The sequence below is a fragment of the Agrobacterium sp. ST15.16.055 genome (genome assembly GCF_027956555.1).
Lineage (GTDB): Bacteria > Pseudomonadota > Alphaproteobacteria > Rhizobiales > Rhizobiaceae > Agrobacterium > Agrobacterium salinitolerans.
Window position 1 is genome coordinate 169,969 of the sequence record NZ_JAQKGN010000001.1, and the last position, 230,686, is coordinate 400,654.

Here is a 230,686-nt window from a genome sequence, read left to right on the forward strand (position 1 = left end):
CTTCCCATGTCCGTTGCCGTTTCCCCGCTCGCTCCGAAATCCTATCCAGACATGCCGGCGCTGCGCGGCGTTCGCATGGCGACGGCCGCCGCCGGCATCAAGTACAAGAACCGCACTGACGTTCTGTTGATGGTGTTCGACAAGCCGGCAAGTGTTGCCGGCGTCTTCACCAAATCGAAGTGCCCCTCCGCCCCGGTCGATTTCTGCCGCGCCAATCTCGGCGGCGGCGTGGCGCGCGCCGTGGTGGTCAATTCCGGCAATGCCAATGCCTTTACCGGCCTCAAGGGCAAGGCGGCGACCGAATTGACGGCGAAATCCGCCGCCGCCGCCGTCGGCTGTGCTGAAGGCGAGGTCTTTCTCGCATCGACGGGCGTGATCGGCGAGCCGCTGGATGCAACGAAATTTGCCGGCGTGCTCGGTGACATGAATGTCAGGGCGGAAGCCGATTTCTGGCAGGAAGCCGCCAAGGCGATCATGACGACCGACACCTATCCCAAGGTCGCGACCCGCACCGCCGAGATCGGCGGCGTGGTCGTCACGATCAATGGCATTTCCAAGGGTGCCGGCATGATTGCGCCCGATATGGCGACAATGCTCTCCTTCGTGGTGACGGATGCGGATATCGAGCCCGCCGCCCTGCAGTCGCTGCTGTCTGCCGGTGTCGGCCCGACCTTCAATTCCGTGACGGTTGATAGCGATACCTCCACTTCCGATACTCTGATGCTGTTCGCCACGGGTGCGGCGGCAGAAGACGGCCAGGTTAAGGTGACGAGCGCCGATGACGAGCGCCTGTCCTCGTTCCGCACGGCGCTTAACGATCTCCTGAAGGATCTCGCGTTGCAGGTGGTTCGCGACGGTGAAGGCGCACGCAAGATGGTGGAGGTCACCGTGACTGGTGCGGAAAACGACGCCGCCGCCAAGAAGATCGCTCTTTCCATCGCCAATTCGCCGCTGGTGAAGACTGCGGTTGCCGGCGAAGACGCCAATTGGGGCCGCGTCGTCATGGCTGTCGGCAAGTCCGGTGAGATGGCAGACCGCGACCGTCTCGCCATCTGGTTCGGCGGCGTGCGCGTGGCCGTCAACGGTGAGCGCGACCCGGATTATTCGGAGGCGGAAACCAGCGCAGTGATGCGTCTCGAAGACATTCCAGTGAAGGTGGATATCGGTCTCGGTCAGGGAACGGCCACCGTCTGGACCTGTGACCTGACGAAAGAATATGTTGCGATCAACGGCGACTATCGGAGCTGACCGTTGGAGCCGAAGAGAATGCAGGACAATAAAGCCGTCAATCTGCCGCTGGTTCGCCGTCTGGAAGCCGTCAGCTTCCGGGCATGGCCTGCGTCGTCAGTGATTTATGACGGCAGCTGGCAAATCCGCCTGACGGGTTCACACCCCTCCAAACGCATTAACTGCGTGGTGCCGCTCGATCCGTCCGATTACGGAAACAGCGCGCTGCGGCTGGAAAAGGCGCGCAAGCGTTTCGAGGATTTCGGCCGGCCGCTGGTGGTACGCGAAACGACACTGATGCCGCGGCAACTCGTGGATTTTCTGTCTGCTGATGGCTGGTCTGTCTTCGAAGAGGTCATGGTTATGACGGCCGATCTCTCCAGCATGGAGCTGCCGGAAACGCTGGTCAGTCTTCCGAGCCATGATATCGGCCGGTTTGTCGAAGCCAGCATCAAGGTCAGCGATGGCGATCCGGCGCTGCGCCCGGCAATCGCTGAAATCGTCAGTTCCATCAAACCGACGCTCGGCCTTTTCATCAACGAGGAAGTGGAGGGTAACCCGCTCGCCACCATGATCTGCGTGCAGGATAACGATCTTGCCGGCGTCATCTCGCTTGATGTCGAAAAGTCGCAACGTAAAAAGGGGGTGGGCACGCAGGTTCTGTCGTCGGCACTGCGCTGGGCCAGAATAAGCGGCGCAAAAACCGCCTGGCTGCAGGTCGTCTCCACCAATGCGCCTGCCATCGCCCTTTATCAAAAATTCGGCTTCTCTGAGGCTTATCGTTATCGCTACTGGCGCAAGGGTTCAGGTGAATGAGCGAGGCGGGAAAAAAAATCCTGCTGGTCGCCGCCTGCGCACTTCTCGATCAGGACGGCCGCATTCTTCTGGCGCAGCGTCCCGAAGGCAAGTCGCTTGCGGGCTTATGGGAATTTCCAGGCGGCAAGGTGGAGCATGGCGAGACGCCAGAGGAAACCCTTGTCCGTGAACTGGACGAGGAACTGGGTATCAAAACCAAGGTCGCCTGCCTCGCGCCGCTGACATTTGCCAGCCATACCTACGAGACCTTTCACCTCCTGATGCCGCTTTATGTGTGCCGTCGCTATGAAGGCATCGCCCATGGCCGGGAAGGGCAGGCGATTAAATGGGTCAAACCCCAGGCGCTGCGCGATTACCCCATGCCGCCGGCCGATGAGCCGCTCATCCCCTTCCTCCAGGATTTGCTGTAGAACCGAGGGGGGCACTACGGCCCTCCTGCCTTATCCCGTCACAGCTTCGTGAAAACACCTCTCTTCCAGTGCTTTACCGTGCCAAAACGGGGCTTCGTTAAGAGATCGTTCAGCACCCTCTGGCAGATTGTTAAGCTAAAGAAGCGGTAAACTGCGCGAGACGAGGTTGGTCATGAACGAGGATTTCTGGAAGACGGTGGAAGGTCGTCACTCTTATCCTGACAAGTCCCGTCGCACCGGCGTGCTCAATGTGGCGTTGCTTTTCGGCACGGCGGTTATCGCGCTCTCGCTGATCGTCACTCCCATGCTTGCCGGAAAATCCTCCACAAGGGTGGCGCAGTTTCCTGACAATTACGACATGATCAGCACGGGCTCCATCAAGAAGACCGATGTGGGCAAGACCTATTCCATCCGCCGCAGCATCACCCAGCCGATGCCGGAAACGCCCTGCGTGGTCATGGGTTATCGCAACGAGAGCGGTTGCTGATCGTTTACCATCAACGGTAACGGATTCCTCACATCGCCGACCTAATATAAAGCTGATTTCAACAGGGTGGACGCCGGTTGTCGCAACGCGCCGGATGGCGGATGGGGAATATCCTGTGCTGCATTTTCTTATCAATCTCTGCAAAAACGAAAACGGTGCGACAGCGGTGGAGTACGGCTTGATTGTCGGGGTGATTTCCGCTGCCCTGATCGTTGGCGCAGGCAGCATCAGCAGCAACATCAATGACGTGTTTCAGTTCATCGCAGACACTTTGGCCGAGTAGAAACCTTTTGGCTGATCGCTCAGGGCAGCTTCACCTCTGTTGTCTTCAAGGCATCGGCAAGCCGCACCTTGGCGGAACCGGGTTTAAGCGGTTTCTGCTGGCTTTCATGCGGCGCCCAGCCTGATACGTAAATAACCGAAAATGTCGCCCTTATCCGTCCGTCAGGATCGGAATATCGCTCGGCGTAAAGCTCTGCCGCGCGCAGAAAAAAAGCGCGGTTGAGCGGCTTTCTGCTGCGGCTTGCCAGTGGGTTGGCCATGCCCATGGCGCGCAGGTCGCGCATCAGCGGGAAAATTGAATCGTAACGCACCGTATAGCTTTCCGCATCGGTCACGGGGAGCGCAAACCCGGCGCGCTGCAAAAGCGCGCCGACGTCTCGTACATCGGCGAAAGGAATGACACGTGGGCTGGCACCTCCGGTCAGTTCGGCCTCTGCGGTCAGCAGCACGTCGCGCAGTTCCTGCAGGGTACCGCTGCCTGGAATGGCGCCGAGAAACAGGCCGTCCGGTTTTAATGCCCGCCGGATCTGGATCAGCGCGCCGGGCGTATCGTTGGTCAGGTGCAGGGCAAGCGGTGAAACGATGAGGTTCGCGGAGGCCTCCTCAAGCGGCAGATGCTCCATGGAAGCGGCCTCGGGAATATTCGCATCCGTCGCGAAAGAGCTCTCGGTTTCGATACGGCGAATGGTATCCACCTTGCCGGTCTCAGCCAGGCGTCGCGCCGTGACGCCGGTTCCGCCGTGAAGTTCGATCGCGGTCTCGAACTGGCGCTCGACGATGGCAAGCCTGTCGGCCAGCTCTTCGGCTGCCATATCGAGAAGAAACAGGGCCTTGTCGTCGCGCCTGGCCCACGCCCGGTGACGGTTTTGTTCGATCAGGGCCTGGTCAAAGAGAATATCCATCGTCTTGCCTGCTCGGCCTCAAGCGCCTTTGAGATCGGCGGGCCGTATCGTTGGTCTCATGCCGCTTGGGGCATCGTTTTCCCGGTGTCGGGAGGAAACTATCGCTCTCGCAAAGGCACCCGTTCGGCGGTAAAGTCAACCTCATGGGTGCTGGTGAAAGTCTGTTTTCGGGTTTGCTGTCGAAGTCTGCGGCCGTGCCGGCGGCGGCGGGAGACATGTGGCGTGCGGTCTTTCGTATGGTCTATCCGCCAACCTGCGCGGGCTGCACCCGCATGACCGGCGGCGAGGGCGCCTTATGTGCGGATTGCTGGCGGGATGTGGCCTTTATCGATCGTCCTTTTTGCGAGGTTCTGGGCATTCCCTTCGCGCGGGATCACGGAGACGGTTTCGTGAGCGCGCAGGCGATTGCCGAACCGCCGCCTTTTGACCGGCTGCGCGCCGTCGCAAGCCATGAGGGAACCGCCCGCAAACTCGTGCACCGGCTGAAATATCAGGACCGGACCGATCTCGCCCGCCTGATGGCGCTGTGGATGCTAAGGGCAAGCGACGGAACGGTGGATGCCTGCGATTGCATCGTGCCGGTTCCATTGCATCGCAACCGTTTCCTGCGCCGCCGCTTCAATCAATCCGCCGAGCTGGCCCGGCATCTGGCCAGGGTCGCCGGCAAGCCCTTGGCTGCCGGCACGCTGCTGCGTGTGAAGCCGACGGAGCGGCAGGTTGGGCTTTCCGCACTTGCCCGGCGCGACAATGTGCGCGGCGCTTTCTCGCTTGCGCCCGGCCGTGAAGGTGATTTCCATGGCAAGCGCGTGGTGCTGGTGGACGACGTCTATACCACCGGCGCGACGGTGGGTGCGGCAAGCCGCGCCCTGCGCAAGGCCGGTGCCGCGGATGTGACGGTTTTGACCTTTGCAATGGCCATTTCCGGGCCTATATGAAACCTGAATGACGACTTTATCGTGCGTTTTACCGCACGTTTGCGAGGGCTTCGAGAACATGGCACCGGTGACGATCTATACGCGGGATTTTTGTGGTTATTGCGCGCGCGCCAAGGCGCTGCTGGACAGCAAGGGCGTGGATTACGCCGAATATAACGCCACGACGACACCGGAATACCGGCAGGAAATGATCGAGAAATCCGGCGGAACGACCTTCCCGCAAATCTTCATCAACGGCCAGCATGTCGGCGGCTGTGACGATCTGCACGCGCTGGAGCGCGCCGGTAAACTGGACGCGCTGCTGGCCGCCTGATCGGCCGCGATTCTCGCGGGTATGGAGGATGTGATGAGTTTCAAGGCTGCCGCCATTCAGATGCGCTCCGGCGTCGATCCGGCAAGAAACGCCGCCGATATGGAACGGCTTGTGCGTGCGGCCGCGGCCGAGGGCGCTGTTTATGTGCAGACCCCGGAAATGACGGGTGCGATTCAGAAGGACAGGCAGGCGCTGCGTGCGCAATTGCGAGATGACGATGGCGATATCATCGTTGCGACGGCCGCCCGTCTCGCCGGTGAGCTCGGCATTCATGTCCATGTCGGCTCGACCGCGATTGCCCGGCCGGATGGGAAGATTGCCAATCGCGGTTTTCTCTTCGCGCCGGATGGTTCGCGCATTTGCAGCTATGACAAAATCCACATGTTCGATGTCGATCTCGACAATGGTGAAAGCTGGCGTGAAAGCGCCGCTTATCACCCCGGCGAAGTCGCGCGTATCGCAGAACTTCCGCTGGGGAAATTCGGCTTCGCAATCTGCTACGACGTCCGTTTCCCGCAGCTTTTTCGCGCTGAAGCGCTGGCCGGTGCAGAAGTTCTGACGGTTCCGGCGGCTTTCACCAGGCAGACGGGGGAAGCCCATTGGGAAATCCTGTTGCGCGCCCGCGCCATCGAAAATGGCGCTTTCGTCATCGCCGCCGCGCAGGCCGGCGTGCACGAGGACGGGCGCGAGACCTTCGGCCACTCCATCATCATTGACCCATGGGGCAAGGTTCTGGCCATTGCTGGCGGCGCTGGCGAAGAGATCATCTTCGCCGAGATCGATACGTCGATGGTGGCTGCCGCGCGTGGCAAAATTCCCAATCTGCGCAATGCCCGCGAGTTCGGACTGGACACTGTCATTCCCTTGAAACCTGCTGGAGGTGAAGCGGCGTGATCCGTTATGCGCTGGCCTGTGAAAAGGGCCATGAGTTCGAGGGCTGGTTTGCCGGTAGCGACGATTTCGACAATCAGTTGCAGCGCGGTTTCCTGTCCTGCCCGGTCTGCAATTCCGTGCAGGTATCAAAACTACTGATGGCGCCTTCGGTCTCTACCGCCCGCAAGAAAGACGAACGCCAGACGCTCGCCATGGATACGGCCAGAAAAGAGGCGATGGCGAAAATCCGCGAGGCTGTCGCCAATATCCGCGCCAGTGCCGAGGATGTCGGCGATAAATTTCCGGAAGAAGCCCGCAAGATCCACTATGGCGAAGCGGATGAGCGCGGCATCATCGGCAATGCCTCTGCGCAGGAAGCCAGGGCCCTGCTGGATGAGGGTATCGAGATCGCGCCGCTGCCGGTCTTGCCTGATGACGTGAATTGAATTTCTTTAGAACGACATCACTCAGATCGCGCCCGGCGTTAGCCTTGCGCCGGTCTTTTCGCCAGCATCATGTAGTTGACGTCCATATCCGGTGAGAGATTCCAGCGATCCTGCAGCACGTTGTAAAAGACGCCGGTGCGGTGGATGATATCCATGCCGCTCGCCACCAGCGGCCGCTCGAGTTCTTCCGGGCGGACCAGCTTTTCATACTGGTGTGTGCCGCGCGGCAGCCAGCGCAGAACGTTTTCGGCGGCGAAGATTGCCAATGCGCGGGCTTTGAGCGTGCGGTTGATGGTGGCCGCGAACATCAGGCCGCCGGGCCGTACCATTTTCGCGCAGGTGGTGACGAAAAGATCGACATTGGCCACATGCTCGACCACCTCCATGTTGAGGATGACGTCGAAGGTTTCGCCGGCTTCCTGCAACTGTTCGGCGGTCACGGCGCGGTAGTCAACGCTTACCCCGCTTTCGCGGGCGTGGGTGGAAGCGATGCCGATATTCTTTTCCGAGGGATCGGCGCCCACCACATCCGCGCCCATGCGCGCAACCGGTTCAGAGAGAAGGCCGCCGCCGCAGCCAATATCCAATATGCGCAGCCCTTCCAGCGGGCGGTGCGCCTTCGGGTCGCGGCCGAAATTGTCGCAGATGCGGTTGCGGATATATTCGAGCCGAACCGGATTGAACTTGTGGAGCGGGCGGAACTTGCCGGTTGGGCTCCACCATTCCGCAGCCATCGCGGAGAAGCGATCCACTTCGCTCTGGTCGACGGTCGTCTGTGCGGTTTCGCCCATGGTTCTGCTCCATATTGCTGTTGCATTGAAGTCGGATGATTGCCCTCCGAAGTCAAGACCGGTCGTCCATTCCGGCGGCGATTTATCGGGCGCTCATTGCCGCAGGTGGAACTGATAGAGCGTCTCATTAGTTTCATGCTGCGTTCATGCAGCAGCGCGTATTTTCCGATCGTGGCAGTATGCGGAACGCGTACTCGTCCATCGAACACGGTGGATGCCGACAAGGGCAAAGCGGGCCTTTGCTTGAGGAGAAAGAAGTGAAGAGAGAACTGTTAGGCGCAATTGCGCTGGTGGCCATGCTCGCCGCGCCGGCACTTGCCGAGGCTGCGACGCGCGGTTTCGCCACCGCGAATGTGAATATGCGCTCCGGCCCGAGCACGGCCTATCCGGCTGTTGTGGTGATCCCGAATGGGGCGCCGCTCACCGTCCACGGCTGCCTTTCCGATACGCCGTGGTGCGATGTCTCGTTTGTGGGCGGTCGCGGCTGGGTGGCCGGGCGTTACATTGCCACGACCTACAGGCAGAACCGGGTCTATGTCGAGCCGCGTTATTACCGCGATCTCGGGGTGCCGGTGATCACCTTCGAGGTCGGCCGTTATTGGGACCGCTATTATCGTGACCGCGACTTCTACCGCGAGCGCGACCGCTGGCGCCGTCCGCCGCCGTCAGGTGGTTACTGGAACGCCACGCCGCCCCGCGCCGACTGGAATCGTCCACCTCCGCGTGACGAGTGGCGTGATAGCCGCCGCGACGACTGGCGTGACGGGCGTCGTGATGAATCGCGCGACAATCGGCGCGATGAACGGCGTGATCCGCGACAAGGCGGGCCGAACGACGGCCGCTGGGAGCGTCGTCATGGGGAATGGAACGAAGGTAATCGCGCACCTGAGCCGCCGCGTGGAGATGCTGGCAGTAGCCAGAACAACGAAGATCGTGATCGCATTCTCCGCCTGAAACGGGATCTTGGGATAGGTCAGTAAGCGTTTTCGGCCATTGTAAAGCAACGGGCCTTAAGTGCTGCATCGTCGAACTTCAGTCGACATCCAAAATCATAGGCCCGGCGAGATTTCGTCGGGCCTATTCCATTGAATAGTTGATTGGATTTACTGAAGCGGCGTTATTTTGCAGCGGCAGCCTTGCGGGCGCGAGCCTTGGGTTTTGCAGGGGCTTCCGCATCCGGTCCGGATTCTGCCGCAGCGGCCTTGGGAGCGGCCTTCTTGCGCGTGGCGGGTTTCGTCGCTTCCGATGTCTTCAGTAGCGAAAATTCATGTTTGGCCTGTTCCCAATGGTGCGCATCGCGCCCATGCGGGTGGCCTTCCTTTTCCCAGAGTGTATATGCCCGTTTACTGATCCATTCATGTTCCGAAACCTGCATGCTCGTCTCCCGTTGCTGTTGACAGCGCCTATGAGAAGGCGACATTCCGCTGTGGTCCGGCACACGCTCGACAGGAATCAATGCCGGCATTTCCAGAGCCCATTACATGCCATGATTTTCCGGGCGTCAAGCAAACATGCTGCATTGCGAAAACGGATTTCCGGCATTTTCTATCTATTGACGCGGTTTGAGCGAAAGACGTTCCCGCAGGACAAGATCAACATTGCGCGATCGCGCCAAGGCCGCCAAGATGGCGGGATGAATGGGCAGCGGAGGAGGCGACCTTGGAACGGAGAGCGGAAGCGGATGCACAGGTCATCATCGAAAAACGGGGAGGGGCCGGCATCATTCGCCTCAACCGCCCGAAGGCCATCAACAGCCTGACATTGCCGATGGTGCGCGACCTGTTTCAGGCGCTTCAGCGTTTCGAGGAGGATTCTGATGTTTCCTGCGTGGTGCTGACGGGAGAGGGCGACAGGGGGCTTTGCGCCGGGGGCGATGTCCGCATCATTCACGATCTCGGCAAGGCGGGCGACCCGCAGGTGCTTGATTTCTGGCGGGAAGAATTTCCGCTTAATTATCGCATCGCCCGCTTCGCCAAGCCCTATATCGCCCTTATGGACGGTATCGTCATGGGCGGCGGCGTCGGCATTTCAGCCCATGGCAGCCACCGCATCGTCACCGAACGCACAAAACTCGCCATGCCGGAAACCGGAATCGGTTACTTTCCTGACGTCGGCGGCTCCTGGCTACTGCCACGCGCACCGGGCGAATGCGGCACCTGGCTGGGAATGACGGGCAACGCCGTCACTGCCGCCGATGCCATCTATGCCGGTTTTGCCGATTATAGTGTTCCTTCGGACCGTCTCGACGGTCTGGTCCAAGACCTGTCCAAGGCCGCAGATGTGGACAGCATCGAGGCGGCGATCATGGCGCACGCAGTCGAGGCCGATGAAGGCGTTTTATCCATCAATCGGGATATCATCGACGCGACATTCCATTTCGACACGGTCGAGGAGATTTTCGCCGCCCTTTCGGCGCGTGCGGATGCGTTTTCGCGCGAGACCCTCGAGGTCCTGCAAAAACGCTCCCCCACCAGTCTGAAACTGACCCTGAAGCTGCTGCGTCTCGGCCGCGAAAGCGCGAGCCTCATCGAATGCCTGGAGCGGGAATTCGCCGCCGGCACGGAAATATTGCGCCAGCATGATTTTTACGAGGGCGTGCGCGCGGCGCTGGTCGACAAGGACCGTAATCCCCTCTGGCAGCCGGCGCGGCTGGATGAGGTGCGGGAGGAGGACATTGCGCCTTATTTTGTCGCGCATTCCGGCAATCTGTTTCCCGATCATCGTCTTTAAACCGACGCAAAAGAAATCCGGCTTCTTAACGTATATGAAATGATCGCCTCTGAAGTCGATGCTTTTTGGGCTAAATTTCCAGTGAGTGCACCCGGAAAGCATGACTGTTTCTCGCCCCTGTTGCCTTCGCCCGCTATGTTGAGCGTCATTCGAATTGCCGGGGGTATTCATGAAACGTCTTCTCATCATCGGTAGCGCTATTGCTGCTCTCTTGGCAGGTGCGGCGCAGGCGCAATCGCCGACGACCATCCTCAACGCGTCCTATGATATTGCTCGCGAAATTTTTGCGGCTGAGAATGAGGCGTTCATCAAGCAGCATCCGGGCGTAACTGTCGACCAGTCGCATGCCGGCACCTCCAAGCAGGCCCGCGCCATCGTCGAGGGGCTGGAGGCAGACGTTGTCACTTTCAACCAGGTGACCGATGTCGATTTTCTGGTGAAGCAGGGCTTTGTTTCCGCCGACTGGAAGAAGGATTTCCCGAACGATGCGTCGCCGTTCTATTCCTTCCCGTCCTTCCTCGTGCGCGCCGGCAATCCCAAGGGCATAAAGGACTGGGACGACCTTGCCCGCGACGACGTAAAGATCGTTTTCCCCAACCCCAAGACTTCGGGCAACGCCCGTTACACCTATCTCGCCGCCACAGCTTACGCCAAGGAGAAGTTTAATGGCGACGACGCGAAGGTTCAGGCATTCGTCAAGAAAATCTTCGACAATACGCCGGTGTTCGACACCGGAGGCCGCGCCGCCACCACCACCTTCGTTGAGCGTGAAATCGGTGACGTGCTGATCACCTTCGAGGCAGAAACCCGCGGCATCGCCAAGCAATATGGTGCAGACAAGGTGGAAGGCGTCGTGCCCTCCGTGAGCCTGCTGGCCGAATTCCCGGTGGCCGTGGTGGACAAGGTGGTCGACAAGCGCGGCTCGCGTGATCTGGCGAAAACCTATCTCGATTTCCTCTATACCGAGGAAGGTCAGCGCATCGCCGCCGAATTTGGCCACCGCGTCCACAATGAAAAGGTTGTCGGCGAATTCAAGGACAAGTTCCCGGCCGTTCGCCTTGTCAACGTCGATGACGTCTTCGGCGGTTGGGACAAAATCCAGAAAGAGCATTTTGCATCCGGTGCGACGCTTGATACGCTTTATGGCAGCCGTTAATCACAGACATACACAACAGGTAAAAGACCCGGCAGGAAACTGCCGGGTCGCTTTTTGATGAATTGGGGGCGGGGTTTGAAGCGGAATGTTCTGCCGGGGCTGAAATTATCCCTTGGCATCACCCTGACTTATGTCGCCATCATCGTGCTCCTGCCGCTCTCGGCGCTGGTGTTCAAGGCGGCAAGCCTCGGCCCTGCCGAATATTGGTCGATCATCTCTTCACCGCGCGCGGTCGCAAGTTATCGTGTTACCGTGCTTAGTGCCTTGGCCGCCACGCTCTTCAACGTCGTTTTCGGGCTGGCGCTCGCCTGGGTGTTGACGCGTTACCGTTTCCCCGGCTGGCGCATTGTCGACGCAATCGTCGATCTGCCGTTTGCACTTCCCACCGCCGTTGCCGGCATTGCGCTGACGACACTGTTCGCAGGCAATGGCTGGTTCGGCTCGGTACTTGCGCAATTCGGCGTCAAGGTGGCCTACACGCCGCTGGGCATCATGGTGGCGATGGCCTTTACCAGCCTTCCCTTCATCGTGCGCACCGTGCAGCCGGTGCTCGAAGACCTCGATCCGGCGCTTGAGGAGGCGGCGCAGTCGCTCGGTGGTTCCGATTTTGAAATCTTCCGCAAGATCATCCTGCCGCTGTTGACGCCGGCATTGCTGGCCGGTCTGTCGCTGTCCTTCGCCCGCAGCCTCGGCGAATTCGGGGCGATCATCTTCATCGCCGGCAATCAGCCGTTCTCGACGGAAATCACGGCGCTGCTGATCTTCATCCGGCTGGAGGAATATGATTATCAGGCTGCCGCCGCCATCGCTTCCGTGCTGCTCATCACCGCCTTTGTGATGCTGGCGGTGACCAATTATCTGCAGGCGCGCGCGCTTCGTTATACGGTGAGGGGCTGAGAGATGAGCGCCGTTTCTTCACATCGCAAGCCGCCGCGTGTCGGTGACGCGCCTCTCGTTCGCCGCAGCCTGATCGGTTTCGTGCTGGTCATGGGCGCGCTGCTGGTCGTGGCGCCGCTTATCGTCATCGGCATCGAAGCCTTTTCGCAGGGCTGGAAGGCCTATACGGCGACCATCACCCATCCCGATACCCGCCACGCCATCATGCTGACGGTGCTGACGGCGCTGATCGCAGTGCCCGTCAACACGGCCTTCGGGGTTGCGGCCGCATGGTCGATCACCAAGTTCGATTTCCCCGGTCGACGCTTCCTGCTGGTGTTGATCGAAATACCCTTCTCCATCTCGCCGATTGTCGCCGGTGTCGCCTATCTTTTCGTTTACGGCCTGCAGGGGCTTTTCGGTCCGTTTCTCGATGCGCATGACATCAAGATACTGTTTGCGCTGCCCGGCATCGTCATCGCCTCGATGTTCGTCACGGCCCCTTTCGTGGCGCGGGAACTCATCCCGCTGATGCAGGCCCAGGGCCGCGATCTGGAAGAGGCGGCAACCTCGCTTGGCGCATCCGGCTGGCGTACTTTCTTTTCGGTTACCTTGCCGAATATCAAATGGGCGCTGCTTTATGGCGTCGTGCTGTGCAACGCCCGCGTGATGGGCGAGTTCGGCGCGGTATCGGTCGTATCGGGCAATATTCGCGGCCAGACCAATACGCTGCCGCTGCATATCGAGCTGCTCTATCACGATTATCAAGCCGCCGGCGCTTTTGCCTCGGCCTCCATCCTCGCCTTGCTTGCAGTAGTCACGATCATCGCCAAGGTGGCGCTGGAACGGCGCGGCGCCGGGCGCAGGGCCAAGAAGACCAACGGCGATGCCGCCATCGCCACGGAGACCTGATTCCCATGAAAATCCGCCTCGAAAATGTGGTGAAGACCTTCGATACTTTCCGCGCCGTGCGCGATGTTTCGCTGGATATCGAAAGCGGTGAACTTCTGGCGCTGCTCGGTCCCTCAGGCTCCGGCAAGACCACGATTTTGCGCATGGTCGCCGGTCTCGAATATGGCGATGGCGGCCGAATCTTTTTCGGCGACGAGGACGCCACCAATATTCCGGTGCGTGATCGGGGCGTCGGTTTCGTGTTCCAGCATTACGCGCTCTTCCCGCATATGACCCTGCATCAAAACATCGCTTTCGGCATGAAGGTCTCGAAGGTGAAGCGGGACAAGGCGGCGATCGACGCCCGCGTCGAGGAACTTTTGCGGCTGGTGAAGCTCGATGGCCTGGGGGACCGTTTCCCGGCGCAGATTTCCGGCGGGCAGCGGCAGCGTGTGGCGCTGGCGCGTGCGCTTTCGGTCGATCCGAAGGTGCTTCTGCTCGATGAGCCTTTCGGGGCGCTGGACGCCAATGTGCGACGGGATCTTCGCCGCTGGCTGCGCGAAATTCACGATGCGCTGGGCATCACCACGATTTTCGTGACGCATGACCAGGAAGAGGCGCTCGATCTCGCCGACCGTGTCGTCATTCTCAATCAGGGCGAGATCGTGCAGCAGGGTACGCCGAAAGAGGTCTGCCGCCAGCCGAACAGCGCCTTCGTCATGCGCTTTCTGGGCGATGCCAACCGGGTCTCCGGCGTGGCGCGCGGCGGCAAGGTCTATGTCGGCGATAACGAGCTGCCTTTCTCCTATGCCCAAGGCGACGGCGCGGTGGACATCTATGCTCGCCCCGGCGATCTCGAATGGGAAGATTTGCATGATGGCATTCCGGCCTCTGTGGCGCGGGTTCTCGACCGCGCGGGCGAGCGTCGGGTGATCGCCAGCACCGATGGCGGCGACCTTCTCGAGTTCGACGTGCCGCCGGAAAACGATGTCGCCGCCGGAGACCGCGGTTCCGTCATCATCCGCCGGGCGAAGATTTTCCCGGCGGCGTGAGCCGCGATCAACCCAGAAGCTCGAAGGCGCTTTCCGCCACAAGCTTGCCGTTGATCATCAGGTCGACCCTGTGGATGCCCGGATAGTGTTTGCGGGTCGTGAAATCGCGTATGGCGCGGCTGATCGACAACGCGCACGTCTCGTCAGGCTGAAGCTCGATTTCTTTCCACTTGAAGACTTTCGCCGAGGCGTCGCCGCTCTTCTTCACGTAATGCACGGCGTAGTCGATCACCAGTTTCTGCGGGCGTTTCGCCGCTGAGGTGAAAGAGGCTGAAATCCGCACCGGATTGCCGAGCGCAACCTTGTCCGGCGTAACCTGAAATGCCGCAAGGGAAATTTCCGCTTCCTCATGCGCGCCGAGATGGGCAAGGGCGGCGGCGTCGCCCTTCTTGATCAAGGTGCGTAGGGCCTGCCGTGTAATCCAGCGCGTATGCGGATTGTCCTTCGGCCATGCATCGATGAGCGCCAGCACGAAAGCGGGATTGTCCTTGGTGATGTCGTTCAGATGATTGGCGACGGATTTGCGCACATAAAGCGCCTCGTCGGCTTTCATGGCCTCAAGGATCGCGGTGACCGGCGAAGGATCGTCGATGAGAGGCTTGAGCTGGAACGACCATGGCAGGCGCGGCCGGCAGCCCTCGCTCGCCAGCCGCCGCACATGTTCGTTCTCGTGCCGTGACCACGTTTCCATCACGGCAAGGGTGGCGCCTAAGTCCTTCTGCAGAAAATGACGGATAGCGAATTCCGAGGAGCCGAAGCGGGTGAAATAATGCAGCGCTTCCATGGAAAGATCAAAATCATCGAGACCGTAGAGCGCCACATATTCCGGTAACGAAATGGATGCGAAGCCATTGCCGATGCCGGGGGCTGCGGCGGTCAGGATTTCGATGTTGCGGGCATAGTCGCCGGGAAGCGTGGCGTGCAGGCTCGTCGCCACTTGCCGCATGCGTTGCATGATGCCAAGCGCTTCAAGGTTTTCGGTGGCGAGCGCCATGAAGGCGGAAACGTCGAAGGCCGGATGAACCGCCTTGGTCTGATCGGCGATATGCCGCAATTTTTCGTGGTTGAAGATTTCCTTCAGTGCCGGTGCCGCCGTGTCGTTCATAGTGCCCCCAAAGTTCACTTTTTGTTCTTTTAGGGGATGGTGAAGTGTGAGGCAAGATAAGGCTGAGCGATTTTCAGGCAGACTGCGTGGTTGCAGCTCGCTTCTTCTCCCCGTCCGGGGATAAGGTCGCGGCAGCGGGATGAGAGGGCAAGGGTAGCGATAAGTCGCGATCTTGCCCCCTCATCCGACCCTTCGGGCCACCTTCTCCCCGGCGGGGAGAAGAAATTTTGGAACACTCAGCTCATCTGGCTGACGAATTTGGTCTCCAGATAGGCCTGAACCGCCTCCGAGCCGCCTTCCGTGCCGTAACCGGAATCCTTGATGCCGCCGAAGGGGACTTCCGGAAGCGCAAGGCCGTTATGGTTGATGGTCAGCATGCCGGCCTCGACCTGCTGGCCGAGCGCATGTGCGGTCTTGACCGAGCCGGTAAAGGCATAGGATGCAAGACCGAAGGGCAGGCGGTTCGCCTCAGTGATGGCGTCATCGAAGCTCGAGAAGCGATTGATGATCGCAACCGGGCCGAAGGGTTCGTCATTCATGATTTTGGCGGTGGTCGGCACATTGGCGAGAACCGTAGGCTCGAAGAAATTGCCCTTGTTGCCGATGCGGCGACCGCCGGTCTTCAATTCGCCGCCATGGGAAACGGCGTCGTTGATGAGGCCTTCCAGTGCCGGAATGCGGCGCTCATTGGCAAGCGGGCCCATGATGACGCCATCTTCGAGACCATTGCCGACCTTGATGGCCTTTGTCGCTTCCACGAAACCCTCAAGGAATCGGTCCGCCACGCCATCCTGAACGAGGAAGCGGGTGGGGGCGACGCAGACCTGGCCGGCATTGCGGAATTTCGCAAGTGAGGTGACCTCTATCGCCTTGTCGATATCGGCATCGTCAAAGATCATGACGGGCGCATGGCCGCCAAGCTCCATCGTGGCGCGCTTCATGTGCTTGCCTGCCAGCGCCGCCAGATGTTTGCCGACGGGGGTGGAGCCCGTGAAGGAAATCTTGCGGATGACCGGATGCGGGATCAGATATTCCGAAATTTCAGAGGGAACGCCGTAAACGAGGCCGATGACGCCAGCCGGGACACCCGCATCCACGAAAGCGCGGATGAGTTCGGCCGGCGATGCCGGTGTTTCCTCCGGTGCCTTGACGATGATGGAGCAGCCGGTGGCAAGTGCTGCGGACAGCTTGCGGACGATCTGGTTGATCGGGAAGTTCCAAGGCGTGAATGCCGCCACAGGGCCGACCGGCAACTTGATGGCAAGCTGCGAAACGCCGGTCGCACGCGCGGGAATGACCTGGCCATAGGTGCGGCGGGCTTCTTCCGCGAACCAGTCGATGGTATCGGCGGCGCCCATGATTTCGGTGGCGGATTGCGCCAGCGGCTTACCCTGCTCGCGGGTCATGATGTAGGCGATTTTGTCCTTGCGCTCGCGCAGAATGTCTGCCGCCTTGCGCATGATCTTCGAACGCTCGTAGGGGGAGGTGTCGCGCCACAGCTTGAAACCGCGCTCGGCAGCGGCCAGCGCCAGATCGAGGTCTTCCTTCTCGGCATGGGCAATCGCGCCGATGATCTCGTCGGTTGCCGGATCGGACACGGCGATCGTCTTTCCGGAAACGGCGTCTCGCCATTCGCCATCAATGAGAAGTTTGATGTCGGGATAGGTGTGCATTGGGGCTACCTTCATGATGCGGACGATACGGCGGATGCCGTCCGGCCCGGAGACGTGAACAAAATTTTCCTGGCCGGACGATATCCGGCATCGCGGCTTTCGCTGCGCGGAATATGTGTCTGGATATTTCCGACGGGGCTCGTGGAATTGCCGGAAACGACAGCCTTTATATTAAGGTCCGGGCGACGTGTTTCAACCGTGCACACCGGCAATCGGCACGATTTTTCCGCGGTGGAGAATCTGTCATCCCTCTTTCCCCGGCGCGCAGATGGGGCGCCGCGTATCCCGCTGCCTCAGACGAATCAGATGAGGTGCGCGGTGAGGGAAAGGTTCTCGACACAATTCGGCCTTTGCCCAACCGGGTGAATTATCGGGAGGGTCTCTGCAGTTTGCCACTTGCGTCATATCGGGGCGTGTGGCCCGAAAAATTACAATAAGGTGAAAAAATTATCCAAAGGGTTTACTCAAAACCTAGAGAAAATACGGATAAAATCTCAGTGAGGATATAACACTGATTCCTGATATATATTACTGGCACCGGTTCACTTGAACTTCAAAGGTTGGCGAAAACCCTCGACCTGAACGTTATCGATGGAGAAAAAGCATGAGTTTCGCCCGGGTACTTCTCAGTGCGTTCTTGTCGCTCGCGTGGCTTTCCTGCGCCGAAGCCGGCGAAATTGCCAAACCGCAAGGAAAACCGATATTAACCATATCCGGAAACATCACCAATACGAATGCCGAAGGCGCTGCGGTGTTTGATCGTGACATGCTGGAAGCGCTTGGCATGGACACAGTGGAAACAATGACACCCTGGCATGATGGCCGGGTCCGTTTCGATGGTGTTTCGCTGGCAAAATTGATGGATCTCGTCGGCGCAAAGGGCACCAGCGTCACGGCAGTCGCTCTCAACGACTATGTCAGCACGATACCTATTGAAGATTTTAAGAAATTTAACGTTATCCTGGCGATCAAGCTGGATGGCAATTACATGACAGTTCGCGAAAAAGGCCCGTTGTTCGTCATCTATCCCTATGACAGCGATCCGGAGTTGCAGAAGCAGACATACTACTCGCGATCAGCATGGCAAGTTGCCAAACTGATAGTGGAATAAAGGTGCCGTTTGCGAAAACTTGTGGCGGTGATCATCTGTTGCTTCGTCCTGGCAACGGGCTATATCGCTTTCGTCATTGCCGAGCGGCAGACTGCTCTGCAGAAATTCGCCCGCTACAATGATTCCTGGGCCGTCAGCCAGACGGTTGCAGAATATCTGCGTCTCCAGAACAAGCTGGCCGTATTCGCCCTTGACCCCGGCAAGATTGATCGGGACGAACTGCAGTTGCGTCTGGATATTATGCTGAGCCGTCTGGAGCTTCTGAAACAGGGAAATCTGGGCGCCTTCATCAATGAGAAACAGCAGTGGCGGGATCTCGTAACCCATCTTGATGCGGTTCTGGTCCATCTTGAGCAGCGGATGAGCGATCTCAATCCGGCCGAGGTTCCGGATATTCTTTCCGCGATGAGCGCGCTCGACGCGCCGATGACGACGCTCGCCTCGTCTTCCGTCGCTTTTGACGTCAACCTTATCGACACCGCCCATGAGGATGTGCGCAAGCTGCATATCGTTTATACGGCGCTGGCCGGCGGCCTTATACTGTGTGGTATCGCGCTTGTCATATTGCTGCTCCGCCAGAACGATCTCCTGAACCGGGCGCAGAAAAGCATGCGTGGTCTGACGGACGATCTGCGTGCCGCCACGCTGGAATTGCAGGCCAAGAATGTCCGGCTCGAACATGACGCCTATCACGACGCGCTGACGGGACTGCCGAACCGCGCGCTTTTCCGGCGGGAGTTGATCGAGAGATTGCGTCGATCCTTCGGCGGGACTGGAACGACAGCCATCCTTCTGCTCGATCTGGACGGGTTCAAGGACGTCAACGATACGCTCGGCCATGACGCCGGCGATGCCCTGCTTCAGGCCGTGGCGCAGCGCCTGTCCGGCATCGGAGGCGATTATGATATGGTCTGCCGTCTGGGCGGTGACGAATTCGCCGTCGTCTCCGACGATCTGAACGAGGATGCCGCCCGCCGCATCGCCAACAGGCTTATCGACCAGATCAGCCGCACCTACCAGCTTGGCGAGCAGGAGGTCAAAATCGGCACCTGCATCGGCATCGCCATATCGCACGGCGCCGTCGACGCGGATGAATTGTTCAAGCGCGCGGATTTGGCGCTTTATGAGGCGAAAGCCATCGGCCCCGGCCGGGCGAGTGTCTTCAAGGTCCGCATGCAGAAGCAGCTGACCGAGAAAAAGTCCTTCGAGGCTGACTTGCAGACCGCGCTGCAGAACGACGAGATGGAAGTCTATTACCAGCCGCAGGTGGCGACGCAGACACGCAAGCTTTGCGGCTTCGAGGCGCTGCTGCGATGGAAACATCCGGTGCGGGGCGATGTGCCGCCCAGCGTGTTCATTCCCGTTGCGGAAAGAACCGGCCTCATCCATTCGCTCGGAAAATGGGTGATGGAAACCGCCTGCCGCGAGGCGATGGGCTGGGACGAGGACATGAAAGTGGCGGTCAATCTGTCGCCAGTCCAGTTCCACAGCACCAGCCTCATCCAGAACGTCATGGGCGCGCTTGAGAAAAGCGGGCTGGAAGCCAGCCGGCTCGAACTTGAAATCACTGAATCGATCCTGCTCAACAAGAGCGACCAGACGATCAACACGCTTTCACGGCTGAAAGCCGTCGGCATCCAGATCGCCATGGATGATTTCGGGACAGGTTATTCATCGCTCGCCAATCTGCGCGGCGTGCCTTTCGACAAGATCAAGATCGACCGCTCGTTCCTGCGCGATATCACCAGCGACCGCGACGCGCTGGCGATCGTGGAATTCGTGGTCGGCGTCGGCCGCAGTCTGCGGATGACGACGATTGCGGAAGGTATCGAGACGGAAGAGCAATATGAATGTGTCAGGCGTCTGGGTTGCGATCAGGTTCAGGGATATCTGATCAGCAGACCGTTGCCGGCCAAGGAGCTTGTGGCCTGGAGTTCCGTCTGAGGCGCGCCTGTTTTGGCGGCGACCCTATCTTGGATTTTTTACCACGTCATAGTGTTGCTTGCGAAAACCGATACCGGTTGCCGCAACGATGCTGTAGAGCATTCCCGGTCGATATGGGATCATTGCGGCAAAGCGGCCGAGTTTTGCGAAAAGGCTTGAGACATGGAAATACTGGACGTGCATGGAATTGCCCTTCCTCTCTCTTCCGATGAGGTGTCGCCGGTCATCTGGCAGGCGCTGACCGACGGCAGCTATGAGGCGAAAGAGGCCCGCAGCGTCCTGAAAGCCATCAAGCCCGGCGATCGGGTGCTGGAGCTCGGCTCCGGTATTGGGATCATCACCTCGATCATTGCCGGCATCGAGGATGTTTCCGTCTGGGCCTTCGAGGCCAACCCCTCCACCGCGGCGCTGGCAGAGCGGGTGATCAAGGCCAATTGCCGCGGCAATGTCGTGTTTTCGCAGGGGCTTCTCACCGCCGATGAGCCGAGCTCCTATCCTTTTTACGTCCGCAGGGATCTCTGGATGTCGTCCATGGACGAAAATCAGGGTCCCTATGAAAAGCGCATCGAAATTTCCTCCGCCAATATCGACGAATTTATCGCCAGCCGGGGCATCACCGCGCTCGTTATGGATATCGAGGGTGCGGAACGCGATCTGCTCGGCAGGGCCGACCTCTCCGGTGTGGAGCGGATATTCGTGGAACTGCACGACCATCTTTACGGTCTTGCCGGAGTTCGCGATATCATGCAGGCGCTGACCGCGAAGGGATATGCCTATGATCCCCGGGGCTCACGTGGGCCCTGCGTCCTGTTCTCGAAGGACGAAAGCCCGAGGGAATACGATCCCGAGGTGGACTGAGACCGCGCCGAATTCACGGAACCGTCCGCCTGTCCTCTCCGTTCTCACATTTGCATGAGGGCGCGGAGCGGGTCGATGCGCGTATCGTAATCGGTATGCCACGATAATTTCATAAACAGCAATTCATTCCCAATTATTGTTGCAATTGTAGCAACCGTTATCCTGCGTCATCATCCCTCCATCAAACCGGCGCACAAAAGGATGCACCGGAGATGCCAACGCAACCGAAGGAGTAACGATCATGGGCTTTGTTAAGACGACAGACGGAACCGAAATCTTCTACAAGGACTGGGGCCCGAAGGACGCCCAGCCGATCATGTTCCACCATGGCTGGCCGCTCAGTTCAGATGACTGGGATGCGCAGATGCTGTTCTTCCTCTCCAAGGGTTTTCGCGTCGTCGCCCATGACCGCCGTGGCCATGGCCGTTCCGCCCAGGTTGCTGACGGTCATGACATGGACCACTATGCCGCCGACGCCTTTGCCGTCGTGGAGGCGCTCGATCTGAAGAACGCCGTCCATATCGGCCATTCCACCGGCGGCGGCGAAGTGGCCCGTTATGTCGCAAAACATGGCGAACCCGCCGGCCGCGTCGCCAAGGCGGTTCTCGTTTCCGCCGTGCCGCCGCTGATGCTCAAGACCGAGGCCAATCCGGACGGCCTGCCGATGGAAGTATTTGACGGCTTCCGCTCTGCGCTTGCCGCAAACCGCGCCCAGTTCTTCCGTGACGTACCGGCCGGCCCGTTCTATGGCTTCAACCGCGATGGCGCGACCGTGCATGAAGGTGTTATCCAGAACTGGTGGCGTCAGGGCATGATGGGCGGCGCGAAGGCCCATTATGACGGGATCAAGGCCTTTTCGGAAACCGACCAGACCGAAGACCTGAAGAATATCAGCGTTCCGACGCTGGTTCTGCACGGTGAAGACGATCAGATCGTGCCGATCGCCGACTCGGCTCACAAGTCGGTGAAGCTTCTGAAAAACGGTACGCTGAAGACTTATCCCGGCTTCTCGCACGGCATGCTGACCGTCAACGCCGACGTGCTGAATGCCGACCTGCTGGCCTTCATTAAGGGCTGATACTTTTCCGACATCAGAATGCGGCCGATCACTCGGCCGCATTTCTATTTGGGCAAGGTGAGATGGCCCCGCCAGGCGGTGCGATAGGAAGTCAGCTCCGGGATATCCCCCGCCGTGAAATGACGCTCTCGACCGGCAACCGGCTTGATACCGGTGAGCAGCGCAGCACCCGCACTGGTCCCCGTCGAGCCTTCCATGGCAATGACGTCGGCTGTGGCAAAAGCGGCGAGTGCCTTCAAATAGAGCGTGTTTCCGGCGAAGGGTCCTTCGACGACAATCGGCCCCCTTCGCTCGACGAGCGAAAGGCAGAATTCCGTCATCAGGGCGAGATAGAGCGAGGCAGTCGCATGTCGCTCAGCCCCCGTTGCATCGCTATCGGCGATCCAGCGTGCCGCGTTTTCCGGAAAGGGGCCGGAGCCGCTGACGACGCTCGGCAGCAGCATCATTCCTTTTTCGATAACCCCGCCGAGCGCGGCGTCAATCTCGTCGATTGTCTCTGCTCCGAATTGCTGCGCCAGCATCTCATATTCCCTGCCACCCATGAAGCGGGAGGAAGGAACGGGTCGCCCGAGGGCATCGACATTCAAAAGCGTATCGCGGCTGGGATCCAGCGCATCCGCCTTCCCGCCAATGGCGAAATTCACCACCCAGGTGCCGGTTGAGACGACGGAAAAATCGCCGTCGCGGCGAAGTAGATGCGGCAGGAGCGACGCGTTGGAATCGTGGATGCCGCAATAGACCGGCATATCAGGTGACAGCCCGGTTTCCTGCGCCAGCAATGGGCGGATCGTGCCCAGCACATCGAAAGCGGAGCGGACAGGCGCCATCAAATGCTCGATGCCGAGACGCTCGACCAGCGATGAAAAGCTCTTCAAGCGTGGGTTCCATAGGTCCGTGTGGCAACCAAGCGAGGTGGTTTCGGTTGCCTGAATGCCCGTCAGTCGTCCTGCCCAATATTGCGGGTAAGTAACGATGTCGCGCACCCTGGCGAACTCGTCCGGAAAGGTGGTTTTCTGGAAATGGATTTGTGCGCCGAGGTTCAGTCCCGCAGGAAGCTGCGGCGAGCCAGTCTCTACGAAATCGGGCCTGATCTCGCGATAGGCCTCCTGAACGGGTTCGGGGTAGACATGCTCGTAATCGAGCACGGGCATGGCGAGGTCGCCGTTTCCATCGAGAAGTGCTGCTGAAGCGCCATGGGTGGTGATGGAAATCGCGTCGAAACCCGGCTCGCGGCCAAACCGTTGAAGCGCGGCAAGAATGAAGTGCCAGAGCATCTCCACATCGTAATGCGGGTAGGGGCCTTCGCGAAGAACGGGATTCGTCCGCTTCTCGCCGGCAATTTCCTCGCCGCTGCCGGTGTCGATGACGACCACCTTGGCATTGGTCTTGCCGATATCGATGACCGCGACCCGGTTCGGTTTGGTGCTGTCGCTCATGGCAGATGGAACACCGTCACCAGGTCTATTGCAACGGGCGAATTGTCGGGATTGTTCTCCATGATATCAGCCATATGCGCCCACCATTTCTTCATCACGGGGTGGTCGGGCAAGGCCGCCATGCCGTGGTTTTTCGGCCGCGTCAGCACGCCGAACAGAATGTTGGTTTCCGGGTCGAGATGGATGGAGTAGTCGCGGACCCCCGCCTCGTGCAGCAGCGCCACCAGCTCCGGCCATATCTCGTCATGGCGCTTTTTATATTCGGCTTCCTTACCGGCGAAGAGTTTCATCTTGAAGGCGTGTTTTTCGAGTTCCGGCATGGTTCAGCCTCTCATGGCACGAAGGCGACGGACGACGATGGGGATGGCGATGGTGATGATGAGCAGCAGGCCGACGAAGATCGACATGACGATGCCGGGCACGTTCAGAAGCCCCAGCCCGAAAGTGACGAGGCCCATGACGAAGGCGGCGATGACGACGCCCGCAATGGTGCCGGAACCGCCGAGGATAGACACGCCACCCAGCACCACCATGGTCACCACCTCAAGCTCCCACCCCTGAGCGATTGACGGGCGGGTGGAACCGAGCCGCGAGGTGAGGCAGACGGCGGCGATGCCGCTCATCAGGCCGGTCAGGAGGAAGAGGATGAACTTCACGCGCTCGACGGGAATGCCGGAAAAGCGCGCGGCGAAGGGATTGGTGCCGATGACATAGACCTGCCGGCCGAAATTGGTGGCGTGCAGCAGAATGGCGAAGAGGACGGCCATGACGATGAACAGCACGAATTCGAAGGAGATCACCCAGAACACGTAGCCCTGACCGAAATAGGCGAAATCCGCCGGATATTTGCCATAGGCCTGATCACCCAGCACCATATAGGAAATGCCGCGAAACAGGCTCATGGTGCCGATGGTGACGACGATGGAGGGCAGCTTGAGCCCCGCGACCAGAAAGCCGTTGAAAGCCCCGCACAATAGCCCGGTGCCGATGCCGATGGCGACGAGGCCTGATGTGCCGACCCCCATCTGCACCGCCGCACCCATGGCGGTGGAGGCAAGCGCGATGATGGCGGCGACTGACAGGTCGATTTCACCGGCGATGATCAGAAGCGCCATGGCAAAGGCGATGATCGCCTTTTCAGTGAAGTTGAAGGTCGCGTCGGAGAGATTCCAAGCGTTGAGGAAATAGGGCGAGGCGAGCGAATTGGCGATGAAGATGAGGATCGCGACACCGAGCAGCAACACTTCCCAGCTGGCCATGATGCGGCTGAGCGGCGTGCCGAGTTTGTCGGGAATGACGCGCGGTGCCTGTGACGGTTGGGAATTCGTGCTCATGCGGATGCTTCCTTGCCATGGTCTGCTGCGGCCCGGTCGCGCAGGATGATACGGCCTTTTCTGGCTTCGGCGCGGGCATTGAAGACGACGGCGAGCACGATGACCACGCCTGATATCGCCATCTGCGCGAAGGGTGAAATGCCGATGACGGGCAGCGCGTTCTTGATGACGCCGAGGAACAGCGCGCCAAGCACCGCTCCGGCCACCGAGCCGATGCCGCCCGCAATCGAGATGCCGCCGATGACGTTGGCTGCCACGCTGTCCAGCTCGAAGCCGGCGGCGATATCCACATAAGCAACGGCGTAGCGCGACACCCAGAGATAGCTGGCAAGACCGGCGAGCGCCCCCGACAGGACGAAGGCGAAGAACCGGGTGCGGCCGACATCGATGCCCGCATAGACCGCAGCACCCGGATTGCCGCCGGAGGCGTAAGCGGAGCGGCCGAAGGAACTGCGGGTGAGCACCAGCCAGGCTCCGGCGATGATGAGAATGGCCACCCAGGAGAGAACCGGCATGCCGAGGATCATCGTGCGCGGCACATTGAGGAAGGTCGGCGAAAACTGATGCGCATTCACCCAGCCGCCGCCCGACAGCACGAAAGCCATGCCGCGATAGATGGTGAGCGTGCCGAGCGTCACGACAATGGGCGGAATGCCAAGCCACCAGACGAGTATGCCATTGATGGAACCTAGAAACGCGCCTATGCCGACCGCCATGACAATGAGTAGCGGCAGGGGAATACCCGGAAAGGCGGCATTGGTCATCGCCACCGCCATGCCGGTAAAGGCGAGGTTGGCGGCGACGGAGAGGTCTATGGATTTGGTGAGAATGACCGCCATCTGGCCAAGCGCCAGGATGATGAGGATCGACGTATCATTGAAAATATTGACGAGATTGCCGGGCCGGCCGAAGCCGGGCGCGCGCAGGGCAAAGCCCGCAATCATGACGATGATGATGCCCGCCAGCAGCCATTCGCGATTTTTGAGTAGACGTTGCATGTTCTTGGCCCCTCTCAGGCATTGCCGGTGGCGGCGCGCACCAGCTTTTCCGGAGAAAAATCGGCGCGGTCGAACTGGCCCGCCATCAGGCCTTCGCGCATGACGATGGCCCGGTCGGACATGCCGAGGATTTCGGGAAGTTCGGATGAAATCATGATGATGGACAGGCCTTCGGCGGCAAGCTCGCTGATGAAGCCATGCACGGCGGCCTTGGAGCCGATATCGATGCCCTTGGTGGGTTCATCGAGTATGATGACCTTCGGCTGGGTGGCGAGCCACTTGCCGATCACCACCTTCTGTTGGTTGCCGCCCGAAAGCGTGCCAACAGGCACCGAAAGCGCGGCGGCGCGCAGATCAAGCCGCGCGGCATATTTGCGCGCCAGCGCGAATTCATTGGCGGCGGCCAGAAACCCCTTGCGCGAGGTGCGGGTGAGAGAGGGCAGCGACATGTTCTGATAGATCGGCATATCGAGCGCCAGCCCGTGGCGGCCGCGCTCTTCCGGCACATAAACGATGCCGGCGCGTATCGCATCTTCCGGCGAGCGGATGGTGAGCGGCTGGCCGTTCAGCATTACCTCTCCCGAAGCCGGGCGGGTGATGCCGAACAGCGACTGGCAGAGTTCAGAGCGCCCGGCGCCGATCAGCCCGTAAAGACCGAGAATTTCACCCTTGCGCAGATTGAGCGAAATATCGCGGAATTCCGTCTGGTGCGAATAGTCGCGAACTGACAAAACAGTTGACCCCAGCGTGACGGTCTGTTTGGGAAAGGCATTCGTCACGTCGCGGCCAACCATCAACCGCACGATTTCATCTTGCGGGGTGGTGGCAAGCGTGCCAGCGCCGACCATTTTTCCGTCGCGGAACACGGCATAATTCTCGGCGATCTCATAGACTTCATCGAACTTGTGGCTGATGAAGAGGATCGCCTTGCCCTGCCGCTTGAGGTTCTCGACGATGCGGAAGAGATCGTCGATCTCCTTGCGGGAAAGAGCGGCGGTCGGTTCGTCCATGATCACGATGCGTGCCTCGACCGATAGCGCCCGGGCGATGGCCACCAGATGGCGCTGCGCAATCGACAGGTCTTTCAGCCGAATGGAGGGATCGATAGTGCTTTCCAGCTGCTCCAGCAGAACCTTGGCGCGCGCATTGATGGTCTTCCAGTCGATTAGGCCGAAACGACCCTTCGGCGCATGGCCGAGGAAGATGTTCTCGCCGACGGAAAGTTCATCGAACAGCACGGTTTCCTGATGAATGGCGGTGACGCCGGCATCGATGGCGTCCTGTGCGCTGTGAAAATGGACGGGCTGGCCATCGAGAAGGATTTCGCCTTCGTTCGGGCGATAGATGCCAGTAAGGATTTTGACGAGCGTGGATTTACCCGCACCGTTCTCGCCGATCAGCGCGGTGACCTTGCCGGGGTATAGCGCGATATCGACGCCATCAAGCGCTTTCACGCCGGGGAATATCTGGCTGATGCCGCGCATTTCCAGAATGGGAACGGCGCTGGAAGCCTCTGAGATGTTTATGGTTTGGGTTTCAGCACGCATCATTCCGTCTTACCGGTCTGTTTTGATGAAGCCGCGAGGGGCACCCCCCTCTGCCCTGCCGGGCATCTCCCCCTCAAGGGGGGAGATCGGCAAGCGGATAGCACCCTGCCTTATGGATCGAGCGGGTGCGGCACATCGATCTCCCCCCTTGAGGGGGAGATGCCTGGCAGGGCAGAGGGGGGTGCCCTCCACGCACTGCCGTCACTTCTCAAGATCAGAAAATCTTCGAGAACTGATCGATATTCTTCGCGTCATAAACAAACGGATCAGCCATCGCCGCTTCGCTGTTTTCACCAACCTTGATCTTGCCCATACGACCGGCTTCAATTTCCGAGCCCGGCTTGCCATCGGTTTCGCCCTTCACCAGGCGATAGGCGATCTGGGTGGCGGAGTAACCGAGGTCGATCGGGTTCCAGATGGCGAATTCCTTGGTGGCGCCTGATTTGATGGCGCCGGCCATTTCAGACGGCAGGCCAAGGCCCGTCACATAGACCTGACCGATCTTGCCCGCATCCTTGACGGCCTGCGAGGCGGCGAGAACGCCGACCGTCGTCGGAGCGACGATGACCTTAACGTTCGGTTGCGAGGAGAGCAGTCCCTGCGCTTCGCGATAGCTCTTGTCGGCGAGGTCGTCACCGTAGACCGTGGTGACGAGGTTGAGGCCGGGAAAGTCCTTCAGCTGCTTTTTCATCTCGTCGATCCAGATATTCTGGTTCGTGGAGGTGGTGGTGGCCGAAAGAATGGCGAAATCGCCCTTGCCGCCTTCGAGATGTGCCGCGGCCAGCTGCAGGCACATCTTGCCGATCAGCGCGTTGGAGGACGGGTTGAGCTGGAGAATGCGGCCTTCAGGCGCCACGCCTGAATCCCAGGAAATGACTTTGATACCGCGCTGCGCGGCCTTCTTCAGCGCCGGAACCACGGCGTCCGGGTCATTGGCGGAAATGGCGATGGCGTCCACACCCTGCGCGATCAGCGAATTGATCACTTCGATCTGGCCTTCCGCCGTGGTGCTGGTCGGGCCTGTATAGATGATCTGCACGCCGCCAAGGTCTTTCGCGGCCTCTTCGGCACCCTTGTTGGCGGCTTCGAAAAAGCCGTTGCCGAGCGATTTGACCACCAGTGCGATCTTGACGTCGGCTGCCTGGGCAACGCCGCCAAGACCCGCAACGGATAGCGCCGCGCTAAGTGCCAGGACGCTCGTCAATGTTCTGCGTGTAAGTTTCATGTTCCTTTTCCTCCCGTTTTGAACCTGTTCCTCTCTTCGGTGCTTCCTCAAGCGACCGAAGAGGAATCCTCCCCATCAGGCGGGTTGGCCGTCTTGCCATCCCCCACCGCCCCGGCGATCAGCAATTCCACGCCGGCATTTTCCACCATCCTTGCCGCTTCGTCCGAAATCCCGTCATCGGTGATGATGGTCGTGACGTTTTCGAGCGGGCATAAAATCAGGCTGGAGCGTTTTCTGAATTTCGAGGAATCGACCATCACGATCAGCTCTTCCGCCTGCCGCATCAGCTTCTGTTCGCTCTGGATCACCAACGCGTCGGACTCCATGATGCCAAGAGCGCCCACGCCCTGCGCGCCGAGAAAAATCCGTCGCGCATAAAAATTGCGGATAGCGTCATTTTCGAAGGGCGAGAGGATGAGGCTCTGATCGCGATAGATCGCGCCGCCCGGCACATTGACGTTGCACTTGGAATGTTTGACCAGATGCTCGGCGATGGCAAAGGAATTGGTCATCACCTGCAGGCGACGCGCCGCCATGTAATGCACCATCTGGAACGTGGTCGTGCCGCCATTCAGGATGATCGCGTCGCCATCATTGCAGAGATCGACCGCCTTGCGCGCAATTGCGCGTTTCTTATCGATATTGACCGATTCGGAAACACGGAACGGCCGTGCGGCGAGATTGCCAAGCTGCGGCGGATGCACTGCTTCCGCCCCGCCGCGCACGCGCCGCAACTTGCCCTGCACATGCAAAGACGCAATATCCCTGCGGATCGTCGCTTCCGACGCATCCGTCAGTTCGGCAATATCCTGCACCGTCACGACAGCTTTTTCCTGCGTGGCGCTCAAGATGATGCGGTGGCGTTCGCGTTCGTGCATGGGATCCTCCTGACGCTGATTTATTCGCAATCTCTTTACGTTGTCAATCAAGAACGATCAAATTAATCAATGTCGCGCTGCAACATGAAAATTTATGATCGTTTTTGATTGACATTGTCCTTTTGAATGCGCGATATCTGCCATCAAAGGAGGCGGGCCGATATCGGCTCCGCGAATGCAGGAAGATATTGGGAGGAAGACATGACGGGTAAATCCCGCCTTCTCGAAAGCCATTGGGACGACACTTACGCCAGGACGCTTGATGAGCCCGGCAAGCTGCTTTATCGCTCCAATCTCTTGGGCGCCGACAAGCGCATCACCAATTATGGTGGCGGCAACACATCGGCAAAGGTGCTCGAGACCGATCCGCTGACGGGCGAAAAGGTCCGTGTCATGTGGGTCAAAGGCTCCGGCGGCGATGTCGGCACCATCAAGCTCGATGGGTTTGCCACCCTTTATCTCGACAAGCTGGAAGCGCTGAAGGGCATTTACAAGGGTGTTGAAGATGAGGACCGCATGGTTGGCTTTTTGCCGCACTGCACCTTTAACCTCAACCCGCGCGCGGCCTCCATCGATACGCCGCTGCACGGTTTCGTGCCCTATGATCATGTCGATCACATGCATCCGGATGCGATCATCGCGATTGCCGCCTCGAAGAATTCGAAGGAACTGACGCAGCAGATCTTTGGCGATGATATCGGCTGGCTTCCCTGGCGTCGTCCCGGTTTCCAGCTCGGTCTCGATCTGGAAGCCTTCGTCAAGGCCAATCCCAAGGCGAAAGGCGTCGTGCTCGAAAGCCATGGCCTCTTCACCTGGGATAACGACGCCAAGGCATGTTACGAACTGACGCTCGCCATTATCAATAAGGCGATCGAATGGTTTGCAGGAAAGACCGAAGGCAAGGTGATCTTCGGCGGTGCCGTGGCCAAAAGCCTGCCGGTTGCCGAACGCCGCGCCATCGCCGCCCGGTTGATGCCGGAAATCCGTGGCCGCATCGGCCGCGAGGAACGCAAGCTCGGCCATTTTGACGATCAGGATGCTGTCCTGGAATTCGTCAATTCAAAGGAACTGAAGCCGCTTGGCAACCTCGGTACATCCTGCCCGGATCACTTTCTGCGCACGAAAATCCGCCCGCTGATCCTCAACCTCGATACCGCAAATCCCGATGTCGATGCGCTGACGGCTGGTCTCGACGCGGCGCTGGAGGCTTACCGCGCGGATTATACGCGCTACTATGAAACCTGCCGCCATGATAATTCGCCCAAGATGCGCGATCCGAACCCGGTGATATTCCTCATCCCTGGCGTGGGCATGTTGTCCTTCGCTAAAGACAAGGCGACCGCCCGCATTGCCGGTGAATTTTATGTCAACGCCATCAACGTCATGCGCGGGGCGTCCACCGTATCGGAATATCAGGGTCTGCCCGAGCAGGAAGCCTTCGATATCGAATATTGGCTGCTGGAAGAAGCAAAGCTGCAACGGATGCCGAAGCCGAAAAGCCTTGCCGGCCGTGTCGCCTTCGTCACCGGCGGCGCTGGCGGCATCGGTCGGGCAACGGCGGAACGGCTGGCGGGTGAGGGTGCCTGCGTGGTTCTGGCGGATATTGACGAGGCGGCATTGGAGATCGCCAGGGGCGATTTCGTCAAGCGTTACAGTGGCGATGCGGTGCGCACCGTCAAACTTGATGTGACGCAGGAAGATGCGGTCATTTCCGCCTTTGCGGAAGCGAGCGTGGAATTCGGCGGCGTGGATATCCTCGTTTCCAATGCCGGCATCGCTTCTTCCGCCCCGGTGGAAGATACGACGCTTGCCATGTGGAACAAGAATATCGACATCCTCGCGACAGGCTATTTCCTCGTTTCGCGAGAAGCATTCCGGCTGCTGCGGCGACAGAATCTCGGCGGCAACGTCGTGTTTGTCGCTTCCAAGAATGGCCTTGCCTCTTCACCCAATGCATCGGCCTATTGCACGGCGAAGGCGGCGGAAATTCATCTCGCCCGTTGCCTTGCGCTCGAAGGGGCGGAAGCGGGCATTCGCGTCAACACCGTCAATCCCGATGCCGTGTTGCGCGGTTCGAAAATCTGGAATGGCGAGTGGCGTGAGCAGCGGGCGGCGTCGTCCAAGATCGAGGTGACCGATCTCGAAGAACATTACCGCAAGCGCTCGATGCTGAAGCTCAATGTCTTCCCGGAAGATATCGCCGAGGCGATCTACTTCCTGGCGTCCGACGCTTCGGCCAAGTCGACCGGCAACATCATCAATGTCGATGCCGGCAATGCGCAGAGTTTTACGCGATAATAAGGGACGGTCATAGGCGGCGATCACGTCGCGTTGGCCGGGGAGGAAAAAATGACCGAAACGAAGATCGCCGCCGATGTGATCGCGGCGGAAAACGAAAAGCGCGCCGGCGCACAGAAAGACGACTATCAGGCGCTGGGCAACCAGCTAGCGCGCCGCAACATCGACATCGATGCCGTTACGGCCAAGGTGGCGGAATTTTTCGTCGCCGTGCCGTCCTGGGGCGTCGGCACGGGCGGTACACGTTTTGCCCGTTTCCCGGGCGCGGGCGAGCCACGCGGCATTTTCGACAAGCTGGACGATTGCGCCGTCATCAACCAGCTGACGCGGGCGACGCCCAATGTCTCGCTGCATATTCCGTGGGATAAGGAAGATCCGAAGCGGCTGAAGGCCCATGCCGATGCGCTCGGCCTCGGCTTCGACGCCATGAATTCCAACACCTTTTCAGATGCGCCGGGCCAGAGCCACTCCTACAAATACGGCTCGCTGAGCCATACGGATGCCGCGACGCGCCGGCAGGCCGTCGAGCACAACATCGAATGTATCGAAATCGGTAATGCCATCGGTTCCAAGGCGCTGACGGTGTGGGTGGGCGACGGTTCCAACTTCCCCGGCCAGAGCAATTTCACCAGAAGTTTCGAGCGTTATCTCGCGGCCATGGCCGATATCTACAAGGCGTTGCCGGATGACTGGCGCATCTTCTCCGAACACAAGATGTATGAGCCGGCCTTCTATTCCACCGTGGTACAGGACTGGGGCACCAATTACCTCATTGCCAATACGCTCGGCGAAAAGGCCTTCTGCCTCGTCGATCTCGGCCATCATGCGCCGAACACCAATATCGAGATGATCGTCGCCCGGCTGATCCAATTCGGCAAGCTCGGCGGTTTCCATTTCAATGACAGTAAATATGGCGATGACGATCTGGATGCCGGTTCGATCGAGCCCTACCGTCTGTTCCTCGTCTTCAACGAGCTGGTGGACGCCGAACATCGCGGCGTGAAGGGTTTCCATCCCGCCCATATGATCGACCAGTCGCATAATGTGACGGACCCCATCGAAAGCCTGATCTCCAGCGCCAACGAAATCCGCCGCGCCTATGCGCAGGCATTGCTGGTGGATCGCATCGCTCTCGACGGTTACCAGCAGGATAATGATGCGCTGATGGCTTCCGATATGCTGAAGCGGGCCTACCGCACCGATGTCGAGCCGATCCTTGCGCAGGCGCGGCAATTGACGGGCGGTGCTATCGATCCGGTCGCGACTTATCGTGCGAGCGGCTATCGCAGCCATGTTGCGGCGAAGCGCCCGGCTTCGGTTGGCGGTAGCGGGGGTATAGTTTAGTCGTTTGATTTATGAGGTGTGCAAAGGCTGAGAGCAGGCGGAGATAGCTAATGCCTTGCCTGCACCTCTCCCCCGTCATCCTCGGGCTTGACCCGAGGATCCACCACCCGTTGCGCCATGGATCCTCGGGTCAAGCCCGAGGATGACGGAGGATAGGTGCAGGCAAGGCTGCCATCGGGGTCCGGTCAAGCCTTCTCGCCCCCAGAACGGGACGGCTTGCGCACCTGAAACGTATGCTCCGGCCCTGGAAATGCACCGGAGCGCACCTCATCAGCATAAGCCGCCGCCGCTTCCGAAACCGCCGGGCCCAGATCGGCGAAACGCTTGACGAATTTCGGTTTGAAATCGGAAAACAGGCCGAGCATGTCGTCGGAAACCAGCACCTGTCCGTCACAGGCCGGCGATGCGCCGATGCCGATGGTGGGGACGGCAAGTTTTTCCGTCAAATCGCGAGCCAGCGGCTCGACGGTGCCTTCCACGACGATGGCGAAGGCGCCGGCCTGATCGACCGCAATCGCATCGCGCCAGATCTTCTGCGTTTCCGCATCCGAATGTCCGAGCGAGCGGAAGCCGCCGGCGGTGTGGACGAGCTGCGGCATCAGCCCGACATGACCGAACACCGGAATGCCGCGGGCGACCAGAAAGGCGATGGTCTCCGCCATTTCCTCGCCGCCTTCCAGCTTCACGCCGTCGCAGCCGGTTTCCTGCATCATCCGCACCGCATTGCGGAACGCCTGTTCCTTCGATTCCTGATAGGTGCCGAAGGGAAGATCGACGATGACGCAGGCATGCTCGACACCGCGCATGACGGCGCGGCCATGGGCGATCATCATATCCAGCGTGACACCGACCGTCGTGTCCATGCCGTAAAGCACCATGCCGAGGGAATCGCCGACCAGGAGCAGATCGCAATGCGGATCGAGCAGGCGGGCAATCGGCGTGGTATAGGCGGTCAGGCAGACGATGCGCGCCTCGCCTTTCATCTGTCGGATGGAGGCCGTCGTCAGCCGGTTATGTTTGCCATGGGCGCTCATTCGACAGCCTCCCGTTGATTGATCCTGTCGCGCCCGATGACACGGTTGTCGAGGAGCCTCGTGCTGCCCAGGCGCACGAACAGCGCCACCAGCACCGGTCCCGCCTGCAACGAAGCAACGGGGGCGAGCGTATCGGGATCGCGCACCGCGACGACTTCCGGTGACGCCAGCGGCTCGGCGGCGATGAATTTTTCTATGGCTGTCTCGAATGCGGCAGGGTCGTCGAAGCCCTCGCCATAAAGCCGTTCCGCTTCGTCCAGCGCGCGCGGCACGATCACGGCTGCGGCGCGTTGTGCGGGGTTAAGATAGACATTCCGTGAGGAGCAGGCCAGCCCGTCCGCCTCGCGCACGGTGGCGACGGGAACGACCCTGACAGGTTGGGCAAGGTCCTCGACCATGCGGCGGATCAGCGTTACCTGCTGGTAATCCTTCTCGCCGAAATAGGCCGCGTTCGGCTGAACGAGATTAAAAAGCTTGGTCACGACGGTCGCAACACCGGCGAAATGCCCCGGCCGCACCGCGCCTTCCAACTGGTTTCCCAGTTCGGACACATCCACCACGGTCTGCATCGGGCGCGGATACATCTCGGAGACTTCCGGTGCGAAAAGAATGTCGATGCCCGCCTCTTCCAGCAATGCGCTGTCGCGGGTAAGATCGCGGGGGTAACGGGCGAGATCCTCATTCGCACCGAATTGCAATGGGTTAACGAAGATCGAAACCACTGTCACGTCGTTTTCCGCCTTGGATTGGGCAACGAGCGTCAGATGGCCGATATGGAGAAAGCCCATGGTCGGCACGAAGCCGATGGTTTTGCCCGCACGGCGAAAGTCGGCGGTGGCGTCCCGCAATTCGGCGACGGTTTTTACAAGCTGCATGGGTCTCCTCCGGCTTCCCCAATCGCCGCCCGGCGAAAGGTGCTGGATAGAACTCGATTTGCCGAACAGGGTCAACGGACGCATCGGGATTATATCGATTAACCCTCTGACGACTTTCGAGAGAACCGGAGTTCGGACAGATGACGGCGATCATTCCACCCAGTGCGGTTTCCTTTTTTCGGCAAAAGCCAATCGCCCCTGCCGCGCCTCGTCGCTGACGCTGATCGTGGCGATGACGCTCTCGGCAAAGGCAAGCCGCTCGATGGACGGCATATCGCGCATCTTCAGCAACGCCGCCTTTCCGGCCGCGATGGCGCCCGGAGCATTCTGCCGCAACCGTGCGAGAACATCTTCCACCACGACATCGAGTTCGGCAGAAGGGACAGCCCGATTGACGAGGCCGAGACGCTCCGCATCAGCGGCGTTGATCGCAGCGCCAAGATAGGCCATTTCCTGAAGCTGGCTCAGGGGTATCTTCGCCAGAAGCTTTGCCGCCACCATGGCCGGGAAAAGTCCCACGCGCACCTCAGGCATGCCGAATTCGGCATGGTCGGCGGCATAGGCGAGATCGCAGGCGGCAACGAGGCCAAGCCCACCGGCCAGAACCCGGCCGTTGATGCGGGCGATGACGAGCCTGTCGCAGCCCTCGATGGCGCGCATCACATCGGCAATGGGGTTGGTTCCCTCCCGCGAGAGGAACATGCCGCCGGCGCTTTCCTTCAGATCGGCCCCGGAGCAGAAGCTGCGGTCTCCCGCCGCGGTTATTACCACGGCGCGCAGGCCGCCATCACCGGATGCCGCGCGGATGGCTCTCGTCAGTGCGTCCGTCATCGCGGCATTCAGGGCATTGTGCACCTCCGGCCGGTTGAGCGTCAGCCAGAGAATGTCTTTGCGCCTTTCGCTCAGCAGTTCATCCGCCATGCGCGCCATCCTTCTGTCTTGCCGCAAGCAGTGCCTTGCCGGCGCGGGCCGCATTCGGTCTACCGAGATGCCGGCTGATCCAGTCCCCGGTTTTCGCCACCGCCAACAGGTCGATACCGGTTTTAATGCCAAGCCCCTGCAGCAGATAAACGACGTCTTCTGTGGCGACGTTACCGCTGGCGCCCGGTGCAAAGGGGCAGCCGCCCAGTCCGGCGACCGAACTGTCGAAGACGGAGATGCCTTCATCCAGCGAGGCCAGCACATTGGCGACGCCCTGCCCATAGGTATCGTGGAAATGCATGGCGAGTTTTTCACGCGAGATGCGGGCAGACACCCGCTTGATGATATTGCGAATCTGGTCCGCCGTGCCGATGCCGATCGTATCGCCGAGCGAGATTTCGTAACAGCCGAGGCCGATAAGCGCTTCGGCCATCGCCGCCACCTCATCCTGTGCAACCGTACCGTCATAGGGGCAGCCGGCTATGCAGGAGACGTAACCGCGCATGAGGATGTTCCGGCCGGCCGCGGCTGATGCGACATCGCGCAGGCGCTCAAGGCTTTCGGCGCGCGAGCAGCCGATATTGTGCTGGCTGAAACCTTCGGACGCGGAGACGAAAACGGCGACTTCCGTCACACCGGCATCAAGGGCAGCCTCGAAACCTTTCATATTGGGAACGAGCGCCGGATAGGCGGTGCCGGGTCGCCTTTCGAGGCCCTGGAACACCTCTTTCGAATCCGCCATTTTCGGCACTTTTTTGGGTGAGACGAAAGCACCCGCTTCCACCGCCGCCAATCCGGTTGCGGCCAGCCGTGCGATCAACTCGATCTTGATGGCGGCTGGAACCTCGGCGCTTTCGTTCTGCAAGCCGTCACGCGCGCCCACTTCGACGATTTTTACCTTTCGGGGCCAGCTCATTTCAGCCGCCCTCCGGCTCGAAATCCACCAGCACCGCACCGGCCGCGACCATATCGCCCTCAATGCAATTGATGGCCGTGACGGTGCCTTTCGCCGGCGCGCGGATCGTGTGTTCCATTTTCATCGCCTCCATCACCACAAGTGCCTCGCCGGCCTCAACCGCAGCACCGTTGCTGCTCAGCAAGGCGCGGATGACGCCGGGCATGGGCGCTTCCAGGCCGCCGGTATGGGTCGCGGCATCCGCAATATCGACGGGATCCGGCTGGTCGATGCGATAATGCTCGCCATCCAGAAAAAGAGTGTAACGGCCATCCTCGGCAAAGAAATGGCCCTGCCTTTTTCTGCCGTCCACGGTCGCTTTGAATTTGCCATCGTCCGAGAGGTCCCCATGGACATTGATGGCCCGTCCGTCGATCTCAAACGAAAAACCATCCGCCTCATGCGTGACGCCAACGCTAAGCGGCTGGTTGTCAAAGACGAAACACAGCGTTTCCCTTGCCGGCGCGTTGAGGCGGAAGGCCGCCGTCTTGTTCCATGGGCTATAGGGATCTGCCTGTGAATCAGGCTTTCCGTTTTTCTGCCGCGCAAGCAGCAGGCCAAGCGCGGCCATGGTTATCTCGTTCCCGTCCGTTGCTGCCGGAGCAAACAGCGCCACTTCGTGACGGGCGATGAAGCCGGTGTCGAGATCGGCGTTCGCGAAGGCCGCCAGTCCCGCAAGCCGCGTCAGAAAGGCGGCATTGCTGGTGACGCCACAGATCGCCAGATTTTCGAGCGCCAACCGCAATTGCCGCAGCGCCGATGGGCGATCACGGTCCCAGACGATCAGCTTGGCGATCATCGGATCGTAATGCACGGTGATGGCGTCGCCGGCGCGGATGCCGCTGTCGATCCGGACATGAGGGCCCTGATCGGGGAAAACCACATGGCTGATGGTGCCGATCGACGGCAGGAAATCATGCGCCGGGTCCTCGGCATAAATCCGCGCCTCGATGGCATGGCCGTTTATGCTAAGACCGGTCCAGTCTTCCGGCAGGGCCTCTCCGTTGGCGACGCGGATCTGCCATTCGACCAGGTCGAGACCGGTAATATATTCCGTGACCGGATGTTCGACCTGCAGCCTCGTATTCATTTCCATGAAATAGAAGTCGCCGGAAGGGTCGAGCAGGAATTCCACCGTTCCCGCGCCGCGATAATCGATGGTGCGGGCGGCGGCGACCGCCGCTTCATACATGCGCTGGCGAAGCGCATCGGGCAGGCCGGGGGCAGGAGCTTCCTCGATGACCTTCTGGTGCCGGCGCTGGATCGAGCAGTCGCGCTCGAAAAGCGAAACACAGTTGCCATGACCATCGGCAAAGACCTGCACTTCCACATGGCGCGGCCGCTCGAGGTATTTTTCGATCAGCATGCGGTCATTGCCGAAAGCGGCCAGCGCTTCGCGTTTTGCGCCAGCAAGCTCCGCTGCGAAGTCGCGCTTCTGCCGCACGATGCGCATGCCCTTGCCGCCGCCGCCGGCCGAGGCCTTGAGCAGAACGGGATAACCTATGGCGTCCGCCTCGCTGCCCAATCGCTCCTGCGCCTGTTCCTCACCGTGATAGCCGGGAACGACCGGAACGCCGGCCTTTGCCATCAGCGCCTTTGCCTCGCTTTTCCCGCCCATGGCGCGGATTGCCGCTGCCGGCGGGCCAATGAAAACGAGCCCGGCGGCGGCGCAGGCTTCGGCAAAGCTGGCATTTTCCGAAAGAAATCCGTAACCCGGATGAATGGCTTGTGCGCCGCAGGCATTTGCGGCGGCGATGATTTTTTCGCCGTCGAGATAGGAGGCCCGCGCGGGGGCCGCGCCGATGGCGATGGCCTCGTCGGCCAGCGCCACATGCATGGCGTCACGGTCGGCATCCGAATAGACGGCAACGGTGCGGATGCCCATCTTGGCGGCGGTGCGGATGATACGGCAGGCTATTTCGCCCCTGTTGGCGATCAGTATTTTTGAGAACATCGTCGCCTCACATCCTGAATATGCCAAAACGGGTGGGTTCAATCGGTGCATTGAGCGCGGCGGAGAGGCCAAGGCCAAGCACGAGGCGGGTATCCTTCGGGTCGATGATGCCATCGTCCCAAAGTCTGGCGCTGGCATAATAGGGATGTCCCTCCCGCTCGTATTTTTCCCGGATCGGCTGTTTGAAGGCCTCTTCCCCTTCCTTGGACCAGTGACGGCCATCGGCCTCGATGCCATCGCGACGGATTTGCGCCAAGACGGACGCCGCCTGTTCGCCGCCCATCACCGAAATGCGGGCATTGGGCCACATCCACAGGAATCGTGGCGAATAGGCGCGGCCGCACATGCCGTAATTGCCGGCCCCGAAGGAGCCGCCGATGATGACGGTGAATTTCGGCACTTTGGCTGAAGCGACAGCGGTCACGAGCTTGGCGCCGTCCTTGGCGATGCCGCCCGCCTCATAGGCCTTGCCGACCATGAAGCCCGTGATGTTTTGCAGGAAAACCAGCGGGATACCGCGCTGGCAGCAAAGTTCGATGAAATGCGCGCCCTTCAGTGCCGATTCCGAAAACAGAATGCCGTTATTGGCGACGATGCCGACAGGATAACCGTGGATGTGGGCGAAACCGCAGACCAGCGTGGTGCCGTAAAGCGCCTTGAACTCATCGAATTCGGAACCGTCCACCAGACGGGCGATGATCTCGCGCACTTCGAATGGTTTGCGCGTATCGGCGGGAACGACGCCATAAAGCTCCTCAGGCGGATAAAGCGGTTCTACGGGTTCGCGGATATCCAGCTCCACCTGTTTGCGACGGTTGAGGGTGGAGACGATCCGCCGGGTCAGCGCCAGCGCGTGCCGGTCGTCGCGTGCATAATGATCGGTGACGCCGGATTGCCGGGAATGCACATCCGCGCCGCCCAGCTCTTCCGCACTCACCACCTCGCCGGTCGCGGCCTTCACCAGCGGCGGGCCGCCGAGAAAGATCGTGCCCTGATTTTTGACGATGACGGACTGGTCGCTCATGGCAGGCACATAGGCCCCGCCCGCCGTGCAACTGCCCATCACCACGGCAATCTGGGCGATGCCTTCCGCTGACATATTGGCCTGATTATAGAAAATGCGGCCGAAATGATCGCGGTCGGGAAACACCTCGTCCTGATTGGGCAGGTTCGCGCCGCCGGAATCCACGAGGTAAATGCAGGGCAGGCGGTTCTCCGTGGCGATTTCCTGCGCACGCAGATGTTTTTTCACCGTCAGTGGATAATAGGTGCCGCCTTTCACCGTCGCATCATTGGCGACGATGACGCATTCGCGGCCCGAGACCCTGCCGATGCCGGTGACAATGCCGGCGGCGGGAATCGGCTCGTCATAGACCTCGTAAGCTGCAAATTGCGAGAATTCGAGGAATGAACTGCCGGGATCGAGAAGCGCTTCGATCCGGTCGCGCGCCAGCAATTTGCCGCGGGAAAGATGCCGTTCACGGGCCTTGTCGCCGCCGCCTCTCAATATTTTCTCGACGTGCTGCTGCAGGTCATCGACCAGGCCTGACATGAAATCGACATTGGCGGCAAAGGTGGGGTCGCGGTTCAGGCTGGATGTAAGCTTCATCTTGTGTCCTCACCCGTTGCCCTTGACCAGTTCGCGGCCGATCAGCATCCGGCGGATTTCGCTGGTGCCGGCACCGATTTCGTAAAGCTTTGCGTCGCGCAGCAGCCGTCCGGCCGGGCTTTCATTGACATAACCGGAGCCGCCGAGAAGCTGAATTGCATCCAGCGCCACCTGTGTGGCCCGTTCGGCGGCGAACAGGATTGCGCCCGCCGCATCCTGCCGCGTGATGCGGCCATTGTCGCAGGCCCGGGCCACGGCATAGACATAAGCGCGCGATGCGTTCATCGCCGAATAGATATCGGCAAGCTTTCCCTGCACCAGCTGGAATTCGCCGATGGGTTTGCCGAACTGCTTGCGCTCGCGGGCATAGGGCAGCACCAGATCGATGGCTGCCTGCATGATGCCAACAGGGCCGGCAGCCAGTACGGCGCGCTCGTAATCCAGCCCGCTCATCAGCACCGTCACGCCATCATTGAGGCGACCAAGGATGTTTTCCTCCGGCACCTCGCAATCCTCGAACACCAGTTCCGAGGTGGGGGAACCGCGCATGCCGAGCTTGTCGAGTTTCTGGGCCGGGCGAAACCCCTTGAAGCCTTTTTCGATCAGGAAGGCGGTGATGCCGCGCGGGCCGGCGGACATATCCGTCTTGGCGTAAACCACCAGCGTATCGGCCTCGTGACCGTTGGTGATCCACATTTTCGCGCCGTTCAGCACATAGTGATCACCTTTGCGTTCCGCCTTCAGCCGCATCGAGACGACATCCGAACCGGCTTCCGTCTCGCTCATGGCGAGGGAGCCGACGTGCTCGCCGGAGACCAACTTCGGTAGATATCTGTGCTTCTGCTCTTGCGTTCCCCAGCGGTGAATCTGGTTGATGCAGAGGTTGGAATGAGCGCCATAGGAAAGGCCGATGGAAGCGGAAGCCCGGCTTATTTCCTCCATCGCCACGCAATGGGCGAGATAGCCCATGTCAGCGCCGCCGAATTCTTCCGAAACGGTGATACCGTGCAGGCCAAGCTGGCCCATTTGCGGCCAAAGCTTGCGTGGAAAACGGTCGTCCCTGTCGATCGCCGCCGCCAAAGGAGCAATTTTATCGTCTGCGAATGCACTTGCGCTGTCGCGCAATGCTGCGATTTCCGGGCCGAGATCGGCATCGAAAATGGCGGCGAGATTCAAACTCATCGCGTCTCCTCCTCCGGACGGCATCTGCCGCCGTCCCTTTTGTCAGCAACCGGCACCTCCTCCGCGCCGGCAACCCTTGATTATGGCGCGTCACCTCCGGTGAAGGCGGCGGAACGGCGCACGAATGTCTTGATGGCGAAATTGGACTGGATGCGCGACACGCCGGGAACCGTGGTCAGGAAATCCAGTAGCTCCTGATAATGCGGCAAATCCCGCACCATGGCGTGGATCAGATAATCGGAACTGCCGCTGGTCTGGTAACCGCCCACAACTTCCGGAATGGAAGCGACGTGGTGTTCGAAGGTGGTCAACGCTTCCTTGATCTGCCGTTCCAGCGTGACGGAAATGAAGACGCCCATATTGCCGAGCAGACGGTTCTCATCGAAGACGGCGGTATAACCGCGAATGATGCCTTCCTCTTCCAGCTTGCGCACGCGGCGCAGCGTCGGCGTGAAGGAGAGACCGATGCGGGCGGCAAGATCCCGCCAGCTGACCCGCCCGTCATCGCCGAGAACATGCAGAATCTTCTGGTCGAAACTGTCGAGCTCAATCATGGATCATTTGCTCTATGATATGACTATTTGTTGGATCAAAGATATCGCCAATCAAAAAACTGTCAATCAAAATAGCTTTGAAATGAATTCGAGATAGTGATAGCGTTCACATCAGTCGCGGTCTGGAGGAGATTTGCGGCGGGCCGGTTCCTCACGTCAGGGCTGGCCAAGGGAGGTGAATTTGGCTGTGCATGACCCTGTCGTGATCGACGGGGCCGCCCATGCTTTCATGGGCAGGCCTCAGAACCAATTCCAGTTTGCGACGTTGCCGGCATCAGGTGACGTCGACGCGTCTCATGCGCTTCTGCTTTTGGGGGAGAGGCCGCGATGATGCTCACCGAAGCCCAGCAACAGATCAGAGATATGGCCCGCGACTTCGCCCGCGAGCGGCTTGCCCCTGGCGCCGCTTCGCGTGACCGGGAAAGCCGTTTTCCCAAAGACGAATTGAAAGCGATGGGCGAGCTCGGTTTCCTCGGCATGCTGGTCTCCGAAGAGTATGGCGGGGCGGAGACCGGCGCCGTTGCTTACGCACTGGCACTGGAGGAAATCGCTGCCGGGGATGGTGCCTGTTCCACCATCATGAGCGTCCATAATTCCGTGGGATGTGTGCCTATCCTAAAATTCGGAACCGAAGGCCAGAAGCAGCGCTTCCTGCCGAAACTCGCTTCCGGCGAATGGATTGGATGTTTCGCGCTGACCGAACCGCAGGCTGGCTCCGATGCGTCAAATCTCAAGACCAAAGCGCGGCGCGATGGCGATCGTTATATTCTTGATGGCGCTAAGCAATTCATCACATCAGGTAAAAATGGCGATGTCGTCATCGTTTTTGCCGTCACCGACGCGACGGCGGGCAAGAAGGGTATCACCGCCTTCATCGTGCCGACGGACACGCCGGGTTACGAGGTCATAAGGGTCGAAGAAAAGCTCGGCCTGCATTCATCCGATACCTGCCAGATCGCCTTTACCGACATGGCGGTGCCAGCCGAATTGCGGCTGGGCGAAGAGGGGCAGGGGTATCGCATTGCGCTTGCCAATCTGGAAGGCGGACGCATCGGCATCGCCGCGCAAGCGGTAGGCATGGCGCAGGCGGCCTTCGAGGCGGCGCGGGATTATGCCCGTGAGCGCAAGGCCTTCGGGCAGGCAATCATCGAACATCAGGCGGTCGCGTTTCGCCTCGCGGATATGGCGACGCGCATTCAAGCGGCGCGGCAGCTGGTGCTGCATGCGGCGGCGCTGAAGGAAGCGGGTGAGCCCTGTCTTTCGGAGGCTTCGATGGCGAAGCTCTTCGCTTCCGAAATGGCCGAGCGCGTCTGCTCGGACGCCATCCAGATTCACGGCGGTTACGGCTACATGGCGGACTATCCGGTGGAGCGGATCTATCGCGATGTGCGCATCTGCCAGATTTACGAGGGGACCAGCGATGTCCAGCGAATGGTGATCGCGCGGAACCTTTGAGCGTTGTTTCGCGGTCTGGAGGAGACCGCGACGGGAGGAGTAGAATGGACATAACCGAAACGCCACGTCTCAGCCTGCATGTTCCCGAACCTGCGGTGCGGCCCGGTGGGGAGCCGGATTTCTCCAATGTGAAAATACCCAAGGCCGGCTCCGTGCCGCGCCCGGAGGTTGACGCCGCGCCGGAAAGCATGCGCGATCTTGCCTATTCGATCATCCGTGTCCTCAATCATCAGGGCGAGGCCGTTGGGCCATGGGCAGGGCTGCTTTCGGATGAGGACCTGCTGGTGGGCCTGAAGAATATGATGCGGCTTCGGGCTTTCGATGCGCGCATGCTGATGGCGCAACGGCAGGGTAAAACCTCTTTTTACATGCAGCATCTGGGCGAAGAGGCGGTGAGCTGCGCCTTCCGCAAGGCGCTCTCCAAAGGCGACATGAATTTCCCGACCTACCGGCAGGCCGGGCTGTTGATCGCCGACGACTATCCGCTCGTCACCATGATGAACCAGATCTATTCCAACGAACTGGATCCGCTGCATGGGCGGCAGTTGCCGGTGCTTTATTCGTCGAAGGAGCATGGTTTCTTCACCGTCTCCGGCAATCTCGCCACGCAATATGTGCAGGCGGTCGGTTGGGCGATGGCGTCGGCCATCAAGGGCGATACGAAGATCGCCGCAGCATGGATCGGTGACGGTTCGACGGCGGAGTCGGATTTTCACTCGGCGATGGTCTTTGCCTCCACCTACAAGGCTCCGGTGGTTCTCAATATCGTCAATAACCAATGGGCGATTTCCACCTTTCAGGGCATCGCGCGCGGCGGTTCGGGAACCTTTGCGGCACGCGGCCTGGGCTTCGGCATTCCCGCACTGCGGGTCGACGGCAATGACTATCTCGCCGTTTATGCCGTGGCGCGCTGGGCGGTGGAGCGGGCTCGCCGCAATCTCGGCCCGACGCTCATTGAATACGTCACCTATCGTGTCGGCGCCCATTCCACTTCCGACGATCCGAGCGCTTACCGCCCCAAGACGGAGTCCGAGGCATGGCCGCTGGGCGATCCGGTTCTGAGGCTCAAAAAACATCTCATCCTGCGCGGCGTCTGGTCGGAGGAACGGCACCGGCAGGCAGAGGCGGAAATTGCCGATGAGGTGCTGGAAGCTCAGCGCGAGGCGGAAAGCCACGGCACGCTGCACGAAGGCAAAAAACCGCCGAAAAAGGATATTTTCGAGGGTGTCTACGCCGAGATGCCGCCGCATCTCGTCCGGCAACGTCAGAAGGCAGGGTGGTAAGGCATGGCAAGAATGACGATGATCGAAGCCGTCCGTAGCGCCATGGATGTGTCCATGGAGCGCAGTGACGATGTCGTGGTGTTTGGCGAGGATGTGGGCTATTTCGGTGGGGTTTTCCGCGCCACGCAGGGGCTGCAGGGAAAATACGGCAAGACCCGCTGTTTCGATGCGCCGATCAGTGAATCCGGCATTGTCGGCACTGCCATCGGCATGGCTGCTTATGGGTTGCGGCCCTGTGTCGAAATCCAGTTCGCCGATTACATGTATCCCGCCTATGACCAGATCACCCAGGAAGCAGCGCGTATCCGTTATCGCTCCAATGGCGATTTCACCTGCCCGATCGTTCTCAGAATGCCGACCGGCGGCGGCATTTTCGGCGGGCAGACACACAGCCAGAGCCCGGAGGCGCTTTTCACCCATGTCTGCGGGCTGAAGGTGGTGGTTCCTTCCAATCCCTATGACGCCAAGGGGCTGCTGATCGCTTCCATCGAAGATCCCGACCCGGTTATGTTTCTGGAGCCGAAGCGGCTTTATAACGGTCCCTTTGATGGCCATCACGACCGGCCGGTGACGCCGTGGTCCAAACACGAGATGGGGGAGGTGCCGGAAGGGCACTACACCATTCCCATCGGCAAGGCGGAGATACGCCGTCCCGGAAACGCTGTGACCGTCATCGCTTATGGCACCATGGTGCATGTGGCGCTGGCGGCGGCGGAAGAGACTGGCGTGGATGCTGAGATCATCGATCTTCGCAGCCTCTTGCCGCTCGATCTCGATACAATCGTCAAGTCTGTCTCCAAGACCGGCCGTTGCGTCATGGTGCATGAGGCGACGCTGACCTCCGGCTTCGGGGCCGAAGTCGTGTCTCTGGTGCAGGAGCATTGTTTTTATCACCTCGAGGCTCCCGTCGTCCGCGTCGCGGGCTGGGATACGCCTTACCCCCATGCGCAGGAATGGGACTATTTTCCGGGGCCGGCCCGCGTCGGGCGCGCCCTTGTCGATGTCATGGAGGCCTGATTATGGCGGAATTTGTTATCACGATGCCCGATGTCGGTGAAGGTGTGGCGGAAGCCGAACTGGTGGAATGGAACGTCAAACCGGGCGATCTCGTCCATGAGGACATGGTGCTGGCCGCGGTGATGACCGACAAGGCGACGGTGGAAATCCCATCCCCGGTGGCGGGGATCGTCACCTGGCTTGCCGTGACGGTTGGAAATACCGTGCCGGTAAAGGCGCCGCTGCTGCGCATCGAAACCGATGTCGCCGTCGCCGCTCCCAATGGCAGCGCGCCGGAAGCGGAAGTGCCCACCCAGATGACGCAAGCGCCTGCCGACATGACGGACACGCCGCCACCCGTTGAAACCCAACCTGCGGCGCGAGAGGCCGAGGAGGCGCCGCCGGCGCCCGCCGCCGAACCGCATCATAAACCGTTGGCGTCTCCCGCCGTTCGCCAGCGCGCCGACGATCTCGATATCGATCTCACCAAGGTCAAGGGAACGGGGCCGGACGGGCACATCACCCATGCCGATCTCGACGGGTTTTTAACCGTGCGGGGACGGCCGGACCGTCCCGAGCCGATAGCGCCCCACGATAGCGCTGTCGAGGAGGTGAAGGTGACCGGGCTCAGGCGCAAGATTGCCGAGAAGATGGTGCTTTCCGCCTCCCGCATTCCCCACATCACCTATGTCGAGGAAGTCGACGTGACCGATCTGGAGGATTTGCGGGCAACCATGAACGGCAATCGCCGTTCCGGGCAACCGAAGCTGACGATCCTGCCGTTCCTGATGCGCGCGCTGGTGAAAGCCGTTGCCGATCATCCCGGCATGAATGCCACCTTCGATGACGAAAAAGGGGTCGTCAGCCACTATGAAGCGGTTCATATCGGCATCGCCACGCAGACGCCGTCGGGCCTCACCGTTCCGGTCGTGCGTCATACGGAAACGCTCGGCCTTTGGGAATGCGCGGACGAAGTCGCACGCGTCGCCGAAGCGGCCCGCACCGGCACGGCCCATCGGGAAGAATTGATGGGCTCCACCATCACCATCAGTTCGCTGGGAGCCTTGGGCGGTGTGGTCTCCACACCCATCATCAATCACCCGGAGGTGGCGATCATCGGCGTCAACAAGATCGTGACGCGCCCGGTGTGGGATGGGACGCGGTTTGTGCCGCGCAAGATGATGAACCTCTCATCGAGCTTCGATCACCGGGTTGTCGATGGCTGGGATGCGGCGATATTCATCCAGGCCGTGAAGGCGCTTATGGAAAAACCGGCGCTGATCTTTATCGACGGCTGAAGATTCATTCGTAAGAAGCTTTTCTTCCATGAGGCGCTCCGGCTTCATGGAACTGTTTCGGTGTCGGTATAGGCTTGCGTTCGTTATCTTCGGGTATAGAAGAGAAGAACGAGAAACATGTTTTCTCATCATGATCACAGTGGCGGACGAGGGCGCTCCGGTGCCCGGCGGTCCGCCCTCCGCCGGCAACCGAATGAAGAAGAAGGTCCTCCCATGCGCACTCCCAAACCCGTTGTCCTGACTATTCTCGATGGCTGGGGGCTGAACGAGGACACATCCAGCAATGCGCCGGTGCTGGCGAATACGCCCACCATGGACCGGCTTTTCGCCACCTGCCCGAATGCGAGGCTCACCACCTTCGGCCCGAATGTCGGTCTGCCCACCGGGCAGATGGGCAATTCGGAAGTTGGCCACACCAATATTGGCGCGGGCCGCATCGTCGCCATGGATCTCGGCCAGATCGATCTGGCGATCGAGGATGGCAGCTTTTTCCGCAATGCGGCGATGCTTGATTTCGCCGCCACCGTGAAGGCCGCGGACGGTGTGGCGCATCTGATGTGCGTCGTTTCCGATGGCGGCGTCCATGGCCATATCCTCCACGGCCAGGCGGCGGTGAGGCTGATGATCAGCCACGGCCTGAAAGTGGTGGTACATGCCATCACCGACGGCCGCGATGTCGCGCCGCAATCGGCTGAAGAATTTGTGGCGGCACTGGTGGCGAGCCTGCCGCAGGGGGCAAGCATCGGCACGGTGATCGGCCGCTATTATGCGATGGATCGCGACAACCGCTGGGAGCGCGTCGAGAAAGCCTATGACGCCATGGTTCTGGCGAAAGGAGAACACGCGCGGGATGCGGTAAGCGCCGTTGCTCAGAGTTATAGGAACAACGTCACCGACGAATTCATCCTGCCGACGGTGATCGATGGTTATGAAGGTTTCAAGGCCGGCGATGGCCTGTTCTGCCTGAATTTCCGGGCCGACCGTGCCCGTGAAATCCTGCTCGCCATAGGGGCGGACGATTTCGACGGTTTTTCGCGCGAAAAGCCTGTTCTTTCGGCTCTGCTTGGCATGGTGGAATATTCCACCCGCCATAATGAATTCATGACGACGGCTTATCCGAAGCGGGATATCGTCAATACGCTCGGCGCCTGGGTGGCAAAGCAGGGGCTCACGCAGTTTCGTCTCGCCGAAACGGAAAAATATCCGCATGTCACCTTCTTCCTGAATGGCGGTAAGGAAGAGCCGGAAGTGGGCGAAGACCGTTTCATGCCGAAATCCCCGAAGGTCGCGACCTACGATCTGCAGCCGGAGATGAGCGCGCCGGAAGTGACGGAAAAATTCGTCGAGGCGATCGGCAAGGGTTACGATTTGATCGTCACCAACTACGCCAACCCCGATATGGTGGGTCATACCGGCGATCTGCAGGCCGCAATCAAGGCCTGTGAAGCCGTGGATCGTGGGCTTGGTGCCGTCGTTGCCGCTCTTGAAAAAGTGGGCGGCGCGATGCTTGTCATTGCGGACCACGGCAATTGCGAAACCATGGTCGACCCCGTGACCGGCGGTCCGCATACGGCCCACACCACCAATCCGGTGCCGGTGATCCTTTTCGGCGGCCCGGAAGGTGCGAAGCTGCATGACGGCATTCTTGCCGATGTCGCGCCCACCCTGCTGCAACTGATGAATGTGCCGCTGCCGCCGGAAATGACGGGCAAAAGCCTGATTGACCTCTAAATAATCACACGCCGTCGCGCGGGAGCGTTCCAGCCTCGCGCGACGGCCCGTTTCCCCGCCCCGAACGAGTCTTGCCTTTATGGCTGCTTTGCGTAGAGGCGGTCGTGGATCAGCATGCCGGCAATCATGGCGCCGACGAAAAGAACGACCGGCGTCAACCCGAGGGCGAAAGCCGATAGTGCCGGGCCGGGACAGAAACCGGCAAGCCCCCAACCGATGCCGAAAATGGCCGAGCCTGTTATGAGCGGCCGGTCGATGCGGGTTTTTGCGGGAAGGCTGAAACCTTCTGCGAGGACCGGTTTGGCGAGACGCCGGCTGAGCAGCACACCCGGCACGGCGACCATCACCGCACCGCCGAGAACGAATACCAGGCTCGGATCCCAATGGCCGCTCGCCACGTCGAGAAAGCCGGCAACGCGGGCCGGATCAACCATGCCTGAAAGCGAGAGGCCAAAGCCGAACAGGGCTCCGGCGGCCAATGCCAGGAAAACACTTGCTACGGCTGGATTTTTCAAGACAGGGCTCCAGTTATCGTCGCGGCGCAAATACCGGCAATCAGAAAGGTGGCGGTCGCGGCGATGGAGCGCCGGGAAAATCGCGCCAGCCCCATGATGCCATGGCCAGATGTGCAGCCTGAGCCCATGCGCGTGCCAAAACCCACCAGCAGCCCGGCAATGAGGATGAGCGGCCATGGTGAAACGATGGTGATGGCCGGCAGCCGGCCGAATGCCGCGGCATAGATATAAGGTCCGGCCAGCAAGCCGGCGACGAAGGCGAGATCGGCAAGACGCCGCTCCCTGCCGAGCATTTTGCCTATGAGCCCGCTGATGCCGGCAATACGGCCATTGAAAAGAAACAGCAGAATGCAGGCAAGACCGAGCAGCATGCCGCCAAAAAGAGAGGGCCAATAGGGGCTCACGGGGTCTCCTCCTCTGGCGCGCAGAATATGGTGTAAAGGGCCTCGATCAGTTGCGCTGCTTTCGCTTCGCTCAGTTGGTAAAAAATCTGCTTGGCGTCGCGCCGGGTTTCGACCACGCCGGCTTCCCGCAGCACGCCCAGCTGCTGGGAGAGCGTCGGCTGGCGAATATCCAGCTTGGCCTCCAGCTCGCCGACGGAGAATTCCCCCTGCGCCAGCGTGCAGGCGAGCATCAGCCGCGCCGGGTGTGCAAGCGTTTTCAGAAGCAGTGCGACCTCGACAGCCCTCTCCTCCATGGCGGGAAGTGGAATTTTAGCAATGTGGGGGGACTTTTCCAGCTTGTTTTCCTTTACCATATGCTTCCCTCCAGCACGTCGAGCGGGAATTTCAGATAACGCTTGCCATTCGCCTCCGGCTCCGGCAGGCGACCGCCGCGAATATTGACCTGCAGGGCGTGGAGAATGAGCTTCGGCATCGGCAATGTGCGATCCCGCGCTTGCCTGAGACGGATGAAACCCTCCTCCGTCACGCCGGCAAGATGCGGATTGCTGTGTTTTTGTTCGCCGACCGTGCTTTCCCATTTCGGCGTGCGGCCGCCGGGCTGATAATCGTGGCCGGTGAAAAGCCGTGTTTCGTCGGGAAGGGCGAGAATGGCTTGAATGGACGCCCAGAGTTCGCTGGCGCTGCCGCCGGGGAAATCGGCGCGCGCGGTGCCGGAATCCGGCATGAAAAGCGTATCGTGCACGAAGGCGGCATTACCTACCACATAGGTGACGGAGGCCAGCGTGTGGCCGGGCGAAAACAGCACGCGCGCTTCAAGGGAGCCGATATTGAACCTGTCGCCCGCCTCGAACAGCCGGTCCCATTGGGAGCCATCGGTTTTTAGATCCGGCCAGTTGTATTTTTCCTGCCAGAGCTTTTGGACGCCGGTGACTTTCGCGCCGATGGCTGTCTGCGCACCGGTCTTCTGCTTGAGATAATGGGCAGCGGAAAAATGGTCGGCATGCGGATGGGTATCGAGAATCCATTCCACCGTCAGGCCCTGGCTCTCCACATAGTCCAGAATGGCGTCGGCATTCATCGTTCCGGTTGCGCCGGATTTCTCATCGAAATCATAGACCGGGTCGATAATGGCGCAGCGCCCGGTCGAGGGATCGGACACGACATATTGCACGCTCCATGTACGCGGATCGAAGAATGCCTTGACGTGCGGAGCCGCCGCTGCGCGCCGTTCCAGCCAGCGGGTGGCGCCGGAAAGGTCAAAGCCGTGCGTCTTGCCGAAAGCCTCGATATCGTCCCTTTCGATGCGCCCATCCAGAGCTTCCCCGAGAACATGAAGCGTGAGCGCGCGGGCGCCGCCCTTGCAATGGGCAAAAACGGGGCCTTCCGCTTCCGCCATTTTCTGCTGGAAGGCGCGGATATCGGCTTCGGTGATGGTTTGGCCGCTGACCGGGATAAAGCCATAATCCATGCCCGCGGCGCTGGCGGCGCTTTTTTCCTGGGAATTGCCCGGCTGGCCGGGCTCTTCACCATCAGGCCGGGCATTGACGATGCTTTTATAACCTTGGGCGGCGAGCAATGGGAAATCGTCGATCATCGGCTGGCCCGCAACTGTCAGACGCTCGTTGATCTTCACGGCATTCATCGGCATCTCCTGTTACTATAAATTAATATATATTATTGTATAATGTATATTGTTTGTTTGCAAGGCCGCAAAATGGCTTCGTTCCGGATATCTCCTGCTGCATCGTTCAGGAAAGGTTCGGAAGAAAATCCTAGAGATGGGATTTCTTCGTTTTGTGACGGCTGGACGGAGATTGCCTGTCTTCTGTATGCGAAAAATGCCTTGCGGCCTGAATATGGAGGCACAAGGCATTTTCGTGGAAACCGGTTCGAATTCGGGCTTGCTTCAGACGACGAGCCTGCGGCGTGTCGCTTTCCAGCCGAGACAGATGGCTGCAACAAGCAGAACCGTCTGGGCGACGACGAAGGGCGGTTCATTGCCGTTCGGCGCCAGATTATTGAGGGTTTCGACCTTGAGAAATGCCTGAACGATCAACACGAACATATTGAGATAAAGGCTGATCGTAGCGGTGATCGTATAAATAATGCGCGCCCTGCCATTCAGGCCGTATCCATAAAGCGCAACCAGTGCGATTGCCAGAACGAGGGTCGAGATGACGCCGACGCCGAGCGCCGGCGTGAAGTTTCCGATTGGAAACAGGAAGCCGGTGAGTGTGGTGGCGAGCGTGGTGACGAGGAAAAGCGCCATCATGCGCGGCATCCATCGCCCCGCCGCATAAGCGGGCAGGGCGATCAGTCCGGCGGCGATGCCGATGAAGCTTAGGCCTACATGCAATGCCGTGAATTGGGGAATGGTCAGTCCGAGGATCATGATACGTCTCCCTCTATTCGGTTTTGGCTGCACGATACCGGCTTGCGGCAAGTGCATGCGACAGATTGGGCCTTAACGCCGCGCGCGCTGCAAGGAAATTTTCAAGATCAGCCGTATCCGGCAGGGACGGAATGGTCAGTGCTTCGCCGAGGTCGAGACCGGCAAGGGCCGCATCCACCATTTCGTAAACATCCATGACCATGGCGGCCGGAATGGCGTCGAGCCGTTCCTCTTCCCAGATCGCGGTGCGGGTGATGCCCGGCAGGACGGCCTGAACTCGCACGCCGGAGGGGGAAAGCTGCGCCTGCAGCGCCTCGGTGAAGGCAAGCACGAAGGCCTTGGTGGCCGGGTAGACGGCGGTGAATGCCGCCGGCATCAGCGCCGTGACCGAAGTGATGTTGATGATCGTGCCCTTGCCATCGTCGACAAGACGCGGCGCGATGGCTGCTGCAAGCCGGGTGACGGCAAGGATGTTGAGGTTGATCATCGTTGTCACATAGGCCGGGTCCAGCGCCGTGATTGCGCCTTCCCCGGCAATACCGGCATTGTTGACGAGGCCGGTAATCCGACGGTCGTCGCGCAGCCGCACTTCCACCTTTTCGAGGTCTTCCGCCTTGGAAAGATCGGCGGCGAGAACCTCGACTGCGATGTGATGATCCTTTTCCAACCGTGCGGCCAATGCTTTCAGCTTTTCGGCACGCCGCGCCACGAGTATGAGGTCATGGCCGCGTTTTGCCAGACGTTCGGCATAGACCGCACCGATGCCATCGGATGCGCCGGTGATGAGAAATGTATTCTGTGTCATGTCCGTGTCTCCTTTGTGCGGCGGTTTCAGGCGTTGATGAAGGCGAGAAGGTCGGCGTTGAACCGGTCCTGATGGGTCTGCGTCAGGCCATGGTCGGCGCCCTCATAGATTTTGAGCACTGCATGTTTGACTATTCTGACCGTGGAGAGCGCCGAAGCGCCGACCGGCACGATCTGATCGTCATCGCCGTGCAGAACCAGCGTCGGCTTGTCGAAAGCCTTCAGGTCCTGATGGAAATCGCTTTCCGAAAAGGCGCGAATGCTGTCGAGCTGACCTTTCAGGCCGCCCATCATGCCCTGCCGCCAGAATTCGTCGCGGATGCCTTCGGATATCACGGCGCCTTCGCGGTTGTAGCCGTAGAAGGGAATGGTCAGGTCCTTGAAAAACTGGCTGCGATTGTCATAGGTGCCCTTGCGGATGCCGTCAAAAACATCGATCGGCAGGCCGATGGCATTGCTTTCCGTCTTCAGCATCAGCGGCGGCACCGCGCCGATGAGGGCGATCTTGGCGACGCGGGCCGTACCATGACGGCCGATATAGCGCGTCACCTCGCCGCCGCCGGTGGAATGGCCGACCAGAATGATGTCGTGAAGATCGAGCTGTTCGATCAGCTCGGCCAGATCGTCGGCATATTGATCCATGGTATTGTTATGCCAGACCTGATCGGAGCGGCCGTGGCTGCGGCGGTCATGGGCGATGGTGCGGAAACCGTGATTGGCGAAGAACACCATCTGCGCATCCCAGGCATCGGCGCTGAGCGGCCAGCCATGGGAGAAGATGATGGGTTGCCCGTCTTTCGGGCCCCAGTCCTTGTAGAAGATATGCGTTCCGTCTCTGGTGGTGATCGTTGTCATGGCTTTCTCTCCTGTTGCAGGGAGCTTGCTTGCGTCCCGTGGGAATAGAGATACTCTGGAGACAGCCGGGACTGGATTGGCGCTTCTGACAGAAAACGAGCCAAAACTGACAAAACGGGGTGTGGGTCATGGCAGGGGTAACGGGAAGCGCGCTGGAAGTGGGACTGGTCCTCTATAGGGACTGTCAGATCGCCATGGTGCATGGGATCACCGATCTTTTTGCCATCGCGTCGGTATTTTCTCAGGATCGCGGCGGGCCGAAATTGCGGGTCAGTCACTGGAGCATGGGGGAGGGCGGTGAATTCGCGCGCTGTCAGGATACCGATCCAGGGCCGGGGCATCCCGATATCTTTATCGTACCCGGGAGGCTGACCGGGCCAGCCGAAATCGAGGAAGCGGAGCCTTACGCCCGCTGGCTGCTGGATCGGCATGCGCAGGGGGCGACGCTTGCCGCCAGTTGCGGCGGCTCCTTTATGATTGCGGCAACGGGCCTCCTGTCCGGCCGCCCGGCTACCACCCACTGGTTGTTTGCCGAGCGTTTCCGCGAGCGTTTTCCCGATATCCGGCTTGAGATAGACAAGATCGTCATCGAGGATGGCGATATCATCACGGCTGGCGGGCTGATGGCATGGACAGATCTTGGCCTGCGCATCGTCGACCGGCTTCTCGGACCTTCGGTGATGATCGAGACCGGCAAGTTCCTGCTGATCGATCCCTCGGGGCGTGAACAGCGCCATTATAGCAGCTTCGTCCCAAGGCTGACGCATGGCGACGAGCCGATCCTGAAGGTGCAGCACTGGCTGCAGGCCCGCGCCGGGCGGGCGACGAGCGTTACCGACATGGCCGGCCATGCAGGGCTGGAGGAGCGGACCTTCCTGCGCCGCTTCAAGGCCGCCACCGGCATGAAGCCCATCGAATATGTCCAGCATCTGCGTGTCGGCAAGGCGCGGGAACTGCTGGAATTCACCCGCCGTTCTGTCGATCAGATCGCCTGGTCGGTGGGTTATGAGGACGCCGCCGCCTTTCGCCGGGTGTTCCACCGCATTCTCGGCCTCTCGCCGGGTGAATATAGAAGCCGCTTTTCCAGCAGTTCGGCCATGGCTGCGGCGTGAGGGCGGCCGACCGTCCCGGCGGTGCGGAGGCGCGGCCCTTGCAATGTGGCGGGTGTTTGCTAACATGCCAGACAAGTTTGAAACAGGTGGGCCGGAATGGACGTTGAGAGCAACACGAAGCAAGGAGTATCGCTCGCGGCGAAAATCAGTTCGGCATTGCGGCGGGATTTGTCCGAAGGCGTTTTTCGCCCCGGCGACCGTCTTCCGAGCGAAAGCGAACTCACGCGGGAATATTCGGTGAGCCGCACAGTGGTACGCGAAGCCATCGCCATTCTGCGCGCCGACGGCCTCGTTGAAGCCCGCAAGGGCGCGGGCGTTTTTGCCGTCGAAGTAAAGCCGGCCAAGGAGCTGCCTTTTAACGATCTGGCCGTGGGACGGATTTCCTCGGTGATCGAGTTGCTGGAATTGCGCACGGTCTTTGAGGTTGAATCCGCCGGGCTTGCGGCATCGCGCCGTTCCGCCGTGCAGGTGGAGGCGATTGTGGATGCGCACCGGCGCGTCGGCGACTGTCTCGCCGCCGGTTTGCCGACGCGGGACGCTGATTTCGAGTTCCATCTGGCCATTGCGCAGGCGACGCAGAACAGGAGGTTTCCCGAGTTTCTTCAGCTCATTCGCACCGGCATCATTCCTCGCGGCGAATTGCAGGGGGCAGCGCCCGGATCACGTCCGAAGGACTACAACCTGCATCTCCAGGAGGAACATGCGAGGATTGTCGACGCCATCATCGAAGGTGATGCCGACGGCGCCCGCCAATATATGGCGGCGCATTTGCGCGGCAGTCTTGAGCGCTACAAAGTGCTTCTGCGCTCCCGCACTGCCGCTGAGTGATCCAGAAATTGCTCATGAGTCAATGGGTTAAACGGTCGCTCGCCGATAAAAGGCTAGCGAGGCGGCAAGCGTCAGAAGCGCGCCGCCGCAAATCCGGTCGAGCCACAGGGCTCCGGATTTCCGCAGCAGCCGGACGGCCTGCGAGCCGAGCAGGGCATATCCGAACATCACGATGAAATCGATGGCGGCGAAGATCAGCGCAAGCGCTGCATATTGCTGGAGCTGCGGTGCAGCGGGATCGATGAATTGCGGCAGGAAAGCGGAAAAGAACAGATATCCCTTGGGGTTGGTGACCGCCACGAGAAAGCTTTTGAGGAAAATCGAGGGAACGGAAGCAGCCCCGTTGGCCTCTGCCGGTTGAAGGGCGCCATCGAGCATGCCTCTTGAGCGCAAAAGCATGATGCCGAGGAAGGCTAGATAGCAGACGCCCACCCATTTGACGACACCGAACCAGAATTCGGAAGCGGCGAGCAACGCCCCCAATCCTAGTGCTACTGCGCCGATCAGGACAAAATCCGAGAGAACAGCGCCAGCCATGCCGCTCATGGCGCGGCGTACTCCGAATCTTGAACCATTTGTAAGCGCGAGCAAAACGGTAGGGCCGGGCGTGGCAATGCCGATAAAAGCGACCACGGCAAATGCCAGAAGTGTCACGTCAACCATATTTCTCCCCCCTGAAGGCGCGGGTGTCATCGGCATCATCGCCGGGGCAGGCGTCCGCGCATTCTGCGAGGTGGGAGAATACAGGCTTTTGCTGGCGCCACAATGCATGTGCTTTTCCCAAAGCAGAAAGAAAGCCCGACGGCTTCGGCACGCCTTTAGATTCCTGGGCAATAGGGATTTCGCCGGTACTCGCTTGACAGCCTCCAACACCTGTGACAACTTGTGGATAGTTGTCAGACAGGATTGCGCTTTGGTCACTTGCGCAATCGATCTCTGGCAAGGGAGGAATCATGTCAAAAAGACGCCTTTCGCTTTATGGCCTTTCCGGCCAGATCGGAAGTATTGCGGTTACGCTGCTTGGATTGCTGCTGCTGACCTTTTTTATCGGCCGCCTGATGCCCGCCGATCCCGTGCGGGCGATTGTGGGCGAGGACGCGACGCGCGAAACCTATGAACAGGTCTATCATGCGCTCGGTTTCGACCGTCCGCTCTGGCAGCAGTTCATCTATTATCTCGGCGATGTCTTCACCGGCGATTTCGGAACCTCGATCCGCACGGGCCAGCCCGTCATCCAGGACATCATACGCGTCATGCCCGCGACGATGGAGCTTGCGACCTTCGCGATCCTGATCGGCGCTGGCCTTGGCATTCCCATGGGCGTTTATGCCGCGGTCAATAAAGACCGCTGGCAGGATCATCTGGTACGCGTGCTCAGCCTGTTCGGCCATTCCATGCCGATTTTCTGGACCGGCATGATCGCGCTGATCGTTTTTTACGCCCATCTCGGCCTTGTCGGCGGCGGTGGCCGTATGGACCAGTTTTATATCGGTCTGGTGGAGGAGCGCACCGGCTTTCTGTTGATCGACAGCCTGCTTGCGGGCGATATGGAAGTGTTCTGGTCGGCCATCAACCACCTCATCCTTCCCGCCGCGCTGCTCGGTTATTCCTCCTCGGCCTATATCACCCGCATGACGCGTAGCTTCATGCTGGACCAGCTGGGCCAGGAATATGTGACGACCGCCCGCGTTAAAGGCCTGTCGCAACGCCAGACGGTGTGGCTGCACGCGTTTGGGAATATTCGCGTGCAGCTCGTCACCATTATCGCCCTTGCTTACGGTTCGCTGCTGGAAGGGGCGGTTCTCATCGAGACCGTCTTCGCCTGGCCGGGATTCGGCCAATATCTCACCAGCAATCTTATCATCGGTGACATGAATGCCGTGATGACCTGCGTTTTGATCGTCGGCGTCATCTTTATCGGGCTCAATCTCCTGTCCGACATTCTCTACCGCTTTTTCGATCCGAGGACCCGCTGATGACGGCCCGCGCAGAAACCTCCTTCCGCCTTCCGGCGCCCTTGAACGCGCTGAAGAACATCGTCGTTTTCCTGCTGAAAAGCCCGACATCGGTCTTCGGCCTAGCCGTCCTGCTGTTGCTCGTCATCGCCGCGATTTTCGCTCCCTGGCTAGCGACGCATGACCCCTACGCCCAGGATCTTGCCAACACGCTGCAGGCGCCGGGTAATGGCCACGTCTTCGGTACGGACGAGTTGGGACGGGATATCTACAGCCGCCTTCTCTGGGGCGCACGCATCACGCTCACCATCATCTCGCTGGTGTCGATCATCGTCGGTCCCGTCGGCCTTCTGGTCGGCACGGCTTCCGGTTATCTCGGCGGCAAGTTCGATACGGTGATGATGCGCATCACGGATATCTTCCTGTCCTTCCCGAGCCTCATCCTGTCGCTCGCCTTCGTCGCAGCACTTGGGCCAAGCCTCAACAATGCGATCATCGCGATCGCGCTCACTTCATGGCCACCGATTGCGCGCCTCGCACGCGCCGAGGCCATGACCTTCCGCAAGGAGGATTACATTGCCGCCGCAAGGCTTCAGGGCGCCTCGCCGCTGCGCATCATCGTCAAATCGATCATGCCCATGTGCCTGCCTTCTGTCCTGATCCGCCTGACGCTGAATATGGCGACGGTCATCCTCACCGCCGCCGGCCTCGGCTTCCTCGGTCTCGGCGCGCAGCCGCCGTTGCCGGAATGGGGAGCGATGATCGCGACCGGACGCCGCTACATGCTCGACAGCTGGTGGCTCGTCACCTTCCCCGGCGTTGCGATCCTTTCCGTCAGCCTTGCCTTCAACCTGCTGGGTGACGGCCTGCGGGATGCGCTCGATCCAAAGCAGATGAACCGGAGATAGGGCCATGGAAAAACCAATCCTCGATGTCGAAAATCTCCGCATTCGCTATGGCGGCTCGCCCACCGAGGCGGTGCGCGGCATCTCCTTCACCCTCGGTCGGGAACGGCTTGGTATTGTCGGCGAAAGCGGCTCGGGTAAATCCACCGTCGGCAGGGCGCTGCTGCGGCTCCTGCCATCGGCGACAATAACCGCCGACAAGCTTGATTTCGACGGTCTCGATCTTCTGTCTCTGAGTGAAAAGGAGATGCTGAAGGTTCGCGGCCGGCGCATGTCGATGATCCTTCAGGATCCGAAATTTTCCCTCAATCCCATCCGCCGTGTCGGCGATCAGGTAACGGAAACCTATCTGCGCCACTTCAAGGCTTCGAAATCGGAAGCCCGGGAAAAGGCGCTGGCCATGCTGGATGCGGTGAAAATCCGCGACGCCGCCCGCGTCTACGAGCAATATCCGCATGAAATTTCCGGCGGCATGGGCCAGCGTGTGATGATCGCCATGATGCTGCTCGCCGATCCAGATCTCGTCATTGCCGATGAGCCAACCTCGGCGCTTGACGTGACGGTGCGGTTGCAGGTCCTGAATATTCTCGACGGTTTGGTGCGGGATCGCGGCATCGGCCTCATCATGATCAGCCACGATCTCAATCTCGTGCGCAATTTCTGCGACCGGGTACTCATCATGTATGCCGGCCGGGTAGTGGAAACGCTCGCCGCACGCGATCTCGATCAGGCGAAGCACCCCTATACGCGCGGCCTTCTGGCGGCGCAGCCGCGCATCGGCGGCAGGCGTGCGCCACTTGCGGTGCTCGACCGCCGCCCCGAATGGCTGGAGAAGAACGTATAATGGCCGTTTCAGTCGAAACCCGCGATCTTTCAATCACCTTCGGCAGCGGCCCCACTGCGCTGAACGTGCTGCCTTCCGTATCCTTCCGCGTCGAGCCGGGCGAATGTTTCGGGCTGGTCGGCGAAAGCGGTTCGGGCAAATCCACCGTCCTTCGCTGCGTGTCGATGCTCAACGATTTCTGGACCGGCGACATCCTCATCGATGGCAGGTCGGTGCGCGATATGCCGTTGATCGAGCGGTGCCGCATGCTGCAGATGGTGTTTCAGGATCCCTACGGGTCGCTGCATCCGCGCCAGTCGGTGCGCACCGTGCTTTCGGAATCGCTAGCCATCCACAAGCTCGGCGACCGCGAAGAGCGCATGCGCAAGGCCATCACGGATGTAGGCCTGCCCGTAGCCTTTCTTGATCGTTTCCCGCACCAGCTTTCCGGCGGCCAGCGGCAGCGTGTGGCGATTGCCCGGGCGCTGATCCTTGAACCGTCACTGCTTCTGCTAGACGAGCCGACGTCTGCGCTCGATGTTTCTGTGCAGGCGGAAATCCTCAACCTCCTCCAGCGCCTGCGGGAAGAGCGTGGCTTCACCTATATCATGGTGACCCACGATCTCGCCGTCGTCGATCACATGTGCGACCGCTTCGCGGTGATGCTGCGCGGTGAAATCACCGAAACCCTGCCGCGCGACGCTATCGCCGGCAATGGCGCGACGCATCCCTATGCGCGCGAACTGATCGGCGCCTCTCTGGAATATGAAGGCGCGTGACGGCTCCAAGAACCTGACCGTGCTCCTCCGGGGCGTTGCGATAACAACATCCTCCTTCCTTGCCCGGCTTCACTGCCGGGCTTTTTTTGGAGTGATGCCGGGCGTGGGGTGAAAAAAGAAAAGGCGCGGGTTTAGCCGCGCCTCAGGGATTGCAGACGACATTCTACTACCATATTGGCTTCCCTCCGCCTTCATCCTCGGGTCAATCCCGAGGATGAAGGCTTATGGATGCATCACCGCTCCTTGCTCACCTCTTCAAACCGCGAAAGCCAGGGGCTGACAATCATGCCCTTGACGTCGCTGCGGAAGGCGGCGGTGTCGATGACTTCGGAGAAGGGCTGAATGGACATGACGTTCTCGTCCATATAACGCTGCAGGTCCTCATAAAGCTTTGTCTGTTTCGCCACGTCGCGCTCGACCAGCGCCGCCTCGATCATCTTGTTCAGCTTCTCATCGAAGAAACTGGTGCGCCAGCTCTGGTAATTGGTGAGCTTCGCGTCATCGGCATTGTTGGGATTATAGGCGATGGAGCGCAGGTTGTTGTCCGGATGCGGCTGCTGGCCGCCGCCGCCGCGACCGAGCAGCAGTTCGAAATTTCGCTCTCGCATCGCGCCGTAAATCTGATCGCCGGAGCCGCTGATCAGTTCGGCCTGAATGCCGGCCTGGGCCAGCGTGTTCTGGATCGCCGTTGCCGCTTTCATGAAGGGGTCTTCCGAAAGCACACGCAGCGTCGTCTTGAAACCGTTCGGATAACCGCCTTCGGCCAGAAGCGCCTTGGCTTTTTCGATGTCGAGCTTGTAGCCCTGATCCGGAAGCGAACCCATCACACCGGTGCTGAGGGAGCGCTGATGCAGCTTGCCGTAATAGGGCATGACCGCCTTGTCGAGGCCGGCGTAATCGATCAGGTAACGCAGGGCCTCGCGCACCTTCTTGTTCGCAAATTTCTCATCCTTCATCGAAACGCTGAGGTAATAAAAACCGGAGCCGGGCGTGGATTCGATGGTGATAGCCTTGTCGGCCTCAAGCGATTTCAGGTCCGGGGCCTGCAAGGAGTAGGCAACGTCGATATCGCCTTTTTCCAGCATCAGCCGCTGCGATTGCGATTCCGGCAGATGGCGCATCAGGATGCGCTTCATGCTGGCCTTCTCCCCCCAATAATCATCGTTGCGGGTGAGGATGATATATTCGTTGGATTTCCATTGCGTCAGCTTGAACGGGCCGGAACCGGCGGAATTCAGTGTCAGCCAAGCGCCGCCGAGATCGCCGTCCTTTTCATTCTCAAGAGCCATCTTGCTGTCGATGATCGAGCCTGGGCCGTTCTGCGCAAGGATCATCAGGAGAAGGTTGGGATCGTCCGGCTTCGGAATATTCAGTACGAAAGTCTGGTCGTTTTCGGCGACGAAGAGCTTGTCGGCCTCTTCCAGCTTGAAACCGCGGGTTTTCAGGAAGGACGACTGCGCCAGATTGCGGGCGAGCAGCCGCTTCAGGCTCCAGGCCACGTCCTTGGCCGTCACAGGGTTGCCTGAAGCGAATTTCGCTTCGCCGCGCAGATGGAAACGGATGGATTTGCGGTCTTCGGCAATTTCCCAGCGTTCGGCAAGGCGTGGCTGGACGCTGCGGTCTTTCGGTGAAAGCACGACCAGCGTGTCATAAACGTTGTTCAGAACCTGTACGGTCTCGCGGCCGGTAATGGCGGCGGGATCGAGGGTCAGGATGTTGCTCATGGTCGTGGCGACGATGAGTTGGTCTTTCGGCGTTTCGGCGAAAACACCGAGCGGCATCGCGCCGATCAGCAAGGCGCCAAGCGCTGCGGTTGCAAGAAAATGTTTCATTTTTCCTCCCAATACGGCCGGTTCATACGGCCTTTCCACGTTTTGATCCACGCGCCTGGTTCCTCCACAGGTGTCGCTTGATCAGCCAAGAATCTCTCTGACCTGAGCTGCGAGCGCCCGGCCGATTGCGGTCGTTGCCGGCGCATCCAGATGCACGCCATCCACAGGTGAGGCGCTGGCAACCGACCCGGCATCGAAGAAGGCGTGCCCCAGTTCGGCGGCGAGTTTGCGGTAAAGCGGCGCAAGCCTGAGGGATTGCCCGATATCCCGCCCGCCCGCCGGCTCTTCGCCAGGACCTGCAACGCAGGGCGGGGGGGCGACGATCAGCAGTTTCGGCACGGCCTCGCGCGGTTTGTAGATGAAGGTCTCGACGATCTGCGCCAGTCGCCGCATACCGGAAACCGCGGCTTCCGCCCGTCCGCCATGCACCGGTTTGATGTCGTTCGTGCCGAGCATGATGATAACGAGATCGAGCGGCATATGGCAGGAAAGCGCGACTTCAAGCGCCCGCGCGCCATTGCGGCAGGCGGGGCCGGTATGATCGTCATAACAGGTGGTGCGCCCGCCAAGGCCCTCGGGGTAAACCTTCGCCTTTCCCGCGAGCTCTGCCTCCAGTACCTCCGGCCAGCGGTGTTCGGCCGGGTGCCGGAGGCCCGTTGCCGGGTTTGCGCCCCAGGTGAGGCTGTCTCCAAAGGCGAGCACGGTTTTCATCGCCCGTTACCTCACCCGGTTGTTGTCGATGAAGGTAAAATCGATGTCCTCGCCAAGGCCCGGCCGATCAGGGACATGCACAAAGCCGTCGCGGTCCATCGGGTCGGACAGCGACTTCAGATAATCGTGGCCGTCATCGTATTCGAGGAAGGGATGCAACAGGCCGCGCTCATACCAGCGGCAATTCTTGGTGGCGGCGACAACATGCAGGTTCATGGCTGTGTTGCCATGCACCTCGCATTCCATGCCGAAAGCCTCGGCCAGATGCATGGTCTTCAGCGCCGGGGTGATACCGCCGACATCGTTGACGCCAGTGCGCAGAATATCGCAGGCACCGGCCTTGATCCATTCGGCGCGATGCCAATGCTTGCCGGCCGCACTTTCCGGGCCGACGACCGGAATATCGAGATTATCGGAAAGCCATTTGTAGGAGGACAGCGATTGCTCATCCATCGGCTCCTCGATCCAGTCGAAGCCGAGTTTTTCGAGGCCACGGCCCAGCGCCAGCGCGTCGGTGCGGGAATACCAGTGGAAGGCGTCGATCATCAGGCGAATATCGGGGCCGACCGCCTCACGCACGGCCGCGCAGGCCTTGAGGTCCATCTTCACATCCGGCGCCCAGCTGACGGGCGGCATCCAGGTGTGCAGCTTGATGCCCTTGTAGCCGCGCTTCACCAGCGTTTCGGCAAAACGGCCGTAATCTTCCGGCGTCGCCAGCCCGCCATCCAGCTCGTCGCCGCACATGATGGAGCCATAGGCCAGCACCTTGTCGCGATAGCTGCCGATCAACTTGTATACAGGTTGATTGAGCGAGCGGCCGGCAAGGTCCCAGAGCGCGCAATCCACCACCGCCAGCGTACGGTCAGTCAGCTGTGCGGCTGAGCCACGCTGCCAGTGGGCAAGGTCCTGCCACAGCCGTTCCCGGTCGCGATGATCCTCACCAATCAGGACTTTCTTGACGAATTTTTCGATGACATGGGGGCGAACGATCTCCGGCGCGGTGAAGGAATGACCTTCCTGACCATCTTCCGTGCGGATGGTCAGCATGGCCTGTTCCACCTGATGCGCCGGACCCGGATGTGCGTGACCGGCACTGTCCGAGTGCCGACGGGTCGTCGTGCGGAAAACACGGACCTCGACGTCGGTGATGATCATAATTCCTCCCTCATGCCGGTATGGCAGCGTTTGCGGTTGCTGCAATGTCATACATGTATGCGTTATTTGTCAACATGTACGATAATCTGTATTACATGTTGGTGCGGAAAATCAAGGCCATTTGCGCACGCTGTTTCACAGGAAATCGGTGAAACTTGGCTCATGAGGGAGGTTTTGCGTCTTGGTGGAAGAAAATCTGGCGGGGCGCATGAGCGCGGCCTGTGCCGAATGGCAGCTACCTCGGCTTGGATGATCTTTCGCGCCGGGTGATGGCGTGCGCATTCTCGGTGCAAATGGTGCGGAAGCCTCCGGCCGGCTTGCCGCCGTCGCGCTCCTTGAGGATCAAGGCGTGAAGCCATCCCGCAACTGACCGGCGCGAATGTGCGTCGCATCCCACCAAGGGAGGGTCAGAAATCCGCGACCTTGCCCCAGGACGAACCAAGGAAACGGCTGGGGTGATAGGGCGTGGGATCGACGATCGGGCTCGAGCCTGTCACAATATCGGCGATCAGATGGCCGGCGCCCGGTCCGATGCCGAAACCATGCCCACTGAAACCGGCGGCGAGAATGAAGCCGGGCAATTCGCTGGTTTCGCCAATGGCGGGCACGCCGTCGGGCGTGCTGTCAATGAAGCCGGCCCAGGCGGCGGAAATCTGCGTTTTGCCCAGGGCGGGCAGAAGCTCCAGCGCCCTTCTATGGGTCTCGCGGATGGCGGCGGCATTGGGTTTCGGGTCGAGAATACGCACCCGCTCCATGGGTGTCGGCGCATCGAGGCGCCAGTGCTTCAGGGTCTCGTGGCCACCGCGAATGCCCTCCAACCCGCCTGGCCGCAGGCTTCGCCAGCGCTTGAGGAACATCGGGATGAATTCTCGGGCAAACCGCATCTGCTGCGCCGTCGGGTCAATGCGTCCCAGCCCGCTGATGGCGAGTGTGTAACCGCCGTTTTTTCTCTTCGTTGCCGAAACGGCGGCGGTGTGCAGTGCATCCGGCAGGCCTTCAGCACCTGGTGCGACCGACAGGATGGAGGAGCGGACGGACGCCTGCGGGAAACGAATTCCGAGCTGTCGGCAAAAGGACGACGCCCAGGCCCCGCCGGACATGATGGCGGTTTTGGTGCGGATCGTGCCTTTTTCGGTGACGACGGCGCTGACCCGGCCGCTTTCCGTCTCAAGCCCGCGTGCGGCGCAATTCTGATGCACCGTGCCGCCCAGCTTGATGATGGCACGCGCCACGGCGGGTGCTGCCATGGAAGGATCGGCCGTGCCGTCGGTCGGCGAAAACACGCCGCCCTTCCAGCGCTTTCCCGTGGATCGGCCACGTTCGCTCGCCTCATCGGCGCTCAGCATATGGGTCGTCACGCCTGCGGTAATGGCAAAGTCGCGCCAGCGTGCCCAGCCGGCAAGTTCGGCCTCATTGTCGCTCAGGTAAAACAGCCCGCAACGGCGAAAACCCGTTTCCTCGCCGCTCTCTGCACCAAACTCTTCCCAGAGCGACAGGCTCTTGGTGGAAATCGGCAATTCGCGGGCATCTCGGTTCTGCTGGCGGCACCAGCCCCAGTTGCGGCTGGATTGCTCCGCCCCGATCAGACCCTTTTCGACCAGCGCCACTTTCAGGCCGCGTCGGGCAAGATAATAGGCGGCGAAGACACCGACGATGCCGCCGCCGATAATGACGGCGTCTGCGGATGTCGGCAGTTCCGGCGATGTCGTGATCTGTTGCAGCGGGGCGGGCATGGTCGGACTCCTTATATTCGTCCTAATTTACCCTAGCTGACGTGTAAACGCTGCCAGACTGGGCCTATTGCCGGAATCTCCTGCTGTTGGGTGACGCCTCTGCAACTCTTTATGCTGCATCAAAAAAATATCCCCACGTCGACAGGGCTCGCCCATGTGGTAAGATTTCCTTTGCCGCGCCAGAATTTTATGCCGCGTGTTCAAAAAACACAAAAGGGGTTCCGCACGTGATGAAACTTGATCGGATCGATATCAAGATCCTCTACGAATTGCAGAAAAACGGTCGCATCACCAATGTCGAGCTGGCGGAGCTTGTCAATCTGTCGCCAAGCCCCTGCCTGATGCGCGTGAAGAAGCTGCAGGCGGAAGGTTATATCGAGGGTTATTCCGCGCAGATCAACATCAACAAGCTCGGCCAGACACTGACGGTATTTACGGAAATCACGCTCAAGAACCATCGCCAGATCGATTTCGCCCGCTTCCTCGGCGTTGTCGAAAAGATCGACCAGGTGGTGGAATGCCACCTCGTTTCGGGCGGTTACGACTATCTGCTGAAATTCGTCACCTCTGGCATCGTTGAATATCAGTCGATCATGGAGCGGCTGACCGATATGGATGTGGGCATCGACAAATATTTCAGCTTCGTGGTGCTGAAATCGCCGATCATCAAATCGCATATGCCGCTGACCAGCCTGTTTCCGCTTTGAGCCGTGAGAAAACGGCCCTTTGCAGGGCCGTATCATTCCATTCTCACCTTTTCGAAAAAGCCCGCACCAGCTCCGCATCCTGCTGAAGATTGTCGAGCCATGTCGGGTCGAGTTTCGGCACCGAGGAGAACAGCAGTTTCGAATAGGGGTGGGAGGGCGATTTGATCGCTTCGGTTTCCAGATGCTCCACCTTCTGCCCGCCATACATCACGACGATCTCGTCGCAGATGGTTTCCACCACCGAAAGATCGTGGCTGATGAAGATATAGGAGAGGTTCAGCTCCCGCTGCAGTTCTCCGAGAAGATCGATGATTGCGGCCGCAACCACGGTATCGAGGGCCGAGGTGATTTCATCGCAGATGATAAGCGAGGGCTCGGCGGCAAGTGCGCGGGCGAAATTGACGCGTTGTTTCTGCCCGCCGGAAAGGCCGGAAGGGTGGCGGTGGCGGACCGAGCGCGGCAGCTTCACCATATCGAGAAGCTCATCGATCCGGGCGTCGCGCGCCTTACCTTTCATGCCGTGATAGAAGGTCAGCGGCCGGCCGAGAATATCCTCGATGGGTTTCGACGGGTTGAGTGCGGTATCGGCATATTGGAACACGATCTGCATACGGCGTAGCTGGTCGCCGGTTCGACGCCGTGCATCCGCATCCAGTTCCCGGCCTTCGAAGATGACATGGCCGCCGGCCGCCGGCAGAATGCCGGCAATGGCGCGCGCCAGCGTCGATTTTCCGCAGCCGGACTCGCCGATGATGCCGAGATTGCGACCGGGATAGACCGAAAGGCTGACGCTATCCACCGCACGCACCAGCGGCACCTTGTCTCCGCCCTTCGTTCCGTAGCCGGCGATCAGGTTTTCGATATCCAGTAGCGGCGTTGCCTGCTCCGGTTTGGCGGGTGTGATGACGCGCGCCTTGTCATGAAAGGCGGTCAGCAGTTCCTTCGTATAGGGATGCCGGGCATTTTCGAGGATATCCGTGGTCGTACCGGTTTCCTGAACCTCGCCGCCTTTCAGCACAACGATCCGGTCGGCGATCTGGGCGACGACGGCGAGATCGTGCGAGACATAAACGCCGCCGATGCCGTTCTCGCGCATTGCCGATTTGAAGGCGCGCAGAACCTCTATCTGGGTCGTGACGTCGAGCGCGGTGGTCGGCTCGTCGAAGATGACCAGCTTCGGATTGCCGATCAGTGCCATGGCGGCGGAGAGGCGCTGAAGCTGGCCGCCGGACACCTGATGCGGGTAGCGCTCGCCGATGGTTTCGGGGTTGGGCAACGACAGCGCCTTGAAAAGTTCTACCGCCCGTCTGCGCGCCTCCTGCGGCGGCATCAGATGGTGGATGCGGGTGACTTCGATGACCTGATCGATGATCTTCTGCGCCGGGTTGAAAGCGGCGGCCGCGCTTTGGGGCACATAGGTCACTTTTGTGCCGCGGACTTTGGCGCGTTCGGTTTCGGAAAGCTGCACCATGTCTTGGCCCGCCACCTTGACGCTGCCGCCGGAAATACGGCAGCCCGGCCGGGCATAGCCCATCAGGCTCAGCGCGATGGTGGTCTTGCCGGAACCGCTTTCGCCGATCAGTGCGACGATTTCGCCATCGGCGATGTCGATGTCCACACCCTTGATGATGTCGATGCGACGGCCAGAATCGGTGGTGGCCTCGACTTTCAGTCCACGGATTTCAACAAGATTGCTCATTATTCGCTCCTGTCGCGGATTTTCTGCGGCAGATTGTCGATCAGCAGGTTGACGCTGATCGTCAGGCTGGCAATGGCCAGCGACGGGAAGATGACGGCGGGGGCCGCAAACGGCAGGCCGCCGATGTTCTCACGCACCAGCGCGCCCCAGTCCGCATTCGGCGGCTGAAGGCCGAGGCCGAGGAAGGAGAGGCCCGATAGAAGCAGCACGATGAACACGAAGCGCACGCCGAGATCGGCCAGTACGGGCCGGACGATGTTCGGCAGGATCTCCGAGCCGATGAGGTAGAACAGGCTTTCACCGCGCACCCGGGCGACCGTGACGAAATCCATGGTGTTGACATTGACGGCCAGCGCTCGCGCGAAACGATAGGCGCCCGGCGTGTAGATGACCGAGAGCGTGATGATCAGCACCGGTATGGAAGAGCCGACGGCGGCGACGACCACGAGGCCGAAAAGCTTGCTCGGAATGGAGTTCACCGCATCGAGAAACCGGCTGAGTGCTGCATCGAACCAGCCGCCGATGACGGCGGCGCACATGCCGAGCAAAACGCCGGAGGTGCAGGCGATGGTGACGGCTGCGAGCGATATGCCGACCGTGAAACGCGCGCCCATGAGAATGCGGGAAAATACGTCACGGCCGAGATAATCGGAACCGAGCCAGAGATCGGATGTCATCGGCCCGAAATAATCGAGATCGACGATTTCACCGACCGGATGCGGAATGAGATAGGGCGCGAAGATTGCGACCATGGCCCAGAAAAAAATGACGAGAAAGCCGAAAACGCCGACTGCGTTGATCTTGTAGCCCAAACGCGAGGTCCCCGAAGTTGTTTTGATATTGTCGGCCATCAGCGCAGCCTCGGATTGGACATGATGGCGATGATATCCGCCGTCGTGATGAGGAGGAGATAACCGACGCAGAAGATCATCGCGCAGCTTTGGATCAACGGCAGGTCGCGGGTGGCGACGCCATCGACCATCAACTTGGCGATACCAGGATAATTGAAGATCGTCTCGACGATGATGACGCCGCCGACGAGATAGGAGAGCGACAGGGCCACCGCATTGACGATGGGGCCGAGCGCATTGGGAAGCGCATGGCGAAGCACGATGCGCATCCGCGGCGCACCCTTCAAAAGCGCCATTTCCACGTAGGGCGTATCCAGCGTCTCGATCACGGCGGCGCGACTCATGCGGATCATCTGTGCGGAAACGACGAAGGTCAGCGTGATGACTGGCATTGCATAGACCCGCAGCACATCGAAAAGCGTGTGAACTTCGCTCACCAGCGACAGCGCCGGCAGCCATTTCAGATAGACGGCGAAAAGTAGCACGGCGAGTGTGGCGATCATGAATTCCGGCACCGAGATGACGCCGATGGTCAGCACGGTGACGGCCCGGTCATAAAGCGTTCCGCGCAGCATGGCGGAACTGATGCCGAGGGTCAGCGCCAGCGGCACGGCGATGACGGTGGTAATGCCGGCGAGCTTCATGGAGTTGACGAAGCGCGGACCGATGAGATCGGCAATCGCCATGTTGTTGGCGTAGGACGTGCCGAGTTCACCCTGCAGCAGGCCCAGAAGCCAGCGCACGAAACGCAGCAGGGCCGGATCGTCGAGATGCATGGCGGTGCGCAGGCCGGCCACGGCTTCCGGCGTGGCCGCTTGGCCAAGAAGGATCGTCGCCGTATCCCCGGGCAGCAGGCTGGTGGCCGAAAAGACGATAAACGACACGATAAGCAGCGTCGTCAGCATGACGACCAGCCGCCTGGCGATAAGGGACATTATTTGGCTGTTCATTCCATATGCTCCTGCGACCGACCCTTATTGTGGAGGCTTCCCGCATCGGCGGAAAGGTCGCCGGGCAGTTTATGCCCGGCTCCGTGGTCTATCAGGCTTCGAGCCAGACGTATTCCGCAAAGGCGTAACCCATCATGCCACCCAGCGGATTGGCTTCCAGACCCTTCAGCTTGGAAGAGATGGCGTCCACATTCGATATATAGGCGGGGATGATGGTGCCGGCTTCATCGGCGATCATTCTTTCCATCTCGAAGTAAATCTGCTTGCGTTTCTCGATATCGAGCATGCCGCGTGCTTCAAGCATCATCTTGTCGAATTTCGGCGACTTGTACTGGCTCTCATTCCACGGCGCGTCGGAGGCATAAAGCAGCGAGAACAGAATATCCGGCGTCGGGCGCGGGTTGATGTTGCCGAAGTGGATCGGCGCCTTCAGCCAGTAGTTGCTCCAATAGCCATCCGATGGCACGCGTTGAACGTCCAGCTTGACGCCGATCTGCGCCGCGGAAGCCTGCATGATCATCGCCATGTCGACAGAGGAGCCCGCAGCATCCGATGCGATGACCGGAATGGACTGACCGATGACGCCGGCTTTTTCGAAATGGAACTTGGCCTTGTCCAGATCGAAGGCCCTCGGTTTGAGGTCCGGGTTATGATACGGGCTCATTGGCGGAACCGGCTGGTCGTTGCCGACTTCACCGAGGCCGCGCAGCGCCGCCTTGACGATCTGCTCGCGATTGATCAGCGATTTCATGCCCGCGACAAAGTCTGTTTTGTTGCCCGGTGATTGATCAAGCCGAATGTTGAGGTTGGTATAATTACCCGATGTCGTCTTGGACAGCACGACACCTTCCTGCTTGTCGAGCAGGCGGAGCGCGCGGGGGTTGATGGCGGCAGCAAGCTGGATGTCGCCGGAAATAAGAGCATTGACGCGGGCATTGTCGTCCGAAATCGCCATGAATTCGAAACTGTCGATGTGTGGGCCGCCGGACTTCCAGTAATTGGTGTTCTTGGCCATGATCGAACGCACGCCCGGCTCGAACTTTTCGAGCTTGAAGGCGCCGGTGCCGTTGCCCTTGGAGAAATCCGTGGTGCCATCGGCAACGATCATGAAATGGTGCAGGGCCAGAATGGACGGCAGGTCGGCGTTCGGGTTCGCCAGCGTGATTTCGACCGTGCTCTTGTCGAGAGCCTTGAAGCCGGTCATCTGGGCGGCGATCTTGGCGACCTTGGAGCCGACGGCCGGATCGAGATGGCGCTTCAGCGAATAGACCACGTCGTCGGCGGTCAGCGCCTTGCCGTCATGGAAGGTGACGCCGGAACGCAGCTTCACGGTCCAGGTCTTGGCATCCTTCGTCTCGATGGCTTCGGCCAACTCCATCTGTGGCGTGCCCGAAGCATCGAGGAAGCTCAGGCGGTTATAGAGCGCGCAGCAACGGACATAGTCCGTCGAAAGCGAGGCTTTCGCCGGATCGAGCGTATCGGCTGTGGAGGAGGACCAGCCGGCGGCTTTCAGCGTGCCGCCGGAGACCGGCGTTGCGGCCACGGCATTTGAGGCGCGACCAAGAATGGCCGAACCGGCGGAAAGGGCGACGCCGCCCGCCAGCAGCATGTGAAGCAGCTCACGCCGCGTTGCGCCGCGCCGGATGGCCTGTTCAACGGCGGCATCGTCGGAACGGGTCCAGTTTGTAATCCTGTCACTCATGGTCTTCCCCTTTTGTATGATTTGTTGAAATGCGTCTGAATGAATTTCCGGCATGCCGCATCCCAGTTCGCGGCGCGCCATTGGCGGGGCGGCTTAGCCGCCCGTCTGTCTCAATGCTTCGGCAAGGCCGGCCATCGAGGTGAAGTGGTAGTCCGGCTCGGTAAAGTTTTCCGGCTCTATCGTTCCGCCATATCCCTTCTGGGCGTGGCGGCGTTCGATCCAGCAATTGGTCATGCCCAGTTTCCGGGAAATGCCGATATCGTGATACTGGCTTTGCGCAACGTGCAGAATGTCGTCCTTCGATGCGCCCTCGCTTTCCACAAAGGCGAAGACCTTTTCGAAGAAAGCGGGATTTGGCTTTTCGGTGCCGGTGTCATCCGCCGTGAAAGCGGCATGAAAAGGATTGCCGAGTTCCTGCGAGAAATATTCGAAGGCCCAGCGCTGGGCGTTGGTCATGGCGATGAGGCGATGCGTCTTGGCAAGCTCGGCCATGGCGGCGCGGCTGTCTTCAAAGCCTTTCCAGCTTTTTGCCGCATCGCGCAGGCGCTCACCGAATGCGCGTTCCGCCGGCAGGCCGAGTTCGGGAGCGATGATCAGGTACACCCGCACGAGGTCATCCGGAAACAGGTCGGTCGCGTCGGAATAACGGGCCGCACGGTAAAGCGCGAGCGCCTTTTCACCATCGACTTCCACGCCGTTTTCCGCGCCGATTGCGGTCAGCGTCGATTTCAGGCCGCCTTCGAAATCGATGAGGGTCCCCACCACGTCGAAGCTCATATATTTGAAGTCGCTCAGTTTTTTGGGCAATGTCGGTCTCCGCTTTGCCGCCTCGGTCTCCTGGGGAGACTGCGGCAGATTATTCTGTTCCCGGACGGGGTCCTTGCCCCGTTCCCATTTGCGATTACGCCCTTTTTTATGGCGTTTATTGCCGTTTGCATTAATAGTTTGGCACTTTTGGCGCGCCGGATTCGCCGAAATGGAATAGCTCTTCGGCAGAATATTGCGAATATGCGGTGCGTTGCGACATTTCGAGAGGGTGGCGCAACGCCTCCCGGCTATAGCCTCAGGCCATGGCGGCCCGCACCGCGGGGTCTTCGAGCGTCTGATCGAGGGTCTTCAGCGTCCGCTCGATGATGGCGTCGATCTCGCTGTCGGTGCAGCAGAGCGGCGGCGCGTAACCCAGAATACCGTTCGCAAAGGCACGCACGATCAGGCCGTTTTCCCAAGCGCGGTCGAAAACTTTTCGCGCGGGGGCGGCCGCGGTCGGCAAGGGCGTCTTCCTGTCCTTGTCTGTCACGAGTTCGAGGGCGGCGAGCATGCCGCGCCCGCGGACATCGCCGACCAGCGGATGGCTTGTCAGGCTCTCAAGCCCGGCCATCAGCCTTTGGCCGGCGCGGCGGCCGTTTTCCAGCAGCCCGCCCTCGTAAAGTTTCAGCACTTCGAGACCGACGGCGGCGCTGACGGGATGGGCGGAATAGGTGTAGCCGTGCCCGATTGCGGCCTCGCCTGCGAAGTCGGCTATTGTATCATAGACGTGGTCCGCCATGAAGACGGCGCCCATCGGCACGTAGCCGGAGGTGAGGCCCTTGGCGGTGGTGATGAAGTCCGGCACGATATCCTCGTCAGCGCAGGCAAACAGCGGCCCCGTCCGGCCAAAGCCGGTGATGACCTCGTCGGCGACGAAGAGGATGCCATAGGACCGGCAGAGGTCGCGCATGGCCTTGATCCAGCCGGGAGGCGGTACGAGAACCCCGCCGGAACCCTGGATCGGTTCCGCATAGAAGGCGGCGACACGGTCCGGACCGATCGTCTCGATCTTGTCCTTCAGGATTTGCAGGGAGGATGCGATGATGGCGGCCGGGTCGCTTCCCACCGGGTTACGGTAGGCGTAGTGCGACGGGATTTTGTGCTGCCAGTCGTAGGGCACGCCGAAACCCGCGTGGAAAGCGGGTAGCGCAGTGAGGCCGGAGCCGGCGGTGGTGGAGCCGTGATACCCCTGTTCGATGGAAATGAACTGGTCGCGCTGCGGCTGACCTTTGGCATGCCAGTAATACCGGATGAACCGGATGGTGCTGTCCACCGCATCGGAGCCGCCAAGCGTGAAATAGACGTGATTGAGATCGCCCGGCGCGCGGTCGGCAAGTTCCGAGGCAAGCCGGATCGCCGGTTCGCTGCCAATGTCGAAATAGGCGGTGGCATAGGGCAATTCACGCATCTGCTTTGCCGCCGCTTCAACGATGCTGTCATGGCCATAACCGGCATTGACGCACCACAAGCCGGCAAAGCCGTCGATGAGCCGATGGCCGGTGATATCGGTGACGGTGGCGCCGCTTGCCGATTGCAGCACCCGCACGCCCAGCTTCTCGTGGCCGCGGAAGGAGGAGACAGGGTGCACCAGATGGGCGCGATCCAGTTCGATCAGTGAATTGCTTAACATGTGGTCTCTCCGGATTCAGCCGAGTGCCTGGCTGGTCAATGCGAATGTCTTGAATTGTTTGTCGGCTGAGATGTCGGCTTTCGGCCGGCGCATGGCGATGCCGCCGCCCACATGGGCAAGGCCGTGTTCGGCAAGCCAGGGGGCAAGACCCGTATCGACCGTGGTGTCCAAACGCAGGAATTCACCGGCTCGTTCGGAAATGACGAAAGCAATCAAATCTTTCGCAATTTCAACATTTTCCGCCACGACGGGGCCGATGACTTCGCCACGTCCGAAGGCGCGCAGGGCGGCAAAACCCTTGGTGACGCCTTGCTCCTGCACGAGTGCAAAGCGCGCCCTCTCTGCAAGCTCTACAAATAGGTTGCCTCGATCTGCACCAAAGGCCTGCGCATCAATCACTGCAAGTTCGGCTGGCTCAACCCTGTCTGCCCATGCAACGCCAGCCGGTTTGTCGGTGGCGAGTGGAACACCCTGATACTGAAGCACCTGGCCGCAGGCAACAAAGCCCATTTTTTCGTAGAGCGGCAGCCCGTCGGACGTCGCCGTCAGACGGCATTCCCGATTTTCTGCTGCTGCCAGCGCCGCCTGCATCAACTGACGGCCGACGCCGCGGCCACGCATCGCCTCATCGACGATCACCATATTCACCGTGGCACAACTGTCGCCGAGCAGGCTCGCCATTGCGGTCCCGACGACGCGGCCGTTCTCAACGGCGACGAAACCCTTGCTGATGGAAAGGACCATGGCCCAGTCCTCTTTCCGGTGCGGCCATCCGGCCTGGCGGGAAAGTTCAACGGCCGCGTCGAGGTGGTCCGGTTGAAACGTTTGGATATCGATCAGGCTCGCCTGCATGCCGGTACTCCCTTGTTCTGCTTATTCATTGATAGACCGATGCCGAAAGAAGATTGTCCCGACAAATGGGAAGGTTCGATATGTTTCGCTGTTGCTTTTATCCGCCGCCGCATCTTATGCCGCGTCTTGTTCGCATCGGCCCGGAGCGCCGGAGAGGGGGAGCTGCCAGCCCGCCCCGGCGCAACTCTCTGCCAAACTGGCGGCTGGATACGCAACAATCTGCTTCCGCGAACAGCAATTGCGGTGCGCCGATCGGACAAAGGCATCTATGATCTGATTATTGCAGCCACCACCAATCCCCAAGCAAGGATGACGACGAGATGACAATCTTCCGCCCGAAATACATCACTTTCGATTGCTACGGCACGCTCATTCATTTCCAGATGGCAGAGGCTGCCCGCGATCTCTACGGTGATCGTCTGGGAGAAGCGGAGATGGAGGAATTCATCAAGAATTTTTCCGCCTATCGTCTGGATGAGGTCATGCATGACTGGAAGCCCTACGCAGAGGTCGTTCACAATGCTCTGTCGCGCACCTGCAAGCGCAATGGTGTCGCTTTCAAGGACGAGGATGCGGAAATGGTCTACGAGCGGGTTCCGACCTGGGGGCCGCATGCGGACGTTCCGGCAGGTCTTTCAAAGGTCGCCAAGGAGATTCCGCTGGTCATTCTGTCCAACGCCATGAACTCACAGATCATGTCGAATGTTGCAAAACTCGGCGCACCGTTCCATGCCGTCTATACTGCCGAACAGGCACAGGCCTACAAACCGCATTTCAAGGCGTTCGAATATATGTTCGACATGCTCGGTTGCGGCCCGGAGGACATCCTGCATGTGTCGTCCTCCTTCCGCTACGATCTGATGTCGGCGCACGATCTCGGCATCAAGAACAAGGTCTGGGTCAACCGTGGCCATGAACCTGCAAACCCCTATTACGGTTACACGGAAATTGCCGATATTTCCGGCCTTGCTGGTGTTGTCGGACTGTAAGAGAGGACATTGATCATGAAGCTCGTCTCCTATTGGCACGACACGGCGCCCCTCTTTGCGGGGGCGGCGCAAGGTCCTGTCGAAGGCCATTATGATGTGGCCGTCATCGGTGGCGGCTTCACGGGTCTCGGTGCCGCGCGCCAGCTTGTGAAAGCCGGTGCGCGCGTCGTCGTTCTGGAAGGGCAGCGCGTGGGCTGGGGCGCTTCGGGCCGCAACGGTGGCCATCTCAACAATGGCCTTGCCCATTCCTATCTCTCCGCCAAGGTGGAACTCGGCAAGGAGCGGGCCATCGCGCTCTACCAGGCGCTCGATTCCTCCATCGATACGCTGGAGGCGCTGATTGCGGAGGAGGGGATCGAGTGCAATTTCCGGCGCGCCGGAAAGCTGAAAATGGCGTCGAAACCACAGCATTTCGAAGGACTTGCTCGGAATTTCGAAGCCGTTCACGCCGAGGTCGATCCTGATACGGCGCTTTTGTCCGCCGCTGATCTGAAGGCGGAAATCGGCTCGCCTTTCTACGGCGCGATGCTCTCTAAAAAAAGCGCCATGATGCATATGGGCCGTTATGTCGCCGGTCTTGCCGAAGCCGCCAGCCGGCATGGCGCGGTGATCTTCGAAAATGCTGCCGTGACGAAGCATACTCAGAACGGCAAGCTCCATGAGCTGGAAACCCCGCGCGGCAAGGTGACGGCCGACAATGTTCTGGTCGCGACCGGTGCCTATACGCCTTCCGGCTTTGGTTATTTCCGCCGCCGCATCATCGCGGTCGGCAGTTTCATCATCGCCACGCGGCCGCTGACGGATGCCGAGATCAAGGCTTCGGTTCCGGGCAACCGAACCTACGTCAACACCATGAATATCGGCAATTATTTCCGTCTGGCGCCGGACAATCGCTTGATTTTCGGCGGCCGCGCCCGTTTTTCCGCGACATCGGACCAGCGTTCCGACGCCAAGAGCGGTGCGATCCTGACTGAAAGCCTGCATCGCATCTTCCCGCAGCTTGCCCATGTGCCGATCGATTATTGCTGGGGCGGACTGGTCGATATGACCAAGGACCGTTATCCGCGCGCCGGTTTTCATGACGGTGTCTGGTACGCCATGGGCTATTCCGGCCATGGCGCACAGCTTTCCACCCATCTCGGTATGATCATGGCTGACGCCATTCTGGGACGGCCGGACAGGAACCCGCTAAAAGGGCTGGATTGGCCGGCGGTGCCGGGGCACTTCGGAAAGCCCTGGTTCCTGCCGCTGGTAGGCTATTATTACAAGATGCTCGACACGTTTCGATAATTCAAGAGCGGCCTCCGGGCCGCTTTTTTGCTGCGTCTGCAAAAAAGAAGGGCCGCAAAGCGACCCTTTAGGCGGGGAGAAAACAAGTGGGCGTCAGGCAAGCCCACCGATATGAAAGGCCTTGGTCTCCAGATATTCCTCGATACCGATCTGCGCGCCCTCGCGGCCGAGGCCGGATTGCTTGACGCCGCCGAAGGGGGCGACCTCGGTGGAGATCAACCCGGTATTGAGGCCGACCATGCCGAATTCCAGCGCCTCACCCACGCGCCAGGCGCGCTTGAGGTTCTCGGTGTAAAAATAGGCGGCAAGGCCAAAGGGTGTTCCATTGGCGATGGCGAGCGCCTCTTCTTCCGTCTCGAAGCGGAAGAGCGGAGCGACCGGTCCGAAAGTCTCCTCGCTCGCCAGCTGCATCGCCGTCGTTGCGCCCGTCAGCACCACGGGCGCTGTATATTGCGGACCATCAGGCAGATTGTGCGGCTTGGTGATGATCGTGGCACCCTTGGAGACGGCGTCATCGATATGGGCGCGGATTTTCGCGATGGCCTGTTGGTTGATCATCGGTCCAATGGAGACGCCCGCTTCCGTTCCGGGGCCAACGCGCATGGCGTCGACGCGATCCGCCAGCTTCTTCGCAAAGGCGTCATAAACGCCAGACTGCACCATAATCCGGTTGGCGCAGACGCAGGTCTGGCCACCATTGCGGAATTTCGAAACCAGCGCACCTTCAACGGCGAGATCGAGATCGGCATCGTCAAAAACGATGAAAGGCGCATTGCCGCCGAGTTCCAGCGACAGCCGTTTGATGCTTTCCGCAGCACCGCGCATCAACAGCGAACCGACGCGGGTGGAACCGGTGAAGGAAATTTTCCGAACCGTCTCGTTGGCCATTATTTCATTGCCGATATCAGTCGGCATGCCGGTGACGATGTTGATGACGCCTGCGGGGATGCCCGCCCGTTCGGCGAGCACGCCAAGCGCCAAGGCCGAATAGGGTGTGAATTCCGAAGGCTTGATAACGACGGTGCAGCCGGTGGCGAGTGCCGGCGCGACCTTGCGGGTGATCATCGCATTCGGGAAATTCCATGGCGTGATGATGCCGCAGACGCCGACCGGCTCTTTCAGCACCACGATGCGTCTGTCTGGCGTCGGTGAGGGGATGGTGCCGCCGCCGATGCGCCGGGCCTCTTCGGCAAACCATTTGACGAAGGATGCGCCGTAGCGGATTTCTCCCTTGGCCTCATCAAGCGGTTTTCCCTGTTCGGTGGTCAGGATCAGGCCGAGATCGTCGATATTCTCGATCATCAGCGCAAACCATTTTTCCAGAAGGGCGGCGCGCTCCGCATGGGTCTTTTTCTTCCATGGACCGAAGGCCGCGTTGGCAGCCTCGATTGCCGCGCGGGTTTCCGCGCCGCCCATATCAGGCACGGTGCCGATAACCGCCTGTGTCGCCGGATCGATGACATCCACCACCTTGCCCGATGCTGCCGCCTTCCATGCGCCACCGATCAAGCCCGTCTGGCGAAAGAGTTCCTTGTCCTTCAAGCCCTGCATCATAAGTCTCCGAAATCAGGCGAGTGCCGCGAGAACCGCGGCTGTGATGGTGTCCGTCTTGTCCTTGCCCGGCACGGTACCGATGCCGCGAGCGGTCGCCGTTTCCAGCGCCGTCATGATCCCTGCTGCCGCATCCTTTTCGTCAAGATGCTCCAGCATCATCGCGCCGGACCAGATGGCGGCAATGGGGTTGGCGATGCCGAGATGGGCGATATCAGGGGCGGAACCGTGCACCGGCTCGAACATCGAGGGCGCGCTGCGGTCGGGATTGATATTGGCGGAGGCGGCAAAACCCAGACCGCCCTGAATGGCCGCGCCGAGATCGGTCAGAATGTCTCCGAAGAGGTTGGAGGCGACCACGACATCGAGACTTTCCGGCGCCATCACCATGCGCGCCGCCATGGCATCGATGTGGTAGCTCGTGACCTCGACATCTGGATACTCCGCCGCGAGCTTGTGGGTCACCTCGTCCCAGAACACCATCGAATATTTCTGGGCATTGGACTTGGTGATGGATGCGAGCTTGCCGCGACGTTTTTGCGCCTGTTCGAAACCGAAGCGCAGGATGCGCTCCACGCCCTTGCGGGTGAAGATCGACGTTTCGACAGCCACCTCGTCGTCCGTGCCCTGATGCACGCGGCCGCCAGCGCCGGAATATTCGCCTTCCGTGTTTTCGCGGATGCAGAGAATATCGAAGCCGTCCGCCTTCAAGGGCCCTTGCACGCCGGGCAGCAACCGGTGCGGGCGGATATTGGCATATTGCACGAAAGCCTTGCGGATCGGCAGCAGTAGACCGTGCAGCGACACCGAGTCAGGCACTTCCGCCGGCCAGCCGACCGCGCCGAGCATGATGGCGTCGAAGCCGCGCAGCGTTTCGATGCCGTCCTTCGGCATCATCGCCCCGGTTTCCTTGTAGAAGGCGCAGGACCAGGGGAATTCGGTTCCTTCGAGCGCAAAACCGGAGGTTTTGGCGACGGCATTGAGGACCTGCCACGCCGCGTCCGTCACGCTTTGGCCGATGCCGTCCCCGGGAATGAGTGCGATGCGATGCGTTTTCAAGAGAATTCCCCTGTTACAGTCCGATAAGGACGCTTTTGCTCTTGCGGTTGGCGAGATAGGCTTCCCGACCGAGATCCTTGCCGATGCCGGAGCGTTTGTAGCCACCGGTCGGCAAGATGTGATCGCGCGAACGCCCGTAGCGATTAACCCAGATCGTTCCGGCCTGGATGGCGCGAGACAATCGCAGGACACGCGAGACGTCTCGGCTGAAAAGACCCGCCGCCAGACCGTAGGTCGGATGATCGGCAAGCGCCAGAGCCTCTTCTTCCGTGCGGAAGGTCTGTAGTGTCAGCACCGGCCCGAAGATTTCCTCGGTGACGGCAGGGGAGGTCTGGTCGACATTGGCGATCAGCGTCGGCTGATAGAAATAGCCGGGGCCATCCATCACTGCGCCACCCGTCAGGCATTCGCCGCCATGGGCGACCGCCGCCTGCACGATGCCATTGATGCGCTTGCGCTGCACCTCGGAGATGATCGGGGAATATTGCGTCGTCTCATCCCAGGTCGGGCCGGGCCTCACCGTTTTCATGCGGGCGATGATCGCGGCGCAAAGGGCGTCGGCCGCACTTTCCTCAACGATGATGCGCGAGCCGGCGACACAGGCCTGTCCCGCATTGGAAAGAATATTGCCGGCGATCGCTGCTGCCGCCTTTTCAATATCGGCATCGGCAAAGACCAGCTGCGGGCTTTTGCCGCCGAGTTCCAGCGTCATGGGCTTGATGCCGGTGCGGGCGACATTGGCCATGATGGCGGCACCGGCGGCGGTCGAGCCGGTGAAGCTGACCTTGGAAATCTCGGGATGGCCGGTGATGGCGTTGCCCGTCACGGGCCCGTCGCCGAGTACGATGTTGATGAGGCCGGCGGGCAGGCCGGCCTTGATGGCCAGTTCAGCCATGAAAATGCTGGAGAAAGGCGTCATTTCCGATGGTTTCAGCACCACGGCATTGCCGGCCGCGAGCGCCGGGCCGAGTTTCCAGCCCGCCATGGAGACGGGGAAATTCCAAGGGGTAATCGCGCCGACCACGCCATAGGGTTCGGTCATGATCATGCCGAGGCTCGTATCGTCGGTCGGCACGAGATCGCCGCCTTCCTTGTCGGCAAATTCGGCAAAGAAGCGGATCTGCTCGGCGGTCACGGCAATGTCCCCGGCAATCAGTTGGCCCACCGGCCGCGTGGAGGACAAGGCTTCGATCTTTGCCAGCGTCTCAGCTTCTTGCTCGATCAGGTCGGCCCAGCGCTGCAGAACCTTCGTGCGTTCGCGCGGGCGCACGCCACCCCAGTTGCTGCTTTTCAGCGCGGCCTTGGCGGTCTGCACCGCTTCATCGACCAGCGCGGCATCCGCCCTGGGGCAGCCGCCATATTCGACGCCGTCCGACGGGCGATGCATGTCGATGCCGTTTTGAGCCGGGATCAGCCGGCCGCCGATGAAATGGCCGATCGGCAAGGACAGGCTGTCTGGATCGAAGCTGAGCGTCATGGGAAACCCTCTGTGGACATGCCTCAAACCTAGCCCCTGATGGCAAGCAGCATCGGCCGACTCTGGCGGGGGCGGTGAACGAAAATCCTGTTTTGCCGCCGGCGGACAGCGCAATCTTCGGTGCGTATGTCCGCCGGCATTTTCCCGGCACAAACCCTCACGGGCGATGCCGGAATGCAGGATCTCAGCTCATCCGTTCACGGTGACGTAAATCTTGCGCACGGTCTCGATGGTCTTCCACACGCCGACGAAACCCGGCTTCATGACGAAGCTGTCGCCCGCCGTATAACGCAGCGGCGCGCCGCCCTCCGGCGTGATTTCGATGACGCCTTCGAGAATATGGCAGAATTCGAAGGTCTCGCCCTTGATGGATCGGGTTTCGCCCGGGGTGGCTTCCCAGATGCCGGTGTGGACGGTGCCGTTGCGGGCTTCGTCCAGCGCCCAGGTCTTGAAGGCCGGGTCGCCGGCGATGAGGCGTTCAGGCAGGGCCTTGGAGGCCTTGGGTTCGAAGGCGGGATTGGTGTCTATTGTCTTGAGAAGCGGCATGGGTGTCCTTTCCTGGAACGGTGTGGGTTAGTATCCGCGGTTACGATCAACGAGGCCGAGCGGCTCGAGACCGGACTGGTATCGTTTGATGTTCTCGACAACGGTGCGCGCTGCCGAATGCGGCTGGGTGACGCTGGCGATATGCGGCGTCAGGAGAATTTTCGGATGGGTCCAGAAGGCATGGTTTTCCGGAAGCGGTTCCGGATCGGTGACGTCAATCATCGCGCCCGAAAGCAAGCCCCGATCCAGCGCATCGATAAGGGCGTCGTGGTCGAGCTGTTTGCCGCGCCCGGCATGAACCAGCCCCGCGCCCTCGGGCAGCATCGCCAGACGTTCGCCGTTCAAAAGCCCGGTGGTCTCTTCGGTCAGCGGTAGCAAGCAAACGAGAATATCGCTTGTCGAGAGGATGGTGGCCAATCCGGTTTCCCCATGATGGCAGGTCACGCCGTCGATCTCGCGCGGTGAGCGGCTCCAGCCAGAAAGCGGAAATCCGAAGGGTTTCAGCTGTTCCAGCGCCGCAACGCCCAGCATGCCGAGGCCGAGAACGCCCACCCGGCACTCTTCCGCCTGACGCTGCGGCAGGGCCTTCCAGAGTTGCTGGCGCTGCTGCTTCAAATAAACCGGCAGGTTGCGGTGAAGCGCCAGCACACCGAGGCTCACATATTCTTGCATCATGCGGATGATGCCGTCATCCACCATGCGCACGACTTTTACATGCGCAGGGACGGCTTCGATGTGGAACTGATCGACGCCAGCACCGATGGAAAACAGGATTTCGAGATTGCGGTAGCGGCCGATATCATCAGGTACAGTCCAGGTGATGAGGTATCGAACCGCATCCGGATCAACGCTGGCTGCATCCATCGAAAAAGGCAGTTCCGGCAGGTCGCGGGCCAGAGCCTGCCGGAAAATCTCGCCGCGCTTCGCGTCGGAATTGAAGAAGAAAGTCATCTGAAATCCGTGGTTCCGAAGGTTTAAACCGTGCAGCGGTTCGCCAGTGTTTCCAGCATTGACTGGCAAGCCGACAGTTCACCGACCGTTATGAATTCGTTCGGCTTGTGGGCGCGGCCGATATCGCCCGGGCCGCAGATGATAGCGTCGATGCCAGTTGCCTGAAAAAGCCCGGCCTCCGTGCCGTAGCTGACGGCGGCGATGCATGGCGCGTCGGTCAATTCTTCCAGAAGCTTCACGAGCGGTGCATTGGCGGCAAGGGACAGCGCCGGATAATCGCTCATCGGCGTCCATTCAATGTCGATGCCCTCGGCGGCAAGCGCTTCGACGCCGTCGCGCACCGGCTGGAGCAGAGCCACCGGCGATACCCCGGCAATTGCCCGCGCTTCCAGTTCGATGGCGCAGAGATCGGGGATGATATTGATCGCCTGTCCGCCTTTCACCGTGCCGATCTGCAGGGAGGAATAGGGCGGCTCGAACGTCGCTTCGAAGGGCCCCTCCGTGAGAGCCCGTGCGGTCTCGACCGCCTTTGCCATGATGCCGGTCATCAGATGAATGGCGTTCACGCCCTGATCCGGCCGTGAGGAATGGCCGGAGCGGCCGCGAATGGTGATGCGAGCAGCGGCCTTGCCCTTGTGGGCGCGCACGGCGCGCAGATTGCTCGGTTCGCCGATGATCGCGCCCGCCGGTTTTGCGCATAGTTCCGGCAATCGGGCGATCATGTGCGGCACGCCGCGACAGCCCGCCTCCTCGTCATAGGAAAAGGCAATATGCACGGGCCGCTTCAACGCCATGCGCGAAAATGCCGGTGCAGCGGCGAGAACCGTGGCAAGAAAACCTTTCATGTCCGTGGTTCCGCGCCCGTAAAGACGCTCGCCTTCGGCTCTCAGCGTGAAGGGATCGGAGGACCATTCCGGCTCACCGGCAGGCACCACATCCATATGGCCGGATAGGATGTATCCGGCGACATCAGCCGGGCCGAAGCTCGCGAAGAGATTGGCGCGGTCGCCCTCCGGGCCGGCAAGCAGCGATACTTTCGCGCCGTGGCTTTCCAGATAATCGGCGATCCATCCGGCGATATCGCCATTGGCGGTTCCGACGACCGATGGGAAGCCGACAAGACGCTCCAGAATGTCGATTGCGTTCATGGCTGTCTCCGTCGCTTCAACGCCGAAAAGCTTAGAGCGGCCTGCGGCGTTTATCTGCTGAAATAGGGGTGATTTCAGTAGATTGTTGTGTCCTTCCAGCGCTTTCGGAAAAATCCTGCCGGCAAGGCTGGTTATCTTCGGATGTCGTGGGCTGGGTTGCCGGGATCAAGGTTCCGCGCCGGAGGAAATGAGAGCCGTTTGTCATGGAGCTGCTCAAGGTCGATAGTTTCGAGTTGCGAACCGTGGATATCGCCGATGTGGAGGCCGATCATCTGCACGCCCTCTCCATGGCTGTCGGATGGCGATATCACGCGAATGAATGGTGTTTCCTGCGTCAATGTGGCGTCGGTCTTGCCGCGCTTGACGAAATCGACCGCGTTTTCGCAACTGCGATGTTGTTTCGCTATGATGAGGGTTTTTCGACGCTCGGCATGGTCATCGTTTCGCCGCGCCTTCAGGGGCAGGGCGTGGCACCATGGCTGGTGCGGCTGCTTCTGGCGAAATTCCCTGCCATATCCCTGAGGCTCAACGCCACGGACGAGTCGAGGCGGTTGTTTGCCGGGCTGGGTTTTGCCGGAGAGACGGAAAAAGTACATCTCCTTCGGGGCAAGGCGCGCTGCCTTGCCGAGATGCCGGCGCTCGGAAGAAAACAGAGGATCGAGCCACTTACGGAGGACCATTTGTCCGCTGTTGCGGATCTGGATGAGACGGCTTTCGGTGTCTCGCGCCGGCGCGTCCTGCAGCGTCTCCTGCGGGAAGACACGGGTTATGGCCTGTTTGAGGCGGATCGTCTTGAGGCATTTGCATTGCGACGCGCAGCGGGGCGGGGCCATATTGTCGGCCCGGTCGTTGCGGGCGACGAGACGGCGGCCATCGCGCTGGTCAGGCGGCATTTTTCCGATTTGGGCGGTCAGCTTGTCCGTCTTGATGCCGTGCGTGACAGCGGTCTTCTGACCGACTTCCTGGCGCAATCCGGGCTGGTGGTGATCGAAACGCTCACCACCATGTCGAAAGGCGCGCCGCAACCGGCAGGCTGCGGTTCCGCAATGATTTTCGCCCTGGCAGGCTCGTCTTTGTGCTGAGCTGCGGCACTATCGCAATTGACGCCCCGCTTCTTGCCCCTTATGTGAGAAAGCGACGGTTCCTGCAGCCGAAAGGCGAAGGGATTAATAGGGAACATGGTGCGGGCGATCTTTTTCGCCCAATGCCGTGGCTGCCCCCGCAACTGTAAGCGGATTGTCGTTCATCCCCGTGACGCTTCAAGGCGTCATGCCACTGTATTTTTCGGAATGCGGGAAGGCAGATGAGAGACGCAAATCCGTGAGCCAGGAGACCTGCCGTCAAAATATGAACCATCGTTACGGGCGGGGAAGCCCGGAGGAGGATTTTGTAATGTTATTTCATAACATTTCGTTTGCGTCCTATTACCGTTCTCCGTACAAGACGTCCCGCTGTTGCTGCGCGTTCTGACGCCTGCTGCTCTGGAATAAGTTTTACTTTCGACTGGAGAACACATGTTTCATTCTAGACGCCTGCCGGTTCACGCCGGCTTTCTGGCCACCGTGCTTTCGGTTTTGCCTGTGGTCGGCGCCAATGCTGCCGAAACCACCTATCCCCTGACAATCAACAGCTGCGGTCAGGAGATCACCTTCAAGCAGGCGCCCGCCCGCACCGTTTCCGTTGGCCAGAGCACGACAGAGGTTCTTTACCTGCTTGGCGTTGCGGACAAGGTCGTCGGCACGGCGCTGTGGATCGGTCCGGTTCTGAAGGGCTACGAGGAGGCCAATGCCAAGGTCGAGCGACTGGCCGATAATGATCCGAGCTTCGAGGCGGTCGTCGGCAAGAAGCCGGACCTTGTCACGACGCAGTTCCAGTGGCAGATCGGTCCCGAGGGTGTTGTCGGAACGCCGGCGCAATTCGCCGAACTCGGTATTCCCGTCTATACCTCGCCTGCCGATTGCGTCGGCAAGGACAATTCCGGCGGCGGTGATGGTGTGCGCAACACCGGCTTCACCATGGAGTTGATCTATCAGGAAGTCCGCGACCTCGCCAAAATCTTCGACGTGCAGGACCGAGGTGAAGAGGTCGTTGCCGACCTGAAGAAGCGTGAAGAAGCCGCCCGCGCCAAGATCGCCTCAGCCAATGGCAAGCTTTCCGCCGTCTTCTGGTTCTCGAGCGCCGAGCTGGATATCGATCCCTATGTCGCAGGTCGCAATGGCGCTCCCGGCTACATCATGTCCGCGCTGGGGTTAAAGAACGTCATCGAAAGCGATGAAGAATGGCCGACCGTCGGCTGGGAAACCATCGCCAAATCCAATCCGTCGATCATCGTCGCCGGCAAGATGGATCGCCGCCGTTTCCCCGCCGACGACATCGCCGTCAAGTTGAAGTTCCTCGCCACCGATCCCGTGGCCAGCATCATGCCCGCCGTCAAGGAAGGTCATGTGTTCGAGATGGATGCGCAGGCGATGAACCCGACCATTCGAACCATCGAAGGTATTGAAACGCTGGCCGAGGCGATTTCGGCCGCTGGCCTCGCCAAGTGAACCGTCTCACCACGCATCTTGGTAGGGCGGGGCTGGCATTTGCCGCGCTCGCCCTGCTGCTCGTCGCGCTGATGGCCGGGGCGGCCATCGGCGAGACTGCCATCCCTTTGGATGTTGTAGCAAAGACGATTGCCAACCGCGTTTTCCATGCGGGTTATCCGCTTGAACCGCTGGATGAAGGCATCGTCTGGAGTTACCGCCTCAGCCGCGCCGTTGTTGCTGCCTGCTGCGGGGCGTCGCTGGCGCTCGCCGGGGCAGTGCTGCAATCTCTTTTACGCAATCCGCTTGCCGATCCCTATATTCTCGGAATTTCTGCCGGTGCCTCCACCGGTGCCGTCGCCGTGGCGCTTCTGGGCTTCGGCGCGGGCTTTCTGACGATGCCGGCGGGCGCACTCATCGGCGCTTTTGTCGCTTTTTCGCTGGTCAGCCTTCTGGCCGTGCGGGCGGGGCATGGCAACAGCGCCATCATTCTGGCGGGCGTTGCCGGTTCGCAGCTGTTCAACGCCATGACCTCCTTCATCGTCACCAAATCCGCCAATGCCGAACAGGCGCGCGGTATCATGTTCTGGCTGCTCGGCAATCTTTCCGGCGTGCGCTGGCCGGATGTCTGGCTGGCGCTACCGGTCAGCCTTGCGGGCCTTATCGTTTGTCTCTGGTACGCGCGGGCGCTCGATGCCTTCGCCTTCGGCGGTCAGGCCGCAGCCTCGCTCGGCATTCCGGTGCGCTGGGTCTATACCGTGCTGATCTCGGTTTCGGCGATCATGACGGCTGCGATGGTGTCGCTGGTCGGCTCCATCGGCTTCGTGGGCCTCGTCATTCCGCATGCTGCGCGCATCTTCGTCGGCGTTCGCCATGGTATCTTGCTGCCGGTGACGGCGCTGACCGGCGCGGTTTTCATGATCGTCGCGGATATTCTCTCTCGCATCGTCATTCCGGGCCAGGTGCTGCCCATCGGCGTCATCACCGCGCTCGTCGGCGCGCCCGCCTTTGCCTTCATCCTCGGGCAGAAGAGGAGGCGTTCATGAAACTGTCCGCCCACGACCTGCATTTCCACGCCGGCAATATCGACATCGTGCGCGGCGTTTCACTCGATGTCGGTTCCAGTGAGTTTCTCGGTGTCATCGGACCGAACGGTTCCGGCAAAAGCACGCTGCTCTCCATGCTGGCAGGCATTCGCAAGCCGCGCCGGGGTCACGTTACGCTCGGAGATGAACCGCTTGCCTCGCTGGGACGGCGAGACCTTGCCCGCCGGCTCGCCTTCGTTGAGCAGCAGGCTGAAACCACCGAACGCATCACCGCACGACAGGCCGTGGAGCTTGGGCGCACGCCCTACCTCGGGCCGCTTTCCGCCTGGTCGCAGCAGGATGACGCCATCGTTGACGCAGCACTCGCCAATGTGGATATGGCTGATAAGGCGAAGCGCAGCTGGCACCATCTTTCCGGCGGCGAACGGCAGCGCCTGCATATCGCCCGCGCGTTGACGCAGGAGCCGCATATCCTGCTTCTGGACGAGCCGACCAACCATCTCGACATAGGTCACCAGATCGGCCTGCTCGATCTGGTGCGCCGACAGGGCCTGACCGTTGTGGCGGCGCTGCACGACCTCAATCACGCCGCCATGTTCTGTGACCGCGTCGCCATCATGCACCGGGGCGAGATGATCGCGGTCGGTCCGCCGCGCGAGGTGCTGACACCGGCGACAATAGCCGCCGTCTTCGGGGTGGAGTGCGTGGTCACCACGGATGAGGGGGGCTTTTCCCATATTCGTTTTTTGCCGGCCCATGGGCGGGCCGAGCATCCAAGGAAAGTATTGGCACGATGATGACAGTCATTACGTTCGCAAGCTCTGCTGCAAAGGCCAGACGGTTTTGTGCCGCTGCCGCAATTGCCGTTTCGGCCGCAGGGTTTCCCCTTCACGCTTTGGCCGAGACCTTCGAGGTGAAGATGATGAACAGGGGCGAAAAAGGCCCGATGGTGTTCGAGCCCGATTTTCTCGAGATCGCCCCCGGTGACCGCGTGCGCTTCGTGCCGACCCACAAGAGCCACAATGCCGCGACCATTGACGGCATGGTTCCAGAAGGTGTCGAGGGTTTCAAGAGCCGGATCAATGACGAATTTGAGACCGGCTTTGAAAAACCGGGCTTTTACGGCATCAAATGCTCGCCGCATTATGGCATGGGCATGGTCATGCTGATCAAGGTCGGCGAGGCCACCCTGCCGCAGAGCTACCGGACTGTGGACGTGCCCGTCCGGGCAAAGCCAAGGTTCGAGGACCTCTTCGAGCAGGCGGAAAAATAAAGGGATACCGCCTCACCCCTTTACGGAAACACCCGGCTTCACCGCGCAGACCGCATAACGGTGCTGCAGCCCGCGCAGAATGCCTTTCAGCAGGCTGAAGTTTTTCGCCTGGGCGCGGTGAATGGCTTGAAGCTCCTGATCGATTGCGACAGGTTCGAAGCCAGCCGCACGCAACAGTGCCGCGACATCGCCGGCCCTTGCGCCCTTCGAAAAATAAACGCGGGAAAGAATGCTGTTGAAGGTATTTTCCGGGTCCGCCGGCTTGTGCGGCTGGTCCGGTTTGACGAGGCCGATGCTCTCCAGGCCGGTGGCCAGTTTCTTCACCAGCTTTTCGCGCCAGCCGGTATTCACGAAATCGCCGTCGACGATCAGAAGCCGCCCGCCAGGTTTCAGAACACGGAACCATTCGGCAAAGCTTGCCTGCGGGTCCACCAGCGTCCAGACCAGATGGCGGGTGATGATGACGTCGGCGCTTTCATCCGGCTCCATCGTATTTTCGGCATCGCCGACAAAAAAGCGGATGCTGCGCCCACGGCTTTTTGCCTTTTCCCGGGCAAGCCCCAGCATCGTCTCCGACCAGTCCATACCGGTGACCTGAAAACCGAGATCGTCCATCAGGTGCGAGATGACGCCGGTGCCGCTGGCAAGATCGAGCGCCTTGCGGCCCTCTCCGTGGCCGAGATGTTTCAAGATAAGCGCGTGCCAGGCCTCGCGCTCGTCTTGGGAGAAAATTTCATGTCCGGGGGAAAGGTCGAAAGTCGCGGCGCGGCCGGACCAATAGGATTTGATTTCGTCTCTCAGACTGTCGTTCTTGCCATATTGGGTAGTATCGATCATCGGCCTTAAACTCATATACCGGTCAGTTAAGAATGGCTCTAAAACATAAATGTTGACTAGTACAGTCAGAAAATAATACAGCCGCGCCAGTCAACACTGGAGAGCAATATCCGATGCGCATTTCAGCCAAATCCGCGGCACTTGCCCTTGGCCTTCTCGTATCCGCCGCATGGCCGGCTTTCGCCGAAAAGGTCACCGTCAAGGATGTGACGGGCCGCGATGTCGAAGTCAATGTGCCCGTTTCGCATGTGATCCTCGGCGAAGGCCGTCAGATCTATTTCCTGGCTGCGCTCGACAAGGAAAATCCTTTCCAGCACGTCGTTGGCTGGCGCGACGACCTGGCGAAAGCCGACCCGGAAACCTATGCAGCCTATCTCGCGAAATATCCCGAGATTGCCAAGCTGCCGACTTTCGGCGGCATGAAAGACGGCACCTTCGACATAGAACAGGCTGTCGCACTGAAGCCTGACGTGATCCTGATGAACATCGACGCCAAGACGGCGACCGAAGAAGCGGGCTATATCGAGAAGCTCGCCAAGGTCGGCATTCCGCTGGTCTACGTCGACTTCCGCGAAAAGCCGATGGAAAATACCGAGCCGAGCATGCGCCTCATGGGCCAGCTGACGGGCAAGGAAAAGATCGCCGAGGACTTCATCAAGTTCCGCGCCGACTCCATCGCCAAGGTCACAGATACGCTGGAAAAGGCCAATCCGAAGAAGCCCGTTGTGTTCATGGAGCGCGCCGGGGGGTACTCCGACGATTGCTGCATGTCTTTCGGCAACGAGAATTTCGGCAAGATGGTGGAGCTTGCCGGCGGCATCAACATGGCCAAGGACATCATTCCCGGCACCTTCGGCACCGTCAACCCGGAACAGATCATCGCCTCCAATCCAGAACAGATCATCATCACCGGCGGCAACTGGAACGGTTATGTTCCGGGCGGCAACTGGGTCGGCGTCGGTTATGGCGCGGATCTGAAGGAAGCCCATCGCAAGCTTGAAAACCTGACCAAGCGTCCGGCTTTCACCGGCGTGCAGGCGGTGAAGGACGGCAATGTCCACGCCATCTGGCATCAGTTCTACAACAATCCCTATCAGTTCGTGGCCATTCAGGAAATTGCCAAATGGCTGCATCCGGATCTCTTCAAGGACCTCGACCCCGAGGCCACCTTCAAGGAGCTGCATGCGCGCTTCCTGCCGCTTGACTACAAGCCCGGCTACTTCGTGTCGCTGAAGGACGGGAAGTAATTCAGGGACGGTGAAGGGGAGCGCCGTCCGATCGATGGATGAAGCCGCAGCGCTGCGGCTTCATCGTTCTGCTTAGGAACTCAGTGAGGATTTCTCATGCGGCTCAACGCTCTCAGGCATCTTGCGGTGCTGGCATTTTCCCTTCTCGCCATGACGGCACATGCCGGGGAGATTACCGACGTCGCCGGGCGCAAGGTCGAGCTGGACCTGCCAGCCAAGCGCATCATCGTCGGTGAGGCCCGCCAGGTGCATGTGATCGCTGCGCTCAAGGGCGACAAGACCTTCGATACCATCGTCGGCTGGCGTGACGATCTTCTCAAGAAGGATCCCGACAGCTATGCCGCTTATGTCGAGCGTTTTCCGCAGATCGAGAAACTGCCGCGTTTCGGCTATGTGCCGCAGGGCGATTTCAGCCTCGAAACCGCCATCACCCTTTCGCCAGATGTGATCACCCTCAATCTGGAGGCTGAGAAGTCCGCGAAGGAAAGCGGTTTTGAAGACAAGGCCGCCGCCGCCGGTATCAAGGTCATCTATCTCGATTTCCGCATCGATCCTGAAAAGAACAGCGAAGCCTCGGTTGAAATTCTCGGCAAACTGTTCGGCGCCGAAGAGCGTGCGAAGGAATTCATCGCCTATCGCCGCGCCGAAATCGCCCGCGTGACCGACCGGCTCGCCAGCGTCAAGGACCTGAAACGCCCGAACGTCTTCATTGAACGCGCCCCCGGCATTTCCGGCGAAAACAATTGCTGCCGCACTTTCGGACCGGTCAATTTCGGCGCGATGGTCGATCTCGCCGGCGGCCAAAACATTGCCGACGGCATCATCAAGACGACGTTCGGCGACCTCAATCCCGAACAGCTCGTGATTGCCGATCCCGACCAGGTCATCGTCACCGGCTCCAACTGGGCAGCCGAATCCGACATCAACCAGTTCGTTCCGGTCGGACGCGGTGCAGATATGGTTCTCTCCCGTGAGAGACTTGCCAACCTGATGAAGCGCACGCCGTTTCCGGAGTTGAAGGCCGTGAAGGAAGGCAATGTCCATGCCGTCTGGCACCAGTTCTATGGCGCGCCCTACGAATTCTTCCCGATCCAGCAATTCGCCAAGTGGTTTCATCCCGATCTCTTCGCCGATCTCGATCCGGAAAGGAATTTTGAGGAGTTTCACCGCAAATTCCTCCCCATCACCTACAAGCCGGGCTATTTCGCCTCGCTCGACAAAGGTTTGAACCAATGACGTCGCTGAATGAAAGCGCAGTTGGCATGAGTGGGCGCGATCAATATCGCGCTCTTGCCGCGCGCAGGATCATTATCCTTTTCGGACTTTTTATCGCGCTGTGCTTCAGCCTGGCCGCAGACATGGCGCTCGGCCCGGCCCGCTACACGCTATCAGAGGTTCTGGCGACCATTGCCGACCCGGCGGCGGTCGGTAACCAGCTTCGGGTGGTGATCTGGGACATTCGCATGCCGATCGCGCTGATGGCGGTTACTGTCGGAGCGTCGCTTTCTGTTGCCGGCGCACAAATGCAGACAATTCTGTCCAACCCGCTTGCAAGCCCTTTCACACTCGGCATTTCCGCCGCCGCAAGCTTCGGCGCGGCGTTGGCGCTTGTCGGCGGCGTGGCGATCTTTCCGGGAGCCGTGCAGTATATGGTGCCCATCAACGCCTTCATTATGGCGATGATTGCGGCTCTCTTCATTCATTTCGCCTCAACGATGCGCGGCGTAACGGTGGAAACCATCGTTCTGCTCGGCATCGCGCTGGTTTTCACCTTTAATGCGGCGCTGTCCCTGCTCGAATATCTGGCGTCCGAACAGGCGCTCGCTGCCGTCGTGTTTTGGACAATGGGCAGCCTTACGAAAGCGACTTGGGAAAAGGTTTACATCACCGGCGCCATTCTCCTCGTCACCGTGCCGCTGTTCATGCGCAATGCCTGGGCCTTGACGGCGCTGAGGCTCGGCGATGACAAGGCGGCCAGCATGGGCATCAATGTGCGCCGTCTGCGGTTGTCGACCATGCTGACGGTCAGTCTTCTGGCGGCGATTCCTGTTTCTTTTGTCGGCACCATCGGCTTCGTCGGGCTGGTCGGTCCGCATATCGCCCGTATGGTTGTCGGTGAGGACCAACGCTTCTTCCTGCCCGGTTCTATCATCTGCGGGGCTCTGCTTCTGTCGGCTACCTCGGTCATCAGTAAAATCCTCATTCCCGGCGCGATCCTGCCGATCGGCGTCATCACGGCGCTTGTCGGCGTTCCATTCTTCTTCGCGCTCATTTTCGGTAACAGGAGACGCGCATGGTAGCGCTCGCACTGAAAGATGTCGGCGCCGCCTATGGGCGCATCACGGTACTCTCCAAGGTTGGCATCGATACGCTGCAAAGCGGCAGTGTTACGGTCGTGATCGGCCCGAATGCGGCCGGCAAGTCCACGCTGTTCAAGCGCATCGCCAGCCTGATTTCCGGTCCGGGTCTGGTCGAACTGTCGGACACGGCGCGCGGCAACCGCGCCATCTGCTATATGCCGCAGGATACCGGCGCCAACGCCGTGCTGACGGTCTATGAATCCATACTTCTTTCCGCCAAGCAGGGCGGCGGCTGGCGGGTTCACGACGATGAGCTGTTCGAGATCGACGCCATTCTCAAGGCGCTGAAAATCCACGATCTGGCCTTCCGCGGGCTTGGCGAATTGTCCGGGGGCCAGCGGCAGCTTGTGTCGCTGGCGCAGGCGCTGGCGCGCAAGCCGGAAGTGCTGCTGATGGACGAGCCGACCTCTGCGCTCGATCTTCACCGGCAGATCGAGGTCCTGGGTTTCGTCACCGATCTGGCGCAGAAGACCGGCATGATCGTGCTGATCGCCCTGCATGACCTCAACCATGCACTTCGTTATTGCGAAAATACGATGGTGATCGCGCGCGGTGAAATGGTGGTGAGCGGCAGCACGGAGGCGGTTATAACCCCGGAGATGCTGCGCGATATCTATCGCATCGATGCGCGTATCGAGCCCTGCTCGCAGGGTAGGCCGATGGTTATCGTCGACGGGGCCATCTGACAGGTCAAAGCCCGGCCGCCCTTGCTGCCGGGTCCGCTCGATTCGGCCTGCACAAATTCTTGATGATAATAGTCATGAAATATCTGTTCGAGCCATGGTTTGAATGCTAGAGCTTTGAACGGCAAAACTGCGCGGCCACTCGGCGGACGGCAGGTTTCGTCGATCCCCTCAAATTTCTCTCGGTTGAGACATGGGCATACGGGAAGATGACAAGCGTTATAACGCTTACGTCGCGCATAGGATCGACCTGATCAAATACGCCACCGTCATACTGGGGTCGCGGGCGGATGCGGAGGACGTGGTTCAGGAAGCGTTCCTGAAATTCGTTCCCGAGGCCTCCGGCAATCCCGCCAATCTCAAATCCTATCTCTTTCGTATCGTTCGCAATCTTGCCCTCGACAATCGCCGGCGCAGCCGCCAGGACATTCGCGAACGGCCGGACGATACGCCGTTCTGGGGTGTGCCGCAGGACAATGGCACGCCGGAGGAACACGCCCTTTTCTGCGATGAAGTCCGCCAGATGCGGACTGTTTTGGCCGGCCTGCCGGTTCAGGCAAGAGTGGCGTTGGAAATGCACAGATTCGGTGGTTACAATATGGAGGAGATTGCGCGTCACCTTGGCGTATCCGTGGCCAGCGCACACCGTCTGATCAAGGGCAGCATTGCCGCGATCACCAGAGAAATGAAGTAAATAGTCCCGATTGTCCCACCTTGTGAAAAAAATCTCTTCGTTAAACGTCTTTATAACAATGCAGAAGACGACGCTCCTGCTGCGCGCCCCAAAGGAACTGGCCCGGTTCAATGACCATTGATCCAGAGAAAAAAACTGAATTGCCGGCCGGTAAGGCGGAAGAGGCGGCCGACTGGTTGCTGCGTTTGCAGTCCGGCTCGGCGGAATCGCGGCTGAAGGCGGAATTTGAGCAATGGCTGGGGGCAGAGCCGGCAAACCGTCTCGCCTGGGAACGAACATGCAGGACGTGGCGAAACCTCGGACTGGTGGAGCCGGAATTCAAGAGCCTCTGGGAAGATGCCCCGCATCTGCCGGACAAGGCCGCGATAAAGCCGCAGCGGCGGCGCTGGTCCGGGCGGCGCTATGCCGGCGCGGCCGTGGCGGCGGCCTCCCTCTGTCTTGCGGTGCTGTTCGTTCCGGCATTTTTCGTTCGCTTGCAGGCTGACTATCAGACCACCACTGCTGAAAGCCGCACGATCACCCTCGAAGACGGCAGCAAAGTGCAGCTCGCCGCCGCGAGTGCGCTTTCAGCGGATTTCACGGATGGCCGTCGCAATGTCACGGTGTTGAAGGGGGAAGCTTTTTTCGACGTGGTGCCGGATAAAACGCGTCCCTTCGTCGTGAAGGCAAAAAACCTTACCGTTCAGGTGCTGGGCACGGCTTTCGACGTCGACCTGACGGATGGAGTAACCCAGGTGGCGCTGGCGCACGGTTCCGTGGAGGCGTCCTTCCGTAATGCGCCGCCAACGCGGCTCGTGCCGGGCGAGATGCTGATCGTCGACGCTTCCGGCGCGATCCGCAAAGAGACCGTTTCCGTCGAGGATATTGGCGGCTGGCGCAACGGCGAACTCTATGTGGTCGATTCGACGATAGGCTCGGTCGTGGAGCAGATCCAGCGCTACCATCCGGCGTGGCTTACCATGGCCGACAAGCGACTTGCCGAGCAGAGAGTGACAGGGTTTTACGATCTGCGCGACCCGGATCGCGCGCTGGAAGCCCTGGTGGAACCCTATAAGGGCAAGGTGCATGCGATTGGGGACAGTGCCCGCATCATCACCCGTTTCTGAAACATTCCAAAACAAAAAATCATATTTATTTTCAGTGATTTATAAAATTTCTTCCGAAATCCTGAAAAAAATCGACGAGGCAATCGTCTTTTTGTTGAGTAATCCGGTCAAGATATATCCGGAGCGAAAGACAGGAAGACAAAAGCAATATGCGCCTCCAGACATGTAAGACCGGTTCAGGGGAAAAAGCAGCAAAGCGGGCTCGCAGGGCCATGCTGCTGGCGACAACGGCGGTCATCGTTTCATTCGCGACGCCCGTTCTGGCCCAGACCGGAGCTGACACCGCCAATTCCCAGCGTCCAGGCGGCGAGCAGGGGGCGACGAGGCCGTTCAATATTCCCGCCCAGTCGCTGTCATCGGTCGTGGGTGCTTTCGGGCGGCAATCCGGCCTTCAGGTCACGCTTGCCACGCCGGCGGCGGGCAATGTGCGCACCAATGCCGTCACCGGCAGTTTCACTGTGCGGGAGGCGCTGTCACGGCTGTTGGCGGGAACGGGCGTCAATTTCCGTATCGCCGGCAATGGCAGAACCGTCGTCATCGGCACGGGGCAATCGACCGTCGATCTTTCTGCGGCGGAGGGCACCACGGTTCTGGAAACCATTACCCTGACCGGCAAGACCGGGCGCAACTCCATTGCCGGTTCCGGTTATCAGGGGACGCCCGACTGGGTTTATGAAACGCCCGCCAGTGTCAGCGTGGTCGGCCGTGAGGCGATCCAGTCGGCCGGCGTGCGCAATACGCGCGATGTTTTCAACCGGGTTTCCGGTGTTTATGCCGGCGAGGGCAATGGCAGCTTCCCAACCGTTTCGCCGAATGTGCGCGGTTTGCAGGAAAGCGGCCGCGTGGTCGTCTCCATCGATGGCGCGCGGCAGAATGCGCAGCGTGGTGCGGCCTTCGGCGGCGCCACGAGCTACACCGCAAGCGCCGGGCAGGGTTATGTGGATGTCGCTTTCATCCGTGCCGTCGAGATCGAGAAAATAACCAATGCGCGGTCGGGTAATGCCGGCTCTCTGGGCGGCAAGGTCGAGTTCCGAACCGTCAGCGCCGACGATCTCATCGCCGAGGGTGAAAACAAGGGCGGGGAAGCGAATGTTTCCCGCGGCACCAATGGTTATGATTTTCAGGGCTCGGTTCTCGGCGCTGCTCGCTCGCCGGATGGTCCTCTCTCCTTCGTCGCCGGTTACAGCCGCACGATCATGGATGAATACAAGATCGGAACGAAGGGCGAGGCCCGCAGCACCGCGCTGACGATGAAGGATTTGCTTGGCCGCGACGGCTGGTCCACCTTCTTCAAGGGCGAAGGCGATTTTGGCGACGTGAAGGCTTCGCTCTCCTGGATGCATCAGGAGAATGACTTCGTTCAGGGCGCATCTGAGGTGATCGACCGGGAAAGCGTGCGAAACGACAGCGTCGTCGCGAAGCTTGACTGGGACCCGGAGAGCGAACTCATCGACTTCAAGTCATCGCTGTGGCTGAACGATAATATGACGCATGAACTGCGTGCGGCGCGCAAATATGCGGTGGAGACGAACCTCGATATGGGCCTGCGCAGTTTCGGCGGCAGCCTGGAAAATACCAGTCGCTTTGATACGGCGGCGGGCGCGCTCAGTCTGAACTATGGGGCAGAAGCCTTCCGGGACATTGCCACATCCGTCGCGACAAGCGCCAAAATCGCCGAAAATCCCTCCTTCGCCAGCAGCTACACGTCATTCAGCCCTGCCGGGCGGCGCGACGTCGCCAGCCTGTTTTTGAATGGTGAACTGGAGCCGGCCGATTGGATCACTCTGAGTGGAGGCGTGCGTTACGACTGGTCGCGCCTGAAAGGATCTGCGACCTATTATAGTGTCAAGGAATCGATAGTAACGACAAGTGTGCCTTGCGACCTTGTTCGCAATCACTATACGGCCCTGGAATACTTCAATCGGGTCTTTCTGCCTGCAAACTCCCCCATATGGGCATCCCGTTATAATATTTTTCTCGTCAGCATCTGGCCGCGGACCTCGGCCAACTGTATGCCGGGCACCGGTATAACCACCAATACGCCGGTCACCGAATATCCGTCGCATGAAGTCGATATCGATCGCACCTACAGCGCCTGGCTGCCCTCCGCCACCATCGAGCTGAAACCCGTCGACTGGTTCCGTCCCTACGTAAGCTATTCCCAGAGCCTGCGTCCGCCAACAATCCTCGAGGCATTTTTTGCCGGTGCGCGTCCGGGCGACAGCGCCGGATACGAATACGCTCCCAATCAGGCCCTGCGCGCCGAAAAGGCGACGACCTATGAAATCGGCGCGAATGTGAGCTTCGACGGCGTGCTGCTGGACGACGATTCCATTCGCATCAAAATGGCCGCCTTTCGTCGCGAGGTGAAGGACTATATCGCGCTCGGTTATCTCGTCACCGATCAGGTTCTCGACCGCACCTATACCAGCTTCGTCAATCTGGACGGCACGACCTATATGCGCGGGCTTGAATTCGAGGGCAATTACGATGCCCGCAATTTCTGGCTCGGCGGCTCGGCGACGCTTCTGAAGACGGAATGGCCCGAAAAGACGCAGGTTTTTTCCAACGGCACGACCACCACGACGGGCGAAATCGTCGCTTGGCCGGGCGATGTCGCGCCCAAGGTGAAGCTGACGCTCGATGGCGGCATGCGTTTCTTCGATGAGAAATTCTCGCTGGGCGCAAGGCTCAACCATGTCACGCCGACACAGTCGCGCACACTGGATACGGAAGGCAATCTGCGGGAGGTGACCGATCCCTATACCACGGTGGACCTCTACGGTTCCTATGCCTTCCACGACAAGGCCACGCTCCGCTTCGCTGTCAACAACCTGACGGACCGCAAATACATCCCGGCGGCAAGCGCCTACTCGGCCCCGGGTCGCACCTTTATCGCGACGATGAACGTGAAGTTCTGAACCGTGGAAGAAATTCTCCGGGTTGGGGTTGCAGCCCGTCCCGGAGATGAAACGCCTTCGTCACATGACCAAGGTATCCCTATTGGCCAGCAAAGGAGTACACCTATGGCTACCACAATTCAACTGACGCAGTCTTCCTCCGATCTGATCGGCTACCTCAACGGTTGGACGAGCGGTTTCGGTTCGACCTATGGTGCGTTCTACGACGCTCAGACCAGCTCTCTCGCCACCACCACCATCGATCCGAACACGACCTATGAGGCGTGGGGCGATGGCAGTTCCGGCGGCAAGGGCATCGTCATGAGCGGCGCTTTGCAGTACTCCCAGGGCAACCTGACGGGTTCGGTCGACAGCATCGTTCTGGGCGCCGGCTACAGCCAGTCCACCAGCGGCATCGCCGTCAGCCAGCAGGAACTGCTGATCGATCCCGACAGCGCCTATTCGCTTGCCGGCGCTCGCGATCTTCTCGATCTCGCCGTCTACCAGCTTGCCCGCTTCGGTTCGCTGGCCGGCTTCTATGATTACTTTGCAGCCACCGGCACGGTGATCGAGGACACGGCTGCCTCCAACACCCTGACCGGCTTTGCCGGCGCAGACACCTTCGTATTTTCCGGCGGCAACGACGTCGTAGCGGCCGGCCCGACCGGAACCTACGGCTATCAGGACGGTACCGATACGCTCGATGTTTCCGCCTGGGGCGCAACTTCGGTGGACGATTTGTTGTGGTATAATGATAACGGAAATGCCGTTATCCTTTCGGCCACAGACACGTCCGTCTCCGTCACACTGAATGGTGTCGATGCAAATGTGCTCGACGCGTCGGACTTCATTTTCGCCAGCGCATCGGCGCTTGCCGCGTAAAGGAAAATCAGGCTGTGGGCTTTCAAAACCACCAGCAGACGCCGCCGCAGTCCCTCACTGCGGCGGTTGTTTCGCCCCTTAAAAGCACGTTTCTCGGCGTTGCGCTGGTCAGCGGCGTGGTCAATATACTCGCGCTCACTTCGCCGCTCTTCATGCTCCAGGTTTATGACCGGGTTCTGGCCAGCGGCAGCCTGCCGACGCTGGTCGGGCTCGCCATTCTCGCGCTTGGCCTTTACGGCTTCCAGTGCCTGCTCGATATCATCCGCGCTCGCGTTCTGATCCGTATCGGTGAAGATTTCGACTTGCGTTATTCCGGTAAGGTGCATGATGCGGTGGTGCGCCTGCCGCTTGTCAACCGCATGCCGGGGGACGGTCTGCAGCCGCTGCGCGATCTCGATAATGTGCGCGGTTTTCTCTCCGGCACGGGGCCGACGGCCTTTTTCGATCTGCCGTGGATGCCGCTTTATCTCGGCATATGTTTTCTGTTTCATTTCTGGATCGGTGTGACGGCGCTTGCCGGCGCGATATTGCTTGTCTCCCTCACAATCCTGACCAACATCTTTTCGCAGAAGCCGATCCGCGACACCATGGTCGAGAATATGGCCCGCAACCGGCAACTGGAGGCTTCGCGCCGCAATGCCGAAGTCGTGCAGGCCATGGGGCTTGGCGGTCGGCTCGGAAAACGCTGGCAGAATTCCAACGAGGCCTATCTTGCCGCCAATCGCAAGGCGGGCGATGTGGCCGGCGGTCTTGGCAACATCGCGAAGTCTTTGCGGGTCGTGCTGCAATCGGCAATTCTGGCGGTCGGCGCGTGGCTCGTCATCAATCAAGAGGCCTCCGGCGGCGTGATGATCGCCAGTTCGATCATGATGGGCCGGGCGCTGGCGCCCGTCGATCTTGCCATTTCCAACTGGAAGTCCTTTGTGGCCGCCCGGCAGAGCTGGGCGCGGCTGAGGGAGCTTTTTGCACAGATGCCGGCCAATGCCGCCGCCATGGCCCTGCCGAGACCTGAAAAGGATTTGCGGGTCGAAAACGTCACCATCGTTCCGCCGGGAGAAAGAAAACCAACCGTCACCGGACTTGGCTTCATCGTGACCGCTGGAAACGCGCTCGGCGTTATCGGCCCCTCCGGCTCGGGCAAATCCACCCTGTCGCGCATTCTCACCGGCGCTTGGATGCCTGCGGCCGGCAAGGTACGACTGGACGGTGCAAGTTTCGAGCAGTGGGACCGTGAGGCGCTGGGCCGCCATATCGGTTATCTGCCGCAGGGCGTTGAGTTGTTCGATGGCACGATCGGCGAGAATATCTCCCGTTTCGAGGATAATCCCGATCCTGAGGCCATCATCGCGGCGGCCAGGGCTGCGGGCGCGCATGAGCTGATCCTGCGTTTCGAAAAGGGTTATGACAGCGATATCGGCGAGGCGGGTTCGGCGCTTTCCGCCGGGCAGCGCCAGCGCATCGGCCTTGCCCGCGCGCTATACGGCGATCCCTTCATCGTGGTGCTGGACGAACCCAACGCCAATCTCGATGCGGAAGGCGAAGCCGCCGTGGTCAAGGCGATTTCCTCGGTCAAGGCGCGGAGCGGGATTGCCGTCGTCGTCGCCCACCGGCCGAGCGCCATCGGCGCTGTCGATTTCATTCTGATGATGGAAGAGGGGAGGATGAAGGCGTTCGGCCCGCGAGATGAGGTGTTGTCGAAAGTCCTGCGCGTTCCGCAGGCGCAGTCGGGCAAGGGATTTACCGCATCCGCCCAGACCATCTCGCCGCTGCGCGTCGTCGCCAATACCCAGCCTCACGCGCCGGTGCTGGAAGACGTCCGTGAAGAGAACAGCCAGGAAGGAGATGCAGATGTCAAACATTGACCGGCGCAGCCATGTGTCCCGCTCCATCCGCAAGCATCTCGTTGCCGGCCTTGCTGCGGGCGTAGCGCTGCTGGCCGGTGTCGGCGGATGGGCTGCTACGACCAATCTTGCCGGCGCGGTTGTCGCCTCCGGTCATCTGGTGGTGGATTCCTACACGAAGAAGGTGCAGCATCCGAGCGGCGGTGTCGTCGTCGAAATTCTGGTGAACGAAGGCGATAGAGTGAAGGCCGGCGATGTGGTCATGCGCCTTGATGCGACCCATACCCGCGCCAATCTCGCCATCGTGACCAAGCGTCTGGATGAGCTGAATGCGCGCATGGCAAGGCTGGAGGCCGAGCGCGACGATCTGCCGGAACTCGTCTTTCCGCAGGCGTTGATGGCGCGAAAAGACGATGCCGATGTCGCCTCCGCCATGCGCAGCGAGACCAAGCTGTTCGAATTCCGCAAATCCTATCGCCAAGGGCGCAAAGCACAGCTTTCCGAGCGTATCACCCAGTTCGAACATGAGATCGAAGGGCTGAAGGCGCAGGAAGTCGCCTATGATAACGGCCTTGCCGTGCTGGAGGCTGAAATCACCTCGCAGAAATCCCTGCTTGAACAGGGTGTCGTGTCCGTGCAGCGGCTGAACAGCCTGCAGACGCAGGCCGCGACATTCGGCGGTGAGCGCGGCGAGAAAATCGCCTATCAGGCGCAGACGGCGGGGCGCATCACCGAAACCAGGCTGCAAATCCTGCAGATCGATCAGGAATTGCGCACCGAGGTCGGGCGGGAACTGCGCGAGATACAGGCCCAGATGGGCGAATTCGTCGAGCGCAAGGTTGCCGCCGAAGACCAGCTGAAACGCATCGACATTGTCGCGCCGCAATCAGGCGTGGTGCATGAAATGGCCGTGCACACCGTGGGGGGCGTGGTGACGCCGGCGGATCCGATCATGCTCATCGTGCCTGACGGAGACGAGCTGGCGCTGGAGGTGCAGATCGTGCCCAAGGATATCGATCAGCTTCAATTGGGGCAAAAGGCGATGCTGCGCATGACCGCATTCAACCAGCGCGTCACGCCGGAACTGGAAGGCCATGTCAGCCGCATCGCGGCGGATATCACCACCGATCAGCGCAGCGGTCTCTCTTATTATCTGGCGCGGATTTCCGTACCGGTCTCCGAGCGGCGGAAGCTGAACAATGCGCCGCTGGTGCCGGGCATGCCGGCCGAGGCCTTCATTCAGACCAGCGAAAGAACGGCGCTGTCCTATATCGCCAAACCGCTGACCGACCAGATCAGCCGCGCCTTCCGGGAGGAATAGGGTTCGGAACCCGGCTTCCGGACGTTACCTACCGTCGCCAAAGCGGAAGCCGGCAAACCCTTTCGTCTGAGTGGGGATCGCCCAGACGCCACCTGAAAATGGCGCTTTGTGCAGTCGGTCCTCGGACATGTTGTGGCGGTGGGATGTCAGGAAAAGAGTACTGAAATCCGTGCCCCCGAAGCAGAGCATCGTGGGGTGGGGCACTGGGGCTGCTATCACGTCCGCCAACGCGCCGTCGGGCGTGAAAACGTTGAGCAGGCCGGCCGACACGCCTGCGCTGTAATAGTTGCCGCTGCTATCGAGGCAGCCGCCATCGGGCCTTCCAGTCTCTTCCGTCATCTGGGCCACCAGCACGCCCTCATCGAAGCTGCCGTTCCGGCTGTCGAAATTTCGCCGACGTATCCATTTCTGAACGGAATCGCTCTGCCACATGATCGATCCGTCCTCGGAGAAGGCGAGCCCGTTCGGGCATGTCAGCCCCGTCTGAATACGCTCGGCGTTCTTTTCGGTGATCCGCCAGAGTTCGCCATGGGGCTCCATGTCCGGGAGCGGGACATTGTGCATGGTTCCCACCCAGAAAGCGCCGTCGGGGCCGATCCGCCCGTCGTTCAGCCGGCAGGGGATGCCTTTGGGCGCAGGAATGGAATGGAGGAGGCGCGTTTCGCCGCTGTCAGGATTGAGAATGATAACATCCATGCCGCAGGCGACGACGAGATCGCCGTTCTGACAAAGTCCAAGGCTCGATACGGTGTGGGGGAACGACCATTCGCGATAACGCCCGGGCTCGAGCGCTGCGGACCGCACCGTCCCGCCGAGAATATCGCACCAGAAAAGCACCTGTCGCCGCTCGTCCCAAACAGGAGATTCCGCAAGTGTGCTCATCGTGTCGCAAAGAAGTTCCGCCTGCGACATGGCAAGCGTGTGTCCGGGGTTTGCCGTATTCATGATGCTCGAACCGTTGAAAAAAATGCTGCGGAATTATTCGAAGTAGTCCTGATGGTTCTCGAAAACTTGTGAGAGAATGCCTAGGACGCGTCTCAGGTGCTTTTGCAGACAATCCGTCGCGCGGGCGTCGTCACCCGCCCTGATTGCGTCGTATACCGCCTCATGTTCGGAAAGCAGCCGCGCCATATGCGCCTCATCGGTGATGGCCAGGGCGCGCAAACGATCCAGCCCCGCCTTCTCGCGGATCAACAGAGATTCCAGCCTTTCGAGGCCCGTTGCGGCGGCAAGCGCGCTGTGAAACTGGTCGTCATGGATGCGGAAAGCTTTTCTGTCGCCGTTGCGCATCGCCGCCCGCTGGCCATTCAGCGCATGCTCGATCTCCTGCTCGGCCTCTGGCGCAAGGCCAATCTGGCAAAGCCTGCGCACTGCGGCCACTTCAAGCGCCTCGCGGATGAATTGCGCGCTACGGATGTTCTTTTCCGATAGTCGCGAGACATAGGTTCCACGGCTTGGCAGCGTGACGATCAGGCCGTCGTCGCGCAGGCGGCTCAGCGCCTCGCGTACCGGCGTTCGGCTCGAATTGAACGACTGTCCGATCTCGTTTTCAGAGACGGCTTGCCCGGGAAAAAGCTCTCGCGAGAGGATGGCTGATTTCAGCGCGGAGTAAATCTGGTCCACGACCGGACGGTTGAGGTCCAGCCGCTCCATCGTCGGCACGCCTGTTACAGGAATTTTCGGCATGTACCCTCCACTGTTCTCATAACCGGTATACCGGAACACAAGTCTGTTGACAACCGGCATACCGGTATGCAAATGATCGCGCATTGGGAAGGAGGCTCCCGAAATGCAAAATATCAAGACCTGTGTCATCGTTGGCGCCGGAATGGTGGCGAAGACGCATGTGCTTGCCTGCGCGGCAAGCCCGGAAAAAATTCGCCTGAAGGGCATCGTCGATGGTGGTTCCGGCCGCGCCAAGGCACTGGCTGCCGAGGCGTCGAAACATACCGGATACGCGGTGGCGGTTTATTCCTCCGTCGACGAAGCGGCGCGCGATGCGGATGTCGATTTCGCCATTATCGCCACGCCGCCCAATGCCCGCATCGATATCGTCGGAAAACTGGCGCAGGCTGGCAAACACATCCTGATGGAGAAGCCGGTCGCTCGCAATACGCGGGAAGCCGAGGGTCTCGTCGCCCTGTGTCGTGACGCGGGTGTCGCGCTCGGCATCATCTTCCAGCACCGCATGCGGGCCGCATCGCAAAAAGCGCGCGAGCTTGTGGACGGCGGAACGCTCGGGATGCTCGGCCTCTGCGAAATCTCGGTGCCCTGGTGGCGCGCGCAATCCTATTACGACGAACCGGGTCGCGGCACGCTGGCGCGCGATGGCGGCGGCGTACTGATCTCCCAGGCAATCCATACGATTGATCTGGCCTTGAGCCTGACGGGGCCGGTCGCCCGTGTTCAGGCGATGGCTGCAACGACGCGTTTCCACCGCATGGAAACCGAAGATTACGTGTCTGCGGGCCTGCGTTTCAGGAATGGCGCTGTCGGCTCGCTGGTGGCAAGCACCGCAAGCTTCCCCGGGGCTGCGGAATCGATCCTCCTGCATTTCGACAATGCCAGCCTGCGGCTCGCCTCCGGCCTGCTGCATGTCGACTGGCGCGATGGCCGGCAGGAGACTTTTGGCGGCGCGGCCGCTGGCACGGGCGGCGGCGCCGACCCCATGGCTTTCACGCATGAATGGCATCAGGGCGTTTTCGATGATTTCGCAGACGCCATCTCTTCAGGACGCCCGCCGGTCGTCACCGGCGAAGCGGCTCTTTTGTCTCACAGATTGATCGATGCGATCATCAACTCGGCCGATACCGGCAAGGAAGTGGAACTGCAGGATGAGTAAAGCAATCAAGTTCGTCGCTCTTGGTATTGAGCATCGGCATATTTTCGGCATGGCCCAGAACCTGCTGGATGCCGGCGCCGAATTTGCCGGCTGGTGGACAGAAGGCGAGCCCGATGTCGTGGAAGGCTTCGTCAAGCGCTTCCCGAATGTGCCGCGCGCAGCATCGAAAGAGGCGCTGCTGGCTGACGGCACTGTCGATCTCGTCGTCATCGCCGACATTCCCTCCAAGCGCGCCGATCTCGCTATCGCCGCCATGGAAGCCGGCAAGGATGTCATGTCCGACAAGCCCGGCTGCACCACCTTCGAACAGCTCGATCGCCTTCGTCAGACCGTGGCAAAGACCAAGCGCATCTGGACCGTCGATTTCTCGGAGCGCTTTGAAGTGCCGAGCGTGACCAAGGCGGCTGAACTCGTTGCCCAGGGCGCTATCGGCCGCGTCATCCAGACCGTCGGCCTCGGCCCGCATCGTCTCAACCGCCAGATCCGCCCGACATGGTTCTTCGAGCGTGAAGCCTATGGTGGTATCCTCACCGATATTGCCAGCCACCAGATCGATCAGTTCATGTTCTTCACGGGTTCGACCGAGGTTGAGATCGTGTCCGCCACCGTTGCCAATTACGCCAACCCTCACGATCCGGGTCTTCAGGATTTCGGCGAAGTTGTGCTGCGCGGCGACAAGGGCCACGGCTATATCCGCGTCGACTGGTACACGCCCGATGCGCTGCCGACCTGGGGTGACGGCCGCCTGACCATCCTCGGCACCGAAGGTTACATCGAACTGCGTAAATATGTGGATGTCGGCAATACCGAAGGCACGGACCGCCTCGTTCTCGTCAACGGCGACCGCTGCGAGTATATTGATGCTTCCGGCGCCGGTCTGCCCTATTTCGCCCGCATCTGCGACGATATCCGCAACCGCACGGAAACGGCGATGACGCAGGAACACGTCTTCAAGGTCTGCGACCTCTCGCTTCAGGCGCAGGCCAAGGCTGAGGGAGCCTCGAAATGATCGGTGTTGCCATCATCGGCGCCGGCATCGGCGCCCAGCATCTGAGCGGTTATCGGGCGCTGCCCAAGCGCTTCGTCGTCAAGGCGATCTGCGATCTCGATCTGGAGCGCGCGCGCTCCGTCGCCGGCGATGACACCTCCATTCGTCTGACCACCGATCTCGATGAGGTTCTGGCCGATGAGAGCATTCAGCTCATCGACGTCTGCCTGCCGCCACACCTGCATTTTCCTGTCACTCTGAAGGCGCATGCGGCGGGCAAGGATGTGGTCTGCGAAAAGCCGCTGGTTCGCTCTCTGGAAGAGGCCAATGCGCTGATCGAGTCCGTCAAGAAGACCGGACGCGGTGTATTTCCCGTCTTCCAGTACCGTTTTGGACATGCCATGCGGCAGTTGCGGGCGCTGATCGATGCCGGTCTTGCGGGCAAGGCCTTTGTCGCAAGCTCGGAAGTTCACTGGAACCGTGGCGCCAGCTATTACGACATCCCGTGGCGCGGCACCTGGAAGGGTGAGTGCGGCGGCGCGATCCTCGGTCACGCCATCCACGCCCATGATCTTCTCTGCCACGTCCTCGGCCCGGTCGAGGAAGTTTTCGCCATGGCCGACACGCGCGTCAACACCATCGAAACCGAAGATTGCGCAGCACTCAGTTTCCGCATGAAAAGCGGTGCGCTGGCGACCAGCTCCGTCACGCTCGGTGCAGCAGAAGATACGTCCCGTCTGCGCTTCTGCTTCGAAGGCTTCACCGCCGAGAGTGGCACGCTTCCCTATCGCCCGGCCGAAGACACATGGCGTTTCATCGCCCGTGCACCCACCACGCAGGACCAGATCGATGCCGTTCTGGCAAAGGTTGCCGACGGCGAAAACGGCTTTGCCGGTTTTGTCGAAGCCATTGCCGACGCGATGGAAGGACGCGGCGGCAAGGAAGTGACGGTCAACGACGGCCTGCAGTCCATAGAACTCGTTACCGCCATCTATCGCTCGGTACGGGAAAGAAAGCCGGTCCGCCTGTCCGACGCCGCAGAAGGTGAATGGATCAAAGGCTGGGCTCCGCACGCATCCGCCAACGCATAATCATCTAAGGGAGGAAAAGAGATGATCGGTAAATACAGCATGGCATTGGCGCTCGCCATTGGCGCGGCGTCCTTTGCAGGCGCCGCCCAGGCGGCCGAGGAAGTGCGCTTCACCTGCGCTTATGACGGCAATGGCTGCGAAATCCTGAAGGACATTCTCGCCCGTTACGAAAAGCAGCATCCGGACGTGAAGATCGTTACTGACATTGTGCCCTACAAGGCGTTGCTGGAAGGCCTGCCCGTACAGCTCGCCGGCGGCAGCGGGCCGGATTTCGCAACCGTGACCGACCTCGGCGGCCTCAACCGCTATTATCTCGATCTCACGCCCTATGTGGACGCGAAATATTGGGAAGACAATTTCTCCAATGTGCTGAAATGGTACCGCAGCGGCCCCGACGACAAGGGCATCTACGGCATGCATACCCAGCTCACCATCACCGGCGCTTTCATCAATCGTACCCTGTTCGATCAGGCAAATGTCGCCGTACCCGGCAAGGATGCAACGCTGGACGATTGGGCGAAGGCTGCCAATGCCGTCGCCAAGGCAACCGGCACACCTTACCCGATGGCCATCGACCGTTCCGGCCATCGCATCGCCGGCCCGGCCATTTCCTATGGCGCGAAGATTTTCGATGCTGACGGCAAGCCGATCCTCGTCGACGAAGGCTTTACGACTTTCGTGAAGAAATTCGTCGAATGGAACAAGGACGGCACCATGGCGCGTGACGTCTGGGCCGGGCAGGGCGGCAATACCTACCGCGACGCCGCGCAGGAATTCATCAACGGCCAGCTGGTTTATTATTATTCCGGCAGCTGGCAGACCGCGCGCTTCGACAGCCAGGTGGGCGATGCCTTCGACTGGGAAGTCGTGCCGCAGCCCTGCGGTGGCGCCGCCTGCACGGGCATGCCGGGCGGTACCGGCATCGTCGGCTTCAAGCAGACCAAGAACCCGAAGATCGTCGCCGATATCCTGAACTTCCTCGCTCAGGACGAGAATTATCTCGACTTCACCGTTCGCACCCGCAACGTTCCGGCCCACAAGGCCGTGGCCGACAAGGGCGTGACCTATACCGGTGCGACGCCTGCGACGCAGAAGGCCATGAATGCCTGGCTGGACCAGATTCCCGGCCTCAGCCCGATTGCCTATGCCTATCAGGGCTACAAGAACAATCGCGCCATGTTCAACATCTCCGTCCAGCGCATTACGCAGGCCATCGTCGGTGAGAGCACCGTCGATGAGGCCATGGCCCGTGCGAAGACGGACCTCGAGGAAGCGTTGAAACAGGCGAAGTGATCCATCGCCTTCCGGCGCGGCGCATGCCGCGCCGCGCCGGATCGAAGGAGGACCCTCATGTATAAATTTCTTGCGCCCGTCATGGGCATCGTCGAACTGCCCTTTGCCTTCCTGCAGAAGGTTCTTGGCCACCGGCGGATTGCGTGGGTGTTTCTGACACCCAACCTGATCCTGTTTGCGGTCTTCGCCTTCCTGCCGATCCTGCTGAACATGGCCTATTCCGTGACCGGCAGCGAACACATATTGCTTTCCGAGCGCCCTTCGGTGGGCGGCGAAAACTTTTCGGTCCTTCTTTCCTGTCAGAATTATCTTGATCCCAATTCCTGTGCGCGCGACCTGTTCTGGCGCTCCGTCTGGAACACGCTGTTCTTCGTCGTGCTGCAGGTGGGTTTCATGGTTGGATTCTCGCTGATCACGGCCATCGTGCTTAATCGCGATATCCGCGCCCGTGGCTTTTTTCGCGCGGTCTTCTTTTTCCCGGTTCTCTTGTCACCCGTCGTGGTCGCGCTGATCTGGAAGTGGATTCTCCAGCGTTTCGGCGTTCTCAATGCGGCGATGGAGGGGCTCGGCCTCGGTTCGGTGGACTGGCTGCTCGAGGCCAACCTTGCCTTCGGCTGGTCCGTCTTCCTGTCGGTATGGGCGCATATGGGCTTCTATACGCTCATTCTCCTCGCCGGCCTGCAGGCGATCCCGCGTGATGTCTACGAGGCGGCGCAACTGGACAAGGCAAGCCCATGGCGCATCTTCCGGCGCATTACCCTGCCGCTGCTTGCGCCCACCATGCTTGTCGTTCTCGTCCTGTCGGTCATCAAGGGCGTGCAGACTTTCGATGAAGTCTTTGCCTTTACCGGCGGTGGTCCGGGTTCGGCGACGACCTTCATCATTCAATTCATCTATCAGACCGGCTTTGCCGGGACGCCCCGGAATTTCGGACTTGCGGCCGCCGCTTCGCTGCTGCTCGCCGTGGTGCTCGTGGTGCTGACCGCCCTGCAATTCCGGGCAAACAGGAGCAAGGTCGATGGCTAGGATTGGCGCATTTCTGACCCGTACCCGCGGCCGCAACGGCAAGCTGCACTGGACCGACTGGCTGTCCTACGCCTATCTCGGCGTGGCCGTGCTGATGATGTTCGGCCCCGTCGTCTGGCTGGTGCTCTCTTCGTTCAAGACGGAGGCCGACCTTCAACGCTTCCCGCCGCGCCTTCTGCCCTATAGCCAAGAAACCGTGGCGGTTGATGGGCAGGCAGCGCCGCTGCCGGCCTATGTCGACAAGGATGGCCGCAAGCTCGGCATGATCCGCCGCATCGGCCTCGTGGCCCAGGTGGTTGACCCGGCCAAGCCGACCGAAGTCCTGAAGATGCCGTTCAACGAGCTGAAACCGGCTGAAAAGGTGGCGCTGGCGACGGAAAACTACACCGAGCTTTTCCAGCGCTTCAATTTCCCGCTCTATTTCTGGAACTCGACCTTCATCACGGTGACGTCGACGCTCATCATGCTGATCGTCAATTCCATGGCCGCGTTTGCGCTCTCGAAATATCAGTTCAAGGGCAGGGGCGTGGTGCTAGCGCTGGTTGTCGGCACATTGATGATCCCGCAGACGGTGGTGCTCGTGCCGCTGTTTCTCATCACCAGCCAGCTTGGCATGATCAACAGTCTCTGGGGCGTCATCATTCCCGGTGCCGCGACACCCACGGGCGTCTTCCTGCTGCGGCAATACATGCTGACGATACCCGATGAAATCCTCGATGCGGCGCGCATGGACAAGGCGAGCGAGTGGAAAATCTACTGGCGTATCATCCTGCCGTTATCGGCTCCGGCGCTTGCCGTTCTGGCGATCCTTGCGATCATGTGGCGCTGGAACGACTTCCTCTGGCCTCTCATCGTGCTGACCCGCAACGACAACTTCACCCTGCAGCTGGCGCTCAACTCCTTCCAGGGGGAGATGACGACGGAATGGAGCAACCTTCTGGCCATGACCGTGCTGACGCTTGCGCCCATCGCGCTGGTCTTCATGTTCCTGCAAAAATATATCGCCACCGGCATTGCGTCCACGGGCGGCAAATAATCCTCAGGGAGGAAATACGACAATGGCAAGTATTCAGCTTCGTCAGGTCAAAAAGACATATGGCGCCCTCGATGTCATCAAGGGTATCGATCTCGATATCAAACATGGCGAGTTCTGCGTCTTCGTCGGCCCATCCGGCTGCGGCAAATCCACCCTGCTGCGCATGATCTCGGGTCTCGAGGAATTGACAGGCGGCGATATCGTCATCGGCGGCGACGTGGTCAACACGGTGCCGGCGGCGGATCGTGGCCTTGCCATGGTGTTCCAGTCATACGCGCTTTATCCGCATATGACGGTGCGCGAAAACCTGTCTTTCGGCCTTGAGAATATCGGCACCCCCAAAAAGGAAGTCGCCGAGAAGATCGCTCAGGTAGCGAAGATGCTGCAGATCGACCAGCTGCTGGAGCGTCGCCCGAAAGACCTGTCGGGCGGCCAGCGCCAGCGCGTCGCCATCGGCCGTGCCGTGGTGCGCGAGCCGCGCGTATTCCTTTTCGACGAGCCGCTTTCCAACCTCGATGCGGAACTGCGCGTCGATATGCGCGGCGAAATTTCCAGCCTGCACCGGCGTCTCGGCAACACCATGATCTACGTGACGCATGATCAGGTGGAGGCCATGACCATGGCCGACAAGATTGCTGTTCTGCGTGCCGGCAAGCTTGAACAGTTCGGCGTGCCGCTCGATCTCTACAACCGCCCGGCCAATATTTTCGTGGCAGGCTTCATCGGCTCGCCGAAGATGAATTTCTTTGCGGGCGAAGTGACTTCGGACGCAACGCCTGCTCTCAAAATCGCGACGGGCGAGACTATCCCGCTGCCGCAGACCGGCTTTGCCTATAAGCCCGGTCAGAAGGTGACGCTCGGCGTCCGCCCGAACCATGTGGAGCCGGGCGACGGCGGTGCGTTGACGATGTCAGTACGCACCGCAGAGCAGCTGGGCGGCGAGTCCTATCTCTACGGTAATCTGGGTGACGGCACCCCGGTGACGCTGCATCTTTCCGGCCAGACCTCGACATCGGCGGGCGAAGTCATCCGCCTCTCCGCACCGCTTCAACACGTCCACCTTTTCGATACGACGAGCGGGCTGACGCTCCGGCAGGACTGACAGCCTTTGGCGCAACCCGCAACGCAGGACCATTGACATGACCGATAAAAAACTCCGTTCCGACCGCTGGTTCGCACCCGACGACCTGCGCAGCTTCGGCCACCGCTCGCGCATGATGCAGCTCGGTTATGCGGAGGAGGATTTTGTCGGAAAACCCGTCATTGGTATCCTCAACACCTGGTCGGAGCTCAATACCTGTCATTCGCATTTCCCTGAAAGGGTGAAGGATGTGAAACGCGGCGTGTTGCAGGCGGGCGGTTTTCCCGTCGAAATGCCGTCGCTTTCGGTGGATGAGAGCTTCACCAAGCCGACATCGATGCTTTACCGCAACATGCTGGCGATGGAGACGGAGGAGATGATCCGCTCCCATCCGCTGGACGGCGTGGTGCTGATGGGCGGTTGCGACAAGACGACGCCCGGCCTCGTCATGGGTGCGATTTCGGCCGGCGTGCCGATGATCTATCTGCCCGCCGGCCCGATGCTGAGCGGAAATTATGCCGGCAAGGTTCTGGGCTCGGGTTCGGACGCCTGGAAATATTGGGATGAGCGACGCGCAGGCAATGTCACGGACGAGGAATGGCGTGGCGTGCAGGGCGGCATCGCCCGCTCTGCTGGTGTCTGCATGACCATGGGCACGGCCTCGACCATGACGGCCATTGCCGACGCACTTGGCATTACGCTGCCCGGCGCCTCCTCCATTCCGGCGGTCGATTCCGAACATCAGCGCATGTCCGCAGCCTGCGGCCGCCGCATCGTTGAGATGGTGTCGGAAGACCTGACACCGAACCATATCCTGACGGCGGCAGCGTTTCGCAATGCCGCTATTGTTGCGATGGCGACCGGCTGCTCCACCAATGCCGTCGTGCATCTGATCGCCATGGCGCGGCGCGCCGGTGTGCCGATGACGCTGGACGAACTGGACGAGCTTGGCCGCGTTACGCCGCTCATCGCCAATGTCCGCCCCTCCGGCAAGGACTATCTCATGCAGGACTTCTTTTACGCCGGTGGCCTCAGGGCGCTGATGAAACAGCTGGAAAGCCGTCTCGACTGTTCAGCGCTGACCGTGACCGGCCGCAGCATGGGCGAAAATCTCGAAGGCGCGAAAGTCTATAATGACGACGTCATCCGCTCGCTCGACAATCCCGTCTATGCGGAAGGCTCGCTCGCGGTCCTGCGTGGCAATCTCTGCCCCGACGGCGCCGTGATCAAGCCTGCCGCCTGCGATCCCAAACTGCATGTCCATCAAGGTCCGGCGCTGGTGTTTGACAGCTACCCGGAAATGAAGGCAGCCATCGACGATGAAAATCTCGATGTGACGCCCGATCATGTGCTGGTGCTGCGCAATGCCGGACCGCTTGGCGGCCCCGGCTTTCCGGAATGGGGCATGTTGCCCATTCCAAAGGCGCTGATCAAAAAGGGCCACCGCGATATGCTGCGCATTTCCGATGCACGCATGTCCGGCACGTCCTACGGTGCATGCGTACTGCATGTCGCGCCGGAAAGCTTCGTCGGCGGTCCCTTGGCGCTTCTGAAAACCGGCGATATCGTGCGCCTCGACCTGCCCCAGCGTCGTCTCGATATGCTGGTTAGCGAAGAAGAGATCGCCCAGCGCCGGGCGGCATGGCAAGCGCCTGCGCCGCGTTATGAGCGTGGTTATGGCTATCTTTTCTCCAAGCACGTCACCCAAGCTGATCAGGGCTGCGACTTCGACTTCCTGCAAACGGATTTCGGCCGCACCGCCGGCGAGCCCGATATTTTCTAAGGACGCGACATGTTGAAGCGATTGCTCATCACCGGTGCCGGCGGCAAGCTGGGAAGCATGCTGCGCGGGCGGCTTGGCCACGTTACCGAAACTATTCGCCTGTCTGATGTCGTCGATTTGGGTACGCCAGCTCCTCACGAGGAACTCGTTCGCTGCGCGCTCGAAGACGAGCAGGCGGTGCACGATCTCGTCAAGGGCTGCGACGGCGTCGTCCATCTCGGCGGCGTTTCCGTCGAGAGGGCTTTCGATCCGATAGAGGCGGCCAATCTGCGTGGTGTCTACAATCTCTATGAGGCGGCACGGTTGAACGGCATGCCGCGCATTCTGTTCGCCTCCAGCAACCATACGATCGGTTATTACCCGCAGGGTCAACAGCTTAGCCCGGAGACGCCTTTTCTGCCCGATGGCCTCTATGGGGTTTCGAAGATTTTCGGCGAGGCGATGGCAAGCCTCTACCATTCCAAATTCGGCCAGGAGACCGCAATTGTCCGCATCGGCTCCTGCGAAGAAAAACCGTCCAACTGGCGGATGTTATCGACGTGGCTGAGCTACGGTGACTTCGTCTCGCTGATTGAGGCCACATTCCGCGTGCCGACGCTCGGCTGCCCGGTCATCTGGGGCGTTTCGGCCAATGACGACAGCTGGTGGGACAATTCCCATGTCGACTTTCTCGGCTGGCAGCGGCGCGACAATGCCGCGCGTTACCGTGCGGAAATCGAGCGCGACGTACCGCGCCCCGACCCGGAGGCTGCGATCGCAAAATATCAGGGCGGCATTTTTATCGATGAGCCCATTCACAGGACTTGAAACGCATTTATCCGCCATTGCGAGGAGACAGAGATGAACAATGAAACGCGCGAAAAACTGATGACGATTTCCGTCGCTACCCTGGCGACGGCGCTTTATAAGCGCGGCCTGCGCAACCAGGTCATTCAGGGCGTGCGCCCTCTGGGCTACAAGGGTAAAAACATGGTGGGCCCAGCCTTCACCCTGCGCTACATGCCGGCCCGCGAGGATCGCAACCAGCTCGTGGAATTCCGCAATCCCGCCCATCCGCAGCGCGTCGCCATCGAAACCTGCCCGCCCGGCCATGTGCTTGTCATGGACAGCCGCAAGGACGCTTCTGCCGCCTCGGCGGGCGATATTCTGGTCACGCGCCTGATGGTTCGCGGTGGTGCAGGCATCGTTTCCGATGGCGGTTTCCGTGACGCGGCCACCATTGCCGAGCTGGATATTCCAGCCTACCACACCCGGCCCTCCAGCCCGACCAACCTCACCAAACACGAGGCTATCGAGATCAACGGCCCGATCGGCTGCGGCGATGCGCCGGTTTTCCCGGGTGACATCATCGTCGGCGACGCCGATTGCGTTATCGTCATCCCGGCGGGCATTGCCGACGAGGTGGCGACCGAGGCGGTGGAAATGACCGCTTACGAGGATTTCGTCGTGGAGCAGGTCAAGGCCGGCCAGACGATCATCGGGCTTTACCCCTGCACCAAGGAAGAGCACCAGACGGCATTTGCCGAATGGCGCAAGAAGAACAACCGCTGAACCTTACAGCCAGCCCAGTGCTTTCGCCGCGCGGATTGCCTCCGCGCGGCGTTTGCAATCCAGCTTGCGGAACAGGTTGCCGAGGTGAAATTTCACCGTCACTTCCGAGATGTTGAGCGTCTGGGCAATCTTCTTGTTCGACATGCCGCTGGCCAGCAGTTGCAGCATCTGCGCTTCCCGTTGCGAAAGCCCGCCATGCAGAGCGCGCGCCTGCGGTGAGTTCATTGAGGCGGCGAAAATCGATAGTGCGCTGCGGACATCGGAAGAGGTCTCGATGAAACTGCGGATGCGGCGATTGTTCAGAAGCGGCGACAGGAAGATGCGTTCCTCCGACAGGACGCCGCTGCATCCAAGGCGGGTCGCCGATTCAAGGGCGGTGAGGATATGGGCGCGGGCGGCGGCGTTGTCGCGACGCTGGTGCGCGGCGTAGCTCTGCCAGATTCTCAGCGCGACCTTCTCGCGGTTGGTCACCTTGGGATTGGCGATCATCGCGTCGATCTGGCGGGACAGATAGGCGCGCGGCGTGAAAAGATGCACCGCATCGCGTAGCCAGGCCATGACATAGGAGATTTCATCGCGCCGCGTCAGGCGGGAAAGATCCTCGTGTGCGCTCTCCACCCAGTTGCGGCCCATGGGCATGCGGATTGCCGAAAGGGTTGCTGCCGCGTCCGCCCAGCGGTTGGCGTTCTGATAGGCGATGGCCGTCCTGATTTCCATCATCGCATGGAATTGCAACCCTTCCGAAAGGTGGATCCACAAGCCATCGAGAAAGCCCGGGCGAACGGTCATCGGAAAATGGTCGATCAATACCTGCGAGGCGTAAAACAGGGCAAATTGCATGAGGCTCGGCCAGATTTCGGCAGCGGCGAAGTGATCGAATTCATGTTCGACGAAATGCAGGAGGTCGCGGGGCTTTCCGGCCTCATAGGCAAGGCAGGCTTCCGCCAGCCGCAACATCCGGAACTCCTGCACGGCGTCATGCGGCACCTGTTCCAGCCGCGCGCGCGCCTCCTGCGCGGCCCGGCGCGCCAGAAGCACGTCGCCGCTCATCAGCCGCAGCACGATCTGGTGCAGGTGGATGAAGAACTCCAGCAGCGGCTGCCCGCCCATTTTGCGCAGATAGATCAAAGCGCGGGCAGCGGCGGCCTCCGCCTCGCGGAAATTGCGGCGGCGGATTTCGAATTCCAGCAGCGCATTGTAATAGGCCGCCCATTTGCCGTGGTCGTCCATCGGATAATCGGCCATGAACTCGCCGAGCCGCGTTATCATCGCGTCATTGGGCGTCAGGTCCTCGGCAATCATCAGGTTGAGCCGGAATGTGCGGGCGGCGAAGGAAAACCGTGAACCCCGGGCAAGCACCTTCAACGGATCCAGATAATCCGATCCGAGGCTCTTTCCGAGCAGATGGCGCACACGCTGCAACTCACCCTGTTTCAACAGGGCGCGGGTAACGGCGAAGAGCACGGTTTCATTCGTTGCGATCATATCCTGCGAAAAACGCATAATGATCTCGCGAAACCTGCCGACGCTGCTTCTGTAAATCAGTTCGCGGCCATGGGCGCGTTCCAGAATTTGTGCGGCATGGGTCTCATAACCGCGGTCGAGCAGCATCGCCATGGCCGCAAGCGCCCGTCCTTCCTTTTCGAAAGCCGATGCGACCTCCACCACGGCGCTCCCGGCCTGCAGCGTAGCGAGACGCTCCCGTGCGGCCACGCCCAGAAGCCTTATCAGGGTGGGATGATTTTCGGGATTTCCGGTCAGGAAGGGCGGCAGCAATTCGGTCCATTCCGCCTCGGGTTCTGCGGAAGGGTTTTCGAGCCAGAGCGAAAGCTCAACCGTCTGGGTGGGCGAAAGATGCGGCAGGTAGTTTTCGCGCAGATAATCGGCACACAGCGGTTCGTTTGGAAGTCGGACCAGTGACAGGAAAGCCGGCCAGCCGGCATAGTCGTGAAGGGCGAGACGCTTCTGCTCAGGTGGCAGGTCTTCAACCTCCTCCTGCCCAAGAAGCAGCTCATCCGGGCCGATGGTAAGCGAACCGTGATGCAGGATCTGCCGGGCTAGTCCGCTGATCCGTTGATCCGGGCGGCAGGCGATGACCAAAAAACGCACCTTTTCCAGAATGGCGGCGGGCATGCGCACCGCCCGCGCGAAAACCGGCACGTCCCATAGGAGGCAGTCATTTACGGCATCATCGCTTCGCGGCTGGTGCGTGCGGCATATCTGCGTTCCCAACTCCTTTGCCAGCATTTCCAGCAGCACGCTTTTTCCCGCACCCGCCGGAGCGCGCAGGAAGACTACGCCGGCGGTTTCGCTGGCGATGCGGCGGCAGAGGCGGGTGCGGGGCAGGAGCGTCATTGGCAACGGGATAGGGGACTTTATCTTAAAAACCTATACTCATGTTTCAAAAAACTATACCTTTTTTAGATTGTTCAAACGGGTTGGTGATGAAAACTTGTGCTCAGGCAACCGATGCACAAGGAACGTTCCACCGATGCAGCAACATCCGTTGGTCGCGATTTTGAACAGGCTCGGCACCTTCGTGCTGGTCATGATCGCCCTGTCCATCATGATTTTCGCGCTCGCCCGCGTCGTGCCGGGAGATCCCGCGCGCATGGCGCTCGGCCCTGCGGCGACGCAAGAGCAGGTGGATGCGTTGCGTGGCGAGATGGGCCTCGACAAGCCGCTGGCCGTCCAATATCTCGACTATATCGGCAATGCCCTGCATGGCGATCTCGGTTTCTCGCTGGTGTCGCAACGCCCGGTGACTACCGATCTGGCACAGACCGTTCCTGCGACGGTCGAACTGGTACTGGTCTCGGTCATCTTCATGTTTGCCGTGGCTATCCCGCTCGGGGTCATTACGGCGCATTACCGCGACCGGCCGCTGGACCATATCGGCCGCATCCTGTCGCTCACCGGGGTGACGATCCCGAGCTTTCTTTTCGCCATCACGCTGCAATTGCTGGCCGCCCGTTTTCTTTCCGGCTGGCCGATCATCGGTAGGCTCGACCACGGGCTTGGCTGGCAGGGCGGCCCGACCGGCTTCATCCTGATCGACGGGACGCTGGCCGGGCGTTTCGATGTCGTGCTCGATGCGCTGAAACATCTCGCGCTGCCGGCCTTTGCGCTCTCCATGGCCGGCATCGGCCAGATCACCCGTATCACGCGCTCCTCGATGATCGAGAACCAGCGCAAGGACCATGTTTTGACCCTGCAAAGCTTTGGCGTGCCGGAGCGTGTCATCATCTTCCGTTACCTGCTGAAGCTTTCTTCCATCGCGCCGCTGACGATCATGGGTCTCGAATTCGCGTCGCTGATCGGCAATGCCTTCGTGATCGAGATGGTCTTCGCCTGGGGCGGCTTCGCTTCCTACGGGCTCAACGCAATCCTGCAGAAAGACCTCAACGCAGTGACCGCCGTGGTGCTGGTGGCCGGCCTGTTCTTCATCGTTGCGAACCTGATCGTGGATGTCCTGATCTCGATCATCGACCCGCGCCTGCGCCGCAAGGAGGCTCGCTGATGGCTGACTTAAAAATGCTCGAACCCACCGATCGAGGCCTGAGTGCCGGTTACATGATGTGGTATCGCTTCAGCCGCAATCCGGCAGCGGTCATCGGCTCGCTGATCCTTCTGTCGGTACTGGTACTGGCGGTCTTCGCGCCATGGCTTACGCCTTATCCCAAACATATCGGCGCGGTCGTCGATTTCCGCGCCCGCCATATGCCGCCGGACCTGGAGCACTGGTTCGGCACCGACAAGGCCGGCCGCGATATCTTCTCCCGCACCATCTTCGGGCTGCGCGTCTCGCTGCTTCTCGTCATCGGCGTGCTCGGTATTTCGGTGCCAGTCGGAACCGTGCTTGGCCTGATTGCCGGTTATTTCGGCGGCTGGACCGAGAAACTCATCAGCGGCCTGACGAATGTGATGCTGGCGATGCCGCCGCTCGTCATGGCGCTCGCGGTCTCCAACCTCCTGGAACCGACGCTGACGAACGCCATGATCGCGATCACGTTGTTATGGTGGACCTGGCATGCACGGCTGATCTATTCGGTGTCAAAGTCTATCGCTTCGGAAGACTATATCGAGGCGGCACGTCTTGCCGGTGCAGGCCCGCTGCATATTCTTTTTCGCGAAATCCTGCCCAATTGCGTTTCGGTCATATCGGTCAAGACCACGCTCGATGCCGCCTTTGTCATCCTGTTCGGTGCGACGCTGAGCTTCCTTGGTTTCGGCGTCAAGCCGCCGACCCCCGACCTTGGATCGATGGTCGCCGACGGGCGCCAGTTCATGCCGGATTTCTGGTGGGAAGTGCTCTGCCCCGGCGCGGCCGTGCTTTACGTGACGCTGGGTTTCAATCTGCTGGGCGACGGCCTGCGCGACATGTTCGACGTGGAAAGCTAAAGTCATGACTGAACCGCTTCTCAAGGTCGAAAACCTCAACGTCACCTTCACCAATTACGGCCGCACCCGGCAGGTGCTGCGCGATGTCGCCTTCACGGTTGCCGCAGGTGAGCGCGTGGCGCTGATCGGTGAAACTGGATCGGGCAAGTCCGTCACCGCCAAGGCGATCATCGGCACCCTGCCGAAGAATGCCGCGATCACATCAGGTGCGATCGTCATCGATGGCCGGGATGTGCTGTCCATGCCGCGCAGGGAGCGCGAGGCGCTGAAGGGCACGGCGTTTTCGCTGATCATGCAGGACCCGCTTTCGTCCTTCAATCCGGTCTTCAAAATCGGCACGCATCTCGATGATGTCATGCGTTTTGCCGACAAGCGCGACGGTATCAATTCGTCGAAGGCGGAGCGCCGCGACCGCATCGCGGCGGTGCTGCGCCGGGTACAGCTTGCCGATACCGAACGGGTGATGAACGCCTATCCGTCCGAACTTTCGGGCGGCATGCGCCAACGCGTTCTGATCGGGCTTGCCCTGCTGCACCAGCCGAAGCTCCTGATCGCGGATGAGCCCGGCACGGCGCTCGACGTCACCACGCAGGATGAAATTCTCAATCTCATCAACCAGCTGGTTGCCGAAGAAAACATGGCGTTGCTGATGATTACCCACAATCTCGGCGTCGTGCGCAAGGTGGCGGACAGGGTCGTGGTCATGCATCACGGCGATATCGTTGAGACCGGACCCTGCACGCAAATCCTGCATACGCCTGCCGAGGACTATACGCGCTCGCTTCTGGATGCAGTGCCTCCGCTTTATGGCCCGCGCGTCACCGATCTGGCGCAAAGCACGCGCTCGCCCATCGTGACGATTGAAGGGCTGAACAAGATTTACGGCAGGCGCAACGGTTATCACGCCGTGCGGGATGTGAACCTGACCCTGAACGAGGGCGAGGTTTTCGGCCTGGCGGGTGAATCCGGTTCCGGTAAGACCTCGGTTGCGCGCATGATCATGGGCCTTTCGCGCCCGACCTCCGGCAATCTCGTGATCGACGCTCCAGCACCTGAGCGCGGCAAGCGGCTGACGCAAATCGTCTATCAAAATCCGGGCACCTCGCTCAATCCGAAGCGTACGGTGAAACAGACGCTTGCCCTGCCGCTGAAATCCATCGGCATGGACGGGCCTGCGCGTGAAAACCGCATGCTGGAACTGATGGGGCTGGTGCGGCTGCCGCAATCCTATCTCGGCAAATATCCGCATGAACTGTCCGGCGGCCAGAAGCAGCGTGTGGCAATTGCCCGGGCGCTGGCGGCCGAGCCGAAAATCCTCATCCTCGATGAGCCGACGGCCGCACTCGATGTGTCCGTCCAGAAGACGGTGATCGACCTTCTTTTGCAGCTGCGCGAGGAGCTTGGCCTGACCTATCTGATGATCTCGCACGACCTGTCGCTGATGCGCAATTTCTGCTCGCGCATCGCCATCATGCTGCGGGGCGAGATCGTTGAAGAGGGCGTGACGTCGGCGGTCTTCGCCGAGCCGGCCCATCCATACACCCGCGCCCTGATCGCGGCCATTCCCGTCGTCACCGACGAGGAAGAACGTCTCAAACCCACCGTGACCGAGGAAGAGCGCATGCGCTTCCTCGTCAAAACGACCGATTGATGAAAGAGGAGCCTGACGTGTATCGCGTTGGAATTGACGTCGGCGGCACGAATACCGATGCCGTTGTGTTGCAGGATAAAACCGTTCTGGCGGGGGTAAAAGCCTCCACGACAGAGGATGTGACATCCGGTGTCATCGAAGCCCTTGAAAAGGTCATCGAGGCGTCGGGCATTGACAGGGCGCGCATCGGCGCCGTGATGATCGGCACCACGCATTTCACCAATGCGGTGATCGAGCGCCGGCATATGGACGAGGTGGCCGCCATCCGTCTCGGCCTGCCCTCCGGCGCCGGCCTGCCGCCCATGGTCGACTGGCCGGATGACCTCCGGGAAATCGTCGGCAACCACGGCTATCAGGTGCGCGGCGGTTACGAATTCGACGGCCGCGAAATTTCGCCGCTCGACGAGGACGAAATCGTTCGCATCGCCGCGGATATCCGCGCCAAGGGCCTGAAGGCGGCTGCCGTCACCTGCGTTTTCAGCGGCATCAACGATGCGATGGAGTTGCGGGCGAAAGAAATCCTGCAAGAGCGTTGCCCCGGCCTGCCGGTGGTGATGTCCAAGGATATCGGCCGGCATGGCCTGCTTGCACGGGAAAGTGCTGCAATCATGAATGCCAGCCTGCTGTCGCTGGCCGACCGCACGGTTGCGGCTTTCGGCGTGGCGCTGAAGGCTGCGGGCATTACCTGCCCGTTCTATATCACCCAGAACGACGGCACGCTGATGGCGGCTGATGTGGTGCGCGGTTTCCCAGTGCTCACCTTCGCGTCCGGTCCGACGAACTCCATGCGTGGTGCGGCCTTCCTCACCGGTCTCAAGGATGCCGTGGTCGTGGATGTGGGCGGCACCACCTCCGACGTCGGCTCGCTGTCCCACGGTTTCCCGCGTCAGGCCTCGACCACGGTGGATATTGGCGGCGTGCGCACCAATTTCCGTATGCCCGACGTTTTCTCCATCGGTCTCGGCGGCGGTTCGCTCGTGGTCAATGGCGATCACGGCCTGACCGTCGGGCCGAAATCCGTCGGTTATCGCGTCCGTCGCGAGGCGCTCTGCTTCGGTGGCTCGACGCTGACAGCGACCGATATCGCGGTTGCCTCCGGCAAGGCGGACGTTGGGGAGAAAAAGCTGGTCTCCAGCCTCGACAAAAAACTGGTGGATGCGGCGGTCGACAAGATCAACGACATGCTTGAGGCCTGCGTGGAGCGCAGCCGCATCTCATCGTCGCCGGTGCCGGTGATCGCCGTCGGCGGCGGTTCTATCCTGATGCCGGATCGCATCGGTGATCTTGAGGTCATCCGGCCCGAGAATTTCGCAGTGGCGAATGCTGTCGGTGCGGCGATTGCGCAGATCAGCGGCGAGACCGACCGGGTCTTTTCTCTGGTGGACGGGCGCACGCGCGAGAGCGCGCTGGCAGAGGCAGAAGCGGAGGCCCGGGAAAAGGCGATTGCCGCTGGTGCGATTGCCGAAACGCTTGAGGTCATCGAGCGCGAAGATATGCCGCTTGCCTACCTGCCCGGCAATGCCACCCGCATTCATGTGAAAGTTGTTGGAGAAATGGGAGCCAATCATGGCTGAGACGCGCAAGCTGAAATATGACGAAGCGGCATTGCGGACGCTGACCCGTGAAGATCTCGACGCGCTGGAAATCGGTGCCGGCATTCTCGGCACGGGCGGCGGCGGCAATCCTTATCTCGGCAAGTTGCTGGCGCTGGAAGCCATGAAAGCCGGGTACGAAATGAAGATCCTCGCGACCGACGCAATCGAGCCGGACGCGCTGTGCATGTCCATCGGCGGCATCGGCGCACCTGTTGTCGGAGTAGAGCGCATTCGTGAAGGCCGCGAAGGCCTGCGCTGCCTGCGCGCGATGGAAGAGCTGATCCGCACGCCGGTAGACGCCATCGTCTGCGAGGAAATCGGTGGCTCCAACTCCATGAACCCGCTGGTAACGGCGGCGCTGGGTGGCCTGCCAATCCTCGATTGCGACGGCATGGGCCGGGCATTCCCGGAAATGCAGATGACCACCTTCTCCATTTACGGTCATAGTTCCACGCCATCGGTGATGTGCGATCTGCACGGCAATGCCGTCATCTTCAGCCATGCCGTTTCCGAGGTCTGGCACGAGCGCATGGCGCGCGCCTGCGTCGTCTCGCAGGGTGGCGGCGCGATGCTGGCGACCGCACCGATGCAGGCGCATTATGTGCACCAGTACGGCATTCCGAAAACCTACACCAAGGCGATTGCCATCGGCGAGGCCGTGATCCGTGCCCGCAAGCAGCAGGAAGACCCGATTGCCGCGGTCTGCGCGCTCGAAGGCGGGCGGCGCATCTTCAACGGCAAGATCACCGATCTGAAGCGCCATCTGCGCGGTGGTTTCGCGGTCGGCGATCTCACGCTGTCCGGCTTCGACGATTGCGCCGGCCAGACGGCGGGCGTCGCCATCCAGAACGAATTTCTGCTGTTTTCCCGCGATGGCAAGGTGGAAGTGACGGTCCCCGACCTGATTGTCCTGCTCGATGTCGACACGGGTTATCCGATCACTACCGAAGTGCTGCGCTACGGCCAGCGTGTGGCCGTCATCGCCATCCCCTGCCACGACCTGCTGCGCAGCGCCCGTGCGCTCGAAGTCGTCGGGCCAGCGGCCTTCGGTTACCCCGACATTCCTTTCTCACCGCTGCCCGTTCCGGTCAGCAAGGCTGCCTAACCATAAGCGGGGCCAATGACCCGCAATAAAGAGGAGAACGATAATGAAAATGCCTGTAGTTTCTTCCCGTCTCGCCGCGCTGGCACTCGGCACGGCGCTTACGTTGCCGCTTATCTCTTCCGCATCCTTTGCGGAAGACAAGGTGTCGGTGGCGGTCAACACCATGCAGATATTCAGCTCGCTCGACCCGGCGAAGGTGACCGATTACACCGGCTACATGGCCATCGTGAACATGTATGACGGTCTGACCACGGTGAACGCCAAAGGCGAAATCGTGCCGCATCTGGCGAAATCCTGGGAGATTTCCGAGGACGGCCTGACTTACACCTTCCACCTGCGCGACGATGCGAAATTCCAGGATGGCACGGCGGTAAAGGCTGCCGATCTTGCCTGGTCGATCCAGCGTCTGCTCGGTATCAACAAGGGGCCGTCGAACCTCATCGTCGGCGTGCTGAAGCCCGAAAACGTCACCGCGCCTGACGATGCCACGCTGGTCATGAAGATCGAGCGCCAGTTCTCGCCCTTCATGGCGGCGACGCCGTTGATGATGGCGATGAACAAGACGCTGATCGAGGCCAATGCCAAGCCCGAAGACAAATGGGGTGAGGCCTATGTCGGCGAACATTCCGCCGGTTCCGGCCCCTACAAGCTGGTCAGCTACAATCGCTCCGCCGATATGGTCATCGCCCGCAATGCCGATTATTTCCTCGGCTGGACCAAGGGCAAGCCGATCGATGAAGTGCGCTTCGTGCAGACCAGCGACGACGCGACCGTCAAGGCACTGGCGGAAAAGGGCGAACTCGGCCTGTCCTCACACGGGCTTGGCAACGACACCTATGAATCCATCGGCCGCATGAAGGGTTACAAGCTGATCCAGACCCGCACCGCCGGCGGTTTCGTCATCAAGCTCAACACCAAGGTCTATCCGACCGACGACGTTCATGTGCGCCGCGCCATCGCCTATGCGACCGACTACAAGACGATCCAGGAAGTGATCTATCCGGGCTTCGATATGACGGGTCCGCTTTCCGACGCGTTCAAGGACGCGCATAATGGCGATATCCAGCCGGGCGTTTACGATCTGGAAAAAGCCAAGGAAGAGCTGGCGAAGTCGAAATATGCCGGCCAGAAGATCACGCTCGTCAACAGCTACGTCGCGTCGCTCGCCTTTGAGGCCGAAGTGGCGCTGCTTCTGCAATCCAGCCTCGAGCAGATCGGCATCACGCTTGATATCAAGCCGGAGCCGTGGAACCGCATCGTCGAGCTTTCTTCCAAGCCGGAAACGACGCCGGCATCGACGCAGGTGAATATTTCGCCGACCTATCCGTCGCCGGATGCGATGTTCTACAACCAGTATCACTCCAAGGCATCCGGCACCTGGATGTCGATGGAATGGTTGCAGAATGCGGAAATCGACGGGCTGATCGACAAGGTTCGCGCCACCACCGATGTCAACGAGCAGAACGCCACCTACAAGGAACTGCAGACGAAGATCGTTGATCTTCAGCCTGACGTCTGGGCCGTTGCGCCGAACCGCCGTTATGCGGCGAACAAGTGCCTTCAGGGTTACGAGTTCATTCCCATGCAGAGCTGGGACCTGAACTTCTCCAACTTCCATTGGGACTGCAAGGCGGAGTGATCTTCGTCTCATGAAAACCGGCCCCGCCCAGACGGCGGGGTTGGCCAGACTTGGAACTTCAAAGGGAAGGAGCATCGCCTGCGGCCGGAAAGGCTACGGCATGCCCGAGGATGACGCATGATCCAGGAATTTTCCGAAGACGATATCGAACCTCTCGCCACCGGCGCCTGGATTCTGGGGACGGGGGGCGGCGGTAACCCCTATCTCTCGACGCTCAATCTGCGGCGTCTCTATGCCGAGGGGCGGCGGGTAAAGGTCATGGACCCCATGGCGCTCGCCGACGATGATATGGTCGCCGTCGTCTCCAAGATGGGTGCGCCGCTTGTCGGTCAGGAAAGACTGGGGGACCCCGTGCATCTCGCCCGTGCGGTCGAGGTGATGGAGGATTATCTCGGCAAGCCGTTCCGGGCGATCATGAGCGTGGAGATCGGCGGTTCCAATGCTCTGTCGTCCTTCCTCGCCGCCGCCGTGCTCGACCGGCCGGTCGTTAATGCCGATGCCATGGGACGGGCCTATCCGGAAGCGCAGATGACATCCTTCGCCATCGGCAACCTGCCGATGTTTCCGCTGTCGCTGGTCGATGTGCGCGACAATGAGGTGATCGTGACGCGCGCGGCTTCGTGGAAATGGATGGAGCGCATCTCGCGCAAGGTCTGCACGGAGGTCGGCTCAACCGCCGCCACCTGCAAGGCGCCGCGCACCGGCAAGGAAGTGAAGGAATGGGGCATTCATTACACCGTCACCCAGGCGACAAAACTTGGACGCGCGGTGATGGAGGCGCGTGCGCGTCATGACGATCCGGTTCAGGCGGTTCTCGACCATGAGGGCGGCAAGCAACTGTTCCGCGGCAAGGTTGTTGATGTGGCCCGTGAGACCACCGGTGGTTTCCTGCGCGGCAGCACGACCATTGAAGGCGTCGATGCCGACCGGGGTTCGCGCATGGAGCTGGCCTTCCAGAACGAATGGGCGGTCGCCTTCCGCGATGGCCAACCAGTCGCCATGACGCCGGACCTGCTTTGCCTTCTCGATACGGTTTCCGGTGGCGCCATCGGTACGGAATCGGTGCGTTACGGTCAGCGTGTCACGGTTGTCGCCCTGCCTGCGCCGGAACTTTTGACGACACCTGCCGGCATCGCCGCCGTCGGTCCGCGCGCCTTTGGTTATGACATTGATTTCAGATCGGTATTCCCATGAAACGCATCGGTATTGACGTTGGCGGCACCAATACGGATGCCGTTCTGATCGATGGCGACACCATCGTCGCTTCCATCAAGGTTCCGACCACGCAGGATGTCCTGTCCGGCGTAAAGTCGGCGCTCGCTCATGTGGCGGGCCACGTAGGCGCGGCGGACCGGCCGATTGATGCGGTGATGATCGGCACCACCCATTTCACCAATGCGGTGGTGGAGCGCGCCCGACTGGAGCGGGTTGCGGCCATCCGCATCGCGTTGCCCACCGGTTCCTCGCTTCCGCCCATGTGCGACTGGCCTGGGGATCTGCGCGATGCCGTCGATCCGCTGATCTTTATGGTCCATGGCGGCCATGAATATGACGGCAGTCCGCTGGTGCCCATGGTTCCCGATGAAATCCGCGAAGCGGCGATGAAAATTCGCGATGCGGGCGTCACCTCCATCGCCATTTCGGCAACTTTCTCGCCGTTGACGACGGAGTGCGAGGTGCGGGCTGCGGAAATTGTCCGTTCAGTCATTCCCGATGCACGCATCACGCTTTCCCATACGCTTGGCCGTATCGGGCTTCTGGAGCGGGAGAATGTCGCCCTGCTGAACGCAGCGCTGCAAACGCTCGGCACGACCACAGTTCAGGCATTTTCGGATGCGCTGCGCGAAGCCGGTGTGAAGGCGCCGTTTTATCTGACCCAGAATGACGGCACCGTGGCGCTCGCGGATGTCGCGGCTGCGAACCCCGTGCACAGCTTCGCTTCCGGCCCGACCAATTCGATGCGCGGTGCGGCCTTCCTCACCGGGCTTTCCGATGCCATGGTGGTGGATGTTGGCGGCACCACCTCCGATATCGGCTGCCTTGTCGGCGGTTTTCCACGGGAGGCGAACAATATCGTTCATATCGGTGGGGTGCGCACGCTCTTCCGTATGCCCGATCTTCTGCCGATTGCGCTCGGCGGCGGTACTATCGTCGACCCAGAGACGGGCAAGATCGGTCCGCGCTCGGTCGGTTATCGCATCCTGACGCAAGCCCGCGTTTTCGGCGGTGAGACGCTGACGACATCGGATATCGCCGTTGCCGCCGGCCTGATCGAGATGGGTGACCGCGACCGTGTGAAAGGCCTCGATCCGGCTTTCGTGCAGGCCACACTTCAACGCATCCGTGACATGGTGGCGGACAGCTTCGACCAGATGAAGACCTCGGCCGAGGATGTGCCGCTCATTGCCGTCGGCGGCGGGGCGTTCCTTATCCCAGAGCGGGTTCCTGGAGCGTCGGAAGTGCTGCGCGTGGAAAATGCCGGCGTTGCCAATGCGCTGGGCGCAGCCATGGCGCAGGTTTCCGGAGAGATCGATCAGGTCTTTTCCGGCCTGAGCCGCGATGAGGCCCTTGCGAAAGCCGAGACCGAGGCGCAGAACGCGGCGGTCGCGTCCGGCGCGGAGCGGGCAAGCCTCAAGACGCTTGAGGTGGAGGACATCCCGATCGCCTATCTGCCTGGCTGCGCTCGCAGGGTGCGCGTGCGGGTCATCGGCGATATCGCCTTTCATTGACGGGAAGAGGCCCTGCCGCTGGCGGGGCGACGAGGGAGTGAGCATATGACGAAAGTCGCACTGGCCATTCACGGTGGTTGCGGCGTGATGCCGGAAGACAGCATGACGGCCGGGGAGTGGGCTGCCGCGCGCGACGATCTGGCAGCGGCGCTACGCGCCGGTTATGGCGTGCTGAAGGCTGGCGGAACCGCGCTTGAAGCGGTTGAGGCGGCGGTCGTCGTCATGGAGGACAGTCCGCATTTCAATGCCGGTCACGGGGCGGCGCTCAACGAAAACGGCATTCATGAACTCGATGCCTCGATCATGGACGGCGCGACGCTGGCGGCGGGCGCGATCAGCGCCTCCCGCGCCATTCGCAACCCGGTAAAGGCGGCCCGCGCGCTGATGGCGGATGAGCGTGCCGTCTATCTGACGGGGGAGGCGGCCGACTGCTTCGCAAAGGAAAAGGGGCTCGCCACCGAGCCTCAATCCTATTTCACCACGCAAAAACGCCTTGAGGCACTGGCAGCGATGAAGCGCCATGCCTCCGCCGGTACCGAAGCGAAGGAAAACGAAAAGCACGGAACCGTCGGGGCTGTGGCGCTCGATGCGGCGGGGCATCTCGCCGCCGCCACCTCCACCGGCGGTTACACCAACAAGCCGGAGGGGCGGGTTGGCGACAGCCCGGTGATCGGGGCCGGCACCTATGCGCGTGATGAGGCCTGCGCCGTTTCCGGCACCGGCAAGGGCGAGTTTTTCATCCGTTATGTCGTCGGCCACGAGATTGCGTCCCGCGTCGCCTATCTCGGGCAGGATCTGGAAACCGCCGCCGGCAATCTCGTCCACAAGGATCTGGCGCCTTATAAGATCGGTGCCGGTCTCGTTGCGATCGATGCCGAAGGTGGCATTGCCGCGCCTTACAATACCCCCGGCATGTTCCGCGGCTGGGTGACGCCATCAGGAGAGGCATGCGTGGCCACCCACGACACGGTTTATGAGGTGGAACTGTAACCGGCTAACGGGCCACGCCGAGGATCTGCGCAATGGCGCGGCTGGCCCGAAAATCGTCCGCATCGGCCTGCCGAGCAGCATGTGGGAGAATTTCGCGCCCGCCATGCTGATCAATTATGTCAGGGTTTTTTCCGGCGTTCGGATAGAGACTTTTTTGAAACGACGACCGCCATCAACAAGTTCGTCGGCGAACGGGTGATCGATCTCGGTTTCCTGCGGATGGAAGGCGAGATCGGTCCGGGCATCGATGTCGAGCGTCTCGCGCCCGGCAAAAGCGTCTGTGTGGTCCGGGAGGATCATCCCCTGGCCGCGCTTGACGAAATCACCGTCACGGACCTGTGCAAACATTCCGCTCATTCTGATCGGCGGGCAGCGATCCCCTCTTCGATCCGCGTGTGGTTGCCGAATGAAAAAGTTCACACTTAACGGGCAGGTCGGCGGCTTTTTCACCGCCCACCTGCTCACCACCGCCGTGACCGGCCTGTTCTGGACGCCTTGTGATCCTATGAAGCTGGGCTTTGCCTCGCTTTTGCATCGCTCTGTAACAAGGTCACGAAGAAAGCATTGACGTTCAGGCCAAAAATGGAATAAATATATCGGGCAGGCAGAAATTCGGTTTCATTATTCCGTTTTCTGATGTGAGGAGGTTGCGGCGGGCTTTAAGGTCCGCCTCCGGCTGGGAGAGGTGGCGCCGGACGCCATGGAGGAGAAAAACAATGAGGAAATTTATCATCGGCGCAGCCATGTCTGTGCTTCTCGGCACAGCGGCCCACGCGGAGACCATCGGTGTCTCGATGGCGCTGTTCGACGACAACTTCCTGACCGTGCTGCGCAACGGCATGCAGGATTATTCCAAGGAACTGAATGGCGTCTCGCTGCAGGTCGAGGACGCGCAGAACGACGTCGCCAAGCAGCAGAGCCAGATCCAGAATTTCATCGCGTCCAAGGTCGATGCGATTATCGTCAATCCGGTTGATACGGATGCGACAGCGGCCATGTCGAAGCTCGCCGCCGACGCCAAGATTCCGCTGGTTTACGTCAACCGCCAGCCGGTGAACGTCGATAGCCTGCCGGACGGCCAGGCATTCGTTGCCTCCGACGAAACGGTTGCCGGCACGCTTGAAGCGAAAGAAGTTTGCCGCCTTCTCGGTGGCAAGGGCAATGCGGTCATCATGATGGGCGAGCTTTCCAACCAGGCGGCGCGCATGCGCACGCAGTCTGCGAAAGACGTCCTGATGACTGACGAATGCAAGGGCATTTCGGTTGTTGAAGAGCAGACCGCAAACTGGCAGCGTACGCAGGGTTCCGACCTCGTGACCAACTGGCTCTCCAGCGGCATCGAATTTAACGCCGTCATCGCCAACAACGATGAAATGGCGATTGGCGCGATCCAGGCCCTGAAGGCCGCAGGCAAGGATATGAAGAGCTATGTCGTTGCCGGTGTTGACGCCACGCAGGACGCCCTTGCCGCCATGCAGGCGGGCGATCTGGATGTGACGGTGTTCCAGGATGCGGCAGGCCAGGGCAAGGGTGCGCTCGATGCTGCGTTGAAGCTCGCCAAGGGCGACAAGGTGGAGAAGAAGGTCTACATCCCGTTCCAGCTCGTCACGCCTGAAAACGTCAAGGACTACGTGGCCAAGAACTAACGGCCGCCTTCCGGCATCTGCGCCCGTTCAGATTGATATTGGAGGCAGATGCCGGTTTCCGACGCCATCGAAGACAAGTTTCGGTGCGTGAGCGGATTACGATTGAATTTCAGTCAATTCAAAGTGTTGCAGCGCTTTCATGTCGTGGTCGGCATGGCGCTGCAAGCCTCCCCGGAGGCAAGGTGTGCCGTCTGGCAAAGCCTGTTTCCGGTCATTTTTGTCTATTGTGGAGGGTGAGATGGTCGTCAGTCCATCGACAATGGCCGCCGTGCGCGCCAGCGGGGCCGTGCCGAATGCGGAGTATCTTCTCGCGGCGGAAGGCATACGCAAGGAATTTCCCGGCGTCGTGGCGCTCGATGATGTGCAGTTCAAGCTGAAGCGCGGCACCGTGCATGCGCTGATGGGCGAGAATGGCGCCGGAAAATCGACGCTGATGAAAATCCTGGCTGGCATTTATCAGCCGGACAGTGGCGAAATTCGCCTGAAAGGCGCCGGCATACGTCTCGATTCTCCGCTCGATGCGCTGGAAAACGGCATTGCCATGATCCATCAGGAACTGAACCTAATGGCCTATATGACGGTGGCGGAAAACATCTGGATACGACGCGAGCCAAAAAACCGGCTGGGCTTCATCGATCACGGCGAAATGTATCGTCGAACCGAAACGCTGCTTCAAAGGCTCGGCATCGATCTCGACCCGGAGACCCGCGTTGGCGAGCTTTCGGTGGCAAGTCGCCAGATGGTCGAGATCGCCAAGGCTGTTTCGTATGATTCCGATGTTCTCATCATGGACGAGCCGACATCGGCGCTGACGGAGCGCGAGGTCGAGCATCTCTTCCGCATCATCCGCGATCTCCGGGAACGCGGCATCGGTATCGTCTACATCACCCACAAGATGAACGAACTGTTCGAGATCGCCGATGAGTTTTCGGTTTTCCGCGACGGCAAATATATCGGCACCCATGCCTCGACCGAAGTCACGCGCGACGACATCATCCGCATGATGGTGGGTCGCGAAATCACCCAGATGTTCCCTAAGGAAGAGGTTCCGATCGGTGACGTTGTGCTTTCGGTCAAGAATCTCACGCTCGACGGCGTTTTCCATGACATTTCCTTCGAGGTGCGCGCCGGTGAAATTCTCGGCGTCGCCGGTCTCGTCGGATCTGGCCGCTCCAATGTTGCGGAAACGGTGTTCGGTGTAACGCCCGCGTCCAAGGGCACGATTGCAATCGACGGCAAGCCGGTTTCGATCGACAGCCCGACGAAGGCTATCAGTCACCGCATGGCGTTCCTGACGGAGGATCGCAAGGATACGGGATGCCTGCTGATCCTGAACATTCTGGAGAACATGCAGATCGCCGTCCTGCAGGACAAATATGTCGCCAATGGTTTCGTGCAGGAAAACGCGCTTTCGGAAGCCTGCGAGGACATGTGCCGCAAGCTCCGGGTCAAGACGCCGCATCTTTACGAGCGTATCGAAAACCTGTCTGGCGGCAACCAGCAAAAGGTGTTGATCGGCCGATGGATGCTGACCAAACCGCGCATTCTCATTCTGGATGAGCCGACGCGCGGCATCGATGTCGGGGCGAAGGCCGAAATCCACAAGCTGGTTTGCGAGATGGCGCGCCAGGGCGTCGCCGTGATCATGATTTCATCCGAAATGCCGGAGGTTCTGGGTATGAGCGACCGCGTCATGGTCATGCATGAAGGCCGGGTGACGGGCTTTCTTGATAGAAGTGAAGCCACGCAGGTTAAAGTGATGGATCTCGCATCGCGGTGAGGCGCGCCGGGATTTCTCGAGGAGGAATAACTATGAATACGAACGCCGCCGCCAACACAGAGTTGGACGCAAAATCCGGACGCAAGCCGCACCGGCGCATCCCGCCCGAAGCCAATATCTTTTTCGTGCTGATCGGCATCGCGCTGGTCTATGAAATTCTTGGCTGGATTTTCATCGGCCAGAGCTTCCTCATGAATCAGCAACGCCTGACGATCATGATCCTGCAGGTCTCGGTGATCGGCATCATCGCGGTTGGCGTGACCCAGGTCATCATCACCGGCGGTATCGATCTCTCTTCCGGTTCCGTCGTCGGCCTGACGGCGATGCTCTCCGCCAGCGTGGCGCAATCCTCAACATGGCCGCGGGCGCTTTATCCGGGCTTGACCGATCTGCCTTTCTTCATACCGCTCGCGGTCGGCATATTGGCCGGTACACTGGCGGGTTTCATCAACGGACAGCTCATCGCCCGCACCAAAATCCCGCCTTTCATCGCAACGCTTGGCATGATGGTGACGGCGCGTGGTCTTTCCAAGTGGTATACGAAGGGCCAACCGATCTCCGGTCTGACTGATGGTTTCAATTTCATCGGCACGGGCATCTGGCCGGTCGTGGTGTTCCTCGTTGTCGCCCTCATCTTCCACGTGGCGCTACGTTACACCCGTTACGGCAAATTCACTTACGCTATCGGCGCCAATCAGCAGGCGGCCCGCGTGTCTGGTATCAATATCGAAGCGCATCTGATCAAGGTCTATGCCATTGCTGGCATGCTCGCCGGTCTTGCCGGTGTTGTCACCGCCGCCCGCGCACAGACGGCGCAGGCCGGCATGGGCGTGATGTATGAACTCGACGCCATTGCCGCAGCCGTCATCGGTGGCACATCGCTCGCCGGCGGCGCCGGCCGGATCACCGGAACGGTGATCGGCACCATCATCCTCGGCGTCATGACGTCAGGCTTCACCTTCCTTCGGGTGGACGCCTATTACCAGGAAATCGTCAAGGGCCTGATCATCGTGGCTGCGGTCGTTGCCGACGTCTACCGACAGAAGAAACGCGCAAAGCGCTAAATCCTCCTCCCAGACTTGGGGCAGGCCTTCGGGCTTGCCCTTTTTTATGTTCTTATGAGCCGGGGGGATTAATGGCGGACTATGCCTTGCTGTTGCGATAGTCGTGGACCGCCTTGCCGAAGGCCTCGAACAGCGCCCGGGATGGCGCATCCGTCTCAGCCCAATATTCCGGATGCCATTGCACGCCGACGGCAAATCCGTTGGCGTCGATGACGGAGACGGCCTCGATGGTGCCGTCCGCGGCTGTCGCCTCCACCTGCAGGCGTGGCGCGGTCTCGGCGATTGCCTGCCGGTGCAGCGAATTGATCTGGATTTCGCCCGACATGCCAAGATGCTGCGCAATGCAGGAGCCTTCGCGCACATGCACCGGCTGGCGGATGGCGAAGGCCACGTCGCGGTCGTCATGTTCCGGCTTGCGGTGATCCCATATGCCGGGCTGTTCCTGAATTTCGGAAGCGAGCGTACCGCCAAGCGCGACGTTCAGCTCCTGAATGCCGCGGCAGATGGCCAGCATCGGGATGCCGCGTTCGATGGCGCGGCGGATGAGCGGCAGGCTGGTTGCGTCGCGGGCCTGATCGAAGGGGCCGTCGCTCTCCTGCGCTTCTTTTCCGTAAAGGGAAGGGTGGACATTGGTGGCGGAGCCGGACACGAGCAGGCCGTCCACCCTGTCGAGAATGGCGTCGACCTCGTTCCCGTCCTCGAAGGCCGGGACGATGAAGGACATGACGCCAGCGACTTTCAGTGCAGCGGAAACATACTGGTTCTGCGCGGCGTGCCAGTCGGCTCCGGTGAAATGCCGGATGTCTGCGGGAACGGCGATAATGGGTTTTGGCATGGTGGCTCCGGGACGAATCTTCGAAATTTGTGCGACTGCCGGCGGGTCAAGTCAAGCATACGTTTTGCGTTCCGGAGGGTCTTTATGCGCCTAAAGTATAAGGCGATGCCGGGATATTTCAGTTGAAAATAAAATGCGAAGAAAAGTTCCCGAAGAATTCCGGAAAGGCCGGTATTTCTGCGATTAATTCTTGGTGCGGGTGCTTGTCAGCCGGGTCGTAACCGTGCTTACTTTGCTGCGATGCCTGAACAGCACCGAGGGGAATTCAAAGCTGCGGGCAGCGTTCATATCTGGGAGGATATAGATGGATCGCCGTTCCTTTATCAAAAAGGGCGCGCTTGCGGGAGCTGCAACGGCAGCTCTGGCTGCGCCCGCCATTGCACAGCAGAATACCAAGATCACCTGGCGCCTGACGTCGTCGTTTCCGAAATCGCTGGACACGATCTATGGTGGTGCGGAAGATATTGCCAAGCATGTTGCAGCCGCAACCGACGGTAATTTCACCATTCAAACCTTCGCCGCCGGCGAAATCGTGCCCGGCCTGCAGGCGGCCGATGCGGTGTCTTCCGGCACGGTGGAAATGTGCCACACCTGCTCATATTATTACGTCGGCAAGGATCCGACCTTCGCCATCGGCACGGCGATACCTTTCGGCCTCAATGCCCGCCTGACCAATTCATGGTTCTATGAAGGCAACGGCAACAAGCTGCTCAACGAGTTTTACGCCAAGCACAATCTCTATGGCATGATTGCGGGCAATACCGGCGCCCAGATGGGCGGCTGGTTCCGCAAGGAAATCAACACCGTCGACGATTTCAAGGGCGTGAAGATGCGCATTGCCGGTCTCGCCGGCAAGGTGGTGGAAAAGCTGGGCGTGGTGCCGCAGCAGATCGCCGGCGGCGACATTTATCCAGCACTGGAAAAAGGCACCATCGACGCGGCGGAATGGGTCGGACCTTATGACGACCACAAGCTCGGTTTCTACAAGGTGGCCAAATATTATTATTACCCGGCCTTCTGGGAAGGCGGTCCGGTCATCCATTCCTTCGTCAATCTGGAAAAATGGAACAACCTGCCGAAGAATTATCAGGCTGCGTTGCAGGATGCCTGCGCTTTCGCCAACACCAGCATGATGGCGAAATACGACGCCAAGAACCCGACCGCCGTGCGACAGCTGGTGGCCGAGGGAGCTGTGCTGCGGCCGTTCAGCCAGGAAATTCTTGAGGCCTGCTACAAGGCGGCGCTGGAAGTTTATGCTGGCATCTCGGCTACCAACCCTGATTTCAAGAAGATTTATGAGGATCAGGTGGCCTTCAAGCGCGAGGGTTATCTCTGGATGCAGCTTGCGGAATATACATTTGACACGTTCATGATGATTCAGCAGCGCAACGGAAAGCTGTGATCTTTCGGTAAAAGGCGGACCGGGCAAAAAGCCCCGGAGATTTCGGTCTCCGGGGCTTTTTGTGTCTTTGTTGCAATGGTTCCAAGGTGGGGTTTTCAAGGGGGCGCGGCTTCGGACGACGTCCCTATTGATGCCGCGCCGCGCCGTTACGGTCCGATCTTCGGCGGTTGGCTGAGATCGGGCTGGCTATTCTGCGCAGGCTGCTGGGGTTGCGGTCCACCCAGGTTTAGGGGCGGCAGGCCAAGGGAGGGCGGTGAGGTCGGCGCACCGCTTTCCTGACCCGACGGCGCCGCCGCGGGGCCGCCGAGATTGAGCGGTGGCAAGCCCATGGATGGCTGCTGCGGAGATGCGCCGCCGCCGCCAAGCGGTGGCAGGGACAGGCCGCTGCCTCCCGGGCCACCGGGTATCTCGATCTTGACGCTATTGGGATCGACGCTGGTATGGCCGCTCTTGTAGGTCAGCACCAGGCCGGGGAATGCGATGACGACAAGGATCATCACGAACTGGATGACGATATAGGGCAAGACGCCCCTGTAGATCTCCGTCGTTTTTACACCAGGCATTTTTTTGCCTGTCACCTTATCCACCCATGCGGCGTTCGGGGCGATGGAGCGCAGGAAGAACAGCGAGAAACCGAAGGGCGGTGTCAGGAACGAGGTTTGCAGATTGATGCCGAGAATGATGCCGAACCAGACGAGATCGATCCCGAGCTTGTCCGCGACCGGTGCCAGCAACGGGACCATGATGAAGGCGATTTCGAAGAAGTCGAGAAAACAGCCGAGAATGAAAATAATGATCGTGACCACGACCAGAAAGCCGTATTCGCCGCCGGGCAGGGCAAGCAACAGTTCCTCGATCCAGACATTGCCGTTGATACCATAGAACGTAAGGCCGAAGACGCGTGCGCCGATGAGGATCATCATGACGAAGGCAGAAAGCTTCGTCGTCGCATCCAGCGCATTCTTGATCGTCGCAAGCGAAAGCCTGCCCTTGGCAAGTGCGAGGATCAGCGCCCCGGTCGCGCCCATTGCGCCGCCTTCTGTTGGCGTCGCGATGCCGAGGAAGATGGTGCCGAGCACAAGGAAGATGAGCGCCAGCGGCGGCACCAGAACGATAATGACCTGTTCGGCGAGGCGGGAAATGACCTTCCTGCTTGCGATGCTGTTAAAAAGCGCAACCAGATAAACCGTGAAGACGGCGAAGGCGAGTGCAGCGACCAGTCGCCACTCCGGACTGGCCATGCCCGTGAAAAGGAGGTGCATTCCTATGAAATAGAGCGCCACCGAAACGGCGATCATCACGAAAAGCGAGGTCACGCCGTTGCCGAGCGTGCGCGCTTCTTTCGGAAGGGCAGGGACGAGCGACGGTTTGAAAATGGAGACTGCGAAAATATAGGCGCAATAGCTCGCGATGATCAAAAGAGCGGGATAAAGAGCGCCGACATACATGTCGCCGACGGAACGGCCGAGCTGGTCCGCCATGACGATCAGGACGAGGGACGGGGGGACAATCTGCGCAAGAGTGCCCGAGGCGGCGATCGTACCCGCGACGAGGGGGCGATTATAACCGTATCGCATCATGATCGGCAGCGAGATGAGCCCCATGGCCATCACGGAAGCCGCCACAACGCCAGTGGTGGCTCCCAGCAGCGCGCCGACGAGAATGACCGCATAGGCGAGGCCGCCGCGGATCGGGCCGAATAATTGTCCTATCGTATCGAGAAGATCTTCCGCCATGCGGGATCGCTCAAGAATGATGCCCATGAACGTAAAAAACGGGATCGACAGCAACGTATCATTATACATGATGCCGTAGATTCGTTCGGGATGGGATTGCAGCAGCGGCCAGAAGAGGCGGATTTCAGGGGAAATCCATGAAAGCTCCACGCCAAGCACGAAATAAATGAGGCCGCCGGCGGCAAGCGTGAAGGCGACAGGGTAACCCAGCAGCAGCAGCAGCATCACGCTGCTGAACATCACCAGCGGCAGGTTATGCGCAATCAGATCTATCATGTCAGCTCCCTGCCGTTCCGTTGGTTTCCGTGTCGGTTTCCGAAAGCACCGTTTCACGCGGATCGGCAATATATCCGGCAATCACCGCATAGCGCTTGATGATCTCCGAAAATGCCTGAACCAGAAGCAGGGAGAAGCCCAGAAGGACGACGAGCTTGGCAGGCCAGATGATCAGGCCGCCGGCATTGGAGGACATTTCTCCGGAGTTGAAGGAATTCCAGAACCACGGCCAGGCGAGATAGGACATCAGGCCAGCGAAGGGGACCAGGAAAACAATGTGAAGGACGAAGTCAACGATGTCACGTGTGCGCTTCGACCATGTGGACGACAATATGTCGATCCTGACATGCTCGTTCTTCAGGAGCGCGTAAGCCGCCGCCAGCATGAAAACAGCGCCATAGAGATACCATTGCACTTCGAGCCATGCATTCGACGATATGTCGAACATCTTGCGCACCACGGCGTTTGTGGCGCTGATCAGCACCGCCGCTAGCAATAACCAGGACACAGATTGACCGATAACCGTGGTGACCGTGTCAACGGCCCGGCTTATTCCCAATAAGAACTTCACTTTCCCCTCCTCAGGACCAGAGCCAGGGTCCGGTCCGCAGCTTTTTTATCGGCGTTTTATTTGCCCTGTTGCCTGGCAAGTCCGATTTTTTTCTTGTTTGCAGGTGCTTATTCAACAGCATTTCAAAAAGCAACTCCGAACGGTCGCCCTTCCTCCGGGAATCCCGCACGGGCGGCGCCTGTGACTATTCATCGTGCACTTATTTTGTGTTGCGCGCTATATCATGCTCCTTTTTTGCAGCGCATTAATTTTACTTTTCCAGCCTTGCCGGAAGAGAATGGGCGGGTGACGATGCATTGCACTTTGCCACGACTTCATGTTACCTCTGGCGATGGAGAATCCGGCATGGGCCCGAGATCGTCCACGGGCAGATTTCCCGTATGGCGGGCATGGCGGATGGAGCATAAGGGGAAGCGGAATGAGCGAACACCACACAGGTCCTGTCGAAGTCGGCGCCGAAATGAACTACGCCGAGCACGAAAAGACCTATAACGGTTTTCTGGCCTTGACGAAGTACGGCACGATGATGCTGTGCGTGCTGATGCTGGCCATGGTCGCCGGTTTCTTCACCACTGCCGGCTTCCTTGGCGGCCTGGTCGTCTTCGTGGTGCTGTCGGCTGCGGGTTTCTTTCTGCTGCGCTGAAAAATCCTGTTCATGAGCGGTTCCCTTTCCGGGGGCCGGGCGGATGCCGGATAACCGGAAAGGCCAGGTCATGAAGCGTCTGCTCTATTGTCTGTTTCTGCTGGCGGCGATTGCGCATCCTGCTTTGTCACGCGATCTCTCACCTGCAGAGCAGGAGGGTCTTCGCACACAGATCGAGCGCTTCCAGACGGCTTTGAGCGCGCAGGATTTTGATGTCGTCGGCAAGACTGTACCGCCGAAAATCTTTGAATTCATCGCCCGCGACGCCGGCATTACCGTGGAGCAATTGCGCGGCGCTTTGACCGCGCAGATGCAGATGGCGCTCGCGGCGGTCAAGATAACCGAATTCACCATGGATATGCAGGCGATCAGCCTTGCGCAAACGCCTGATGGAACGCCCTATGCCCTCATTCCGACCAGGACGGTGATGGAAACCGGCGGCCAGACGATCGAGGCGAAATCCCATACGCTGGCGTTGATGGACGGTGCAGACTGGTATTTGCTGCGGGTAAGCGACCAGCAGCAGGTCACCATCCTTCGCAAGGTCTATCCGTCCTTCGCCGAGGTGGCGTTTCCGGACGATTCCATGCAGCCGGTGAAATAGTCCCGTCTTCCTGAACTCAGGAAAAACGCCCCGGCCGGAAAGGATCGATCGAGATTTCCGTATCCTCCCCGCTGGCCAGTTGCGTCACCAGACGGGCTGTGGCTGCCGATTGCGTCAGCCCGAGATGGCCGTGTCCGAAGGCATAGATGACGGACGGCGTGGCGCGCGCCGTACCGATGACGGGAAGACAGTCCGGCATGGACGGCCGGAATCCCATCCATTGTTTCCCGCCTTCCAGTTTGAGGCCGGGCAGGAAACGTCCTGCTTTTTTCAGCATGGCTTCGGCACGGCGGAAATTCGGTTTCAGTTCCAGCCCGCCAAGTTCGACCGCGCCGCCAATGCGGATACCTGTCGATAGCGGGGTGACCACGAAACCATGGTCGTTGAAATAAAGCTGGCGCGTCAGGTTGAAAGCGTTGGGGGAAAGGGTGGTGTTGTAACCACGTTCCGTTTCCAGCGGCACGATGCTGCCAAGCGTCGCGACAAGTTTTCTCGACCAGGCGCCGCAGGCGATCACCACCCTGTCGGCATCGATCTTGTCACCATTTTCCAGCGTCACGATCGTACTTTCGCCGACAGCATCAATGCGTTCGGCCTCGCCCTTGCGCAGGCTGGCGCCGCGGGCGATTACCAGATCGAAAATGGCGCGGTTGAAGTCGTAAGGGTCGGAGACCTGCAGACCGTCCGGCGAAAACATGGCATGGCGGAACTGGGGCGCGAGACCCGGTTGAAGTTCCTCGATTTCGGGGCGGCCGACGCGCTGGAAGGTGAAACCGGCGCTTTCCTTTTCGTCCCAGTCCCTGCGGGCGGCATTGAGACTTGCCTCGCTGTCGTAAAGATCGAGCGTTCCGGTTTTCGAAACGAGGTGCGAGAGTTCAGGCATCGCCGCGACATGGGCCATTTCCATGGCAGCGAGCCGGTTGAGGTCGGTAAGTGACTTCAGCCCATGGCGAAAGCTGCGCTCGGCGCTCGCCCGCCAGAAGCGCCACAGCCAGGGTGCGATCTTCGCCGCATAGGCCGGCGGCACGCTAAGTGGGCCGAGCGGATCGAACAGCCAGCGCGGCGCTTTTTTCATGATTCCGGGAGCGGGAATGGGGATGATTTCGGGGAAGGCCAGAATGCCGGCATTGCCGGAACTCGCGCCCCGGGCAACCTCGCCGCGCTCAAGAAGCACCACTTCGCGTCCGGCATTCTGCAGATAAAGGGCCGCCATGGAACCGATAATGCCGGTGCCGATCACCAGCACATCGCATTTCAGGGTTTTGGTCATCGGCGCTCCTGCAACACAAATCTTTCAACCCCGCATAACAATGAATGCCGCTGCGATGAAAGGCCGTATCGTGTTGCTGGCGCAGAAATATCAGCACTGTGGCAAATAAGCGGTCCGAAACAGACAAGGGGAATATATTCGCGGTGAAGCATATTGGCAGTTTAATGAGGTTCAAGACCGATAGTTATAGTTCATTATTAATCGCTATTTAACGGTATCCGGCTAGTTTCGCGTACAGTCGGGCCAACCGCTTTTCATCTTATATTTCGAGGGTGAAAGAGGTCTGCATATGGGTTGCTGTTTGAGGGTTCAAAAAGATGTCTTACTTTTCTAAACTTGGTCCGGACGCTTCTGCAGTGCTTGATGCGCTTGGCCGCTCGCAGGCCATCATCGAGTTCGATCTGACCGGCAAGATTTTGAGAGCGAACGATAATTTCTGCAAGACCGTCGGCTATCAGCAGTCTGAAATCGTTGGGCGTGCCCACAGCATGTTCCTGTCTCCCGAAGATTCGGCATCGCCTGAATACAAAAGCTTCTGGGCGAAGCTGTCGCGTGGCGAATACGATCAGGGCCAGTATCGTCGTCGCGCCAAGAATGGCGACGAAATCTGGATCGAGGCTTCCTACAACCCGGTGTTCCGTTTCGGTAAACCCTACAAGGTGGTCAAGATCGCAACCGACATCACCTCGATCAAGCGCAGGAGCGCTGAGGATAACGGGAAACTGGCGGCGCTCTCCCGCGCGCAGGCCATGATCGAATTTACGCCCGATGGAAAAATCCTCAGCGCCAACGAAAATTTCCTCGCGACGCTCGGTTACACCGCGGAAGACATCATCGGCAAACATCATTCGATGTTCTGCGAGCCGACCTATGCCCAGTCCCAGGACTATCGGGATTTCTGGAAAGAACTCGGAAAGGGACATTTCTCGACGGGGCAATTCATGCGCCTTGGCAAGGATGGCAAACGCGTTTTTATTCAGGCCTCCTATAATCCGATCATCGATGATCGGGGTCGTGTCTTTAAGGTCGTGAAATTCGCTTTCGATGTGACGGACCGGATGCATGCGGTCGAGGAACTTGGTGCTGCGCTAGAGCGGCTTTCTCAATGCAATATCCGCATTACGCTGGACAAACCCTTCGTCGGCGAGTTCGAACGACTGCGCCGCGATTTCAATAAATCGATCGCTGAATTCCAGAAGACGCTGGAAAACGTTCTTGGCCAGACCGGAGACCTGACCCGCAGCAGCCAGGAGGTCAGCGAAGCCTCCGTCAATCTCGCCGAACGTTCGCGTGAGCAGGCGGTGGCGCTTGAGGAGACCTCGGCAGCACTCGAAGAAATCACCGCGACGGTGCGTTCGTCGACTGAAAACATGAAAGAGACGCGCAAGCTGGTTCAGAGCGCGCGGACATCCACCGTGGCCTCCACCGAGGTCGTGGAGCGGACAGTCGACGCCATGCAGCGTATCGAGACGGCCTCGCGGGAGATCAGTCAGATCATCGGTGTGATCGACGAAATCGCCTTTCAGACGAACCTGCTGGCGTTGAATGCCGGTGTGGAGGCCGCGCGGGCGGGCGATGCAGGTAAAGGTTTTGCCGTCGTGGCGCAGGAAGTGCGCGAGCTGGCGCAGCGTTCCGCCAATGCCGCCAAGGAAATCAAGGCGTTGATCAACAATTCCGGGACCGAGGTTCTGGAAGGCGTCAGGCTGGTGGGCGAAACCGGCGAAGCGCTGAAGCAGATCGACGCGCTGGTCAGGCACATTGACGGCAATGTCGACATGATCGCCAAGGCGGCTGACGAGCAGGCTGCCGGCATCAGCGAGATCAACAAGGCAGTCAACCGGCTGGACCGGATGACGCAGGAAAACGCGGCGATGAGCGCCCGCACCACGGTGATCAGCACCACGTTGGCGCAGGGAGCGGATGCGCTGGCACAGCTCGTCAGCCTCTTCAAGTTGAACCGCCGCACAGTCCAACGCGAAGACGGATCGTCCACCCGCTCGGATACCGCCAATACCATCCGGCGCGACAAGCTATCGGCACGGGCGGCCGCGTAAAGGAGCAGGCTCAGGCCCGCTTCAGCTTGAGAATGAGATCCGGTGGATGCGGATGCCTTTGAACGGGCATCCGCATGGCTTTTTTACCGCAGCGCCGGCCTTGCGATACCGAGATGGTCGCGCAGCGTCGAGCCTTCGTAGTCCTTGCGGAACAGGCCGCGCTCCTGCAGGAGTGGAACGACCTCGCGGTTGAATTCCTCCAACCCGCCGGGGAAGAAGGGCGGCATGACGTTAAAGCCATCGGCCGCACCGTTTTCGAACCATTCCTGCATGCGGTCGGCGACATCCTTGGCCGTGCCCATGACGATATGGTGGCCGCGACCGGCGGCGACGCGCAGCGCCAGCTCCCGGATCGTCAGCTTTTCGCGGCGCGCCAGTTCGGTCAGAAGTTCGGCGCGGCTGCGCAGTTGGTCGGAAATCGGCAGGTCCGGCAGCGGGCCGTCGAGATCGTAATCCGTGAGGCTGTGGCCGATGCGTTCCTCAAGCAGCGGCATGGCGCTCTTGATATCGGTCCAACGGTTCAGTTCCTTCAGCTTTTCGCCAGCCTCTTCAAAGCTCCTGCCGATAATCGGCATGAAACCGGGCATCACGGCGACGCTGGCCGGATCGCGGCCGAATTTCGCTACGCGAGCCTTGAGGCTGGTATAGAAGGCCTGTGCCTCGGAAATCGCCTGCTGGGCGGTGAAGACGATATCGGCGGTGCGGGCCGCGAGATCCTGCCCGGGACCGGAAGAGCCGGCCTGGATGAGAACCGGGTGGCCCTGCGGCGAGCGCGGAATATTGAGCGGCCCCTTGACCGTGAAATATTTGCCTTCGTGGTTGAGGACATGGACTTTCTCGGGATCGACGTAGCGGCCCGCCTGCTTGTCCTTGATGAAGGCGTCGTCATCCCAGCTGTCCCAAAGGCCGCGTACCACATTCACATATTCTTCCGCCACCGCATAACGCTCGTCATGCTCGGGATGGTCCTTGGAAAAATTCGCCGCCGTGCGAGCGTAAGAGGTGGTGACGATGTTCCACGCCGCGCGGCCATGGCTGAGATGATCGATGGAAGCGAAGGCGCGGGCGGTGTGGTACGGCTCGCCATAGGTGGTGGAGGCGGTGGCGGCCAGACCGATCTTGTCAGTCACCATGGCAAGCGCCGCCAGCAACGTCAGCGGCTCGAAGCGCGCGATCATGGAAGGGTGGGCGTCGACGCCGCTGGTGAGGCCGTCGGCGAGGAATACCATGTCGAATTTTGCGGCTTCCGCCATTTTTGTGACGCGGGTGAGCAGATCCAAGTTCTCGCTACCGGCCTCCGCATCGGGGTGACGCCAGCCGGAAACGTGGTGCCCGGCGCCTTGCAGGAAAAGGCCGAGATGCATCTGTCTGTCGCGGGTCGTATTGGTCATGGGGATCATGCCTTCATGTCGGTCGAGTTATATGTCAGTTGTCAGAAGCGCCACGAGCTTCCGGAGGTCGGCTGCGGTCTTCATGCTCCGCACCAGTGCCGGGATGCCGGCGAATTTTTCATTGCCGCCGGTCGCGTCGGCAAATTTTTCGGTCGGGTCATCGATGCCGGGGAGGCCGTCGACACGGCGTGACAGCACCGTGCCGTCCTTCTTCGTCACGTCGATGATCACGAACCGGGTGGTCGGATCGGGCGAGAGGCGGCGGGCTGTCTCGTCATGCCGGCGCGCGATCCTGGCGGAAAGGGCAAGCAGATCGGCGCGCGTCGCGCGCTCGTCGAAATGGCCGATGGCGAGCGCTCCATCCGTCAGCGCGGCGGCAAAGACATATTCGGCGCTGAAGCGTGCATCGATGCCCGTCGCGGGCGTGGCCGAGCCAACGAGGGCGGCATCGCCGCCCGGCGGGAAGGTGATGGTGACCGTTTCGATCTCATCTGGCGTCAGATCGTGGTTGTTGCGCAACGCCAGCGCGCCGACAGCAACGGGATGGCTGGCGGTGCAGCACGGAAAAGCCTTGAGGGTGAGGCCGGGCGAGACGATCTGCCAGGGTGCGCCCCAGCCGGAGAGAACACGTTTCGGCTGCTCGGCGCCGAAGGCGTAGGCGGAATAAAAACCGATGGGGTTTTCCAGAAAATCTGGCGCGCCCTGAAAGCCCGATCGCGCCAACCGCGCAGCAGTGAGGCCAGCGCGGGCGGCAAGCCCTGCATGCAGCGGCTTAGCGTCGAACCCGAATTGCAAACGAAGCCCGGCCGATTGCGTGGCGGCGAGACCGAGTGCTGTGGCCGTGGTCTTCGTATCGAATTTCAGGAGATGGGCAATCGCCGCCGCAGCGCCGATGGGGCCGAGCGTGGCGGTGGCGTGGAAGCCGTTTTCGTAATGCCTGGTGCCGAGCGAGAGGCCGATCCGCGCCATGGTTTCAAGCCCGACGATATAGGCGGCGATGAAGGCATCCGCCGTTGATCCCTCTTCGACCGCAATAGCCAGCAAAGCCGGGATGATGGCGACAGTGGGGTGGCCGCGCACGCTGCCATGGACATCATCATAGTCGAGCACATGGCCGGCATGGCCGTTGATAAGGGAGGCCGTAAAGGCGTCCGTGCGAAGATCGTGGCCGATGATTCCGGCTGCGCCCTGTATGCCGGACGCGAAGGTACCGATCAGGATTTTCGTGCTTCTGTCGGCAGCGCCGCCCAGCACGCAGGCGAAAAAATCGATCAGCGCCGTGCGGGCGATGGTAACAGCCTCTTCGTCATGCAGGGGGTCAGATGCGGCAATCGCTTCGGCCAGACGAAGGGTGAGTTTTTCCTCGGCGACCATGGCGTCAGATCCCTTCACCGTCATTCACCCGCGCCACCTGTCCGCCAAGACCCTTGACGAAGGCGTTGATGCGCGGATTGGTCGACTTGTAGAAGATATGCTCCGGCGTGCCCTGATCGACGATCAGACCGTTTTCGGTGAAGACGATATTATCGCTGATTTCTTCGGCAAAACGCATTTCGTGCGTGACGAGAATGCTGGTCATACCGTCATTGACGAGATCGCGGATGACGGCGAGCACTTCGCCCACGGTTTCCGGGTCGAGCGCGGAAGTGACCTCATCGAACAACACCAGTTCCGGCCGCATGGCGAGTGCGCGGGCAATCGCCACGCGCTGTTGCTGGCCACCGGAAAGCTGGCCGGGATAGGCATCGACCTTCTGGGAAAGGTGCACTTTTTCCAGCAGTTCGCGGGCATGTCGCTCGGCTTCCGCCTTCGGCGTGCCGAGAATCTTGATTGGTGCAATGGTGATATTTTCCATCACCGTCAGATGCGGAAAGAGATTGAACTGCTGGAAAACGATACCAATGCGCTTGCGCAGTGCAATGCGCTCAGCCTCGGTCTTCAACTGGTCCACGCGGGTGCCGCCGACGGTGATCTTGCCCGATTGCGGAATGAGCAGGCCGTTGATGCAGCGCAGGATGGTGGATTTGCCGGAGCCGGAAGGGCCGATGATAGAGACGGCGTCGCCTTTGTTGACCGTAAGATCGATGCCCTTCAGGACCTGATTGTCGCCGAAGGCCAGGTGTATGCCTTCCAGTTCAACCAGAGCTTTTTCGGCGGTTTGTGGTGCGGGTGCGGACATGGCTTGTTCCAATCAGCGGGAGGCGAAGCGCCGTTCCAGGCGCTGCGTGAAACGGGAGACGGGATAGCAGAACAGGAAGAACGCCATCAGAACGGTGAGATAGACCACGACGGTGAAATCGTTGCGCTGCACGGCGGTGCTGGCGTCCGTCGCGGCGTGCAGAAGTTCATGCACGCCGACCAGCGAGGCGAGCGCCGTACCCATAGTGATCGACGCGTAGAGGTTCATCCATGGCGGCAGCGAACGTTTCACGCATTGCGGCAGGATGATCCAGCGCAGCGTCTGGTTGCGCGAAAAACCGAGGCCCTGCGCCGCTTCCCATTGCGCCGTCGGAATGGACTGGATGGCGCCGCGGGTGATTTCGGCGATATGGGCGCTGGCCGGAATGGCGAGACCGACGACGGCCTTGATCCAGTCCGGGAAGGGAATGTAGTTGCCGAAGGCGACAATCTCGAAGGGGAAGATGTAGGTCGCGGCAAAGATCAGCACCAGATGCGGCGCGTTGCGGAAGATTTGCACATAGGTAAGCGCCGGCGCGCGCACGAGACGATAGGGCGCAAGCTCCATGATGCCGAGTAGGACGCCGATGAAGGTGCCGATGGCGATTGCCAGAACGCTGATCAGCACGTTCATGGCGAAACCCTTGGCAAGATAGGGCAGCCATTGCAGCAGCACCTGGCCGAGCGAGGGATCGAGGATCAGCCACAGGATGACCGATATCACCACGCCGAGCAGCAGAATGGTACCGAAGGGCGGCTTCCTTACCGCCTGTGTTGGAGAAACCACCGCACTCATTGACCAAACCCCGGAACAGCAAGACGCCGCTCCAGCCAGAGACCGGCCCTTGCGACGATGAAATTGATGACGCTGAAAAAGATGAGGATGACGAGCATCAGCTCGACCACATTGTCGCGCTGGGTCCAGATCAGGATTGAGGCATAGGTGATTTCACCCACCGCAATGGCCGAGCCGACCGTGGTGAGCTTTACCAGATTGACGAGGTTGTTGATGATGGAGGGCAGCGCCGTGCGGATTGCCAGCGGAAACTCCACATAGCGTAAAATCTCGAATGAACTGAAACCGATCGCGCGCGCCGCCTCGATGGTGGTGGCCGGCACCGCCTCGATACCACCGCGCAACGCTTCCGCATGGAAAGCGGCAATATGCAGGCCGGTGATGGCGACCACCCAGAAAAAGGGTGTTAGCGGATTGTTCTGCGCGCCGCCCAGCGCATTGGAAATCAGCATGTTAAGCACGAGGAACCCGCACATCAGCTGCACCAGCGTCGGCGTGTTGCGTGTCAGCTCCACATAGGCGCGCACGGGACCGGAAAGCCAGCTCTTGCCCGATGTCAGGATGGCCGCGAAAATGAAGCCGAAGACGAGGCTGAGCGGCAAGGTGACAGAGACGAGGATGAGCGTCATCTTCATGCCGTCAAGCCAGATCTGAACCTCATACCCGCTGTTCAGAAAATCATAGTTGAGGCCGAAATGCGCAGCCAGTTCTATAAAGCGCGCTGTAAGTGAATCCTGCATCGGAAATCCATGCTTTTATTGCGGGCGCCGCCTCGCGAGCGGCGCCGGAATGGCCTGCCGTTTTGTAGAGCGAAAAAGAACGACAGGCGAAACCGGCCGTTCTTGAGGGTTGGCGTAAACGCCATCCGCCATCTGGAGGCGACGGGACAGCCAAGACCGTCTGGCCGTTTATGGCGCGGCCGAAAGCTTCTTCTGCTGCTCTTCCATGTAACCGATGCTCGGCAGACGGTTGGCCTTGGCGAATTCGAGCATCTTGCCGGAAGCGTGCAGGTCCTTGACGATCTTGTCGAGAGCGGCCTGTGTGTCAGCCTCACCCTTGCGCAGCCAGATCACGGAATCGGAAGGGATGAGGTCGGTGGGGATCAGGATGCCGTAATCCTTCCACTCATCGGCGCGGTCCTGAAGCATCAGGCTCAGCGTGCCGTTGACGTGAACGGAGACATCGCAATTGCCGCCCTTGAGCGCCAGCAGCGATTCCGGCTGGCTCGGCAGCGCCTTTACCTGCGCGCCATATTGTTCGATCAGCGGCTGGGTGTAGTTCGAGCCTTGTGAAACGCAGGCGATTTTACCCTTCAGGTCCGGCCAGTCCTTGATGCCACTGTCCTTGCGGCCGATGGCGGCGCCGCCCTGGCGATCATAGGGGGTAGGCACGTAGCCCAGCGTTTTGGCGCGTTCTTCCGTGTATTGCATGTTGGCGATCAGAATATCGACCTTGCCCTGCTGCAGGAACTGAACGCGGTTGGGCGGGGTCACGGTTTCGGTGACCAGTTCGACACCGAGGCCGGCGGCCAGAGCCTTGGCGACGTCGATGTTGAGACCCTTCTGCTCCTGTGTCTTCGGGTCGATGAAGCCGAAGGGCGCGCCGGAGAGGATGACGCCGACGGTGAGCTTGCCGCGACCCTTGATCCGGTCGAGCGTCGCATCCGCATGGGCTGCTGTGGCCATCGAAGCGATGATGGCGGCTCCGGCGATCAATTTTGCGGTAAATCTGGAGAAAGAGAGGGCCATGGGCATTTCCTTTTGATTGTCGTGGGAAACTACAGGAGGCGCCCGTCGAGAGCGAGAATTGGCATTGCGTGAAAAATAGTATGAATAAAATCCGGTTCCAATAAATCTTTTAGAGGGAAAAAATATCCTAATAGTTCGGAATTGTAGAACCCTGTTCTTCGTTCGCCTCCCCAGAGGGAGTGGGACTGTAAATCCGGCGCAGCATACGGACCGTATCGCCCTTGGAAGCGAGCGATTGCAGCTTTCGCCTTCGCCGCGGCAGTTCGAGAAGCTTCTGTCGCGTCTTCGTGATGAGAAAAGCGTCGGGCGTCGGGCCTATGAGCCGCTGGTGAAGTTCAAGGCGCCGCTTTGCGGTCGCTTTATGGGTTTTCCGAGATGGAACTTGAGGAGGCGTTGGGCGACCGGCTGTCGTTCAGGCATTTCATCGGACTTGCACTGCAAGAGGTCGTTCCCGAGCATTCCAGGCCTTGCCGTTTCCGCAGCCTGCCGATCGTCGAAGGTCTTCTGGAGAAGCTGTTTGGTGAACTCGACCGGCAGCTTGACGCTGCCGGCCCGATCCTGCGGCGCGGCGCGGTGCTGGATGCGACGACCATTGAGACGACGGCGGCGCATCCGCCCAGAGGCCGCAACGGCGACCTCGATGCCGCCGCTGGGTATTGCAACGCGCCCCGCCGGGGGAGAGGAAACGCGCCGTACCGGCTAACTGCACGCTCTCTTCCTCATCTCACGTTTGACAGCCGATGCAAAAAAATGCCAGCAAATGCGCAAGAATAATTCTCAAAGGGCGGCGGCATGGCCAGACGAAACGACGCACATGGACGGCTGGACGATGCGGCCCGCGCCGGCTGGCTTTATTATGTCGCCGGCCGCACGCAGGATGAGATCGCCGCTGCCATGGGCATTTCCCGGCAATCGGCGCAGCGGCTGGTGTCGCTTGCGGTCGCCGAGCGGTTGATCAAGGTCCGGCTCGATCACCCCATCGCCGCCTGTCTCGAAAAAGCCGAACGGCTGAAGGAGAAATTCGACCTCAAATATATTGAGGTGGTGCCAAGCGATCCGGCCGGGGTCTCCTCCACTGTCGGCATTGCCGAGGCCGGGGCGGCGGAAATCGAGCGCTGGCTGAAAAATGCCGATCCCATCGTGCTCGCCATCGGCACCGGCCGTACCTTGAAGGCCGCTGTCGACCAACTGCCGCCGATGGAATGCCCGCAGCACCGTATCGTGTCGCTGACGGGTAATATCGGGCCGGATGGCTCGGCCGCATATTATAACGTCATCTTCAGCATGGCCGATGCCATCAAGGCGCGGCATTTCCCAATGCCGCTGCCGGTTCTATGTTCTTCTGCGGAAGAGCGCGAATTGCTGCACGACCAGTCCATGGTGCGCTCCACGCTGGCGCTGGGTTCTGCCGCCAATGTCACCTTCGTCGGCGTCGGCGAACTTGGCGAAAACGCACCGCTCTGCGTCGATGGTTTCCTCGGCGTGGATGAGATGAAGGCGCTGATGGCGAGCGGGGCGATCGGAGAGATTTGCGGCTGGATGTATGATGCCAATGGCCGCATTCTCGAGCACGCCGTCAACGAGCGCGTCGCCTCTGTTCCCATCCCTTCAAGAGAGACCTGCACCGTCATCGGCATGGCGCAGGGCGCACGCAAGAACGCTTCGATTCTGGCGGCGCTGAGGGGCGGTCTGCTGAACGGCCTCATCACCGATGAGATTACCGGCGAATATTTGCTCACTCATTGAGCAAAAATTAAACACATAAAATCAATGGCTTGGTTTTTCCCTGTGCGTCGCAGCCCAGGATGTCGCTTGACATTTTTGCTTATGAAGTGAGTAAATGCCCTAGAGCAAAGCGAATGCTCATCATTTTTCTTCTGGGAGGAAGATATGACATTGAAGACCATTTTGCTGGGCGCATGCTCGGCACTCGCCTTTTCGACCCTTGCTTCCGCCGAGACGCTGACCATCGCGACCGTGAACAACGGCGACATGATCCGCATGCAGGGTCTGACCTCGGACTTCACCACCAAGAACCCTGACATTAAGGTCGAATGGGTGACGCTTGAAGAAAACGTCCTGCGCGAGCGTGTGACGACCGATATCGCCACAAACGGCGGTCAATATGACATCATGACTATCGGTAACTACGAAGTGCCGATCTGGGCCAAGCAGGGCTGGCTGCTGCCGCTTGAAAAGCTCGGCGACAAATATGACGTCGACGATCTGCTGCCGGCGATCCGGGGCGGTCTTTCCATGGACGGTAAACTTTACGCCGCGCCCTTCTATGGCGAATCCGCCATGATCATGTATCGCAAGGACCTGTTCGAAAAAGCAGGCCTCAAGATGCCTGAAAACCCGACCTGGGAATTCATCGGCGACGCCGCCCGCAAGATCACCGACCGCAAGGCCGATATCAACGGCATCTGCCTGCGCGGCAAGGCCGGCTGGGGCGAAAACATGGCCTTCATCAGCGCGCTCAACAACTCCTTCGGCGGCCGCTGGTTCGATGAAAACTGGAAACCGCAGTTCGACCAGCCGGAATGGAAGAGCTCCCTGCAGTTCTACGTCGACCTGATGAAGGATGCCGGCCCGTCCGGTGCTTCCTCCAATGGCTTCAACGAAAACCTGACGCTGTTCCAGCAGGGCAAATGCGGCATGTGGATCGACGCCACGGTTGCTGCCTCCTTCGTGTCCAACCCGAAGGATTCGACCGTTGCCGACAAGGTCGGTTATGCGTTGTTCCCGACGCATGGCGAACTGAAGAACCACGGCAACTGGCTGTGGTCGTGGAACCTCGCGATCCCGAAGAGCTCGCAGAAGGCGGAAGCGGCCGAGAAGTTCATTTCCTGGGCGACGAGCAAGGATTACACCGAGCTTGTCGCTTCGAAGGAAGGCTGGGCAAACGTGCCTCCGGGCACCCGCACCTCGCTTTACAAGAACGCCGAGTATGAAAAGGCCGCCGCCTTCGCCAAGCCGACGCTTGCCGCGATGGACGCCGCCGACATTACCAAGCCGACTGTAAAGCCCGTGCCTTATACCGGCGGCCAGTTCGTGGCGATCCCTGAATTCCAGGCGCTTGGCACCACGGTCGGCCAGCTGTTCTCGGCGGTTGTTGCCGGCCAGTCCAGCGTCGATGATGCGCTTGCGGGCGCCCAGTCGACTGCGACGCGTGAAATGACCCGCGCCGGCTACATCAAGTAATCCTCCTGAAGATCGCTGTCCGGCGTCAACGCCGGGCAGCGAACCTTGGGGATCGGAAGCCGCGGTCCGTACGGCGGCATTTAAGCCTTTCACATCAAAACAAGAATGAGCCGGTTCTTCCGGATATGCCGGGCGCATGTCGTGACGCCCAGGCCCAAGGGGAGGTGAGTGCAATGGCAACCCGAAACACGAGCGGATTAGCGCGGGTAATGCTTGCGCCGTCGGTGCTGTTGTTGCTGGTGTGGATGATCGTGCCTTTGGCGATGACCCTGTGGTTTTCGTTCCAGAACTACAATCTCCTCAACCCGGCCAATGTCAGCTTCGCCGGTCTTTTCAATTACCAGTATTTCTATACCGACCCGGCCTTCTTCCAGTCGATCTGGAACACGCTGCTGATCGTCGGCGGGGTGCTTTTGATCACGGTGGTTGGCGGCATCGCCATTGCGCTTCTGCTCGACAATGACATTTTCGGTCAGGGCATCGTGCGCATCATGATCATCTCGCCCTTCTTTGTCATGCCGCCGGTGGCAGCATTGGTGTGGAAGAACATGATCATGCATCCCGGCTACGGCGTGCTGGCCGACCTTGCCCGCTTCCTCGGTTTCCAGCCGGTGGACTGGTTCGCGCAGTTTCCGCTGCTTTCCATCGTCATCATCGTCGCCTGGCAATGGCTGCCGTTCGCGACGCTCATTCTCTTGACCGCCCTGCAGTCGCTTGATGGCGAGCAGAAGGAAGCGGCCGAGATGGATGGCGCCAATTTCGTCAACCGTTTCATCTATCTGACGCTACCGCACCTGTCGCGCGCCATCACCGTCGTCATCCTGATCCAGACGATCTTCCTGCTCGGCGTTTACGCGGAAATCCTCGTCACCACCAATGGCGGCCCGGGTTACGCCTCCACCAACCTTGCCTTCCTCATCTATCGCACGGCGCTTCTGGGCTACGACGTCGGCGGCGCTTCGGCCGGCGGCATCATCGCCGTCATCCTCGCCAATATCGTCGCCATCTTCCTGATGCGCGCCGTCGGCAAGAACCTCGACCGGTAAAGGGGAAACATCATGGCCCGCAAGACAACCACTCGCGCAAAAATCGGCTTTTCCATCGCGGCATGGGCCGTGGCGCTTTTGCTGTTCTTCCCGATCCTCTATGCCTTCCTCACATCCATCAAGACAGAGCCGGAGGCGATCGCAGGCTTCAGCCTCATTCCCTCGGGCACGCTTGAGAATTACGTGACGGTGCAAACCCAGCGCGATTACTTCAAGCCGTTCATGAACTCGGTGGTGCTGTCGCTCGGCTCGACGATCATCGCGCTCATCATCGCCATTCCCGCCGCCTGGGCCATGGCGTTCTCGCCGACCAAACGCACCAAGGACATCCTGATGTGGATGCTCTCCACCAAGATGATGCCGGCGGTTGCCGTCTTGGTGCCGATCTACCTCATCTTCCGCAATGCCGGCCTGCTCGATACCCGCATCGGGCTGACCATCATGCTCACCTTCATCAACCTGCCGATCGTCATCTGGATGCTCTACACCTATTTCCGCGAAATCCCCGGCGAGATCCTCGAGGCCGCGCGCATGGATGGTGCCTCGCTCTGGAACGAGATCGTGCATGTGCTGACGCCAATGGCGGTGCCGGGCATTGCCTCGACGCTGCTTCTCAACGTCATCCTTGCCTGGAACGAATCCTTCTGGACCATCCGGCTGACGACCACAAATGCGGCGCCGCTGACGGCCTTCATCGCCTCCTTCTCTTCGCCGCAGGGACTGTTCTGGGCAAAACTCTCGGCCGCCTCGATGATGGCGATCGCCCCCATTCTCGTCATCGGCTGGTTCTCGCAGAAACAACTCGTGCGTGGCCTGACCTTCGGCGCCGTGAAATAAGGAACGACAAACATGGGCAGCATTTCCCTTCAGACCGTGTCCAAGCTCTTCGGTGAGGCGAAAGTCATCCCGTCGATCGATCTCGATATCCACGACGGTGAATTCGTCGTCTTCGTCGGTCCCTCCGGCTGCGGCAAGTCCACGCTTTTGCGCCTCATCGCCGGACTGGAGGACGTCTCCGGCGGCAAGATCGTCATCGACGGCAAGGACGCCACCGAAAAGGCGCCGGCCGAGCGCGGCCTTGCCATGGTGTTCCAGTCCTATGCGCTTTATCCGCATATGAGTGTGCGCAACAACATCGCCTTCCCGCTGAAGATGGCCAAGCTCGACAAGGCCGTCATCGACAAGAAGGTCGAGGATGCCGCCCGCATCCTCAACCTCACCGATTATCTCGAACGCCGGCCCTCGCAGCTGTCCGGCGGCCAGCGCCAGCGCGTCGCCATCGGCCGCGCCATCGTGCGCGAACCGAAGGCCTTCCTGTTCGACGAGCCGCTCTCCAACCTCGATGCGGCGCTGCGCGGCACCATGCGGCTGGAAATCTCCGAGCTGCACAACACGCTGAAAACGACGATGATCTACGTCACCCACGACCAGGTCGAGGCCATGACCATGGCCGACAAGATCGTTGTCCTCAACCGCGGCAATATCGAACAGGTCGGCTCGCCGATGGAGCTTTACCGCTCGCCCGCCAACCTCTTCGTCGCCGGCTTCATCGGCTCGCCGCGCATGAACCTCATTACCGGCGACTATGCCCGCAGCAAGAATGCCACCACCGCCGGGGTGCGGCCGGAGCATCTGGCGCTGTCGAAAGAGGCCGGTCTGTGGCAGGGCAAGGTAACCGTCGCCGAACATCTCGGCTCCGATACCTTCCTGCATCTCGACGTCCAAGGCATCGGCCCGATTACCGCCAGAACCGATGGCGAGTTCGAATGTAGGCATGGCGATACCGTCTTCATTACCCCCGATGAGACCAAGATTCACAGGTTCGATGACAAGGGCAAGGCGATCTAGGGGAAAGCGACCCTAAAAAGCTTTGCCGCCTGACTGCCTCTTGCAGCTGGCGGTGTTCCGACAGGCCGATTGCCCGGCAAGAGGGCGATCGGCAAGACCAACGTTTCCCCTTCGAGGATCGTGACATGACATGCAAACTCTCCCTCGCAACGCTTGACGAAGCCAGAAAGACGGCGGCGGTTCCGGCCTATTCCCGGGCCGATCTTTCCGCCGGCATCGTGCATTTCGGCGTTGGCAATTTCCATCGCGCCCATCAGGCAGTTTATCTGGATGACCTGTTCAACACGGGTGCGGATCACGACTTCGCCATCATCGGCGCGGGGGTTCTGCCATCTGATGCGGTGATGCGCGAGAAACTCGCCGCGCAGGATTTTCTGACCACGGTGGTGGAGCAGGACAATAACCGCACCGGCGCGCGCGTCACCGGACCGATGATCGACATTCTGACGGTCGGCGACACGAAGGCCATCATCGACACGCTCGCCGACCCGAAAATCCGTATCGTCTCGATGACGATTACCGAGGGTGGTTATTTCATCGATGCTTCCGGTTCCTTCAATCCGCAGCACCCGGCCATTGCCGAGGATGGCCGGCACCCATCTTCACCGAAAACCGTGTTCGGCCTCATCGTCGCCGGGTTGAAGGCGCGGCGGGACAAGGGGCTGCAACCCTTCACCGTCATGTCCTGCGACAACATTCCCCATAATGGCAAGGTGACGAAAAATGCGGTGGTCGGGCTTGCGGCCCTGTCGGACCCGGCCTTTGCCAACTGGATCGGCGAAAACGTCGCTTTCCCCAATTCCATGGTCGACCGCATCACACCAGCCACCGGGGAGCGCGAACGCAATATCGCCCGCGACGATTTCGGCATCGAGGACAATTGGCCTGTCTTCTGCGAGGAGTTCAAGCAATGGGTGATGGAAGACAATTTCCCCGCCGGTCGCCCGGCGCTGGAAAAGGCCGGCGTGCAGTTCGTCAAAGATGTCGCGCCCTATGAGCATATGAAAATCCGCATCCTCAATGGCGGCCACGCGGCAATCGCCTATCCGGCGGCGCTGCTCGACATTCATTTCGTGCATGAGGCGATGGAACATCCGCTGATCCGGGCATTTCTGGCAAAGCTTGAAAATGAAGAGATCATTCCGGTCATTCCACCGGTTCCCGATACGAATCTCGCCGATTATTTCGCGCTGATCGAGCGCCGTTTCCTCAACCCGAAGATCGGCGACACCATTCCGCGCCTGGCGCAGGACGGCTCCAACCGCCAGCCGAAATTCATTCTGCCATCCACCGCCGACCGGCTGGCGCGCGGCGAGGATATTGTCGGCCTTTCGCTGGTTTCGGCGCTGTGGTGCCGTTATTTCCAGGGCACCTCCGACAGCGGCAAGGAAATCGCCTTCAACGATGCCAGCGCCGAGCGCCTTCATGCGGCGGCGATCAAGGCCAAGGACGATCCGATGGCCTTTCTCGTGTTCGAGGATATTTTCGGTGAGGTTGCCGAATCGGAGCTTTTCCGTAAACGCTTTGCCCATGCACTGAAGACGCTGTGGCAAGACGGCACGGTGAAGACCTTGAAGCTTTATCTGGATGACAAGCTGGCTGAAGAGTGACCGCGAAATGGAAGACGAGACCGGGCCCCTTTTGATTTTCGACTGCGACGGCGTTCTCGTCGACAGCGAGCCGGTCTCCATTTCGGTCCTTCTCGACATGCTCTCCCATCTCGGCGTGGCGATGGGGGAGGAAGAGGCCTATGAGCGCTTTCTCGGCCGCAGCGTCGCCAGCATGACGGCGACGCTGTTTGAGGATTACGGTGTCGAGACGGACATCGATTTTCTCGACCACATGCGGGCGACGCTATTCGAGCGTTTCCGCACCGAGCTTCGGCCGATTGGCGGCATTGGCGAGACGCTGGACAGGCTCCTGCCGCTGCGGCGTTGTGTGGCCTCCTCAAGCCAGCCAGAGCGCATCCGTTATTCGCTGGGGCTGACCGGGCTGATCGACAAATTCGAACCCCATGTCTTCAGCGCCACGATGGTGAAGAACGGCAAGCCGGCGCCCGACCTCTTCCTGCATGCGGCGCGTGAAATGGGCGTAGAGCCGCGTCACTGCATCGTGATTGAGGACAGCCCGGCCGGTATTGCCGCCGCAAAGGCGGCGGGCATGGGCGTTTTTGCCTTTACCGGCGGTTCGCATGCGCGCTTTCCCGCATTCCGTGAAAAGATCGCCGGGCTTGGGGCGAATGTGGTGTTTGACGCGATGCCGGATTTGGTTCAACTTGTCGCAAGCTATGTGGGGAAAGGCAGTTTTGACGGCCAAATGGAACGTGATGCGGGCTGAAGCAGATTTTGCCTGCCGCCGTCGCCGGGTCGTTGCGCAAGGGATGGAACTGCAGTCTTGATGCGTCAAAATCTCGTCGCTGTCGATGTCGGCACCGCCAGCGCCCGGGCCGGCATTTTTGATCCGGCGGGCCGGCTGCTTGCCCGATCCATCCATCCGATCCTGATGCAGAGGCCGCAGGAAAACCACGCCGAGCACGATTCCACCGACATATGGAAAGCGGTCTGCATCGTGGTGAGGGCGGCGCTTGCCGAGGCCGGGGTTTCATCGCAAAGCATTGCCGCAATCGGTTTCGACGCCACCTGCTCGCTGGTCATCCGCGATGGGCGGGGCGCGCCGGTCTCGGTTTCTACTACCGGCGAAGACTGCTTCGACACTATCGTCTGGCTCGATCACCGGGCGATTGGCGAAGCCGACCGGCTGACAGCATCCGGCCACCGGGTGCTGGATTTCGCCGGCAACAGCGTCTCGCCGGAAATGCAGATGCCGAAGCTGATGTGGCTGAAGACGCATATGCCGGCAAGCTGGTCGCGCATGTGCTTCGCTTTCGATCTGGCGGATTTTCTGACCTGGAAGGCGACCGGTTCAGCGCAGCGCTCAAATTGCACGCAGACGGCGAAGTGGAATTTCCTGGCGCAGGAAAATCCCGGCTGGCAGGCGGATTATCTTGAACTGGCGGGCCTTGCCGATTTGAGAGAGCGGGCAGGGCTGCCGGAGACCACGGTAATGCCGGGTGATAGCATTGGCCCGCTTTCGCCCGAAGCTGCCGCCGAACTGGGTCTCGATACCGGCTGCCAGGTGGCGGCGGGCATGATCGACGCCTATGCCGGCGCGCTTGGTGCGCTAGGTGGCTGCCTGTCTGCGGATGTGGGACGGCATGTGGCGCTGATCGCCGGTACATCGAGCTGCCTTGTGGCCATGTCGGAGCGGCAGATGCCCGGCCACAGCCTCTGGGGCCCCTATTGGCAGGCGATCCTGCCCGGGCACTGGCTGGTGGAGGGCGGGCAATCGGCCACCGGCGCGCTGCTCGACCATATCGTGCGCATGCATGCGGCAGGCGGTGAGCCGGATACGGCGCTACATGCCCGCATCGTTGCGCGGGTAACGGAATTGCGCGCGCTTGAGGGCGAGGCTTTCGCCGAGCGGCTGCACGTCCTGCCGGATTTCCACGGCAACCGCTCGCCGCTTGCCGATCCCCATGCCGTCGGCGTCATCAGCGGACTGACTTTGGATACCTCTTTCGACAGTCTCTGCCGCCTCTACTGGCGCACGGCCGTCGCCATCGCGCTCGGCGCCCGCCATGTGCTCGACGCCATGGAGCGTTTCGGTTATGCGGTGGAAAGTCTGCACGTTACCGGCGGGCATGTGAAGAACCCGCTGCTGATGGAGCTTTATGCCGATGTGACGGGCAAGCGTATCGTGGTTCCCGCCACCGCCGATGCGGTACTTCTCGGCACGGCGATGACGGCGGCGACGGCTGGCGGGGTGCATGCAAGCCTTGCGGCGGCAGGGGCCGCCATGTATCCGGGCAATGCTGAAATATCAGGTAATCCGGCGCGTGGCCCCCGTTATGAGCGGGATTATCGTCGTTTTCTCGCCATGTACCGGCATCGTCAGGAACTGGAAAGCCTTTGATTTTCTGAAGGCAAATGACAGGCGTTGACGGGTGCCGCGCGTTTCTTCTCCCCGCCAGGGAGATGGTGGCCCGAAGGGTCGGATGAGAGGGAACGCCAGCGATAGAACGCACTCTCGCCCCCTTATCCCGCTGCCGCGGACGTCTCCCCGGCGGGGAAAAGAAATGCGCGGCAACCGCTCGATCCATATGCCGCCGCTGCTGCTAGCCGCAATCAACCGCGTAGCGAGCGTTTCAGGGCGGTGAGGTTCTTTGCCCTTGCCCTGCTGCTGTCATCGGCGCTGGCGCTGAGCGCACAAAGGGTGAATTCCAGCAGGGAGACCAGTTGCAGCAGGCCCTGGCCGCCATTTTGCGCCTGCGGCATGGCAAGACAGAGATCGGCGCTTTCCGGTCCCCATTCATAAAAGCGTGTGGTGATCAGCAATGTCCTGTAGCCGCTCTTGCGTGCCATTGTCGACAGGCGTTGCAGCGGCGACGGGGCGCCGCCGCAATCCATGATGACGAGCAGCGCTTGCGCGGGGTCGAAATCCCACAGGGCGACATAGGCCGCGCTGTCGCTGCCGAGATAATGGATATGGCCCCGGCTCTCCAGAAGCCGCCCGTAGAAATGACGTCCGGCATCGAGACCTTCCGGAGAGGTTGCCAGAAAAACATCGCCGGCCGTGGCGATCTCGTTCATGGCGATCCGCCAGATCGATTGGGTGGTCATGTCGAAGGCCGTCTGGATGGCCTGGATTTGCTGCGACAGAAGCTGTGAAAACGGGCTGGAATGGCGTTCGCCGCTCTCGCCCATGGCCGGCTGCTCCGTGCTGGCCGTTTCTTCGGCATAGCGCAGATCGGCGCGGATATCGCTGAATTGCCGGTATCCCAGCGAGCGCAGGAAACGGCCGACCGTCATCGGACTGAGGCTGAGCTTGGCGGCCAGCGTCTGCGCCGTCTCGAACGGCAATTCGTCCAGATGCTCGATCAGATATTTGGCGATCTTGCGCTCCGAAGGGGTGCCTGCCTTCATGGCGCGCGTAAGGTTCAACAGCAGCTTTTCCACCAACGCCTCATTCTTTTATCTTTATTGAACGATGATGCATGCGCGCGCGCAAACGAGCGTGCGAACCGCGACTTGACGGTGGGGGATAGGTCTTCCCGGCCTTGTCCTCCACCGGACCGGAATGCGAAATGTAATAGGTGTATTATCATATTTTAGAGATACCTTTTATTCAAGAGAAATTCCATCAGCGGTTTATATCCGGGCATTTGGCATCTTTCCGTCCGTCTTGCAGAGCGGATGGGCAGCGCCTATCTCTCGTTTTGGTAAGTGTGTTTCAGCGCCAAAGGTGTCGAGGAGTTCCAGATGATTTTTGATGCGGCGAGGCTTGCCTTCCACAATCTCTTTGCCGCCGAAACCCGGTCGGTATTCTGGAAGGTTCTGGGGCTCACGCTTCTCGTGCTTGCGGCGCTGTGGTTCGCCATCCGCTCGATCTTCATTTATTTCGCCCTGCCGTGGGTGGATGCGCTGATCCCCGGCGTGCCGGACTGGGCGGGCTGGCTGACCTTCGTTTTCGCCATTTTCGCGGGTATCGGGCTGGCGCTGGCGCTCGCGCTGCTCATTTCGCCGGTCACCGCCGTCATTGCCGGCCTGTTTCTCGACGATGTCGCCGAAGTGGTTGAGAAAAAGAACTATCCGAACGATCCGCCGGGCAACGCGATGCCGGTCGGCGAGGCCGTTCTGTCGTCCATCAAGTTCTTCGGTGTCGTTATTGCCGGCAACCTTGTCGCGCTGTTGCTGCTTCTGGTGCCGGGTATCAATCTCATCGCGTTTTTCCTGGTGAACGGCTACCTGCTCGGCCGGGAATTCTTCGAGTTCGCGGCGATGCGTTTCCGCTCGCCCGCCGAAGCGAGGTTGTTTCGCTCAAAACACCGCGCCACCGTCTTCATGGCCGGGCTGGTGATAGCGGCCTTTCTGGCGGTGCCGTTCCTCAATCTGCTGACGCCGCTTTTTGCCGCCTCGATGATGGTACATCTGCACAAGGCCGTCAGCCGGCGCGACCCCTCATTCGCCGCCGGCCGCACCGAACAACTGCGCGGGTAACTCCACCAGCGGTGCTGGAATATCGAAGGTCTTTTCCGGCGACTTGCAGATATCGGCGATCACGCAGCGCTCGCATTCCGGCTTGCGCGCCTTGCAGCAATAACGCCCGTGCAGGATCAGCCAGTGATGGGCATGGAACAGATATTGCTCGGGAATGATGCGGATCAGCCGGTCTTCAACCTCGTCAGGGGTTTTGCCCGGCGCAAGACAGAGCCGGTTGGCGATGCGGAAGACGTGGGTATCCACCGCAAGCGTGGGCACGCCGAAGGCCATCGACATCACCACATTGGCCGTCTTGCGGCCAACGCCCGGCAGGGTCACCAGCTCCTCGCGGGTTTTCGGCACCTCGCCGCCGAAATTGTCGATCAGCATGTGCGACAGGGCGATAACGTTTTTCGCCTTGTTGCGGTAAAGCCCGATGGTCTTGATATGGCTGATCAGTTCTTCCTCGCCGAGCGCCAGCATCTTTTCCGGCGTATCGGCCACCTTGAACAGCGCGCGTGTGGCCCGGTTCACGCCCACATCGGTCGCCTGTGCGGAAAGCGCCACGGCCACCAGCAGGGTGAAGGGATTGGTATGTTCCAGCTCGCCTTTCGGCTCCGGCCGCTGAATGGAAAAACGGCGGAAGATTTCGGTTAGCTCATCCTTTGAATAGACCGTTTTCACCCGCGCCAGCTTGCGGACGGATGCCGGATTTGACTTTTTCGATGTTTGGGTGCTGGATCGTTTTTTGGCGATTGTCATGGACTATCTATAGCCAGCCCGCCCAAAGGAAAGCAACGTGGATACGCTCAACGACCAGCCGATTTTCGCGGCGGAACTCGTTCCGCACCGTTCGCTTGGCAGAAGAGGTTTCCGGCTGCTCCTGCTTTTCTCCGGTCTGGCCTGCCTTGTCTATGGCGGCTTTTTCCTCGCCACCGGGGCATGGCCCGTCGGCCTGTTCTTCGGACTGGATTTTCTGCTGCTTTATGCCGCCTTCCGCGCCAATTACCGGGCTGCGAAGGCGCGGGAAGAGGTCAGCGTTTCGCGCACCAGCCTGTCGATCCGCAAATTTTCGCCGGCTGGGCGTATAGTGGAGCATCGCTTCAATCCCTTCTGGGCGCGCTTCAGGGTCAGGCGGCATGACGAGATCGGCATCGTCTCCATGCATGTGACGGGTGAAGGCCGGGCCACCGATATTGGTTCGTTTCTCAATCCCGATGACCGTGAAAGCTTCGCCAAGGCTTTCGGCGGTGCCTTGGCGACTGTGCGGCGGCGGATGTGAGCGGATAATTCCGCTTACAACTCGTCCTATCGGCTCGAGGCTGGTATCTCGATAGAAACTGAGTACGGCGCAAGAAACGGGTGGAGGCCGACACGCTTTGATGGTTTCCTGTCAAGCGTTAGGAGATTTGCGATGAACGCCAATATTACGTTGAACGAAGACATTACCCCCATCGGATCCGACTACGACACGGTGCGCGGGGTTATCGAGCTTTTGACGCTGGATTATCGCGAGCAGCCCTCCCTTGAAGCCATTGCCGCAGAGCTCGGCCAGTCGCCGACGCAATTGCAGAAGACTTTCACCCGCTGGGCCGGCCTTTCGCCCAAGGCCTTCCTGCAGGCCGTAACGCTCGATCATGCCAAGCGGCTGTTGCGCGAGGAAGATTTGCCGCTCTTGGAAACCTCGATCGAGGTCGGCATGTCGGGGCCGGGACGCCTGCACGATCTGTTCGTCACCCATGAGGCCATGTCGCCCGGCGAATGGAAGGCGAAGGGCGGCGGGCTGACGATCCGTTACGGTTTCCACACCTCGCCCTTCGGCCTTGCGCTGGTCATGGTGACAGATCGTGGCCTTGCCGGTTGCGCCTTTGCCGATCCGGGTGAGGAAAGGGCCTGTTTCGAGGACATGGCCGGCCGCTGGCCGAATGCGGGCTATGTCGAGGATCGCGAAGCGACCGCGCCCTACGCCGCGCGCATCTTCGATCCGTCCATGTGGTCGGCGGACAGGCCGCTACGCGTCGTGCTGCTCGGCACGGATTTTCAGGTGCGTGTCTGGGAAAGCCTCCTGAAGATCCCGATGGGCCGCGCGGTTACCTATTCGCACATCGCCTGTGATATCGGCCAGCCGACAGCCTCCCGTGCAGTGGGTGCCGCAGTCGGCGCAAACCCGGTCTCCTTCGTCGTTCCCTGCCATCGCGCTGTCGGCAAAAGCGGGGCTCTGACGGGGTATCACTGGGGCCTGACCCGCAAGCGGGCGATGCTCGGCTGGGAAACGGGGAAGGTGTGATTGGACTGATTATCTTTGCCGATCTGACTTAGATCCCTTTAATCTGGGCGCATATTGCACGGACTCTTCATACGCGACGTCATCCTCGGGCTTGACCCGAGGATCCACGACCAAGCCGCTTGTGGATCCTCGCCTCAAGGGCGAGGATGACGCGGGGCGAATATTGACCGTGAATGGCCCGACAACACCTAAACCAGCTCCATCAACGCCCGCGCCGCCGCCTCGTCTGTTATCAGCGTATTGCACCCGATGCGCTTGATCGTGGCGCGGATCGCGATGGCGCGGTGGGCGCCGCCGGAGGCGAGTACGATGTGTTTGGCCTTGCGCAGCGTGTCGAGATCGATTGCCATGGCGCGCTGGTTGATCGGGTGATCGACCGAGCGGCCTTCGGCGTCGATGAAATTGAACATGGTGTCGCAGACGCAGCCGGCGTCGATGAGTTCTTGAAGCGTCGCCTTGGAAATGAAACCTTCCGACAAAGAGGTCGAATGCGGACCGATATCGCCGCAAGAGACGATGGCGAGATCGAGCGTTTCGGCGAGATCGTAAAGGGTGGCGAGCCCGCATTTTTCGATCAGCGCCCGTTTGGTCTCGACCGAATCCACCAAAAGCGGCGCGAGGAACATGTAACATTCCGCCCCGAGCGCGCTTGCCAGCCGCCAGGTATAATCGAGCGGATTGGTCTGGTGCACGGCGACGATACCGCCCAGCAGGGAGACGACCTTGCAGTTTTCCCGACGCGGCGGGCGAAAGCTGGAGAGCGAGGCGGTCATGGTGCGGCCCCAGCCGACGCCGATGGTAGCGCCGTTCGGCACCGCTTCGGAGAGGAATTGCCCGAGTGCGAGGCCGACGGCCTTGGCGGTGCCTTCCGCGCTTGTCTTGCTGGTGGCAGATGGGCCGGCGGGAGACGGGTCGGGCGAAGGGATGATGACGGCCTCGTCCAGCCCGTAGGCTGCCTCCAGCTGGCCGGCCAGCGAGACGAAATCCTCGATCCCTTCATTGATCCATATCTGCACTTCGGAGCGCTTCATCGCTTCATCGAGCAGGCGGATGACGGTGGAGCGGCTGATACCCAGTTTTTCGGCGACATCCTTTTGCGTCATGCCCTGGTTATAATAGAGCCATGCGGCGCGCAGCCGCAGAGACGCCGCTTCCGAATAGGCCGTATGGGTTTCTCTTCTCAGTTTTGCCACGGTTTCCGCCATTCTTTATGTTTGCGGAGTATCGCAGGCGTGAAACTTATGTCAATTGCGATGCGCAAATGTCTTGACTTTCGACCGCGCGCCTTGCGATAGTCGGAGCCGGACAAACCGCGATTTCGGCCTTGGGCGCACCCATGGTGCGGGAACGAAATGACGGCTGAGCAAGTTTACCAGAGATCATGAAGGATCATTCGCCATGACGTCCAAACTCGAACAACTGCGCGCCATCACCACTGTTGTTGCCGATACTGGTGACATCGAGGCTGTAGCGCGCCTGAAGCCGGTGGATTGCACCACCAACCCGACCATCGTTCTCAAAGCGCTTGGCACACCGGCCTTCGCCGACGCGGTGAAGGAAGCCGTGGCATGGGGCAAGAAGCAGGGCGGCCAGTCCGACGCCGTGGTTGCCGCCGTTGCCGACCGCCTTGCCATTTCGGTGGGCGCGGCCCTTGCCGGCCTCGTTCCGGGCCGCGTTTCGACCGAAGTCGATGCCGACCTTTCCTTTGATACGGAAGCCTCCATCACCAAGGCGCGCCACATCATCGCGGCCTACAAGGAGCGCGGCATCGAGCGTGAGCGCATCCTCATCAAGCTCGCCTCCACCTGGGAAGGCATCAAGGCTGCCGAGGTTCTCCAGTCCGAAGGCATCGACTGCAATCTGACGCTGCTGTTCTCGCAGGCCCAGGCGATTGCCTGCGCTGAAGCCAAGGCTTTCCTTATCTCGCCCTTCGTCGGCCGTATCCTGGACTGGTACAAGAAGTCGACCGGCGAGACCTACACCGCCGAGACCGATCCGGGTGTCGTTTCCGTGCGCAGCATCTACAATTATTACAAGGCCAATGGCATCGGCACCGTTGTCATGGGCGCCTCCTTCCGCAATGTCGGCGAAATCGAGGCGCTGGCCGGTTGCGACCGCCTGACGATCAGCCCGGCGCTGCTGGAAGAGTTGGACAAGGACAGCGGCAAGCTGGAGCGCAAGCTTTCGGCTGACAACGTCAAGGCAGAGCCGCTACAGTCGCTCGACGAGAAGGCATTCCGCTGGGCGCTCAACGAAGATGCGATGGCCACCGAGAAGCTCTCGGAAGGCATCCGCCTGTTCGCCAAGGATCTGGTGACGCTGCGCGAAATGGTCCGCAAGGAACTGACGCTGGCTGCGGCCTGATACAAAAGGGGGGAACCATCCACGTTCCCCTGACGTTTAAGAGATATAAATCTCCAGTCACTCAAAACGCGATCGGGTCCCTGCCGGTCGCGTTTTTTTGTGGGTTTCAGGAGTTTCCATTTCCGGTCGCCACTTCGGAAATCCGTTTTGCCGCCTCGCAGATCAGCGCTTCACAGGCCTCGCGTGTCGGGGCCTTGCCGCCGAGCGGCGTGATATAGGGGCAGGTGATGACGGCGAGCGCCGTCCCGTCCAGCGTCAGCACCGGTGCGGATATATTGCGCACGCCGGCGGTCTGAAGGCTGTCCATGGATTCGAAACCGTTTTTGCGCACCTGCCGCAGCCGCTCGGCAAGGTCGGGCGGCACTGTTTCTCCGCTGCCGCGCACCTGTTCGGTTATCATGATCTGGCGCTGCGCCTCTGTCTGGAAGGCCAGAAGCACATGGCCGGAACCGGTGTGGAACAGGCTCATCTGCGCGCCGACCCGCATGGACATGGCCCAGTAGGTGGCGGATTCCTGCTGGGCGATGACGACGACGCTGCCGCGGTCATAAACGGCCAGATGACAGGCCTGCTCGGCGCTCGCCGAAAAATCGCGCATGACGGGTGCGGCGAAAGAGACCAGCCGGCGTATCGGTGCATGGAAATGGGCGAGCCCGAACATCTTCAGCGTAAGCGAGAACCGGTCGCCGTCAAGCCGCTGTACGTAGCCGCGGCGCACCAGCCGGTCCAGCATGCGATAAAGCTCGTTCGGGCTTTTACCGATAGACTTGGCGATCTCGATCTGCGTCAGCCCGCCATCGGTGCGGGCCAGAAGTTCAAGAATGTCTAGACCCTTGTCGAGGGCGGGAGCGCGATATCTTTCGCTGTCTTCGTCGGTCATCTGGCCTCGATGATGGTTCGTGTGTGCGCCCCGCGGGGTACGTTAAAATATGGTTGCCCGATACCCCGCATCCGCGCAAGTTTGCTTGACGCCATATGAATACCGCGTTTACATATGAATTGTCGATCCATATTTGAGATCATTCAAATTCAGCGTTCCAGTCCACGGCGGATGGGCGCGCCTTAGCGGGAGGCTATTCATGGTGCAGGATTTTAACGGCCGGACAGTGGTGATCACCGCCGCCGGTCAGGGTATCGGCCGGGCGACGGCGGAGCGCTTCATATCGCTCGGCGCGCGCGTCATCGCCACCGATATCAACGAGCAGGCGCTTTCCACCCTTAAAGGTGCGGAAACCCGGGTTCTGAACGTGCTTGATGGTGATGGCGTCAAGGATTTCGCCGCGGATATCGGCCATGCGGATGTGCTGTTCAACTGCGCCGGCTTCGTGCATTCCGGCACGATTCTCGATTGTGAAGAAAAGGACTGGGATTTCTCCTTCGATCTCAATGCCAAGGCCATGTACCGCACTTGCCGCGCCTTCCTGCCCGGCATGCTGGAAAAGGGCAAGGGCGCGATCGTCAACATGTCGTCGGTTGCTTCAAGCGTGAAGGGCGTGCCCAACCGTTTCGCCTATACCGCTTCCAAGGCGGCCGTCGTGGGTCTCACCAAGGCCATCGCCGCCGATTTCGTCACCAAGGGCATTCGCTGCAACGCCATTTGCCCCGGCACCGTCGACAGCCCGTCCTTGCATGACCGCCTGCGCGCCACTGGCAATTACGAACAGGCGCTGGCCGATTTCATCGCCCGCCAGCCGATGGGCCGTATCGCCACGCCGGAAGAAATCGCCGCACTTGTTACCTATCTCGCGTCGGACGACGCTGGTTTCACCACCGGCCAGATTCATGTGATCGATGGCGGCTGGACGGGCTGATTATCTTTACTGGAAAGAGAAAAGGCGACCGGCATAAAACCGGGTCGCCTTTTTCATTCAGACGACCGCGCTTCCGGCCATCAGTGCAAGCACGAGGAAGACCAGGAAGATCACCACGGCGATGAAGAACAGAATGCGGGCCACGCCCGCTGCGGCCGCCGAAATTCCGGTAAAGCCGAATACGCCTGCGATCAAAGAAATCACGAAGAAAATAAGAGCCCACTTCAGCATGGTGCTTCCCCTTTTGCATAATTTTCCCGAGCCTGACGCCCCGCGACTGGCTCAGTAAAATGACGCGCAAAAGGCGAAAATGTTCCACACGCCCGCAAAAATCGTTGTTCTCGAGCATGTCCAGCAAAAGTGCGCTAGCGGTTTTGCGTTCGGACTGCGCAAAAGCAAAGAGAAAGAGCATTTCAGGTGAACCGGCTTTCACCGGAGATGCTCTAGAAGCCTGTCTCTCCCGCAGCATCGATCCGCCGGGCCTTCCAGGTGGTGCGGATGAAGGTGGCAACGAAAGCAAGGCTCATGAACATGACGATGGTGGGAGCTGGCGCACTGTCGATCAGGAAGCTTAGCCATATGCCCGAAAGCGATGAGGCGACCGCTACCGTAATCGCCGCCAGCAGCATGGCGGAAAAACGCCGGGTCAGCAGGAAGGCGATTGCGCCCGGCGCCACCAGCATGGCGACCGAAAGGATGATGCCCACAGCCTTCAACGCGCCGACCACGGTGAGCGACAGAACCATCAACAGACCATAATGCAGGATACGCACCGGCAGACCGATGGCTTTGGCGTGCTGCGCATCGAAGGCGTTGACCAACAGGTCCTTGCGCAGGATGCCGAGGAACAGCGTGGCGAAAAGTGCGATCACCCCTGTTTCCAACATGTCTGATGGCGCAATGCCGAGCATGTCGCCGAAGAGGATATGATCGAGATGGACATCGCTCTGCACCTTCACATAAAGCACCAGCCCCAGACCGAACATTCCCGAGAAGACGATGCCGAGCACCGTATCTTCCTTGATGCGGCTGTTTTCCTTGATGAAACCCGTGCCGAGCGCGCAGATCATGCCGGCGATGAAAGCACCGATGGAGAGCGGTATGCCAACGATATAGGCCACCACCACGCCGGGCAGCACGGCATGGGAAACCGCATCCCCCATCAGCGACCAGCCCTTCAGCACCAGAAAACAGGAGAGCATCGCCATTGGCACGGCGATCATCAATGTGATGATGAAGGCATATTGCATGAAGGGCAGCTGAAACGGCAGGATGGCGAGTTCGAGAGTGTCGTTCATGGCGTTTCCTCCAGTGCCTTGCGGGCCTTGGCGCGGGATGCGAGCAGGCCGTGCTTTGGCGCAAAAACGAAGGCGGCAAGGAAGATTGCGGTCTGTAGCACGACGATCACACCGCCGGTGGCGCCATCGAGGAAATAGCTGAGATAGGCGCCAACGAAGCTGGTGGCCGCACCGATGATCAGGCTCATCAGGATCAGCCGTTCGAAACGGTCGGTCAGGAGATAGGCGGTGGCACCCGGCGTCACCACCATGGCAACGACGAGGAAAGCCCCGACCGTCTGCAAAGCGGCAACCGTCGATGCGGCCAGCAGGGTGAAGAAGATCACCTTCAGCACTTCCGGTTTCAGCCCCACGGTGCGGGCATGGTTCTCATCGAAGAACACCACCATGAAGTCACGCCATTTCAGCGCCAGCACAATGAGGCTGATGCCGCCGATCAGCGCCAGCTGAATGGTGTCTTCCGCCGTGATCGCGAGAATATTGCCGAGCACGATGGTCTGTATATTCACCGAGGTGGGCGAGAGCGAGACCATGAACAGGCCAAGCCCGAAAAACGAGGTGAAGATCAGCCCGATGATCGCGTCTTCCTTCAGTCGCGTCTTCTGGTTCAGGAACAGCATGGAACCGGCTGCAAGCCCGCCGGACAGAAAGGCACCCAGCGAAAAGGGCAGGCCGAGCATATAGGCCCCGGCCACACCGGGGACGATGGCATGGGAAAGAGCATCGCCGATCAGCGACCAGCCCTTCAGCATCAGATAGGCGGAGAGAAAGCCGCAGACTCCGCCCACCAGTGCGCTGACCCAGATGGCGTTCAACATATAACCATAAGTGAAAGGCTCAAGAAGGCTGTTTATCATCGACTTTTTCTTTCGGAGCCTCAGGATCGCGCCCGTTCTGGCCGTTCTTGCCATAGATCACGAAGGGCCGTTCGTCATCGGTGATGACCTTCACCCGGCGTGGGTCGGCGTCGTCATGCAGGTCTGCCCCGCCAAGCACGAAGTGGCGCAGGCTGCCGCCGAAGGCCTTTTGCAGGTTCTCCTCGTTGAAGGTGTCCGCCGTCTTGCCCGATGCCAGCACCGTGCCCTTGACGAAGACCGCGCGGTCACAGAATTCCGGCACGCTGCCGAGATTATGGGTGGAAACCAGCATGACCCGGCCTTCGTCACGCAGCGCTTTCAGAAGCGCGACGATCTGCTCTTCCGTCGTCACATCGACACCGGTGAAAGGCTCGTCCAGCAGGATCACCTGACCCTCCTGCGCCAGCGCGCGGGCGAGAAACACCCGCTTCTTCTGCCCGCCGGAAAGCTCGCCGATCTGCCGCTTGCGATAGTCGAGCATGTTGACGCGTTTCAGCGCTTCCTCGACCATCTGGTGGTCGCGTTTCGACGGGATGCGCAGGAAATTCATGTGGCCATAACGGCCCATCATCACCACATCCTCGACCAACACCGGAAAACTCCAGTCCACCTCCTCGGCCTGTGGCACATAAGCGACAAGGTTTTTTCTGAGCGCTTCCTTCACCGGCAGGTCGAAGATCGAGACGGAACCGGCGGCCAAAGGCACGAAACCCATGATCGCCTTGAAAATCGTGGACTTGCCGGCGCCATTGACGCCGACAAGTGCAGTGATCGTTCCGCGGGGGATGGAAAAGCTGGCATTTCTTAATGCGGTGTGGCCGTTTCGATAGGTCACTGTCGCATTTTGAACCGTCAGGCCGCCTGCTTTTTTACTGCCCATTCTCATGAAGACAGCCCCTTGGCGATTGTTTCGCTGGTGACGCGCAGAAGGTCCAGATAGGTCGGAACCGGACCGTCTGCCTCGCTCAGCGAGTCCACATAGAGAATGCCGCCATAGGCCGCGCCGGTTTCCTTGGCCACCTGCTGGGCGGGATCGGCGGAGACCGTGCTTTCGCTGAAGATAACGTGGATATTGTGCTCGCGCATGGCGTCGATCACGCCGCGCACCTGCTGCGGTGTGCCCTGGCTGTCGGCATTGACCGGCCACAGGAACAGTTCCTTCAGGCCGAAATCGCGGGCGAGATAGGAAAATGCGCCTTCGCTCGTCACCAACCAGCGCTTGTTTTCAGGCAGAACGGAAAGCGTGTCGCGGATCGGCTGCACGGTGGCTCTGATCTTGTCCGAATAGGCCTTGGCATTGGCGGCATAGACATCCGCATGGGCAGGGTCGATATCCGTCAGGCCCTTGCGGATATTTTCCACGTAGATCAAGGCGTTATCGGGGGACATCCAGGCGTGCGGATTGGGTTTTCCCTGGTACGCCCCGCCGCTGATGGCCATGGGCTCCACGCCTTCGCTCACCGTCACGCTCGGCACGCCGGAGAGGTTGGCCAGGAACTTTTCGAACCACAATTCCAGATTGAGGCCGTTGCGAAGCACCAGATCAGCCTTGCGGGCTTTGAGAATATCGCGCGGCGTCGGCTGGTAGTTGTGAATTTCAGCACCCGGCTTGGTGATGCTTTCCACCTCGGCCGCATCGCCCGCCACATTGCGCGCCATGTCGGCGATGATGGTGAAGGTCGTCACGACGGTCGGTTTTTCCTGAGCGAGGGCAGTACCGGGAAGGAAAAGCGAAAAAGCGAAAATGGCGTGGCGGATTTTATGGAAGTTCACGGGGCTCACCAGATTTTGTTGCGATTAATTCGCAATACCATCTGTTATAAAATCACAGATGTCAACGCTATTGCAAATCATTCGCAAAATAGTGCATTTCGCAAATGTCCGAAATTGGCGCGTTTTTGCCGGTCTTGTGCCTATGGGATTAAACTTTTTTCAATGAGAAAGCGGCACTATCGCAAGGCTCGGACAGCGTGGTCCGGAGCTTGTCCCGCGTGTGTTCCTCATTCTTCGAGCCACGTTTCGGGGTGAGGGCATAAGACGGGGTACTTGATGTCAGGATGTTGCGGGTGAAAGCTGTATTCGGACGAATGCGGTTTTCGCGCAAGCTCGTTATGATTGGAGGCGGGATCCTGCTTTTGGCGGGTGCGACCGGCTCTGCTGCCGTTTTTATCGGCAGCGAGCGGCTGCTCGGCCCATCCTACGCTTCTACCAACGGGCTTTCCTGCGACGCGGTCCAGACGGTCAATATCCGCAAGAACGGTTCCCTATGGGTCCGCAAATTCATTCGCACCCAGGGTGGTGACGGCGCAGAGCGGCTGAAGACGGCGCTTCGTGTCGCAAGGGCGGTTTACGACAAGCAGAAACCCGATCTGGTGCAGGTTTCCGTGCTGGACCAGAACGGTCCGCAACTGCGTTCGGAAATGCGCGGCCGCGCCATTGCCGCGCAGGTGGTCTTCATTCCCGATCCGGCAAAGATTCCCGAAGGCGCGGATGCCCATCGTTATTCCGCCTTCTATTATGACGGCGCGGCGAATGGCAGCGGCCAGTTTTACGGCCTGCGCATCGATCTGCCGCTCGAAGATACCGAGGCGCTGGCGGCAAGCCTCAGCGATTTGGCTGATTGCGCGACGCCCGCCACGGAGCCGGAAGCGGGCGGCCACGAAACCAAGTCCGCCACACGTCACGGCGAAGGCAAGGGTGAGGCCGGCGGGGAACATGGTGCCGCGCCGAAAGAGCCTGGTCATGACGAAACGACACCCGAACCCCACGGTGAAACTCCGTCTCCCGAAGCGCATGGCGAACCGGCTGCCGACGAACTTCTGACCTCGACGCCGGAAGCCGGCGGCGGCAGCGTCTTCAGCCTGTCCTATCTGAAATCACTGATCTTCGGAAAGGGCTCGACGACCGCGCAGGCGGCGGAGGAGAAGGCAGCAGCGAGTGAGAATGTCGCTGCGGAAGAGCCGGGTGTGGGGACCCCGGGGCATTAAAGATAGCGGCCGCGATGGGATGTTGTTTGACATCCAGGCTGTCTTGCTCTCTTGGTCCGTTATACTCGACCGTCATTGTCGGGCCTGTCCCACCGCGGTCCGGTTTAAATTGATCGAAACGGCATAAGACTCTCATTTGAAGCAGGCGGCTTTTCGGCCGCCTGGCTTGATCCCCTCAATCCGCCTTGTTGCGGCGGGCAGGGAATAGGATGACGTCGCGGATCGACGGGGCGTTGGTGAGCAGCATGATCAGGCGATCGACACCGATGCCGAGGCCGCCGGCGGGTGGCATGCCCTGGTCGATGGCGTCGAGGAACTCGTCGTCCAGCTGCTTGTCCTTTTCGCCGCGGGCATGGGCCTGCTCCAGCTGCTCCACCATGCGGCGGCGCTGCTCTTCGGGATCGTTGAGTTCGGAGAAGGCGTTCCCCACTTCCCAGGCGTTGCAATAGCTCTCAAAACGCTCGACGAGGCGCGGCTCGCCCGGCACTTCCTTGGCGAAGGGCGAGATGTCCTTCGGGAAATGCGTCACATGGCTCGGCTGGATCAGCGTGCCTTCAACCTTTTCTTCGAAGATGAAAGCAAGGCATTCGCCCCAGGTCCAGTCCTTCTCGACGGCGAAACCGGCAGCCTTGGCGGCAGCGCGGGCTTCCTCGTCGGTCTTGATGGCGAGGAAGTCGATGCCCGTCGCTTCCTTCACCGCATCGGGCATGGGAACGCGCTTGAACGGACCCTTGAAGGAGATCGTCTGGCCCTGGAATTCCACCTCGGTGGTGCCATGCAGCGAGATCGCGAGCGTCTCGAACAGCCGCTCAACGAGACCCATGATGTCCTCGTAATCAGCGTAAGCCCAGTAGCACTCCATCATGGTGAATTCAGGATTGTGCCGGGTGGAAACGCCTTCATTGCGGAAGTTGCGGTTGATTTCGAACACCTTGTCGGAAAGGCCCGATACCAGCGTGCGCTTCAGGAACAGTTCCGGCGCAATGCGCAGATACATGTCCATCTTCAGCGTGTTGTGGAAGGTCTTGAACGGATCAGCCGTCGCACCGCCATAAACGGTCTGCAACATCGGCGTCTCGACTTCGAGGAAACCTTCGGCTTCCATGAAACGGCGGATGCCGGAGAGAATCTTCGACCGCTGAAGGAAGCGCAGCTTGGATTCCTCGTTAGAGAGGATGTCGAGGTGGCGCTTGCGGTAACGCAGCTCGATGTCGGAGACGCCGTGCCACTTCTCCGGCATCGGCAGCAGCGACTTGGTCAGCATGGTGATTTCTTCGGCGTTGATCGTCAGTTCGCCGCGCTTGGTGCGGCGCACCTTGCCGGTTACGCCGATGATGTCGCCGATATCGATCATCGGCAGCAGGTTGCGAGCCGCTTCCGGCGTCGTATCCTTGTGAGAGAAGATCTGCACCTTGCCGGAGGCGTCATGGATATCCATGAACATGCCGGAATTGCGCGAGGAATAAACGCGTCCCGCCACCGTCACCGTATCGCCGGTTTCGACGTCGGCTTCGATATCAGCATATTTTTCCGCCAGCTCGGCATTGCTCATCGTGCGATGGAAATGCGCCGGATAGACATCGCCGATCTGCTCGCGCAGCAGCGCAAGTTTCTGGCGGCGCACTTCGGTGGCGTCGGAGGAAAGGGCGGTGGTTTCGGTCTTGGTGTCGGTCATGTTTTTTGCCTTAAGCGGGCTTGTTCGTTGCGGTTACCCTTTGCGCTCGGGGCTTACCCCCCTCTGTCCTGCCGGACATCTCCCCCTCAAGGGGGGAGATCAGATGCCGCGCCCGCCCGTTCCATGGGCAAGGTGTCAGCCGCTTGTCGATCTCCCCCCTTGAGGGGGAGATGCCCGGCAGGGCAGAGGGGGGGTACCCCAAGCAGAAGGGTATATTTCAGGATGCCGGCGTGAACGCCAACACCAAATTATCAGCTTCCGCTGCCAACCATCGTGGCCACAACGGTAATCGCAGCCTTCAGGCGCTGGCGCACCACAGAGCGGCCAAGCAGCGCCATCGAGTCAAACAGCGGCAGCGAGCGCGACGATCCGGACATGGCGACGAACAGCGGCGGGGTGACGACGCGCAGCTTCTTGCCGGTGCGTTCGGCGACATCGCGCAGCTCGGCCTCGATGGCTTCCACGTTCCAATCAGGCATCTTTTCGAGGTCTGCTGCAACGGTGGTGAGGATTTCGTGGATTTCCTCCGGCTTGCTCTTCAGCCCGGCAAAGGAAGCGGGCGTCAGGCCAGCATCGCTTGCCAGCAGAAAGCCGGCAAGGTTCGGCAGCTCACCGAGCTTGGAAACGCGGCTCTGGGCAAGCTTCAGGCCCTCGGTCAGGCGGGAATTCTCCATCGCCCATTCCAGCGTGCGGGCAATGAACTCTTCCGGCGAGAGCTTTTCGCGCAGCCAGCGGCCGTTCAGCCAGTCCAGTTTCTGGATGTCGAAAATGGCGCCGGCTTTGGAAAGCGCCTCCGGGTCGAACTTTGCGGCGAGCTCTTCCATGGTGAGAAGCTCTTCGCCCTCGGCGATCTGGATGAAAAACAGGCCAAGGAAGTTCATCAGCGCTTCCGGCAGGTAACCGAGCGCAGAATAATAGGAGATCGAGGTCGGGTTCTTCCGCTTGGAAAGCTTCGACTTGTCGGCGTTGCGCATCAGCGAAAGATGCATGAACACCGGCTCCTGCCAGCCGAAATAACGGTAAAGCAGAATGTGCTTGGGCACAGATGCCAGCCATTCTTCGCCGCGTGCCACATGGCTGATCTTCATCAGGTGGTCGTCGATGACATTGGCCATGTGATAGGTCGGCATGCCGTCGGCCTTGATCAGCACCTGCATGTCGACGGAATCCCACGGGATCGACACGTCGCCATAAACGCCGTCATGGAAATCGCACGACCCTTCGGTCGGAATTTTCATGCGCACGACGTTCGCTTCACCGGCGGCAACGCGGGCGGTCACCTCCTCGGCCTTCAGGTTGAGGCAATGGCCGTCATATTTCGGCGGCTTGCCGGCCGCGCGCTGGGCTTCGCGCATCTGCTCCAGCCGCTCGGGCGTGCAGAAACAGCGGAAGGCATGGCCTTTTTCGAGAAGTTCTTCGGCATATGGCCAATACATGGCCTTGCGCTCGGACTGGCGGTAGGGGCCGTGAGGGCCACCGACATCGGGGCCTTCCGACCAGGTGAGGCCGGTCCAGCGCAGGGCTTCAAGCACCTTCTGCTCATATTCGAGGGTCGAGCGGGTGGCGTCGGTATCCTCAATGCGCAGGATGAACTCGCCACCGTGTTTCTTGGCGAAGAGATAGTTGAACAGCGCGATATAGGCGGTGCCGACATGCGGCTCGCCGGTGGGGGAAGGTGCAATGCGGACGCGAACGCCGGAAGTGGTCATGAAATTCACTCGTCGTGACGTGGCAGTGACATCGGGGCGGCTTCACCCGTCTGTCACGTTGTTTTCGTTTGGATGCGGCAGGAAATCATGTCGGAAGGCACAATGAAAGCGTCTTTTACACATTCCCGTTCGGCTTCGGCTTAGGCCATATTCTACCGCAGGCGTCAAGGAAATACGAAGGCGACGCGGCTTCGCACGGCGGCGGTCCGCCCTGGTTCAGCACGCCGGTTCGCGTCCTAGTTCACGGGCCAGACGTAAAGTAGCATGGGAATGCTGGCGATGACGATCATGATCGACAGCGGCAGGCCAAGCCGCGGATAGTCGCTGAAGCGGTAACCGCCGGGGCCCATGACAAGAGTGTTGCACTGGTGGCCGATGGGGGTGAGGAAATCGCAACCCGCGCCAATTGCCACCGCCATCAGGAAGGCCTCTGGCTTGAAACCGAGTGTGGTGGCGAAACCGGCGGCGATGGGGGCCATGACCAGCACGGTGGCGGCATTGTTGAGAAAGGGCGTGACCGCCATGGCTGTGAGCAGGATCATGCCGAGCGCCGCAAAGGGCGGCAATCCCTGCGCGGCCTGGCCAAGCCAGGCGGCCATGAGTTCGCTTGCGCCGGTGGTGCGGAGCGAGTCGCTGACGGGAATGAGGGTGGCGAGCATGACGAGGATCGGTCCGTCAATGGATTTATAGACCTCGGTCAGCGGGATCGCACCGACGACGATCATCAGGAAGGCGGCTGCGAAAAAGGCGACGGAGACCGGCACCACCCCGCTGCCGGCGGCGATCATGGCGGCGGCAAGCACGATGACGGGCAAAAGCGCGCGGCGCTGCACGCCCAGCAGGATTTCCCGTTGCGCCAGCGGTAAGAGCGAAAATTCCTGCAGCACCTGCGGCAGGTTCTTGCGGCTTCCCTGTAGAAGAACGACATCGCCCGCCTGCAATGTCAGCTCGGAGAGCCGCTGGCTGACACGCTGGCCGCGCCGGCTGACGGCGATCAGGTTGACGCCGCGCGTATAAGAGAGTGAAAGCTCGCGCGCGGAAATGCCGCTCAGCACCGATTCATTGCTGATGACCGCCTCCATGGAAATGAGATCGGCGGTCTTCTGGCCGTTCTCCATCAGCGGCTTGCCGGAGAGCTGCAACTTTGCCTGGGAGACGATGCGGTCCAGCCCCTCCGGGCTGCCTTCGAGCAGAATAGTGTCGCCAGCTTTGAGCTTCACGTCGGGGAAGGGGGAGATGCGCCGCGGCCCGCGCAGGATCGTGCTGGCAATCACGTCGCCATCGGCCTGTTTCAGCAGCGTGCGCAGCGGCTTTTCCGCAAAGTTGCTGTCCGCCGGCAGCGTCGCTTCCGCCGTATAGGAGGCTTGGTCGAGAATATCCTCTACAGAGGCCTTTTCGCGGTTGCGCACCGGCAGAAGCCGGTAACCGAAGGTCAGGAAGATGATGCCGATGACGGTGAGGCCGGCTCCGACGGGCGTGAAGTCGAACATCGAAAAACTCTGCCCGGTCATTTCTTCGCGCAGTCGTGAGACGACGATATTGGGTGAGGTGCCGATCTGCGTCATCAGCCCGCCCAGGAGTGCGGCGAAGGCCATGGGCATCAGATAATAAGAGACCGGACTGCCGGACTTGCGGGCGAACTGGAAAGCGACCGGCATCATGATGGCGAGCGCGCCGATATTCTTGATGAAGGCTGACATGACCGCGACGACGATCATCAGGAAGGCAAGTTGCAGGCTCTTCGAATGCATTTCGGGAAAATATTTCTTGATCGTCATGTCGACGACGCCTGACCGCGCCACCGCCGAACTGACCACCAGAGCGCTGCCGACGATAATCACGATATCATCCGAAAACCCGGAGAAAGCCTTGTCGAAAGGCACGACGCCAAGAACCACCGCCACGAGCAGCGCACTGCAGGCGACGACATCGTAACGCAGCCTGTCCCAGATGAACGCAACCATCATGCCGGCGATGACGGTGAAGGCGAGGATCTGGTCTGTCGTCATGCTGGTTCATGCTTTCGAAGGAGAAGCGGAGAATGACTCTATCGACGAGGATATCAAAGAACGCAAGCCGGGGTGAAGCGGTTCCGGAGTGGAGACGGCCATTCCTGCCTTTCCGTCATGCCGGCCCTGCACCGGTATCCGGCCGCCGGGGCTCTCACGCGGCGGGAAGAGTTTTCTCAGCCCAAGGGCCTGGGCTGAAAATATGCGGGATCTGGTCCGGCATGACAAAAGGAAGTGCCGTCAATGCGCCTCTTCCGCGCTGGCCTTCTTCCTGCGCCTCGCATTGCGGGCGAGCATGTTGAGCAGTTCCACCAGCGCCGAGAACGCCATGGCGGCATAGACGTAGCCTTTCGGAACATGGAAGCCCATGCCTTCGGCGATCAGCGTTGTGCCGATCATCATCAGGAAGGCGAGCGCCAGCATGACGATGGTGGGGTTGCGCTCGATGAAGTTGGCGAGCGGCGTTGCGGCCAGCAGCATGACGGTGACGGCCACGATGACCGCGACGATCATGATCGGCAGATGCGGTGTCATGCCGACGGCGGTGATGATGCTGTCTACCGAGAAGACGAGGTCAAGCAGCAGGATCTGGCCGATGGCGGCGCCGAAATTCATCGCGGCCGGGCCGCCCACCATGTCTTCCTTGTGATCTTCCGGGTCGACATTGTGGTGAATTTCCTTCGTGGCCTTCCACATCAGGAAAAGACCGCCGGCGATGAGGATCATGTCCTTCCACGAGAAAGCATGGCCGAAGACTTCGAAGACCGGCGTGGTGAGCTGCACGATCCATGCGACGGTGCCGAGCAGGCCGAGGCGCATGATGAGCGCAAGGCCTATACCGATCTTGCGGGCTTTTTCGCGCTGTTCGGGCGGCAGCTTGTTGGTGAGGATGGAGATGAAGATCAGGTTGTCGATGCCGAGCACGACCTCCATGACGATCAGCGTGACGAGCGCCACCCAGGCGGCGGGGTCAGATAAAAGAGGGAGAATGGACTCCATCAGGTCGTTTTTCCTTTCAGCAACAAGGCCAGCCGAAACATTCGGTGGGTGGAACTTATAGCGCAATACGCGAGAAACAAGGAAATGATGGCTCCACAGCGCAGGATTTCATCGAAATTTCGCGCAGTCCGCGTATTGGCGTATTTTCCGTTGCTGAATGATTTCAGGCCTTGTCGGTTCCGTAGGCGGCCATGAATACCATAATGGCGCTGGCGATCACCCGGTCCAGCTCTTCTTCCGGAACCGGGCCTTCGATTTCTCCGAACAGGCGCAGCTTGAAGAAGGTGCCGGTGGAAAGCTCGATATATTGCCGAGCGGCCAGTTCCACGTCATCGACCTGCAGATGGCCGAGCGCGACATGATGTTCGATAAAATCCTGGAGCACGGTGCGGACATTGTTAGGCGCGGCGATGAAGAAGCGCTGCGCCAATTTCGGCATGCGGTCGATGACGCCGATGACCGACCGCATGGCCGGGATCATCTCGGAACAGATCATCTTGTTGGCGAAGGCCTTGCCGAATTGTCTCAGTCCGTCGCGCACCTCTTCGGTGCCGGCGAGAATATCGCGCATCGAGTTGGCGAATTCCTGCCGGTGGTGATCGACCAGCGCGGCGAACAGGTCCTCCTTGTTGGAGAAATAGACATAGATCGTGCCCTTGGAAACGCCCGCCTCGCGCGTGATGTCGTTCATGCTGGCGGCATCGAAACCCTTGCGCTTGAACACGCGCCAGGCACCTGCCAGAATCTGCTCGCGTTTGGCCGGGTCTTCGCCCGCCGCAAAACGCCCGGCGGCATTGCCCGGACAGCCCGTTTCCGTTTCCGTCTCCATATCCCTGTCTTCACCTGCCATCGCTACCGCCTCTTAGCATTGCAATGGCGTAAAAAAAATTAACCGAACGTCGAACCAATCGGTTCGATAACACTTGATATGTGTCAGGAAAGAGATTATGTCAATCGAACCGAACGGTTCAGTTCGAAAAACTTTCTTCAATCTATCACGGTAAGCTCTCATGTCGGCCCAGAAGAATAGCGCGGTTCGCGCCGTCAACGATGCGGAAGAGGCGGATATCTCCGCCAAGGCCGAGACCTCTCCCGCAAAGCCGGCCGAGGCTCCGGCCGCGCCGCCTGCTCAGACGACGGCTGCGCCGAAGCAGAAAAAGCGTTCCAAGCTTCTCCCCGTCATCGCCGTCGCCCTGCTGGCCGGTGCCGGCTGGTATGGTTATAACTGGTGGACCGACGGGCGCTTCCTTGTGTCGACGGACGACGCCTATATTGAAGGCGACATTGCCGTCATCGCACCGAAGGTTTCCGGCTACGTCGCCAAGGTGAACGTCGTCGAGAACCAGGAAGTGAAGGCAGGCGATCCGCTGGTGACGCTGGACGACGGCGATTACCGCATCGCCCTTGAGCAGGCCGAAGCGCAGATCCGCACCGAAGAACTGTCGCTGAAGCGCATCGATGCGCAGATCATCGGCGGCGAGGCTGCACTGGAACAGGCGGTTGCCCAGAAGGGCGCGCTGGATGCCGCCCTTCGCGGCGCTGAAATCACCCAGAAGCGCGCGAGCGAGCTACAGGCGAAGGATGTCGGCACGGTCGCCGCCTCCGACAACGCGCAGGTCGCGCTTGATCAGGCCAAGGCGAATGTCGTGGCCGGCGATGCAGCCATCGCTTCGGCCAAGGCCAATGTGGAACTTCTGCGTGCCCAGCGCGAGGAAGCCGAAAGCACCATCCGTTCGCTGCAGCTCTCGCGTGACAAGGCCGCCCGTGACCTGTCCTTCACGGTTCTGAAGGCGCCCTATGACGGCGTCATCGGTAATCTGGCGGTGCAGAATGGCGATCTGGTGTCTGTCGGCAAGCGCCTGGCGTCGCTGGTGCCGATGAACGAGCTTTATATCGACGCCAATTTCAAGGAAACGCAGCTCGCCCGCGTTGTGCCGGGTTCGAAGGTTCGCGTCCATGTCGATGCTTTCGACGATGCGACCATCGAAGGCACGGTGCAGTCGATCTCGCCCGGCTCAGGCTCGGTCTTCTCCATGCTGCCGCCGGAAAACGCGACGGGCAACTTCACCAAGGTCATCCAGCGCGTGCCGGTTCGTATCGTCTTCTCCAAGGAAGACCTTGAAAAGCACAATCTGCGCGCCGGCCTCAGCGTTGTTGTCGATGTCGATACCCGCACGGCGCCGGAAACCACGAAAACGGCGCAAGCCAACCCGGAAGCCAAGTAAGGCGCATCGCTGATGCGCCGTTGAGGTCAAGATCATGGCGGCTACGGTTGTCGGTACGGGCGGGGCGTCCATCCCCGCCGATCCCCCGATGGACAGGCGCAGGCTCATCGCGTTTTTCGCGATGGTCTTCGGCATGTTCATGTCCATTCTCGACATTCAGATCGTCTCCGCCTCGCTTGCGGAAATCCAGGCCGGCCTCGGTGCCGGCTCGGATGAGATCGCCTGGGTGCAGACGTCCTATCTGATCGCGGAAGTGATCATGATCCCGCTGTCGGGCACGCTGGCGCGCATCCTCTCCACGCGGGTGCTCTTCGCCACTTGTGCGGCCGGCTTCACCATATCGAGCGCGCTTTGCGCCACCGCCACCAATATCGACCAGATGATCGTCTATCGCGCGATCCAGGGCTTTATCGGCGGCGGTATGATCCCGTCGGTCTTTGCGGCGGCCTTCACCATCTTCCCGCCGTCGAAGCGTTCTGTCGTCTCGCCGATCATCGGTCTCGTCGCCACGCTCGCACCCACCATCGGCCCGACGGTCGGCGGTTATCTTTCCAATGCCTTTTCCTGGCACTGGCTGTTCCTCGTCAACATTATCCCCGGCATCATCGTCACCATCCTGACCTGGAGCCTGATCGATTTCGACAAGCCGGAAAAGTCGCTCTGGAAGAAGTTCGACTGGTGGGGTCTGCTTTCGATGGCGGTTTTCCTCGGCTCGCTGGAATATGTGCTGGAAGAGGGCAACAACAAGGACTGGTTCAACGACGAACACATTGTGCTGGGCTCGATTGCGATGGTCGTCGGCGCCGTCGTGTTCTTCTGGCGCGCCTTCAAAGTGGAATTCCCTGTCGTGGATATCCGCGCCTTTGCCGACCGCAACTTCTCCATCGGCTCGCTCTTCTCCTTCGTCATGGGCATCGGGCTTTATGGCCTTACATATCTCTACCCGCTCTATCTCGGCCGGGTGAGGGGATATGACGCGCTGATGATCGGCGAGACCATGTTCGTATCCGGTCTTGCCATGTTCTTCACCGCGCCGATTGCCGGCAAGGTCTCCACCAAGCTCGATCCGCGCATCATGATGGCCATCGGCTTCATCAGCTTCGGCTGCGGCACATGGATCATGACGCATGTGACGACGGACTGGGATTTCTACGAGCTGTTGATCCCGCAAATCCTGCGCGGTTTCGGCCTGATGATGTGTATGGTGCCGATCAACAATATCGCGCTCGGCACGCTGCCGCCCGCCCGTATCCGCAATGCATCCGGCCTCTTCAACCTCACCCGTAACCTCGGCGGCGCGGTTGGTCTTGCCATCATCAACACCATGCTGTCGCAGCGCACGGACGACCATTATGTGCGGCTGGCCGAACATATCAGCTACTCCAACCCGCAGGCGCTGGAATGGCTGAACAATGTCGGCGCCAACTACGATTCCTACGGCCTGGACGGCGCCTCCGTCGCGGTCAAGAAAATGGTTGGCATGGTCTCGCAGCAGGCATGGATTTTGGCCTTCGCGGATGTGTTCTTCGCGCTGACGATCCTGTTCTCCAGCCTGATCTTCATGACCGTGCTGATTCAGAAACCCAAGGCAGCGCCGCCGCCAGACGCGGCGCACTGATAACAATCCCCTCCCATCCACCGCAGAGCTGGGGCCGTCGGAATGACGGCCCCTTTTTTGCGTCCGTCCAAAATTCCAATGCGGCTGTTGGCCGATTTCAGCTGTTGATCGCAACGGGCAATCCATGTATACCAATCATTGAGGTACGTACCTCAAAAAATGCACAGAGGGAGCGAAATCGGGGCCGGGAGGACGGTTGACCTGGATTTTTGCCGCTGGGCAGAGCTGTTCAGAGGGGGAGATCATGACGGACTTGGAACTCACTCCAAACTTTGCAATCAGGCCAGACTTTGCCATAACGGATGAGCAGTCGCTTCGCGGGTTGTTTGAGCCGACACATGCGCTGGCGATACAGAAGTGTCAGGACAGGCTTGGCGTACATGCGCAGGAATTCATAAGACGGTCCCCGTTTCTCTGCATCGGCACCCAGAATCTCGCAGGAAAGGCCGATGTCAGCCCGCGCGGTGATCCGGCGGGCTTCGTAAAGGTTCTTGATGGCCGCACCCTGGTGATCCCGGACCGGCCGGGCAACAATCGCCTTGATACTCTCAGCAACATAATCGCCAACCCCGTTGTGGGTCTGTTGTTCATCGTGCCCGGCTTTGACGACACCCTGCGGGTGAACGGGCGCGCGACACTGAGCAACGATCCCGAACTGCTGAAGCTCATGAGCGTTGCGGATCGTATCCCCAAACTTGCCATCGTCGTGAAGGTAGATGAGGTCTTCATGCATTGCGCCAAGGCGTTCCGGCGCTCCCACCTGTGGGATCCCGCGCATTTGCAGGTCCGGTCGGAAATGCCCTCGCTTATCAAGATCATTCTCGATGAGACAACGGGGGCGCCGACGGACGGGCGCGAGATGCAGAAGATGGACGAGCAGCTGGAGCAGGACTACCGGCGGACGCTTTATTAACCTCAGCCCATGCGGGCATTGATATTCCGCAGCCGGTTGATGAAATATGAGGTACGTACATCATTTTTCGATTTACGGCGGCGGCAAAGCTGGATATGCAAGGGGGAGGGAGGAGCCATGAAGCCGACAGTTCATGATATTGCAGAGCGGGCAGGCGTCAGCCTTGCCACCATCGACCGGGTGTTGAACATGCGCCCTGGCGTGCATGCGGCGACGCGGGCGCGGGTGGAAGCCGCCATTGCCGAGCTTGGTTATGTGCGCGATATCGCGGCGGCCAATTTGGCCAAGGGCCGCAACTACTCCATGGTCTTCATCCTGCCCGGCAATGACAATTCCTTTATGGCGACGCTGCGCGCCGAGGTGCGGGCGGCGGCCAGCCGCTCCCATCTGGAGCGCACGGCCATCCGTGTCATCGAGGTGCCGCCGTTTAATGCCGCGGCACTGACCGAGGCACTGGAAGTTGCACGCCGGGAAAAGCCCTCGGGCGTTGCCTTCGTCGCAACCGATTCCGAAGACGTGGCCGAGGCCGCCGACCGGCTGGCGGAAGATGGCATCGCCACTGTCACATTGGTGTCCGACCTTTCCGGCTCGAGGCGCGATCATTATGCCGGTGTGGACAACGTTGCGGCCGGACGCACGGCGGCAAGCTTGATGGGGCGTTTCCTCTCCGGGCGCGGCGGCGATGTCGCGGTTGTTGCCGGCTCCATGCTGGTGCGTGACCATCGCGAACGTCTGGAAGGGTTTCGCGTCGTCCTCGAAGCGGAATTCCCGCACTTGCGGCTGTTGCCCGTGCTGGAGGGCAGGGACGATCCTCTCACCGTCGAAGCGCTGGTGTCCAAGGCTCTGGGCAATGCCGCACTGTCAGGCATCTACAGTCTCGGTGCCGGCAATCGTGGTCTCATCCGAGCGCTTGGGGCCGCGGATGGCGAAAAAACGCTTTCGGTCATCGCCCATGAACTGACGGAAAACACCGCCAATGCGCTGCGGCAAGGGCTGCTCGATGCCGTGCTCAACCAGGATGCGGGACATGAGGTGCGCAGCGCCATCCGCGTGTTGAAGGCGCGCGCCGATGGCCTGCCCGTCATCGCCGCGCAGGAACGTATTCGTATCGACATCTTCCTCAGGGACAATCTTCCCTGAGCAAACAGGCTGGAAGTGGCGCAAGGCGCGCCGGAATGGAGAAATACATGTATCTCGGTCTCGATCTTGGCACGTCAGGCGTCAAAGCACTGCTGATGGACGACGATCAGAAAATCATCGGCTCGGCCAACGGTTCGCTTGATGTTTCGCGCCCGCATCATGGTTGGTCGGAACAGGACCCGGCCGACTGGATTGCTGCGACGAAAACCGCCGTTGCCGGCCTGAAGCAGAAGTTTGCGAAAGAGCTTGCTGCCGTCAAGGGCATCGGCCTTTCCGGTCAGATGCATGGCGCGACGCTTGTGGATGCCGAAGGCAAGGTGCTGCGCCCCTGCATCCTGTGGAACGACACACGCTCCCATGCCGAGGCTGCCGCTCTCGATGCCGATCCGCGTTTCCGCAAGATAACAGGCAATATCGTCTTCCCCGGTTTCACCGCGCCGAAGCTTGCCTGGGTGGCGAAGAACGAGCCCGACATCTTCGCGAAAGTGGCCAAGGTATTGCTGCCGAAGGATTATCTGCGGCTATGGCTGACCGGCGAGTATATCTCGGAAATGTCCGATTCCGCCGGCACCGCCTGGCTGGATACCGGCGCGCGCAAATGGTCTTCCGATCTGCTTGCGGCGACGGGGCTCGATGAAAAACACATGCCGTCGCTGGTGGAAGGCACGGATGAGGCGGGCGTTCTGCGCAGTGAGCTGGCTTCCGAATGGGGCATTTCCGGCCGTGCCGTGGTCGCCGGTGGTGCTGGCGACAATGCCGCTTCCGCCTGCGGCATGGGCACGGTGAAGGAAGGCCATGCCTTCGTATCGCTCGGCACATCGGGCGTGCTCTTTGCCGCCAACGCCTCTTACCTGCCGAAGCCGGAAAGCGCCGTGCATGCCTTCTGCCATGCGCTGCCCGACACCTGGCACCAGATGGGCGTCATCCTCTCCGCGACGGATGCGTTGAACTGGTATTCGCGCCTCACCGGCCAATCCGCTGCCGATCTGACCAGTGAACTCGGCGAGACGCTTCTGGCCCCCTCCGGCGTCACTTTCGCGCCCTATCTTTCCGGCGAACGCACCCCGCATAATGACGCGGCCATCCGTGGCTCCTTCATTGGCCTGTCCCATGAAAGCGACCGCAAGGCGCTGACCCAGGCCGTGCTGGAAGGCGTTACCTTTGCGATCCGGGATAATCTCGAAGCGCTGAAATCGGCCGGCACGTCAATCTCCCGCGTCACCGCCATCGGCGGCGGCTCGCGCTCGACTTACTGGCTGGCCTCGATCGCCACCTCGCTGGGCGTTCCCGTGGATATTCCGGCCGAGGGCGATTTCGGCGCGGCCTTTGGTGCCGCCCGCCTTGGCCTGATTGCCGCGACCGGGGCCGATCCGGTGGCGGTTTGCTCGCAGCCGGAGACGGCGCGGACGATTGAGCCGGTGGCTGATCTGGCCGCGGCTTATGAGGAGGCTTACAGGCGGTATCATGCGCTTTATCCGGCGATAAGGGCGCTTTCGCAGTGAGACGCGGCGTGTGCGGCGTCACCCCCCCCTCTGCCCTGCCGGACATCTCCCCCTCAAGGGGGGAGATCGGCAAGTGGCGGACACCTCACTTCATACTCCGCCTCGCGAGAGGTGAGGACGTAACTACGAGTCGATCTCCCCCTTGAGGGGGAGATGTCCGGCAGGACAGAGGGGGGTGAGCCACACCCTCCAACCTTGAAATTTTCAAACACGATTTAAACCCACCATGGAGGAACCACCCAATGACGACAGGCTTCTTCGGCGATATCGCCAAGATCAAATATGAAGGCCCCGACAGCACCAATCCGCTGGCCTTCCGCCACTACAATCCCGACGAGATCGTCGCCGGCAAGCGCATGGAAGATCACCTGCGTTTCGCGGTAGCCTATTGGCACACCTTCACATGGCCGGGCGGTGACCCCTTCGGCGGCCAGACCTTTCAGCGTCCGTGGTTCGAAGACACCATGCAGGCCGCGAAACTGAAAGCGGACGTGGCGTTCGAATTCTTCTCGCTGCTCGGTTCACCGTTCTACTGCTTCCACGATGCCGATGTGCGCCCGGAAGGCAAGAACTTTGCCGAAAACACCAAGAACCTCAATGAGATCGTCGATTATTTCGCGCAGAAGCAGGCCGATACCGGCGTGAAGCTGCTGTGGGGTACGGCCAACCTCTTCTCCAACCGCCGCTTCATGTCGGGTGCCGCGACCAATCCCGATCCTGACGTCTTCGCCTTCTCCGCCGCGACGGTGAAGACCTGCATGGATGCCACCAAGAAGCTTGGCGGCGCCAACTATGTTCTGTGGGGCGGTCGTGAAGGTTATGAAACGCTGCTCAACACCGATCTGTCGCGTGAACTCGACCAGCTCGGCCGTTTCCTCAATCTGGTGGTGGAATATAAATACAAGATCGGCTTCGAAGGCACGATCCTGATCGAGCCGAAGCCGCAGGAGCCGACCAAGCACCAGTACGATTACGATGTCGCCACCGTTTATGCCTTCCTGCAAAAGAACGGTCTCGAAAAGGAAGTGAAGGTCAATATCGAGCAGGGCCATGCCATCCTCGCCGGCCATTCCTTCGAACATGAGCTGGCCATGGCCAATGCCTTCGGCATTTTCGGCTCCATCGACATGAACCGCAACGACTACCAGTCCGGCTGGGATACCGACCAGTTCCCCAACAACGTGCCGGAAATGGCGCTTGCCTATTACCATGTTCTGGCCGGTGGCGGCTTCAAGAATGGCGGCACAAACTTCGATTCCAAGCTGCGCCGCCAGTCGCTCGATCCGCAGGATCTGCTGATCGGCCATATCGGCGGCATGGATTGCTGCGCCCGTGGCCTGAAGGCAGCGGCGAAGATGATCGAGGATGGCGCGCTGTCCAAGCCGCTTTCCGAGCGTTACGCCAAGTGGGATTCTGCCGAAGCGCAGAAGATGCTGCGCGGCGAGCTGAAGCTCGAGGAGATCGCAGCGCTGGTCGAGCGTGAGGATATCAATCCTGAGCCGAAGTCCGGCCGTCAGGAGTATCTGGAAAACGTGGTCAATCGTTACGTTTGACGGGAATGTCGGGGGCGACGGTAACGTTGCCCCCATCGCCGACGAGCCGGCCGAATCGGCGTCACCGTGTCCTGACGCTGCGTCTTGTCCGCCTTAACCCGATGATATTGAAGGGTCGGGCGGCCGTGGAAACGACATTTTCCACACTGAAGAACCGTGTTGGCCCCAGCGTGATCCGCTACCGTGGGATCGTCGAGACAAAGGCGCAGATCTTGCTAGCAGCGGTGGCTTTCAACACGCCCCTCTGGGTGACATTGCCGACGCCGACAACGCCTCATCGGGCCTGAAATCCACCCAAACCACCCTCAAGACCACGAAAAAGCCCGCCTCAGACAGAGGCGGGCGAGTGATACGTTTCCAAAATCTCCAGACCAGAAAGGGGCCAGGCGATGGATATTGCAACGCGCCTCGCCGGTGCGAAGAAACGTGCTGCAACCTCCAGCCCGTCTCAACGACCGGCGTTGTAGGCCGCGATTGCCGCCATGTTAACGATGTCGCTGTCCTTCGCGCCCATCGAAGTGATCTGCACCGACTTGTCGAGGCCGACGAGAAGCGGGCCGATGACGGTCGCGCCGCCCAGTTCCTGCAGCATCTTGGTGGAGATGGAGGCGGAATGGATGGCGGGCATGACCAGCACATTGGCCGGGCCGGAAAGACGCGCGAAGGGATACTGGCTCTGCATCCGGTGATGGTTGAGTGCTATATCGGCCGACATTTCGCCATCGACCTCGAAATTGACGTTTCGCTTGTCGAGGATTTTCACGGCCTCACGTACTTTGTCGGAGCGTTCGCCGACCGGCTGGCCGAAAGTGGAATAGGCGAGCATGGCAACGCGCGGTTCGTAACCGAAACGGCGTGCAAGGTGGGCGGCCTCTTCGGCGATATCCGCCAGGTCCTCGGCATTCGGCATATCATGCACGGCCGTATCGGCAACGAAGACGGTTCGGTTGCGCGAGACCACCAGCGAAACGCCGATGACGCGATGGCCGGGCTTTGTGTTGATGCAACGGCGAATATCTTCCAGCGCCGTGGAGTAATTGCGGGTGACGCCGGTGACCACGGCGTCCGCATCGCCCATCGCCACCATGCAGGCGGCGAAATGGTTGCGGTCGTTATGGATCAGGCGCTGTACGTCGCGCAGCAGGAAACCGCCGCGCTGCAGGCGCGCATAGAGGTAATCGACATAGGCATCGACACGGCTGGAAAGGCGCGCATTGGTGATCTCGATATTGGCGCGGTCGAGATCGATGCCGGCGCGTTCCGCATTGGCCCGGATGATGTCGTCACGGCCGAGCAGGATGGCGGTGCCGAGGCCCTGCGCGGTGAAGGAAATCGCCGCGCGCATGACCTGTTCTTCTTCGGCTTCCGCAAAAACGACCCGCTTGGGCGAGCGGCGCACCCGTTCGTAAAGGCGCTGCGTGGTGGAAGCCATCGGGTCGCGACGGGCGGAAAGCTCGCGGGCATAGGCATCGAGATCGGGCAGCTCCCGGCGGGCGACGCCGGTTTCAATCGCCGCTTTCGCCACGGCCACAGGAATTGCCGAAATCAGGCGCGGATCGAAGGGAACCGGAATGATGTATTGCGACCCGAAGCGCGGACGGTTGCCCTGATAGGCGGCGGCCACATCGTCAGGCACATCCTCGCGGGCAAGATCGGCCAGCGCCTGTGCCGCCGCGATCTTCATCGCATCGTTGATCTGGCTGGCGCGAACATCGAGCGCGCCACGGAAAATATAGGGAAAGCCGAGGACGTTGTTGACCTGGTTCGGGTAGTCCGAACGCCCGGTCGCCATGATGGCGTCGTCGCGGATGCGCGACACTTCTTCCGGCGTAATTTCCGGGTCCGGATTGGCCATGGCGAAGATGATCGGCTTCGGCGCCATGGAGCGGATCATCTCTTCGCTGAAAGCGCCCTTTTGGGAGAGGCCGAACACCACATCCGCACCCTTCATGGCTTCCGCCAGCGTGCGGTTGTTGGTTTTCACCGCATGGGCGGATTTCCACTGGTTCATGCCTTCGGCACGGCCCTGATAGATCACGCCCTTGGTATCGCAGAGCGTGATGTTTTCAGGGTTGAACCCCATGGCCTTGATGAGGTCCATGCAGGCGATTGCCGCAGCGCCCGCGCCGTTGCAGACCAGCTTGGTGGTCTTGAAGTCGCGGCCCGTCAACTCGATGGCGTTGATGAGGCCGGCGGCGGCGATGATGGCGGTGCCGTGCTGGTCGTCATGGAAAACGGGAATGTCCATCAGCTCGCGCAGGCGGCTTTCGATGATGAAACATTCCGGCGCCTTGATGTCTTCCAGATTGATACCGCCGAAGGAGGGTCCGAGGTAACGCACACAATTGATGAACTCATCGGCGTCTTCGGTATCGACCTCGAGGTCAATGGAATCGACATCGGCGAAGCGCTTGAAAAGGACCGACTTGCCTTCCATGACCGGCTTGGAGGCCAGAGCGCCGAGATTGCCGAGACCCAGGATGGCGGTGCCGTTGGAGATGACCGCAACCATGTTGCCGCGCGTTGTATAATCGTAAGCGGTCGCCGGATTTTCGGCGATGGCTTTCACTGGTACGGCCACGCCAGGCGAATAGGCAAGCGACAGATCCCGCTGCGTCGCCATCGGCTTGGTCGGGGTGATTTCCAGTTTCCCCGGCCTGCCTTGAGCGTGAAAATCCAGGGCTTCCTGATCCGTAACCGATGTTCTTGTGCTGGCGGGCTTCGTCGTGTCGGACATGGGCTGAACGTGCTTTCGTGTCGATAACATTGTAAAAATATCCGCCGTTGTTATTGTATTTTTCGCGCGTCTGCCAAGTCTTGAATGTTGTTCAGTGCAGCAAATTTAAGCGTGATGAAATTTGCGGCCGGATTTAATCGATTAAGTCGACGTTCTTGACCCGTTGCTGGATTATCGGGCCCGTGCGCCACCGCCCGACCGCAGATGCGGATCCGCGGGTGGTGCATTGCCGCGATCCTCGTGGGCGTTTCCGTGGCGAGTTCTGTGGAACCTCGCAAGCCATGTCGCGTTAGCGAAACGGGTCCCCGGGCAATCGACATGTCCTCCAAATGCCCTGTTGCTCATTCACCAAGCTTTCACAAGGCGAATTTATGAGCTTGCGCTTGCCCGCTTGCAAACCGATGATGGCGGCATTGGGAAATATGTATATTGTCCGGCGCGCCGGAAAATTTTTGATATTGGAAAGGTTTTGCCGTGAAGGAACATACTCGAAAGATCACGCCGGTTCTTCTGGCTGGCGGTGCGGGCTCCCGACTTTGGCCCGTCTCGCGCGATCAGTTGCCCAAGCAGTTCCAGCCGCTGGTCGGCAATCTTTCGACCTATCAGCAAACGTTGCAGCGGGTGGGCGATAAGAGCCTTTATGCCGAGCCGCTTGTCATCACCAACGAGGATTTCCGTTTCTTCGCCCGCCGTCAGGCGGAAGAAATCGATTTGCCGGCGACGGTGGTGCTGGAGCCCGCCCGCCGCGACAGCGCCGCCGCCATGGCCGCCGCCGCCGTGCTGGCCGAGCGCCGCGAGCCAGGATGCCTGGTGCTGGCGCTTGCCGCCGATCATGTGGTGCTCGATGCCGACAAGTTCTCCGACGCCGTGAAACTCGGCGCAAAAGCCGCCGATCAGGGCAATATCGTCGTCTTCGGCCTGGTGCCGACCGAACCGCGCACCTCCTACGGTTATATCAAGCCGGGCGAGGCGATCGACGGCGAGGAAGACCTCAGCACCGTGGATGCCTTTGTGGAGAAACCGGATATGAAGACGGCGATCTCCTATCTGGAAAAAGGTTATCTCTGGAATTCCGGCAATTTCCTGTTCCGTTCCGATGTGATGATTGCCGAGCTGAAGGCCTTTGCCCCGGAGATTCTGGCGGCGGTGACGCAAGCGGTCGACCAATATGAAAGCGACCTGGGTTTCGTGCGCCTTCATCAGGAAAGCTTCGAGGCTTCGCCGAAAAATTCCATCGACTATGCGGTGATCGAGAAGACCAAACGCATGGCGGTGGTGCACGGCCATTTCCGCTGGTCGGATATCGGCAGCTGGGATGCGATCTGGGAAATTGCCGACAAGCGCGGCAACGACAATGCGCTGGAAGGCAACGGCGTCTTCATCGATTCCGAAGGCTGCCTCATCCATTCGACGCAATTGCTGACGACGGTGGTGGGCGCCAGGGACATGGTTGTCGTGGCCACCAAGGATGCGGTTCTGGTGGTGCCGAAAAACCGGGTGCAGGATGTGAAGGGTCTGGTGGAGACGCTGAAGAATGGCGAACACGCACCGCAGACGCAGACCCACAAGCGGGTCTATCGCCCTTGGGGTTATATCGAACACATGTATGTGGACGAGCGCTACCGGGTCGGCCACATCACGGTCGATCCCGGCCACCGCATCTCATTCCAGAAACATTATCACCGCTCGGAACACTGGATCGTCGTCAAGGGCACGGCGACGGTGACGATTGGCGAGGAAACCCGGCTGCTGACGGAGAACCAGTCGGTTTACATCCCGATCGGCGAGTCACATCGGCTTGCCAATGAGGGGCAGATTCCGCTCGAACTGGTCGAAATCCAGACCGGAGCCTATATCGGCGAGGATGATGTCATCCGCATCGAGGATGACTATAAGAGGCAATAATGGATAGTGTTGTGAGGCAGCACGACAGAGGCGAGGCGGAAGGCGTTCCGGCTCGTTTGTATGTTTAAAGGGTGAGCCCCCTTATTCAAATACGGATGCGGCAGCCGCGTCCCTTGAAGAAATTGTAGGAATGGAAGGGGCAGGCCGGCAGGACCTGGCATGCCGCCGGTCGTCGATTTGCGAGGTTTCCAGTCGCAAGGCATGTCCGAAATTGCCACATCGAGATTCGTATTTTAGGCGGTTGCCTAATCAAAAATCTTCGCATACGTTCCAACTGTAACGTTTCAGTGAGGGAGGAGACTCATGCGAATGCGTGTTATTTCTGCGGCCTTTTTGGCCAGCGTCATGATTCCGGCGGGTATCGCCGGGGCCACCGATCTTGAGGTGACCCATTGGTGGACATCGGGCGGCGAAGCCGCCGCGGTCGCCGAATTGGCCAAGGCTTTCGACGCCACCGGTAACAAATGGGTTGACGGCGCGATTGCCGGTTCGGGCGGCACGGCCCGGCCGATCATGATCAGCCGCATCACCGGCGGTGACCCGATGGGTGCGACCCAGTTCAACCACGGCCGGCAGGCGGAAGAGCTTGTTCAAGCAGGCCTGATGCGCGACCTGTCCGATGTTGCTGCAAAGGGCAACTGGAAAGACGTCATCAAGCCCGCGAGCCTGCTTGACAGCTGCACCATCGACGGCAAGATTTATTGCGCGCCGGTCAACATCCACTCCTGGCAATGGCTGTGGCTTTCCAATGAAGCCTTCAAGAAGGCGGGCGTCGAAGTTCCGAAAAACTGGACGGAGTTTGTCGCCGCCGCACCGGCGCTGAAAAAGGCCGGTATCCAGCCGCTCGCGCTCGGTGGGCAGGCCTGGCAGGCCAACGGCCTGTTCGACACGCTGACGCTTTCGCTCGGCGGCAAGGACCTTTATCAGAAAGTCTATGGCGACAAGGATGCCGAGACTGCAGCCGGGCCTGAGATGGCGAAGATTTTCGCGGCTGCCGTCGAGGCGCGCGACATGGCCAAGGGCACCAATGTTCAGGACTGGAACCAGGCCACCAACATGGTTATCACCGGCAAGGCCGGCGGCCAGATCATGGGGGACTGGGCGCAGGGTGAATTCCAGCTTGCCAACCAGAAAGCCGGCACGGACTATTCCTGCCTTCCCGGACTTGGTCTTAGTGAATACCTCACCACGGGTGGCGACGCCTTCTATTTCCCTGTTTTGAAGGACGAGGCGAAAACCAAGGCGCAGGACGTTCTTGCCGCAACCATCGTCGATCCGAAAACGCAGGTTGCCTTTAACCTGAAGAAAGGCTCGCTGCCGATCCGCGGTGACGTCGACCTCAATGCAGCCAATGACTGCATGAAAAAGGGTCTGGCAATTCTGGCCAAGGGCAATGCGCTGACCAGCACCGACCAGCTGATTTCTGCCGATACGCAGAAACAGAAGGAAGACCTGATGGCGGAGTTCTTCGCGGGCTCGATGTCGGCGGAAGACGGGCAGAAGCGCTTCGCAGACATTATCGGTTCGGCGGACTGATTGTGATCTCTCCGGGTGGGAAAGCGCTTCGACGCTTTCCCTTCCAGCGTCCTGCCTGTGCAAAATCACCAGCACGGGCGGGGGTTTCATGCGGCGAGGCTTTTGCCTGACCGCTAACTGTAACGTTACAGGAGGAGGTAACATGGCAGGTCAAGCGCGCTCAGGGCGCCCCAACCAGCTTTTCCGCAATCTCAATTCCAAGATTGCCTCCATTCCGATGATCCTGACCGCGATGGTGATTTTCCTCGGCGGCACGATCTGGACAGTGGTTTATTCCTTCACCAATTCCAAGCTTCTGCCGCGGGCAAGCTTTATCGGCTTCGATCAATATGAGCGTTTGTGGGCAGCACCACGCTGGATCGTCTCCATCCAGAACCTGGCGATCTACGGTATTCTGTCGCTGATTTTCAGCCTCGTTATCGGCTTTGTGCTGGCGGCGCTGATGGATCAGAAGATCCGCTTTGAAAACACCTTCCGCACGATCTTCCTTTATCCCTTCGCCCTGTCCTTCATCGTCACCGGCCTCGTCTGGCAATGGCTGCTGAACCCGGAATTCGGCATCCAGTCCGTGGTCCGCTCGATGGGCTGGGAAAGCTTTACTTTCGATCCGCTCTATAATTCCCAGATCGTCATCTACGGCATTCTGATTGCCGCGCTCTGGCAGGGCACGGGGCTCGTCATGTGCCTGATGCTCGCCGGTCTTCGCGGCATTGACGAGGATATCTGGAAGGCGGCGCGCGTCGACGGCATTCCGATGTGGAAGACTTATATTCTCATCATCATTCCCATGATGCGGCCGGTCTTCATCACCACGCTGGTCATCATCGCCAGCGGCATCGTCAAGGTCTACGATCTGGTCGTGGCGCAGACGAGCGGCGGGCCGGGCATCGCGTCCGAAGTGCCGGCGAAATATGTCTATGACTACATGTTTCAGGCGCAGAATCTGGGGCAGGGCTTTGCCGCCTCCACAATGATGCTCCTGACGGTCGCGATCATCGTCATTCCATGGGCCTACCTCGAATTCGGAGGCAAGAAGCGTGGCTAATATCAGCACATTGAACACGGTTGTCGCCGCCAGCGATGCGGTTGCCCCGGACCTTTCCGGCCCTCGCGGCAGGAAACCGAGGAAAACCTTCTCACGCCGCAACATCATTCTTTACGGCACGCTGTTTGTGGCTGCCGCCTATTACCTGCTGCCGCTATACGTGATGGTCGTGACCTCGCTGAAAGGCATGCCGGAAATCCGGCTCGGCAACATCTTCGCGCCGCCGGTGGAAATCACTTTCGAACCCTGGGTGAAAGCCTGGGCGAATGCCTGCACCGGGCTTAACTGCGACGGGCTTTCGCGTGGGTTCTGGAACTCCGTGCGCATTCTCGTACCATCGGTGGTCATTTCCATCATCGTCGCTTCCGTCAGCGGCTACGCTATGGCGAATTGGAAGTTCAAGGGATCAGAGCTGTTCTTCTCGATCCTTATCATCGGCGCTTTCATCCCCTATCAGGTAATGATCTATCCGATCGTCATCGTGCTGCGGGAAATGGGTGTCTATGGCACGCTGACCGGTCTCGTCATCGTGCACACCATCTTCGGCATGCCGATCCTGACGTTGCTGTTTCGCAACTATTTCGCTTCGCTGCCGGAGGAATTGTTCAAGGCAGCGCGCATCGACGGCGCGAACTTCTGGCAAATCTATTTCCGCATCATGCTGCCCATGTCGCTGCCGATCTTCGTCGTGGCGATGATCCTGCAGGTGACCGGCATCTGGAACGATTTCCTGTTCGGTGTCGTCTTCACCCGGCCGGAATATTACCCGATGACGGTGCAGCTCAATAACATCGTCAACTCCGTGCAGGGCGTGAAGGAATACAACGTCAACATGGCCGCCACGCTTCTGACCGGGGCCGTGCCGCTGATCGTTTATTTCGTCTCCGGCAGGCTTTTCGTCCGCGGCATTGCCGCCGGCGCAGTAAAAGGTTGAGCTATATGAACAAAAGCGTTTCCATCCGCGATCTTTCACTGTCCTTCGGCGCCGTTGCCGTGCTGAAAGATCTCAATCTCGATATTTATGACGGCGAATTCCTCGTGCTGCTCGGCTCGTCCGGCTGCGGCAAGTCGACCCTTCTCAACTGCATTGCCGGGCTTCTGGAACCGACCGACGGACAGATATACATCAAGGACCGCAACGTCACCTGGGAAGAGCCGAAGGATCGCGGCATTGGCATGGTGTTCCAGTCCTACGCGCTTTATCCGCAGATGACGGTGGAAAAGAACCTGTCCTTCGGCCTTCAGGTCGCCAAGGTGCCGAAGGAGGAGATCGACCGCCGCGTCAAAAGGGCGGCGGGCATTTTGCAGATCGAGCCTTTGCTGAAGCGCAAGCCCGCCGAGCTTTCCGGCGGCCAGCGCCAGCGCGTGGCGATCGGTCGGGCGCTGGTGCGCGATGTGGATGTGTTCCTGTTCGACGAGCCGCTCTCGAACCTCGACGCCAAGCTGCGCTCGGAACTGCGTGTCGAAATCAAGCGGCTGCACCAGTCGCTGAAGAACACCATGATCTATGTGACGCACGACCAGATCGAGGCGCTGACGCTGGCGGATCGCATCGCCATCATGAAGAGCGGCGTCATCCAGCAGTTGGCGGACCCCGTCACCATCTACAACAAACCGCGGAACCTCTTCGTCGCCGGTTTCATCGGTTCCCCCTCGATGAATTTTCTGCGCGGCGAGTTGATCGAAAAGGACGGCAAGGTGGTCTTCACCACCAACGGCGTCACCTTCGCGCTGGACGGTTATCATGCGGAAACGCCGCTGGCCGGCGGCCGCGCCGTCGTTCTCGGGGTGCGCCCGGAACATGTGCGGGTCGATGCCGATATCGTCGGTGGCGAAGTGCATGAGGCAATCGTCGATATCGAGGAGCCGATGGGGGCCGACAATCTGATCTGGCTGAAACATGCCGGGCACACCATGTCGGTCCGCGTCGGCGGCCACAGGCGGTTCTCTCCGGGCACGAAGGTGCGCCTCGGCCTCGACATGACGATGGCCTCACTGTTCGACGCGCAAAGCGAGGAGCGGCTCTAGAACGCCTCCGATTTCCCCCACACAATCCCAAGACCCAGATCTCTATGGAGGAGACAATGACAGAACTCGGTTTTCAGCTTTACAGCGCCCGCAATTTCCAGCCTTTTTCCGATATTCTGAAAAAGCTTTCGGCTGCGGGTTATAAACATGTCGAGGGTTATGGCGCGATGTATGCTTCGCTGGATGAACCAGGCCTAAAAGGCCTGCGCGCCGAACTCGAAGCCAACGGCCTTTCGATGCCGACCGGTCATTTCGGCCTCGATCTTCTCGAGGGTGACCCGAAAAAGGCGCTCAATATTGCCACGGTTCTGGGTGTAGAGGCAATCTATTGCCCTTATCTGATGCCTGATCAGCGCCCGACAGACGCCGCTGGCTGGTTTGCCTTCGGCAAGCGTCTGCAGGAGGCCGGAAAGCCCTTCGTGGATGCCGGTCTGACTTTCGGCTGGCATAACCATGACTTTGAATTCAAGCAGCTCGCCGACGGCTCCACCCCGCAGGAGCAGATTTTTGCCGGCGGCCCGGACCTGAAATGGGAGGCGGATATCGCCTGGATTATCAGAGGCAATGCCGATCCGCTCGCCTGGATCGAAAGCTACGGCAAGCGCATCTCCGCCGTGCATGTCAAGGATATCGCGCCGGCTGGCGAGAATGCGGATGAGGACGGCTGGGCCGATGTCGGCCATGGCACGGTGGACTGGAAAGGCCTCGTCGCGGCGCTGAAGGCGAAATCCGCCACGAAACATTTCGTGGTCGAGCACGACAATCCGAAGGATATCGACCGGCTGATCACCCGCTCGATCGCGTCCTTCAAAACCTACTAAGTTTCAATTTTCGGAGTTTAAATCATGGCCAGAGATCTTGGCGTCGGCATCATCGGATGCGGCAATATCTCGTCTGCTTATTTTTCGCTGGCACCGCTCTTCAAGGGCATCAAGGTGCTGGCCTGCGCTGATCTCAACCGCAATGCGGCGGAGCTGAGGGCGGAAGAATTCGGTGTTGTCGCGCAGTCCATCGAGGAACTGCTCGCCAATCCCGAAATCGATGTGGTGGTGAACCTCACCATCCCCGCCGCACATTTCCCGGTGTCGAAAGCAGCCCTTGAGGCGGGAAAACACGTCTATTCGGAAAAGCCGCTGGTGCTTTCGCTGGAAGAGGGTGAGGAGCTGCGGCGCATTGCCCGCGAGAAAAATCTCTCCGTCGGCTGCGCCCCGGATACTTTCCTCGGCGGTGCGCATCAGCTTGCCCGACAATATATCGATGACGGCAAGGTCGGCCGCATCACGTCCGGAACCTGCCACGTTATGAGCCCCGGCATGGAGATGTGGCACCCCAATCCGGGCTTCTTCTTCCTGAAGGGCGGCGGGCCGATCCTCGATCTCGGTCCCTATTACGTTGCCAACCTCATCAACCTCATCGGCCCGATAAAGCGCGTCGGCGCGTTGACAAGCATGGCCAATCCGACCCGTACGGTGACCAGCCAGCCGCTGAACGGCGAGGTCATTCCCGTCGAAACGCCGACCAATATCCACGCGCTGCTGGAATTTGTGAACGGTGCGACGATCACACTTTCCGCCAGCTGGGATGTCTGGTCACACCGCCACGCCAATATGGAACTCTACGGCACGGAAGGCTCGATCTATGTGCCGGACCCCAATTTCTTCGGCGGGGTTGTCGAAGCCAGCGGCCGAGACAAGAATATCCAGCCGCTGGAAGACTGGGCGCATCCTTTCGGCATTTCCAACCAGGAAAGTCCCCACGGCCCGCGCGCCAATTACCGCACGGCCGGCCTTGCCGATATGGCGATTGCCATTCTGGAGGGCCGTGATGCACGTTGCTCGCTGGATCGCTCCCTGCACGGTATCGACGTGATGACCTCGATCCTGAAGTCCGGTGAGGAAGGCCGCTTCATCGAGATGACAACGACCTGCACACAGCCGGCAGCCCTCGGCATCGAGGAGGCGCAGGCGCTGCTGCGCTAATGCGTTTATGATCCGGAAAGCGGCGAAGGCGACTTCGCCGCTTTCCTGTTTTAGCGGCAGCCCTTCACAATCCCTTCGCTTTGCTTTAAAGCCGCGCCGTATCCGGTCGCAGCCCACCCGGTCAAAACAAGGGATCCTAAATTATGAAAACTATCGTCATCTGCTCCGGCGGATTGGACTCCGTTTCGCTCGCGCATAAAATCGCCGCGGAACATGAGCTTCTCGCTCTCGTCTCCTTCGATTATGGCCAGCGCCACAGGAAGGAACTGGATTTTGCCGCCGATTGCGCCAGACGGCTCGGCGTGCCGCATCATATTATCGATATCAGAACCATCGGCACGCATCTCACCGGTTCCGCACTGACCGACGATGTGGAGGTGCCTGATGGCCACTATGCGGAGGAGACCATGCGCTCCACCGTGGTGCCCAACCGCAATGCCATCATGCTCACCATTGCTTTTGGGCTGGCTGCCGCGCAGCAGGCGGATGCGGTGGCGATTGCCGTGCACGGCGGCGATCATTTCATCTACCCCGACTGCCGGCCGGGCTTCATCGACAGCTTCAACGCCATGCAGGTGCACGCGCTTGAAGGCTATGCCGATGTGAAACTCTTCGCGCCCTACGTCACCGTTTCCAAGGCGGCCATCGTGACCGATGGTGCAAAATATGGAACGCCCTTCGGTGAAACATGGTCCTGTTACAAGGGCGGCTTGCGCCACTGCGGCCGCTGTGGCACCTGCGTGGAACGGCGCGAGGCCTTTCATCTGGCAGGCGTCACCGATCCGACAGACTATGAGGACCCGGACTTCTGGGTGGCGGCCACCCACGCCTTTGCGGCGCAGGAGGTGCGCTGATGTTCCGCATCACCAAGGAATTTCACTTTTCCGCCTCTCACCAGTTGAAAAGCCTGCCGTCGGATCACCAGTGCAATCGCCTGCATGGGCATAATTACATTGTCGAGATCGAGCTGGCAGGCGAAGCGCTGAACGAGCACGGTTTCGTGCGCGATTATCATGAGCTTGCGCCGCTGAAGCACTACATCGACGACAAGTTCGACCATCGCCACCTGAATGACGTTCTCGGCCATGACCGGGTGACGGCGGAATGCCTGGCGAAGCATTTTTATGACTGGTGCAAAGAGCGTCTGCCGGAAACCAGCGCCGTGCGCGTCAGCGAAACCGCCAAGACCTGGGCGGAATACCGGCCATGACGATGGCTGCACACAAGATTGCAGCGAAGGACACAACGATCCGCATCAGCGAAATCTTCGGGCCCACCATTCAGGGCGAAGGTCTGCTGATCGGTCTGCCGACCGTCTTCGTGCGTACCGGCGGCTGCGATTATCGCTGTTCCTGGTGCGACACGCTGCACGCGGTCGATAGCGATTATCGCGAAACGTGGAAACCCATGTCGGTCGACGCAATATGGCAGGAGGTGCGGCGACTGTCCGGCGGCGTGCCGCTGACGGTCTCGCTGTCTGGCGGCAATCCGGCCATCCAGCCGCTCGAATCTTTGATATCGAAGGGGCAGCGCGAGGGGTATCGCTTTGCGCTGGAAACGCAGGGCAGTATCGCCAAAGACTGGTTTGCCGATCTCGACCATCTGGTGCTGAGCCCCAAGCCGCCATCGAGCGAAATGGAAACCGACTGGCAAGCCTTCGAAGGCTGTCTTGCCGCCGCCGGTGACGGACCGCAGGTGGCGCTGAAGATCGTGGTGTTCGACGATGCGGACTATGCCTATGCCAAGGCGGCATCCGCACGTTTCCCGCATCTGCCTGTCTATCTCCAGCCCGGAAACCACACCCCGCCACCGCCGGATGACGACGATGCGCGTGTCGATATCGATGGGGTGATGGACCGGATGTTGTGGCTGGTGGACAAGGTCAGCGTGGATCGCTGGTTTTCCGCCCGCGTGCTGCCGCAGCTGCATGTGCTGTTGTGGGGGAATAAGCGAGGCGTTTGAGGTATTACCTCCGTCATGCCGGGCTAGATTCGGGGTGACGGGAGATAACAGTTACACGCTGCAGTATTGGAGGCGGCGGCTTACGCCGCCGCTCTCCTGCAACTCAAGCCGAAACGGTCAGCTCGCGCCTTTCCCGATCCGCAATGATCGACAGATCGAGCACCTTCTGCAGATTGGCGGCGTGGCGGAAGTCCGGGTCGGCGACGCCACCTTCCATCACCGCCTTGGCGAATTTTTCGTAATTCGTCGGCACCGGGTCGACATCGATCGTCTTCCAGATCGCCTTTTCCACATCGTCACCGATGCAGGCGCGCAGGCTGGAGTAGTCGGGCGTGTGGATGACTTCGAGTGCGCCCTTGTCGCCGTGGATGCGCAAACGAAGTTCGTTGAGATGGCCCGTTGCCCATCGGCTGGCATGGATGACGCCCATGGCGCCGTTTTCAAGCTCGGCGGTCATGGTGAAGCTGTCATTGGCGTCGAGATCGTAGGCGCCGATCTTGTTGCCTTCATATTTGTCGAAGGTCTTCAGCCGCGTGAAGATGCGTTCCACATCGCTGCCCGCGCCATAAGAGGCGAAGTCGAGAATGTGAATGCCGACATCACCCAGAACACCGTTCGAGCCGTGCTTGGTGGAAAGCCGCCACAGCCACTTGCTCTCCGTCATCCAGTCGCCCCAGGCCTTGGAAACGAGCCAGCTCTGGAGATAGGAGGCTTCCAGATGCCGCACCTTGCCGATTTCGCCGGCCAACACCATTTCACGCGCCGCCTGCAAGGGTGCGACGTTGCGATAGGTGAGGTTGACCATGGCGACGAGGCCAGCCTTCTCGGCGGCATCGGCCATTTCGGCGGCCTTGGCGTAGTTTTCCGCCAGCGGCTTTTCGCAGAAGACATGCTTGCCGGCCGCAAGCAGCTTCAGGCTGGTCGGGTGGTGGATTGCGTCCGGCGTGACATTGGCTGCCGCATCGAATTCACCCCAGGCGATGGCGTCGTCCAACGAGGTGAAGGAAAGCGGGATGTTGTGGCGGAGCGCAAAGCCGCGCACCACCACGTCATCCACATCCACCGCCGCGACCAGTTCGACGCCGGGAATTTGTGAGAAATAGGTGGCATGATTGTTGGCCATGCCGCCGGTTCCGAGAATGAGAAGTCTCATGGTGTTTACCTGTAACCTGCTTCGCCTGCCTTGTGCAGCTTGGGACCGCGTTCTTCGATGGGCTCCAGCGCCTTGTCGATGGGGACATTAGGGGCGTCGTGAATGCTCTTCAGTGCGCCAATCGGATTATAGGCCCATTTCACCGAATTGCTGATGACCTTCTGGACATTGGCATCGTGATAGGTCGGATAGGTTTCGTGCCCGGGGCGGAAATAGAAGATGTTGCCGGCGCCGCGACGCCAGGTGAGGCCGGATCTGAAGACTTCGCCGCCCTGGAACCAGGAGATGAACACGGTTTCCAGCGGCTCCGGCACGGAGAACTGTTCGCCATACATTTCTTCGTTTTCGAGCTCGAAATGTTCCGGCAGGCCGGCGGCAATCGGGTGGCGCGGATTGATCGTCCACAGGCGCTCGCGTTCGCCTGCCTCACGCCATTTCAGCGCGCATGGCGTGCCCAGCAAACGCTTGAACGGCTTGGAGAAGTGGCCGGAATGCAGGACGATCAGGCCCATGCCTTCCCAGACGCGCTTGGCGACACGCTCGACGATTTCATCCTGAACCGCGCCATGGTCCTTGTGGCCCCACCAGACGAGAACGTCGGTCTTGTCGAGGCGCTCCTGCGAAAGCCCGTGTTCCGGCTCCTGCAGCGTAGCTGTCGTGGCATTGATCTCAGGGTTCTGGTTCAGCGCGTCGGCGATGGTGTTGTGCATGCCGTTTGGATAGATCGAACGCACCGTCTCGTTGATGTGTTCGTGGATATTTTCGCCCCATACAACGGTGTTGATGGTCATTGTCATGCTCCTCGGTGAAAGCCGGGACTTCGGGTGAGCCCGGCGAAAGTTGAATGTTCAGGCGGCACCCCTGGCAGGGTTGCGGGTAAGCGCCCGGCCCTCGGCGTCGAAACGGTGGATTTGAGCCTCATCCGGCCGCACGGCGATGCGTTCGCCCGCCGTGCGGCCGGTCACGCCCTCTTCACGAACGACGACGGGTTCATCCGCGCCAATCTCGACATAGATATAGCTGTCCGATCCCAGCATTTCCGAATGCACGATCTCGCCGCTCCAGCCGTCGCCGTTGGGGGCGATGGTGATGTGTTCGGGGCGGATGCCGATGGTTTTTGCGCCTTCGGCTTCGGCATATTTGCCGGTGAGGAAGTTCATCTTCGGCGAGCCGATGAAGCCTGCGACGAAGGTGTTGACAGGGCTTTCATAAAGCTCCAGCGGCGTGCCGATCTGCTCGACGCGGCCGTCACGCAACACGCAGATTCGGTCGGCGAGCGTCATAGCCTCCACCTGATCGTGGGTAACATAGATCATTGTCGTGTCATGCATTTCGCGATGCAGCTTGGCGATTTCCAGACGGGTGGCGACGCGCAGCGCCGCATCGAGGTTGGAGAGCGGTTCGTCGAACAGGAACACCTTCGGATCTCGCACGATGGCGCGGCCGATGGCGACACGCTGGCGCTGGCCGCCGGAAAGCTGCTTCGGCAGACGTTCCAGATAGGGTGTGAGCTGCAGCATCTCGGCCGCCGCTTCCACGCGTTTCCTGCGCTGTTCCTTGTTCGCACCTGACAATTTCATGCCGAAGGCCATGTTCTCGAACACGGTCATATGCGGATAAAGCGCATAGGACTGGAAGACCATGGCGACGCCGCGTTTGGCGGGCGGCAGGCGGTTCACCGCCTCGCCGTCGAAGGACAGGGTGCCGCTCGAAATCTCTTCCAGCCCACAGATCAGGCGCAGAAGCGTGGACTTGCCGCAGCCGGAAGGGCCGACAAAGACCATGAATTCGCCGGAGCGGATATCCATGTCGATGCCCTTGATGACATCGAAGGCGCCGAAGGATTTGCGAAGATCGCGCAGTTGAATGGTGGTCATTTATTTTCTCCTAGCCTTTGACGCCGCCGGCGGTGAGGCCGGAGATGATGCGTCGCTGGAAGATCAGAACGAGGACGACGAGGGGTGCTGTGACGATGACGGAGGCCGCCATGATCGTTCCCCAGGGGATTTCGAACTGCGAGCCACCCGACAGGAGCGCGATGGCGACAGGGACCGTGCGCTGTTCGTTCGATGAGGTGAAGGTGAGCGCGAAGAGGAACTCGTTCCACGCCGCAATGAAGGCGAGAAGCCCTGTGGTGACAAGCGCCGGCCACATCAGCGGCATGAAGACCTGGGTAATGATGACCCATGGTGTTGCGCCATCGACGATTGCCGCTTCCTCGATTTCGATCGGCAGGTCTCGCATGAATGTCGTCAGCACCCATACCGTGAAGGGCAGGGTGAAGATCATGTAGGAAAAGATCAGCGCGAGCGGCGTGTTGAAGATGCCCGCCCAGCGGATCAGTTCGAACAGGCCGGCAAGAACGGCGATCTGCGGGAACATCGAAACCGAGAGGATGGTGAGCAGAAGCAGCGAGCGGCCCCGGAAACGGACACGTGCAAGCGCATAGGACGCCGTTACCGCAAGGAACAGCGACAGTACGACGACTGAAGACGCAACGAACAGCGAATTGCCGAGATTGCGTAGGAACGTGCCGTTGCCGATGACGAAGTTGTAATTGGTCAACGAGAATTCACGCGGCCAGTAGTTGACCTGAAACAGCGCCGAGCCGGATTTCAGGCTCGTCAGGATCGCGTAGTAAAACGGGAATACCGAAATCACCATGATGACGGCGACCAGCGCATAAAACGCGGTGGTTTTCAGGATGCTTGGCAGGGTCATCGCGCGGCTCCATCGGTGTTGACGCGCCCCAGCCACATATAGATGACGGTGATCGAGGCGATGATGAGGAACAGCATGGTGGAGGCTGCAGCACCGTAGGAGAACTTGTCGAAATCGAACAGGTTCTCGCGCGCCAGCACCGACATAGTGCGGGTCTGGGCATTATTCGGCGTCAGAATGTAGATGAGGTCGAAGACGCGCATCGCATCCAGCATGCGGAAGATGACAGCGACCATGAGCGCGGGCCTGATCATCGGCAGCGTGACGCGGAAGAACACTTTGACGGGGTGGATGCCGTCCACTTTGGCCGCCTCATACATGTCCTTCGGCACCATCTGCAAGCCGGCGAGGATGAGCAGCGCCATGAACGGCGTCGTCTTCCAGATATCGACGATCAGCACGGCGACCATTGCGGTATCCGGATTGGCTGTCCACGCGATCTTCTGGGAGATCAGCCCAAGATTGAGGAACAGGTCGTTCAGGATACCGAATTGGTCGTTCAGCATCCACGCCCACATCTGCGCCGAGACGATGGTCGGAATGGCCCATGGCACGAGGATGGCGGCGCGCACAAAGCCGCGTCCTTTGAACTCCGCGTTCAGAACCAGAGCGACGACGAGGCCTAGCACGGTTTCGAAGCTGACAGAGAGGATGGTGAATTTGAGTGTGTTGAGAACCGCGCCCCACCATGCGGGATCGGCAAGAAGGCCGCGATAGATGGTGCGGCCGCTGCTGAGCGTGATCCAGGTGAGATAGTTCTTGAGGCCGACGAATTGCGCACCCTCTAGATTGGTCAGCGAAGCGTCGGTGAGGCTGAACCACACGGTGCGCACCAGCGGCCAGCCGGCCACCAGCGCCAGCACCAGAAATGTGGGGGCAAGGAACAGCCAGGCGGATTTCAGGCGTTCCGATTGCAGGTCGGAGCTGGTGCCGGATGCCGCGACCGGTTTTTGAAGGGCGATGTCGTTCATGGGGATATCTCGCGGTTGGGGCGCGGAAGGCGATCAGGCGAGACCGCCGCCCGCGCGGGCCGGATTACCAGCCGTTGCCTTTGAGATCGGTCAGTTCAACCTCGAGAAGTTCGAGATTCTCAGCCGCCGTGCCGTTGCCGGAGAGCGTGTTGTGCACGGCGCCCCAGAACTTGGCGGAAACTTCGTTATATTTCACCTTCGCCGCGGCGGAGGGACGCGGAACGGCGGTCTGGAAGATTGGTTTCCATGTCGGCATGAAGGGCTGCGCGTCGGCGACATCCTTGTCATCGTAAAGGGATGCGATCGTCGGCATGTTGGAGAGCTGGATCGCGCGCATCGTCTGGGTATCCTTCGACGCCAGGAATTTCACCAGCTGAATGGCCGCTTCCTGATCGTCGGAATATTTCGAAACGGCGAGGTTCCAGCCGCCGAGTGTTGAGGCAGGGGCCTCGCCTTCCGCACCGGCGGGCAGCGGGGTGACGCCAAACTTGCCCTTGATGGCGCTGTCGTCGCCATTGCCCAGTGCATAGGCATAGGGCCAGTTGCGCATGAAGACGGAATTGCCGGTCTGCCAGACGCCGCGCGCTTCTTCTTCCTTGTAAGCAAGCACGCCCTGCGGCGCGATGGTGCCGACCCAGCCCTTGGCGGTTTCGATGGCGGCCGCGGCTTTTTCATTGTTCACGGAGATATCGCCGTTGGTCTCGACGATATGGCCGCCACCGGCAGAGGCGATCCATTCCAGCGCGTTGCAGGTCAGGCCTTCATAGGCGCTGCCCTGGAAAACGAAGCCCCAGAGGTCCTTCTGGCCAGCCTCGCGCTCCTTGTCCTGGATTTCCTTGGCGGTCTCGCTCAGTTCCTTCCAGGTTTTCGGCGGTTGTTTGCCGTATTTTTCCAGAAGGTCCTTGCGATAGAAAAGCGCTGGCGCGTCGGTGAACATCGGCATGGCGACGAGCTTGCCGTCTACCGTCTGCGAAGCGACGATGGAGGGGAAATGATCGCCGATGACATCTTTCGTCGCTGCGGTCAGATCCACGAACTGGTCGGCCAGCTGCGGCGCCCAGATCACGTCCGTCTGGTAGACGTCGACATCCTTGTTGCCGGCGGCAAGCCACAGCCGGTACTGGCTGAACTGTTCGCTGGACGATGACGGCATGGTGACGAGATTGACCTTGTGACCGGTTTCTTTTTCGAAGGCGGCTATCCGCTCCTTGAAAAATGCGATGTTTTTGCCGGTCGAGTTGGCGGCGATCGAAAGTTCGGCCGCCTGAGCCGAAACGGCGCCGCAAAATACGGTTCCGCACAGGAACAAAGTCTTCAGGGAAATATTCATTGTCAAACTCCTCCGTTGACGCTTCCGATTATCCTCAAAATTGAAAGCGCTTTTGACTGATGCGAGGCTCTCAAAAGCCGAGCGATCTGTCAATACTCTTTCTATTTTCCCGGAAATCGGCTGATTTCGTCTGTAATTTTCGGCGTTTGCCTTTGGGAATGATCAACTGTAAGGTTTCAGGTGAAGGAAAATTGAAATCGTTTTCAATTTTTGTCGGCTTGAAAAATCCGCGGCGGCAACGCATGCAGGGGCAAATTGGCAAAAAATTATGAAGCTTAAGGAATTCGCAGAGAAAGTCGGGCTTTCGCCCACCACCGTCAGCCGGGCGCTGGGCGGCTACCCCGAGGTGCGCGAGGAAACGCGCCAGCGGGTGATGGAGGCTGCGCTGAAATATGGCTACCGGCCGAATGCCAACGCCGTGAGGCTTGCAACGGGCAGGGCCGGCGCCATCGGCGTTGTCATGGGTCGTTCAGGCGGCGGGCATTTCTTTTCGGAATTCATGGGCGGCATGGCGACACGGCTGGAAAATGAGGAGACCGACATCCTCGTCAGTGTCACGGTCGACAATAATATTGACGAGGAACTGGCGATTTTCAGCCGGCTTGCGGCGAGCGGCCGGGTGGATGGCATCATCGTGCATTCGCCGCGCCCGGAGGATGAGCGCATTGCGCTGCTCAACCGGCTGGGTGTGCCCTTTATCGTGCACGGCCGCTCAAAGACGGCTTTCGAACACGCCTGGCTCGATATCGACAATCACGATGTGACCTATCGTCCGACAATCCATTTTCTGGAGCGCGGACACAGGCGTATCGCCCTTATCAATGGTCCGGTTGGCCGCACTTTCGTGCAGGACCGCGAGCAGGGTTTTCGGAAGGCGCTGGCGACCCACGGCATTACGCCCGATCCGCGGTTCATGATGAGTGAGCATTTCAGCGAGGAGGCGGCCTTCCGTTTCGCCCGCTCGCTTCTGGAGCAGACGCCGCGCCCGACGGCCTTCGTGGCAGGCGCGATGATGACGGCGCAGGGTGTCTATCGCGCGGCCACGCAGATGGGGCTGACGATCGGCAAGGATGTCTCCGTCATCGCCCATGACGACGTTTTTCCTTACCTCAAGCCGGAAAGCATGATGCCGCCGCTTTCCACCACTCGCTCGCCCATGCGCATGGCGGGGATGCGGGTGACGGACCTGCTTTTGCAGATCATCGGCGGTCGCCCCGTCAGCGAGGTTCAGGAATTGTGGCCGGTCGAACTGATCTTGCGGGAGTCGGTCAGTCCGGCCTGAGCCTGGTGCCATAGCTCACTGATTCCACTCCATTTTGTGAACGTCGTTTGATGACGTTCGCCTTTCGTCATCTATACGTCCGCGTCGTCTCATGTATAATCGGAACAGTCACGGGCGTTATGGAACAGGACCCGGGCCGGCGCGTTGAGGGGACGTGTCGAAGGAGGTGGACGGATGTTTGAATTTCTAAAGCTGCAACAGCAGACTGTGATCGATGACGTCGAGGCGACCGGCACCTATGCCGATGCGTTGCTCAATGTTCCAAGCCGGGAATTGACCCGCTCGACCGCTCGCGAACATGGTCACGAGGCCCATTCCCGCGACTATTGTGAAAATCGCGACGTTTCCCGCAGCGCGCTGGGTTTCGCCTGAGCCGGCGCAAAAAACGTCATTAAAACGGAACGGACAGGCCGTCTCCGCGTTTTCCCTGTAAGACCCGCGGGGCGGCGCAACCTGACCGAAGGGACCTGACCGGCATTTGACCGATGGGCGAATTGGGTGTTTCGCCGCCTGACTTATTTAAGCGCGAAGGCGCTGTCCCGTGCTATAAAACTGCTGCTTGTGTCCACGGTGGCAAAGCTTGGTTATCAGGAGGCCGCCATGCCAGCCGTTCCCGTCGAACCCTATCCCGAACCGCCGATGCCTGTGCCGCCGCAGCCGGATATACCGCCGGTAGAAGAACCGGAACCTGACCGGGCGCCGGACGAGGCGCCGATTCCCAACCCCGACGAAAATGACGAGCCGCCGAGGGTGCTCTCGCCTTTCACGCCTTTCAATTCTCGAATTTCTTGCTGACGAAAGCCGAGCCTTTTAGCCCGAAGCGCCACGGATATTCCGTCGCGCGGCTGATGCCGATTCGTCTGCCGCTGGTAACGGCGCTGGCTTCTTTCGGCAACTGCAGGAAAAAAGGCGCTGCGTCCAACGGCGCGCCGTCCATCTCCCCAGTAATAGCCAGCGCCTGACAGAGTCTACCCGGACCAGAACAGAGAAGTTTCGGCTTGTCAGTTCCCCTTCGCAGTTTCATTATGTCTATGCCGGTCATGGGTTCGATGGCGCGCAGAAGTACGGCGGAACCGGGGGCGCAGACAAAGTTGGCGCACCAGTGAATACCATAGGAGCGGTAGACATAAAGACGGCCGGCCGGGCCGAACATAGCGCTGTTGCGCGGCGTCTGCCCGTTGAAGCTGTGGGATGCCGGGTCGTCCGGATGATAGGCCTCTGTCTCCACGATGATGCCGCCGGTATCGCCAATGCGGAACTCCGCGCCGATGAGGGCGCGGGCGACATCCACCGCATCGCGCAGGAAGAAAGGCTCCTGCATTTCCGGGCCAAAGGCCTGATTCATCTGGAACCCTTCCGCTCTGCCATCGTTGTGAATTCAGGATTTAACCGTTTTCCAGCATCGGATTCGTATCGGTGCTTCCCCAGCCGGAGGGCATGTCATGCAACTTTCCACGACCTATGTAAAACGCAATAACGGGGTTATCTCCATCGAGTTCGTCGGCAGCGACGGCGATCAGGTCTCGGTCCGCCTCGCCGACGGTCTTGAAGGGATCGACGATGCCGAGGCCATCAAGCGGGCGAGCGCTGTGATGGTGCAACTGACCGCCTTCGGAACGCGCCATGGTGCGGATGCGCCTTCGCAATTTTCCGCTCTAGGTACGGCGCAGGATGAAGCTCCGCACGGACAGGCGAGCGCTCGCACATCGAAGGATCGCGACATTCTGGAGGAGGAGTTGGAAGAGGGACTGGAAGACAGTTTCCCGGCGAGTGATCCCGTCTCGGCAACGGTCACCTCCATTGCTTCGCGAAAAGGAGGGCAGTGACATTGGTTGTTCGCAAAGTTGCACTGGTGACCGGCGCTGGCTCCGGCATCGGGCGCGCCGCCGCCCTTCATCTGTCGGCGCAGGGCTTCTCGGTCGGTCTGTTGGGCCGCACCGAATCGGAATTGAACAATGTCGCGCGTGAAATAGGAGCCGAATCCGGTTCTTCGAAAGTGCTCATGGCCGATGTGGCGGATGAGGCGGCCATGCGTCACGCGGTCGCAGCGCTGGTTGAGGATTTCGGCCGGCTTGATGTCGTGGTGGCCAATGCTGGCGTCAATGGTGTCTGGGCGCCCATCGATGAGCTGAAACCGTCCGAATGGGACGATACGATCCGCATCAACCTGCGCGGCACCTATCTCACCGTCCATGCCAGCGTGCCACATCTGAAAGCGGCCGGCGGCGGATCCATCGTTATCATTTCGTCGATCAATGGCACCCGAACCTTCACATCGCCCGGTGCTACGGCCTATTCCGTGACGAAGGCCGGGCAACTCGCCATGGCGCAGCAACTGGCGCTGGAGCTGGGGCGCCACCGTATTCGCGTCAATGCGGTGTGTCCGGGCGAAATCGAAACGGCAATCGATGAGAATACCGATATACGCGGGCGAGAAAAAACGGAGGTTCCAGTTCGTTTCCCGGCTGGGGATATTCCGGTAACCGGCGGCGTGGCCGGAACGAGCGACGACGTCGCCGCGTTGATCGGTTTCCTGGCGTCGGATGCGTCCCGCCACATTACCGGCACGCCGGTTTGGATCGATGGCGGCCAAGGGCTGCTCCGATAATCTGCAGCCTTTAAGCTCAACGCCAGCGGCATCACAGGCTTGTGTCTTTATGATTAACGAATGGGTAACGTCTGTTCACGAGACTTTGTCCATGGGCGAGGTTGCCGTGTTGTGGCCACCTTCGATAGTTAAGCGTCTGCCGGAAAGGCGGGCAAATCAGGCGGGCAGAACGATACATGGGCATGCAGGCAATGCTGGATTTCGCGGTTGCGGGGTTGCGGCAAAAGGTAAGGGCAGGGGCAAGAATGGCTGCGATCGTTGCGATCGGCGGCGGCCTTGCCGCGTGCACTTCCATGGGGCTCGATAGCGTCAAGAAAGACCCGCCGAAACTGTCGTCCAAGATGATGGCGCAGATGTCGGCCAAGAGCATGCGCCCGGAAAGTCCTGTCCTCGTTCGCATTTTCAAGCAGGAAAGCGAGCTTGAGGTCTGGAAGATCGACAAGACCGGAAATTACGCTCTGCTCAAGGCTTATCCCATGTGCCGCTGGTCCGGAAAACTCGGCCCCAAGATGAAGTCGGGCGACCGGCAGGCGCCGGAAGGTTTTTATCATGTTTCGGCCGGCATGTTGAACCCGAACTCACAATATTATGTCTCCTTCAATCTCGGTTATCCTAACCGGCTGGAATCGGCGCTCGGTTACACCGGTGAGGCGCTGATGGTGCATGGCGCCTGCTCGTCTTCCGGCTGCTACGCCATGACGGATGCCCAGGTGGGTGAGATTTATGCCATCGTCGCGCGTGCGCTCCAGGGCGGACAGGACCGCTTTCAGGTGCAGGCCTATCCCTTCCGTATGACCGCAAGGAACATGGCGGCGCATCGGGACGACCCCAACATGCCGTTCTGGAAGACGCTGAAGGAAGGCTACGATTATTTCGAGGTAACGCGCAGGCAGCCCAAGGTTTCCGTCTGCGGCCGCCGTTATGTTTTCAACAGTGAATTCGCCGAAGGCGAACCTGCGGATCCGTTGGCGGCCTGCCCTCCGGCGATCAACCAGCAGGATCCGCTGGTGGCGTCGAAACTGGCCGAAGAGCAACAAAAGCTTGCCGCTGCCATGAGCGACGGAACTTCCGCCCCGCTCAGCGCGTATGTAGACGGCGGCATGCATCCAAGCTTCCGAGCCATTTTGAAATCCAGCGGCGCCAAGGCCATGGCGTCGCGGGTTTCCGGCACGAAGTATCCTATAAGCCGCCCCGAGGCGGCGCTGGCAGATCCCTTTGCCGGCGTGAGATGACGTAAATGAGGTTTTTCAATTGAACAAGACGATGACGACCCGGCGGGGTTTCCTGCTTGGAGCAGGTGGTGTGGCGCTTGCCGGCCTTGCGGGCTGCAACACGACGACGCGTGAGGCAGCGAGGCCTGCGCCGCCCGCTGACGACCCGATGTACGCCATGATGTATGGCCCCAAGCCGGACGAACAGTTCCCGCTGCCCGAGATTCCCTATAAGCGGATTCCGCGTCAGTTCCTGCGGCAAATGGTGGCAAACCCGACGGGTGAGCGCCCCGGCGTCATCGTGGTCGATACGGCCAATCATTTCCTCTATCTCACCTATGAGAACAATCAGGCCATGCGTTACGGCGTCGGTCTTGGCCGCGCGGGCTTTGAATGGTCCGGCCGCGGCGTCATTCAGTACAAGCGGCAATGGCCGCGCTGGACGCCACCCGATGAGATGATAGCGCGCCAGCCGGAGCTGGAACCCTATAGCAGCCGCAACGGCGGCATGGAGCCGGGCCTCAAGAACCCTCTCGGCGCGCGTGCGCTCTATATCTTCAAGGATGGCAAAGACACGATCTACCGCCTGCACGGTTCGCCGGAATGGTGGACCATCGGCAAGTCGGTATCCTCAGGCTGCGTGCGCCTGCTGAACCAGGATATCATCGATCTTTATAACCGCGTACCCGACGGGACACCGATCGTGGTGACGGCGCTCGGCCCCGCACAACAGGGCGTGCCGATTAGCCAGGACGGTGTGCCCGTGGCGCAATATGGTAACGGCGTGATCGGCGACGGCCTGTCGCAACCGACACAGACCTATTGACAAGGCACAAAAAGGGCCGCGCTTCGAAGCGCGGCCCTTTTTTGTTTGCATGTTTCTTACTGCGCGCGCTTCAGCGCATCGCCGAGGATGGAGACGATATCGTCGAAATGGGATTTTTCGGCGATCAGCGGCGGTGAAAGGGCGATGATGTCGCCGGTGACGCGAATGAGCAGGCCGCGCTCGAAGCAATCCACGAAGACGTCATAGGTGCGTGCGCCGGCAGCACCGTCGCGCGATTGCAACTCGATGCCGGCGATGAAGCCGATGGTGCGGATGTCGATGACATTGGGCAAGCCTTTCAGGGAATGGATGGCGTCGTGCCAGACATCCTGCAATTCGGCCGCGCGTGTGAAGAGACCCTCGTCGCGGTAGATGTCGAGCGTCGCTATGCCGGCGGCGCAGGCGACGGGGTGGCCGGAATAGGTATAGCCGTGGAAGAGCTCGATCTGGTTTTCCGGCCCATGCATCAGCGCATCATGCACCTTGCGGCTGGTGAAGACCGCACCCATGGGGATCGCGCCATTGGTCAGACCCTTGGCAGCGGTGACGATATCTGGGGTAACACCGAAATAGTTGCTGGCGAAAGTGGAGCCCATGCGGCCGAAACCGGTGATGACCTCATCGAAAATCAGCAGGATGCCGTGCTTGTCGCAGATGGCGCGGAGACGCTCCAGATAACCCTTCGGCGGCACCAGCACGCCGGTGGAGCCGGCGACCGGTTCGACGATGCAGGCGGCGATGGTTTCCGCGCCATGCAGGGCGACCAGCCGTTCCAGATCGTCCGCAAGCTCGGCCCCATGCTCGGGCTGGCCCTTGACGAAGCTGTTCTTGGCCGGATCATGCGTGTGGCGCAGATGATCTGCAGGGATTTGCGGGAAAACGCGGCGGTTGTTGACTAAGCCGCCCACGGAGATGCCGCCGAAGCCGACGCCATGATAGCCGCGTTCACGGCCAATCAGGCGGCTGCGCGTGCCCTGACCGATGGCGCGCTGATAGGCGATGGCGATCTTCAGCGCCGTATCGACCGATTCAGAACCCGAGCCGGTGTAGAACACGCGGTCGAGCTTTGCGCCTTCCGGGCCGGGGGCGATTTCAGCCAGCCGTTCGGCGAATTCGAAGGCGACGGGATGGCCCATCTGGAAGGAGGGCGCATAATCCATGGTCGAAAGCTGGTGCTTTACGGCCGACGCGATCTGCTGGCGGCCGTGGCCGGCATTGACGCACCAAAGGCCAGCCGTGCCGTCGAGAACCTGGCGGCCGTCATTGCTGGTGTAATACATGCCTTCGGCGCTCGTCAGCAGGCGGGGATTGGCCTTGAACTGCCGGTTGGCGGTAAACGGCATCCAGTAGCTGTCAAGCGAGGTGGAATTGGATCGGTTCGGATTGTCCATGGTGATCTCCTGTTCGTTGCCGGTGATTGAAAGCTATTTTCTCGACTGAACAAGCCCTTTTCTTTCCGTGGCCAAGCTATTGAAAATGTTATAGGTGTGGAGCCATATTTTCGATATTTCGAACAAGGGCAACGGAGGCTTGCGCATGTCGGTGGATTTAGGCGGACGTTTGCGCCATTTGCGGCTGCGTCACAATATTTCCCAGCGCGAACTGGCACGGCGTGCCGGAGTCACCAATTCAACGATTTCGCTGATTGAGAGCAACACGTCGAACCCATCCGTCGGCGCGCTGAAACGCATTCTCGATGGCATACCGATCGGTCTTGCCGAGTTTTTCGCCTTCGAGCCGGAAACCAGCCGCAAGGCCTTTTACCGGGCGGATGAACTGGTTGAAATCGGCAAGGGGCCGATTTCCTTCCGGCAGGTGGGGGAGAATGTTTTCGGCCGCAGCCTGCAAATCCTGAAGGAATGTTACCAGCCGGGCGCCGATACCGGCAAGGTTCCGCTGGTTCACGATGGCGAAGAAGGCGGCATCATCCTCTCAGGGCGTCTGGAAGTAACTGTCGATGAGGAGAGGCGGGTGCTTGGCCCCGGTGATGCCTATTATTTCGAAAGCCGCAGGCCCCACCGCTTCCGTTGTGTCGGTCCGGTGCCCTGCGAAGTGATCAGTGCCTGCACGCCACCGACCTTCTGATTCCCGCCATATCCGGTGGTTTGTGGCACCGGTGATAGGGTGAAATCCCGCCGGGCGAAGAAAAAACGCCACGAGCTACGGCAATTTTGCGTGGCTGCTATGACGGGAATGCGGTTCCTCGCCACGCTTTTGCCGTCTTTGCGCCCTCCTTGCGATTTTTCCATCGCTTTTTATTGGCGTAGCGACAATGACGGGCAAAAAATCCCGGCCAATATGTCAAATTTTATATGCATTGCCAAAATCTTGCTGCGATGCAAAAAACTTTAATAGTCTTTTCGAGAGATGCCTTTTCTTGGCGTTCCTGTCCCATCTGCGCAAGTCATAAGAAACATATAAGAAAAGACCGCCGAAGGTCCAAAACCCAATACATGGCGCGGCACTACCCATGCTCTCCACACATGGCCGTCGGCGCATTTGTTGCTTTTTTATGCAACCGTTAATATTGCTCGGACGTTGATCGGCCGTTCGCGCAAGAAATCGCATAGACGGTTATGGCCAATGTGCCTTACAAAAAATCCATTAGCATCAAATTCCGAACACAGACTTGTTATCTCCTTTAGACGGAAAGACGCGCCTCCGGGCACCGACCAATCGCAAAACATAAATGGAGTTCTCTCTATGAAGTCCGCGACCCAATCGGCTGAACAGACACTCAGCAGCTCCGAAGATTTCGATGTCAGTTTCCCTATCGGGGGCATCGCAAAACGCAGCTTCGATATGACATCGGCTGCGCTTGCGCTGCTCATCTTCAGCCCGATATTCCTGTTGATCGCCGTGCTGGTGAAGTTGTCCGATCCCGGCCCGATCTTTTATGGTCACCGGCGTGTGGGGCATAATGGCCGCTATTTCCATTGCCTGAAATTCAGGACGATGGCGATGAACGGTGATGAGATTCTCCGGCAATATCTTGCGGCCAATCCGGAAGCGGCCGAAGAATGGCGCGCCACCCGCAAGCTCAAGAACGACCCGCGGGTTACTGCCGTCGGCGCCGTGTTGCGCAAGCTCTCGCTCGACGAACTGCCGCAGCTTCTCAACATCATCCGCGGCGAAATGAGCGTCGTTGGCCCACGCCCGGTCGTCGATGAAGAATTGAGTTATTATGAGAGCGCCGCCGCTTATTATCTCAGCACCCGCCCGGGCCTGACCGGCCTGTGGCAGATCAGCGGCCGCAACGACGTATCCTACAAGACACGCGTCGCTTTCGACACGCACTATGTGCAGAACTGGTCGATGCGTCAGGATGTCTTCATCATCGTCAAGACCATACCCGCCGTGTGCCTTTCACGCGGAAGCTACTGAAAACCGATATTGAGTTCGGCTTTATCGATCTTCGTTTCGACACGCACCCCGACCGGGATCCCAAGTCCGGTCTTTGGGTGCGTCATTGGTGCTAATCATACCGGCCGCTTTTCGCGGCGCTGCGCAGACGGCCCTGCCCAGTTGCGCGACGGCCGGCTCGCCCGTGTGGCGATCCGCTAACAGGGAGTTTCCCGATGAACGGCTTGTCTGCCGCCCGCCGCCCGTTTGTGGCCTTCGTATTTGCCGCTTCCGTCGCCCTTTCCGCGCCGCTCTCCGCCATGGCTGCGGATGGCGCCCAATATAAGCTCGGTACCGCTGACAAGCTGCGTATCCGCGTTGCCGAATGGCAGCCGGCGGATGGCAGCATCCGCAACTGGGATGTGATCAACGGTGATTATTCCGTCGGTCCGTCGGGGGCGCTGTCTCTGCCTTTCATCGGCCAACTGGATGTTGCGGGCAAGACCCCATCGGAGGTCAGTGAAGAGATTGGAGCCCAGCTTCAGAGCAAGTTCGCCCTTCGCAACCTGCCTTCGGCCTCCGTCGAAATCGCGCAGTTCCGGCCGATCTTCTTGAGCGGCGATGTGCAGACGCCGGGTGAATATCCCTATGCCGCCAATCTCACGGTGCTGAAGGCGGTCAGCCTTGCCGGGGGTCTGCGGCGCTCGGATGCCGGGCAGCGTTTTGCCCGCGACTTCATCAATGCCCGCGGTGACGCAGCCGTCTATGACAATCAGCGCGCAAGGCTGCTTGCCCGTCAGGCGCGGCTGATTGCCGAGGTCAAGGGTGACGCGACCATCGCCAAGACGCCTGAAATGGAAAAGATCGGCGATATCGACCTGCTGCTGGCCAGCGAAAGCGCGCTGATGAAATCGCGCACCGAACGTTACACCCTGCAACTCAAGGCGCTAACGGACCTCCACGCCCTTCTGGAGAGCGAAGTCGAATCCCTGAAGAAGAAATCGGAAACGCAGAACCGTCAGCTCCAGCTTGCCAACGAGGACCGCGACCGCGTCAACCGGCTGAACGAGCAGGGGCTTGCGCTGTCGCAACGGCGTATTTCTGCGGAAGAACGCGCCGCGGAAGTGGAATCCAACCTGCTCGATATCGATACGCAGTCGCTGCGCGCCAAACAGGATATCAACAAGGCGACCCAGGACGAGATCAACCTGCGCAACGACTGGGTGGCGCAGCGCTCCAAGGAACTGCAGGACACGGAAGCGGAACTGGACAAGCTTAACCTGCAGCTGACCACCAGCCGCGAATTGATGTCGGAAGCGTTGGCGCAATCGGCAGAAGCGATCCGTTTCGATCCGTCGGGCAAGTCCGCGACGATCAGCTATGTCGTGGTGCGTGAGGAAAACGGCAAGCCGAAGGAGCTGAAAGTGGATGAAAACGCCATGCTCCAGCCCGGCGATGTCATCAAGGTCTCGTCTGAAATCCTGATGCAGTGAGGTTTTTATGCGGATCGCCAAATCGGCGCTGATCGATCCCGAACTTAATGAAATTTACGGAATGGCGGCGGTTGCGCTGTCATTCTTCGTCTTCGCTTACTCGTCGCGTTTCGGGCAAATCTCGGTTCTGGCCTATTATGGCATGTGGCTGCCGCTGGTGGTGGTCGATTATCGGCGCGTGCTCGGCAATTATCCGCGCTATCTCTGGATATTCGCCTTCGGCATATTGACGGCTCTGTCCAGTTTCTGGTCGGAAGCGGTTTCGGTGACCATGCGTGCCTCCATCCAGTATATGACGCATATCGTCTGCGCGCTGATCGCCATGCGGGTGATCTCGATCGGGACGCTGACGCGCGGTGCGCTGATCGGCATCGCCGTCGTTCTGCTTTATTCGCTGCTGTTCGGCATTTATCTCTTCGATGCGCTGGATGGCACCTATAGTTTCGTTGGCGCTTTCTCTTCCAAGAACCAGCTCGGCTTTTATGCCTCGCTCGGCGTCATTTTTGCCGCGGCATCGGTGCTGGTGCTCAAGCAAAAGGGCATCTGGTTGCCGATTGCCGGCGTCACCGGGCTCCTGTCGGCCTATAGCCTCCTTGCGTCCCAATCGGCCACATCCACTATTACCACGGCGGCGGTGGTCGTGCTCATCATCGGCTTCATTCCCATCGGCATGCTTTCGCCGGCGAACCGAAAGATGACGTTTTTTGTGCTCGGTGGTCTCGGCGCATTGCTGGCGGTCGCTTCCCTGCAATTCGGCCTGCTGGACGCCATTCTCGGCATTTTCGGCAAGGATTCGACGTTGACCGGCCGAACCTACCTCTGGCAGCAGGGCATCGAGGCGGCGAAACAGACGCCGATCCTCGGTGTCGGTTATCAGGGGTTCTGGGTTGCGGGTTTTCCCGATGCCGAACGGTTGTGGAACGATTTCTTCATTACCGGCCGCAGCGGCTTTCATTTCCATAATACCTACATCGAGACCGTGGTGGAAAACGGCTTTGTCGGCATGCTGCTGCTTGGCATGGTGCTTTATGGCACTTTGCTCGGGCATCTGCGCTCGGTGCTGATGCGCAAGAGCGATCCGCAGGGCGTCATCCTGTTTGCGATCTGCGCCCTGTTTGTCGTGCGTTCCTTCGTAGAGATCGACATCATCTTCCCCTACCAGATAGGTTCGTTCCTGCTTTATTTCGCGGCCGGGAAACTATGTCTTCCGGCAAGGGTTTCCGAGGGGAGCGAGCAACACCCGGCAATCGGAATGCGGTTGCAAACGAGAGCCTAGAGATAATCCGCCGAGACATGCGGACTGGCGTGAATGAAACTCCACATGTCCTTGCTGACATCGACGATGTCGGCGATCGATTTTTCGAGCAGCCCGATTTCTTTCTCGTCCATGCGCTCCACCTTCCCGTAGCGCACCTGGCTGTCATCCTCCACCAGCCGCATGAGTTGCGTGCTGGCGATCTCGCCTTTTTCATCGAAGGAATAGATGCAGTGATTATATTTGTTGCGCGTCTTCGCTTCCTTCTTCAGCCGCGCCATGATGGAGAGTATGGTCTTGCGGTCCTTCGCATCGGTGGAAGGAAGCTTCGCCAGGCGCTCGATCAGATCCATGCGCGCCCGTGTGGTGTTAAGCGTCAGGAACACGACGATTGCCGCTTCCTTCTCCACTTTCAGGAGATGGACGATCAGATAGATCATCAGGCTTTCCGTGTTGGTCCACACGTAATTCAGCCTGCCGACCAGCAGCAATACATCCGACATCGCCGCCATGCCCGCTTCCCCCACCCCAAAAGAATTATACGGGCATTATATGCCGACAGGGGCGGGATTGACAGTGTAAATCCCTGTTATTTCTTCATCTTTCCTTGAAAGCGCGGGACATGCTGTCGGAGATCGGTTTGGTCAGATATTCGAAGAAGGTACGCTCCGAGGTCTGGATCAGCACGTCGGCCGGCATGCCGGGCACGGGATGGAAATTATGGACCTTGGCGATCTCTTCGTCGGGTATCTGGACGCGCACGATATAGACGTCCTTGACCTGAAGGCCGGCATTTTCCTCGATACTGTCGGCCGAAACGTAAAAGACCTTGCCGTTCAGAACTGGCGTGGTGCGGCGGTTGAGCGCTGAGAGGCGGATTGCGGCGGTCTGCCCTTCATGCAGCTGGTCGATGGAGGTTCTGAGCACCTGTGCCTCGAGAATGAGGGGAACATGGGCGGGCAGGATTTCCATGATCGGCTTGCCTGTCGTGATGACGCCCCCAGGCGTGTGATAATAGGCGCGCACCACGGTGCCGTTGACGGGGGAGCGGATGATGGTGCGTTCCAGCACTTCAGCCGCGCCGCGCACCTGTTCGCGTACGCTGTCGAGATCGGATTCGGCGGTTTCCAGCGCATCGAGCGCCGCCTGCTTGTTGGCGTTGACGGCAATGACCGCTTCCTGCCGGAACTTGGCGATTTCCGCCTCGCTCTGGTTCATCTCGCCGCTCAGCCGGGCTATATCGCCCATGGCGTCGGCGATGGCGCGCTCCAGCGCCAGCATGTCGGTCTTGCGGATGACGCCGTTCTTGGCGAGCCGTTCCTTGGAGTCGCGCTCCTGTGTCAAAAGCGCCAATTGCCGGTCGAAGGATTGTTTTTGACCTTCATACCCCGCATAGCGGAACTCCAGCGACTTGATGTTCTTGTCGATAAGGTTCAGCTGCTCTTCCAGCTTGATGAGCTTGCTGTGGAACACGATGTTCTGGCTCTGGATGATGGAAGTGATATCCGGATCGCCGGCTTCCTTCATGACGATATCGGGCACCTTGAAGCTTTTTGCGCCCTGGGCCTCGGCGCGTAGGCGCACCACGATGGTTTCGAGGCGAAGCCGCCGCAGTTGCAGCATGCGCTCGTTGGCAAGCGCCGTCGTCTTGTCCAGCGTCAGAAGGACATCGCCTTCCTTGACCGTGTCGCCTTCGCTGACCATCATTTCCTTGATGATGCCGCCTTCCAGATGCTGCACCACCTTGTTGTTGCCGGTGGCGACGAAACTGCCCTGCGCGATGATGGCGGAAGAGAGCGGTGCGGTGCCGGCCCAGAATCCGAAGCCGCCGAATGAGGCGAGCAGCATGGCAAGGCCGATCGAACTGTGAAGGCGGATCGAGCGCGGCACCTCGCTGTACCACTCCAGCTGGCCCTGGGGTTTGACTTCGGCAATGGTGGTTTTCTTTTTGAACATGACGGTCCTCAACCCTCGATTTGCGGGGACTGGTTAGCCTGGCGGCCATTGCCGGAAAGCGCCTTCAGCACGTCCATCCTTTCGCCGAACATGGCGACCGATCCGTCTTTCAGCACCATGATCTTGTCGACGCATTGAAGCAGCGCCGGCCGCTGGGTGATAGTGACGGTGGTGATGCCCTGTCTTTTGGCGTGCAGCAGCGCCTTGGCCAGCGCCTGTTCGCCCTGTGTATCCAGATTGGAGTTCGGCTCATCCAAAACCACGAATTTGGGATCGCCGAAGAAGGCGCGGGCAAGCGCGATACGCTGTTTCTGGCCGCCTGAAAGCGGCGCGCCATCGGCGGCGACCACGGTCTCATAACCCTGTGGGAAACCGGCGATCAGTTCGTGCACATCCGCCAGTACCGCGGCCTCGTAAATCTGCCGGTCTTCGACATCGTCGCGCATGCGGCAGATGTTGGCCTTGATGGTGCCGGGGAAAAGCTGAACATCCTGCGGCAGGTAGCCGATGCTTTCACCGAATTGCCGCTGGTCCCAGTTACGCAAATCCATGAGGTCGAGGCGCACATTGCCTGACGTAGGCAGGATGGAGCCGACCAGCATCTTGCCGAGCGTCGTCTTGCCGGAGCCGGAATTGCCGATGATGGCGAGCGATTCCCCTTTTTTCAGCGAAAAGGAAATGCCGTTCAAGATCACCTTCTTCTGCGGCGGCGGTACGAAGAGGATGCGCTCGACGTCGAGACGCCCTTCCGGGTTGGGCAGGCGCAGGCGCGGGAAATTTAGCGGCGAATTGACGAGAAGCTGTTTGATGCGGCCATAGGAGGCGGCAGATTTGTTGAACTGGTGCCAGCCTTCGATCGCGCCCTCGATGGGCGCCAGCGCGCGGCCGGAGATGATGGAGGCCGCGATCACCATGCCGCCGGTCAGTTCGCCGGATAGCGACAGATGCGCGCCCCAGCCGAGCAGAGCCACCTGGGTGATCATGCGCGCCGCCTTGGAGACGCCTGAGAACATGATGTTGCGATCCTGCGCCGCCACATGCGATTTCAGCGAACCGGCGGTTTCGCGGCCCCACATCTTCACCGCTTCGGGGATCATGGCGAGCGCATTGATGATCTGCGAATTGCGCGACATGGAATCGAGGTGGAAATTGGCGCGGCTGAGATAACCTGATGCTTCGGCGAACTGTCTCGCAGTGAAGCGCTGGTTCAGCCAGGCGATGGTGAACAGCACGACGCAACAGACCATGATGATGATGCCGAGATGCGGATGGACGAGATAGACCACCACGATGAAGAGCGGCATCAATGGCGCGTCGAGAAAGGCGATGAGCGTACCGGAGGTAAGGAAGGCGCGCAATTGCTGCAGATCTTGCAGGGTCTGATAGTCCTTGCCGTTGCCATGCAGGGAGGCGCGGGCGGCGGCGGACAGGATCGGCGCGCCCAGCTGCACCTCGAGTTCAACGGCGGTGCGCATCAGGATGAAGCGGCGGATGGCGTCCATGAAGGCCTGCAGGAGAACCGCGCCAATGACGGCGACAGTCAGCATCACCAACGTATCCATCGAGCGGCTGGTCAGAACCCGGTCGGAAATCTGGAACAGATAGAGCGGGATGGAGAGCAGCAGGATGTTGATGGCGACCGTGAACAGCATCACCACCACCATGTTGCGCCGCACGGCGGCGATGCCCTTGGCAAGGCTTGCGGCGAAATTGATCGGCTCGCTGCGTTTGTGAAAACCGCTCTGGCTTCCACCGCCGCCGCCGCCACCACCGCCACCACCGCCATTGTCCGTCGGCTCCTTGCCGCCGCCGCCCGTCACCGGCCGGCGTTCGTTTTCACGGACCGGCCCGTCATTATTGTCGATGGTCTTGACGAAAGGCAGGTCGCCATTGTCGATCTTGGCCTGTGGTTCCGGCGGGGAGGCGGGTTGCCTATCCCGTTGAGGTGCCGGCCGTTCTGGAGGAACATCCCGTAATTGTTCCGCCTGATCGGTTTTTGCATGGGGTTGGGAGATAACTTGTGGGGAGGCGGTCTGCGCGGGGGATGAAACGGTTTTTGCCGTCTGTTGCGCACCGGATAACTGGCGCAGGTTCTCGACGGCTTCATTGATTGCTGAAATACAGGCATCCGTCAGCTTGCTGTCTTCCGCTTCCTGATCCAGCGGCAAGTCAAGCGAGCGTCCGTCGGCGATGTTTTTTCTTGAAATATGATCCATTTTATATCGGTCCCCTCGGTGATCTAGCGGTGTTTGCGGTTCCGGCTGCAGCGGGGTGCGTTTGCAGCCCCGCTTGCCGGAGATTACGCAACGACCGTCTGCATGACGTCGGCCGGATGGGCATTCGACCATGACAGGTCGTGACCGGCATTGATGACGCCATTGGATTCGTTTTCGATGGTGGCGGGATCGTCGTGAAGAAAGGCGATGACCTCGTTCGCCAGCTGGCCTTGCTGGGGTTGTGACATGTCGTTTTCGATGATGCCGCCCTGTATCAGTATGGCGTCGGAATAAACGCCGCCGGCGACATAGGTGGTGGAGCCGAAGCTGTCGTAGTCGATGATCTGCGCCAGATTGACGACGGCATTGCTGCCGGTGTCGACATGGATGGTGGCGTCCTCGTTATTTTCGGCGAGCTTGGCGGCCGCCTGCGTCACATCGTCGGAATCGCCCAGTACGCTCACCTGTTTTATGATGCTGACGTCATAAAAATTGCCGGTGATGTAGAGGACGTTTAGACCCTCATAGCCGCCGAAATTGACGTCATGAGCAAGCGCATCCGGCATGTTGGGATCGCGCTCGTTGATGGCGTTCACCGTCTGGTTCATATAATCCGGCATGGTTTCGAAACGGTCGTTGCTGCCGACGTTGTGAATGGCGGCATCGTTCCACAGCAGGTTGTTGCCGGACTGGATGGTGGCGCCTGCCGGTGCATCGGGATTGGCGCGCGCCCAGTCATTGTCGTAAAGCACGGCCATCTGACTGATGATGTTCATGTCCAGCACATTGCCGCCGACGATGATCAGGTCGTATTGCATGCCGATGCCGAGGAAATTCGCAATGTTGAGCGCGGCGTTCCCGCCTGTCAGCAGGCTTACGGTGGCGCCCGAGGTCGTTATCGTCAGCGTGTCGTTGTCGCTGACGAACTGGTATTGCTCGATCCAGTGCACGAAGGAAACGTCGCCTTCCAGCACGCTGACGCGCCAGGCGGTGGGAAATATCGGCGGTTCGCCGTTTTCCTGGCTGCTGTTCTCCGTGTTTTCCGCGCCCGGATAGACGCTGCGCTCGAAGCTGGCGATATTGAAGGCTGCCGTTGCCGCCTGATCTTCCGCGCGTGTGAAAACGGAGTCGATCTCGTCCCGGTCGCTATAGATATAGGCTTGGGTGATCGCGTCGATCTGGTGATAGTCGCCCATGACGGCGGTGACAGAGGTCATGACACCGGTATTGACCAACGTGGCGATGTTGGCGACGACATTGGCGCCTGCGGCTACATCGAGGCTGTTGCCGGCAGGGCTGTCCTCATGCAGTGAAACATCGCTCTTTTCCGGCTCTTCCGCCGGCTTGGCGATACCGCGATCAGGCATGTAGTCGTCGAGCATCGGCTTTTCGCCGGTTACCGAGCCGTTGATATAAAGCCCGTCGATGTCGTGGCCGGCGAGAACGAAATCCTGATCCGCGCCTGTGCCGAGCGACGTCACGTCGTTTTCGCGGGCGTGATCGATATAGTCGTGCGCAGATTTGGCCAGCGCCTGCAGGGCATCGTAATTGTCTGTGCGCTGGAAACCGGCAAAAGGCGTGAAGGTGGACGCCTCACTGTAGAACTCGACGGTGCGCGCGGTGACAAAGCTCGTATCGCGGGCCGCATAGGGGCCGTCCGTCATGTTCAGGTAGTCGTCGTCCTGAAGAATATTGACCTGCGCCACATGTGCGATGACCGAGCCGGGACCGGTGTGAACCACCAGTTCGTGCTCCTCCTCGAACGAAAGACGGCCGGGAAAACGGAAATGGGCGGCGGAAATATCGATAGGGACAGCATTTGCGAGCTGCTGCATGTCGTATTCGACCATGCGCGCGAAATGCGGCTGCAGATAATCGAAATCATAATAACCGGCGCGGTAGTTGACGTCGGGATCGTAGTCCTTGAGCGCAACATCGTAATTTTTGTCGAGTAGTTTTGCCGCCTCATCGTCCGGCAGACGGTCCGGATTTGAGTGCGCCGGGCCTTCGCTGTAGTTGCTTCTCAGACGCGCTTCCTCGATCACCGTGTCGAACAGGCCGATGAAATGCGCAATCATGTCCGAAATCTTGTCGATATGCATCGGAGGTCCCTCCCTGATCGCTGCGGCTGACGGGGAGGCGGGCGGCACACGTCTCAGAGGCGGTGCTTCGTTTTAACCAACCTGGTCGTTCAACCGCAAGCTGCACCGGCATCTGCCGGTGCAGCTATTTTCTCGAGAGGCGCTCGTCAGGCGCTGGTATCCTCACCGACGTCAGATACATGCGAGTTACCGCCTGTGATCGTGACATCAACTGCATTGGAGAGCATGTTGGCGCCCTGCACCAGTTCCAGATGGAAGCCGGAATTTGCAAGGATTGCCGATGCATCCGCAGTGCTGGTGCCTGCTGCGTCGTCGCCGGCCTTGAGGTCCCAACCCTTGCCGTCCATGCCTTCGGCGCCGTAGGCGTCACCGGCATTGGCGCTCAGGTGGTTTTCAGCGCCGCCGTTCTGCATCTTGACGTCGTAGGCCATATCCTGATCGGCCAGGTGGTTGGCCTGTACCATGCTGAAGCCGGAGTCATTGCCGGCGCCGTTGAGCGAGCCGTTGAGGATATTGTCGACATCGAGGGTGAAGGAGAAGTCGTCACCCAGATTGAAGGTGAGATCTCCGCCGGCGACGCCGAGGTTGCCGACATCCTTGACGCCCATGATGTTGCCGAAGTCGTCATCAGACTTGTAGAAACTGTCTGCGGAGTTGAAGCTGTCGGAGGTCGTGGTGGTCTTGGTGGAGGTGTCGTTGTCGGAATAGGAGAACGTCTTGTTGTCCGTATCCGTAATTGTCTTCACATTGGTATCGTTGTCGCTGTACGACTTGCTTTCATAGCTCCAGTCGTAGTCGGTTTTGATATCAGTGCTGGTTTCGGTGCTTGTTTTGACGGTCGTGTCGTTGTCGCTATACGACTTGCTGTCATAGCTCCAGTCATAGTCGTTGTCGCGATTGTCACCGTTATTGGCGTCGACATCGATCTTGGCGTCAACATCCACATTGGTGCTGTTGTCGCTGTTGTCGTTGTTGCGGTTTTCGCCGTTTGCGGTGCCGACATTGCTGTCATCGACCTCGGCGTCATTGGTCGAGGTGTTGGCAAAACCCTCGGAAAGCGCGCCGATCTTGGTGATATCGTCGTCGCTGCCAGATGCCTTGTGATCATAACCCATTTCGATTTCCTCCGAAAAAGCTCGGAGCAGCTTTCGAAATCCCTCTCATCTAAAACGGGATTTTTATCGCGCTTGCTCCAGGTAGCATGAAGATTGATGTTTTGCAGATGCACTCGGTACGCATCATCTGCGGTTCGGTATTGGCCCGTGAACGGGCTCTTTTCGTTCAGCCCTTGTGCGCTACTCGGTAAAAAGGCGCACAAATCCGTTCCTCGCTCCAGCAGGGAGCGCGGTGGCTTCGTCTTTTTGCTTGCATGTTTTCTTGAAAAGGGACCGGCGTTTTTCAAACACACGTCAAGGCCGGAGGTGTCTTTCCATCGGCCGCCGTTCAGCGACGGTCAGACTGTGCCGCAGAAAAAGTGCGCTTCCTAGATATCAATTCGGGCTAAACATATCGGCACTGTTACCCCGAATATATATGCCGCAGGGTTGTCCGGTGTGCCGCGTCGTAGGTTTGGCCGGAGATTAAGAGGGTTTCGGCGGGTAAAGAGGGCTCTTTGAAACCAGGGTTAATTGCGGCGGGAAATGATCTTTATCCCGGAAAGGAACAGCTCCGCGCTTCGTTCGCTGGCAAGCTATGTAAAGGGATATCAACCAAAAGTTATATATTCCCGGATTGCAAAACCACAGCGAAAGCTTTTCCGATGCGCCTGTTTTTGTGGGCGTTCCCGAATAGGTGATTCTATTGCTTCGTAGCCTGTTTTGTATGTCAATTGTAAAAAATAACCCGTTTGGGCCATTTATTTACACAGCTTTTCGTATTAGCGTGTATTAATTAACGGGTGATTAATAATAGTTGACAGGACTTAAAGCGGAGATTCACCCCCAAGTATAAGGGGGGAAGATAGCCGGCGGACAACAGGCTGCACAACCAAAAGAAAGTAATGCGTAAGCGCTTGAGGGAGGCATCAATGTTCATGGGGACGTCAGATTATGCGGCAAAACAAAAAAACGCCGTTGCTCCTATAAATGGAACTTTATTGATCATAGCGGATCCGGACCTGTTTTCCGAGTGCCTCATGGAGGCGCTGGGCAAAAAGTTCCCCACATTCGCGGTGGTAAGCGTGAGGTCGTCGGGGAAGATCGAAGACGATTACGGTAATAATGTACGGCTGGTTTTGCCTTACCGCATGTCTGGCGATCGTCTTCACGCCGTTCTATCGGAGGTTCGGGCAAAACACCCCGATGCGCCGATCGCGCTCGTTGTCGAAACCATCGAGAAATTCGAGGAGTCGTTGAAAAGACTGGTGGGAATGCGGGTCATTGACGGCGTGTTGCCGCTCAACCTCAGGCTCGATGTCTTCATGGCGGCCGTCGATCTGCTGATGAAGGGCGGAGAACATTTTCCGGCTGCCCTTCTCGGCAAGCTCACGCCCTATTCTTCTTCCGTCAGCGGCAAGAGCGTTCAAAGCAACGCCGTTATCGCCAACCGCGCCGATGCGCTTGCCGCAGGCAGGAGCGACGTGGCGGCGCTGACGACACGCGAGGTGCAAATCCTCGATCTGCTTTGCAAGGGAACGCAAAACAAGATCATTGCTGATCGGCTGCATCTGTCCGAGAACACCGTCAAGGTTCACGTTCGCAATATCTATAAGAAAATGAACGTGCGCAACCGCACGGAGGCTGCGTCGCGCTTCTTTAACAAGGACGAAGACACGACCTTCCCCGGCGGCTGGAAGAACTGAGCGTCAGGACGGAGAGAGCCGTCCGGACGCCGGTTCCTTCCGGTGTTTCTCCAGGAGGCTCAGGGCCTCAGGAAGCAGCGGGATTTCTGCCCGAATCCGCTCGGTGAGCAGATATAGGGAGATGAACCCGAGTAGGACTGTCGCGATATCGCGGGCGTGTCCGAGGCGTCGGCAACGAGCGTAACAGCCGCGTTGCCGGTTTTTTGATAACCGTAGGACGCCTTCGCCGGAGCGACCCGGCCTTGGATCGCGGCGGTATTGGCCGACGCGGTCTTGATGAGAACGGCGTCTTCGACCACGGAGCATGAAGCCGTCGCGAAGGTGAAGGTTACAAGTGCCGCGGCAATAAGCGCGAACCGACAATGGCGGGCTGCTTTGCCGCTATGGGAATAAGGCATTTCATTCGTCATGTGTGTCCCCTGAAATCGACTATCTGTCGCATCTCGCCGGGCGGTTTTGTTCCCGGTGGACCGAGCCTTACAAAACCAGCATAGCCCCGACTGGTTGAGCGAAGCTTGCGCTAATGCTCAATAAGAAAGGCATAATAGAGGCATAGTTAAAAAGTATTAAATCAAGGGCTATTTCGAGTTGTTTTGGGTAATCAATTGTAATATTTCGATAAAATGAAGTTGACCTGTTTTCTTCTGCGCCTATCATGAAAGTTGAAATTTATCCGATCGAAAATATTAACCTCCAAAAGAAGTAAAAACCGGAGGGTGGTACTAAATACATCTTACAATCTGGGGTTTGATCCAGTTTAGGTGAATCAGCTGCGCTGATTTCTCTTGGGGAGGAGTGTGTAATGCGTAATTTCGTTCCCAACGAACACGACAACGGCGTCACCATCTACTCCGAATGGAGACCTGGCCAACGCGTTCTCGTTAACGGCGGCGCCGGTTTTCTCGGTTCTCATCTCTGTGAACGCCTGCTGAGCAGCGGCCACGAGGTGATCTGTCTCGACGATCTTTCGACCGGACGCACCGCGAATGTGGCGCATTTGTGGGACAATAAGCGGTTTCTGCTGGTCGAGCACGATGTGCGCAAACCCTATGACATCGATGTCTCGCTGATTTTCAACTTCGCTTCACCGGCTTCGCCGCCAGACTATCAGCGCGATCCGGTCGGTACGCTGCTCACCAATGTCCTGGGCGCGGTCAATGTACTGGAAGTGGCGCGCAGATGCGGTGCAACGGTGGTGCAGTCCTCTACCTCGGAAGTCTACGGCGATCCGCACATCAATCCGCAGCCGGAAACCTATTTCGGTAATGTAAATACAATCGGACCGCGAGCTTGCTACGATGAAGGGAAACGCAGCGCCGAAACGCTGTTTTTCGATTATCACCGTAGTTTCGGTGTCGATATCAAGGTGGGACGCATCTTCAACACCTATGGACCGCGCATGCGACCCGACGATGGGCGTGTGGTTTCGAACTTCATCGTCCAGGCTCTGAAGGGCGCTGACATCACCATTTATGGCGATGGCAGCCAGACACGGTCCTTCTGCTATGTCGATGACCTGATCGACGGTTTCCTGCGCTTCTCGGCCAAGCCGAAAGATTGCACCGGGCCGATCAATCTCGGCAACCCGAGCGAAATTCCGGTACGGCAGCTCGCCGATATCGTCATCCGTATGACGGGTTCCCGTTCGCGCATCGTGCATCTGCCTGCTGCGATCGACGATCCGCAGCAACGCCGCCCCGATATTTCACGGGCAAACGAGCTGCTGAGATGGCAACCGCGTGTGCCGCTCGAGATCGGTC

At 60.0% G+C, this 230,686-nt stretch carries 210 protein-coding genes, 4 pseudogenes and 1 riboswitch (1 of these 215 cut by a window edge); of the genes and pseudogenes, 124 read left to right on the top strand and 90 right to left on the bottom strand.

Annotated features, from left to right (window positions below; genetic code table 11):
• The first annotated feature begins 6 nt into the window (after positions 1-6).
• The 5 genes from argJ (at position 7) to PL599_RS00875 (ending at position 3,223) form a co-directional block, all read left to right on the top strand.
• A complete protein-coding gene (gene argJ / locus PL599_RS00855) occupies positions 7-1,248 on the top strand; it encodes a bifunctional glutamate N-acetyltransferase/amino-acid acetyltransferase ArgJ (protein WP_217003554.1) in 1,242 nt (413 codons plus the stop codon).
• An 18-nt stretch (positions 1,249-1,266) separates the two neighbouring features.
• Complete coding sequence (locus tag PL599_RS00860) at positions 1,267-2,043, top strand: GNAT family N-acetyltransferase (protein ID WP_142912026.1); 777 nt, start codon at positions 1,267-1,269, stop codon at positions 2,041-2,043.
• Positions 2,040-2,453, top strand: coding sequence for an 8-oxo-dGTP diphosphatase MutT (gene mutT / locus PL599_RS00865; protein WP_003522547.1), 414 nt, complete (start codon positions 2,040-2,042; stop codon positions 2,451-2,453). Before PL599_RS00860 ends, mutT begins: the two co-directional genes overlap by 4 nt.
• A 172-nt stretch (positions 2,454-2,625) precedes the next feature.
• Positions 2,626-2,940: a hypothetical protein gene (locus PL599_RS00870; RefSeq protein ID WP_269823484.1), complete on the top strand. Its 315-nt coding sequence runs from the start codon at positions 2,626-2,628 to the stop codon at positions 2,938-2,940.
• A gap of 94 nt (positions 2,941-3,034) precedes the next feature.
• Positions 3,035-3,223 carry a Flp family type IVb pilin gene (locus PL599_RS00875; RefSeq protein ID WP_077985149.1) on the top strand — a complete coding sequence of 63 codons (189 nt, stop codon included), beginning with the start codon at positions 3,035-3,037 and terminating at the stop codon, positions 3,221-3,223.
• Positions 3,224-3,242: 19 nt separating this feature from the next.
• On the opposite strand, the gene PL599_RS00880 is transcribed toward PL599_RS00875, so the two are convergent.
• Positions 3,243-4,124, bottom strand: coding sequence for a methyltransferase domain-containing protein (locus tag PL599_RS00880; RefSeq protein ID WP_077985148.1), 882 nt, complete (start codon positions 4,122-4,124; stop codon positions 3,243-3,245).
• Positions 4,125-4,267: 143 nt separating this feature from the next.
• Between PL599_RS00880 and PL599_RS00885 the strand changes: the two genes are divergently transcribed.
• Genes PL599_RS00885 through PL599_RS00900 form a run of 4 tightly spaced genes read left to right on the top strand, consistent with a single transcriptional unit; the run spans position 4,268 to position 6,691 of the window.
• Complete coding sequence (locus PL599_RS00885; RefSeq protein WP_077985147.1) at positions 4,268-5,059, top strand: ComF family protein; 792 nt, start codon at positions 4,268-4,270, stop codon at positions 5,057-5,059.
• Between the two features lie 58 nt (positions 5,060-5,117).
• Positions 5,118-5,372, top strand: a complete 255-nt coding sequence (grxC, locus tag PL599_RS00890; protein ID WP_003522552.1) for a glutaredoxin 3 — start codon at positions 5,118-5,120, stop codon at positions 5,370-5,372.
• 33 nt (positions 5,373-5,405) lie between these two features.
• On the top strand, positions 5,406-6,266 hold the full coding sequence (locus tag PL599_RS00895; RefSeq protein ID WP_269823485.1) for a carbon-nitrogen hydrolase family protein: 861 nt from the start codon (positions 5,406-5,408) through the stop codon (positions 6,264-6,266).
• Positions 6,263-6,691, top strand: a complete 429-nt coding sequence (locus tag PL599_RS00900) for a DUF1178 family protein (RefSeq protein WP_077985146.1) — start codon at positions 6,263-6,265, stop codon at positions 6,689-6,691. The genes PL599_RS00895 and PL599_RS00900 overlap by 4 nt, the downstream gene beginning before the upstream one ends.
• A 38-nt stretch (positions 6,692-6,729) precedes the next feature.
• Here the strand turns inward: PL599_RS00900 and ubiG are convergent, their stop codons facing one another.
• Positions 6,730-7,482, bottom strand: a complete 753-nt coding sequence (gene ubiG, locus PL599_RS00905; RefSeq protein ID WP_269823486.1) for a bifunctional 2-polyprenyl-6-hydroxyphenol methylase/3-demethylubiquinol 3-O-methyltransferase UbiG — start codon at positions 7,480-7,482, stop codon at positions 6,730-6,732.
• Between the two features lie 257 nt (positions 7,483-7,739).
• On the opposite strand from ubiG, the gene PL599_RS00910 reads away from it, so the two are divergent.
• Positions 7,740-8,462: an SH3 domain-containing protein gene (locus tag PL599_RS00910; protein WP_269823487.1), complete on the top strand. Its 723-nt coding sequence runs from the start codon at positions 7,740-7,742 to the stop codon at positions 8,460-8,462.
• 137 nt (positions 8,463-8,599) lie between these two features.
• Here the strand turns inward: PL599_RS00910 and PL599_RS00915 are convergent, their stop codons facing one another.
• Positions 8,600-8,857, bottom strand: coding sequence for a DUF2934 domain-containing protein (locus PL599_RS00915; RefSeq protein WP_269823488.1), 258 nt, complete (start codon positions 8,855-8,857; stop codon positions 8,600-8,602).
• A gap of 284 nt (positions 8,858-9,141) precedes the next feature.
• On the opposite strand from PL599_RS00915, the gene PL599_RS00920 reads away from it, so the two are divergent.
• From PL599_RS00920 to PL599_RS00940, 5 genes are all read left to right on the top strand, one after another.
• Positions 9,142-10,212: an enoyl-CoA hydratase/isomerase family protein gene (locus tag PL599_RS00920; RefSeq protein ID WP_269823489.1), complete on the top strand. Its 1,071-nt coding sequence runs from the start codon at positions 9,142-9,144 to the stop codon at positions 10,210-10,212.
• A gap of 169 nt (positions 10,213-10,381) precedes the next feature.
• Positions 10,382-11,368, top strand: a complete 987-nt coding sequence (cysP, locus tag PL599_RS00925; RefSeq protein ID WP_269823490.1) for a thiosulfate ABC transporter substrate-binding protein CysP — start codon at positions 10,382-10,384, stop codon at positions 11,366-11,368.
• A gap of 57 nt (positions 11,369-11,425) precedes the next feature.
• A complete protein-coding gene (gene cysT / locus PL599_RS00930) occupies positions 11,426-12,265 on the top strand; it encodes a sulfate ABC transporter permease subunit CysT (protein ID WP_269823491.1) in 840 nt (279 codons plus the stop codon).
• A gap of 3 nt (positions 12,266-12,268) precedes the next feature.
• The gene (gene cysW, locus PL599_RS00935; RefSeq protein WP_269823492.1) at positions 12,269-13,156 is read left to right on the top strand and encodes a sulfate ABC transporter permease subunit CysW; all 888 of its coding nucleotides are present in this window, start codon (positions 12,269-12,271) and stop codon (positions 13,154-13,156) included.
• Between the two features lie 5 nt (positions 13,157-13,161).
• The gene (locus tag PL599_RS00940) at positions 13,162-14,187 is read left to right on the top strand and encodes a sulfate/molybdate ABC transporter ATP-binding protein (RefSeq protein WP_137411506.1); all 1,026 of its coding nucleotides are present in this window, start codon (positions 13,162-13,164) and stop codon (positions 14,185-14,187) included.
• A 7-nt stretch (positions 14,188-14,194) separates the two neighbouring features.
• On the opposite strand, the gene PL599_RS00945 is transcribed toward PL599_RS00940, so the two are convergent.
• The gene (locus PL599_RS00945) at positions 14,195-15,292 is read right to left on the bottom strand and encodes a DNA alkylation repair protein (RefSeq protein ID WP_269823493.1); all 1,098 of its coding nucleotides are present in this window, start codon (positions 15,290-15,292) and stop codon (positions 14,195-14,197) included.
• 236 nt (positions 15,293-15,528) lie between these two features.
• Entirely contained in the window at positions 15,529-16,965 is a 1,437-nt protein-coding gene (locus tag PL599_RS00950; RefSeq protein WP_142912017.1) for an NAD-dependent succinate-semialdehyde dehydrogenase, read from the bottom strand.
• A 604-nt stretch (positions 16,966-17,569) separates the two neighbouring features.
• On the opposite strand from PL599_RS00950, the gene PL599_RS00955 reads away from it, so the two are divergent.
• The 4 genes from PL599_RS00955 (at position 17,570) to PL599_RS00970 (ending at position 21,956) form a co-directional block, all read left to right on the top strand.
• Positions 17,570-18,076: a molybdopterin-dependent oxidoreductase gene (locus tag PL599_RS00955; protein WP_137411509.1), complete on the top strand. Its 507-nt coding sequence runs from the start codon at positions 17,570-17,572 to the stop codon at positions 18,074-18,076.
• Positions 18,077-18,097: 21 nt separating this feature from the next.
• On the top strand, positions 18,098-20,020 hold the full coding sequence (locus PL599_RS00960; RefSeq protein ID WP_269823494.1) for a putative bifunctional diguanylate cyclase/phosphodiesterase: 1,923 nt from the start codon (positions 18,098-18,100) through the stop codon (positions 20,018-20,020).
• Positions 20,021-20,182: 162 nt separating this feature from the next.
• A complete protein-coding gene (locus tag PL599_RS00965) occupies positions 20,183-20,878 on the top strand; it encodes an FkbM family methyltransferase (protein WP_077985134.1) in 696 nt (231 codons plus the stop codon).
• Between the two features lie 241 nt (positions 20,879-21,119).
• On the top strand, positions 21,120-21,956 hold the full coding sequence (locus PL599_RS00970; protein ID WP_269823495.1) for an alpha/beta fold hydrolase: 837 nt from the start codon (positions 21,120-21,122) through the stop codon (positions 21,954-21,956).
• Positions 21,957-22,000: 44 nt separating this feature from the next.
• Here PL599_RS00970 and PL599_RS00975 read toward each other — a convergent pair whose 3' ends face one another.
• The 8 genes and pseudogenes from PL599_RS00975 to PL599_RS01005 all read right to left on the bottom strand — a co-directional run bounded on the left by PL599_RS00975 (position 22,001) and on the right by PL599_RS01005 (position 29,374).
• Positions 22,001-23,392, bottom strand: coding sequence for an FGGY-family carbohydrate kinase (locus PL599_RS00975; RefSeq protein WP_269823496.1), 1,392 nt, complete (start codon positions 23,390-23,392; stop codon positions 22,001-22,003).
• Positions 23,389-23,712 carry an L-rhamnose mutarotase gene (gene rhaM, locus PL599_RS00980; RefSeq protein ID WP_269823497.1) on the bottom strand — a complete coding sequence of 108 codons (324 nt, stop codon included), beginning with the start codon at positions 23,710-23,712 and terminating at the stop codon, positions 23,389-23,391. The genes PL599_RS00975 and rhaM overlap by 4 nt, the downstream gene beginning before the upstream one ends.
• 3 nt (positions 23,713-23,715) lie before the next feature.
• Complete coding sequence (locus PL599_RS00985) at positions 23,716-24,726, bottom strand: ABC transporter permease (RefSeq protein ID WP_269823498.1); 1,011 nt, start codon at positions 24,724-24,726, stop codon at positions 23,716-23,718.
• Positions 24,723-25,724 carry an ABC transporter permease gene (locus PL599_RS00990; protein ID WP_269823499.1) on the bottom strand — a complete coding sequence of 334 codons (1,002 nt, stop codon included), beginning with the start codon at positions 25,722-25,724 and terminating at the stop codon, positions 24,723-24,725. The genes PL599_RS00985 and PL599_RS00990 overlap by 4 nt, the downstream gene beginning before the upstream one ends.
• 14 nt (positions 25,725-25,738) lie before the next feature.
• Entirely contained in the window at positions 25,739-27,274 is a 1,536-nt protein-coding gene (locus tag PL599_RS00995; RefSeq protein ID WP_269823500.1) for a sugar ABC transporter ATP-binding protein, read from the bottom strand.
• A 33-nt stretch (positions 27,275-27,307) separates the two neighbouring features.
• Positions 27,308-27,453: pseudogene (locus PL599_RS22820) on the bottom strand (bifunctional diaminohydroxyphosphoribosylaminopyrimidine deaminase/5-amino-6-(5-phosphoribosylamino)uracil reductase RibD); the annotation flags it as partial.
• Positions 27,454-27,485: 32 nt separating this feature from the next.
• Entirely contained in the window at positions 27,486-28,496 is a 1,011-nt protein-coding gene (gene rhaS, locus PL599_RS01000; RefSeq protein ID WP_077985128.1) for a rhamnose ABC transporter substrate-binding protein, read from the bottom strand.
• 47 nt (positions 28,497-28,543) lie between these two features.
• The gene (locus PL599_RS01005; RefSeq protein WP_077985127.1) at positions 28,544-29,374 is read right to left on the bottom strand and encodes a DeoR/GlpR family DNA-binding transcription regulator; all 831 of its coding nucleotides are present in this window, start codon (positions 29,372-29,374) and stop codon (positions 28,544-28,546) included.
• A 201-nt stretch (positions 29,375-29,575) separates the two neighbouring features.
• Between PL599_RS01005 and PL599_RS01010 the strand changes: the two genes are divergently transcribed.
• Together PL599_RS01010 and rhaI are read left to right on the top strand one after the other, a co-directional pair.
• Positions 29,576-31,672: a bifunctional rhamnulose-1-phosphate aldolase/short-chain dehydrogenase gene (locus PL599_RS01010; protein ID WP_269823501.1), complete on the top strand. Its 2,097-nt coding sequence runs from the start codon at positions 29,576-29,578 to the stop codon at positions 31,670-31,672.
• Between the two features lie 51 nt (positions 31,673-31,723).
• The gene (rhaI, locus tag PL599_RS01015) at positions 31,724-33,016 is read left to right on the top strand and encodes an L-rhamnose catabolism isomerase (RefSeq protein ID WP_269823502.1); all 1,293 of its coding nucleotides are present in this window, start codon (positions 31,724-31,726) and stop codon (positions 33,014-33,016) included.
• Positions 33,017-33,201: 185 nt separating this feature from the next.
• On the opposite strand, the gene panB is transcribed toward rhaI, so the two are convergent.
• From panB to PL599_RS01055, 8 genes are all read right to left on the bottom strand, one after another.
• Positions 33,202-34,050 (bottom strand): 3-methyl-2-oxobutanoate hydroxymethyltransferase, encoded by an 849-nt coding sequence (gene panB / locus PL599_RS01020; RefSeq protein ID WP_269823503.1) that lies wholly within the window; start codon positions 34,048-34,050, stop codon positions 33,202-33,204.
• A complete protein-coding gene (gene panC, locus PL599_RS01025) occupies positions 34,047-34,925 on the bottom strand; it encodes a pantoate--beta-alanine ligase (protein ID WP_142912006.1) in 879 nt (292 codons plus the stop codon). Before panC ends, panB begins: the two co-directional genes overlap by 4 nt.
• A gap of 150 nt (positions 34,926-35,075) precedes the next feature.
• Positions 35,076-35,846, bottom strand: a complete 771-nt coding sequence (locus PL599_RS01030; RefSeq protein WP_269823504.1) for an enoyl-CoA hydratase-related protein — start codon at positions 35,844-35,846, stop codon at positions 35,076-35,078.
• Positions 35,836-36,762: a hydroxymethylglutaryl-CoA lyase gene (locus PL599_RS01035; RefSeq protein WP_269823505.1), complete on the bottom strand. Its 927-nt coding sequence runs from the start codon at positions 36,760-36,762 to the stop codon at positions 35,836-35,838. Before PL599_RS01035 ends, PL599_RS01030 begins: the two co-directional genes overlap by 11 nt.
• Position 36,763: 1 nt before the next feature.
• Positions 36,764-38,755, bottom strand: a complete 1,992-nt coding sequence (locus PL599_RS01040) for an acetyl/propionyl/methylcrotonyl-CoA carboxylase subunit alpha (protein WP_271358774.1) — start codon at positions 38,753-38,755, stop codon at positions 36,764-36,766.
• A gap of 7 nt (positions 38,756-38,762) precedes the next feature.
• Positions 38,763-40,364 carry a carboxyl transferase domain-containing protein gene (locus tag PL599_RS01045; protein WP_269823507.1) on the bottom strand — a complete coding sequence of 534 codons (1,602 nt, stop codon included), beginning with the start codon at positions 40,362-40,364 and terminating at the stop codon, positions 38,763-38,765.
• 9 nt (positions 40,365-40,373) lie between these two features.
• Complete coding sequence (locus tag PL599_RS01050) at positions 40,374-41,546, bottom strand: isovaleryl-CoA dehydrogenase (RefSeq protein ID WP_173990877.1); 1,173 nt, start codon at positions 41,544-41,546, stop codon at positions 40,374-40,376.
• A gap of 80 nt (positions 41,547-41,626) precedes the next feature.
• Entirely contained in the window at positions 41,627-42,100 is a 474-nt protein-coding gene (locus PL599_RS01055; protein WP_077985119.1) for an Lrp/AsnC family transcriptional regulator, read from the bottom strand.
• Positions 42,101-42,427: 327 nt separating this feature from the next.
• Here PL599_RS01055 and PL599_RS01060 point away from each other — a divergent pair, with 327 nt between their 5' ends.
• The 5 genes from PL599_RS01060 to gpmI all read left to right on the top strand — a co-directional run bounded on the left by PL599_RS01060 (position 42,428) and on the right by gpmI (position 48,863).
• Complete coding sequence (locus PL599_RS01060; protein WP_269823508.1) at positions 42,428-43,555, top strand: acyl-CoA dehydrogenase family protein; 1,128 nt, start codon at positions 42,428-42,430, stop codon at positions 43,553-43,555.
• A gap of 44 nt (positions 43,556-43,599) precedes the next feature.
• Positions 43,600-44,838, top strand: coding sequence for a 3-methyl-2-oxobutanoate dehydrogenase (2-methylpropanoyl-transferring) subunit alpha (locus PL599_RS01065; protein WP_142911999.1), 1,239 nt, complete (start codon positions 43,600-43,602; stop codon positions 44,836-44,838).
• Between the two features lie 3 nt (positions 44,839-44,841).
• The gene (locus PL599_RS01070) at positions 44,842-45,855 is read left to right on the top strand and encodes an alpha-ketoacid dehydrogenase subunit beta (RefSeq protein ID WP_065118089.1); all 1,014 of its coding nucleotides are present in this window, start codon (positions 44,842-44,844) and stop codon (positions 45,853-45,855) included.
• A 2-nt stretch (positions 45,856-45,857) separates the two neighbouring features.
• Positions 45,858-47,132 carry a dihydrolipoamide acetyltransferase family protein gene (locus tag PL599_RS01075; RefSeq protein WP_269823509.1) on the top strand — a complete coding sequence of 425 codons (1,275 nt, stop codon included), beginning with the start codon at positions 45,858-45,860 and terminating at the stop codon, positions 47,130-47,132.
• A gap of 213 nt (positions 47,133-47,345) precedes the next feature.
• Positions 47,346-48,863, top strand: coding sequence for a 2,3-bisphosphoglycerate-independent phosphoglycerate mutase (gene gpmI / locus PL599_RS01080; protein WP_137411527.1), 1,518 nt, complete (start codon positions 47,346-47,348; stop codon positions 48,861-48,863).
• Between the two features lie 77 nt (positions 48,864-48,940).
• On the opposite strand, the gene PL599_RS01085 is transcribed toward gpmI, so the two are convergent.
• The 7 genes from PL599_RS01085 to PL599_RS01115 form a co-directional block, all read right to left on the bottom strand.
• Positions 48,941-49,378 carry a YeeE/YedE family protein gene (locus PL599_RS01085; RefSeq protein WP_269823510.1) on the bottom strand — a complete coding sequence of 146 codons (438 nt, stop codon included), beginning with the start codon at positions 49,376-49,378 and terminating at the stop codon, positions 48,941-48,943.
• On the bottom strand, positions 49,375-49,782 hold the full coding sequence (locus PL599_RS01090) for a YeeE/YedE family protein (protein ID WP_269823511.1): 408 nt from the start codon (positions 49,780-49,782) through the stop codon (positions 49,375-49,377). Before PL599_RS01090 ends, PL599_RS01085 begins: the two co-directional genes overlap by 4 nt.
• Positions 49,779-50,135: a sulfite-sensing transcriptional repressor BigR gene (bigR, locus tag PL599_RS01095; RefSeq protein ID WP_269823512.1), complete on the bottom strand. Its 357-nt coding sequence runs from the start codon at positions 50,133-50,135 to the stop codon at positions 49,779-49,781. The genes PL599_RS01090 and bigR overlap by 4 nt, the downstream gene beginning before the upstream one ends.
• Positions 50,129-51,424 (bottom strand): bifunctional sulfur transferase/dioxygenase Blh, encoded by a 1,296-nt coding sequence (blh, locus tag PL599_RS01100; protein WP_269823513.1) that lies wholly within the window; start codon positions 51,422-51,424, stop codon positions 50,129-50,131. Before blh ends, bigR begins: the two co-directional genes overlap by 7 nt.
• Positions 51,425-51,688: 264 nt before the next feature.
• Positions 51,689-52,174, bottom strand: a complete 486-nt coding sequence (locus tag PL599_RS01105) for a hypothetical protein (protein WP_077985111.1) — start codon at positions 52,172-52,174, stop codon at positions 51,689-51,691.
• A 13-nt stretch (positions 52,175-52,187) separates the two neighbouring features.
• Entirely contained in the window at positions 52,188-52,979 is a 792-nt protein-coding gene (locus tag PL599_RS01110; protein ID WP_269823514.1) for an SDR family NAD(P)-dependent oxidoreductase, read from the bottom strand.
• Positions 52,980-53,005: 26 nt separating this feature from the next.
• Positions 53,006-53,833: an alpha/beta fold hydrolase gene (locus PL599_RS01115; protein WP_269823515.1), complete on the bottom strand. Its 828-nt coding sequence runs from the start codon at positions 53,831-53,833 to the stop codon at positions 53,006-53,008.
• A gap of 128 nt (positions 53,834-53,961) precedes the next feature.
• Here PL599_RS01115 and PL599_RS01120 point away from each other — a divergent pair, with 128 nt between their 5' ends.
• Together PL599_RS01120 and PL599_RS01125 are read left to right on the top strand one after the other, a co-directional pair.
• Entirely contained in the window at positions 53,962-54,945 is a 984-nt protein-coding gene (locus PL599_RS01120; protein WP_269823516.1) for a GlxA family transcriptional regulator, read from the top strand.
• Positions 54,946-55,041: 96 nt separating this feature from the next.
• Positions 55,042-55,773 (top strand): FadR/GntR family transcriptional regulator, encoded by a 732-nt coding sequence (locus PL599_RS01125; RefSeq protein WP_077985108.1) that lies wholly within the window; start codon positions 55,042-55,044, stop codon positions 55,771-55,773.
• A 27-nt stretch (positions 55,774-55,800) separates the two neighbouring features.
• Here the strand turns inward: PL599_RS01125 and PL599_RS01130 are convergent, their stop codons facing one another.
• Positions 55,801-56,436 (bottom strand): LysE family translocator, encoded by a 636-nt coding sequence (locus PL599_RS01130; RefSeq protein ID WP_173990863.1) that lies wholly within the window; start codon positions 56,434-56,436, stop codon positions 55,801-55,803.
• Positions 56,429-56,716, bottom strand: a complete 288-nt coding sequence (locus tag PL599_RS01135) for a hypothetical protein (RefSeq protein WP_269823517.1) — start codon at positions 56,714-56,716, stop codon at positions 56,429-56,431. The genes PL599_RS01130 and PL599_RS01135 overlap by 8 nt, the downstream gene beginning before the upstream one ends.
• A 10-nt stretch (positions 56,717-56,726) precedes the next feature.
• Here PL599_RS01135 and PL599_RS01140 point away from each other — a divergent pair, with 10 nt between their 5' ends.
• The 4 genes from PL599_RS01140 to PL599_RS01155 are packed head-to-tail and all read left to right on the top strand — an operon-like array spanning position 56,727 to position 60,235.
• Positions 56,727-57,749, top strand: coding sequence for an ABC transporter permease (locus PL599_RS01140; protein WP_020012032.1), 1,023 nt, complete (start codon positions 56,727-56,729; stop codon positions 57,747-57,749).
• On the top strand, positions 57,749-58,636 hold the full coding sequence (locus PL599_RS01145; RefSeq protein WP_191216660.1) for an ABC transporter permease: 888 nt from the start codon (positions 57,749-57,751) through the stop codon (positions 58,634-58,636). Before PL599_RS01140 ends, PL599_RS01145 begins: the two co-directional genes overlap by 1 nt.
• A gap of 4 nt (positions 58,637-58,640) precedes the next feature.
• The gene (locus PL599_RS01150) at positions 58,641-59,477 is read left to right on the top strand and encodes an ABC transporter ATP-binding protein (protein WP_269823518.1); all 837 of its coding nucleotides are present in this window, start codon (positions 58,641-58,643) and stop codon (positions 59,475-59,477) included.
• A complete protein-coding gene (locus tag PL599_RS01155) occupies positions 59,477-60,235 on the top strand; it encodes an ABC transporter ATP-binding protein (RefSeq protein ID WP_077985103.1) in 759 nt (252 codons plus the stop codon). The genes PL599_RS01150 and PL599_RS01155 overlap by 1 nt, the downstream gene beginning before the upstream one ends.
• Before the next feature lie 233 nt (positions 60,236-60,468).
• On the opposite strand, the gene PL599_RS01160 is transcribed toward PL599_RS01155, so the two are convergent.
• The 4 genes from PL599_RS01160 to PL599_RS01175 all read right to left on the bottom strand — a co-directional run bounded on the left by PL599_RS01160 (position 60,469) and on the right by PL599_RS01175 (position 65,666).
• A complete protein-coding gene (locus PL599_RS01160) occupies positions 60,469-62,067 on the bottom strand; it encodes an ABC transporter substrate-binding protein (RefSeq protein WP_271358775.1) in 1,599 nt (532 codons plus the stop codon).
• Between the two features lie 81 nt (positions 62,068-62,148).
• Positions 62,149-62,778: an SGNH/GDSL hydrolase family protein gene (locus PL599_RS01165; protein ID WP_269823520.1), complete on the bottom strand. Its 630-nt coding sequence runs from the start codon at positions 62,776-62,778 to the stop codon at positions 62,149-62,151.
• Positions 62,779-62,784: 6 nt separating this feature from the next.
• Entirely contained in the window at positions 62,785-63,933 is a 1,149-nt protein-coding gene (locus PL599_RS01170; RefSeq protein ID WP_077985100.1) for a mandelate racemase family protein, read from the bottom strand.
• 407 nt (positions 63,934-64,340) lie between these two features.
• Positions 64,341-65,666 carry an NAD(P)/FAD-dependent oxidoreductase gene (locus tag PL599_RS01175; RefSeq protein ID WP_269823521.1) on the bottom strand — a complete coding sequence of 442 codons (1,326 nt, stop codon included), beginning with the start codon at positions 65,664-65,666 and terminating at the stop codon, positions 64,341-64,343.
• Between the two features lie 230 nt (positions 65,667-65,896).
• On the opposite strand from PL599_RS01175, the gene PL599_RS01180 reads away from it, so the two are divergent.
• A complete protein-coding gene (locus PL599_RS01180) occupies positions 65,897-66,373 on the top strand; it encodes an Lrp/AsnC family transcriptional regulator (protein WP_003506856.1) in 477 nt (158 codons plus the stop codon).
• A 43-nt stretch (positions 66,374-66,416) separates the two neighbouring features.
• Here the strand turns inward: PL599_RS01180 and PL599_RS01185 are convergent, their stop codons facing one another.
• The 7 genes from PL599_RS01185 to PL599_RS01215 form a co-directional block, all read right to left on the bottom strand.
• Complete coding sequence (locus PL599_RS01185) at positions 66,417-68,072, bottom strand: ABC transporter ATP-binding protein (RefSeq protein ID WP_269823522.1); 1,656 nt, start codon at positions 68,070-68,072, stop codon at positions 66,417-66,419.
• Positions 68,072-68,923: an ABC transporter permease gene (locus PL599_RS01190; RefSeq protein ID WP_077985097.1), complete on the bottom strand. Its 852-nt coding sequence runs from the start codon at positions 68,921-68,923 to the stop codon at positions 68,072-68,074. Before PL599_RS01190 ends, PL599_RS01185 begins: the two co-directional genes overlap by 1 nt.
• A complete protein-coding gene (locus tag PL599_RS01195) occupies positions 68,923-69,873 on the bottom strand; it encodes an ABC transporter permease (RefSeq protein ID WP_077985096.1) in 951 nt (316 codons plus the stop codon). The genes PL599_RS01190 and PL599_RS01195 overlap by 1 nt, the downstream gene beginning before the upstream one ends.
• 91 nt (positions 69,874-69,964) lie before the next feature.
• Positions 69,965-71,575 carry an ABC transporter substrate-binding protein gene (locus PL599_RS01200; RefSeq protein WP_137411543.1) on the bottom strand — a complete coding sequence of 537 codons (1,611 nt, stop codon included), beginning with the start codon at positions 71,573-71,575 and terminating at the stop codon, positions 69,965-69,967.
• Between the two features lie 93 nt (positions 71,576-71,668).
• Complete coding sequence (locus PL599_RS01205) at positions 71,669-72,382, bottom strand: HAD-IA family hydrolase (protein ID WP_269823523.1); 714 nt, start codon at positions 72,380-72,382, stop codon at positions 71,669-71,671.
• Between the two features lie 256 nt (positions 72,383-72,638).
• A complete protein-coding gene (locus tag PL599_RS01210; RefSeq protein WP_269823524.1) occupies positions 72,639-74,012 on the bottom strand; it encodes an aspartate aminotransferase family protein in 1,374 nt (457 codons plus the stop codon).
• Positions 74,013-74,027: 15 nt separating this feature from the next.
• Positions 74,028-74,864, bottom strand: coding sequence for a GNAT family N-acetyltransferase (locus PL599_RS01215; protein ID WP_077985093.1), 837 nt, complete (start codon positions 74,862-74,864; stop codon positions 74,028-74,030).
• On the opposite strand from PL599_RS01215, the gene PL599_RS01220 reads away from it, so the two are divergent.
• From PL599_RS01220 to PL599_RS01230, 3 genes are read left to right on the top strand one after another with little or no spacing between them, the layout of a single operon-like run.
• Positions 74,829-75,188, top strand: coding sequence for a hypothetical protein (locus tag PL599_RS01220; RefSeq protein WP_269823583.1), 360 nt, complete (start codon positions 74,829-74,831; stop codon positions 75,186-75,188). The two genes, PL599_RS01215 and PL599_RS01220, sit on opposite strands and share 36 nt — an antisense overlap.
• Entirely contained in the window at positions 75,185-75,853 is a 669-nt protein-coding gene (locus PL599_RS01225; protein WP_269823525.1) for a haloacid dehalogenase type II, read from the top strand. Before PL599_RS01220 ends, PL599_RS01225 begins: the two co-directional genes overlap by 4 nt.
• A gap of 15 nt (positions 75,854-75,868) precedes the next feature.
• Complete coding sequence (locus tag PL599_RS01230) at positions 75,869-77,143, top strand: NAD(P)/FAD-dependent oxidoreductase (RefSeq protein WP_269823526.1); 1,275 nt, start codon at positions 75,869-75,871, stop codon at positions 77,141-77,143.
• A 93-nt stretch (positions 77,144-77,236) separates the two neighbouring features.
• Here the strand turns inward: PL599_RS01230 and PL599_RS01235 are convergent, their stop codons facing one another.
• The 6 genes from PL599_RS01235 to argE all read right to left on the bottom strand — a co-directional run bounded on the left by PL599_RS01235 (position 77,237) and on the right by argE (position 83,875).
• On the bottom strand, positions 77,237-78,694 hold the full coding sequence (locus tag PL599_RS01235) for an NAD-dependent succinate-semialdehyde dehydrogenase (protein ID WP_269823527.1): 1,458 nt from the start codon (positions 78,692-78,694) through the stop codon (positions 77,237-77,239).
• A 15-nt stretch (positions 78,695-78,709) separates the two neighbouring features.
• Positions 78,710-79,753 (bottom strand): tartrate dehydrogenase, encoded by a 1,044-nt coding sequence (locus tag PL599_RS01240; protein ID WP_269823528.1) that lies wholly within the window; start codon positions 79,751-79,753, stop codon positions 78,710-78,712.
• A gap of 13 nt (positions 79,754-79,766) precedes the next feature.
• The gene (locus tag PL599_RS01245; RefSeq protein ID WP_269823529.1) at positions 79,767-81,230 is read right to left on the bottom strand and encodes an aldehyde dehydrogenase family protein; all 1,464 of its coding nucleotides are present in this window, start codon (positions 81,228-81,230) and stop codon (positions 79,767-79,769) included.
• A 189-nt stretch (positions 81,231-81,419) separates the two neighbouring features.
• The gene (locus PL599_RS01250; RefSeq protein ID WP_137411552.1) at positions 81,420-81,776 is read right to left on the bottom strand and encodes a cupin domain-containing protein; all 357 of its coding nucleotides are present in this window, start codon (positions 81,774-81,776) and stop codon (positions 81,420-81,422) included.
• Between the two features lie 27 nt (positions 81,777-81,803).
• Positions 81,804-82,727: a 2-hydroxyacid dehydrogenase gene (locus PL599_RS01255; protein ID WP_077985087.1), complete on the bottom strand. Its 924-nt coding sequence runs from the start codon at positions 82,725-82,727 to the stop codon at positions 81,804-81,806.
• Positions 82,728-82,750: 23 nt separating this feature from the next.
• Positions 82,751-83,875 carry an acetylornithine deacetylase gene (argE, locus tag PL599_RS01260; protein WP_269823530.1) on the bottom strand — a complete coding sequence of 375 codons (1,125 nt, stop codon included), beginning with the start codon at positions 83,873-83,875 and terminating at the stop codon, positions 82,751-82,753.
• 203 nt (positions 83,876-84,078) lie between these two features.
• Between argE and PL599_RS01265 the strand changes: the two genes are divergently transcribed.
• The 5 genes from PL599_RS01265 (at position 84,079) to PL599_RS01285 (ending at position 88,719) form a co-directional block, all read left to right on the top strand.
• The gene (locus PL599_RS01265) at positions 84,079-84,957 is read left to right on the top strand and encodes a GNAT family N-acetyltransferase (RefSeq protein ID WP_269823531.1); all 879 of its coding nucleotides are present in this window, start codon (positions 84,079-84,081) and stop codon (positions 84,955-84,957) included.
• Between the two features lie 39 nt (positions 84,958-84,996).
• A riboswitch (cobalamin riboswitch) is annotated at positions 84,997-85,231 on the top strand.
• Between the two features lie 158 nt (positions 85,232-85,389).
• Entirely contained in the window at positions 85,390-86,421 is a 1,032-nt protein-coding gene (locus PL599_RS01270; protein ID WP_269823532.1) for an ABC transporter substrate-binding protein, read from the top strand.
• Positions 86,418-87,446: a FecCD family ABC transporter permease gene (locus PL599_RS01275; protein ID WP_269823533.1), complete on the top strand. Its 1,029-nt coding sequence runs from the start codon at positions 86,418-86,420 to the stop codon at positions 87,444-87,446. Before PL599_RS01270 ends, PL599_RS01275 begins: the two co-directional genes overlap by 4 nt.
• On the top strand, positions 87,443-88,243 hold the full coding sequence (locus tag PL599_RS01280) for an ABC transporter ATP-binding protein (RefSeq protein WP_269823534.1): 801 nt from the start codon (positions 87,443-87,445) through the stop codon (positions 88,241-88,243). Before PL599_RS01275 ends, PL599_RS01280 begins: the two co-directional genes overlap by 4 nt.
• On the top strand, positions 88,240-88,719 hold the full coding sequence (locus PL599_RS01285) for a pseudoazurin (RefSeq protein ID WP_077985081.1): 480 nt from the start codon (positions 88,240-88,242) through the stop codon (positions 88,717-88,719). Before PL599_RS01280 ends, PL599_RS01285 begins: the two co-directional genes overlap by 4 nt.
• 12 nt (positions 88,720-88,731) lie before the next feature.
• Here PL599_RS01285 and PL599_RS01290 read toward each other — a convergent pair whose 3' ends face one another.
• Positions 88,732-89,556 (bottom strand): class I SAM-dependent methyltransferase, encoded by an 825-nt coding sequence (locus tag PL599_RS01290; protein ID WP_077985080.1) that lies wholly within the window; start codon positions 89,554-89,556, stop codon positions 88,732-88,734.
• Between the two features lie 113 nt (positions 89,557-89,669).
• Here PL599_RS01290 and PL599_RS01295 point away from each other — a divergent pair, with 113 nt between their 5' ends.
• The 10 genes from PL599_RS01295 to PL599_RS01340 all read left to right on the top strand — a co-directional run bounded on the left by PL599_RS01295 (position 89,670) and on the right by PL599_RS01340 (position 102,590).
• Complete coding sequence (locus PL599_RS01295) at positions 89,670-90,803, top strand: ABC transporter substrate-binding protein (RefSeq protein WP_077985079.1); 1,134 nt, start codon at positions 89,670-89,672, stop codon at positions 90,801-90,803.
• Between the two features lie 96 nt (positions 90,804-90,899).
• A complete protein-coding gene (locus PL599_RS01300) occupies positions 90,900-92,039 on the top strand; it encodes an ABC transporter substrate-binding protein (RefSeq protein ID WP_077985078.1) in 1,140 nt (379 codons plus the stop codon).
• Positions 92,036-93,103 (top strand): FecCD family ABC transporter permease, encoded by a 1,068-nt coding sequence (locus tag PL599_RS01305; protein ID WP_173990834.1) that lies wholly within the window; start codon positions 92,036-92,038, stop codon positions 93,101-93,103. Before PL599_RS01300 ends, PL599_RS01305 begins: the two co-directional genes overlap by 4 nt.
• On the top strand, positions 93,097-93,849 hold the full coding sequence (locus PL599_RS01310) for an ABC transporter ATP-binding protein (protein WP_271358776.1): 753 nt from the start codon (positions 93,097-93,099) through the stop codon (positions 93,847-93,849). Before PL599_RS01305 ends, PL599_RS01310 begins: the two co-directional genes overlap by 7 nt.
• Before the next feature lie 190 nt (positions 93,850-94,039).
• On the top strand, positions 94,040-94,540 hold the full coding sequence (locus PL599_RS01315) for an RNA polymerase sigma factor (protein WP_142911973.1): 501 nt from the start codon (positions 94,040-94,042) through the stop codon (positions 94,538-94,540).
• A gap of 110 nt (positions 94,541-94,650) precedes the next feature.
• Positions 94,651-95,646 (top strand): FecR family protein, encoded by a 996-nt coding sequence (locus tag PL599_RS01320; protein WP_269823535.1) that lies wholly within the window; start codon positions 94,651-94,653, stop codon positions 95,644-95,646.
• A 149-nt stretch (positions 95,647-95,795) separates the two neighbouring features.
• Positions 95,796-98,567, top strand: a complete 2,772-nt coding sequence (locus tag PL599_RS01325; RefSeq protein ID WP_269823536.1) for a TonB-dependent receptor — start codon at positions 95,796-95,798, stop codon at positions 98,565-98,567.
• Positions 98,568-98,672: 105 nt separating this feature from the next.
• Positions 98,673-99,428 carry a hypothetical protein gene (locus PL599_RS01330; RefSeq protein ID WP_142911970.1) on the top strand — a complete coding sequence of 252 codons (756 nt, stop codon included), beginning with the start codon at positions 98,673-98,675 and terminating at the stop codon, positions 99,426-99,428.
• Positions 99,429-99,442: 14 nt separating this feature from the next.
• Positions 99,443-101,290, top strand: coding sequence for a type I secretion system permease/ATPase (locus tag PL599_RS01335; RefSeq protein WP_269823537.1), 1,848 nt, complete (start codon positions 99,443-99,445; stop codon positions 101,288-101,290).
• The gene (locus PL599_RS01340) at positions 101,277-102,590 is read left to right on the top strand and encodes an HlyD family type I secretion periplasmic adaptor subunit (RefSeq protein ID WP_271358777.1); all 1,314 of its coding nucleotides are present in this window, start codon (positions 101,277-101,279) and stop codon (positions 102,588-102,590) included. Before PL599_RS01335 ends, PL599_RS01340 begins: the two co-directional genes overlap by 14 nt.
• 24 nt (positions 102,591-102,614) lie before the next feature.
• Here the strand turns inward: PL599_RS01340 and PL599_RS01345 are convergent, their stop codons facing one another.
• Positions 102,615-103,535, bottom strand: a complete 921-nt coding sequence (locus PL599_RS01345) for an SMP-30/gluconolactonase/LRE family protein (RefSeq protein WP_269823539.1) — start codon at positions 103,533-103,535, stop codon at positions 102,615-102,617.
• A 33-nt stretch (positions 103,536-103,568) separates the two neighbouring features.
• On the bottom strand, positions 103,569-104,276 hold the full coding sequence (locus tag PL599_RS01350; RefSeq protein ID WP_142911966.1) for a GntR family transcriptional regulator: 708 nt from the start codon (positions 104,274-104,276) through the stop codon (positions 103,569-103,571).
• 103 nt (positions 104,277-104,379) lie between these two features.
• Between PL599_RS01350 and PL599_RS01355 the strand changes: the two genes are divergently transcribed.
• The 10 genes from PL599_RS01355 to PL599_RS01400 are packed head-to-tail and all read left to right on the top strand — an operon-like array spanning position 104,380 to position 115,281.
• On the top strand, positions 104,380-105,432 hold the full coding sequence (locus PL599_RS01355; protein WP_173990824.1) for a Gfo/Idh/MocA family protein: 1,053 nt from the start codon (positions 104,380-104,382) through the stop codon (positions 105,430-105,432).
• Positions 105,425-106,441, top strand: a complete 1,017-nt coding sequence (locus tag PL599_RS01360; protein ID WP_149147714.1) for a Gfo/Idh/MocA family protein — start codon at positions 105,425-105,427, stop codon at positions 106,439-106,441. The genes PL599_RS01355 and PL599_RS01360 overlap by 8 nt, the downstream gene beginning before the upstream one ends.
• Positions 106,438-107,511, top strand: a complete 1,074-nt coding sequence (locus PL599_RS01365; RefSeq protein WP_142911964.1) for a Gfo/Idh/MocA family protein — start codon at positions 106,438-106,440, stop codon at positions 107,509-107,511. The genes PL599_RS01360 and PL599_RS01365 overlap by 4 nt, the downstream gene beginning before the upstream one ends.
• 21 nt (positions 107,512-107,532) lie before the next feature.
• A complete protein-coding gene (locus PL599_RS01370; RefSeq protein ID WP_077985066.1) occupies positions 107,533-108,804 on the top strand; it encodes an ABC transporter substrate-binding protein in 1,272 nt (423 codons plus the stop codon).
• Positions 108,805-108,861: 57 nt separating this feature from the next.
• Positions 108,862-109,830: a carbohydrate ABC transporter permease gene (locus tag PL599_RS01375; RefSeq protein WP_077985065.1), complete on the top strand. Its 969-nt coding sequence runs from the start codon at positions 108,862-108,864 to the stop codon at positions 109,828-109,830.
• Entirely contained in the window at positions 109,823-110,866 is a 1,044-nt protein-coding gene (locus PL599_RS01380; RefSeq protein WP_137411569.1) for a carbohydrate ABC transporter permease, read from the top strand. The genes PL599_RS01375 and PL599_RS01380 overlap by 8 nt, the downstream gene beginning before the upstream one ends.
• 22 nt (positions 110,867-110,888) lie before the next feature.
• Positions 110,889-111,968: an ABC transporter ATP-binding protein gene (locus tag PL599_RS01385; RefSeq protein WP_269823540.1), complete on the top strand. Its 1,080-nt coding sequence runs from the start codon at positions 110,889-110,891 to the stop codon at positions 111,966-111,968.
• 37 nt (positions 111,969-112,005) lie between these two features.
• Positions 112,006-113,730 (top strand): L-arabinonate dehydratase, encoded by a 1,725-nt coding sequence (gene araD, locus PL599_RS01390; RefSeq protein WP_077985063.1) that lies wholly within the window; start codon positions 112,006-112,008, stop codon positions 113,728-113,730.
• A 9-nt stretch (positions 113,731-113,739) separates the two neighbouring features.
• Positions 113,740-114,537 (top strand): NAD-dependent epimerase/dehydratase family protein, encoded by a 798-nt coding sequence (locus tag PL599_RS01395; RefSeq protein WP_269823541.1) that lies wholly within the window; start codon positions 113,740-113,742, stop codon positions 114,535-114,537.
• A 33-nt stretch (positions 114,538-114,570) separates the two neighbouring features.
• Positions 114,571-115,281, top strand: coding sequence for a ribonuclease activity regulator RraA (locus PL599_RS01400; protein ID WP_003506768.1), 711 nt, complete (start codon positions 114,571-114,573; stop codon positions 115,279-115,281).
• 3 nt (positions 115,282-115,284) lie between these two features.
• Here the strand turns inward: PL599_RS01400 and PL599_RS01405 are convergent, their stop codons facing one another.
• Complete coding sequence (locus PL599_RS01405) at positions 115,285-117,636, bottom strand: helix-turn-helix transcriptional regulator (protein ID WP_269823542.1); 2,352 nt, start codon at positions 117,634-117,636, stop codon at positions 115,285-115,287.
• 136 nt (positions 117,637-117,772) lie between these two features.
• Between PL599_RS01405 and PL599_RS01410 the strand changes: the two genes are divergently transcribed.
• The 14 genes and pseudogenes from PL599_RS01410 to PL599_RS01475 all read left to right on the top strand — a co-directional run bounded on the left by PL599_RS01410 (position 117,773) and on the right by PL599_RS01475 (position 133,881).
• The gene (locus PL599_RS01410; protein WP_077985061.1) at positions 117,773-118,801 is read left to right on the top strand and encodes an ABC transporter permease; all 1,029 of its coding nucleotides are present in this window, start codon (positions 117,773-117,775) and stop codon (positions 118,799-118,801) included.
• On the top strand, positions 118,801-119,682 hold the full coding sequence (locus tag PL599_RS01415) for an ABC transporter permease (protein ID WP_191216633.1): 882 nt from the start codon (positions 118,801-118,803) through the stop codon (positions 119,680-119,682). Before PL599_RS01410 ends, PL599_RS01415 begins: the two co-directional genes overlap by 1 nt.
• A 4-nt stretch (positions 119,683-119,686) precedes the next feature.
• Positions 119,687-121,333, top strand: coding sequence for an ATP-binding cassette domain-containing protein (locus PL599_RS01420; protein ID WP_137411572.1), 1,647 nt, complete (start codon positions 119,687-119,689; stop codon positions 121,331-121,333).
• A 17-nt stretch (positions 121,334-121,350) separates the two neighbouring features.
• Positions 121,351-122,907 (top strand): hydantoinase/oxoprolinase family protein, encoded by a 1,557-nt coding sequence (locus PL599_RS01425; RefSeq protein WP_269823543.1) that lies wholly within the window; start codon positions 121,351-121,353, stop codon positions 122,905-122,907.
• On the top strand, positions 122,900-124,033 hold the full coding sequence (locus tag PL599_RS01430) for a DUF917 domain-containing protein (RefSeq protein WP_004438394.1): 1,134 nt from the start codon (positions 122,900-122,902) through the stop codon (positions 124,031-124,033). Before PL599_RS01425 ends, PL599_RS01430 begins: the two co-directional genes overlap by 8 nt.
• Positions 124,034-124,076: 43 nt before the next feature.
• Complete coding sequence (locus tag PL599_RS01435; RefSeq protein ID WP_269823544.1) at positions 124,077-125,672, top strand: ABC transporter substrate-binding protein; 1,596 nt, start codon at positions 124,077-124,079, stop codon at positions 125,670-125,672.
• 117 nt (positions 125,673-125,789) lie between these two features.
• Positions 125,790-126,866 carry a DUF917 domain-containing protein gene (locus tag PL599_RS01440; protein WP_137411575.1) on the top strand — a complete coding sequence of 359 codons (1,077 nt, stop codon included), beginning with the start codon at positions 125,790-125,792 and terminating at the stop codon, positions 126,864-126,866.
• Positions 126,863-128,401, top strand: coding sequence for a hydantoinase/oxoprolinase family protein (locus PL599_RS01445; RefSeq protein ID WP_271358778.1), 1,539 nt, complete (start codon positions 126,863-126,865; stop codon positions 128,399-128,401). Before PL599_RS01440 ends, PL599_RS01445 begins: the two co-directional genes overlap by 4 nt.
• 45 nt (positions 128,402-128,446) lie before the next feature.
• Positions 128,447-129,391 carry an isoaspartyl peptidase/L-asparaginase family protein gene (locus PL599_RS01450; RefSeq protein ID WP_269823546.1) on the top strand — a complete coding sequence of 315 codons (945 nt, stop codon included), beginning with the start codon at positions 128,447-128,449 and terminating at the stop codon, positions 129,389-129,391.
• A pseudogene (locus PL599_RS01455) lies at positions 129,390-129,767 on the top strand (LysR substrate-binding domain-containing protein); the annotation flags it as partial. The gene PL599_RS01450 and the pseudogene PL599_RS01455, both read left to right, overlap by 2 nt.
• Positions 129,768-130,107: 340 nt before the next feature.
• Entirely contained in the window at positions 130,108-131,037 is a 930-nt protein-coding gene (locus tag PL599_RS01460; protein WP_077985054.1) for a sugar ABC transporter substrate-binding protein, read from the top strand.
• A gap of 48 nt (positions 131,038-131,085) precedes the next feature.
• Positions 131,086-131,274: a hypothetical protein gene (locus tag PL599_RS01465; RefSeq protein ID WP_077985053.1), complete on the top strand. Its 189-nt coding sequence runs from the start codon at positions 131,086-131,088 to the stop codon at positions 131,272-131,274.
• Position 131,275: 1 nt separating this feature from the next.
• The gene (locus PL599_RS01470; RefSeq protein WP_080795719.1) at positions 131,276-132,817 is read left to right on the top strand and encodes a sugar ABC transporter ATP-binding protein; all 1,542 of its coding nucleotides are present in this window, start codon (positions 131,276-131,278) and stop codon (positions 132,815-132,817) included.
• Between the two features lie 32 nt (positions 132,818-132,849).
• Entirely contained in the window at positions 132,850-133,881 is a 1,032-nt protein-coding gene (locus PL599_RS01475; protein WP_077985051.1) for an ABC transporter permease, read from the top strand.
• A 79-nt stretch (positions 133,882-133,960) separates the two neighbouring features.
• Here PL599_RS01475 and PL599_RS01480 read toward each other — a convergent pair whose 3' ends face one another.
• The gene (locus PL599_RS01480; protein ID WP_137411579.1) at positions 133,961-134,716 is read right to left on the bottom strand and encodes a gamma-glutamyl-gamma-aminobutyrate hydrolase family protein; all 756 of its coding nucleotides are present in this window, start codon (positions 134,714-134,716) and stop codon (positions 133,961-133,963) included.
• Positions 134,717-135,020: 304 nt separating this feature from the next.
• Here PL599_RS01480 and PL599_RS01485 point away from each other — a divergent pair, with 304 nt between their 5' ends.
• Positions 135,021-136,118 (top strand): TRAP transporter substrate-binding protein, encoded by a 1,098-nt coding sequence (locus PL599_RS01485; protein ID WP_077985049.1) that lies wholly within the window; start codon positions 135,021-135,023, stop codon positions 136,116-136,118.
• A gap of 146 nt (positions 136,119-136,264) precedes the next feature.
• Here PL599_RS01485 and PL599_RS01490 read toward each other — a convergent pair whose 3' ends face one another.
• On the bottom strand, positions 136,265-138,130 hold the full coding sequence (locus PL599_RS01490) for a TRAP transporter large permease (RefSeq protein WP_269823547.1): 1,866 nt from the start codon (positions 138,128-138,130) through the stop codon (positions 136,265-136,267).
• Between the two features lies 1 nt (position 138,131).
• Positions 138,132-138,701, bottom strand: a complete 570-nt coding sequence (locus PL599_RS01495; protein WP_236760805.1) for a TRAP transporter small permease subunit — start codon at positions 138,699-138,701, stop codon at positions 138,132-138,134.
• Positions 138,702-139,119: 418 nt separating this feature from the next.
• Between PL599_RS01495 and PL599_RS01500 the strand changes: the two genes are divergently transcribed.
• Together PL599_RS01500 and PL599_RS01505 are read left to right on the top strand one after the other, a co-directional pair.
• Positions 139,120-139,344, top strand: coding sequence for an aa3-type cytochrome c oxidase subunit IV (locus PL599_RS01500; RefSeq protein ID WP_003524572.1), 225 nt, complete (start codon positions 139,120-139,122; stop codon positions 139,342-139,344).
• Positions 139,345-139,414: 70 nt separating this feature from the next.
• Positions 139,415-139,948: a hypothetical protein gene (locus PL599_RS01505; protein ID WP_165691340.1), complete on the top strand. Its 534-nt coding sequence runs from the start codon at positions 139,415-139,417 to the stop codon at positions 139,946-139,948.
• Positions 139,949-139,964: 16 nt separating this feature from the next.
• Here the strand turns inward: PL599_RS01505 and PL599_RS01510 are convergent, their stop codons facing one another.
• Positions 139,965-141,218, bottom strand: a complete 1,254-nt coding sequence (locus PL599_RS01510; RefSeq protein ID WP_269823548.1) for an NAD(P)/FAD-dependent oxidoreductase — start codon at positions 141,216-141,218, stop codon at positions 139,965-139,967.
• A gap of 317 nt (positions 141,219-141,535) precedes the next feature.
• Here PL599_RS01510 and PL599_RS01515 point away from each other — a divergent pair, with 317 nt between their 5' ends.
• On the top strand, positions 141,536-143,272 hold the full coding sequence (locus PL599_RS01515; protein WP_269823549.1) for a methyl-accepting chemotaxis protein: 1,737 nt from the start codon (positions 141,536-141,538) through the stop codon (positions 143,270-143,272).
• Positions 143,273-143,355: 83 nt separating this feature from the next.
• Here the strand turns inward: PL599_RS01515 and PL599_RS01520 are convergent, their stop codons facing one another.
• From PL599_RS01520 to PL599_RS01545, 6 genes are all read right to left on the bottom strand, one after another.
• Positions 143,356-144,672, bottom strand: a complete 1,317-nt coding sequence (locus PL599_RS01520; protein WP_173990798.1) for an LLM class flavin-dependent oxidoreductase — start codon at positions 144,670-144,672, stop codon at positions 143,356-143,358.
• 18 nt (positions 144,673-144,690) lie between these two features.
• Positions 144,691-146,037 carry an MmgE/PrpD family protein gene (locus PL599_RS01525; protein ID WP_271358795.1) on the bottom strand — a complete coding sequence of 449 codons (1,347 nt, stop codon included), beginning with the start codon at positions 146,035-146,037 and terminating at the stop codon, positions 144,691-144,693.
• A gap of 4 nt (positions 146,038-146,041) precedes the next feature.
• Entirely contained in the window at positions 146,042-146,842 is an 801-nt protein-coding gene (locus PL599_RS01530) for an amino acid ABC transporter ATP-binding protein (protein WP_269823550.1), read from the bottom strand.
• Positions 146,843-146,854: 12 nt separating this feature from the next.
• On the bottom strand, positions 146,855-147,637 hold the full coding sequence (locus PL599_RS01535; RefSeq protein WP_269823551.1) for an amino acid ABC transporter permease: 783 nt from the start codon (positions 147,635-147,637) through the stop codon (positions 146,855-146,857).
• Positions 147,634-148,377 (bottom strand): amino acid ABC transporter permease, encoded by a 744-nt coding sequence (locus PL599_RS01540; RefSeq protein WP_271358779.1) that lies wholly within the window; start codon positions 148,375-148,377, stop codon positions 147,634-147,636. The genes PL599_RS01535 and PL599_RS01540 overlap by 4 nt, the downstream gene beginning before the upstream one ends.
• Positions 148,378-148,545: 168 nt before the next feature.
• Positions 148,546-149,385: a transporter substrate-binding domain-containing protein gene (locus tag PL599_RS01545; RefSeq protein ID WP_269823552.1), complete on the bottom strand. Its 840-nt coding sequence runs from the start codon at positions 149,383-149,385 to the stop codon at positions 148,546-148,548.
• A gap of 259 nt (positions 149,386-149,644) precedes the next feature.
• Here PL599_RS01545 and PL599_RS01550 point away from each other — a divergent pair.
• The 9 genes and pseudogenes from PL599_RS01550 to PL599_RS01590 form a co-directional block, all read left to right on the top strand.
• A pseudogene (locus PL599_RS01550) lies at positions 149,645-150,037 on the top strand (transposase); the annotation flags it as partial.
• Positions 150,038-150,177: 140 nt separating this feature from the next.
• Entirely contained in the window at positions 150,178-151,131 is a 954-nt protein-coding gene (locus PL599_RS01555) for a sugar-binding transcriptional regulator (RefSeq protein ID WP_269823553.1), read from the top strand.
• 144 nt (positions 151,132-151,275) lie between these two features.
• Positions 151,276-152,589 carry an ABC transporter substrate-binding protein gene (locus PL599_RS01560; protein WP_142911948.1) on the top strand — a complete coding sequence of 438 codons (1,314 nt, stop codon included), beginning with the start codon at positions 151,276-151,278 and terminating at the stop codon, positions 152,587-152,589.
• A gap of 173 nt (positions 152,590-152,762) precedes the next feature.
• A complete protein-coding gene (locus PL599_RS01565; RefSeq protein WP_077985038.1) occupies positions 152,763-153,635 on the top strand; it encodes a carbohydrate ABC transporter permease in 873 nt (290 codons plus the stop codon).
• A gap of 12 nt (positions 153,636-153,647) precedes the next feature.
• The gene (locus PL599_RS01570; RefSeq protein WP_003525171.1) at positions 153,648-154,472 is read left to right on the top strand and encodes a carbohydrate ABC transporter permease; all 825 of its coding nucleotides are present in this window, start codon (positions 153,648-153,650) and stop codon (positions 154,470-154,472) included.
• 12 nt (positions 154,473-154,484) lie between these two features.
• Positions 154,485-155,483: an ABC transporter ATP-binding protein gene (locus tag PL599_RS01575; RefSeq protein ID WP_269823554.1), complete on the top strand. Its 999-nt coding sequence runs from the start codon at positions 154,485-154,487 to the stop codon at positions 155,481-155,483.
• Between the two features lie 125 nt (positions 155,484-155,608).
• Complete coding sequence (locus tag PL599_RS01580) at positions 155,609-157,093, top strand: mannitol dehydrogenase family protein (protein WP_269823555.1); 1,485 nt, start codon at positions 155,609-155,611, stop codon at positions 157,091-157,093.
• 7 nt (positions 157,094-157,100) lie between these two features.
• Positions 157,101-157,820 (top strand): HAD family hydrolase, encoded by a 720-nt coding sequence (locus tag PL599_RS01585; RefSeq protein ID WP_269823580.1) that lies wholly within the window; start codon positions 157,101-157,103, stop codon positions 157,818-157,820.
• A gap of 60 nt (positions 157,821-157,880) precedes the next feature.
• On the top strand, positions 157,881-159,455 hold the full coding sequence (locus PL599_RS01590; protein ID WP_269823581.1) for an FGGY-family carbohydrate kinase: 1,575 nt from the start codon (positions 157,881-157,883) through the stop codon (positions 159,453-159,455).
• Positions 159,456-159,667: 212 nt separating this feature from the next.
• Here PL599_RS01590 and PL599_RS01595 read toward each other — a convergent pair whose 3' ends face one another.
• Positions 159,668-160,501 (bottom strand): MurR/RpiR family transcriptional regulator, encoded by an 834-nt coding sequence (locus tag PL599_RS01595; protein WP_142911944.1) that lies wholly within the window; start codon positions 160,499-160,501, stop codon positions 159,668-159,670.
• A 300-nt stretch (positions 160,502-160,801) separates the two neighbouring features.
• On the opposite strand from PL599_RS01595, the gene PL599_RS01600 reads away from it, so the two are divergent.
• Positions 160,802-161,539, top strand: a complete 738-nt coding sequence (locus PL599_RS01600; RefSeq protein ID WP_269823556.1) for a sulfate transporter family protein — start codon at positions 160,802-160,804, stop codon at positions 161,537-161,539.
• On the opposite strand, the gene nth is transcribed toward PL599_RS01600, so the two are convergent.
• Positions 161,501-162,283 (bottom strand): endonuclease III, encoded by a 783-nt coding sequence (gene nth, locus PL599_RS01605; RefSeq protein ID WP_269823557.1) that lies wholly within the window; start codon positions 162,281-162,283, stop codon positions 161,501-161,503. The two genes, PL599_RS01600 and nth, sit on opposite strands and share 39 nt — an antisense overlap.
• Before the next feature lie 37 nt (positions 162,284-162,320).
• Between nth and PL599_RS01610 the strand changes: the two genes are divergently transcribed.
• A complete protein-coding gene (locus tag PL599_RS01610) occupies positions 162,321-162,803 on the top strand; it encodes a DUF2244 domain-containing protein (RefSeq protein ID WP_077985032.1) in 483 nt (160 codons plus the stop codon).
• 132 nt (positions 162,804-162,935) lie between these two features.
• Positions 162,936-163,808, top strand: a complete 873-nt coding sequence (locus PL599_RS01615) for a methylated-DNA--[protein]-cysteine S-methyltransferase (protein WP_077985031.1) — start codon at positions 162,936-162,938, stop codon at positions 163,806-163,808.
• A gap of 188 nt (positions 163,809-163,996) precedes the next feature.
• On the opposite strand, the gene PL599_RS01620 is transcribed toward PL599_RS01615, so the two are convergent.
• Positions 163,997-165,001, bottom strand: a complete 1,005-nt coding sequence (locus tag PL599_RS01620) for a sugar-binding transcriptional regulator (protein ID WP_245307229.1) — start codon at positions 164,999-165,001, stop codon at positions 163,997-163,999.
• A gap of 205 nt (positions 165,002-165,206) precedes the next feature.
• On the opposite strand from PL599_RS01620, the gene tal reads away from it, so the two are divergent.
• Complete coding sequence (gene tal / locus PL599_RS01625; RefSeq protein ID WP_269823558.1) at positions 165,207-166,172, top strand: transaldolase; 966 nt, start codon at positions 165,207-165,209, stop codon at positions 166,170-166,172.
• Positions 166,173-166,278: 106 nt separating this feature from the next.
• On the opposite strand, the gene PL599_RS01630 is transcribed toward tal, so the two are convergent.
• Positions 166,279-167,052 (bottom strand): IclR family transcriptional regulator, encoded by a 774-nt coding sequence (locus PL599_RS01630; protein WP_137411594.1) that lies wholly within the window; start codon positions 167,050-167,052, stop codon positions 166,279-166,281.
• 199 nt (positions 167,053-167,251) lie between these two features.
• Here PL599_RS01630 and PL599_RS01635 point away from each other — a divergent pair, with 199 nt between their 5' ends.
• Positions 167,252-167,983, top strand: a complete 732-nt coding sequence (locus PL599_RS01635) for an SDR family oxidoreductase (RefSeq protein WP_269823559.1) — start codon at positions 167,252-167,254, stop codon at positions 167,981-167,983.
• Between the two features lie 57 nt (positions 167,984-168,040).
• On the opposite strand, the gene PL599_RS01640 is transcribed toward PL599_RS01635, so the two are convergent.
• The 5 genes from PL599_RS01640 to PL599_RS01660 all read right to left on the bottom strand — a co-directional run bounded on the left by PL599_RS01640 (position 168,041) and on the right by PL599_RS01660 (position 171,911).
• Positions 168,041-168,214 carry a DUF1328 domain-containing protein gene (locus PL599_RS01640; RefSeq protein ID WP_003499086.1) on the bottom strand — a complete coding sequence of 58 codons (174 nt, stop codon included), beginning with the start codon at positions 168,212-168,214 and terminating at the stop codon, positions 168,041-168,043.
• A 212-nt stretch (positions 168,215-168,426) separates the two neighbouring features.
• Positions 168,427-169,281 carry a metal ABC transporter permease gene (locus PL599_RS01645; RefSeq protein WP_269823560.1) on the bottom strand — a complete coding sequence of 285 codons (855 nt, stop codon included), beginning with the start codon at positions 169,279-169,281 and terminating at the stop codon, positions 168,427-168,429.
• On the bottom strand, positions 169,278-170,138 hold the full coding sequence (locus tag PL599_RS01650; RefSeq protein ID WP_077985025.1) for a metal ABC transporter permease: 861 nt from the start codon (positions 170,136-170,138) through the stop codon (positions 169,278-169,280). Before PL599_RS01650 ends, PL599_RS01645 begins: the two co-directional genes overlap by 4 nt.
• Positions 170,119-171,024, bottom strand: coding sequence for a manganese/iron ABC transporter ATP-binding protein (locus PL599_RS01655; RefSeq protein WP_165691338.1), 906 nt, complete (start codon positions 171,022-171,024; stop codon positions 170,119-170,121). The genes PL599_RS01650 and PL599_RS01655 overlap by 20 nt, the downstream gene beginning before the upstream one ends.
• Complete coding sequence (locus PL599_RS01660) at positions 171,021-171,911, bottom strand: metal ABC transporter substrate-binding protein (protein ID WP_269823561.1); 891 nt, start codon at positions 171,909-171,911, stop codon at positions 171,021-171,023. The genes PL599_RS01655 and PL599_RS01660 overlap by 4 nt, the downstream gene beginning before the upstream one ends.
• Before the next feature lie 284 nt (positions 171,912-172,195).
• Between PL599_RS01660 and PL599_RS01665 the strand changes: the two genes are divergently transcribed.
• Positions 172,196-173,125 (top strand): hypothetical protein, encoded by a 930-nt coding sequence (locus tag PL599_RS01665; RefSeq protein WP_269823562.1) that lies wholly within the window; start codon positions 172,196-172,198, stop codon positions 173,123-173,125.
• 175 nt (positions 173,126-173,300) lie between these two features.
• On the opposite strand, the gene lysS is transcribed toward PL599_RS01665, so the two are convergent.
• From lysS to PL599_RS01690, 5 genes are all read right to left on the bottom strand, one after another.
• Positions 173,301-174,800 carry a lysine--tRNA ligase gene (gene lysS / locus PL599_RS01670; RefSeq protein WP_004445220.1) on the bottom strand — a complete coding sequence of 500 codons (1,500 nt, stop codon included), beginning with the start codon at positions 174,798-174,800 and terminating at the stop codon, positions 173,301-173,303.
• Between the two features lie 251 nt (positions 174,801-175,051).
• Complete coding sequence (gltX, locus tag PL599_RS01675; RefSeq protein ID WP_269823563.1) at positions 175,052-176,509, bottom strand: glutamate--tRNA ligase; 1,458 nt, start codon at positions 176,507-176,509, stop codon at positions 175,052-175,054.
• A gap of 236 nt (positions 176,510-176,745) precedes the next feature.
• Positions 176,746-178,518 carry an SLC13 family permease gene (locus tag PL599_RS01680; RefSeq protein WP_077985021.1) on the bottom strand — a complete coding sequence of 591 codons (1,773 nt, stop codon included), beginning with the start codon at positions 178,516-178,518 and terminating at the stop codon, positions 176,746-176,748.
• 240 nt (positions 178,519-178,758) lie between these two features.
• Positions 178,759-179,517, bottom strand: coding sequence for a TerC family protein (locus tag PL599_RS01685; RefSeq protein WP_077985298.1), 759 nt, complete (start codon positions 179,515-179,517; stop codon positions 178,759-178,761).
• Between the two features lie 163 nt (positions 179,518-179,680).
• A complete protein-coding gene (locus PL599_RS01690; protein ID WP_080795819.1) occupies positions 179,681-180,367 on the bottom strand; it encodes a TetR/AcrR family transcriptional regulator in 687 nt (228 codons plus the stop codon).
• A 160-nt stretch (positions 180,368-180,527) separates the two neighbouring features.
• Between PL599_RS01690 and PL599_RS01695 the strand changes: the two genes are divergently transcribed.
• The 7 genes and pseudogenes from PL599_RS01695 to PL599_RS01725 form a co-directional block, all read left to right on the top strand.
• Positions 180,528-181,742, top strand: coding sequence for an HlyD family secretion protein (locus PL599_RS01695; RefSeq protein WP_137411603.1), 1,215 nt, complete (start codon positions 180,528-180,530; stop codon positions 181,740-181,742).
• Between the two features lie 34 nt (positions 181,743-181,776).
• Positions 181,777-183,360, top strand: a complete 1,584-nt coding sequence (locus tag PL599_RS01700; RefSeq protein WP_142911934.1) for a DHA2 family efflux MFS transporter permease subunit — start codon at positions 181,777-181,779, stop codon at positions 183,358-183,360.
• A 244-nt stretch (positions 183,361-183,604) separates the two neighbouring features.
• Positions 183,605-184,273 (top strand): pyridoxamine 5'-phosphate oxidase family protein, encoded by a 669-nt coding sequence (locus PL599_RS01705; protein WP_269823564.1) that lies wholly within the window; start codon positions 183,605-183,607, stop codon positions 184,271-184,273.
• Between the two features lie 117 nt (positions 184,274-184,390).
• Positions 184,391-185,413 carry a LacI family DNA-binding transcriptional regulator gene (locus PL599_RS01710; RefSeq protein WP_269823565.1) on the top strand — a complete coding sequence of 341 codons (1,023 nt, stop codon included), beginning with the start codon at positions 184,391-184,393 and terminating at the stop codon, positions 185,411-185,413.
• Between the two features lie 47 nt (positions 185,414-185,460).
• A complete protein-coding gene (xylB, locus tag PL599_RS01715) occupies positions 185,461-186,915 on the top strand; it encodes a xylulokinase (RefSeq protein ID WP_269823582.1) in 1,455 nt (484 codons plus the stop codon).
• Positions 186,916-187,157: 242 nt separating this feature from the next.
• Complete coding sequence (gene xylA / locus PL599_RS01720) at positions 187,158-188,468, top strand: xylose isomerase (RefSeq protein WP_269823566.1); 1,311 nt, start codon at positions 187,158-187,160, stop codon at positions 188,466-188,468.
• A gap of 41 nt (positions 188,469-188,509) precedes the next feature.
• Positions 188,510-188,755, top strand: a pseudogene (locus PL599_RS01725) (transposase); the annotation flags it as partial.
• A 161-nt stretch (positions 188,756-188,916) separates the two neighbouring features.
• Here the strand turns inward: PL599_RS01725 and PL599_RS01730 are convergent.
• Complete coding sequence (locus PL599_RS01730; RefSeq protein WP_077985012.1) at positions 188,917-191,205, bottom strand: NADP-dependent malic enzyme; 2,289 nt, start codon at positions 191,203-191,205, stop codon at positions 188,917-188,919.
• Positions 191,206-191,679: 474 nt separating this feature from the next.
• Here PL599_RS01730 and PL599_RS01735 point away from each other — a divergent pair, with 474 nt between their 5' ends.
• From PL599_RS01735 to queE, 10 genes are all read left to right on the top strand, one after another.
• On the top strand, positions 191,680-193,110 hold the full coding sequence (locus PL599_RS01735) for a mannose-1-phosphate guanylyltransferase/mannose-6-phosphate isomerase (RefSeq protein ID WP_077985011.1): 1,431 nt from the start codon (positions 191,680-191,682) through the stop codon (positions 193,108-193,110).
• Positions 193,111-193,413: 303 nt separating this feature from the next.
• Positions 193,414-194,646 (top strand): ABC transporter substrate-binding protein, encoded by a 1,233-nt coding sequence (locus PL599_RS01740; protein WP_137411609.1) that lies wholly within the window; start codon positions 193,414-193,416, stop codon positions 194,644-194,646.
• A 142-nt stretch (positions 194,647-194,788) separates the two neighbouring features.
• Entirely contained in the window at positions 194,789-195,691 is a 903-nt protein-coding gene (locus PL599_RS01745) for a carbohydrate ABC transporter permease (protein ID WP_077985009.1), read from the top strand.
• Complete coding sequence (locus PL599_RS01750) at positions 195,684-196,625, top strand: carbohydrate ABC transporter permease (protein WP_137411610.1); 942 nt, start codon at positions 195,684-195,686, stop codon at positions 196,623-196,625. The genes PL599_RS01745 and PL599_RS01750 overlap by 8 nt, the downstream gene beginning before the upstream one ends.
• Before the next feature lie 5 nt (positions 196,626-196,630).
• Positions 196,631-197,719, top strand: a complete 1,089-nt coding sequence (locus tag PL599_RS01755; RefSeq protein ID WP_077985297.1) for an ABC transporter ATP-binding protein — start codon at positions 196,631-196,633, stop codon at positions 197,717-197,719.
• A 56-nt stretch (positions 197,720-197,775) separates the two neighbouring features.
• On the top strand, positions 197,776-198,540 hold the full coding sequence (locus PL599_RS01760; RefSeq protein ID WP_142911929.1) for a sugar phosphate isomerase/epimerase family protein: 765 nt from the start codon (positions 197,776-197,778) through the stop codon (positions 198,538-198,540).
• Positions 198,541-198,564: 24 nt separating this feature from the next.
• The gene (locus PL599_RS01765; RefSeq protein WP_077985007.1) at positions 198,565-199,698 is read left to right on the top strand and encodes a Gfo/Idh/MocA family protein; all 1,134 of its coding nucleotides are present in this window, start codon (positions 198,565-198,567) and stop codon (positions 199,696-199,698) included.
• Between the two features lie 143 nt (positions 199,699-199,841).
• Positions 199,842-200,552, top strand: a complete 711-nt coding sequence (gene queC / locus PL599_RS01770) for a 7-cyano-7-deazaguanine synthase QueC (protein WP_269823567.1) — start codon at positions 199,842-199,844, stop codon at positions 200,550-200,552.
• Positions 200,552-200,908, top strand: a complete 357-nt coding sequence (queD, locus tag PL599_RS01775) for a 6-carboxytetrahydropterin synthase QueD (RefSeq protein WP_077985005.1) — start codon at positions 200,552-200,554, stop codon at positions 200,906-200,908. Before queC ends, queD begins: the two co-directional genes overlap by 1 nt.
• Positions 200,905-201,660 (top strand): 7-carboxy-7-deazaguanine synthase QueE, encoded by a 756-nt coding sequence (gene queE / locus PL599_RS01780; RefSeq protein ID WP_269823568.1) that lies wholly within the window; start codon positions 200,905-200,907, stop codon positions 201,658-201,660. Before queD ends, queE begins: the two co-directional genes overlap by 4 nt.
• 103 nt (positions 201,661-201,763) lie before the next feature.
• Here queE and PL599_RS01785 read toward each other — a convergent pair whose 3' ends face one another.
• The 6 genes from PL599_RS01785 to PL599_RS01810 form a co-directional block, all read right to left on the bottom strand.
• Positions 201,764-202,813, bottom strand: a complete 1,050-nt coding sequence (locus tag PL599_RS01785) for a Gfo/Idh/MocA family protein (RefSeq protein ID WP_269823569.1) — start codon at positions 202,811-202,813, stop codon at positions 201,764-201,766.
• A 5-nt stretch (positions 202,814-202,818) separates the two neighbouring features.
• Positions 202,819-203,604: a ThuA domain-containing protein gene (locus PL599_RS01790; protein WP_271358780.1), complete on the bottom strand. Its 786-nt coding sequence runs from the start codon at positions 203,602-203,604 to the stop codon at positions 202,819-202,821.
• A gap of 57 nt (positions 203,605-203,661) precedes the next feature.
• On the bottom strand, positions 203,662-204,690 hold the full coding sequence (locus PL599_RS01795; protein WP_269823570.1) for an ABC transporter ATP-binding protein: 1,029 nt from the start codon (positions 204,688-204,690) through the stop codon (positions 203,662-203,664).
• Between the two features lie 10 nt (positions 204,691-204,700).
• The gene (locus PL599_RS01800) at positions 204,701-205,534 is read right to left on the bottom strand and encodes a carbohydrate ABC transporter permease (RefSeq protein ID WP_003510927.1); all 834 of its coding nucleotides are present in this window, start codon (positions 205,532-205,534) and stop codon (positions 204,701-204,703) included.
• Complete coding sequence (locus PL599_RS01805; protein ID WP_269823571.1) at positions 205,531-206,505, bottom strand: carbohydrate ABC transporter permease; 975 nt, start codon at positions 206,503-206,505, stop codon at positions 205,531-205,533. Before PL599_RS01805 ends, PL599_RS01800 begins: the two co-directional genes overlap by 4 nt.
• A 64-nt stretch (positions 206,506-206,569) precedes the next feature.
• Complete coding sequence (locus PL599_RS01810; RefSeq protein ID WP_269823572.1) at positions 206,570-207,835, bottom strand: ABC transporter substrate-binding protein; 1,266 nt, start codon at positions 207,833-207,835, stop codon at positions 206,570-206,572.
• A 268-nt stretch (positions 207,836-208,103) separates the two neighbouring features.
• Between PL599_RS01810 and PL599_RS01815 the strand changes: the two genes are divergently transcribed.
• The 3 genes from PL599_RS01815 to PL599_RS01825 all read left to right on the top strand — a co-directional run bounded on the left by PL599_RS01815 (position 208,104) and on the right by PL599_RS01825 (position 209,912).
• Entirely contained in the window at positions 208,104-209,117 is a 1,014-nt protein-coding gene (locus tag PL599_RS01815) for a substrate-binding domain-containing protein (RefSeq protein WP_271358781.1), read from the top strand.
• Positions 209,118-209,291: 174 nt separating this feature from the next.
• On the top strand, positions 209,292-209,489 hold the full coding sequence (locus PL599_RS01820; protein ID WP_077984997.1) for a hypothetical protein: 198 nt from the start codon (positions 209,292-209,294) through the stop codon (positions 209,487-209,489).
• Between the two features lie 126 nt (positions 209,490-209,615).
• The gene (locus tag PL599_RS01825; RefSeq protein ID WP_271358782.1) at positions 209,616-209,912 is read left to right on the top strand and encodes a hypothetical protein; all 297 of its coding nucleotides are present in this window, start codon (positions 209,616-209,618) and stop codon (positions 209,910-209,912) included.
• Here PL599_RS01825 and PL599_RS01830 read toward each other — a convergent pair.
• Entirely contained in the window at positions 209,890-210,462 is a 573-nt protein-coding gene (locus PL599_RS01830) for a DNA-3-methyladenine glycosylase (RefSeq protein ID WP_142911922.1), read from the bottom strand. The genes PL599_RS01825 and PL599_RS01830 overlap by 23 nt on opposite strands.
• Before the next feature lie 97 nt (positions 210,463-210,559).
• On the opposite strand from PL599_RS01830, the gene PL599_RS01835 reads away from it, so the two are divergent.
• The 4 genes from PL599_RS01835 (at position 210,560) to PL599_RS01850 (ending at position 213,762) form a co-directional block, all read left to right on the top strand.
• A complete protein-coding gene (locus PL599_RS01835; RefSeq protein ID WP_165691336.1) occupies positions 210,560-210,943 on the top strand; it encodes a hypothetical protein in 384 nt (127 codons plus the stop codon).
• The gene (locus PL599_RS01840; protein ID WP_173990757.1) at positions 210,940-211,725 is read left to right on the top strand and encodes an SDR family oxidoreductase; all 786 of its coding nucleotides are present in this window, start codon (positions 210,940-210,942) and stop codon (positions 211,723-211,725) included. The genes PL599_RS01835 and PL599_RS01840 overlap by 4 nt, the downstream gene beginning before the upstream one ends.
• Positions 211,726-211,901: 176 nt before the next feature.
• Entirely contained in the window at positions 211,902-212,957 is a 1,056-nt protein-coding gene (locus PL599_RS01845) for a L,D-transpeptidase family protein (RefSeq protein ID WP_165691335.1), read from the top strand.
• Positions 212,958-212,976: 19 nt separating this feature from the next.
• Positions 212,977-213,762: a L,D-transpeptidase gene (locus tag PL599_RS01850; protein WP_137411622.1), complete on the top strand. Its 786-nt coding sequence runs from the start codon at positions 212,977-212,979 to the stop codon at positions 213,760-213,762.
• A gap of 56 nt (positions 213,763-213,818) precedes the next feature.
• Here PL599_RS01850 and PL599_RS01855 read toward each other — a convergent pair whose 3' ends face one another.
• The gene (locus PL599_RS01855; protein WP_269823574.1) at positions 213,819-215,153 is read right to left on the bottom strand and encodes an aspartate aminotransferase family protein; all 1,335 of its coding nucleotides are present in this window, start codon (positions 215,151-215,153) and stop codon (positions 213,819-213,821) included.
• Positions 215,154-215,298: 145 nt separating this feature from the next.
• Here PL599_RS01855 and PL599_RS01860 point away from each other — a divergent pair, with 145 nt between their 5' ends.
• The 4 genes from PL599_RS01860 (at position 215,299) to PL599_RS01875 (ending at position 219,873) form a co-directional block, all read left to right on the top strand.
• Positions 215,299-215,847 (top strand): cupin domain-containing protein, encoded by a 549-nt coding sequence (locus PL599_RS01860; protein ID WP_006315224.1) that lies wholly within the window; start codon positions 215,299-215,301, stop codon positions 215,845-215,847.
• A gap of 618 nt (positions 215,848-216,465) precedes the next feature.
• Entirely contained in the window at positions 216,466-217,146 is a 681-nt protein-coding gene (locus PL599_RS01865; protein WP_077984348.1) for a sugar transferase, read from the top strand.
• Between the two features lie 194 nt (positions 217,147-217,340).
• Positions 217,341-218,597: a polysaccharide biosynthesis/export family protein gene (locus PL599_RS01870; RefSeq protein WP_077984347.1), complete on the top strand. Its 1,257-nt coding sequence runs from the start codon at positions 217,341-217,343 to the stop codon at positions 218,595-218,597.
• A 7-nt stretch (positions 218,598-218,604) separates the two neighbouring features.
• A complete protein-coding gene (locus PL599_RS01875; protein ID WP_269823575.1) occupies positions 218,605-219,873 on the top strand; it encodes an O-antigen ligase family protein in 1,269 nt (422 codons plus the stop codon).
• Here the strand turns inward: PL599_RS01875 and PL599_RS01880 are convergent.
• The 5 genes from PL599_RS01880 to PL599_RS01900 all read right to left on the bottom strand — a co-directional run bounded on the left by PL599_RS01880 (position 219,870) and on the right by PL599_RS01900 (position 227,241).
• Positions 219,870-220,364: a hypothetical protein gene (locus PL599_RS01880; protein WP_142911917.1), complete on the bottom strand. Its 495-nt coding sequence runs from the start codon at positions 220,362-220,364 to the stop codon at positions 219,870-219,872. The genes PL599_RS01875 and PL599_RS01880 overlap by 4 nt on opposite strands.
• 85 nt (positions 220,365-220,449) lie before the next feature.
• On the bottom strand, positions 220,450-221,808 hold the full coding sequence (locus tag PL599_RS01885) for an HlyD family type I secretion periplasmic adaptor subunit (RefSeq protein WP_142911916.1): 1,359 nt from the start codon (positions 221,806-221,808) through the stop codon (positions 220,450-220,452).
• A gap of 8 nt (positions 221,809-221,816) precedes the next feature.
• Positions 221,817-224,024 (bottom strand): type I secretion system permease/ATPase, encoded by a 2,208-nt coding sequence (locus PL599_RS01890; RefSeq protein ID WP_269827324.1) that lies wholly within the window; start codon positions 224,022-224,024, stop codon positions 221,817-221,819.
• Between the two features lie 83 nt (positions 224,025-224,107).
• On the bottom strand, positions 224,108-226,126 hold the full coding sequence (locus tag PL599_RS01895) for a hypothetical protein (protein WP_269824169.1): 2,019 nt from the start codon (positions 226,124-226,126) through the stop codon (positions 224,108-224,110).
• Between the two features lie 146 nt (positions 226,127-226,272).
• Complete coding sequence (locus PL599_RS01900; protein ID WP_269824168.1) at positions 226,273-227,241, bottom strand: fibrinogen-binding protein; 969 nt, start codon at positions 227,239-227,241, stop codon at positions 226,273-226,275.
• Positions 227,242-228,152: 911 nt separating this feature from the next.
• On the opposite strand from PL599_RS01900, the gene PL599_RS01905 reads away from it, so the two are divergent.
• The gene (locus PL599_RS01905) at positions 228,153-228,926 is read left to right on the top strand and encodes a helix-turn-helix transcriptional regulator (protein WP_077984341.1); all 774 of its coding nucleotides are present in this window, start codon (positions 228,153-228,155) and stop codon (positions 228,924-228,926) included.
• Between the two features lie 59 nt (positions 228,927-228,985).
• Here the strand turns inward: PL599_RS01905 and PL599_RS01910 are convergent, their stop codons facing one another.
• Complete coding sequence (locus PL599_RS01910; protein ID WP_080795921.1) at positions 228,986-229,336, bottom strand: hypothetical protein; 351 nt, start codon at positions 229,334-229,336, stop codon at positions 228,986-228,988.
• 392 nt (positions 229,337-229,728) lie between these two features.
• On the opposite strand from PL599_RS01910, the gene PL599_RS01915 reads away from it, so the two are divergent.
• On the top strand, positions 229,729-230,686 hold the 5' portion of the coding sequence (locus PL599_RS01915) for a UDP-glucuronic acid decarboxylase family protein (protein ID WP_269824167.1). The gene runs 65 nt beyond the window's last position; 958 of the gene's 1,023 nt are visible here — the first part of the coding sequence; it begins with the start codon at positions 229,729-229,731; the stop codon falls past the right edge of the window.

Coding starts and splice junctions, on each gene's coding strand:
- PL599_RS01540 (WP_271358779.1), bottom strand. CDS start 148,377: ATGCAGGATTCACTTACAGCGCGCTTTATAGAACTGGCTGCGCATTTC.
- PL599_RS01820 (WP_077984997.1), top strand. CDS start 209,292: ATGTTTGAATTTCTAAAGCTGCAACAGCAGACTGTGATCGATGACGTC.
- PL599_RS01615 (WP_077985031.1), top strand. CDS start 162,936: ATGAACGCCAATATTACGTTGAACGAAGACATTACCCCCATCGGATCC.
- PL599_RS01395 (WP_269823541.1), top strand. CDS start 113,740: ATGTTGAAGCGATTGCTCATCACCGGTGCCGGCGGCAAGCTGGGAAGC.
- PL599_RS01360 (WP_149147714.1), top strand. CDS start 105,425: ATGAGTAAAGCAATCAAGTTCGTCGCTCTTGGTATTGAGCATCGGCAT.
- PL599_RS01830 (WP_142911922.1), bottom strand. CDS start 210,462: ATGAATCAGGCCTTTGGCCCGGAAATGCAGGAGCCTTTCTTCCTGCGC.
- cysP (WP_269823490.1), top strand. CDS start 10,382: ATGAAACGTCTTCTCATCATCGGTAGCGCTATTGCTGCTCTCTTGGCA.
- PL599_RS01245 (WP_269823529.1), bottom strand. CDS start 81,230: ATGACGCTCAGCTTCGATCCAGACAGCCTGTCCTTGCCGATCGGCCAT.
- PL599_RS01440 (WP_137411575.1), top strand. CDS start 125,790: ATGATCCAGGAATTTTCCGAAGACGATATCGAACCTCTCGCCACCGGC.
- PL599_RS01270 (WP_269823532.1), top strand. CDS start 85,390: ATGTTTCATTCTAGACGCCTGCCGGTTCACGCCGGCTTTCTGGCCACC.
- PL599_RS01640 (WP_003499086.1), bottom strand. CDS start 168,214: ATGCTGAAGTGGGCTCTTATTTTCTTCGTGATTTCTTTGATCGCAGGC.
- PL599_RS00970 (WP_269823495.1), top strand. CDS start 21,120: ATGGGCTTTGTTAAGACGACAGACGGAACCGAAATCTTCTACAAGGAC.
- PL599_RS01475 (WP_077985051.1), top strand. CDS start 132,850: ATGAATACGAACGCCGCCGCCAACACAGAGTTGGACGCAAAATCCGGA.
- PL599_RS01400 (WP_003506768.1), top strand. CDS start 114,571: ATGAACAATGAAACGCGCGAAAAACTGATGACGATTTCCGTCGCTACC.
- cysT (WP_269823491.1), top strand. CDS start 11,426: ATGAATTGGGGGCGGGGTTTGAAGCGGAATGTTCTGCCGGGGCTGAAA.
- PL599_RS01585 (WP_269823580.1), top strand. CDS start 157,101: ATGGAAGACGAGACCGGGCCCCTTTTGATTTTCGACTGCGACGGCGTT.
- PL599_RS01885 (WP_142911916.1), bottom strand. CDS start 221,808: ATGTTCAAAAAGAAAACCACCATTGCCGAAGTCAAACCCCAGGGCCAG.
- PL599_RS01470 (WP_080795719.1), top strand. CDS start 131,276: ATGGTCGTCAGTCCATCGACAATGGCCGCCGTGCGCGCCAGCGGGGCC.
- PL599_RS01645 (WP_269823560.1), bottom strand. CDS start 169,281: ATGAACGACACTCTCGAACTCGCCATCCTGCCGTTTCAGCTGCCCTTC.
- PL599_RS01120 (WP_269823516.1), top strand. CDS start 53,962: ATGGCAGGGGTAACGGGAAGCGCGCTGGAAGTGGGACTGGTCCTCTAT.
- PL599_RS01195 (WP_077985096.1), bottom strand. CDS start 69,873: ATGAACAGCCAAATAATGTCCCTTATCGCCAGGCGGCTGGTCGTCATG.
- PL599_RS01790 (WP_271358780.1), bottom strand. CDS start 203,604: ATGACCATCAACACCGTTGTATGGGGCGAAAATATCCACGAACACATC.
- PL599_RS01060 (WP_269823508.1), top strand. CDS start 42,428: ATGATGCTCACCGAAGCCCAGCAACAGATCAGAGATATGGCCCGCGAC.
- panC (WP_142912006.1), bottom strand. CDS start 34,925: ATGCAGCTTGTAAAAACCGTCGCCGAATTGCGGGACGCCACCGCCGAC.
- PL599_RS01500 (WP_003524572.1), top strand. CDS start 139,120: ATGAGCGAACACCACACAGGTCCTGTCGAAGTCGGCGCCGAAATGAAC.
- PL599_RS01530 (WP_269823550.1), bottom strand. CDS start 146,842: ATGTCCGCACCCGCACCACAAACCGCCGAAAAAGCTCTGGTTGAACTG.
- PL599_RS00940 (WP_137411506.1), top strand. CDS start 13,162: ATGAAAATCCGCCTCGAAAATGTGGTGAAGACCTTCGATACTTTCCGC.
- PL599_RS01545 (WP_269823552.1), bottom strand. CDS start 149,385: ATGGCCCTCTCTTTCTCCAGATTTACCGCAAAATTGATCGCCGGAGCC.
- PL599_RS01005 (WP_077985127.1), bottom strand. CDS start 29,374: ATGCACGAACGCGAACGCCACCGCATCATCTTGAGCGCCACGCAGGAA.
- PL599_RS00990 (WP_269823499.1), bottom strand. CDS start 25,724: ATGCAACGTCTACTCAAAAATCGCGAATGGCTGCTGGCGGGCATCATC.
- PL599_RS01655 (WP_165691338.1), bottom strand. CDS start 171,024: ATGAGAATGGGCAGTAAAAAAGCAGGCGGCCTGACGGTTCAAAATGCG.
- ubiG (WP_269823486.1), bottom strand. CDS start 7,482: ATGGGCGAAACCGCACAGACGACCGTCGACCAGAGCGAAGTGGATCGC.
- PL599_RS01145 (WP_191216660.1), top strand. CDS start 57,749: ATGACGGCCCGCGCAGAAACCTCCTTCCGCCTTCCGGCGCCCTTGAAC.
- PL599_RS01795 (WP_269823570.1), bottom strand. CDS start 204,690: ATGACCACCATTCAACTGCGCGATCTTCGCAAATCCTTCGGCGCCTTC.
- PL599_RS00870 (WP_269823484.1), top strand. CDS start 2,626: ATGAACGAGGATTTCTGGAAGACGGTGGAAGGTCGTCACTCTTATCCT.
- PL599_RS01630 (WP_137411594.1), bottom strand. CDS start 167,052: ATGACCGACGAAGACAGCGAAAGATATCGCGCTCCCGCCCTCGACAAG.
- PL599_RS01110 (WP_269823514.1), bottom strand. CDS start 52,979: ATGACACAGAATACATTTCTCATCACCGGCGCATCCGATGGCATCGGT.
- PL599_RS01350 (WP_142911966.1), bottom strand. CDS start 104,276: ATGCCGAAAATTCCTGTAACAGGCGTGCCGACGATGGAGCGGCTGGAC.
- mutT (WP_003522547.1), top strand. CDS start 2,040: ATGAGCGAGGCGGGAAAAAAAATCCTGCTGGTCGCCGCCTGCGCACTT.
- grxC (WP_003522552.1), top strand. CDS start 5,118: ATGGCACCGGTGACGATCTATACGCGGGATTTTTGTGGTTATTGCGCG.
- queE (WP_269823568.1), top strand. CDS start 200,905: ATGACGATGGCTGCACACAAGATTGCAGCGAAGGACACAACGATCCGC.
- PL599_RS01175 (WP_269823521.1), bottom strand. CDS start 65,666: ATGCCCGCCCCGCTGCAACAGATCACGACATCGCCGGAACTGCCGACA.
- PL599_RS01800 (WP_003510927.1), bottom strand. CDS start 205,534: ATGACCCTGCCAAGCATCCTGAAAACCACCGCGTTTTATGCGCTGGTC.
- PL599_RS00880 (WP_077985148.1), bottom strand. CDS start 4,124: ATGGATATTCTCTTTGACCAGGCCCTGATCGAACAAAACCGTCACCGG.
- PL599_RS01045 (WP_269823507.1), bottom strand. CDS start 40,364: ATGAAGCTTACATCCAGCCTGAACCGCGACCCCACCTTTGCCGCCAAT.
- panB (WP_269823503.1), bottom strand. CDS start 34,050: ATGAGCGCCCATGGCAAACATAACCGGCTGACGACGGCCTCCATCCGA.
- PL599_RS01185 (WP_269823522.1), bottom strand. CDS start 68,072: ATGAGCAATCTTGTTGAAATCCGTGGACTGAAAGTCGAGGCCACCACC.
- PL599_RS01305 (WP_173990834.1), top strand. CDS start 92,036: ATGACGTCGCTGAATGAAAGCGCAGTTGGCATGAGTGGGCGCGATCAA.
- PL599_RS01140 (WP_020012032.1), top strand. CDS start 56,727: ATGTCAAAAAGACGCCTTTCGCTTTATGGCCTTTCCGGCCAGATCGGA.
- PL599_RS01340 (WP_271358777.1), top strand. CDS start 101,277: ATGTCAAACATTGACCGGCGCAGCCATGTGTCCCGCTCCATCCGCAAG.
- PL599_RS01555 (WP_269823553.1), top strand. CDS start 150,178: ATGGCCAGACGAAACGACGCACATGGACGGCTGGACGATGCGGCCCGC.
- PL599_RS01365 (WP_142911964.1), top strand. CDS start 106,438: ATGATCGGTGTTGCCATCATCGGCGCCGGCATCGGCGCCCAGCATCTG.
- PL599_RS01035 (WP_269823505.1), bottom strand. CDS start 36,762: ATGAGCTGGCCCCGAAAGGTAAAAATCGTCGAAGTGGGCGCGCGTGAC.
- PL599_RS00945 (WP_269823493.1), bottom strand. CDS start 15,292: ATGAACGACACGGCGGCACCGGCACTGAAGGAAATCTTCAACCACGAA.
- PL599_RS01590 (WP_269823581.1), top strand. CDS start 157,881: ATGCGTCAAAATCTCGTCGCTGTCGATGTCGGCACCGCCAGCGCCCGG.
- PL599_RS00955 (WP_137411509.1), top strand. CDS start 17,570: ATGAGTTTCGCCCGGGTACTTCTCAGTGCGTTCTTGTCGCTCGCGTGG.
- PL599_RS01900 (WP_269824168.1), bottom strand. CDS start 227,241: ATGGGTTATGATCACAAGGCATCTGGCAGCGACGACGATATCACCAAG.
- xylB (WP_269823582.1), top strand. CDS start 185,461: ATGTATCTCGGTCTCGATCTTGGCACGTCAGGCGTCAAAGCACTGCTG.
- PL599_RS01210 (WP_269823524.1), bottom strand. CDS start 74,012: ATGTTAAGCAATTCACTGATCGAACTGGATCGCGCCCATCTGGTGCAC.
- PL599_RS01745 (WP_077985009.1), top strand. CDS start 194,789: ATGGCAGGTCAAGCGCGCTCAGGGCGCCCCAACCAGCTTTTCCGCAAT.
- PL599_RS00975 (WP_269823496.1), bottom strand. CDS start 23,392: ATGAGCGACAGCACCAAACCGAACCGGGTCGCGGTCATCGATATCGGC.
- PL599_RS01300 (WP_077985078.1), top strand. CDS start 90,900: ATGCGGCTCAACGCTCTCAGGCATCTTGCGGTGCTGGCATTTTCCCTT.
- gltX (WP_269823563.1), bottom strand. CDS start 176,509: ATGACCACTTCCGGCGTTCGCGTCCGCATTGCACCTTCCCCCACCGGC.
- queC (WP_269823567.1), top strand. CDS start 199,842: ATGAAAACTATCGTCATCTGCTCCGGCGGATTGGACTCCGTTTCGCTC.
- PL599_RS01150 (WP_269823518.1), top strand. CDS start 58,641: ATGGAAAAACCAATCCTCGATGTCGAAAATCTCCGCATTCGCTATGGC.
- PL599_RS01105 (WP_077985111.1), bottom strand. CDS start 52,174: ATGATCCTCGGACTGACCATTCCCCAATTCACGGCATTGCATGTAGGC.
- PL599_RS00965 (WP_077985134.1), top strand. CDS start 20,183: ATGGAAATACTGGACGTGCATGGAATTGCCCTTCCTCTCTCTTCCGAT.
- PL599_RS01285 (WP_077985081.1), top strand. CDS start 88,240: ATGATGACAGTCATTACGTTCGCAAGCTCTGCTGCAAAGGCCAGACGG.
- argJ (WP_217003554.1), top strand. CDS start 7: ATGTCCGTTGCCGTTTCCCCGCTCGCTCCGAAATCCTATCCAGACATG.
- PL599_RS00860 (WP_142912026.1), top strand. CDS start 1,267: ATGCAGGACAATAAAGCCGTCAATCTGCCGCTGGTTCGCCGTCTGGAA.
- PL599_RS01370 (WP_077985066.1), top strand. CDS start 107,533: ATGATCGGTAAATACAGCATGGCATTGGCGCTCGCCATTGGCGCGGCG.
- PL599_RS01430 (WP_004438394.1), top strand. CDS start 122,900: ATGGCTGAGACGCGCAAGCTGAAATATGACGAAGCGGCATTGCGGACG.
- PL599_RS01070 (WP_065118089.1), top strand. CDS start 44,842: ATGGCAAGAATGACGATGATCGAAGCCGTCCGTAGCGCCATGGATGTG.
- PL599_RS01290 (WP_077985080.1), bottom strand. CDS start 89,556: ATGATCGATACTACCCAATATGGCAAGAACGACAGTCTGAGAGACGAA.
- PL599_RS01125 (WP_077985108.1), top strand. CDS start 55,042: ATGGACGTTGAGAGCAACACGAAGCAAGGAGTATCGCTCGCGGCGAAA.
- PL599_RS01405 (WP_269823542.1), bottom strand. CDS start 117,636: ATGACGCTCCTGCCCCGCACCCGCCTCTGCCGCCGCATCGCCAGCGAA.
- PL599_RS01010 (WP_269823501.1), top strand. CDS start 29,576: ATGACGGGTAAATCCCGCCTTCTCGAAAGCCATTGGGACGACACTTAC.
- PL599_RS00875 (WP_077985149.1), top strand. CDS start 3,035: ATGGCGGATGGGGAATATCCTGTGCTGCATTTTCTTATCAATCTCTGC.
- PL599_RS01855 (WP_269823574.1), bottom strand. CDS start 215,153: ATGGACAATCCGAACCGATCCAATTCCACCTCGCTTGACAGCTACTGG.
- PL599_RS01870 (WP_077984347.1), top strand. CDS start 217,341: ATGAACGGCTTGTCTGCCGCCCGCCGCCCGTTTGTGGCCTTCGTATTT.
- PL599_RS01200 (WP_137411543.1), bottom strand. CDS start 71,575: ATGAGTGACAGGATTACAAACTGGACCCGTTCCGACGATGCCGCCGTT.
- PL599_RS01465 (WP_077985053.1), top strand. CDS start 131,086: ATGCCGGTTTCCGACGCCATCGAAGACAAGTTTCGGTGCGTGAGCGGA.
- PL599_RS01280 (WP_269823534.1), top strand. CDS start 87,443: ATGAAACTGTCCGCCCACGACCTGCATTTCCACGCCGGCAATATCGAC.
- PL599_RS01295 (WP_077985079.1), top strand. CDS start 89,670: ATGCGCATTTCAGCCAAATCCGCGGCACTTGCCCTTGGCCTTCTCGTA.
- PL599_RS01050 (WP_173990877.1), bottom strand. CDS start 41,546: ATGAGTTTGAATCTCGCCGCCATTTTCGATGCCGATCTCGGCCCGGAA.
- PL599_RS01485 (WP_077985049.1), top strand. CDS start 135,021: ATGGATCGCCGTTCCTTTATCAAAAAGGGCGCGCTTGCGGGAGCTGCA.
- PL599_RS01600 (WP_269823556.1), top strand. CDS start 160,802: ATGATTTTTGATGCGGCGAGGCTTGCCTTCCACAATCTCTTTGCCGCC.
- PL599_RS01115 (WP_269823515.1), bottom strand. CDS start 53,833: ATGACAACGATCACCACCAGAGACGGAACGCATATCTTCTACAAGGAC.
- PL599_RS01810 (WP_269823572.1), bottom strand. CDS start 207,835: ATGAATATTTCCCTGAAGACTTTGTTCCTGTGCGGAACCGTATTTTGC.
- PL599_RS01160 (WP_271358775.1), bottom strand. CDS start 62,067: ATGAAACATTTTCTTGCAACCGCAGCGCTTGGCGCCTTGCTGATCGGC.
- PL599_RS01695 (WP_137411603.1), top strand. CDS start 180,528: ATGTCGGCCCAGAAGAATAGCGCGGTTCGCGCCGTCAACGATGCGGAA.
- cysW (WP_269823492.1), top strand. CDS start 12,269: ATGAGCGCCGTTTCTTCACATCGCAAGCCGCCGCGTGTCGGTGACGCG.
- PL599_RS01235 (WP_269823527.1), bottom strand. CDS start 78,694: ATGCAGGGCTTGAAGGACAAGGAACTCTTTCGCCAGACGGGCTTGATC.
- PL599_RS01330 (WP_142911970.1), top strand. CDS start 98,673: ATGGCTACCACAATTCAACTGACGCAGTCTTCCTCCGATCTGATCGGC.
- PL599_RS01315 (WP_142911973.1), top strand. CDS start 94,040: ATGGGCATACGGGAAGATGACAAGCGTTATAACGCTTACGTCGCGCAT.
- araD (WP_077985063.1), top strand. CDS start 112,006: ATGACCGATAAAAAACTCCGTTCCGACCGCTGGTTCGCACCCGACGAC.
- PL599_RS01890 (WP_269827324.1), bottom strand. CDS start 224,024: ATGGATCATATTTCAAGAAAAAACATCGCCGACGGACGCTCGCTTGAC.
- PL599_RS01865 (WP_077984348.1), top strand. CDS start 216,466: ATGAAGTCCGCGACCCAATCGGCTGAACAGACACTCAGCAGCTCCGAA.
- PL599_RS01650 (WP_077985025.1), bottom strand. CDS start 170,138: ATGATAAACAGCCTTCTTGAGCCTTTCACTTATGGTTATATGTTGAAC.
- PL599_RS01230 (WP_269823526.1), top strand. CDS start 75,869: ATGAAGCTCGTCTCCTATTGGCACGACACGGCGCCCCTCTTTGCGGGG.
- PL599_RS01490 (WP_269823547.1), bottom strand. CDS start 138,130: ATGATAGATCTGATTGCGCATAACCTGCCGCTGGTGATGTTCAGCAGC.
- PL599_RS01355 (WP_173990824.1), top strand. CDS start 104,380: ATGCAAAATATCAAGACCTGTGTCATCGTTGGCGCCGGAATGGTGGCG.
- PL599_RS01075 (WP_269823509.1), top strand. CDS start 45,858: ATGGCGGAATTTGTTATCACGATGCCCGATGTCGGTGAAGGTGTGGCG.
- PL599_RS01505 (WP_165691340.1), top strand. CDS start 139,415: ATGAAGCGTCTGCTCTATTGTCTGTTTCTGCTGGCGGCGATTGCGCAT.
- PL599_RS01845 (WP_165691335.1), top strand. CDS start 211,902: ATGGGCATGCAGGCAATGCTGGATTTCGCGGTTGCGGGGTTGCGGCAA.
- PL599_RS00915 (WP_269823488.1), bottom strand. CDS start 8,857: ATGCAGGTTTCGGAACATGAATGGATCAGTAAACGGGCATATACACTC.
- gpmI (WP_137411527.1), top strand. CDS start 47,346: ATGCGCACTCCCAAACCCGTTGTCCTGACTATTCTCGATGGCTGGGGG.
- PL599_RS01225 (WP_269823525.1), top strand. CDS start 75,185: ATGACAATCTTCCGCCCGAAATACATCACTTTCGATTGCTACGGCACG.
- PL599_RS01570 (WP_003525171.1), top strand. CDS start 153,648: ATGGCCCGCAAGACAACCACTCGCGCAAAAATCGGCTTTTCCATCGCG.
- PL599_RS01480 (WP_137411579.1), bottom strand. CDS start 134,716: ATGCCAAAACCCATTATCGCCGTTCCCGCAGACATCCGGCATTTCACC.
- queD (WP_077985005.1), top strand. CDS start 200,552: ATGTTCCGCATCACCAAGGAATTTCACTTTTCCGCCTCTCACCAGTTG.
- PL599_RS01740 (WP_137411609.1), top strand. CDS start 193,414: ATGCGAATGCGTGTTATTTCTGCGGCCTTTTTGGCCAGCGTCATGATT.
- PL599_RS01265 (WP_269823531.1), top strand. CDS start 84,079: ATGGAGCTGCTCAAGGTCGATAGTTTCGAGTTGCGAACCGTGGATATC.
- PL599_RS01835 (WP_165691336.1), top strand. CDS start 210,560: ATGCAACTTTCCACGACCTATGTAAAACGCAATAACGGGGTTATCTCC.
- rhaS (WP_077985128.1), bottom strand. CDS start 28,496: ATGAAACTTACACGCAGAACATTGACGAGCGTCCTGGCACTTAGCGCG.
- bigR (WP_269823512.1), bottom strand. CDS start 50,135: ATGGTAAAGGAAAACAAGCTGGAAAAGTCCCCCCACATTGCTAAAATT.
- PL599_RS01445 (WP_271358778.1), top strand. CDS start 126,863: ATGAAACGCATCGGTATTGACGTTGGCGGCACCAATACGGATGCCGTT.
- PL599_RS01065 (WP_142911999.1), top strand. CDS start 43,600: ATGGACATAACCGAAACGCCACGTCTCAGCCTGCATGTTCCCGAACCT.
- PL599_RS01880 (WP_142911917.1), bottom strand. CDS start 220,364: ATGGCGGCGATGTCGGATGTATTGCTGCTGGTCGGCAGGCTGAATTAC.
- PL599_RS01680 (WP_077985021.1), bottom strand. CDS start 178,518: ATGACGACAGACCAGATCCTCGCCTTCACCGTCATCGCCGGCATGATG.
- nth (WP_269823557.1), bottom strand. CDS start 162,283: ATGACAATCGCCAAAAAACGATCCAGCACCCAAACATCGAAAAAGTCA.
- PL599_RS01805 (WP_269823571.1), bottom strand. CDS start 206,505: ATGAACGACATCGCCCTTCAAAAACCGGTCGCGGCATCCGGCACCAGC.
- blh (WP_269823513.1), bottom strand. CDS start 51,424: ATGAATGCCGTGAAGATCAACGAGCGTCTGACAGTTGCGGGCCAGCCG.
- PL599_RS01190 (WP_077985097.1), bottom strand. CDS start 68,923: ATGGCCGACAATATCAAAACAACTTCGGGGACCTCGCGTTTGGGCTAC.
- PL599_RS01435 (WP_269823544.1), top strand. CDS start 124,077: ATGAAAATGCCTGTAGTTTCTTCCCGTCTCGCCGCGCTGGCACTCGGC.
- PL599_RS01875 (WP_269823575.1), top strand. CDS start 218,605: ATGCGGATCGCCAAATCGGCGCTGATCGATCCCGAACTTAATGAAATT.
- PL599_RS01665 (WP_269823562.1), top strand. CDS start 172,196: ATGTTGCGGGTGAAAGCTGTATTCGGACGAATGCGGTTTTCGCGCAAG.
- PL599_RS00995 (WP_269823500.1), bottom strand. CDS start 27,274: ATGATGCGTGCTGAAACCCAAACCATAAACATCTCAGAGGCTTCCAGC.
- PL599_RS01250 (WP_137411552.1), bottom strand. CDS start 81,776: ATGCCGCTTCTCAAGACAATAGACACCAATCCCGCCTTCGAACCCAAG.
- PL599_RS01785 (WP_269823569.1), bottom strand. CDS start 202,813: ATGAGACTTCTCATTCTCGGAACCGGCGGCATGGCCAACAATCATGCC.
- PL599_RS01815 (WP_271358781.1), top strand. CDS start 208,104: ATGAAGCTTAAGGAATTCGCAGAGAAAGTCGGGCTTTCGCCCACCACC.
- rhaM (WP_269823497.1), bottom strand. CDS start 23,712: ATGCCGGAACTCGAAAAACACGCCTTCAAGATGAAACTCTTCGCCGGT.
- PL599_RS01215 (WP_077985093.1), bottom strand. CDS start 74,864: ATGCAGGCGAGCCTGATCGATATCCAAACGTTTCAACCGGACCACCTC.
- PL599_RS01460 (WP_077985054.1), top strand. CDS start 130,108: ATGAGGAAATTTATCATCGGCGCAGCCATGTCTGTGCTTCTCGGCACA.
- PL599_RS01690 (WP_080795819.1), bottom strand. CDS start 180,367: ATGGCAGGTGAAGACAGGGATATGGAGACGGAAACGGAAACGGGCTGT.
- PL599_RS00895 (WP_269823485.1), top strand. CDS start 5,406: ATGAGTTTCAAGGCTGCCGCCATTCAGATGCGCTCCGGCGTCGATCCG.
- PL599_RS01380 (WP_137411569.1), top strand. CDS start 109,823: ATGGCTAGGATTGGCGCATTTCTGACCCGTACCCGCGGCCGCAACGGC.
- argE (WP_269823530.1), bottom strand. CDS start 83,875: ATGAACGCAATCGACATTCTGGAGCGTCTTGTCGGCTTCCCATCGGTC.
- PL599_RS01385 (WP_269823540.1), top strand. CDS start 110,889: ATGGCAAGTATTCAGCTTCGTCAGGTCAAAAAGACATATGGCGCCCTC.
- PL599_RS01560 (WP_142911948.1), top strand. CDS start 151,276: ATGACATTGAAGACCATTTTGCTGGGCGCATGCTCGGCACTCGCCTTT.
- PL599_RS01180 (WP_003506856.1), top strand. CDS start 65,897: ATGAAACTTGATCGGATCGATATCAAGATCCTCTACGAATTGCAGAAA.
- PL599_RS01905 (WP_077984341.1), top strand. CDS start 228,153: ATGTTCATGGGGACGTCAGATTATGCGGCAAAACAAAAAAACGCCGTT.
- PL599_RS01415 (WP_191216633.1), top strand. CDS start 118,801: ATGGCTGACTTAAAAATGCTCGAACCCACCGATCGAGGCCTGAGTGCC.
- PL599_RS01860 (WP_006315224.1), top strand. CDS start 215,299: ATGTCGGTGGATTTAGGCGGACGTTTGCGCCATTTGCGGCTGCGTCAC.
- PL599_RS01325 (WP_269823536.1), top strand. CDS start 95,796: ATGCGCCTCCAGACATGTAAGACCGGTTCAGGGGAAAAAGCAGCAAAG.
- PL599_RS01760 (WP_142911929.1), top strand. CDS start 197,776: ATGACAGAACTCGGTTTTCAGCTTTACAGCGCCCGCAATTTCCAGCCT.
- PL599_RS01730 (WP_077985012.1), bottom strand. CDS start 191,205: ATGTCCGACACGACGAAGCCCGCCAGCACAAGAACATCGGTTACGGAT.
- PL599_RS01765 (WP_077985007.1), top strand. CDS start 198,565: ATGGCCAGAGATCTTGGCGTCGGCATCATCGGATGCGGCAATATCTCG.
- PL599_RS01420 (WP_137411572.1), top strand. CDS start 119,687: ATGACTGAACCGCTTCTCAAGGTCGAAAACCTCAACGTCACCTTCACC.
- tal (WP_269823558.1), top strand. CDS start 165,207: ATGACGTCCAAACTCGAACAACTGCGCGCCATCACCACTGTTGTTGCC.
- PL599_RS01710 (WP_269823565.1), top strand. CDS start 184,391: ATGAAGCCGACAGTTCATGATATTGCAGAGCGGGCAGGCGTCAGCCTT.
- PL599_RS01320 (WP_269823535.1), top strand. CDS start 94,651: ATGACCATTGATCCAGAGAAAAAAACTGAATTGCCGGCCGGTAAGGCG.
- PL599_RS01345 (WP_269823539.1), bottom strand. CDS start 103,535: ATGAATACGGCAAACCCCGGACACACGCTTGCCATGTCGCAGGCGGAA.
- PL599_RS01525 (WP_271358795.1), bottom strand. CDS start 146,037: ATGGTCGCCGAGGAAAAACTCACCCTTCGTCTGGCCGAAGCGATTGCC.
- PL599_RS01910 (WP_080795921.1), bottom strand. CDS start 229,336: ATGACGAATGAAATGCCTTATTCCCATAGCGGCAAAGCAGCCCGCCAT.
- PL599_RS01705 (WP_269823564.1), top strand. CDS start 183,605: ATGACGGACTTGGAACTCACTCCAAACTTTGCAATCAGGCCAGACTTT.
- lysS (WP_004445220.1), bottom strand. CDS start 174,800: ATGACCGACACCAAGACCGAAACCACCGCCCTTTCCTCCGACGCCACC.
- PL599_RS01575 (WP_269823554.1), top strand. CDS start 154,485: ATGGGCAGCATTTCCCTTCAGACCGTGTCCAAGCTCTTCGGTGAGGCG.
- PL599_RS01755 (WP_077985297.1), top strand. CDS start 196,631: ATGAACAAAAGCGTTTCCATCCGCGATCTTTCACTGTCCTTCGGCGCC.
- PL599_RS00950 (WP_142912017.1), bottom strand. CDS start 16,965: ATGCACACCTATCCCGACATCAAACTTCTCATTGATGGCGAATGGCGA.
- PL599_RS01130 (WP_173990863.1), bottom strand. CDS start 56,436: ATGGTTGACGTGACACTTCTGGCATTTGCCGTGGTCGCTTTTATCGGC.
- PL599_RS01565 (WP_077985038.1), top strand. CDS start 152,763: ATGGCAACCCGAAACACGAGCGGATTAGCGCGGGTAATGCTTGCGCCG.
- PL599_RS01155 (WP_077985103.1), top strand. CDS start 59,477: ATGGCCGTTTCAGTCGAAACCCGCGATCTTTCAATCACCTTCGGCAGC.
- PL599_RS00985 (WP_269823498.1), bottom strand. CDS start 24,726: ATGAGCACGAATTCCCAACCGTCACAGGCACCGCGCGTCATTCCCGAC.
- xylA (WP_269823566.1), top strand. CDS start 187,158: ATGACGACAGGCTTCTTCGGCGATATCGCCAAGATCAAATATGAAGGC.
- PL599_RS01410 (WP_077985061.1), top strand. CDS start 117,773: ATGCAGCAACATCCGTTGGTCGCGATTTTGAACAGGCTCGGCACCTTC.
- PL599_RS01520 (WP_173990798.1), bottom strand. CDS start 144,672: ATGATCCCCATGACCAATACGACCCGCGACAGACAGATGCATCTCGGC.
- rhaI (WP_269823502.1), top strand. CDS start 31,724: ATGACCGAAACGAAGATCGCCGCCGATGTGATCGCGGCGGAAAACGAA.
- PL599_RS01165 (WP_269823520.1), bottom strand. CDS start 62,778: ATGAAAACCGTGCTCGCCTTTGGAGACAGCCTCACCTGGGGCGCAAAC.
- PL599_RS01635 (WP_269823559.1), top strand. CDS start 167,252: ATGGTGCAGGATTTTAACGGCCGGACAGTGGTGATCACCGCCGCCGGT.
- PL599_RS01450 (WP_269823546.1), top strand. CDS start 128,447: ATGACGAAAGTCGCACTGGCCATTCACGGTGGTTGCGGCGTGATGCCG.
- PL599_RS01535 (WP_269823551.1), bottom strand. CDS start 147,637: ATGAGTGCGGTGGTTTCTCCAACACAGGCGGTAAGGAAGCCGCCCTTC.
- PL599_RS01170 (WP_077985100.1), bottom strand. CDS start 63,933: ATGATCATCACCGACGTCGAGGTCCGTGTTTTCCGCACGACGACCCGT.
- PL599_RS01310 (WP_271358776.1), top strand. CDS start 93,097: ATGGTAGCGCTCGCACTGAAAGATGTCGGCGCCGCCTATGGGCGCATC.
- PL599_RS00885 (WP_077985147.1), top strand. CDS start 4,268: ATGGGTGCTGGTGAAAGTCTGTTTTCGGGTTTGCTGTCGAAGTCTGCG.
- PL599_RS01580 (WP_269823555.1), top strand. CDS start 155,609: ATGACATGCAAACTCTCCCTCGCAACGCTTGACGAAGCCAGAAAGACG.
- PL599_RS01700 (WP_142911934.1), top strand. CDS start 181,777: ATGGCGGCTACGGTTGTCGGTACGGGCGGGGCGTCCATCCCCGCCGAT.
- PL599_RS01375 (WP_077985065.1), top strand. CDS start 108,862: ATGTATAAATTTCTTGCGCCCGTCATGGGCATCGTCGAACTGCCCTTT.
- PL599_RS01040 (WP_271358774.1), bottom strand. CDS start 38,755: ATGTTCTCAAAAATACTGATCGCCAACAGGGGCGAAATAGCCTGCCGT.
- PL599_RS01255 (WP_077985087.1), bottom strand. CDS start 82,727: ATGACTTTCTTCTTCAATTCCGACGCGAAGCGCGGCGAGATTTTCCGG.
- PL599_RS01515 (WP_269823549.1), top strand. CDS start 141,536: ATGTCTTACTTTTCTAAACTTGGTCCGGACGCTTCTGCAGTGCTTGAT.
- PL599_RS01055 (WP_077985119.1), bottom strand. CDS start 42,100: ATGATTGAGCTCGACAGTTTCGACCAGAAGATTCTGCATGTTCTCGGC.
- PL599_RS01510 (WP_269823548.1), bottom strand. CDS start 141,218: ATGACCAAAACCCTGAAATGCGATGTGCTGGTGATCGGCACCGGCATT.
- PL599_RS01895 (WP_269824169.1), bottom strand. CDS start 226,126: ATGCATATCGACAAGATTTCGGACATGATTGCGCATTTCATCGGCCTG.
- PL599_RS01030 (WP_269823504.1), bottom strand. CDS start 35,846: ATGGCGGATGAACTGCTGAGCGAAAGGCGCAAAGACATTCTCTGGCTG.
- PL599_RS01685 (WP_077985298.1), bottom strand. CDS start 179,517: ATGGAGTCCATTCTCCCTCTTTTATCTGACCCCGCCGCCTGGGTGGCG.